Origin of the sequence: Microcoleus harperi Pol14_C6 (genome assembly GCF_036701295.1) — a bacterium.
Lineage (GTDB): Bacteria > Cyanobacteriota > Cyanobacteriia > Cyanobacteriales > Microcoleaceae > Microcoleus.
In genome coordinates this window covers 1-230686 of the sequence record NZ_JAUBQN010000003.1, presented here as the reverse complement: position 1 = coordinate 230686, position 230686 = coordinate 1, and the positions used below count along the sequence as shown (strand labels likewise).

Here is a 230686-nt window from a genome sequence, read left to right as displayed (position 1 = left end):
TAATGTGGGGATTTGCGGGTGTTTTCCGAGTTCGTCTAAACGGAGGCCTTCTTGCCGAAATAATTCAACGGCTTTGTTGAAAATTTCGGGGTCGCGGTCGTAAAAATAAAATTGCTTGACTGCACAAAGGGGTAGAGATGGGATGTCTTCATCAATGGCTAGGAAAGTTTTACCAAATCCGCCTCTACCTAAAAGTTCAATCGGGCGATATCGCTGTCTCAGCAACAGGTTAAAGCCGCAGTTTAAGCAAAATTTTGCGGTGTTGGAGTTTTGAGGATTTTGACATTCAGGGTTGACACAGTAGCTCATATTGATTTTAGATTTTATATTGCCGACAAGACTTTTTTTTAAACGAACCGTGAAGACGCGAAGCTGCGCGAAGGAAGAGGGAAAAGAGAAGAGAGAGAAGAAGGATGGTTGATAACTCATGCGGTGTGGGATAAGCTGTCCCGCTTCTTGCGTTGTATTTTTCGGGCGGGCGGGACACCCCACAAGCATTTCATCTGAGATGTTGCACCATTCTCAATCAGGCTTTTAGGGACGGGCTACAAGAGCCCAACCTATAAGAAATTCATTCTTTGTGGAACAGGCATCTTGCCTGTTCTTGAAAATGGTGCAAGATGTGAGTTTTATCAAACTGGAGTTTAAAATTTAGATGCGCCTGGTCTGATAAGGCTATTTTAATGCGCTGGATCGAATTGGGACGCTGCCAAAGCTGCCGAACCCAGGCCGCATGACTGCTGAGGGCGAGATAATTGCCGATCGCTCACCCCGATCGCACAGAGCGAAAATTGTGCTAAACTCTTACTGTGCCTGGAATTTAAGGCACAATCGATCTGTCCGGTTCAAGGACGCTCAAAAATATTTTGAAATATTTTTGCCTTACCCCTAGACTTGTGCTGAGATCTGATGCTATAGTTAAAACTGATACGGCGAGCGTAGCCAAGTGGTTAAGGCAGTGGTTTGTGGTACCACCATTCGTGGGTTCAAGTCCCATCGTTCGCCCTTTTGATTCTCAACTGTTTAATTCGATCGCCCGTCGCCTGTACGGTAATTTGCGATGGTCGTAGGTGTGCAATGCACACCTTAATTTTTTTTGGGATGTCGCGGTTCTGTCGGCACAAGTTCCGATGTGCTAATCTTAAATCCAATCTAAAATCTAAAATCTAAAATCTAAAATCAAAATATGCCATCTTTAGTAACAGAAGATTGGGGATATAAATTTAGTGGCGATCGCACAATTAATAAGTTTATTCGGGATATAGAAGGAGAAGCGGCTTTAGGGAAATATTGCGATTGGGAATGCAAAGAACGTGCGGAAATTCTGATGTCGGAGATAGCTGGCAAATCCCACAATCTTTTCTACGTGCGTCGCCAAAAGGTAAATGAGAGATTTTCGGAAGAAGAAATCTGGGAATTGTTGCTTGCTACGGATGGAGATGATTTTGAATTACCTCAATTGTTGCAAAAAGCCGATCGCACTTTGCGGTTGTTAGCAACTGTACGCTGTGAAGACGGAATCGGCGGTTTAAAACTGCTGGATGCTGGTTTGGTTGCGGTTCCCAGAGGAAGGAAAGATGGGTATGCTTTGCCGGTGCAGTTGCGACTTTTGGCTAACAGTAGATCGCCAATTCCTGTAAAGTCGATCGCCCGCGTCCAACAAATGCCATTTTGGGACGACAGACACATACCAACTACCGAACAGCTAAAAGTTTGGCACACTTTTTTAAATGTGGAAAAACGCATCGCGGAAGCGCGTCAATTTTGCGTGCCTTTCCGAGGACACAATTACGGTTCCGGCTTCAAAATCGTCACTTTTGAAATTGATCGTAATTCCGCAACTCTTGACGGTTACGAGGAAAATCCCTTAGAATTGGGCGACTTTCGCAACAGGCTAAAAAAAGCCAGAAATGAAGAAATTATCCTATTTGATTCGCCGCCCGGAAGCAGAAGCAGCCGCGATGGAGAGACATTGGGTAGCATCGCTGAAATTGACTTTGAACATGGTAAATTACGCATTAAATTAGATGTTGATTTAGGATATCGCATGGCGGGCGGCAGATATCAACTGCCCAAACAAGGATTCTTGTATTTTGAGGCTGCGGGCGATATCAGTCAGATCGAACGCAAGAAGAAAGCTTTAAAAATGCTGACAGATGGTCGCGCTCAAAATCCTTATTTGAGTGAGTTTTTATTCGACTCTTCTCAGGCTAGAATGCCCGAAAAACTGATAAAATTGGAGCGGGAAAACTTATTAAATCGCAATGCTAATGAGGATCAACTTGCGGCCGTAGAAACGGTGCTTTCGGCGCGGGATTTAATTTTGATTCAAGGCCCCCCGGGAACTGGAAAAACGACTGTGATTGCGGAGATTTGCTATCAAATTGCCCGTCAGGGTGGCAAAACGCTCATTGCTTCGCAAGCAAATTTGGCTGTAGACAATGCTTTGAGTCGGTTAGTGCACAATCCGGCGATTCGGGCTTTGCGGAAGGGAAAAGCTCATAAGGTGCAGGAAGAAGGGCAGCCGTTTTTAGAGGAAAATGCGATCGGCACTTGGCTGCAAAATACGGCGACTGACTGCGAAGAAAAGCTCTCGCAGCGCCTGACTAATGTCAAATCTTTGCGGCAGTTGGTGGCAGAATCAGAGCGATTTACCGCCTACTGTGCCGCAGAGAGAGATTTTTTTAATGAACTCAAACACCTGCACGACAGTAAAGCCAATCTTGAGGAAAAGTGCAGGCAGCAAGCAGCAGATTATGAACGGATTTTAACCGAAAAAAGCGATATTGAATCTCTAGTTAGCGGGCTAGGGAATTTGCTGGATGCGCCAAATGTCAACTGGGAATCTCCAGAAGTTGCCGAGTTGATGCCCAGACTAAAACCTTATTCAGAAGGTAATGTTTTAGTAGAAAACTTTATGGCAAATGTTCGCATGGCCGCCAGCTATGCTACTCAAATCGGCTTCGATCGCCCTGCTTGCGGCGCGTTTGGGATTGCGGTTTGGCTGCAGGAAACTGTAGCAGCGCAAATACCGGAATTTAAGACGGCATTCGATCGCGCTGATGATATTTGTCACGCTATGTCGGCGGTTGCGGAGTCGTTGCGGGTGTCGCGGCAGATGTCTGAGGCTGTGAATCAACTCGAATTGGGCGATCGGCAAAATCAGACACACCGCCACAATCTCGAACAGAAAATCAAGAATTTGGAACTGCGAAAAGCGGAAATTGCAGCCGTTGTCGTCGCCGTTGCACAGTGGATAGAGACAGCGGATACGGGACTCTATGAAGTGGTGAAATCTTGCTGGGAAACGGGTGCAATGCTCACGGATGATATGGTAGGATTGCCCGCAGGATTGCTGAAAATTGCCCGATCGCTCAAATTGCCGATCGTGCCGCCCAAATGCAAAATCAATTTGCCCGATTTGGATCGGTTGCAAAAGGCGATATCCCACGAAGAAAGCGCAGGTTTTAAGGACATACAAGGGCAACAGTTCCGGTTTAGCGAGTTTTTGCACCTAAATTTGAGTCAAACGCCGATCGTGCTCTCTGCGGGCGATCGTACACAGTGGCAACAACTAGCCAAAGACTTCGCCAGCTATTCCCAAGTCAGCCAAAGTCAGCGCAAATTTATCATCGAAAAAGCTCGCACTTTCTTAGGTAGCATTCAACAATTTTACAGTGAATCATTGCACCTAAATCATGTCCAGGCTACCTTCGATCGCCTAGTCAAAGAATTGCTGCACAGTATCCTCGCAAATGCGCGTCAGTGCGTGGTTCCCCTGAAAACCGAAACCGAACAGCAGCTTATCAAACAGCAACAGTTATTAGATAAAATCGGTCAAACTTTGAACCAGCAGCAAATCTCCGCCCCTAAACTTCAGGTAGAAACAGCGCAGCAAGAGGCAAACTTAAAAATTAGCGAAGTTACTAATTTGTTGCAAGCAATTGTCCAACAGCCAAACGCCCCTGAAAAGTTGCGGATTTTAGCCGAACAATATCTCGCCCAAAAATCGAATGTTTGGGAACAACCGCAGCAGTTTGTCAAGCAAGTTGATGCTTGGAAAGCAAGCACGATTCAGCTTGAAAAATCCATTGCTGACCTCGACCCTTTTGGGGTTTTGGAAACCATCAAAAACACTCTTGACGAGCATTTATCTCCGCTGCAAACTGCGGCGGCAACTTTGCAACAACAACTCGCAGAACTTCAAACAGACTTGAGCGAAATTACCGCTCAACTGCAACAGCAGCAACCGACAGCAGCATTACTTGTTGAGAGAAAGTGGTGGGAGTCAGCATGGCAAACTATCCCGACTCAATATCAGCCAGAAGTTCCGAATACAGGATTATTCACCGTAGCTTTTTTAAACAAAATTAAGCGTTTATTCAAAACTTGGGAGCGGAAATTAGAACAAGAAGAAACAGCCCTAAATCGTTCTCAAAAGTTTGTGACAGATTGGATTCAAAAACTTCGCAATCCATCAGAAAAAGACCGCAACGATTTAAAGCAAATTTATATTGACAATGCCAACGTTATCGGCATTACTTGCGTGCAGGCTGCTAGCTTCGATTTTACTAAAAACTTTCCCAGCTTTGATGCAGTCATCATTGACGAAGTTAGCAAATGCACTCCCCCCGAGTTATTAATTCCCGCTTTGAAAGGCAGAAAGTTAGTATTAGTGGGCGATCACAGGCAATTGCCGCCGATGTTTAATCAAAGTACGATCGACGATATTGCCGAAGACATTGGCTGTACCGGAGACGAATTAAGTTTTATCAAAGAATCTTTATTTAAAGTATTGTTTGAAAATGCCAGCGACAGCATCAAAAAAATGCTGACAACTCAATACCGAATGCACCCGCAAATTATGGGTGCAATCAATCAGTTTTACCAGCAAAAACTCAACTGTGGCATTCAGGAAGCTGACACCAAACGCGCCCACAACCTCGCAGGTAGAATCATTCAAGAAAATAATCACATTCTGTGGGTGAAAACGCCCATCGGACAAGGATTTGAAGAGGAAAAACAGGGTACTTCGCGGTTGAATGTCAAGGAGATTGATGCGATCGAGCGTTTGTGCGAACAAATGGAGACAGCTTGGCAGCCCAAATTTGCCGAGGGTGAACCACCGAAAGAAATCGGAATTATCACTTTTTATGCTGCTCAATTAAATGCAATTAAAGACAGAATCGAAGGCGAAAGATTCCCTGCTTTGAGCATCCGCACTGGTACAGTTGACATATTTCAAGGCATGGAAAGACCTGTAATTATTGTCAGCACCGTGTGCAATAATGTTAGGGGCGATATTGGATTTGCTAAGGAACCGGAACGGGTGAATGTGGCATTTTCCCGTGCTCAAGAATTGCTGGTAGTTGTTGGGTGCCACGATTTATTTACTCAACAAACGGGTACAGTGGGAAAAATGTATCAGGAAGTTTCAAAAACGGTGCGTCACTGCGGAGGTTTTGTAGATGTTTCTAGCGTCCTCAACTAAACTAATAGACTCGAATTTAAGTTCGCTAGCCGAACAAATTGAGCAACAAAATCCGGGTTTGTCAGTGTTGGCGGCGCGTCAATTCCGCTTTGCAATCCGGCAAACTCCGCTGGAGGTGGCGATTAGCGAACCGCGCGAGTTTAACGTGTTGGAAGAGTTCATTTTGCGGGCGGGCGTTGAGTTTGAACCTGCGCCTACTTTGAAGGAATTGGCGGATTTGCTGGGGTTGGACGAGATTTTTGTGAAGACTACGGCGGCGACTCTGGTTAGTTTGGAAAGCTTGGAGGTGGCTGAAAATGGAAAAATTGCGATCGCCCCGCAAGGTAGAGATTTTTTCGAGAAAGGTGCAGTTAGTCGATCGCAAATTCAATCAATTTATGCCATTTCCGATCCGCTGAATCAAACTCTTACCTTTAAATTTGATCCTTTAGCCGCAGAATCGGTCAACTTGCCAGATTTAGCAGATTTAGTCTCGCTAGAACATAAAATTACAGACCTTGCGAATTTAAGTCTAGCAGAAATCCAGCCGTTGATTCAAGTTTCCGGCTTAGGAATTCACGTCCCCGAAAACGGCAAAATAGTCTCTGCTTGCGATGTCGTCGGCGACGATTTAGATATTTGGCAAACAGTTTCGATTTTTGTGTTGCTAGATGCGATCCAAAATAAAACTACTATTCAAGTCAGACAGGGAAAGCAAATATTAGAAACAGCCTCAAACTTGCTAAACGAACTTGAATCTCAGCAAAAACTTTTCTTAAATGACTTGTGCAAATTAACCCCCGACATCGCACCGCAAGAATCAGAGACAATCGCGGTTACGAAACATCGGAAACCAGCATCTAAGAAGAAACGCAAGGAAACAGAGTCAGGAAACAACTAATATAAGGACTTGTATTCCCCACTATAAACTGGTTTGTAGTAAGGACTTTAGTCCGTTAGTCCTTATTAAATGAAAAATTAAAATCATTTATAAAATTAGTATTGTACCGATTGACAATCTTCCGCTAATTCGGTATAATTAATAATTGTTTTCAATCACACTGAGAATTTGTCTGTGTCTGCCAAAGATACTTTCCACGAATCCGTAAAGCGAGCCCTTCAAAAAGAACAGTGGGTGATTACTGCAGATCCACTAAGGTTTAAATTTGGCAATGTTAAATTTCGGGTTGATTTGGGAGCAGAAAGGTTAGTGGCAGCGGAGCGAGGGGGGAGAAAATTGCAGTCGAAATCAAAAGCTTCCTCAATCCTTCTGTAATTACAGACTTTTATGCTGCATTGGGACAATTTCTCAGTTATCGGCTAGGGCTGGCATCTGTTGAACCTAATCGGAAATTATACTTGGCAGTACCAATTGACGTGTATAGAACATTTTTTCAGTCTGAGTTTACTCAAGCTGCGGTACAACAGTATCAGGTATTGCTAATCGTATACGATGCAACAAATGAGGTAATTGTACAATGGACAAACTAGCTCAATATCGTCAGTACGTTCAGACATTAATGAGCCGTTATGCCGAAGATGATGTTTCCGATGATGAAGTCGAAGTGCAACTAATTTTAGACACAGAGCGAGATCATTATCAGTGGATGAATGTCGGCTGGGAACATTTAACCCGGATTTATCAAACCATTATTCACATTGACATCAAAGATGGAAAAATCTGGCTTCAACAAAATTTGACCGAGGAAAATCCTGCGGAGGAATTAGTTGCAATGGGAGTACCGAGAGAGGATATTATTTTGGGATTGCAACCGCCATACAAACGGCCGTATACTGACTACGGCGTCGCGTAAAAAGTTAAGTAAAAGAAACAGAATACTCCGATACCAGACTTCGCAAAAGTTGTCGGGTATCTACTTTTTACTACTGAGCCTTAACGCATTTCAGCATTCGCAAAGTAGCCGCCGCCGCGTAATTCCGCTGTGCAGAATCATCCAAAGCAAACCGATCGCCAATTTCGTTAATAGCGGCAGCAACATAACAATAAGAAGACCTTTGAATAAAAATAGAAGCAGCCCAATAATTCTGATTATCTGAAAAAGTTTTAGACGGTTCTTTAGCAAATAAATCCCGGTTCATTCCCCGGGCAGAGAAACCAAATTCCGCCGCTGGACGGAGCACCGCCATCAATTCAGCGCGAGTGACGGACTGCGTAGGTTTAAAAGTTCCACCTTGATAACCGCTAACTATCTTGTTTTACCGCGCAAATAGAACTTTTCAGGCACTCCAGCGGACCATATCAACATCGCTATAGGGACGGATAGAAACATTGCTAGGAAATGTGATATAGCATCTTGTATTCCTTTCCAGGATTCCAATACTAAAGATACCAATTGCTCTCTGGTAACAGCAAGTTGCGGTCGAAAGGTATTATGTTGAGAAAACCTGGCTACAAACCCAAAGCCCACAGCTTCTTTAATTTCGGAAGTGTAGATATCATCGGTAGCTATCTCCGAATTGTAGAAAAGCGAGTATGGCCTACGGTATTGGTATTTCCTGCGGTATGGGCTGCGGTATTGGTATTTCCTGCGGTATGGGCTGCGGTGATGGCTGCGGTACTGGCTGCGGTATTGGTATTGGTATTGGCTGCGGTATTGGCTGCGGTGTTGCTTCGGTATTGCCTCCGGTATTGCCAATTTCTTCCGGCGCGGGTTGATTGGTAGTGAAATAAAAGTGACCTAATGTGCGGCCTTGGTAAGCTCTTTTACTCAAGCGCCAAGCAGGATCGAGACTGATTTTCATGAAGTCGTTTACATCGCCGTTTGTGCGCCCGATAATCACCGATTTACCTTGGTAATCTACCGGAGTTCCAATTAGTAGAACATTGCCATCAACAGTTTCCAAAGTTAGGGTGTATTTTAATGCTAAATCGGTGCCTGCCATGCGAATTGAAAAGCCGTTGCTGTCAGTGGCGCGGCCACAAATACCGGTGAAATCAAAACTAACTAATAATGGATCGACTTTCACGGGATTAGAGCCACTTTCGCTCCAGCATTTTCGCTTGTCAGATACTTGTTCTACAATTAGCAATTGGTAGCCGCCGTAAGGGCGGGGTTGGGCGATCACAATTACTCGGTCTTGGTTAATTTCGGTTTCGTCAAAAGTAAATGCTTTAGCCGAACCGATCGCGCCAAGTGTTAAAATTGCTGAACCTGCCAGTGCGGCCACTGTTCGTACAAGTGAATGTTTCATGATTTTTCCCTATTGGCTCCTTATTGTGATGAGACTTATCTAGAATATAAAAAATTCGCCCTCTTCCAACAACAAGATAGAATTTTAGCATCTCTTGTTCCGGTGGTACCAAGTGGGCTGGATCGCCGATCGTCACCTTGCATCGTAGTGAGAACTAAAGTCGGAGCGAATTTTTATGAGGACTAAAGTCCTCACTACAAAGTTATAACCGCTATTTTACCGAGGAACTTGATAAGTTGGCGGGCATCTAAATTGTATTTTCTGGGCGGGGGGGACGCCCACTCCACAATAATTTGATGGGACTTGACAGTAAAATGTAGATGCGCCTGGGCTTATTACTTGCGGGAAACGATTGCACTGTTCACAAAAAAACGGTGCGTTACACTCTTGTTAACGCACCGTAAAACAAACATTCAAAAAGCGCCTTTCCTGTCTAGCGGAACATACTGCTAACAGAACTATCTTCGTGAATCCGCCAAATAGTTTCTCCGAGCAAATTGGCTACCGAAAGCACCGTCAACTGCTTAAAACGGTTCTCTTCCGGCACAGGAATTGTATTCGTAACAATTACCTCTTCCAAAACCCCGCTAGACAAACGCTCGATCGCCGGAGGCGAAAACACCGCATGAGTAGCACAAGCATAAACCTGCCTCGCACCCTCGCGGCGCAACAATCTCGCGCCCTCAGAAATCGTGCCGGCAGTATCGATCATGTCGTCTACCAACACAGCAGTTTTGCCCCTGACATCACCGATAAGATTCATCACTTCTGCCACGTTGTGAGCTTGGCGGCGCTTGTCAATTATTGCCAGGGGAGCATCGCCAAGCTTTTTGGCAAAAGCTCTCGCCCTAGCGACTCCGCCAACATCCGGCGAAACCACAACAATATCCGTCAATTGCTTGCTCGCCAGATAATCCAATAGCACCGGCGAACCGTAAACGTGATCGAAAGGAATGTCAAAATAACCTTGAATCTGAGCCGAGTGCAAATCCATCGCCAAAATGCGACCGGCCCCAGCTTCCGTAATCAAATTAGCCACTAATTTTGCAGTAATCGACTCTCTTCCGGCCGTTTTGCGGTCAGCCCTAGCATATCCGTAATAGGGGATGACAGCAGTAATTTGTCTGGCCGAAGCGCGGCGACAAGCATCGATCATAATTAACAATTCCATGAGGCGATCGTTTACCGGACAGCAAGTTGGCTGAATCAAGTAAACATCGCAACCCCGAATTGATTCTTGAATTTGAACGTAGAGTTCCCCATCAGCAAACCGCTTGCGAACCATCGGCCCCAAATCGATCCCCAGATAGCGAGCCACCTCTTGGGCGAGGGGAACATTAGCAGAACCGGAGAACAGCCGCAGACGGTCATGAGCGGAAACCGGCGGCTCGGGAAGCGGAAGCGGTAAAGTAGCAGAACGGATCACAGCAGGCCTCTTGCAGGACGTTTATTCCATCGCTATCTTACCATCTGAAACTAGAAATATTCAGTCAATTTTTTAATAGATTTAACTTTCGGGGCGACCACAAGTGTGAAGTTAGACGAATTGAATAGGACTTGCAGAAATATGTCCGAGAAACCCGGTTTCTAGCCCTCTTTCGGCACCCTCAACGGTCACAATCGGTTTTTACTTATTTTTATCCACCAATAAAACTATAAGTTAGACTAGAATACCGTACATTAACGGATAAGTTACTTTTTAAAGGCATAATTTATTACTGTAAAGATAGAGCATTCTGCGTAATTATGCTGTGTGACACCCCCAAGGTGTGGAATGTGGGTTCTAGCGAACTCTGTACTGGCAGAAGTACGATCGCACTTGTGTCCCGGCGTCTAAAAGTTCTGGCGTGAGTCAATTTGGCGCCGAGGCTGGAAGTCTAGCCGCCCAAAATTCAGCCGAAGGCCGAAGGCATCCGGGTTCAATGCGATAAAAATGCCGCCAACAGGCAATAAACTTGAAAAATACTGTAAAAAAAGTTAAGAATCGGAAGCATACTCCAGATTTTTGATATTGGGCAAAGCAAGGTAGAAATCGATGAGCTTAAGAGAACGCATTGACGCAGAAATCAAAGCAGCCATGAAGTCCAAGGACAAAGTTCGCTTGGAAACAGTTCGCGGCATCAAGAAATTTATTCTCGAAAAAGAAGTCAGCCTTCGTCCCTCCGGCCAAGAGACGCTGACAGAAGCTCAAGAAATGGAAATTTTGATGCAAATAGCCAAACAGCGCCGGGATTCGATCGAACAATACCGCAAAGGTGGCCGCGAAGATTTAGTGGCACAAGAGGAGGCGGAGTTGGCAATTGTTGAAGAGTATTTGCCGCCGCAGATGTCAGACGAAGAGGTGAGTCAAGTCGTTGACGAAGTGATTGCTTCGGTTGGCGCTACTTCTGCAAAAGATATGGGCAAGGTGATGGGCAAGGCAATGCAGCAGCTTAAAGGCAAAGCAGACGGTAACAGAATTCAAGACATGGTGAAAGCAAAGCTTAGTCAGTAGTCAGTAGTCAGCAGACATCTCCCATAAATAATCTCCAGCTTTATAGAGATGTATAGCCTAGACCGAGGGGCGACAATTTATTAGGGCTAAAGCCAAAAAACCCGGTTTCTACGAAAAATCGTGCATTTCTCCCTTGAGATATTGACGCAGAAACCGGGTTTTCGATCGGATTTGCGGGTTGCAACCTGTGTATTTTCGTGAAAAAACCCGGTTTCTGAGCATCCTTGCGTCCAAGAATGTCAAAAAAATGTAAAATACTAACTTTGGTCGGGACTGGGGACTACAGATAGTGAAGTATGCTCAAGAGCATTAAAGACCTAGCATTACTAAGTCTGTGAGCGATCGTCTATTTTTTAACAGTTTCTACTTAAACTTATGCAGCCACCTATTGCTATTGGAACTCTCCTACAAAACCGCTACCGCTTGGTGAATATTTTAGGTCAAGGAGGATTTGGCCGGACTTATTTAGTAGAAGATTTGGGACGGTTTCAAGAACGCTGCGCCCTGAAGGAATTGATCCCTGTGCAAAGCGGGCCTTACGTTTTGGAAAAATCGAAGGAATTGTTTCAAAGAGAGGCGGCAATACTTTACCAAATTGGGCACCCGCAAATTCCCCAGTTTCGGGCAATATTTGAAGAGAACCAGCGTTTGTTTTTAGTGCAGGATTACGTGGAAGGGATGACTTACCGCGAACTGTTGCTCGATCGAACTTCAAATGGTCGCGCCTTCACGGAAGCCGAAGTCTTGGTATTTATCCGGCAAATGCTGCCGGTACTCGCTCACATCCACGCCCGCGGCATCATCCACCGCGACATCTCCCCAGAAAATATCATCCTCCGTGAAAACGACAAGTTGCCGGTGCTGATTGACTTTGGAGTGGTGAAGGAACTCGCCACCAAAGTCCAGTCTCCCGAAGGAACAGCCCACGCAACAACTGTCGGTAAAATAGGCTACGCGCCGATGGAACAGTTGCACAGCGGGCGAGCAACAGCCAGCAGCGACCTCTACGCTTTAGCTGTAACGGCGATCGTCCTGCTGACAGGCAAAGAACCGCAGGAATTGCTCGATCAAACAACGCTGCAGTGGAATTGGCAGCAGCGAGTGCAGGTGAGCACGGGTTTGGCTTTGGTGCTGAATCGGATGTTGAGCCGATCTCCAGGCGATAGATATCAATCTGTCAGCGAAGTTGCCCAAGCACTCGACGCCCAAACTAATCCTAAGCCTAGCCAGCCAACTGTACCGCCCGCGCCGCCAGCAGTGGTGCCGACAAACCCTTCGCTAATAGCAACGGTGGCCGTGGGCAGGCCGCCAGAGCCCGCCGCCCAGAGTTCCCCCCCGCCAAACCAGCCAGACCCGTTAAGTGAGCCTGCTGGCGAGACTTTTTGGGACAATCCCATCGCTGCGATCGGTCTGCTGGCGGGCTTAGTAATCTTGACGGGCTTCGGTTCCTGGGCTTTAGTCGGCTCATTTCTCAACAATTCGCGCCCCAAGCCCACTCCGACAGCGCCAGCACTTACAAGTCCGACGCCGACACTAACTCCGATACCAAACCCACTACCTTTGCCAACCCCAAGCCCGCAACCTTTGCCAACCCCAAGCCCGCAACCTTTGCCGGAACCGAGCCCCGAACCTTTACCGGAACCGAGCCCCGAACCTTTGCCGGAACCGAGCCCCGAACCTTTGCCGGAACCGAGCCCCGAACCTTTGCCGGAACCGAGCCCAGAAGCCAGCCCAGAAGCCAGCCCAGAACCAAGCCCAGCGCCAACTCCGACACCAAAACCGACGCCCGCGCCGACTCCAGCGCCCAAACCGACGCCCAAACCGACGCCCGCACCAACTCCCGCACCCAAACCAACGCCCGCGCCGTCGCCAACACCAGCACCAACACCCGCGCCAACACCCGCACCAGCACCAACACCCGCGCCAACACCCGCACCGTCACCGGAACCGGCCCCAACACCCGCACCGTCACCGGAACCGGCCCCAACTCCTGCACCCTCGCCGTCACCGGAACCCACGCCGTCACCGGAACCAGCACCAACACCCGCACCGTCGCCAGAACTCTAAACTTCTGGCAAAATTCCCCTAGACTGAGGTTGAGGCCAATTATTTGTTAGCTTTTTGCCAATGAACTCGCTGCTAATTGCTGGAACTGATACCGACGCGGGCAAAACTGTTTTGACCAGCGCTCTGGCTGCTTATTGGCAAATGTATTTTCCCGATCGCAGTTTGGGAATTATGAAGCTGTTGCAAACGGGAACGGGCGATCGCGAACTATACACTCGTTTATTTACCCTCGACCAATCCCCCGAAGAACTCAATCCGCTGCACTTTGATGCGCCTCTAGCACCGCCGATCGCCGCCGAACGGGAGGGGAGACGTATCGAACTCGAAAAGGTTTGGACGGCGTGGCAAAGCCTCTCGGAGCGCAAGGATTTTGTGTTGGTGGAAGCTTTGGGAGGGCTGGGCTCGCCTGTAACGTGGGAACTGACGGTGGCCGATATTGCCAGGGATTGGCGGCTGAGGGGGGTTTTGGTAGTACCTGTGAGGTTGGGGGCGATCGGGCAAGCTGTAGCGAATGTTGCTCTCGCCAGACACACTGGTTTTAAGCTGAGAGGAATTGTGCTCAATTGCGTTAAAGCTTATTCGGAACAAGAAATTGCCGATCTAGCGCCCGTTGATTTGATCCAGTCGCTGACTCAAATACCTGTGTTGGGTATTTTGCCGCATTTAGATGACCCGACTGACCTTGCTAAATTAGCTAAAATTGCTTCAGATTTAGATTTAGAGCGGTTACTGCCAGGGGTTAATTTAGTTGCTCAAACTTCTAAATAACCCTATTCTAAACACCTCTCTTTCTCATTCTGCTCTTCCTCTGCGTACTCTGCGCCCTCTGCGGTTCATTAAAAAAAAATCTCCTGCACAACTGGGATAGGATTGAAGAAGATTTTATTTTAACCGCAGAGAGCGCAGAGAGCGCAGAGAAAGAGAAGAGAGAGTTTAACAACTTATTCTGGGCTGCTATAATTAGTGATTACCATTTATTAAGTGATTAAATCTAAAACCTAATCAAAAAAAGGAGAATAAAACATGGTTTCTACTTTACCGAATTTAACGTCTGTCGATTTATCTCAATTGCGGCTGGAGATTAGAAATTTGCAGCCTCAGCTAGTCGAATGGCGTCGCCTTTTGCACCAAAAGCCGGAGTTGAGTTTTGATGAAAATTTAACGGCGCAGTTTGTCTCGCAAAAGTTGCAGGAATGGGGAATAGATCATGAAACTAATATTGCTAAAACTGGTATTGTCGCCACTATAGACAGCGGCAAACCGGGGCGGGTTTTGGCAATTCGCGCGGATATGGATGCTTTGCCTATTCAAGAGGAAAATGAGGTGGATTATCGATCGCAGCATGATGGAATTATGCACGCTTGCGGCCACGACGGCCACACTGCGATCGCCCTCGGTACTGTCTGTTATCTCGCAAAACACAAACACAGCTTTTCGGGTAAAGTAAAATTTATCTTTCAGCCCGCCGAAGAAGGGCCAGGGGGCGCAAAACCGATGATTGAAGCGGGAGTTTTGAAGAATCCTGATGTTGATGCGATCGTCGGCTTGCATTTGTGGAACAATCTACCTTTGGGCACTGTAGGCGTCCGCAGCGGCGCTTTGATGGCGGCTGTCGAAGTTTTTGACTGCACGATTTTTGGCAAAGGCGGACACGGCGCAATGCCACATCAGACTGTGGATGCGATCGTAGTTACAGCCCAAATTGTCAGCGCTTTGCAGGCAATCGTCGCGCGGAACATTGACCCGATCGACTCAGCGGTAGTAACTGTAGGCAAATTCCACGCAGGCCACACCCACAACGTCATTGCCGACACCGCTCAAATCGGTGGCACGGTGCGCTATTTCAACCCAGCATATCAAGGTTATTTTGCCAAGCGAATCGAGCAACTAATTGCCGGAATTTGTCACAGTCACGGGGCAAATTACCAATTAGATTATTGTTCGCTTTATCCGCCAGTTATTAATGATTCGAGAATAGCTGAATTGGTGCGCGACGTGGCAGAATCGGTTGTAGAAACTCCTGCGGGAATCGTGCCAGAATGTCAAACAATGGGCGGCGAGGATATGTCGTTCTTTTTGCAAGAAGTTCCCGGTTGTTATTTCTTTTTGGGCTCAGCAAATCCAGAGAAAAACTTGGCTTACCCGCACCATCACCCGCGTTTTGATTTTGATGAAACTGCGCTAGGGATGGGTGTAGAAATGTTTGTGCGGTGTGTGGAAAATTTTTGCGGTTAGCTTTATATGTAGGGTGCGCAGTGCGCACCTTACCGCTATCTAATTATCGAGTTTGAAAGATATTCTGCACCATTTTCTTATCTACACTCGCCGCCGCTTTATCCAATTCGGCAATCTCGCCCGAGTCTAACTCCCACCCCAAAGCACCGATATTTTCCCTCGCCTGTGCCGCAGATTTAGCCCCAGGAATCGGAATAGTTTCTTTGCAGATGCACCAGTTGATGGCTACCTGCGAAACAGTCTTGTTTCTGAATGCGGCTATTTCTCGCAAACACTCCAAAAGCGATCGCATTCCCGGAAGCAACTGCTTGCACGCCAAACCTCGGATACCTTTAGGAAGAGAGCCATTTTCCGAGTATTTACCTGTCAGCAAACCCAAGGCTAGAGGACTGTAAGCAATCAATTTTATCCCCAATTCATCGCAAACATCTTTCAATCCGAGTTCTGTCACCGGATAGGTAGAAAGTAGTGAATATTGCACTTGTAAAGTAACAATAGGAATTTGGCGATCGCTAAATTTCCGATGCACCCATTTCAGCCGTTTCGGGCCGTAATTAGACAAGCCCACTCCCTTAACCAATCCTTGCTCGTAAAGGTCAGCCAAACCGTCTAAAAGAGCCCCCTCTTGCCAAGGAGCGTAATTGGCTGTAGACCAGTGCATTTGTACCAAATCTACATTTTTTCCGAGGCGCCCAGCAGAGGCTTTGGAAGCCGATATCATTGATTGTCGCGTCAGTCTCCAAGGATAAGCAGCCAGTTTTGTCGCAATACAAATACTGTCTTTATTTTTACCTTGATATTGTTGAGAAAACTGCCCCAAAAGCTGTTCGCTGCGTCCGTTTAATTTCCCTGTTCCGTAAGAGTCGCCGGTATCGAATAAAGTGACGCCGTTACTAACACAAAGATTGAAAACGGCTTGCAATTCCTCGTCCATACTTTCATTGTAGCCCCAGAGAAATCTGTTGCCCCAGGCCCAAGTGCCACAGCCCATTTTTGGAAGTAAAAGTTTTTGGTTAGTTTGCATTTTTATTGATGATTAATGATTGATATCGCGGTAAGGTGCGCATTGCGCACCCTACTTTTTAATTATGTTACGTGGTTGGCGAGGGCGAAGGTGCGGTGTTTTTAATAGGTTGCTCTGGCTTAGCTTTCAGGTCTGGTTTGGGTGGCGCAGGCGGAGGGAAAGTCGCCGCGCGTCTGGGTATTTGTAGCGCTGTTCGGAATGCAGAAGACGGGAAGAAAGCACTAAATTGAGAAAGTCGATGGGCGAGGGGTTCTGGTGCATATTCCCACAAGCTTTCGTAGTAGAAGAAAGCGACACCTAAGCCGTATCCTTGGACTGCTTGCACCTGAGATTTAATTTGGTGAATCGGTACTGGGTTATTCCTCAAACCTGTCATAATCCCAACTCCGGTGGGAATTTTTTGCTGTGCTTCTTGCATTTCTGGACGGTTAATCTTGTCCACAAATGATTCTAGATTGGGACGGTAGACTTGCACGATTAGCTCGTCGGCAATATCCAAACGCACCCAAGCCAGCCAATCTTGTAGGTGATGTTTGTAAGCAAAATCGTAATAATTGGGAGAAATCGAGAAAATTGCATGGGGTTTGACTGCTTTGACGGCTTGATTTAGCTGTGACATAAAAGCGGTAATTTTATTTGCTCGCCACTGCACCCATGCTGGATTTTGAAAATCTTTTGGCGGAGCTTTTTTTGTTTCTTTGGTATACAAAGCAACTGTGTAGTCATCGTAGCCAAATTCGGCCGGCAAACTCATGTGATCGTCAAATTGTATGCCGTCTGCGTTATATTGAGTGGTGATTTCTAGTACGAGTTCGGTAATGAATTGCTGGACTTCTGGATGAAAGGGATTGAGCCAAACTACTTCGCCACCGGCGTCGTTTGATGTTTGGCTGCCGTCCTGTTTTTGTGTCAGCCAATCGGGATGATTTAAGGCTAATTCTGATGTGGGGGGAGCCATGAAACCAAACTCAAACCAAGGAATTACTAGCAGGCCTTGGCGGTGAGCTTGATCGATTAAATCGGCGAGCATATCTTGTCCATCTAACCCTCTGTAAACAAAGGGTTGAATGTCTCTTTGCTGCGCTACATAGCTGGGATACATTGCATAGCCAGAATTCCAGGCTACAGGATAAATAGTGTTGAAATTTAACCGCTTTAATTGGCTGACAGCATCTCCTAGTTTGCGACGATCTCTGAGGATGTCTTTGTCGTTTGTCGTCATCCAAACGCCGCGAATTTCCTGGCGGGGTTGCTGGGCGATCGCCGGAATCAAGTTGTTCGCCAGCAATACTATAATGAATGAGAGGGCAAACAGAAGCGGGAAAAGAGTTTTAATCGATCGCTGCCAACTGCGCGGAATGATGCGTAATGTCATAGTTTTGAATGGTGAGTTAGCTATCGAAACACACCCCGGCATAATTTGGTGATAAAATTTGCTCGCTCTACAGTCTACAGCCATTGGCGCTGAATGTGAAATCGGTTAAGTGCAATAGGTGGATTGATGTTATGCGATCGCAACTGAGCGAAGTATAATCTATGAGACAGAGAGTAGATGAGAGCATTATGTCAAAGTGCTGGGAAATTATTCATTACGCACTGCAAGCTCTCTTTACCGGACAGTGTGGCCCAAGGAATGCGAGTGCTGTACAATATCGGTGCTGGAATATTTCGATCGAACATCTGTAATTGTGAAAGATTTAGTGTTAATTGGTGGCGGTCACAGTCATGCTATTGTATTAAAAATGTTCGGCATCAAACCGCTGTCTGGAGTGCGTTTGACTCTGATTAGCGATGTCCTGCACGCGCCTTATTCGGGGATGCTGCCGGGGCACGTTGCCGGGTTTTACGATTACGATCAATGTCACATCGATTTGCGATCGCTCGCTGAATTTGCCGGGTGTCAAATATTGGTCGATCGGGCGATCGCGATCGACCTTAACAAAAATTTAGTTATTTGTCAAACTCGCCCTCCGGTTAATTTTGATTTGCTTTCTGTGGATATCGGCAGCACTCCTGCGACTTTATCTGTACCGGGTGCCGCAGAATATGCAATTCCAGCTAAACCCGTACCGGAGTTTTTAGCTAGCTGGAATCAGTTAATTTCCGAAAGCCACAACCATCCCCCAAAACCGCTGCAGATAGCGATTGTAGGGGGCGGTGCCGGCGGCGTAGAATTAGCATTAAATATGCAATCTCGATTGGGGAAGGAAGAGGGAAGAAGGAAGAAGCAAGAAGGAAGAGGGAAGAAGGAAGAAGCAAGAAGGAAGAGGGAAGAAAATTTAGAAAACTTATCATCACAAATTCATTTGTTTCACAGCGGTGCTGAATTGATGGAGGGACACAATCAGCGGGTGCGCCGACGCCTTCAAGAAATTCTCATCAGTCGCGGCATTCAATTGCATTTAAAGGAAAAAGTCTGTGCTGTAAAAAAGCTTGAGAGGGAAACCACTCTTCAATTCCCTACCGATTACCAAATTTCCTGTAAATCAGGTTTAGAATTAGAGTGCGATCGCATTTTTTGGGTAACACAAGCATCGGCAGCCAATTGGATCGGAGAATCCGGTTTAGCAGTAGACTCAAACGGCTTTATGCAAGTCAACGATTGCCTGCAATCACTCTCTCACCCCAACGTATTTGCGGCTGGAGATATCGCTGCGATGGTTAATTATCCCCGTCCAAAAGCTGGAGTGTTTGCCGTGCGTCAGGGCAAACCGCTGTTTGAAAATTTGCAGCAGTTTTTATTGAAAAAACCGCTGAAACCCTTTGCACCGCAGGAACAATACTTAGGGTTAATTGGTACGGGGAATAAAAGGGCGATCGCATCTCGCGGATCTTTCATGTGGGAATCGGCGCTGCTGTGGTACTGGAAAGATTGGATCGATCGCCAATTTATGCAAAAATTTAGCAATCTACCCAAAACGAGCAATACCAAATAGCAATACATTCATATATTCTCCTCTCTTCCTCTGCGTACTCTGCGTCCTCTGCGGTAAATAAAAAAAATCTTATTCAAAAACCCTTTACTATTGTTATAGTAATATCAGAATTAAGAAAAACTCACTATGTTCAGAAAAATAGGATTTTGGCTGATTTGGATTGCATTTCTCACCTACGCCTTTGTATTTGCACCACCCGACAGCCCAGAAAAAACCATCATACTAATTACCAATCTTTCCACAGGCAAAATAGCAGACATCAACCCTTTAATTGTAGCGTTATTCTACATCATGGGAGTCTGGCCGCTCATCTACAGTTGCGTCTTATTTGCTGACGGCAGAGGTCAGAAAATACCTGCATGGCTATTTGCCACTTTATCCTTTGGTGTCGGCGCCTTTGCCTTGCTGCCTTATTTAGCCCTGCGCGAACCTAATCCAGAATTTTCTGCTCCTAAAAATATCTTTTTAAAGATATTAGACTCCCGTTTTACTGGAATTTTCTTAACATTAGCTGCTGTTGGTTTAGTTGCCTTTGGCTTGACAAAAGGCGATTGGTCGGATTTTATTGGGCAGTGGCAAACCAGCCGTTTTATCCACGTAATGAGTTTAGATTTTTGTCTGCTTTGCCTACTATTTCCGGCTTTGTTGGCAGACGATATGGCGCGCCGAGGAATGCAGAATTATACAGCATTTTGGGCTGTAACATTAGTGCCACTGTTCGGGCCGCTGGCTTATCTGTGTACGCGCAAACCGCTGCCGGAAACTAATACTAAAACTGTTACAAATTAGACAGCCGTGCAGCGAATGCTCAGTTTAATCTAGGAATCAATCACAAGTAATCAGACAAGAAACAGGCAAGATGCCTGTTTCACAATAAGTAAGTTTTATTGTGGGGCGTGGCTCTAAGCAATGCCCATGAAAAACTGATTACAAGTAGTCCCAAATTTGTGTATTAATCTAATTAATTATCTCCAAATCGCTAGCAAATGAAAAAATTTCCTATCGTTGGCATCACAACATACAACCGCTGTCCAGCAGGCGAATATCGTTTAAATGGAACTTATATTGATGCAGTTCAGGCGGCTGGTGGCATTCCGATTTTACTGCCGCCCAATCAATTAGATCCGGCTAGTATTTTGGATGCAGTAGATGGTTTGATTTTTTCCGGGGGCGGAGATATCAACCCAGAACTTTATGGCGGTTATGTCGATCGCACAGTTTACTCGGTTAATGCAGAACGCGACAATTTTGAATTAAGCTTAGCAAAGCTAGCTTTGAAGGCTGACATACCTGTGTTGGGGATTTGCCGGGGAATGCAAATGTTGAACGTAGCCAGCGGCGGCAGTTTGGTGATTCACGTACCGGATGCTTACGGAGATGAGGTTAATCATGGATCGGGAATTCCGCCACGTGCGATCGAGCATACCATTGAAATTGAGCCAAACAGTCGGCTAGCAAAAATTATGGGAAAAACTTCAACAACAGTTGTTTCCTGGCATCATCAAGCAGTGCGGAAGGTAACATCCGATTGGCAAATAGTAGCCAATGCACCTGACACTTTGGTAGAAGCAATGGAACACTGCTATCACCCTTGGATGGTAGCGATTCAATGGCACCCGGAAATGTCGCCCAACTGTTCGTTCAACTCTCGAATTTTTAAGGCTTTCGTAGAAGCAGCCGCTTCAAGATTTATGAATTCTACCAAGTCAGAATCAAAGGCAATTCATACATTTTGATAGTCACTTATTCTTGATAGTCAGTATCTATTTCAATATCCAGGGTATCTTCATCTATTCTGACATACAGAACATTCGGGCGACAGCAAACCTGACAATCTTCGATATAAGATTGTTCCATACCACCGCTGATATCAACAAAAGTTGTACTCGGTTCGCCGCAGAAAGCACAGTAATATTCAGCCGTTGTTTGCATTTTTCTCGCACTCTCTTTTTGTGACTTCGTGGCGGTAGCGAAACATATCTGTTAACCGCATTTCCACCCACCAACCTAACAACAAATCGACAATCGGGCCGCCCGGTATCGAAAATGCGATCGCATCTGTCAATCTAGTATTACCATTTTCTGAGGTAAACTCGTGTCGATGAGTCCAACGTGCCATCGGCCCCTCAGTTTGTTCATCAACAAACAAGCGATATTGTTCGCACTCAGTGTGAGTAGCCACCCATTTTACAGGAATCAGCCCCAATAACAGGCGAAATTCTGATACAGCACCCACATCGAGTCCCCCTTCGCGGCGAATGATTTTCACCGGTTGCCAAGGCGGAGTCAAAAGTTGCAGAATGTCGGGCCTTTCGTGAAAGTTCCAGACTGCTTCAACGGTAGCATTAATCAGCGACGAATATCGAAAGTTAGGCATTTTTTGAATTTTGCTAAACACTTAATTGTGCGGTAATTTCAGCATTGGCAGTATTATCCTCTGTATCAGTACAAACAGCAACTGTTAGTTTCAATCCCAAAGCATTCAGCCAAGTTCCCAGATTGTAAATCGCATCACTTCCTTGCTGCGACAGCAATTCATCCAGTTTTTTTAATTGCACTTCATATTGTTCAGGAGACATCTGCTGTTTGCCAAGAGCTTCTGCTACATTGCTAAGTACCATTTTTAGCAGTTCTGCCTCCGGGTTTTCTTCTTCAAAAAAAGCCTCTACATACATAGCAGAATCTATTGGCTTTTTGAGAGATTCTATTAGAAATGGATGGTAAGGTAAACTTTTAGGCATTATCTTCACTCCTGTAATCAGTCCAGTATTTGATAGCTTGCTGTATGTCTCGGCCTTGAGTGCTTTTATCCCCGCCTATTAAAAGCAGGATAATAGTTGTGCCGACTTGTCCGAAATAGATTCGGTATCCAGGACCGTAATCTATTTTTAATTCATAGACTCCTTCTCCAACAAATCGATAATCTCCCAGATTGCCGAGTTTAACTCTGTCTAATCTCAACCTAATTCTAGCTTTAGCTTTGCCATCTCGGAGAACATTAAACCATTCCTCGAAAGGCACTCTGTTGTCTGGCGTAGTATAACGCTGAATTTCTCTCGGTTGGACTTCGGACATAATTATATTATAGTGCGTCACTCATCCCAGTATCCTGGCAATTAATTATACTCAAAAAATGCCACATCATCACCTCAGATACCGAAGACTCGGATTCAAAAATATCAACCAAATCTTTTTCTTGAATATTGTCCTCAACCATCAATGCTTTCAGTAGTGCGATACCTTTCAAGACTGGCAGTGGCTCATGTTTTTATTCGTAATCATAAACAATAGTACCCAACACGTTTAAGTAATGCCGAGTGTCCTGCGTGAGATTGCTCCGACTCACAATAGAATCAATCCGATTTTTGGTAGCGATTAACTCAGCTTCGCAAGTAATTGGACACGGTGGAAAAGTTGTGATGCTCTCAATATAGTAGCTACTAGGAGTTTTCAAACCAGTCGTTATTTTTCCAGTTCTCCTTTTTACTAAACCGGAATTAGTGAATTTTCACATCCTTTTGTATGAGTCATCGCCTCAGCCAAATGCTTCTTCAAAGTCGCCTCCGGTAGCGGCCCTTTTAAATGACTCCAAGGCAAAACCTGATCCAATTCCCACTCTTGAAAAACATAAAAATCCATCTCAGGCAACTGTCCCCGCAACTCCTTAAATGCCCGCCGATAACTGCCCAAAGTATCGCCGTAATGCCGCACTAATTCCAACAGCCGAGACAACCGCCGATCGCCCTTTGACAACAAACCCTGAATCACCGACCAGTTATAGCTTTCAGGTCTAAATTCTAAACCTAACTTACGCAATTCTTTATCTAAAAACTTCAGCCTCTTCTCCGCATCTTTATTCACTCCAAACCACTGAAAAGGAGTGTGAGATTTCGGGACAAAAGTGCTGCATCCCAGAGTCAACCGCAAACCTGGAGCGGCTTTTCTAATCACCCGCATCATCTCCACCGTCTCCTCTAAATCCTCCATTTCTTCACCGGGAATTCCCGCCATCCCGTAAAGTTTAATTCCCTTTAAGCCGCCAGCCTTAGCATTGATAGCAGCTTGGATAATTTCGTCATTTGTGAGTTTTTTGTTAACGATTTTGCGGAGGCGATCGCTCCCGCTTTCCACCGCAATTGTCACAGATTTGCTGTCTCTGTTTGTTAATATTTCTGCCAATTTAACTGTCACCGTATTCGTCCGTACCGAAGAAAGACTTAGCCGCACGCCGTCGTATTTCGGATGATTCAAATGATCCAGCAACGCTTCAAATTCCGGGTGCTGAGTGACCGAAGCACCCAACAAACCCAAACGATTAGTCACAGCTAAACCGCGATCGATCGCCGGAATTAGCGAACCCTCCAAACTCGCAGTTCTAAACGGCAAAGTCAGATAACTTGCCAAACAAAAACGGCACATTTCTGGACAACTCCGAACCACTTCCACCATGTAAATATTTTCCCAAGCAGCTTTTTCTGTCACCACAGTGGAAGCAGATAAAGTATTGCCGCGATAAGTCTGTTTTTCAACCATACTGGGAATTCCAGAATCGACAGGCTGAATCGCTTTAATCCCCTCAGCCGCATCCAGATAAGTTACTTCGTACAAACTGGGGACGTAAACTCCCGGAACTTGGGCTAAATGCCGCAATTTAGTTTGTCTGTCGGCGGTACGGACTTCTTTACAAGCATCAATAAAATTGTCAATGAGATGTTCGCCATCTCCCAGCAAAATCACATCAAAAAAATCGGCAAAAGGTTCGGGATTAGCCGTAAAAACCGGGCCGCCGCCGAATACTATCGGATGATTATCAGTTCGTTTTGACGCCCAAATCGGAATTTCTAGAGATTCCAATAAATTGAGAATATTTACATAGTCTAGTTCCCAAGAAAGCGAAAATCCCAGTAACTCTGGATGTCGGGGAAGTGGTTCGCGAATATCAGTAAATAAACGACCCACTTCAATATCCGATCGCACAGCCAAAGTTGCCCACACTATCTGATAGCCGAGACTGGTAATACCCACCGTGTACTCGTTGGGAAAAGCAAAAATAGTCGGGATAGCATCAGCATCGGGCGTTGCTGGAGCAAATAGTAAGCGTTCTTGAGCAAATGGATTAGGAGTCATCCGATTTTAGATTTTAGATTTTAGATTTTAGATTTTAGATTTTGGAATTTATCCGACGGATAAATTCGGGATTTTCAACCAAAGTGTTTTGAAGGGGGAGCGAGTTTAGCCTTAGCAATAAAGAATATAATTATAGCTCATAAATCACTCTAACTTTAAGTTGATACCTATACCTTCTGACAACAGACAACGGACAAATGACCGAAAGCAATTGGTGGCGAGGCCCCTGGCTTCATTAGTGGATAAGCAAAAAAAAGCTCGGCACCCGATAAACCTGAGAACGGTACAACCGGTGCGTGGGTTAATCTAAAATCTAAAATCTAAGATCTAAAATTGATTGACTTCTTAAAAGCTACTCTGAAATAGAATCGCGATCGTCCTGAGTTCTCGGAGTAGTCGGAGTAGGCGGTGCACTGTGAAAAGTTGCAATCAACAAACAGATAATCCCAGCATTAATAAACACATCCGCAAGATTAAATACCGGGAACCGAATTATCCGAAAATCGATAAAATCTACCACATGACCCGAAACAAATCTATCGATGCCGTTCCCCAGTGCTCCCCCCAATATCAAACCGTAGCCAGCTTGTTCCCAGCGGTTAATTCGCGGCCCGAACCAAGCCAGCACAATCAATCCGACACTAACGCCCAAAGACAGCCACCGCAACCAATTCACCCCGCCATTGCTGAACAGACTAAAAGCCGCACCGGTATTAACAACATAAGTGAAGTGAAACACTCCGGGTAACAGCGGCTGCGTCTGCGGAGGAATCGTCAAGTCAAAATTTTGTACCACCCAAAATTTAGTCAGGTGGTCTAAAACTAAACTGATAACAGCAGCAATCCAGAACAAGGGATTTCTTTTAAAACGCATGAATTAGGCAATTGAATAGGGGGCATCGGGCAGGGGATAATTTACTCAAATTTCGCTGTTTTTTGTCAGCAGAATGCAGTGCAGCAAAGCAATCCCAGCCGCAGCGAGATGACTCTCCCGTTGGGCAATGATAGTATAACCTTATTTTGCACAATTTCCAGTTACTTCTTCCTTCTTCCTTCTTCCTTCGCAATTAATAAAACATCAAGCGGCGTAAAGTAAATGACAGCACTGCGATCGCACAAACTACTGCCAATTGTCCCGGCAGGGGATAAACCGAATATTTAAGAATCTCCTCAAATAAAGGTGTTTTTTTTGCCGGAGGCAGCCAGTAAGTAAAAATTAGATAAATTAAGCCGATCGCGTGAACAGTGAACAAACCACACAAACAGCTAAAAGCCATAGATTCCAGCCGCGAAGCTACCTTAAAAGCCACCCAGCCGCACACCCAAGCGCCAGGTACAAAACCCAGCAAATATCCAAAACTCGCTTCTTTGAGATAGCCGATGCCGCCGCCTTGAGAAAAAACTGGCCACAAAGTTAATCCTAATGCCAAATAGGCAATTTGCGAGAGAGCCGCAGCATTTTTTCCCCCCATGCAGCCTACTAGCAAAACGGCGCCAATTTGATAGGTAACACCTAAAGAGTAGGCCTGAAGTCCTCGATCGTCCCACAACCCAATAGGAATTGTGACAGATGCAGGCAAAAAAGTGCCTCCTATCGTCAGGAGCAAACCAATAACAGCCCAGATTAATTCAATAGGAGCAGGCATTATCATCAAACGGCATTCGTCAGAAGGTATAAGGCAGAAGGCCTTTGTCAGAGGCAAGCTTCAATGCCCGCAGCTTTTAAATTCTTAATACTAGCACTACTGTCAAAAAAACCACCATTCTATGGTTTTCTGGTTCTCAAGCCTGGATCTTGTGATAATTTAATCGGGAATTTTTCGCCCTCGGACGATCGACTGCTTGTTTCCCTAGCTATTTCTCTGCCCTATATCTTATAATTTCACAATTGTCAAGCTCATAAATAACATTAATAATATTAATTAATATTAAATTGGATTAAGTGTAAAGATTCTTAACCTAACCTTTACTTTTGCGCGCTATGCTGATGCGGGACACCCCTATAACGATCGAAACTTTTGTATACCTATGCTTTTTCGTCTCAACTTGATTAATTCAAACCGTCTGACTACAGCAATTTCGGCTATGGCGATCGCCCTCAGTTTAGCAGCTTGCGGCGGCGGCAGCACAACCACAAGCCGCAGCCCCAGCCCCGGCGACACCGCAGCATCACCCGGCGCTTCCCCCGTTGCAGCCACCGGCACAGCGGAAAACACCAAACTCGCCCTAGCCTCAGACGTAGCCATCACCGCAGCCGGTGCCTCATTCCCCGCCCCCCTGTACCAGCGTTGGTTTCAAGACTTCAACAAAATCAACCCCAAAGTACAAATTAACTATCAATCAGTAGGCAGCGGCGCCGGAGTCGAACAATTTACCAAAGGCACAGTAGACTTTGGGGCCAGCGACACCGGCATGAAAGACGACGAAATCACCAAAGTTCCAGCCGACAAAGGTGTAATCTTGCTGCCCATGACAGCAGGCAGCATCGTCATCGGCTACAACCTGCCAGACTTAACCGAACCATTGAAACTACCACGGGACGTTTACGCAGATATCTTCGCCGGTAAAATTACCAACTGGAACGATCCCAAAATTGCAGCGGCCAACCCAAGCGCGAAATTGCCAGACCAAGCCATCACCATCGTCCACCGTTCCGACGGTAGCGGTACCACCGCCGTCTTCACCAAACACCTGAGTGCCATCAGCCCCGACTGGAAAAGTGCAGTAGGCGACGGCAAAACAGTACAGTGGCCCGTAGGCGTAGGCGCAAAAGGCAACGAAGGCGTCACAGCGCAAATTCTGCAAACCGTAGGCAGCCTCGGCTACATAGAATACGGCTATGCCAAAAACAACAATGTCAAATTTGCATCTTTGGAAAACAAAGCAGGCAGCTTTGTCGCACCTACCGACGAATCAGCTTCTCAAGCTTTAGCAACTGTGCCGATGCCGGAAAACCTGCGAGCATTTATCGAAGACCCCGAAGGCGCTCAATCCTATCCAATTGTCACCTACACTTGGATGCTCGTCCCCAAAACAGTTACTGACCCCAACAAAGCCAAAACCATAGAGGCAATGGTTGAATACGGCTTGAATGAAGGTCAAAAAGTTAGTTCCGAATTGGGCTACGTTCCTCTACCCCAAAACGTTAAAGAAAAAGTAGCCGCGGCCGCTGACGGCATCAGCGCAGACTACAAGATTGAGGTTGCCAAATAGTAACTGTTGACTGTTGACTGTTGTCCGTTGTCAGAGGGAAAAAAGCCCTTCGGCATTGCGCGTGCGGGTAAAAATCAGCAAGAATGAAGAGAGATATTTCTGTGGGGCGGGTTTTACCAGAAATATTTGTTAAAAAGTCAGGGGATTAATAAATCCGCCCCTCTTCTATGTAACAATCGGTGCATCTGTGTAGGGGTGGGTTTGACCAGAAATACTTGTTGAAAAGTCAGGGAATTAATAAACCCGCCCCTCTTTGATTTTATTTATGGTCTTTCTTTCTGCTTCGTTCTAGCTTTTTCCGAAACAGGCTATTTTCGGCTACTATATATTTGGTTTTTTTTTCTATGATTTCAGATAATAACAGCGCTCGATCGCAGACCCGATCGCGCTCTCAAGCCGAAAAGTCCTTAGACCAAGGCTTTATCTGGCTGACGCGGATTTTGGGCATAGGAGTTGGTGTAATTTTGCTGGTAATCGCGCTCACCGTTGCTTATCGGGCTTTACCGGCGATTCAACAGTACGGTTTGGGCTTTCTGTTTGGCAGTAGCTGGAATCCGGTTAAAGAAGAGTACGGTGCGCTGCCGATGATTTACGGGACGATCGTCAGTTCGGCGATCGCGCTCTTAATTGCAGTACCATTAGGAGTAGGGACTGCCATTTTCTTGAGCGAGGACTTTCTGCCGCTGCCAGTGCGTACAGCTTTGGTTTTTTTAGTAGAACTTTTAGCCGCCATTCCCAGCGTAGTCTACGGTTTGTGGGGAATTGCTGTATTGATTCCCATGATTACCACTCTCGGCAAGTTTCTCAACGGCACTTTCGGATGGCTTCCGATTTTTAGTACCCCGCCAGTGGGCCCGGGAATGTTACCAGCCGGAGTAATTTTGGGAATCATGACTTTGCCCATTATTACTGCTATCTCCCGCGACTCCTTGGCAAGTCTCCCCCCCGACTTGCGGCAAGCATCTCTAGGTTTAGGAGCTACTCGCTGGACAACAATTTTTAGAGTGCTCGTACCGGCGGCTTTTTCCGGCATTGTCGGCGGAATTATGCTCGGCCTCGGTCGCGCTATGGGAGAAACAATGGCTGCAACTCTGTTAATTGGCAATTCCAATCAGTTAAGTCTTTCTGTGCTAGCTCCTGCAAATACTATTGCTTCTCTGATGGCAAATCAGTTTGCAGAAGCCTCCGGGTTGCAAGTAGCAGCTCTGATGTACACTGGGCTAATTCTGTTTATTATGACACTGATTGTTAATATTTTGGCAGAGTGGATTGTTTCTCAAGTAAGAGCGAAGTACAACTAGAAGTTTGCCGTTATTTCCTACATAGTTTTAGTTTATGTCAAATAGCGTCTCCGACGAGAATCGTTTAGTATCGAAAACAGGCAGTTTAAAGAAGGTTAAAAACAGCCCGCAAGCGCTGTTTAGTCTGGCGATGACTGTAATCGCTGGAGCTAGTCTGACCCTGACTCTGCTACCTTTGTTTGCAGTGCTTTCCTACGTCACAGTACAAGGTTTCAATCGCCTGAATTTAGACTTGTTTACCAAGTTGCCACCGCCACCCGGACTATCGGGAGGCGGTATTGCTAATGCAATTCTCGGTACATTGATGACGGTGGGAATTGCTTCTTTAATTGCTGTTCCTTTTGGTGTATTGGCAGCAGTTTATTTGTCGGAGTTCAGCAGCGGTCAAGTAGCTCGCTGGGTACGCTTTGCTACTAATGTCCTCAGCGGCGTTCCTTCGATTATTGCCGGGGTATTTGCCTACGGTTTGTTCGTGGTAAATATGGGAGGTTTTTCGGCAATTGCAGGGGGTGCGGCGCTGGCTGTGCTGATGTTGCCCACGATTGTGCGGACTACTGACGAAGCTCTACAAATCGTCCCGCAAGATATTAGATGGGCGTCGGTTGGTGTGGGTGCTTCTAATTATCAGACGGTGTTGCAGGTGGTTTTGCCTGCAGCAATTCCGGCTATTTTAACGGGTGTGACACTGGCAATTGCTCGCGCTGCTGGAGAAACGGCTCCTTTGATTTTTACGGCGCTCAATTCGCCTTTTTGGCCGGCAGGATTTGATAAGCCAACTCCCAGTCTTTCGGTTTTGGTGTACAACTTTGCAACGGTTCCTTTTAAGGCACAGAAAGAATTGGCCTGGGCAGCATCTTTGATTTTGGTGATTATGGTTTTGCTGACGAGTATTCTTTCTCGCTGGGCTACTCGCCAAAAAGTTTATTGAAGGAAGAAGACCCTTAGACTTGGGGAATTGGTAAAAAGAAGGAACAAGGAAGATTTTACCTATCTCCAACTCGATCGCTCTCATCTTCTCCTTATTTTGTAAAATTCGATTGGATAGTTACCTGTATGATGATGGATTTAGACAAGCAAACGGAAACAGTTTTACGGACAGAAAATATCAATATTTTTTACGGCGCTTTTCACGCGGTTAAAAATGTTTCAATGGAGATTCCTAAAAATCGCATTACTGCCTTGATTGGGCCGTCTGGCTGCGGCAAAAGTACAATTCTGCGATGTTTTAACCGACTCAATGATTTAGTTAGCGGTTTTCGTTTAGAGGGTAGAATTGATTACCACGGTCAAAATCTTTACGATCCTGATATTGATGCTGTGGCGGTGCGCCGCAAGATTGGGATGGTGTTTCAAAAGCCAAATCCTTTCCCGAAGTCGATTTATGACAATATTGCTTACGGTGCGAGGGTGAACAATTATAAGGGAGATATGGATGAGCTGGTGGAAAAATCGCTCAGCCAAGCTTATTTGTGGGATGAGGTGAAGGATAAGTTAAAGCAAAGCGGTTTTTCTCTTTCGGGTGGCCAGCAGCAGCGTTTGTGTATTGCTAGGGCGATCGCGATTAATCCTGATGTAGTGTTAATGGATGAACCTTGCGCTTCTCTTGACCCGATTTCTACGATTAAGATTGAGGAGTTGATGCGGGAACTTAAGGAAAAGTATACGATTGTGATCGTTACTCACAATATGCAGCAGGCTTCTCGGGTTTCTGACCTGACTGCTTTTTTCAATGCTAAACTTTCTGACGATGGGAAACGGTTTGGCTATCTTGTGGAGTGTGACAAGACTGAGGTAATTTTCCAAAGTCCAAAGGAAGAGTCTACTTTAGATTATGTGAGCGGCCGTTTTGGTTGATTCCCCGACAAGTTGAAACAATCGGGCTACACAAACTCTCGTCCCTCTCTAAGGGGTGAAAAGAATTTAATTTGCTGAGTATGGTAACGACAAAAAAAACTGCGTAAAACTTTTGTCAATTTAGAATCCCGCTTTCTTGGAGAAAGCGGGATTCTGGATTTTATGATTAAAAGCTCGATCGTACTTTTTGCAGATACAAGCCACTGATTTTTGTGAAGAAATGCTCGAAGAGTTCACATATTCTTCATCCAATGCTTTAACAGGTTTTCTTTTACCATGTTTTGCCGCATAACTTCGAGCAAGTATTCCTGAGCTTGGTCTTGGCTTAACCTTTTTACTTCTTCGCGCAGCACTTGAAGTTTGAACTGCTGTTCCATGCTGAGGCTGGTTGTAGGCATATCCATAAATCGCTCCTCCTGTTTGCTGAGATTGATGCGAAATTGATCGGAATGACGTTTCGCAGGATTTGTTGTATCTCCTACATTGTAAACTATCATAACATTCACTTGACAATATGTCCAAAGTAGACATTTTGAGACTAATTTGTGTAGCAAAAGTACATCTAAGTGGGGGGAGCTCTATCATAAAAAGGCGTCAACACCGGGAAGCATAAGCCAAAGGAGCTAGTTCGTATGGATGCAATGGAGTTTTTTCAAAGCAGTGCTGGGGAGTGGCGTTCTCAGCGCAGCACTCACCACCTCGCTTTCCGCCAAGCGGAGATTGGGGATTCAAATATTCAGGTAACAGCCCTAGCTGCCGATGACGCTAGAGTCGCGGAGATTTGCAAGATGCACGAAGTCGATCCGAGCCGGGCTGCTGGGGGGGCTTTTGTGACATGGCACGGCTCGATGGCGTGGGATAAGGATGATGAGAATCATAAAGGGTCTACGGTGTTCGCGATCGTCCCCGATCCTGAAAATCCCCGGCAGGGTTTGATGTTGCGGGAACGGGGCTATGCGGAAATTGTGCCGGTAGCTGGCCGTTTTGAGATGGATGATGAGGATGGGCTGCTGCTGATTACGGAATACGAGACGATGAGTTCGATCGAGCGTTTCTGGTTTGCTAATCCGAACGTGCGGATGCGGACGAGTACCGTAAAGCGCTTTGGCGGTTTCAGCACATCGACTTTTTGTACCGAAATTCGGGTGCAACCAGACTCGGATGCAACATCAGAAGCAGCAGCAGATCAAGTACCCGCCAGCGAGTTTTATTCGGCTCTGGGCTGGTAATTTAGTCATTAGTAATTAGTCATCGGTCATAACTTTGGCTTCGTTTCCAGACTCAGCCTGGGAATCCTGGGTCTCAGGCTCTGCCTCCGGTTAGATTAGACGAGGCAGAGCCTCTAAAGTGGCGTTCCCAGCCAGAGACTGGGAAGCAGGGTGATTGCTAATTACTGACTACTGACTTCCCCAAAGTCAACAAATGTTACAGATTGTTGCAAAAATTCAGGAAAATCAGATTTAGATTGCGGGAATCCCCTAATCTGTATGTTGGTTAGTTGTATCCGTTATGCTGGCAGCTCACGGTGTCAACTATTTCTGAAATTTGAGATAACGGAGATTTTAACGTGGCGCTACCTTTGATAAACTACGCCCCCAAAAGCCAAAACCAGCGCGTAGCTGGTTTTGAAACAGGGAGCGACGAGCAGCCCAGAATTTTCACAACTGAAAATGTGCTCTCGTCTGGAGACATGGAAAATTTGATTTGGGCTGGATATCGCCAGATTTACAGCGAACACCAAATCCTCAAGAGCAACCGCCAAAAGTCTTTGGAGTCGCAACTCAAGTTCGGCCAAATTACGGTGCGAGACTTTATTCGCGGTTTGGCGACTTCTTCTCCTTTCCTAGAGCGGAATTACCAAACTAACAGCAACTATCGGTTTGTGGAAATGTGCGTGCAGCGCATTTTGGGCCGGGATGTGTACAGCGAGCGCGAAAAGATTGCTTGGTCGATCGTGGTAGCAAATAAGGGGCCTCAAGGCTTTATTGACGAGTTGGTCAATAGCGAAGAGTACCTGGAAAAGTTCGGCTACGATACCGTACCTTTCCAGCAGCGCCGAATTTTGCCTCAGCGAGTTGGAGGGGATACTCCTTTCAACTTGAAAACGCCCCGCTACAGTGAGTACCACCGTTCGCAGCTTGGCTTCCCGCAAATCATCTGGCAGACAAGTGTCCGCCGTTTTGTTCCTCAAGAACAGCAGGCGAAGGCTGGCGATCCGTCGAACTATTTGGGTATGGCGCGCAATATGCCCATGCCTGCTACTCCGCCGCAGCGCGTGCCACTGGCTAATATCAATATCGACACGATGGTTCCCCGTCGCCGGTAATTGATGCTGCCCTGATGCGATTATTTGTGTCGGGCGATCGACTGAATCGATCGGCTTTTAGGCTGAGAGAGTTTTGAGTCTTGAGTTTTGAGGTTTGAGTTTTTTGCTAAACTTGGAATCCAAAACTCGGGACTCATAATTTTTTGTCATTAGGAAGAAGGAAGAAGGAAGAAGGAAGAAGGAAGAAGGAAGAAGGAAGAAGGAAGAGGGAAGAAGGAAGAAAAATAATTCGACCTTTTCTCATTGTCAACTATAAGTGCATAGGTGCATTTATGCAGCCGCAATATAACGAAGATGCTGGAAAACCATTGCGTCGCCATGCTAAACAGCTTCGTGCCAAAGCCTTATACAGGTACGGTGCTGCAACAGGGCTAGTGTTGTTGCCACTGCTGGTATACGCGGTAGCACCTTTTAATCCTTTATTTTTGGTCGCGGCTCTTTTGATAGGGGCATTAATCGCCCTTCCGTTAATTGAGGACGGGAAAACGTTTTGGAAGTCGTCTCAGAGATTTGACCAAGGGGCCTGTGGTGAAGAAAAGACTCAGCACGTTTTGGAGTCCCTAATCCAATCTGGATGGATAGCTGAGTACAATTTAAGATTGCCGGAAGTAGGCGATATCGATGTCTGGCTGCGATCGCCTAAAGGGGTCAATTTTATCCTTGATGTGAAGTCTCACTCAACCGTAGTTCTGTTGGATGGGGATGTGCTCAAGCGTCTATCTTACGGAAAATTGAGAGATTTTGAGAAAGATTTTCTGGCACAGATTGCCAAAGAAGTCACAGCTATCAAAAAAGCTAAGAAGTTAACCAAGGTCACTCCAGTAGTTGTATTTAGCGATGCCAAGGTGAGTTTTAGCAACAAAAAGAAGATTAGGGGTGCTTACGTCATGGAACTGGGCAATCTGGTGTCAGGGTTGCAAGAACTCGATCGCACCTATAAAAGTAGATAAGATTGGGAGAAATGAGAGCAACGGCTACATTGATATGTTTGACATCAACAAATTTGCACACAGCAGTACCATCCCAGACTTGCACTAGCATCTAAGTGACACTTGTGCTATAAAAAATAGTTAAGGTAGAAACCATATCCTGGAGGAAATATTGGACAATACAGCCAAGGTAGATGCAATTCTCAATGCATGGTTCGACTACATTGCTTTAGAGGATTACAGTAACGCCAGGATTGAAGTAGCCAATTGCGATAAGTTAATAAAGGATGGTATCACGTTAGTAGACGATCGTGTATTAATTCGGGAACTTATCTTTTCAGAACTCCGACAAAAAGCTACCAAAAAGCCACAAGGCCAGCAGGAGTCAGTGTGGGTTTTATCCTTTCCGCAAGTTTTTGATGTAGACAATAATGGAAAATCTTATCTCTGTCCTCTGTTTAGTTTAGATGTTACATCGATTCTCAAGGGAGATTATCAAGAAGAAGGATGGAACCTTGACGAACTAAAACTCATAGAAGCAGGAGACAATTTAACTAAATTTCTTGGAATTGATGATGAACAGCGCGAGAAATTGATTACTAAAGATGGGCTGCGGCTGTTTCTAGAAACAACTTTTGCAATTGAGTTTCAAACTTATGAGGAGTGGATGCGACAGGTGGTTATACCTTGCTCTCATCGCCCGGTTCAACGGCAGCCGTACTTGTTTGAGTTTACAGGAAGTGGATTTTCATGGAATCTCAAGAAAGACCTGAAAGAGATTAAGGCAGGCTTAAAAGATTGGTCAGAAGGACATCCAGCTTATGAATATCTGTTCGGTGCGCCTCAACCTCCAGAACACGAGGTTACTTATATGGGTGCTTTCCCAACCCACGCACCAACTAATTCGCAATTAAGAACACTTAAACACGCTCAAAGTGAACCTGTGACGGCTGTACAAGGCCCACCTGGTTCTGGGAAAACCACCCTCATCCTTCATCTGGTCGCTCAACAGGTAGTCAAGCGCGCACTCAGATTAATTGAGTCCCAGGAGGATATCAATAATCTGACAGTTGTTAGTAGTACCAATAATACAGCCGTTGACAATGTGATTAAAAAGCTAGATGAATGGTTAAAAGATGAATCTTTAGAATATAACTTTCTCTATATAAAAGGAGGAAGTAAAAATAATATTCAATCACCTCTAGGTGCGATAGAGCAAATTAAAAAAGCAGTTGAATACATCCAAAAAAACAATTTTAACGAAATACGGTATCATGAAATAAAACAGAGAATAAAAAAGATAAAATCTGACTTTTTAGCGGAGGAGTCTAATTATTTAGAAGCTCGTCGTCAAAGAGCTTTAGATCAAAATCGACAGCCTCATCTTGAGGAAAAGGTACAAAAAATTAAGCAACATTTAGACCAAGCGGTAGCTGCTAGAACCAACTTCCAAGGACGAGCAGCAGAATTGGCGGAGTATGAACAACTTCCTCTTCATGCTTATCAGCGACTTCAAATAATCCTTGAGACTGCCGAAATGCGACTACCCCAAGGAAACATATCTTGGTGGAAGAGAATATTACTTTGGTTTACTGGCAGAACAGAAAGACAGATTCTGGCAAAAACGGCTGAAGAATGTAAAGCAGTAATTTTAGACACAGTAGGAACCCCCTTTCGTCTAGAAGTTATCAAAATTCGCAGTGATTTGGTTGGACAAGCGCGAGTGGTTCGAGAACGGTTAGAGAAGACAGATGAACTGAGAAGAGTACAAAGAAGTTTACAAAAAAATTCTGAAGATATAGCCACTACAGAGCAAGAAAAAAATGATGTTAGCTCCGAGTTAACAGCCATAACAAACAGATTAGCAACTGAACTTCAAGATTTTTATAATTGCTTCCATGAAATTTTTCATGATAAGCATCAGGAACTATTTAAGCTATCGCGGGAATTTCTTACTCAGGAAGCACTCCACAATAAAGATAAGGTAAAACAGACTTTAGAACTGTATTCAATCGTTCTTTCAGACCCTTGGAAATCTAAAGATAAGATGGCAGAAAACTTAGATGAGCATATTAAAGCTCTGAGTTTAATTTTTCCTGTAATTACTGTAACATTGCTTTCAGTCAAAAATATGCTGCCCTGGGTTAAGGAATGTGTCGATCGCACAATCGTAGATGAAGCAGGAATGATACCGCAGCATCAAACATTTCCTTTGTTAGTGCGATCGCGCAAAGCTATTATTGTCGGAGACCCTTTACAAATTGAGCCTGTAATTCCTCTCAGCAAACAGAGACGCATTAACTATCGTCAAACAGCTTTCCTTGATAGAGGATTAACTGAAATTGATTATCATCGTTACAGTCCGGAGGAAGAATATAGCGCCACTTCCTATCATCGGGCTGCTGGAGCAAGTGGAGAAGACAACGATACGGGTCAAGGAATTTGTTTGATTGAGCATTTCCGATGTCAACCTAGCATTATTCAATATTGCAATGCTATTGCTGGCTATGGCTTAGAGATCAAAACGGAACCAGTTGATTCTTTATTGGAATCACACTTAATTGCTTACGATGTTGAGGGAAATATCCGCAATAATGTTAATGAGGAAGAAGTTACTGCTGTCTGTGAGATAATTCAGCATTTGGTGAATCAGGGCTATTCACTAGAAGACATCGGTGTAATTTCAGCCTTTCGCGCTCAAGCTAATGCTCTGACGGAAGCTATCACTAAAAAATTCTCTCAATTTAATAGAAAATCGGTGGGAACAATTCACACTTTTCAGGGTTCTGAGAAAAAAGTAATTATCCTGTCTACAAAAATATGCCGATCGCAGGATAATGTTAGTTGGATTAATAAGCGACCCAATCTTCTTAATGTTGCCGTATCGAGAGCAAAAGAACTATTTATCTTGGTGGCTAATCTTTACAGACTAGAAAAAGGAAGATTGACCCGTCAGCTTGTTGAACATATTCGAGAACAGGGTATTATTTTAGAGTATAAATCGGAGGCAGAAATTCCGCAGCAACAGCCTGGAACGACTCCAATTTATGATTGCGACCATTTAGAAATTTTTAGAGAAGCTATTGAGGAAGCAGAAAGCGAAATTTTAATTCTCTCACCTTGGATTCGGGGTAACGAACCAAAATGGTTTGTGGCTGAGATTGTCTCGGCGTTGCAAAAAGGGGTTAAGGTTACGGTGATTTACGGAAACAAAGGTAACGAAGATAATGATAATAATGATGCTCAAGCTGAAAAAGAGTTGAGAGATTTATTTTCCCACCATCCAGGTTCACGTTTAATTCGCTTAGGCAAAGAAATATATAGAGAGAGCAGAGGAACCAATGAAAGAATTTTGATTTGCGATGATAAATTTGCTGTTATAGGAAGTTGGAATTGGCTTTCTCACCCTTACAGGGAGCAGTGTAGAAGAAGGTTATTAATCAATCCCAAAGTTCAAATCCGCCGCGAGATGAGCATACAACTTTCTGATTCATCGTTTATTGCGGATTTCAAGGCAAGGATTTATAAGTTAATTACATAATAATTAGCAAACTTTACGTAAAAGAAAAGACAACCCGAAAACCAAATTCCTTGTCAGTGATGGTGGGATTTTCGGAAAAACGAGATGCAGAACGGCACAAATGATGAAAAGAATCCCAAGAACCACCGCGTAAAATTCGATATTCTTCATTGCCACTATTGAGCCATACACTACCATCTAATGGTGCGCCTTGATAGTTTTCATGTTCCCAATCAGCACACCATTCCCAAACTAACCCGTGCATATCGCAGAGTCCAAAAGCATTAGCTGGAAAACTACCTACCTCAGTTGTCTGTTGGCGATAAACCCCTAATGCTTCGTTAATATAAGTTCCTCTATATAAACGATCGTTAATTTTCTGGTCTTGTCCGCAATAGTTTGCTAGATGTGTCGTAATTGTTTTGCCAAAATGAAATGGGGTTGTTGTTTGAGCGCGACAGGCGTATTCCCATTCAGCTTCACTGGGTAAGCGATACGTCAGTCCTATGTTTTTATTAGATAGTCGTGCACAAAACTCCTGTGCATCATACCAGTTGACCCGCTCTACTGGTCGGTTATCCCCTTTAAAACGGGATGGATCGGGGTCGAGGTCATGCTTGATTTTTGGCCGGGATGCGATCGCTCTCCACTGTGCCTGAGTAATGGGATATTTACCCATAAAAAAGGGTTTTACAGTAACTAGAGGTCGGGGACGTTCATCCTCAAGGGATTCAAGTTCTTCTTGGGGCGCTCCTATTGTAAATTTACCACCTGGGATGGAAACCATTTCCAGCTCAACTCCATCACCCAAAATTTCTATGAATTGCTGCGCCTGTTTTGGGCAACGTTTAGTTTCTCGCCCTTGAGCATCCACAGTTACTACTTCAAACTCAAAAGTTGTGGTAGTTGGGACAAGCCACAGAGGTTGAATTACTTCTGCTTCATTGCTGGCAGTAAAGCTTGGGGATGGAACTTCAGAAATTTCTGAGGTGTAACGACCATCAGCAATTACTTTGAATACCTCAATATACTGGCGTATCAAATCGATACTCTGTTCCTGCCGATCGGGCGCTCCAACCTGAAAATTCAGTGTGATGTTCTGCTGAGTAATATTCCCAAGAGTCAGATTGCCATCCACTATAAGATGGTTCAGCAGGGCTTGCTGAATTTTTGGGTTGAGCTTATCTCCTAGCTGATTATTTGTCACCTCGATTTTCCTGGGTTATGTCACCAACTTTGGCATCACTTCCAACTTGCCAATCTCTACCTAGCAACTGCTTGGCAGAGGTCTGCCCCTCTTTAATTTGTGTAATGTTTCCTATATCTAGCTTGCCTCTTATGCGTAGTTTATCCAAAATCACTTGCACAGCAGGAGATTGAGACTGAATTTGGTTAACTAATTCTGTTAACCGGGCAGCAAACTCTCGATCTTCTTCCATCTGGCTTACCAATTCCGCTTCAAGTACCTGCACATTAGCCTCAGTTGGATTTGCTTCTGCCCGTGCCAGTAAGCCGGCTGTACCTGTCGCTTGCAATTTAGTTTGGACAAACTCGCGTGTAGCCTGAATTACTTCTCCACTTTTTTCCCAGGCAGCTTCGCCTATATTTGCACCAAATGTATCCAAAACTTTGGGCAGTATTACCGTGGTAGCTATTCCAGCAACAACAGACACTGGATCGACCATGTTTTTGTTCTCCCGTTACGCTTTAAGTAAATTTCTTTGGAAATGGTATATCGAGGCTTATACCACTTTAGGGTTGCTTATCACAAAAGTAAAGCTTTTGATCTAGTTATAGCAGCAAACAGGCAGATGAGGACAAAAATCGGATCAAGGCTCTGCAAGCGTCTGATGGCGACTTGTCATAACAGCTTTGGTGACTGTTATACCAATTATCAAATATTAGCCCGCAACCGCAATATTTTTAACAAAGTGTTGAATTGAGCGGGTAAAGGTGCGATCGCCTCTATTAATTCTCCGGTTACGGGATGCTGCAAAGTCAGCCGCCATGCGTGGAGGGCTTGTCCGGTTAAATTGACGCCGATGGAACGGTTGGAACTGTACATCGGGTCGCCCACAATCGGATGTTTTATTTCCGCTGTATGCACGCGAATTTGATGGGTGCGGCCGGTTTCTAATTGATAGTGCATTAAGCAATAGTTGCCGATTCTTTCTTTGATTGTCCAGTGAGTAACTGCGGGGCGACCGCCTTTTTCTACTGGTACTACTGCCATTTTTTTGCGGTCTGTGGGATGCCGCCCGATGGGTAGGTCTATTGTGCCTGTTTCGGTGTTGGGAGCGCCGTAAACTATGCCTAAATATTCGCGGCGGGCGGTTTTGGCTTTCAGTTGGGCTTGCAGATGTTGGTGGGCTATGTCGGTTTTGGCGATCGCGATCGCACCTGTTGTATCTTTGTCTAATCTGTGCACGATTCCCGGCCGCTGAACTCCGCCTATTTCTGCTAGGGGACAGTGGGCTAACAGGGCGTTGACTAATGTACCGTCTTGGTGTCCGGCGGCTGGGTGGACGACTAATCCGGCTGGTTTGTTGATGATAATTAGGCTGTCGTCTTCGTAGAGAATGTCGAGGGGAATTGCTTCGGGCTGCAAGTTTGTGGCTTGGATTTCGGGTAGGATAATTTGGATGCGATCGCCCGTTTTTACTGATATTTTTTTCGAGGTGCAGGTTTCGTCGTTGACTTTGACGTTGCCTTGTGATATGAGAGTTTGGATTCGCGATCGGGATAAGTCCGGTATCTGGTTTGACAGCCAAATATCTAATCGCTGATTAACATTACTGCGATTGAATTCCTCTGTATTTTCTACTGTGTAAATCTTTGCCGCAGTGTCTGTTTCTATCATTTACTTTTTACTATTTTTTGCCAAGTGTGTAAAGCAAATATCTTAATCATAACATCTGTGAGTTAGTTCGCGATCGCACCGGTACGTCGAAACCCCGGTTTTTTCACAGTAATACTTCCTTTGGGTCTGCAGATTCGGTAAAAAACCCGGTTTCTTGGATGCGAGTGGTTAAGTCGTTTGAGTATAATAGTCAATTCTATCGACAATTATCGCAGTGGCCGCAGCGCATTGATGTAGCTTCCTTTGCAAACCCAAAAGCTTGCAGCAAAAATTGCCACCTGCACTCGCGATGTTTGAGATATTTTGCCATTTCTTCCGCTGCGGTAAAATTTAATTTTTCCACTTTTTGCTGTGGAGATTTATCGATCGCATAATTAAAAGGATTTTGCCATGTTAATTGTCCGCTACTGTGCAAGATTGAAAGGGCGAGATCGCTTTCGGGAAATTCACGGGAAACTGCTTCTATATCGCCTTTAACTGGCAGTTTTTTCGCCAATTGCTGAGCTTCTCGGTATTGCGATCGCAATTTATCTTGAAAAAATTGCCCTCTTTGTTTATCTTCAGGATAAAGCAAACCCGTCGGTTCGCTAATCAATGTCAGGGCGATCGCCGATTTGCCGTCGCGTCCGCCTCTACCAATTTCCTGAATGTATTCCGATAATAGCAAAGGTGCTTGAAAGTGAACAACCCACCGGACATCTGGCTTGTTAATTCCCATCCCGAATGCTGACGTACAAGTCACGAATTTAAGCTCATTGTTCAGCCAAGCTGTTTCTATTTTTCGTCGTGATTCTGGACTCAAACCTGCATGATATGCTGCTGTTTCATAACCTGCTGCCTCCAACAAATCCGCCAAGCTTTCGCTATCTTTTCTGGTGCGCACATAGACTAAACCTGCTTGTTTTGGTCGAGCTTTAATAAAATTTAATAACTGCTGTTTGCGTCCTCTCGGCGTCCAGACTGTTTGCACTTGCAGGTGCAGGTTAGAACGGTAGGGACTTAGCAGAAAGGCTTCGGGTTTTTGCAGTTGCAAGACATTTTTGATTGTTTGCTGTGCTTCCGGGTTGGCGGTAGCGGTGAAAGCTGCGATCGCAATTTTACTATTTGCTGGTTTAGCTTTCAACAAAGCAGGCCGCACTGTTCCCAAACGGCGGTAAGCTGGTCGAAATGTATCACCCCATTGTACTAAACAGTGAGCTTCATCTAATATTAAACCGTTGATTTGGATGTGCGGCTGACTGATAACTTCCCAAACAGGTTTGCTGAGTAACGTTTCGGGAGACAGGTACAGCAATCTTAATTTGTTTTGTTGCAGCGATTGCATAGTTTGTCGGCGCTGCGCTGTTGGCAATTGACTGTGGAGGAGGGAAGCGGAGAGATTGCGATCGCGCAATTCTTGCACTTGATTTTCCATCAGTGCGACTAACGGCGAAACTACCAAAGTTAAGCCTGTTTGTAACAAAGCTGGCAGTTGAAAGCAGATTGATTTGCCACCACCTGTCGGCATAATTATAATTGTATCTTTTCCGGCTAATAAACTAGCGACTATTTCTCCTTGGGGTGGTCGAAAGTCGTCGTATCCCCAGATTTTTTGGAAGACCGCGCGGGCTTGATTTAATGATATTGGTTCGGGTTGGTATTTCATTTGATTTATCCCCAAATCAGACGTAATGTGAGCAGTGCGTGTCCTACATAATTAAATTTTGTGTAAGTCCTGATCTACCAATAAACCGGGTCGCTCGTTTTATAGTATGCAAGTATAGATCAGAATAAGTGTTAATTTAATAACAGTTAATAATTTTACTTTTTGAATTATGAACGCAAGCACGTTAAGCGAAGTTTTCAGCTATCGGCAAAAAACTTGTGATCTTTTCGATGCCGCGGGGGCGGTAGATGCGGTGCATGAAGATGGTTTTGCGCTGATTCCTGGTGTACTCACTCCGTCGGAAGTGGCGCAAACCAAGGAAGCACTCGATCGCCTGCAACCCTTCGGACTCGATGGTAGCAGTTGGAGTGAATTGAACCAGCATTTTAAGTGCGTTTTTAATCGCGATCGCCTGTGGCTTTCCTATGCTGATCGACCTGGAATAATTGAGTTAGCCGAAGCATTAATGGGCAGCGATTGCCATATTATCGGCATGACTGCGTGGAAAAGCGGGCCCGGTTATGACGGTTGGCGGGTCCACGTCGATCAGGTATTTGTACCCGTACCCGAAAGCGTGTTTGCCGATGGCACTTTTCAACTGCCAGTATGGATTTGTACAGCCCATTTCTATCTCAGCGACATCGCAGAAGACCTCTGTCCTACCTACATTATTCCTGGTAGTCACAAATCGGGTCGAAAACCCGATCGCGGGGAAGAAACTTGGAACGGACACTCCCCAGAACCAGTTTTGTGCAAAGCAGGAGATGTGCTGTTTTTCCGCAGTGAAATTTGGCACTCCGGCGGCAAAAATACGACAACAGATGGAACTCGCTACTTACTGCAAGTGCATTATTCCCACCGCAACATCGCCCAGAAATTTTCGCCTTGGCCGTGGCAGTTCAATCCCGAAATTCTCGCTACCGCTACTGAACGGCAACTGCGGCTTTTGGGTAAACATCCTGAGTCAAATTACGGTTAAAATACATTGCTAATTTTGTTTGAGGCGCGATCGACAAATAAACGGGAAATGTCATATTTATGTGAGAGTTGGAGTTTTGGATTTGAGATTACGATCAATTCTAGAGGCTGGTAAATCTCCGAATATCTTGAGGAATCCAAAATCCAAAATCCAAAATCTAAAATCGCCTAAGATTGACCGTCACGACGGCCGAGCTCGTACACGCCGCCACCAATACAGGCGATCGTACCCATAGATACCGCCCAACCAGTGCCCAGAGACAATTCCACGCCCCAATTGCACAATCCGCCCACAATCAAAAAGGGCAAAATGCTCAACAGGGAAGCATAAAAGGCATTTTGGGCTTCTCTGGCTTGGCGGGTTCTTTCAAACTCGGCTTCCGAGGTGTAGAGGGATCTCTCGGCAAAATTCATCCAGCGGTTGAGTTGCAGGATTACCCATTCTGTCACGGGCGACAGGCCCCAGTACAGGGCCAAAGACCACAAGGACGCACCAGCGATGGCAGTTGCGTCTATGGCAAAACTAAAGGGAAAAATTTCAGTAAGCATTGCTTGATGTTGGTGATGAATTTAAGATTTTGGATGTCATCCAAAATCCCCGAACTTAACTATAGTCTCAAGCAAAAGCTCGATCGAATTCAACCGCAGCACGAATTCCTCGGCCAATTTTTTTTTATCGCCCCTGGGCATTTACCCGGAAGCCTTGACACGGGTTTTGGATGGAGTAAGATACACGTTGTTATTAAACTGATTCGCGATCGCGAGTAGAGCTCAAAGCCAATCTTGCAGCGAATTGGCATAACTTACATCTTGCACCCTTCTCAGAAACTCAGAAACGGGGAAGATGCCCGTTCCACAAAGAATGATTTTTTTGGTGGGACGGAAAGCCCGCCCCGGAAAGCTTTATTGACTGACAAGGGTGCAAAATGTGAGCCTAACAGACAACGCAAACTCCCACACACATTTAACTTTGAGCCGTGAAAAAAATCCTGCAAGACTCTAGAGGCCCGCTGACGGCAAAACGCTTTTTTCGTTTCAGACAGATGCTGCTGGTGGCACTTTCGATCGGCATTGTGTTGATCGGCCCTTATTTGCAGCAGCAGGTAGTCAAAGCTCAGTCAGGCTTACCAAGCAGAGTAGCGACGGGTAATTTGTGGCAAGAAGCTTCTTTTCCAGTCGAAAACTTTGAAACATACACTTCCGCCTTCGGCCCCCGTGGCGGGGATTTTCATTACGGTTTGGACATGGCGGCCCCGGAAGGCAGCTATATCCGCAATTGGTGGGGCGGCCAAATTGTGGAAGTTTGGGAAGATGGTCGGTGCGGCACTGGTATGGTGGTGCGATCGGGAAATTGGGAACACATCTACTGTCACCTCAGAGGCCGAGTGCTAACAGCTAACGGCGGGCGTTATTATACCGATAGCGAAGGTACCGTGCAAATTTGGCAAGGTCAAACAGTGCCTGCGGGTGCGAGAATTGCCAGAGTTGGGATGACTGGCCGCACGAGTGGACCTCACTTGCACTGGGGACTGAAGTACGGCGGCCGCTGGGTAGACCCGGCTTTGGTACTCCGGGAAATGTACGCGCAACAATCTTAATTGGTCATTAGTTAGTAGTCATTAGTCATTAGTTAGTAGTCATTTTTTTGGTTTGTAGTAATGACTAAAGTCCTGATTTTTTCGGGAATGAGGAATCAAGTCATCACTACAAACTTGAATAACTAATGACTAATGGCTAATGACTCTTTACGTTGGTGCCAACTCTTTTTTGGTCAACTCGGTGTACCGCTCAACAATTTGGCGGAATTCATCGCCGTCGATCGTTTCTTCATCCAACAGCGCTTCGACAAGTTTGTCTACCAAAGCCCGATTTTCGCGGATAATTCGGCGAGCTTCTTCGTAGCACTCAAAGGCAATTTCCCGGACTTGCCGATCGATCTTAATTGCCATGTCTTCGGAATACTCGGATCGCGAATTCCAGTTTTGGCCCAAAAACACCTCATTGTTCGGACTTTCCAAAGCCACAGGCCCCAAATCCGACATTCCATAAAGCGTTACCATCTCCCTCGCGAGACTGCTAACTTTTTTGAGATCGCTACCGGCACCAGTGTCGATTTCAGCATCGCCATAAATTTCTGCTTCCGCCGCCCGTCCCCCCAAAGCTACTTTAATTCGGTTTAACAGCAAAGCCCGACTCCTCAAACCTTCGCTGTCGAGCATTTCGTCGTCGAGAACAAAGCTAGTGAAGCCTTCTATTCCGCCGGAACGCGGAATAATCGTTACTTTTTCAACTGGATCGGCATTTTTGAGCATGGTCGCGACTAGGGCGTGTCCGACTTCGTGGTATGCTGTCATCCACTTTTTCTTGCTGTCGAGCAGCGGGTTGAGGGTAAGCCCGATCGTGATCCGGTCGATAGCGTCGTGAACTTCTAAGTTACTAATCGTGTCTTTGCGACGCCTCGCGGTAAGAATTGCTGCTTCGTTGAGCAAGTTTGCCAAGTCGGCGCCGGAAAAGCCGGGAGTGCGGCGGGCGATCGTGTCTAGGGCAACTTCTGGGTCGAGTTTTTTGTTGCGCGCGTGAACTTGCAAAATCCCCAAACGCCCTTTGTAACTGGGTAAATCTACCGTTACTTGGCGATCGAACCTGCCGGGTCGCAGCAGGGCGGTATCGAGCACGTCGGGGCGGTTGGTAGCTGCAATCACAATCACGCCGCTGTTACCCTCAAAGCCGTCCATTTCTGTCAGCAACTGGTTGAGAGTTTGTTCGCGTTCGTCGTTCCCGCCGCCGATACCAGCGCCGCGCTGCCTTCCTACGGCGTCTATTTCGTCGATGAAGACGATGCAGGGGGCATTTTCTTTAGCTTTGCGGAACAAGTCACGCACGCGGGAGGCGCCAACTCCGACAAACATTTCTACAAATTCGGAACCGGAGATGCTGAAGAAGGGGACGGCTGCTTCGCCTGCGATGGCTTTTGCCAGCATGGTTTTGCCTGTTCCCGGAGGCCCGATTAACAGAACTCCTCTGGGAATTTTTGCGCCGATGGCGTTGAACCGTTCGGGTTTTTTGAGGAAGGTTACGACTTCTTGCAGTTCTTCTTTAGCTTCTTCGATGCCTGCTACGTCGTCGAACATCACGCCGGTTTTGGCTTCCATTTGGAAACGGGCTCTGGATTTGCCGAAGTTCATGGCATTTCCTTGAGATTGTGTCGATCGGCGCAGGATTGCCATCAGCACTGCCAACACTGCAAAAATCACTAGCAAGTTTACTACTAAACTGACTGCGGCGGCGTTGTCGGCTGTTTGTTTGACTTCAAAGTCAATCTTTTTGGCGCGGATTTGCGAGTACAGTTCTCGGTTGTTGTAGTCGAACAGACTAACTGATTGGGTTTGATCGCTTTTTTGATTTTTTAGCCTAACCTTGGCAATTTTTTGAGTTTCGTCTACTTCGATTTTACTGACTTGCCCTTTTTCTATGTTGTCGATCAGTTGGCTGTAACTCATGGTGTTTGGCGCGCTCTCGGCAAACACCGGGGTCGAGAGCAATATTCCTTGAGAAATCACCAAACTGCCCACGATGCGCCAAAGATTCCGTCCTGGAATTGATTTTTTAGGATTCTGGCTCGATTTGTCTTTGTTTACAGCTAGATGCCCCAGCCATGCGTGTTTCCAAGAATTTTTCATATTGCTTTGCCCAAGGTTGAAGAGTGCCAAGATTGACCGCTTTCGGTTTGCTACGTTCATTTATTTTAACAAGATGGCGGGTGTTGAATGGGTTTATCTCTTGCGGGCATCTTAAGAAACCCCTCAAAATAGTGGCTTGTGAACGATCCGAGTCTGTTTTCCCTGACCGGGCTTATGAGCACTCACCCCTTCTACCCATAACCTTCTGTTCTTCCTTCTATTTTCTACATCGGAAACTTTACTTGACAGTTGTCGATCGAACTTGCTATATTAATCATAGTCGTAATGAGTACGTTTTAGAAAAGCAGTTATTGTTTTTAAGCTTTATGGTAAAAATTGTCGGCATTGGTGGAAGTTTGCGGGCTGGCTCCTACAGCCAGTTAGCGTTGAAGGTGGCAGCAGAACGGGCGCAAGCCCTGGGCGCGGAAGTTGAAATATTCGATTTGCGATCGCTCAATCTGCCATTCTGCAATGGTGAGAATGATTATCTCGATTATCCGGATGTGGAAAAGCTGCAGAATGCGGTTAAGCAAGCCGACGCCTTGATTTTGGCAACGCCGGAGTATCACGGTAGCATCAGCGGTGCTCTCAAGAATGCCTTGGATTTGATGAGTTTTGAGCATTTGGACGGGAAAGTTGCGGGTGGGATTAGCGTTTTGGGAGGGCAAGTTAACAACAACGCACTCAACGATTTGCGCGTGATTTTGCGATGGGTGCACGCTTGGGTAATTCCCGAACAAATTGCGATCGGACAAGCTTGGAAAGCTTTTAGTCCTGATGGTAAATTGTTGGATGAAAAACTGTCTGAAAGATTCGACGAATTTGTTCGGAGTTTGGTAGAAAATACGCGGAAATTGCGAGGAATTTCGTAATTTTATCTCATGACAAATGCAGTCCGAAACGCAACTGGCCTATTCTTCGGATGCGTCAGTTGCAATAATTGCTCGATTTGAAGAGGTTTTGTCTCTAGTAGAGTACCCGACAAGCTGTAATGTTAACTGTCAACAGTCAACTGAGTTAAAATGGCATATCGATCATGTCTCCGAAAGGATGGGGTACGTCGATCGGCATTCTTCCGGGTTTTGACTCATATTTGTCTATCCACTTTTTGGCCAATTCCAAAGCTTCCTCCTCAGTCTTGGCATTTTGGACGGCGACGTGGCGGTTGCCGCGACTATCCCAAACCTCGACGTAGAAGACTTTCTGGGATTGAATAATCCAACCTTTATAAGTGTCTGCTGGTTCCATAGTTAGAATCCTAAAATAATCGGGCGGGGAGTTCCACTGGCGAGCTAATTGTAAATATTGCCCTGCATAAAATGAATTTTACGGGGGTTTCTATAGTATTTTTGGAAAAAAGTCAGTTTTACGGTTAACCTCATGACCAGACTCCTGAAGCAATTATTTAACTGGAGAAAATATCTCCAATCTTTGGCGGCGGCGATCGCGATCGCCCTAATCGCATCCCAGATGGCAGTATTGCCGGCATTGGCGACTGGCGTTTACGAAATGCCCGTGTTGTCGGCGGGCGATCGAACTTGGGTGTTCGACAAAGGCGACGTGCTCAGCCGCAGCAGCGAAAGCAATATCAGCAGCGTGCTCGACAACCTGGAAAACAAAACAGGGAAACAAGTCAGATTTGTCACCATCCACCGCTTAGACTACGGCGAAACGGCTGCCACTTTTACCGACCAACTGTTTGAACAGTGGTTCCCGGCAAAAGAAGACCAGACTAATCAAATTTTACTCGTTCTCGACACTGTTACCAACAGCGCGGCAATTCGGACGGGGGAAGGGGTGAAATCCCTGCTAACCGATGAAATTGCCCAAAGTGTAGCTGGGGAAACCGTGCAAGTCCCGCTGCGGGAAGCGAATAAATACAACGAGGCATTTGCGGCTGCAAGTACGCGCATTGCAACTGTTTTGTCGGGGGAACCCGATCCGGGCCCTCCTGAAGTTGTTGACAACATTCAAGTTGAAGGCACGTTTAAAAAAGCTGAAGAAACAGATCAAGGCAATGCCACAGTTGTTGTGGTTGTGCTGTTGGTGTTGGCGACAGTGATTCCGATGGTGACTTATTTCTGGTATCAAGGTTTTTCGTAATAGGTTGCTGTCAGATGCAAGAGACTTGCATTGCATAAATGTTTGATAGCTCAACCGCAGATGACAGGCTGATACGCACAGATGAACGCGGATTATTTCAAGAATAACGATCGCCTGAATGCAATGCCAGTCTAGTAAGTTGCCGTTTTGTCAAGAAATTATCGCAGGGCTGCACTAATCTTGAACGTATTCTCGATCGCTCAACAATGCAATTTCTGCCCGTACAAATTCCCGTCCCAGATAAGCCGCGTGATCTAACATTGTCACCGGGCTGGGGCGGGTTTCTTCTAGGATTTTGACGCAAAGTTCTTTGGCAGTTCGGCCGGTAAAAAGTGTGGATTGGGTGCGTTCTACTTTGCCGCGGGCGGGGATGGGTTTGCCTGTTTCGGGATCTACGGCGAGGCCTCGATCGTCGATGATGTTGGTGAAATGTTTGGCACAAATTAAGCTGGTTTCGCGATCGAGATAGATGATGAAGTAGCCGCCTGGATCGAGGTCGATGTGGCGTTTAGATAGCTTGTCATCAATTGCGGTGAGGTTTTCCAAGGTTTGACTCATGGTTGGTGAAAGGAAGTAAACAATAGCTATATTTTTTTTGCTATTTCTAGTTTAGTCGGCTGCGGGACAAGTTTGGCAGCTTGGTTGGTTGAATGCGGGGGGAAATTTCGGGCGATCGACAATTCCTGCAATTTGCCGATCGCTCCTATGTTACAGTCGATCGGGCTCGACAGAGAAATTGATGAGTGAACTTAAGACGCGATCGCTGTTAGATCTCCGACTTCTTCAAGAAATCGCGTATCTGATCATTCTGTTTTTTTAGGCGTTGCTCACTTATCTATGAGATGCAAAATTGGTTATTATTGTATAGATGATTTGTTTGTGTTAAAGCTGAGCCATAATGAATTTTATAGATTTGTTTTCAGGAATAGGAGGTTTCAGACAAGGGTTTGAAAAAATTGGCTTTAAATGCGTTTTTTCCTGCGAAATTAACAGCAAATGCCGAGAAGTTTACCAGACAAATTTCGGTGAGGTTCCTTTTGCAGACATCAGTAAAATTAATCCCACCGATTTAGCAGACTTTGATATTTTAGTCGCCGGGTTTCCGTGCCAACCTTTTAGCATCTGTGGGAAAAAGCTGGGTTTTGAAGATACTAGAGGCACGCTATTTTTTGAGATTTGTAAAATCATCAAAATCAAGCAGCCTAAAGTTATCATTCTGGAAAATGTCAAGCACTTAATCCATCACGACAAGGGAAATACATTAAAAGTAATTATTGCTAGTCTTAGAGAGCTGGGATACAGCGTGAATCACAAAATGTTGAATGCTAAAGACTTTGGAATTCCTCAACATCGTGAAAGAATATTTATTATTGCAACTAAAGGTAAAGAATTCAATTTTTCTCGACTTAAAAGCAAGTTTCCTCTGCAACTCAGGGAATTTCTAGACGAGACAGGGGATTTTGAAATATTGGACAAATCCGAGTATACTTTAATTGAGTCTCCGAGAAAGCAAGATTCGGGACTTTTGTTTGTAGGTTACAGAAATAAAGGTACTTGGAAAACTGGCGTGCGGCCAAATACAGAACATTTATCAAGAGTTCACAGACAGCCTAATCGCATATATTCGGTAGATGGAGTGCATCCGACAATTCCTTCGCAAGAAACATCGGGCAGGTTTTTTATCTACATTCCCGAGCAAGATATGGTGAGAAAGTTGACGCTGAAGGAATGTTACCGTCTTATGGGTTTTCCTGAAGATTTTAAAAGTTATCCGACGGCGGGGGAAAGTTACAAGCAAATTGGGAATTCGGTTTGTGTACCGGTGGTGGAGGCGATCGCCAAAGAAATATTAAGTCAAAACTTATTGTATGATGAAAAGAAGGAACTACAAAGATGTCCCGACTCCCGATTTCTGCAATCAGTTGGGAGTATAGTTAACACTATTACTTGAGATTAATTTGGTTATTAAACAATTTTAGCATTAACCAAGCGCTAACTTTGAGCTATAATATAAGTCACCCAAGATAGATATACTCGTTATGGAAGAATTACTCACCTTAAAAAGCTTACTGCTAAAAGGGGATATACCTGGGTCATTAGCTATAGTTGAAGAACTAGAAGAAATGAGCAAAAAAGACATCATTAAAACTATTCGCATCTATGCAGTGATTTTACTATTACATCTGATTAAACAGCAAGCTGAAAATCGCACAACGCGCTCTTAGGATATCTCGATTAGGAACTCGGTTCTAGAAATTCAGGAGGAAAATAAGCGACCGAGAGGCGCGGGATTTTACTTACCTCTAGAAGAGTTACTCATTGTTTTAGAAATGGCGTATCGACAAGCTATTAACAAAGCTTCCCTAGAAGTGGAAGAAGGGCGTTATGAACCAAGAGAATTGTCGCAGTTAGTGAATCAAGAGGCACTTATTAATCAAGCAATGACTTTAATTTCACAAGAAGCTGAAGATAAGGACTAAAGTTACCCAAAGTTAGGAAACGGCATTGCCGTCTCCTCGATTTTTCTAAGGACACGGCAGTGCCATTTCCCTACTTGATTAGGCGGGAACTTGGATTTTTTCGGTGCCGGCAAGTTCAAAGGCTGCGTGAATTGCTTTCAAAGCAGTTACTCCTTGTCCTTCATCCACAACGCAGCTAATTTTAATCTCGGAAGTGGCAATCATTTGAATGTTGATTTGCTGGCGGGAAAGCGCTTCAAACATCTTTGCCGCTACTCCCGGATGCGCTACCATCCCGGAACCGACAACGCTAACTTTGGCAATTTGTGTATCGACTGCTACTTCGCCCCATCCAAATTCGGGGGCGGCTTTTTCGAGGGCGTTTTTAGCAGCTTCTGCGTCAATTTGTGCTACGGTAAATGCAATGTCGCGAGTTAATATGCCGTCGATATTGTGACAGCGCTGCGACTGAATGATTGTATCTACGCTGATATTTTCCTCGGCTAAAAGTCCGAACAGTTTTGCTGCTACTCCGGGTCGATCGGGCAATTGGCGAATTGCTAGACGCGCTTGATTGAGATCCAACGCAACGGCGCGGACTGCAGGCGGTTTGTGGGATGAGGAACGCAGCCCAATAGGGGAGTTGGCAACATCAAATGTTTTGCAGAGTTCGGCAACTGCCCGATCGCAATCTTCGGCATCTATCGCACAACTAACTTTTACCTCGGATGTAGAAATCATTTGAATGTTAATTCCCGCATCCGCTAAAGTCTTAAACATCTGCGCGGCTACCCTCGGACGACCGATCATTCCCGCACCCGCAATGCTAACTTTAGCTATTGGCCGCTCTTCTGCTTTTACTTCCGGTTCTCCCAATTCGGGGCGAGAATTCTTGCCGAGGGCGGGGATAATGGCATCTGCAACCGCGGCGGCTTGTTGCAGAGATTTGCGCGTCACGGTGAAGGCAATATCGTTAGTATTTCCTTCATGAATTGACTGAATAATTAAGTCTACATCGAGGTTTTGCTGCGCGATCGCACCGAATAACCGCGCAGCTACGCCGGGGCGATCTGGCAAACGCAGCAGCGACACCCCCGCCTGATCTAAGTCAAATTCCACCGCATCCACCGCTTTTGCGAGCTCCAAGCCCTCCAAAGGCCGGGGTTGCGGTGGGGGGGATACTACCCGCGTACCGGGGGCGTCACTCCAGCTAGAAAGCACGACCAGCGGCACGCCGTAATTCTTGGCAATTTCTACCGCGCGCGGGTGGAGGACTTTTGCGCCCAAACTCGCCAATTCCAGCATTTCGTCGCAGGTGATTTCGTCCATTAATTGCGCGTCGGCAACCAAGCGCGGATCTGTAGTCAGAATTCCGGGCACGTCGGTATAAATTTCGCACCTGTCGGCCCGCAGCGCTGCAGCCAAGGCTACTGCGGTTGTGTCGGAACCGCCGCGGCCCAAGGTGGTAATTTCCAATTCTCCGGCATCGGCGATACCTTGGAAACCCGCCACCACAACGACTTTACCGCTTTTTAACTGACTCTCCAGCCGATTTGGATCGATTCGCAAAATCCGGGCGCGGGTGTGGGCGGCTTCGGTGACAATGCCGACTTGGGCGCCGGTGAGGGAAATTGCGGGCTGTCCCATTTCCTGCAATGCCATGCTCAAAAGTGCGATCGAGACTTGTTCCCCAGTGGAAAGCAACATATCCATTTCCCGCTTGTTGGGATTTGCGGAAATTTCCTTGGCGAGTTTAACTAAACCGTCGGTGGTTTTGCCCATCGCCGAAAGTACGACAACCAGAGAGTTGCCGAGCTGTGCTGTTTTTACAACTCGTCGGGCTACCTCCAAAATGCGATCGACTGTGCCAACCGAGGTTCCGCCATATTTCTGAACAATTAGTGCCATAGGACTTACACAAAAAGTGATGCAATACTTAAGTTAATATACGCAAATTTTTGATAATAACCGATGAATGTTTATATCGTTTCTGAGGAGGCTGCTAGGCGATCGGGTTTTTACAGCACATGATATTCCTAGAGACACGGCAATGCCGTCTCCCTACCGGAATCTGCGACTTATGCGAATTTAGATTGTTGATTGAAGAATTGAAGAATTGCGAATGACTTATGAAGAACCCAACCCCGATAATCATCAGTCATCCCCAATCTAAAATCTAAAATCTAAAATCTAAAATCGAATTACCGTCCTTCTAACTCTCGCAAACGCGCTTCTAAAGCTTGAATTCGCAACTCAGCTTCTATGCGCGTTTGTCGTTCTTGTTCTGCCACTAATTCGGCTTGTTATGCCCGCTCTTCGGCGGCCGGCAGCAAATTCCCGGAAGCATCCCACCAGCGCAGCCAAGGCAGTTCTACACCCTGATAAACCCCTTGCCAAATGCCTAATTCCACTCCTATTTGTGCGATCTGGTAATGTCCGCGCTCATTTGGTGCAACTAACTCGAACCGATCCTCTACCAAATGATACACTTCAACTTGTGCCTTTTTGACTTCATAAATGCCGTAAAAAGCAGGTCTAATTATCCGTTCGTAAATCCAGAATTTGCCCTGCCGAGGAGTCCTATCTCTTTCTTCACTGCCATCGCCAGAAACAAATTCAAGTACGATCCGAGGCGGCATTAATTCCTGCCACATGACATAGGAGCGGCGAAGATTTCCGTCAAGAGTTGGCGGCACGTCGGGCACGTAAAACCAATCACGTGCTTGGGCTGCTCTTTCTGGCGGTTCCGGGGGTTGGGCCACTCGCCAGTAAATACCGGAATCTTGACCGATGCAGTATTGTCCGTCGGGATGAATTTGGTCTAAAATGGGTCGAATTGATGTTGTTAACAGGATGCTTTGAGGATGTTCTTGGAAGTTTTTCACAAAAGTACCGTCGGAGTCTGGTAATTGAGTGTGGTCGGGGAAATCTGTTACTATAATTTCTGGTTTTTCGGTGACACTCATGTTGACCTCTTGAATGTTGAGAAATTTTACTTATAATTGGTGAAGGAGAGATTAAGGCTATTAGGTCATTGGAAACATCCTATTGCTATATAGAAAATTTTCCGAAATATGAGTAAGTACAAATTAATTATTTTTGACTTCGACGGCACTTTGGCAATTACTCACAAAGCTATTGTATTTTGCTTTACCAAAACTTTTGAAACTTTCAATATTACCCCGCCTGCTGCTGATACTATTATAGGTACGATCGGCATCAATTTACCAAATTCTTTTAAAATCCTCCATCCGGCGATCGAGGAAAGCGCAATTCCTGAATGGGTTGAAACTTACCGCTCTTATTATCGGACGGAAGGTGAAAAGCAGGTAGAGTTATTTACCGGGGCCAAGCAAGTATTGCAGTTGGCGCGCCAGTCGGGATTGAGCCTGGGAGTTTTTAGCAACAAACACGTTAGTTTTGTGAATTTGTTACTGCAAAAATTGAAAGTTCACAGCTTTTTTGATTTAATTTTAGGTGACAATGGAGAAATAATCATGAAACCAAATCCGGCGGTTTTTCACTCGATTATTAAACCGCTGTTCCCGGAGTTGGATAACAGTCAAATTTTAATGGTTGGCGATACAGCGATAGATTTGCTCTTTGCTAAAAATGCTGGGATAGATGTTTGTTGGGCGACTTACGGATATGGCGATCGCGCTCAGTGTCTCGCCCTAGAACCGACTTTCGCGATCGACGATATTTCAGAAATTGCTATGTTCGTTCAACATTAATTCTTACGGGTTTTTTATTAGTATCTTTTGAATCGTTTAAATCATAGGTCTTTTATTTAAAATATTTCAATAGAGACTCCGGCTATCTAATTTTGATTCAATAAAAAAAATAATACGCGAATTTGTAAGCTACCTAAACCCTGCCAAGTAAACCATACTAAAGATAGAGTGATCCCAAGAACAGCTATTATAAATTAACAAGTAGGATTCCTTTGAAGGTAGAAGGCACAAGGCAGAAGCAAAGAGGAAAAAAACGAGGGAAGCCAGATTTTTTTTAGGTAGAATTTACCGCCCAAATTCTGCACAATAGCCTTCTAACTTCTGCCTGTGGAAAACAGGCAATTATGTTAAAGTCTAGGGTGTGCTGCCAGTCGGGATCTACAATAAACTCAATTTATAGAAACTCATGCAGATAGATATAAGCATTCCTTCTGAAACGCTATCGCCGACTCGTACTGGCGGCACACCGAATTTAATAGAAGAAGTATTTCGGCTGTACGATCGCGCCATGGCAGCTACCAGCAACGGCATCACGATCGCAGACGCTACCCGGCCGGACAAGCCTATAGTCTACTGCAACGGGGCTTTCGAGCGGATTACAGGCTACGATCGCAGCGAAATAATCGGGCACAACTGCCGCTTCCTGCAAGGCCCGGATACCGATGGCGCAGCCGTCGATCGAATCCGCGTCGCCCTGAAAGAACAGCATGACTGCAAAGTAGTTCTGAAAAACTACCGCAAAGACGGCACCGCCTTCTGGAACGAACTCACCATCTCGCCGGTGCGCGACAGCAGCGGGCTCGTTACCCACTTCATCGGCGTCCAATCTGATATCACCGATCGCTTCCAAGCAGAAGAAGCCCTCAAACAAGCCGAGGCAAAATACCGCAGCATCTTTGAAAACGCCACCGAAGGCATATTTCAAACCGCCCCAGACGGGCGCTACCTCAGCGCCAACCAGGCACTCGCCCAAATGTACGGCTACGATTCCCCCTCAGAACTGATCGCAAAATGTTCGGCCAAAAACCTTTACACCGATCGCGCCCGCCGCGCTTCCTTCACGGCAGAAATCAGCAAAAATGGCTCCCTGAAAGAGTTTGAGTCCTGCGTCCGCCGCAAAGACGGCAGCACTACCTGGATCTCGGAAAACGTGCGCGAAGTCCGCGACGAAGACGGCGAACTCCTTTACTACGAAGGAACCGTCGCCGAAATCGCCGATCGCAAACAAGCCGAAGCAGCCCTGCGAAATCAAGAATACTGGTTGAAAACCGCGATTAACGCCGTACCCGACGCGATCAACCTCACAGACAGCGAGGGGCGCTGGCTGATTGCCAACGACTGCGCCCTCCAACTTTTGGGCTGGGAAACCTCAGACTACCAGGGTAAAACTACTGCCGAACTAGCTGCCGCCGCCGATCCCAGAGTCAGAGAAATCCTGCTAACTTGGCAGGAAACCGACGAAACCACCTGGCAAGCAGGCACTCTTACCTCCAGCCGCCAGATTGTCCCCTTGCCCACAGGCGGCAGCAATTTGTTTGAAGTGCGGAAAGTGCCGCTGTTCAACCCCGACGGTTCGCGCAAAGGTTTGGCCGTCGCGGGGCGGGACATCACCCAGGAAGTGGCAGCGGACGCAGCTTTGCGAGACAGCGAACAGCGGTTTCGGGCAATTTTTGAACGCGCTGCGATCGGCATGGTAGTCGCTACCCTCGAAGGTGTTGCGATCGCCACTAATCCGGCATTTCAAGCTATGCTGGGTATCTCGGAAGCTCAACTGCGCGGTGTCGGCCTCGACGACTGCACGCACCCGGAAGACGCACAAGTTTCGCGCCAGTTGCGCCAAGAGTTGGCAGCGGGCTCCCGCGAAGCTTACCAAATCGAGAAGCGCTACCTCCGCCAAGACTGCAGCATCAGGTGGGGACGCCTCAGCGCCTCTGTCATCGACAGCAGTCAGGGAACACCGCAGTTTATTTTGCAAATGGTAGAGGATATTACCGATCGCAAACAAGCCGAGTCAGCTTTGTTTCAAAATGAGGCTAAGTGGCGATCGCTAATTCTCAACAGTTCCGACATCATTACTATTCTCGACGCCAGCGGTCGCATTGTTTACGAAAGCCCTTCTGTAGAAAAAGTGTTGGGCTACGAACCAGAGGAACTCGCCCGTCAAATTGCCGTCGATTTCATCCACCCTGACGACCTTCCCTCCCTGATGTCCGACGGCGAAAAACTGATGGCAAATCCAGGCGATCCCATCGCCATAGAAGGTCGGTTCCGCCGCGCTGACGGTTCTTGGTGTTTTCTAGAAGGCGTCGCCATCAACTTGCTAGCAGACCCCGCTGTGAAAGGAATTGTGATCAACTCCCGCGACATGACGGCGCGCAGGCAAGCAGAGTACCGCCTCAGCAAAATCAACGAGTGCTTTTTGGGATTCACCACCAACGCCGCTGAGAACATCCAGCGCCTGACATCCTTAGCCGGTGAGCTTTTAGGCGGAAGCTGCGCCATCTACAGCCGTTTAGGTGGCGGTCTGCTGCAAGCGATCGCGACTTGGCAAGCGCCGTCGGACTACCCCCTGGTCGATCGCGCCGAGGGCCGCATCTGCACTGACGTATGGAGCAAAGGAAGCGATCGGGCTGTGGCGATTCCTGACTTGCAGAGCACGATCTACGCCCAAACCGATCCCGCTGTCATCCGCTACCAACTGCGAAGCTATCTGGGACAAGCAGTGCGGCAGGGCGACAATTACGTGGGTGCGGTGTGCGTTGTCAACACCGAGTCGATGGCGCCCACAGAAGCCGACTGCAAGCTGATCGGAATTATTGCCGGGGCGATCGGAGTTGAGGAAGAACGGGCCGCCGCCGCCGATCGCGATCGACAAAAGTCCCAAGAACTGCAAACAGCTTTGAGTGACTTGCAGCAAACTCAAATGCAGTTAGTACAAACCGAAAAAATGTCTTCCCTCGGACAGGTGCTAGCAGGAATTGCCCACGAAATTAACAACCCAGTTGGCTTTGTCGCCGGCAACCTCTGCCACGTCCGAGGCTACGTTCTAGACTTATTAGAAATCGTACAGGTGTATCGAGAAGAGTACCCAAATCCCCCAGCCAAACTTCAGCAGCAAGCCGATGATATAGACTTAGAATTTCTAGCAGAAGATCTGCCCAAGTTGCTCAATTCGATGCAGACCGGATGCGAACGAATTGTAGAAATCATTCAAACTCTCCGAAATTTCTCGCGGGCGGACGAAGCTAAAATCAAGACTGCCGACATTCACGAAGGTTTAGATAGTACCTTGTTAATGTTAAACAGCCGACTGAAAGCAAAACCCAACTGGCAGGGCATTAAAGTGATTAAAGAATACGGAGAACTGCCGCAAATAAACTGTCATCCCGGACAGTTAAATCAGGTATTTATGAATGTATTGGCAAATGCGATCGACGCCTTGGAAGAAAGCAGCAGCCAAGCCAAAGACACCGGAACTTCTATCTTTCCTACTATTACCATTCAAACTGAAACGATTGATGACAAGAGCATTTTAATTCGGATCAAAGACAACGGTCTGGGCATTCCCGAAGATCAGATCGTGCGTTTGTTTGACCCGTTTTTTACCACAAAACCCGTAGGTAAAGGCACAGGTTTGGGTTTATCAATTTCGCACCAAATTGTCGTTGAAAAACACAACGGCAAATTGCAGTGCTTCTCAGAACCCGGTAAAGGCACTGAATTTATCATCGAAATTCCAATTCGTTGACATCAGGACGGCGCTAATCAGGATATCATATCACTTCCGGTTGCACTCCTCATGATTGTTGACTGTTGATTGTTGGCTGTTGACTGTTGGCGGTTAACTCGGGGTCGCAAAACTGAAGAATGGTTGATTGTTGACTGTTGACTCGATTTTACGCCCGACGATGAAGCGCGGATTTGCTATCAGTGGTTTGACACCCTAGTCTAATATCAATTCCGGTTGCATTGGAATAGTCAAATGCAGTCAACAGTCAACAATCACGGATGGATGGTGTCACCGAAATTGATAGAATTTATCTGCGTTAATCTGTGTTGATCTGCCTGTATCTGCGGTTTAAAAAAGAGAATGTATTAACCGCAGATGACAAGGGATTGACGCTGATTCACGCAGAGGTCGAGAAGAGAGATAGGAAGAATTCCGATGCTAACAGATTTGATCTAACGCAGTAAGGTGTTTCAGGCGTACCTTACATATAGCAGTTTTCCAATGAGTCAGGTAATCTCCAGTCAGCACCCCATTACCCATTATTAATGTTTACCTGACTCAACTGAAAAAAACTATAATTATGTTCCAGTAAGTCCTAATTGAATTAAAAACTAAACTGCGTCCGCAAATTGCCCACAAAAATTGTCGGGTTGTTATCGAAATTATTGGCATTGCTGATCGCATAAAATGCTGGCACGATCGAAATATGGTCGGTGAGAGGCAAATAATAAGTTGCCTCAATTTCGTACTGCGTACCGCCATTTCCTCCGCCAGAAACCAGAAACCTCCGACCGCCAGTAAAGTCAAAAGGTACTAAATATGACACCGTAAGCAAAGCTCCTTCCTTGAACAAATCGGGAAATGCAAGTCCTAACTGATAAGATTGATTTTTGATCGTGCCGTCGGGTCGGTTAGTCTTGGGAAATATATTGGTTTCGGCGTAACCGTAGCGGCCGAAAAGACCAAAGCGGCGAGCGACTAACCAATCGAAATTGAAACTATAAGTATTCGCCGTCGAATTGCCCAGGCGGCCGCCGAAACCGTCATCTGCCACACCGTTTAACGGCTTGCTGTTAGGAGATCCAATTAAGCCACCGATTTGCTGGATGTTGGAACGGCTGTACAGAAAACGCAAATTAGTCCGATCGCTCGGACTGAATGTTAATTCTGCTGTAGTCGTATTTGTCCCACCAAACAAGCCTTGAGACGGATTGGAAGCCGAATTAAAAACGGAAGTGGGCAAAAATTCCGTACTCTCGCCCAAATAGCCAAAACGCAGTTTCAATGCGCGGCTGATATCCCACAAAACCAAAGCACCGGCACCCCGTCTGGTAGCGCTTAACAAAGGGCTGTTGTTAGAATTAAAGCTGCTCGCACCGTCTACGAAAAAGTTAAACCTATTGTTGTCAAAGTAGCGGTAGAAATTAATCCTCGGCCCGACTACTACTTGGAAGCGGTTGCTAAGCGGGAACCGGTAGGAAAGTTCTCGCAGGGTAACTTCATTGGGATTCACCCCAGCAGTCTGGTCGAGAAAAGGAGTGCCAAAGGTATTGAACAGGCCCGTAGAAGTATATTGATTGGCTGGGGAATTGCCGTTACCTACAGCTAGCTGTGTAATCAATTCGTCTTTCCCTGTAAAGGAAGTAGTGAGGGTCAACCAAACTAACTGGCTAAAAGTGATTTCTGGGTCGTCCACTCTCTGCACAATGGGTCTGTTAGTGACAGGATCGCGTCCGGCTACTCGATCGAGCGGAGCAGCATTTCCATTTGTTGCTTCAACTCGGACTCGCTTGCTCGCAAAAGCTCCAGTCAGGTTAAACCAAGCAAATGCGTTTAATTTAGTGGTAGTTGAAAATTGATTGGCTTCCAATTCGGCAGTGCGGGCTTCTAAAGCATCTACCCGACCGCGCAATGTAGCTAATTCTGCTGCAAATTCTTCTTGCAATCTTTGCAAAGCAAGTAGATCTTCTCGCTTGACTAAATTACCAGTAGAACCGCCAAGCTGTTTGGTAATTTGGTCTAAGCAAGCGTTTAATCCGGCGGCGAATTCATACCGAGTCATTGCTCGATTGCCTCGGAATGTGCCGTCTGGATATCCCGCAATGCAGCCGTATCTTTCTACTAAGGATTGCAAGGCTTGAAAAGCCCAATCTGTCGGTCGCACGTCGGACAGTTGGGAAACAGAGGTGACTTGTGCTGCGTCTTCTTGTATGCTGAGGTCATCAGCGCTGCCCGTCTCGCTGCTGATGTCGGCAACTTTGCTGGCTTCAGCAACTTGTTGAGACTGAGGAGAGTTTGCAATTTCTAACTTCTTTGGGGGCAATTCGCGAATTGCCTCTGTTATTTCTGGGGCTGTTGTTGTACGATCGACTGTTGCTATATCTGTTTGGGGTAAAGCGCGATTCACCCATGCTGCATCTGTGTCAGGTAAAGCCGGATCGACTGCTGCATCTGTTTCGGGTAAAGCCGGATCGACTGCTGCATCTGTTTCGGGTAAAGCACGATCGACTGCTGCATCTGTTTGAGGTAAAGCACGATCGACTGTTGCTATATTTGTTTCGGGTAAAGCCCGATTCACCCATGCTGCATCTGTATCGGGTAAAGGGCGATCGACTGCTGAGTTAGCCTCTGCTGCGGTAATCGCTACTAACGGCGGTATCTCAACCTTAACTGCTGCCAGCGCTGCGTCTGGGTTAGCCTCCGGGACGGCACTCGCTTCTAGCGCAACTTCTGGAGTTGAGGTATCCTGAATTTGAGCTGTTGCGGAGATCGGCCCCAAAGGCACTGCCGCACCAGAAATCAAGAAAGACAGCCAAAAAGCTTTAACGGAGGTTGCATTATTCACCATAAAACTCACACCACTTATTGAAAATTAAATCTGGCCAATGTTAACCGATAAGCTTGCTTATAAATGTAGTTGGTTTAACAAATTCTTATAAATAGTTAAAATTATTTTAGGAAGCGAGCAATTCCCAATCACTAATGACTGAAGACTACTGACTCCTGACTAATTCCCCAAATGAAGTTTTTATTAGTTACAGATTTAGACAACACGCTAGTCGGAGATGACGCAGCAACTCAAGTTTTCAACCAGCGCTTGCAATCACAGCGGTCGCAAATTTGTTTGGTTTACGCTACCGGGCGTTCTTATGCTTCAACTTGCGAATTAATTGCCCAAAAGCAACTGCTAGAACCAGACTATTTGATCGCAGGTGTAGGCAGCGAAATTTACCACGACGGAACCCTCGACTTAGATTGGGCGGAATATCTTTCTCAAGACTGGGATAAAATGGCGATCGCCTCTTTAGCTCAGCAGTTTTCCCAGCTTAAACCCCAATCCCTAAAAGAACAAAATCCTTGGAAAATCAGTTATTGTTTGGAACCAGCAGCAGAAAATAGCTCGACTGTCCAGGCTTTGCAGCAAAAATTAACTGAATCGGGACTGCCAGCTCAAATCATTTTTAGCAGCAATCGCGATGTGGATATTTTACCGCAAACTAGCAATAAAGGTAATGCCCTTACTTATTTACAAAAGCGCCTACAAATTCCATCTGAGGCAACATTAGTTTGCGGTGATTCTGGCAATGATATCAATATGTTTGAACAGGATGTCCGGGGAGTAATCGTCGCTAATGCTCTGTCAGAACTCTTAGAATGGCATCGCGAATTTGGCACAACAAATCATTATTTAGCTGGTTCTGCTTGCGCTTGGGGAATCATGGAAGGAATGGCATATTTTTGGGAATTTTGATTGCCAAAAATTCGGTTTGGTTTGTACTGAGGACTTCAGTCCTCATACCAATCACAGGACTGAAGTCCTCAGTACAAACGCACCCGAAGCACCTCAAGTCCTGCAAACCGTTAAAATCTGTTGAGGAATCTCAACCGCGTATCGATCGAACCTGCGAGTTGCGATATCATCAGCGTGTACTGCTTTATAAAACCTAATCGAACTTAACTTTAGTTAGCTCAAGCGAGTTGAAGTTTATTTCCTACCCTGTTGGTTAGTCGGCTATCCGCCGATCGCCAAAGGTTCTATAGTTAAGTTTAGCGCCTCAACCTAAATTAATCTCTCTAGAAAAACTGATCTTTCTAGATGAATAAGAGGTAGGTTTAGCCCACTATTTGCCCCTTTAGTTCAGTTCGCGAACGCACCGCCACATGGAACAAAATACTTTACCCGTAGAGGTGATTCTCTCTCACCCCCGCCAATATTTAGGTAGCATTCGGCTGGATTGGACGCCACAACCGGGGAACTATCTAGATTTAGAGGGACAAACCTACGCTGTTTTGGAACGCCACCACCGCTATCAACTCAAATCCGGCCGCTACCGACTGCAAAAAATTGCCCTGTACGTGCAGTCGGCCACACCGCCGACGGAAAGAACTTTTGTAAGCGGCATCTGGGTTATCGGAGATGCTAGCTGCCGCTTTAATGCTCGATCGGAAATTCTGCGCTGTGCTGTCAATCCCAATGGCCCGTGCAACTGCTGTTGCGATTACCAAAAGTCTTGAACCATCGAGTTAGTAAACAATTCCACCTCGCCCACCCGAGAGAGCCGAGAATCTCGGCGTCTCCCTCATTTACCAGAAACTATCAAAACCAACTAGCAACTCTCGAATCAAATTTAACTTCTTCAGGCAGGCGGTAATCTATCTTCTGATAGCTGTGCAGCACCTCGCGAATTCCAGTATGAATCAAATTTTCTATGTGCAGCAACTGTTCTGAAGAACAGCGAACCTGAACTGTTTGGTTTGACACAGACTCGCCGGAGTCGAGCGCAGTATATCTATTAGGAACTCGGCTGAGCACATAAGCAATTAAATCTTGTCGCAATCCCGAAGGCGAAAAAGCTTGTTGGTAGGGGTGCTTCGGATAAGACTCCAAGATAATTTCTACTTCCTCTGTGACTACAGCTAAGGTAATATTGACAAGATTTTTCTGCATTTTCCCTGTCCCCAAACACTCGTTAACTAATATTTTTGCGGTCGTTCTCGATCTGGTCTGATTTCTCATGAATTTTAACCGGCTAATACCGCCAATCGTTCTTCGGTAATCGCCAGCTCAAACTCGGAACTTACCTCTTCTATAACCCGCAGCACGTAGCAGGGAATCTTGTCGGATAAAATAGCACATGGCACCCTACCAGTGTGAATTTCTAAGACTGCTTCTGCAGCAGCTTCAAACATCAGTCGCTGTCCCGGAAACATCACTCTTTCAAAGTACCAATTAGGAATGTTCCCAATCCGAACCACCTGAACTAGGTTGGTAACATTTGCGTAATAGCACAGAATCTGGTTGTTACCTTTATAAGATAGCCGATCAGACATTTAAAAATCTCCACACTCTTTCAAAAACTAACTGAGACTTGGCTTTGCCTGTTAGTGGCAATTGCGAGTTTGGCTCTCGAGCAAACGACCGACTTATTTTTGGGGTGTTATTCGAGAGCGCCAATCACATCTTCAGTTATTAATTTTTGTAGCATTGAGTTATCATGCCAACACTTAGAGGTCTGGCGCTGAAACTCCGTTTTTCCCGGTTAAACAACCCGGTTTGTTTGGTATGCAGGGCTTAGATCCTGACTTATTTAGGTTGGTTGTGCTGTGGCACCAGTTAATCGAAAGTACCGTCACTTTCCCGAACTCTCCTGACAACAGGTTCGCTCTTTGGCAGCGGAATGGTGCTGAGAGTGCGATCGACCTTCTGATCCAGAGCTTGGGGTAAACTTTATCTAAAAAATATGAGGAAATTATGAAGACCATCATTTTTTTTGATAAATATACTTTGGTCGAAGCAGAGATTACAAGAGTTAGGCAAAAACCTGGTTTTTTAGCCAAAAACTTGGTTCCATCTGTGACAATGGGTTAAAAAACCCGGTTTCTCAGGGAACTCTGCGTAAATCTTGGATTAGCAGGCTGAAGCCTGGTTTTTTTACCCAAAAACTTGGCTGCATCTGTGATTCCTGGTTTAAAAAATCGTTCTTGAGGCAAGTGTGTGTAACTTCTGGAGGAGTTATTCTGCCTGTAAATACGGTGATAGCCGATCGGCTTTGCAGGTAACAAAAAAACCCGACTCCCTGAGATCATCTCTAGAACTTCTAGGGAATCAGAGTTTAAATTAACCAATCACCGATCGATCTCAAAGCTAAATCAAAAAAATGAGGAAATTATGAACATAGCCGGAAAAATTAGGACTTTCCTAGATGCAGAAACCCGGTTTCCTAACAATTGCGTGATGTTCGCAAGAATCAAGAGAACGAGATAGCGGATTTTCGACGGTCATTCAGCTTTAATGCCCTTGATTCTTCCGTCGGAGAGGGCCGACTTTGTTTGTCTAGTAGGGATTTCAAATGCCGAGTTTGATATGCTATCTGCGATGTATTTTACCCCAGTTTAAAACAACGGTTCCCAAGCCAGAATTTCCGCCACTTGCTGTGCCAAACTCAAAGGATCGAAAGGTTTGGCAATCACCCCCCCTACCCCCAAAGCAGCAAATTCGCTCAAATCCATCGCCTGCACCTTAGCCGTCAGGAAAATCACCGGAATCCCCCGAGTAGCAGTATTGTTTTGCAGCAAACCAAACAGAGTAAGTCCGTCCATATCCGGCATCATCACATCTAACAGAATAGCGTCAGGGAGGTGAGTTTCAGCTAAAAGCAATCCTTGGCTGCCGTCGGGGGCGCTTAGTACAGTCCAGCCGCCTAAATGTTCCAGACAGGCCTGAATCACGCTGCAGAGGTTTTTTTCATCATCGATGACCAAAATGCGCTTTGGTGACATAATTAAAACTCAAATTTTAAATGAATCATGGTAAACCGAACAAGGACTTACGCAGCCTGGCTCATCAACCGGGTTTCTTGACCGATATAGCAGAAGGAAGAAGCAATAAAATTAAGAGTTTCAGCACTTAAGAACGTCCTAATCGAGCGAGGTTGCTATATTTTGTCACTCACCTACTGAAACCCTGAACAGAAAAATCGACCTATCAGCCGGGAGCATCTCATATTTGTAAAAACACTTCTGACTCTTTCCTTCTGACTCTTTCCTCCTGGCGCCTGGCTCCTAACTCCAATTTTGGGCTTGGCTACTTTCATTGAGATGCTCCCTATCAGCCTCCCAAAATCATCCTACCCGCGTGCGTTGCCAGGAACTTGAGCTTTCGCGAACTCTGATCGAAGCAATCTCAAACCTCCAAACTTTTTCCCCCTTCGCCTTCCAACGGTGCAGGCACTGTGAAATAGAAACTGCAGCCTTGTGAGACAACACTTTCGACCCAAATTCTGCCGCCGTGCTGCTGTACTATGCTGCGACAGATAGCCAAACCCAAACCCGTACCTCCTTTTTGGCGGGAGTCAGAAGCATCGACTTGTTGAAACCGTCCAAAGATAGTTTCTAGTTTATCTGCAGGAATCCCCCGCCCTCGATCTTTGACTTCAAATAAAACCCGTGAAGCGTAGCTATCCCGTAGGGAATCGCCCAAATCTTCAACCCTGACAGTGACTGTACTCCCTGGAGGGGAGAATTTAATCGCATTGCTCAACAAATTTACCAGCAGTTGAACGATTCTGTCCGGGTCAGCCCAAATTTGGGCTGTTTCGGGCAAAATCGACAAATCAATATTATTTTCCGCAGCCAAAGAAAGTACAGCTTCTGCAGACTTCCGCATCAAAACCTGGGCATCGCACCACTGCTTGACGAGGATAACTTGGCTGGAATCGAGCCGCTCTAAGTCGAGAATATCGTTTACCAAACGCACTAACCGTTCGGTATCGCTCGAAGCGATTTCTAACATCTGTTTGGCAGTTTCCGGTCGATTTTTCAGTACCCCAGCCGCCAGCAAACCTAAAGAACCGCGAATGGAGGCAAGCGGCGTTCTCAGTTCGTGGCTGACAATCGAAATAAACTCATTTTTCATTTTTTCAATTGCCCGACTTTCTGTGACATCTGTGACTGTGCCGACGTGACCAATTAGTTGAGCTCTGTCGGAAAAAATCGGAGCTGTTTTCAGCCGACAAAACCGGATGGTTCCGTCTCGCTGGATGTGTCGGAATTCGCAGGAAAATTCCCCATCTAGCGATTGCGATTGGGACCACTTAGACAGAATTAGTTTGAGGTCTTTGCGGTGAACAAACCGCATCCAGCCGTTTCCTAAAGCTGCTGCCGGGGTGAAGCCACCAATTGCTTGACAGCGAGGATTTGTATAGGTACATTTCCCTTCAGTATCGATTTTGAAAATGCCCACAGGGGAACTCTCGCTCAGAGAGCGAAATAAAGCTTCGCTTTCCCGGAGTTCTGCTTGAGAGCTTTCTAGTTCTCTGGTTCGCTGCAAAACTCGCATTTCTAACCGTTCGTTGAGCTGTTGGAGGGCTGCTTCAGCAAGTTTACGATCGCTAATATCCCGGTGCACTGAGACCCAGTGGGTGAACTCACCATTTTCGTCCGCTATGGGCACTATGCTCATTTCTACCCAAAATTCCGTCCCGTCTTTGCGGTAATTGATCGAGTCAACCCGCACAGGCTGCCAGGTTTTCAAAGCTGTCCGAACTCGATGCAGACTGGCGCGGTCTGTTTTTTCTCCTTGCAAGATGCGCGGCGTTTTGCCCACAACTTCTTCTAGCGTATAGCCGGTCATCCGCGTAAAAGCTGGGTTGACATAAATAATTCGCGGACCCGGTTCCTCAATCGGTTCAGCTTCGGTAATTAACACGGCGTCGTTAGTGGTGGTGACTGCTGATTCCAACAGGCGCAACTGCAATTCTCTAGCTTTGCGATCGGTAATTTCTGTAACTGTCCCCACCATCCGCACTGCATCGCCGGCTTCGTTGTAAAAAAACTTACCTTTTCCCTCGATCCAGTGAATGCTGCCGTCGGGCCAAACCACGCGGTATTCCAAAAAGTAATCTGATCGCTGGGCCAGGGTCTGATTTATAGTATTATCCGTATTTTTTAAATCTTCTGGGTGAATGCAAGCTGCAAAACTTTGATAAGTTCCCGCAAAAGTTCCCGGGGCCAACCCAAACAACTCTTCGTGTTCCCTCGACCAAACAATGCGATTTTTCTGCAAGTCCCAGTCCCAAAATCCGATTTTGGTAGCCGACAAAGCTAAGCTAAGCTGCTGATTCGTTTTCCGCAACTCCATGCTAGTAATAGCAACCCGTAGTTCTCGGGCTATTTCGATTTCGCACCGCTGCCAAGGCAAAGATTTTAACCTCACAGTTTCTTGCCACAAGTCAAAGGAATTGCGAGGAGACAGCGGCCGACTGCCATCCGGTTTAACTTCAATTTCCCCGTCTGGTTTGCCTGCCCAGTTGACAGTTTGAATTGTTTCTGGACGGAACCACAAAATGTAATAATTTTGCATCTCGGACATGGCAAGGACCAGCAAACCGCTAGCAACTTCTTTAAACTTCTGGGAGGGCGGATACAGTTTTGAGAGAGAATCTGTATGAAAAATATCATTATTTATTTGAGTTTTTATCCAAGCAATTAAGTTTTCGATTTCTAGCAATTCCGGGGTTTTGCCGATGGTTGTTAAATTTTCATTGGCACACACAACTCCACCAGTAGCGCCCACTAAGGTCAGCAATTCATCTCCGGATTTAAGTAAACCTTCTACAAACCAGTGTGATTGAGAAATTTTGGTAATAAACTTATGGCAATTTTCTCTTAAATAAATTGCATATTCCCAATTTTCGCTATCTTGTTTATAGCTAAGTTCTAGATTCACAAACTTGCCTAGCAGTTCGCAAGCCTTTCTTGTTTCGTAGTTGACATACTTTCGTGTTTGGTGGTGACAGGCGATCAATCCCCAGAGTTTTCGATCTTTGATTAATGTCAAGGTCATGCTAGCGCCAACGTTCATATTTTTGAGATATTGAACATGGCAAGGGGAAACTGCTCTCAACAAAGAGAAGCCCAGATTCAGGGGGAGACCGGTCAGCGGATTGCAGTGAGGAATTAGTTCTATCGGCTGACAGTTAATATCGGGAATAAACCGAATTAAATTCATGTTGAACAGCTTTCTTGCCTGGGGAGGAATATCGGTAGCCGGATAGTGCAGTCCCAATAAAGGAGCCAAACTTTCTACTTTGTCTTCGGCGACAACTTCCCCCGCACCGGTGGTATCAAATTGATAGACGATCGCTCGATCGAACCCGATCATCCTCCGCACTTCTTCCACTGCTGTCTGACACAGCACTTGCAGGTTGGGTGTTTTGTGGATTTTGTCGATCGGCTCTTGGACTAAATGATAGCAATTAAAACTATCGCTAGCTTTTGGGGAAACAACCGACTCTAATTCAACAATTAATGCTGAACTAGATTGATGCAGCGTTCCATGAAAAAAAGACTGGCGGTTTTGACTTTTGAAGGAGAATTTGATATCGTTAGAGTGATGACTGTTTTCAAATAAAGCTTTTTCTATAGCCTTTATTTCCTCAGCCTCGACAAATTCATGTAAAAATTTGCCCAAAAGTTCTTCGGGGTAAATGCCGAGTTCCTCAAAAGTATTGTTGCTAACTTGCAAAATTTTCCACACAGGAGATTCCAGAACCAAAAGCATACCGTGAGGTTGAATCGAACCCGGGGCGTAAATTAGTTCGCAGTCGCTGTTATTGAAAGTGCCTGTGTCTGAGGGCAATACCATTGCTTTCATCTGATTAATACTTCTCTAAATTAGCCTGTGTTCTTGATCTGCGGCCCAGCATCAATCAATAGCACCGCGTCGGAATCACACAATCTAACAACCCCAAGTCTTGGCTAAGGCTTCCTGATTTGTTTCGGACACGCACTGCCTATTTGCTCCTAGTTATCCCATTTAAAAAAAAGAATACAACTGTAGGTACGTGCTCGAAACCCATATCTCATCAGTCATTCCCAGTTCTTCAATTCTTTAAATTTTTAAATCTAAAATGGGATTAGCGCTTTGCCTGAGCCAGTCTGTTTCTAAGTTGAGTCCGCTCCAAACGATTCAGGAGGCGAGCAATTAATTCCGGTTTGACGATCGGCTTGTTCACGTAGTCGTCAGCACCGGCGACAAACATTTGGCGCACGATTTCCGACTCGGAATGAGCTGTCAAAAATAGCACGGGGAGCTTGCTCCAGCGCAAATCGTTGCGAACTGCCAAACACAGCTCGATACCGCTGTAACCGGGCATCTCCACATCTAAAATTAGCAAATCCGGACAAGTTGTTTCGAGTACCTCCCAGAACTTTTCGGGATCGTCCAATGTTGTTACTTGAAATCCCCAAGGTTGTAGAATCACTTGCAGTGCAGCCAATAGATGCACGTCATCGTCTACCACCATAACTTTAGCTTCAGCAGGGCCAGTCTGGTCGAGTAGTTGGGCGACTGCTTTGAGTATATCTGCTGGGGGGATAGATTTGTGCAAAAAGCCGGAAGCTCCCAAACGAGCAACTTCTATTCGATCGCTCAATTGATTGTGTCCGCTAAAAACCATCACCGGAATTTCGGGCTTTTCACTGCGGAGTTCGGCTAAGAGAGAAAGTCCGTTTTCCTGAGATCGGGAAAATGTCAAATCCAGCAAAATCGCGTCGGGAGGCTGTTGAGAAATCGCATTTCTTGCCGCTTGAGGAGAGTTTGCAACTTCTATCTGGAAGCCGGAACCGGATGCTACTGTTTTGAGTTGATCGCTCCCAAAAGTATCATCATCAACAATCAGCATTCGGCGTGTTTGGGAAACTGCAGGAACCAAATCGCTTTCTGGTTCGAGCGACGGGTGATCGAATATCTGTTTGAGCTGATGCAGAAATCCCTCAATCTGCTGAGCCGTCCCCGGTTTCAAGATGTTTTCAGCCTTGAACAAATGTTCTATCTGGCGCGCAACTTCCGAACCTTTTGGCAGGCCTAACGTTCCCAAAGAACCGACTAATTTGTGAGCTTGGGTCTGGGCTGCCTCGCGCAGTTCGCCTTCCAAGCTTCCGTTGTTCAGTTGAGCGATCGCGCGATCGAATATCGCCACCTTTTCGATAAAATTAGCTTTTAAATTTCCCCGCATTTGGGCAATCGCATTCAAGACTTTGAGACGGCGCTCGTCTTTGTTTAATTCCTGGCTCGACCCACTGGATTCAGTAGATAAAGTCTCTTGAGTTTTAGCAGTTTCTGCCGTTTCCTGCCCAACTTGTTGGCTCTCAATCTCCTCCGGCAGACTTTTGAGCCGATAGCCCAATCCGTACACGGTTTCCACTAAATCTACAGTCATCCCGGCTGCTTTCAGCTTCTGCCGCAGCCCCTTGATGTGAGCGGTAACGGCTTCTTCTTGAGGAAATTCGCCGGCCGACCAAATGCGATCGAGGATGGCGCTGCGACTGAAAATGCGCCGGGGATTTCTCAAGAAAAGTTCTAGCAAATTGTACTCTTTAGGAGTCAAGTGCAGCACTTTTTCGGCATAAGTTACTTCCGTAGTGTCCGGGTTGACTTGCAGTTTTTCCCAGGTCAAATTTGTACTCGACAAAGTTGCCTTACCCCGGCGCAGCAAAGCTCGAATTCGAGCGATTAATTCTTCAAGATTAAAGGGTTTGACCACATAATCGTCTGCACCCGCCTCTAAACCTTGGACTCGATCGTTGCTGCTATCTAGCGCTGTCAGCAGTAAAATCGGCATTTGGCAGCCGGACGATCGCAATTTTCGACACAAACTAATGCCGTCGAGTTTAGGAATCAGCACATCCAAAACAATCAGGTCGTAATCGTATGCCTGCACCAAATGCAATGCTGTTTCACCGTCTGCTGCCGCATTCACATTGTAATTGTGAGAGTTCAGCGCTTGAGTTAGCAAACTGACTGTAACTGTGTCATCTTCTACCAGCAGGATTTTCATAAACGTCACCTGTCCTTCCAACTATTCTTGGAACTTTTTATCGGTTTTTGGGGCTAATTAAATAGCCTTCCTACAAATGAATTTAACAATTCCCCACCTTCAGTATAACAAATAGTATTCTTGAAATAGAATAATTGTAAATTATTATTGTAATTTTATTTATTTTCCTCTGGTAATATTTCATTAGATTCGGGCTGGGATTTTATGGCTTTTTGGACTTCAGCGCCTGCTGAATTTTTTGAATCAGATATTGCGAAGAATCTTGATGTTTAACTACGTCTTCCAACTCGGAAACTGCTACTTCTGCCTGTTCTATCTCTTGAACTAAAGAATCAGCATTAACACTTTTTATGACTCCCAAAGGTTCTTGGATAGCGGTCAATGAATTGAAATTTTTTTCCGCTATTAATTCTTCCAACTCTAGCAGAGCCATTTCTGCGCGATCGATCTTGATAGTCACGGATTTAGCCACATTAGCACCCGCTCTTGCTGCCTCCGTGAGTTCGTGAACTCGAAGTTTAAACCGGCTGGCAATTTGCTCCATTTGAGTCCCCAATTCAAAAGTTTTACTTGCCAGTCTGCCAATTTCTAGACTCACTTTGCTCAGACCGCTGGGCTGACTTCCCATTTGATTGGTAACTACAGCCACCTGTACTGCTAAATACCTGACTTGTTCGATCGCCTCCCGGATGGTTCGGGAAGTACGGTTAACCGTTTCTAAATCATTAGCTATTGCTTTGCCGACGCCTAAAATTTTATCTGTATTGTTGCAAATAGAATTAGCCCCTTGAAAAGTAGCTTGAAACGCTTGGCGACCTTCCGAAGAAATCAGTTTCGCAATCCTCACAAATCGCTGATTCATTTGAGCAATTTCTTCAGCTTGTTTGACCAATGCCACTTGCTGGGAACTGGGATGGGTATGAAACTTTTCTGCTTGACGTTGGTGGATTTTCAAAAGCTCATTACATTCGTGAAACTTAGCCTGCTCTTGTTGAATTAGCGCCAAATACTTGTGTCTTTCTATTCGGTATTTTTGAATAATTTTGTTAGCTTGCGCTAACAGTTTAGACTGGGCAATTACCAGAGTGTGAACGTCCAAAAGGCGGTGGCTTTGGTCTTCCATTACCACAATAATCGGTTCATAAATCAAGTCTTTGTGCCTGTTGAAAGACGCTTGGACGGCATCATCAACTTTCCAGTTTTCCGAAAGCAGCAAAGGCGGAATTCTAATAAAATCTAACAAGGCTCGAATCGGGTGTGACCCGTAAAGTTCTACGCGATCGGGAAAACTCATTTGCTCTCGAAATTTGACGCGAGAAATCATGCCCAATACCTGTGAGTCATGAGTAATAATGACTCCCGGCAGGTCGGGTTCTTGCTCAAATCTTTCAGCCACTACCTGTCCTAGAGTTGCAGCGCTCACTTGGAAGTCGTGACACGGCAGATGTCCGATCGTGAAATCGGGGGTGAGTTGAGTTGGATTGCTCATTTACCCGGATAGTGTTAAGTACAAGTTAACAAATTATATATTAATATTATACTGGAATAAGATTGTTGAAAGTAGTCAACGACCCAGCACGGAAGTGACTGGGCTTGGGGCCTAAAACTTCATTTTCAGTTGACCAGTCTGAGACCTTTGATGTCTAGGTTTTTTGAGTAATGACACCAAGCGGATGCGTAGCTAGTTCCCTGTTCTGTCGTTAAGGGTTAAACATTTTTATTTGGGTTAAGGACGTGCCATTAGGCGAATCAGCTCAGAAAACAAAGGCGCGTGCTAACTTCACCCCAGCAATGGGAGTGGAATTGCTTAGTTTCCATCAACAACCCGGTTCACAAACACAACCAGAAGCGATCGATTATACAGCCGTATCCCTTCCCCCCGTTTCCTCCTACCGCTTTCGCGCTCGTAAAGCGCTGGAGCGCGGCTCACTCGCCCAGAAGAAAGATGAGAACTATAGGGAGAAATTAGCTCTCTGGCTCCGAGGCCTTCTATTAACTACTTTCTGACAACTGTCATCTCAAGTCTGTTGGATCGGCCGCGCTTGCTGTGTCCCAGGTTCCGTCCTCACAACAGGGGCATTCATATTTTGTTCTTTAAAACAACCGGGAAAATATCTAGATTGAAACCAAAAACCTTAAATCGGACTTTGCCGCTAGCAACCTTTGAGGCTGCTTACCAGTTGTTACAGCAAATGGCTGAAATCCCAGGGGCGATTTGGCTCACCGACGATGCGATCGCTGATTCTCAAAATCTGGAAAATTCGTCGGAAAGGTTTGCAGCAGTGGTATCAGAGCATTTTAGCGCGCTGCTGCGGGGTAATCTATTAGATGAGTTCGCAACAAACGGACACAAGCACAGCGAAAAAAATCTCCATTCGCAATTGAATGTGCAGTTGACTTTCGAGCCTAGGGCGATCGCCAATTTCCTGTCTCCCCTCGCAGACAAACTCGCAGAAATAACGGGCGCACCCTCGTGGAAAATTGACATTCGCGCCCTCAAACAAGCAATTAAAAATATACAGACCAACTCGGCAGTTCTTCAAAGCGAATTCACCCTAAATTTGCTGGATATTCTCGCTGCCAATGCCAGCCCAAATAATCGCCTGCCCCTACACAGCAAAATAGAAATAGAGGGAAAATCCGCGCCCAAAGTTATAGCTCCAGAAACGATACAGAGCCAGATTGCCGAAGCCGTCAATCAATTGCAAATTGTCAGTCCCTGCATTTCATTTTGTCAGCCAGTAGAAGATGCTTTGCAGCAGCAGCTTGAACAAGAGCGACTTTTGAATCAGGTGACAACTCAAATCCGCCAGAGTTTGGAATTGCCTGTAATTTTGTCAAAAGCTGTCGAGCGAGTGCGAGAGTTTTTGGAGGTCGATCGCCTGTTAATTTATCAATTTGAAAAAGTACCAGCGCCGCACAATGGCGAGTTAGCTAAAGAAATACCTGTGGCGGTTTCTGGGTATGGCGAAATCCAAGAAAATTCCGGGTCTTACTTGTATGTAGGTCGCGTTACCTACGAAGCCTTAGCCAACGATGCTATCTCGTCTGTATTGAATTTTAGTGAAGACGCGCAGTGTTTTACCAATGGAGTCATTGACCGAGAGAAATATCGCAAAGGTTTGGCTTTGTGCGTTGCGGATGTGGAAAAAACTTACTCTTCGCAGCCTTGTTTTTTAGAGTTGATGCGGCGGGCGAAGGTGCGGGCGAAGTTGCTAGTGCCGATCGTAGTTCAAGACGAGTTGTGGGGGCTGCTAATTGCCCACCAGTGTACTTTTCGGGAGTGGGAAGAAAGCAAAAAAACATTTTTGCGACAAATAGCAGAACATTTGGCGATCGCCATTTACCAAGCCGAACTTTATGCAGAAGTCCAACAGCAAAAGCGCACCTCAGAACAGCGCGTAATAGAGCGAACGCAAGAACTGCGCGATGCACTGGTCGCCGCCCAGTCTGCCAGCCTCGCCAAGAGCGAATTTTTAGCAGCTATGAGCCACGAATTGCGGACTCCTCTCACCTGCGTCATCGGCATTTCCGACACGCTGCTGCGGTGGTCTTACGGCAAAGTTGGCAGCAAAGAAGTGCCGGTCCAAAAGCAGCGGCAGTACCTGCAAACTATCCGAGACAGTGGCGACCACTTATTAGAATTAATTAACGATATTTTAGATTTATCACAAGTAGAAGCGGGAAAAGCCATATTAAAAATTAGTGAATTTTCACTTTCTAAATTAGCTTCTCAGAGCCTGCACGCCCTCAAAGAAAAAGCTGCCGCTAAAGGCGTGGAACTGCTGCAAGAACAGCGGATAAAACAAGAGTGCGATCGCTTCATCGCTGACCCGCGCCGCTTGAGACAAATTCTCTTCAATCTTTTAGGAAATGCGATTAAGTTTACTCCCAAAGGCGGGCGAGTCATCCTGCGAGTTTGGGTGACAGAAGATAAAAATCGAACGCCGGCATTGCGGCCGCCCGGTACTGCACCTGCTGGCAGTACCGCTGTTTTTCAAATCAAAGATACTGGCATTGGAATTCCAGAAAATCAGCGATCGCTTTTGTTTCAAAAATTCCAGCAGTTGGATTCCCCCTACCGCCGGGAATACGGCGGCACCGGTTTGGGATTGGCTTTAACTAAACAGTTAGTAGAGCTTCACGGTGGCGCGATCGAAGTCAACTCTAAAGTAGATGTCGGCTCTACTTTTACAGTTTTTATACCCATCCAAACTCTAACCAAAGATGACTCCACAAAATTCACCTATGAAAAATCTAATTCATCTTTACCGCTGCATTATTCTTCGCGGGGCAGCCTCGTGCTCGTGGAAGAAGATGAAGAAACTGCTATGCTGATTTGCGATATCCTGACAGCAGCAGGACTGCAAGTGGTGTGGATGATTGAAGGTTCGGCGGCGGTGGAACAAATTGAACTTTTGCAACCGAATGCGGTGATTGTAGATATGCGTTTGCCCGGTATGAATGGCTGCGAAATAATTCACCAACTGCGCCAAAAATTTGCTACTGAAAATATCAAGATTCTCGCTTTAAGCGCTAATGAAATTCCGCCAGATCAGATATCTTTCGTGACGGCAGGAGCTAACGATTGTTTGGCTAAACCGATTCACCCGGAGCAATTGCTGGACAAGATTATTTCTTTAATGGCTGGGATTGGTAATGGCTAATACAATTTTAGATTTTAGATTTTAGATTTGGGAATGACTCATTGGATATGGGTTGGAATATGGTCTACAGTTACATTCTTTTTTTTGAACTGGTATAATTTGTAATTCCCAATTACCCATTCCCCATCCCCAATTCGCCATGATTAATTGTCAAATTCCTACAGGATTAATTGTTTCTTGTCAAGCACCTGCTGATTCGCCGCTGCACGATCCCATCGTAATTGTGGCAATGGCTCGAACCGCCATCAATCGAGGTGCATCGGGGGTGCGGATTGACACTCCGGCTCACATTGCAGCGGTGCGAAAACAGATATCTGCTCCCATAATTGGGATTTGGAAACAGCAATTGCCGGGATGCGAGATTTACATTACTCCTCGGTTTGAAGACGCGCGGGCGATCGCCGCTTCTGGAGCCGATATTATCGCCGTTGATGCTACTCTGAGAAACCGTCCTGCTGGCGGGGAAGATTTAAAGACATTAATCGGGCGAATTCACAGTGAACTGGGCAAATTAGTGATGGCGGATGTAGATACAATAGAAGCTGCGATCGCGGCAGCCGAAGCTGGTGCAGATACTGTAGCAACTACTCTTTTTGGCTATACTGCCCAGACGGAAAATTTTTCGCCGCCGGGATTTGATTTGCTTGCGGAAATGGTAGAAAAGCTTAAGGTTCCCGTTATCTGCGAAGGCGGGATATCGGGGCCGGAAATGGCTAAAAAAGCCTTGGATTTAGGAGCGGTGGCTGTTGTTGTGGGGACAGATATTACTGGGATTGATCTTAAGGTGACAGCCTATAAGTCGCTGATGGGGAAGTAAGTTCGGCAACGGATTGTTTAACGGATTGAAGGAAGTTCGGCAACGGATTGTTTAACGGATGTAACAGATGTAACGGATTGAAGGAAGTTCGGCAACGGATTGTTTAACGGATGTAACTGATTGAAGGAAGAAGGGAGAAGAAATATTCGGCGATTTCAATCGCTTGTAGGCACAGGAAATGCACCAGTTAAGGATGGGAAATATCGGGCGATTTCAATCGCCCTTTATCAGGGGAAGTTGCTAAATCAGTGCGCCATTGATAAAGCTGCTAACTACAGCCAAGGCGATCGCCCCCAGTACCGCGCTCCAAAGGCCCATCCGCAAACTAAATCCTTCAACTAACTTCGCAGCCGAGGCAAAAACAATCACGTTCATTACAAAAGCAAACACGCCGGAAAGCAATCCCAGCGTCAGTAGGTTCGGCACGAAAAAAACTGCTTTCAGAATTGGCAAAATTAAAACATTCAACATTCCCAAAACCGCAGCGGAAATTACTGCTTTCGGTGTGCTGTCAATTTCTACGCCGATCGGCAGTTGAGAAATTAGCAGCAAGCTGCTGCCCGTCACCAGCCAAGCAATCAAAAAATCGATCGGTTCCACAGCGCCTCTACCTCCTTAACAGTTGAATTGTCAGAAAAACCTGATATTTAAGGTCTAACTTAATCAACAAATCCCGCTGATTCATCTGCCAATCGATAGAATTGATGTCTGTTACTAAAGAGTTAGAAGTTATAATCCCTGTATCATCTGCCAAATCATCCGGATGGGAACCGTATCAACCTGTTAGTTGAATAAAAAGAGCAGATTAATTAATATGGCTGGCGATTTTTCTTTTAACTCTAAAATCCGATTCGACAAAAATGGCTTGGACAATCCTGCACGGCAACGCAGCCGATCGCTCCAAGTTATGATTTTTATGCTGTTCGTCACTACCTTGGTGACGCTACCGATATTTCGTCTAGCCGAACTGCAACTGGTACAGGGAGCCTACAACCGACAACGGGCGGAAAATAACCGCATTCGCCCTGTTTCAGTCCCAGCCAATCGCGGTCAAATTTTAGACCGCAACGGCCAAATTTTTGCGGCCAACCGCGTATCTCGATCGGTCTATGTGTGGCCAAAAGAGCGCTCGGCCAAGGAGTGGCAAGAGATCGCCGCTACACTGGGCCCGATCGTCAAACTTCCTGCACTCGAAATTATCAAAAAAATCGATGCCGTTGGCTACAGATCAGCCCTGCCAGTGCGAATTAGTAAGGATATCGATGTCGGTACTTTCGTCGCGTTGGGAGAACAAGCTAATACTTTGCGGGGAGTTGAAATTCGCGTAGAATCGAGCCGAGACAACCCCCACCAGCAATTAGCAGCTCACCTTTTGGGATACGTCGGCGAAGCTAGTTTAGAGCAATTAAAAGCTAATCCTGCATATCCGATGGGGATGCTCGTCGGTCAAATGGGAGTTGAAAAATTAGCCAATTCAACTTTAGAGGGCGTTTGGGGCAACCGTTTAATCGAGGTGAATGCTAAGGGTGAGGAAATCCAAGATTTAGGTGTAAAAGAGCCTATTCCCGGCAAACCGGTGCAGCTAACTTTAGATTTAGATATGCAGAAAACTGCGGAAAAAGCTTTGGGCGATCGCCTGGGTGCAGTTGTGGCGATCGACGTGAAAACCGGCGCTCTTTTAACAATGGCTAGTTGGCCGACATTCGACCCCAATATTTTCACCCGCAAGGTGACTCAACAAGAATGGGATCGACTGCAAGGGCCAGACAAACCATTTTTAAATCGGGCAGTTCAAGGCTATCCAGTCGGCAGCACTTTTAAGATTGTAACTTCTGTAGCCGGGATGGAGTCGGGCAAGTTTTCTCCTGACTCGACTTTGGTAAGTTCTGCTTCAATTAACATCGGCGGAATTACTTTTAACGAACACGGAGCCGGTTACGGTGTTATCGGTTTCCGCGATGCTTTAGCCTACAGCAGCAATACGTTTTTCTATCAAGTAGGTATGACTGCAGGGCCGGAAGAGATGGCGAAATGGGCTAAAAAAATGGGCATTGGCGGTACTATTAATTTAGAGCTTTTGGGGATAGACGGCGCCAATCACGGTCAAGTTCCGATCCCAGCAGAGAAACAGAAAATGTATGGGGAAGATTGGTATGTTGGCGATACAGTAACAATGGCTATCGGTCAAGGTTTGGTACTTTGTACTCCCTTAGAACTGGCTGTGATGGTGTCAACTATTGCCAACGGTGGTTGGCGAGTGCAGCCGCATTTGTTGGTTTCTCAAACCAATACTCCTATTACTCAAAAAATTCCAACAGGTATTAAGCCTGCAACTTTAAACGTCATTAAACAAGGATTGATTGACGTGGTGAAAAAAGGTACAGGCCGCGCCATGAATGACGGTACTATTCCTTTAAGTGCTGGTAAGACTGGGACCGTGGAAATGCCCGGTCATCCTGACAATTCTATGTATGTGGGTTTTGCTCCTGCTGACAAACCGGAAGTTGCGATCGCAGTTATAGTTGAAGGCGGCGGATTTGGTGCTGTATCGGCGGCACCAATTGCTCAAGAGGTATTCCGAACCTATTTTCAAAAGCAGGGTTTTAAACCTACGAATAAGCCTTTCTAGTCCTTAGCTAATTGTGGACTGTTGACTGTTGACTGTTCTCATTTTGTCCCATACTTCGATCGCACTATCCTTGATATCTTGGAAAAGTGCGATCGGTCAAAAATTTTCCCCTACCAATCGTCTCACTTCTAAGGTCGATAAATTCATCATTTGCGCTACCTGTTCCAGACTCATTCCAGAATTTAAGAGTTGAGTTACGAGCTGGCGCAATGTTGACTCCGCGGCCAGTCGTCCCAGGTTTTCTTCCTTGTGAATCTTCAAAAACTACCCGTTTCAGGATCTCTAAACCTCAATTTTCCTGAAATTAGATACAATTCCCGTCCCAGAACTTCACTGAACAACCACAGCGTATCGAAAGCGATATTGTGGGCTGCAATCGGCTCGTACTGATTGTTTATCAAACGTAATCCCTGTAAAATCGGATTTAGGTAATCTCCCGACGGATCGTACTGAAAATATTCCCTAACTCCCAAAGCCCGATAAATTTCCGGTTGAGTTTCTTGGTGTTTCGTCTGAGTTGTTTCGGAAGTAATTTCTAACACAAAATCGGGAGTAATTCCCCCTTCTTCCCAAACTTTATAATTATCCCTTTTGCGGTTGGCAACTCCAAATACCACATAAACATCCGGGGCCACAACTGCCTGGTTGTTCCCTTCTTCATAATATATGAAAGAATTGGCTGACAGGTAAACATCAGAACGTTCTTGAAAATAAAGCTTGACAGCTTCTACGCTGTAAGTCATGTAAGCGCGCGTGAGGTCGGTTTCAGCAATCGGCTCTCCGTCGCTGCTGGGATCTTCAATTTCTACTTGTTCGAGTTGAGTTAAAATTGTCATTTTTCAATTTTACTCAAAGTTAATTAATTTAATGGTGCATTCTGTAGGAGTTGGGAAAAACTCGATATTTCTCAAAAAAATAAACAAAGGTGCGCAGTGCGCACCCTAAATAATTAGGTTTGGCGTCCTGGACTTTAAGGCTGGTCTGATGGTTGACAGAGACAGAAAATTTAAATTCTAATTAATCCCTCTGTCTAAAATAATCATTTCCGAACCAACAACTGGACTTCTAGCTATTAAATTTCCTTCCATATTCGCAATTTCTAACTTGCTGAAATCGAGTGAGTTAGCCTCCTTCCACATTTTCGTTGCTAGTTGATTTTGCTCAACTTCGTTGAGTTTGTACCAATCTTCAGCGACTTTTACTGTCAAAATGCTGCTGGAAAAATTAGCTTGAACAGACTCAACTAAACCGCCGCCCAGTCGATTCTTAATGTCAGTAATTTGATTTTGAATCGCAGCAATCAGAGACTGTTCCGGCGTCAGCGGCGGCGGTGGGATAACTTCTACTGGTTGCGGTTTTTCTGGAGCCACTAAATCGGGCAACTTGCTTTTGAATTTAGCAGAGATTGGCTCAGATGGTGCGATCGCCTCTGGCGATTTCGGCGTTCCCGGCTCCACAAAATCGCCAAAGGTTGGCGGCGACTGCTGCGCTGCTGGGAGAGGAACTTTTGCTACTTTGTCCGGCGGTTTTGCCGAGAAACTGTTGAAAGTTAAACCCACTGCAACGATTAGAATTGCGGCTAATGCGGCGTTTAAAATTGGATCGGACAGCTTCTCATTGGCAGATGGTGGCAGTAGCGATCGCATTAGCCGCACAATACTTTGCCAAAGTACAACGACTTTCTCTAAAAAACTCCCTTCCGTGCGTTGGGATACAGGCTTTTTATCAACTTTTACAGCAACTTTTGGAGGCACGCTGTTAACTTCCGCAGCAACAGTGGGAGGAGTTACTGTTGCTGAGTCAGAAGCGGTGGGCGCGATCGGCTTTTGGACCTGCAACGGTGGTTCTGCTGCTAATTTTTGCCCTTTTTTTCCCAAATTCCCTATCGAGGCAATCAAAGCTTTAATTCTCTGATTTTTGGGAACCGCGCTGCTGGCATTTTGAGTTTTGCTGCCAGTGGGGGCAGACTTTGCAGCCGAATCAACCTGCGGTGTCTGAGATTGAGAGGGTTCTGGAGTTGACTGGTTTAGTTGTTCTTCTGACATTTTCTCTGCCTTGGGGCGTTGCAAATATATCTAAACGAGATAAATTTTAGTTGAGCCATCTCAACCTTAATTTATCATTTAACTTAGTTGTAACCGAATCAAAATGAGCATCAAACGCCGTCACTTTCTAATTTTAGGCAGTCTCAGCAGCTTTGGTTTGGCCGGAGTCTGGAAAATGTTTCAGCTTCGGACTGCCTGGGATACAGACACCGATGCTGCTGTGGCTTCTAACGTTGAGGCAGAAAGGACGATCGTTCCTTTGCCGGCCTCACCGCCTATTTTACGCTTTATTTCGGTGGCCGACACCGGTACCGGCGCTGAAGGTCAGTATGCTGTGGCTGAGGCGATGGCGCAATATCACCGCGAAAACCCTTTTAATGTTACTGTTCTCGCCGGCGACAATATCTACAATAACGGCGAATTTGAAAAAATTAATGCTGTTTTCGAGAAGCCTTATCAGCCGTTATTGCAGCAAAACGTAAAATTTTATGCTTGTCTGGGAAATCACGACATCCGCACTGGTAACGGCGACCAGCAAGTTAAATATGCGGGTTTTAATATGCAAGGTCGCTACTATACTTTTCGGCGCGATCCGGTACAGTTTTTTGCTTTAGATACCAATCACAATGCTGACTGGGAAAATCAGCTTGCTTGGCTGGAAAAAGAGTTGAGTCAGAGCACGGCACCTTGGAAAGTTGTGTTCGGCCACCACCCGATTTATTCCTCTGGCGTCTACGGATCGAATCAATCTTTTATTAAGACTTTCACGCCTTTGTTTCAAAAGTACGGCGTGCAGCTTTATATCAACGGACACGAGCACAGTTACGAACGCACTCGATCGATTAACGGTACGACTTATTTAATTTGCGGTGCCGGCGCGGGCACTCGTCCGGTGGGGCGTTCTGAGTGGACGGAGTATTCTGCTAGCCGCCTGAGTTTTGCGACGTTTGATGTCTATGAAGACCGGATGTTTGTCAGTTCTATCGGTACTGACAAACGGGTTTTTGACCGAGGGGTGATTCAAGTGCGATCGGCTTAATTCAGATTATATTCAGGAGCCAACAAAATGAATAGGGGTTGTAGAGCCAATAAAACTGGTTTTGTTTTAGAAACAACTGTAGAAGGTACGTTGAGAGGCCACGGATATCTTGAAATATGCCCCCAGTTGCCGAAAAAGCGCAAGCGAGATTGGCTCTTAATCTCTACTGAAAATCCCAAGCGATATGCTAAACAGGTTTATATCGGGTCTAGCATCTATGAAACTGAAATAAGTGTCGATTTTTACATTGTTAATTCCGGTTCTTTTCCTCGGGGTCTAATTGTTGAGTGCAAGTGGCAAGAAGACAAAGGTTCAGTAGACGAGAAGTATCCTTACCTCAATTTAAATATTAAAAATTGTTATCGGGTGCCAACTATTGTTATAGTGGGCGGTGACGGTATGAGGCAAGGTGCGCTCGACTGGTTTAAAAAACAAATTCCTGATAATCAAAATTTGTTAGCAGTTCACAAGCTAGAAGGTTTCATTACCTGGGCAAACAAATATTTGTAATAGAAGTTATGCAACTTTGTCGCCTGCGGGGAAACCACGAGTTGCTCAGACAAAATATGCTTATGTAGAGAGTTTGCTGAAGTGTAATCTAAAATGAAAGTATTAATAATTCCTTGATTTTTCCGCGCTTGTCACTATTAGAATTAATTCCACGCGAGGCAGATATCTCAATTAATTTGGGCAGAGGATGTCTTTTAAAAACTTCACTATCGCTGTATATTTGAGCGATGAAATCGCAGTTAGAATTAGACAGCATAACTTTCACGCCCCGTTCGGCAACTTCTGCAAAAATATCTCTCAGTTTAAGCTGTTCCGATTCTTTGAAATTATCTCTGCTGTAAGTAGTAAAGTTACTGGTGGCACTGATAGGATAATAAGGCGGATCAAAATAAACAAAGTCTTCGCTGCTAGTAGAAAAGTCCAAAATTTCCTCGAATTTTCTGACTTCAATTTGAACGGGCGCGAGTAAAGATGAGACCGATCGCAGTAAATCTGCTTGACAAATGTTAGGATTTTTGTATCGACCTATCGGAACATTAAATTCACCTTTTGAGTTTTCTCTGTAGAGGCCGTTGTAACAAGTTTTATTTAGGTAAATCAGGCGTGCTGCTTTTTCTGTATCGGTTTTGTAGGAGCGCGAGCGCACCCAGTAATAATAATCTTTATTGTCCTTGGTATGTTCTAACTGATGCTGCTCTAAAAGTAGAATCAGCTCCTCAACTTTATCCCTGACACAGCGATAAGCATTGATCAACTCAGGATTAATATCTGTTAAAACAGCTTGCAAACCAGGGTTCTGCTGTGCTAAGTAAAAAAATACAGCTCCGCCACCCAAAAAAGGCTCGTAGTAAGTTGTGAACTTTTTAGGAAAATAAGGTTGATATTGTCCAATCAACCTAGTTTTACCTCCTGCCCATTTCAGAAAGGGACGTGGCAAGACGAAAGAAGGTGCGGAAGCAGACATTTATCTAGAAATAACGGCCCTATAATATTTATCACAACTAGAAGTCAATAGAAATACTTCTGAAGTTCTTACCGGAGGTGGCGTGGCATTAAACAGACAGTGCCGGAGCCATCGGCGAAAAGTTTTCGTTAGAATTATATATGTCAGCCTCGCCGGCAAAAATGCCCGATCGCCCGATCGGCAGATTTAGCTCCGGCTGTGCCAAAATTGTCTAACTCGCTCACAAGTGTTACCAGTCAAAGATCGTGCTGTGACACTTTACCCCACCAAGCTCATGCAAGATTTTATTAATAACGTCTCTCGCTACCCGCGCTTTTTCATCACGATATGTCTGGGAATTTTCTTTTTCCTGTTCGAGCGACTCAAACCCCTGCTCGATCGACCGGCAACTGCGATCGCCCTGATTAGTTCGATTGTAGCGACTTTTGTCTTTCTAACTTTTACACTGCGCGCCATGTTAGGCCTGAGTTCGGTTTAAAGCCTGCGCTTGAGCGCAAACATTAACTGCAAATTCAGTTAAAACACTAACTCCCAAAGTAACTGCCAACTCTTGCAGGCGATCGCACACTTGACAATAGTCGCTGCGATAGATTGGAAGAGGAAAAAATTGCGCTAGTTACGGCAGTCCTCCTCAACCAAGGGGCAGGCAAACATTACCGAAGTGCAGGACAAGCCTTTGGGGCCATCAACATTCACTGGGGAAATACTGCACCTCTGTTTCCCCAATGTCCCACTTAATCATTAGGAAGCGGCATCCCCCGCCCCGCTTTCCTCTCCCGTTAACCTGACGGTATCACGAGAGTTTCCAGCGGACAAGACAGATGAAGTTTGAACATATCTATCAATTTTTTCAAGACCCCCCTCCTGTTTATCTAAACAAGGAATTAGCTGTGTGCTACATTCTCTCCGTGTTATTGCGCGGAGATTCCTACGGTACAGAACTGATTGGCCAACTAGAGAGGGAATTCCCCATCTACCGACTTTCTGATACCGTTCTCTACAGTGCTCTGAAATTCCTAGAAGATGAAGCCGTAATCACGGGTTACTGGAAAAAAGTAGAAGGACGCGGCCGCCCCCGCCGGATGTATCAAATCCTCCCTGAGTGGCGGCACCAAGCTCAAGACCTCGCTCGTCTCTGGCACGAGTATATAGGTCAGGGAAACGGCGCGTCAGGGCGTCGGCCCCGCGCCTTAGAAACTGGTCACACAGGTTAGCCGAGTTGGAATCGGATGCCTAAACCCTGGAGATGCTGGCGCTACTTGCAAAGCGATTTGCCTGTCCGAAGCCTTCGCTTTGCTAGATCGCCCGCCGCACAGCGATTAAAGCAGCTACACTACGTCAGGACTTACGCATTGTCACTTGAGAATTAGGGACGATGGGGAGATATGGGAATTGGGTGATGGAGAGCAAAACACCTTGCTACAAAGCTTTCTGCGAATTTTGATAACAAAGTGTCTGCGTAAGTCCTCGATCGCTTTCGTATGTCAAGTTCTGTAAAGTAATAGTATAGAATTTCAATTACACAAACTTCTACCGATGGATACTGCTGTTCTTCCTTCAACATTTTTGCTAACGCTACTGCTGGCTGTTGGCTTGTTTTTCTTCATCAAGGCTTCAGTCAAAGAGCGAATCGAACAAGTCAAGCTGGCTTCCGAGAGCGCCCAAGAGTCACTGTTAGCCGACTTACAACAGTATTTTGCCGATAGAGCTTACCGAGTTGCAGCCGTCGATGCCCCCAACTATAAAGTCACGTTTGAGGGTTTTGTGCGGCCGAGTTGGTTTCTAGCTATTTTTCTAACTCTGCTGAGTGCAGGTGGCGCTCTGTGCTTGGGACTGGTTTTGGGAATGCTAGTTCCCCAGCAGGGCCAAATTTTCCTAGCTTTGGTACTGCTGTCGCCGCTGGCGGGGGTATTTTACTGGAAAAAAGCTGGACGCTCTGAGCAAGTCTCGCTCAAACTCGAATCAGTTGCTGAGTCGGGAAGCCAAACCAAGAGCTTTGTTACTGTCCGAGCTCACCGCGATGAACTAGCAGCCATGCAAAAAGCTTTAGATTTGAAACCGCTCGATTAAAAGTTTGACGCGGAACGTTTTTTGATATGCTAGATGCCGTAGTTAGACTTCGAGCTGAGAAACCAATGATTAAATAGCGTCTCTCTCGTTGGCTGTTTTTTTGATTCACTTGTTCGATCGACAAAACAGTCAAAAAAAAACCATTATCGTGAAAGTGCCAATTGTGGCGATCGCCCTTGGGCTGCGATCAAGCCTGTTGCGATGGCTCCTTATACCCTAATTCCTAAGGACTTTTCGCAGAAATTTCAGTTGGCACTCTCCAGACAATGAGAACTCTCGCGCTTTTGTTAAAAGACTTAGAAAAACATTGCTGTCAATGTTTTGAGCTAAACATTTTGAGCTATGCGCGGGCCGCTGACACCACAGGAATTTTTTCTGTGGTAGCTTCCAACATCACCTTTAAGCTGGGAAACAAGAAATGGTTCTCTTCTACGTATTGGGCTCCAAATAAACCTTTTTCGGCCCAGAAGTATCTGTCAGTGGTATGCTCGTTACGCTTGACTAACAGCAAAGCTGGGGGAGCAATGCCTTCTGCATGGATGAACTTGCGAGCCGCTGTTACGGGTTTATCTTCGCCGCTCTCGATGCTATATTGAGGCACACACTCTAAAATTCTGCGTCCTTCTTGTCGGCGGCGACTCTTGCGTTTGCGTCTCCTGGCCAATTTCTTTACCTCCTCTGTGAGCAGACAGTATGAGCAGACAGGTTGTAATGATAGCTACCAAATCCGAGGCCAGTATATCCGTTCTAGCTCAAAAATTCAACTGTTTTTAATATATCGACATAATCTTAACATTCGTGCCGATCGACAAAAGTGTAGCGGTTGTGCTATGGTTGGCCGCAAGTTCCGGCAAAAGCCAAGCTTGGGGATCGGTGGAAGCTGCGCCGACGGCGAGGCGGGGCAATTGGGGTTCATGAAAGCCCGATGCCTTCAACATAGCTGCCTTCTATCAAAGGGAAGAAACCTGAAATCTAGAAGTCTCTCATCAGTAATCGGTGGCCGATAATTTGTAATTTACTTAGAATTCCGTTAGATATCTTAATGTGGCGCTCATGTTAATGCCAGCCAGTTCAGAATTTGTCAAACTTTGCCGCTCGCAGGTGGCCATCGCCGTTAGTTTGGGAGCGAAATTCAGCGCGGTATACCTGACACAAGAGTTGGTAGAAGGCAGCGAAGCAAAGTTGGTGCCGATCGCGGTTTACCCAGAAACCTCAGCCGAATCGGAAGAAAATCAGGGGTTGAGGTTGCAATCTTCCGAAAGCTCGACAGTAAAACCAGTACCGCGCCTGCTGGCGCCGCCTGTTCTGCCAGTGGAAGAATCAACGGTAGGGGCGATCGCACCCGAGCGGCTTCCGGGTAATGAGCGCGGTTCCAATCAGTGCCAAGGCCCGGAGAATTTGTGGCAGCAGCGGATGCAAATAGTGACGCCTCTGATACACGAGGGAGCTGTAATGGGACTTCTAGTCAGCGGTCGGCAAGACAGGCCTTGGAACGAGCGAGAGGAGGCTCAGATACAACAAATTGCTCGCACCTTAGCCCTAGCCTGCATTTTAGACCAGCGATCGCAGTGGATGCAGCAGGAATTGGGTACGAGTCGGCAAATCCAGGCTCAGGTTTACGACACGATGCACAATTTGCTGCACCAGTTCAAAAGTCCGCTGACAGCGTTGCGAACTTTTGGCAAGCTGTTAGCGCGGCGGCTGGTACCGGAAGACAAAAACCGCAATGTGGCTTTTAGTATTGTCCGAGAGAGCGATCGGCTGCAAGAGTTGCTCGGCCAGTTCGATCGAACTGTTGACACCGGCGAAGCACATCTAAAACTGCGATCGGGCAGTTCAGAAAAAGCAATCTCCAATGTGGAATCAATCCGGCATTCTCCTCTGTCGCTGTCACCTGTGGCCAATTTGGAGGAATCCTGTTTTGTTACAGAAGTCTTAAAACCGCTGTTAACTTCCGCCGAGGCGATCGCATCTGAAAGGAATCTGAAATTGGTAGCTGACATTGCGGCTGATTTGCCGCCAGTCTCAGCGAACGATCGAGCTTTGCGCGAGGTTTTGAGCAATTTAATTGACAATGCTTTGAAATATACCCCTGCCGGCCGCCAAATTTATATTAAAGTAAGGTACAAAGCCGCGGATGGCGATCGGGCAGGATACAGCCAATTGCCTGCCATAGCAGTTGCCGTCAGCGACACAGGTTCTGGCATTCCTCCCCAGGATTTAGAGCATTTATTTGAGCGGCACTACCGGGGAGAAAAAGCGCAGACCGAAATTCCTGGCACAGGATTGGGTTTGGCGATCGCCCGCGATTTAGTCCGCCAAATGCAAGGAGAAATAGAAGTATTTTCCCCACTCAATCCTGAATGGCTACCCTTTGCAGAAACTAATTTATTATATCCAACGGATCGTGGCACTACCTTTGTGGTTTGGCTACCAGTGAATAATTAACGAACTCTATTGCTTAGAGACATTTTTTATGAAGCATCTGCCTTTATTCGATAAACTTCCCAAGTTATCAAATTATTTAAAAGTTTTCAAGAAACACTTTTTTGGTGTACCGCTTTTAGCTTTTTTTAACATTCTGACTATTGGGATTTTGGGCGGGCTGAGCGTATATGCCAAATTCAACAACAAGGGACGCGGACTTGAACGCCTATTTAGCGATCCTTTTAATTTCTGGTTGCCTTACGACGGAATTCTAACCGGAGTTTCCGAAGTTACCGGGTGCCTCTCAGTCGCAATTTGTGCATTTACGTTCGGAGTGTTGCGACAAAAAGAGCCGCAGAGTCGAGCGGCGACATTCTTATTTTTTAGTGCTTTACTCCTGGGAGTCCTTTACCTGGATGACAGGTTTCGGATGACTTTGATTATGTCTCGGTTGGGAATATCTAAGAAATTAATTTATTTGTGTTATGGTAGTGCTGTTTTCCTTTACCTAGTTAAGTTTTTGCGATACATCAAAACCACTCCTTACGTTCCATTAGTTGCAGCATTCATATTGTTTGCTATCTCGCGGTTGGAGGATATTTTACACAATCAAAATCAAGGACTACACGCGATGTTAGAAGATGGTACTAAATTATTAGCTCTTGTGAATTTAGCCCTGTATTTTTGGTACGTATGTCATCAAGAAATCTGGCGGCATTTACGGCAAAGCGAAGAGCGTTGATCGGCTGGATTAAATTACTATACAAAAAGCCGTTTCTGAATAAGGGTATCACTAAGCAACGCCGGCGATCGCATAAAACCAAAATAATTTCTTTGATTTTGATATGGAATTGGAATATCGGCAACTTTAGGAACGGTGAATTAATAATCGATCCAACGGAGTATCTGAGCCTTTGTTCAGATTTAGAGTAGCCAATAGTTTTTTATTTTAAGTGAGTAAAATAATGTCTTCATATTGTATTTTTTTCCTCAAGTCTTTTCCTATAGTTTGTGCTCATAATTTTACTTAAATCAGCACTAAAACTTCGGTCAACTTTCCAGCAATCTGTCACAAAAAATAGCACTTCCATTGATTAAGAATAATCCAAAGTGGTTCAAAAGTTTTAGCACTAAATGAACCGTATTGCATCAAGTCCCCCCCCAGAAAAGCGGGAAACTTGATGCGGGAAAAAATTCTCTCAGAATTCCGATTAATGAGGAATTAGCAATTACCCTATTCTCATGCAACTGAAAACCGATATACGATCAATTCAGCCAGATAAGTTTTCTAGGCATTCGCTACGGTGGCGAGCTTAGTGGATGTACAGATTGTCGGCAGATCAATAATAAACTGGGTTCCCTGCTCTGGCGTAGAAATACACTCCAATTGACCGCAGTGTTTTTCTATCAAAATTTTTCTGCTGATGGACAATCCCATGCCTGTACCTTTTCCTATGGGCTTAGTAGTAAAAAAGGGAGTGAAAAGTTTAGCACGAACTGTTTCTGTCATTCCCACACCATTATCAGAAATTGTTACCAGGATGTGGGAAGCCGAGCTAATATTGTCATGCGAATTGCCGGGTACAACTTCAGTCCGAATCAAAATCTGGGGTTTAAAAACTGCACCATCTTCTCTACTTAGGCGCTCCTCTAAAGCATCTATAGCATTCGCTAAAAGGTTCATAAACACCTGATTGAGCTGACCGGCATAACAGTTCACAAGCGGCAATGCACCATAGTCTTTTATCACATTAATAGCAGGCCGATCAGACTTAGCCTTTAGTCTGTGCTGTAAGATCAGCAAAGTGCTATTCATGCCTTCGTGGATATCTACTGATTTAATTTCTGTTTCATCCAACCGCGAAAAATTGCGTAGAGAGTGAACAATATTGCGAATGCGTTCGATCCCTAACTGCATGGAAGAAAGCAATTTTGGTAAATCATCTATGATAAATGGTAACTCTGCATCTTCTATTTCCTCGACAATTTCTGCTTCGGGTTGCGGGTAATACCGTTGGTAAAGATTCAACATATTAATGAGTTCTTTAATATAGTCGTTGGCGTGGGAGAGATTGCCGTAAATAAAGTTAACCGGATTGTTGATTTCATGGGCGACACCTGCCACGAGTTGACCGAGACTAGACATTTTTTCACTTTGAACTAGCTGAAGTTGTGTTTCTTGCAGTTCTTTGACAAAATGTTCTAGAGCAAGAGATTTTTGGTACTCTTTTTCTTGACTGATACGGAGTGCTTTCTCTACTTGTTCGCGGTGCTCTATTTCAGACTGCAATTTATAACTTAGAGAAAAACTTCTCAAAGCTGTTAGCATCGTAGTGTATAGCTTTGATGTCGTTAATTCAGTTTTAGTTTTATAGTCATTAATATCGTAATTGATAATAATGCTTTTTTCAGGTACTTGTCCGGGTTGACCCGTGCGTAAAATAATTCGCACTAATTGATTGCCTAAAGATTCTCGGACATATTTAACAAAGTTTAAGCCAGCATCATCGGTTTCCATAATTACATCAAGTAAGATGATGGCAACATCAGGATTTTCTTGGATTAGCTGTTTAGCTTCACGAGCGGAGTAGGCATTAAGGAAGGTTAAAGATTTGTTTTCAAAGACAAACTTCCTTAGTGAAATTTCGGTAGCTGTGTGAACTTGAGCCTCATCATCTACAACTAAAACTTTCCAACTTTCAGTCAGCTTTTCTTCTGTGGTTTCATCTGCAAAAAAAATTTCATCATTGGAGTCGATTGCTTCGGCAAAGAATACTGTTTCTGCAGATGATTTAGTTAACAAATCGTCAAAATCACTTTTCATTGCTCTACACCTTTATTTTTTACTAATGTTTAGATTTGAAGTTAGAAAACCTGTTAAGAAAAAGGCAGAATAGAGAAGAGTTACACAGCAACCTTTTCAGTCATCATTATTTTATTTTTAAGGAAGTGGATTTACTTAGTTATCTTTGCCAGGAAATCGGAATTGGAACTCTACATTTGTGAATCAATTTGCATGGGTAATTTAATAATAAACTTGGTTCCTCTTCCCAACTCACTTAGACATTCAATTTCACCTTTTAGTTTTTGAGTGACTAAATTGTAAACAATATGTAACCCTAACCCACTGCCACCTTGACCACGCTTAGTGGTAAAGAATGGCTCAAAAATTTTACTTAAGTTTTCTGGGGGAATACCTTTACCTTCATCGGCGTATTCAAACCTTAGCCGATTACCTTCTTGCTCCCAAGCAAAGAGTAGTTCCCCAGAAATCCCTGGTTCGTAGGCATGAATCAGAGAATTGATCAGCAAGTTTGTCACAACTTGGGACAAGGCTCCTGGATAAGAATCTATAGCAATTTTGCTATCTCCTTTAATTTTAAGCGAATGTTGGCTATTTTTCAACTTTGGTTTTAATTGTAATAAAATTTCATCAAGATAAGGTCGGATTGGGAAAGTACGGCGTTCTTCGCTAGAGCGATCGACTGCTACTTGCTTAAAGCTTTGAATCAATGCTGCCGCCCGATCTAGGTTAATTAGAAGTGCCTTACTGCTTTGGGTAGCAATATCGACAAACTCTTCTAAATCCGAGCGCTTCATTTTGCCACTTTTATAAATAGATGCAAATTCGGTGGTGTTTTCTGCCAAGGCTGAAGCAACAGTGACACCCACTCCGATGGGAGTATTAATTTCATGGGCAACACCAGCAACTAATCCTCCCAGAGATGCCATTTTTTCCGATTCGACTAGCTGAGTTTGGGTGGCTTTTAAAGCCTGTAGGGTGTTCGATAATTGTTGAGTACGATCGCTCACTAATTGCTCTAAGTTTTGATTAAACTCCTGTAAATTTTTGTAAAGTTGAGCATTCTCAATAGAAATAGCAATTTGGGCAGATAACAGTTTTAACAATTCTAGGCGATCGGTAGTAAAAGCCCCTTCAGTCAGGTTATTTTCCAAATAAAGAAGGCCAGTCAGCTTACCTTGGTGCAGCAAAGGAGTACAAAGAATAGATTTCGGTTGAGTAGCTGCAATATAAGGATCGCGAGTAAATTGTCCTTCTTGAGCAGCATTATTTAACACCACATTTTCCTGAGTGCGAATCACATAATTGGCGATCGCACTTGCCAGCAAAGGAGTACCCCCAGAAGCTGCTGTGGGATTGAGAGGAAGCGATCGCAGCACGCTAAATTCATCCTCCTTCACCGAACCTTCCGCCTCAATCGCCCAGTTTCCCGCTTTTTCTAAAATCAAAAAACCTTTTTGCGCCCCCGCATTTTCGATCGCAATTTTCATCAATCTTTCCAGCAACCTACTCAAAACAATTTCACCCGAAATCGCTTGGGAAGCTTTCATCACAGTAGTTAAATCTAAAGTCTCCCCTAAATTATTGCTAGTAGTCGCCGTCGTAGTGCGATTAACTTTAGTTTGAGTAGTTGTCTTCCCGGAAGTTCTCGCGATTAATTGAGGATATTTTTCCTCCAGACTCTCAACTTTACGTTGAGCACCCCAGTATTGGTAGCCATAGTGGGCTTTAGTCAAGTAGATTTGTGCAAATTCTTCTTTATCTTTCCCCAACCAGAACTTAGCAGCAAGTTCCGCCGCCAGCGCTTCATTCTGAATAAAATTACCCTCTCTAGCCTGAGAATAAGCGCGATCGTACAAATCCATCGCCTCCAAATCTCGACCTGAAATCCTCGCCATTTCTGCCGCCACCAGCGAGAATTTATGTGCGAAACTTTCCGAGCAATTGTCCGCCCAAATTTTGATTTGTTTCTGATGAGCTTCTAATTGCTGCCAGTAATCTTTTCGCTCCGATTCAGAAACCTCTGAATACAGAGCCGTTAAGATCAGACAACGGTAAAAATGATAGTGTGCGCTAGAAATGTGACCCATCAAATAATCCAGCAGTTCAGCAGCGCGCTCCGATGCTTCTAGCGCCTCACTATACAGTCCGTAAAGATATAAAGTCTGCGCTTTTAAAACATAAAACTCGCACAGTGCCGCCATACTTTTACGGCTGTGGAAATTTTCTAAATGCTGTTTATCGCTAACATCATCCTCTTCGCCCATCAAATTCAAAATTGCTGACTTATTAGCAAGAATTATATCAATTGCCCATAAATTTTTAGTTTGCTCGCAAAAATGGAGCGACTTGGCAATATCTTCCAAGAGGTTATTTAAATTCATACCTTGGAAGAAATAGGTAATAGTTTGAAACATCCGGTTATAACCAGTCCATTGCAAATTGCCCGATTGCAAACCAACTTTATAACCTTCGTTATTAATTTCCGCCGTAGTTTTGAGCGGTCTCACCCAGCAGTTTAAGTAATTGGCAAATATCACACTATCTTGGCAGTTTTGAGACAAGTTATTTGAATTTTCGCTCAGAGTAAGAGCGAGTCTGCCAAACTCATAAGCCGATTGGTAATCCCCTACAATTGAATTCAGGATAATTCCATAACATGAATAGCAATAAGACCCTCCCGCTACAAAACCGTACTTGAGAGAAAGGTTAATCGCTTTGATCACAGTCAACTTCCACAGTTCTTGAGATGAAAAGAACGTTAGCGGCCCCATGTTGCCCAATAATTGCATGGCCATTAGTTGAGCCTGGTCTTTCATCTTTTCTGTATTAATTAATGAAGCAATTTCTTGGTTTGCCAAGTTAGCTTGAGCTGCCGCCATTTCCGCATTAACCGCGTCGCTTAAATTATATTCTGCCAAGTCTATGCCCAGCAAGTGAAGGGCTTTTAATCCCGATTGAACTGCTGCTTCATATTTACTCAGCAGAGTGTACTGGACGATCAAAATGTTGTAAATTTCTGCCTTTTCTAGATCGGATTTCGCCCGGGCAAATGCCAGTTCTATTAAAGTTTCTGATTCTTCAAAATTGCCGTTTAAATATTCGGCTTCTGCCAGCTCTTTATGAAACGTAAAAGCTAGTTCGTAGGAGTCTTGCCAAATATCGCCCGGTAAAATTTCTCGACCAAATTTTAAGTAATCTCTGGCAGCAGCATAAGCCGTTGCATCTTTGGCTTTGCGAGCGGCTGTTAAATTTAAAATAGCTAGTTCAATTTGCTCGTGAGAATCAATGATTAAATGCCGACCAGAATTCAAATGATCGGCAATTTCAAAAATTCTTTCTGCTCGTCGCTCAGGAGAAATATTTGCCAGTAAGAGGCGACCAATTTGTAGGTGAATTGCTGTTTGCAGTTTTGAGTCAATCAAAGCGTAACCTGACTGCTGCACGCGGTCATGCAAAAACTTATAATTAGTAATTACCAAGTCGGAATTAATTATTTCTGATTCGGTAGCACCTAACTCAGAAGTAGTTAAAATCAATCCCTCTTGGATGGCTGGCAATAGTTCTTGAAACGTGGCTCCCCAAGATTTCTCATTAATAATTGAGAGAGTTTTTAAGTCAAAACTATTACCCACGCAAGCAGCCAAACGCAAAACTTGCTGAGTTGATTCGGGCAGTTTTTTCAATTTGCCAATCATCAATTCTACGACGTTATCAGTAATACCTACTGATTCAATTTCGGAAATATTCCAATCCCAATTTCTTTGTTGAAAGTTGAATTTGAGTAGGTTTTCCTGATAGAGAGTTTTGAGAAACTGATTGACAAAAAAAGGATTGCCTTGAGTTTTATTGAGCACTAACTCTGCTAGGGGTAGCGCTGATTCTGTGTCTTTACGAACGGTATCAGCAATTAAGTTACCTATCTGCTGAATGTTTAAGGGAGCTAAAGTAATTCGCTCGATTATTGCACCTTGATTTTGCATCTCATCTAAGGTCATCATTAAAGGATGAGATGGGTTAACTTCGTTGTCTCGATAAGCACCAATTAGAAATAGATATTTGGTTTGCTCATCTGCCATCATTACTTGTAGCAATTTCAATGTGGCGGAATCAGCCCATTGTAAATCGTCGAGAAAGATGACTAAGGGATAGTCAACTGAACAAAACACACGGATAAATTTTTGAAATACTAAATTAAAGCGGTTTTGTGCTTCTGTAGCGCTTAATTCTTGTACTGCCGGCTGTTTGCCAATGATTAATTCTATTTCCGGAATGACATCTACAATGATTTGACTATTCGTGCCAATAGCTGCTAATAGTTTTTCTTTCCAGGTATTGAGTTGATTTTCGCTTTCTGTTAAGAGTTGCTTGACTAATGATTGAAATGCTTTGACAACGGCCGCGTAAGGGATGTTTCGTTGAAATTGGTCGAATTTTCCGGCAATAAAATAACCTCTGGCTTTAGTAATTGGTTTATAAACTTCTTGTACTAAGGCGGATTTTCCAATGCCAGAGTAACCGGATACTAGCATCATTTCGGTGCTGCCCCTGCTGACTCGCTCAAAGGCTGCTAATAAGGTTTCAACTTCTGTTTCTCTGCCGTAGAGTTTTTGAGGGATTTGAAACTTATCTGTAATATCTTTTTGGGCGATCGCAAAATCTGCAATTCCTCCCGTAGTTTTTAATTGTTCTAGGCATTCTTCTAAGTCAGCTATAATGCCCCAAGGGCTTTGATATCTGGCTTCAGCGGTTTTCGATAATAGCTTCATCACAATATCAGAAACAGCTTGAGGAATTTCTAGATTGATTTGATGGGGCGGTACTGCTTGTTTAGCAATGTGACAGTGGATTAATTCCATTGCATCGCTGTAATCCCATGGCAATTGCCGCGTTAGCAGTTCGTAAAAAGTGACTCCTAATGAGTAAAAATCTGTGCGGTAGTCTATTGCTCGGTTCATTCTGCCTGTTTGTTCCGGCGATATATAGCTAAGAGTACCTTCTAAAACATTAGGATTTTTAAGGGTAGGATTTTCGCGCTTTAAAACAGTAGAGATGCCAAAATCTATAATTTGAACTTGCCCTGTGGCTGAGTTAATAATGATATTGCTGGGATTGATATCTTTATGAATAATTTTATGTCGATGAACTTCACCTAACGCCCTGGTTATTTTAATAGCTGTTAATAAAAACTCTTCTAAGGTAAGTTGGTGAGAAGCCAACAAAAGCTTTAATGAGTCTCCACCACAATCCTCGAAAATGATAGCCAAACTGTTATGGTATCTTTCTAAGCTGTAGGTTTTAGGCACACTTTCTAGGTTAAGATTGTGTGTAATTTCGTATTCCTGCTTGTATCTGACTAACGAAGCTGGCATCGGATAATCTTGTTTGAGAAATTTTAGAATTACCGGTTGGTTGTCTTGCTTTCTCAGTCCCCGGTAAACTAAAGAATTATTACTTTCATGGATTTGGTTGGTAATGTCGTAACCCGGTAAGTTAATCATTCTTACAGCCTCTTGTGAGTATTAATACTCAATATTTTTTTGTAGAAATTGTTAATTAATTAAGTAGATGTATCCTCTAATACATAACAATACCCCAAAACTTAAGAAAAGCTTAAATTTTAAAATAAAAGTTATTTTTTGTTAATATTTCTTAAAAATAAGACGGCTAAACATTCGCGTTAGGAGTGAGCTCGCTATCGAGTTTCCTGCAAAATCCGGCAAAACAGAGTGAAGTGCGATCGCCGTTGAGCTTCCTAGGAGATTTGGGCGCTGCATAATTAAAGTATAAATATGGGAATTATCATGTAATGAAAGCGAGTGCAAATCACCCCATATAGCAATATTTGCAGGAGTAGTAAATTTGTTACCCCACCCCAATCCTCCCCCGATCAAGAGGGGAGAAAGTAAAAAAATCACAAATGATTTAGGATTGCTATACATTACCTAAAATTTCAGGATATTCTCGTTCCTGCACTATTGATATCATGTCCGAGCCATTAACCATAATATCCTGGTCGGGGCGGGTTTTTGAGATTGTCAATTATTGGCAGGTATTGTTGCTGAACCAGCCTCTACAAAAATCGCGGTCGCTCGACCGAATATGATATGATACATTGATTCAGCAACGCCTCTTTTTCCTTCTTCATTCAACATCTCCATTACCAAGGATTGCCAATCATTGTAAAGGCGGCCCAATAATAAGGATGCACAAGCACTCGATCGCCCCGCGCCGCAATTTCCGGAGGCAAAATTAGACTCGTAGAAAGCCCATCGACTCGCAGCATCCCGTCTTGAATCCGCACGCGCCCCTGCAGCATCTCCAATTGCGCGCGCCGCAAAGCCTCCGCTTTAATCATCAAATTGCCACCGCGTCTGGTGGTCCGCAACTGGCGGTAAAACTCCGTCATCAGCCCCAAAGTCCCCTCATCGCTGACTTCCCACAAACTCGCCAAAGCCGATTTAGCACCGCTAGCTACCGCCAAACCCGCAAACCCCAACTCCGCCTCTTCGTCGCCCAAAGCGGTACTGCACGCGCTTAAAACTAACAGATTCACCGGCGGTTCATTCCACCGCAACTGTCGCATTTGATCGATACGCAATTTAGTATCCCACAACTGAATGTAAGAATTTTTCGGTTCCCCAGGCTGGAATTCGCTGTGAGTTGCTAAGTGAATGATGCCAAAAGGCCGATTTGCCCGCTGAGCTTGCAAATTTCCGAGAGTAAAATCTTGATTCAAAAATGATTTTCCGCGATCGGGCGGCGCGATCGACTCTAACTCCACCGGTACCGCCGGTAATGGCGCTTTATCTTCAAATACCGACGCCCCCATCGCCAAAATTTCATCATCAGCAATATTGTCGTAGCCGATATCAGTTAAACTCAGACTCGGCATCACGCTAATGCTGTATTGCTCAACTAAAAAGCCTTTGCCGTCATGAAGGGCCGCAAACGGCACGCTCCGCAAACCTGCTGCCGGAATTACAATTAAATTGTCAATCTTTAAAGCTGCCAATTCTGTGGCAACTGGCGCAATTAACCACCGATAAAGTTTTTGCGCCGTATCTAAATAACTAATGCTGCTTCTTTTGCGGGGATTAGTTATTTCGCTGTGAAATGCGTCAGCTAGTTGCAACACCTGCCAGCGTGTTGTCGCTGGAATTAAAACGCGCCTCGGTTCAGCGTTAGCTGTTACTAACACTAATTCTAAATGCTCCCCGTTAGGAACATCGGAAACTTCTTTGCCATCCGGCCGCAACCTCTGGGTTAACTTATTTTCTAAGGGATGAGGGGGCTGGGATGCGAGGTTGGTTCTCACAGGCAATAGATTAGATAAATCCTGAGTTGCCACCACTACAGAATCATTTTCTTTGGCGGCGCCCGCATCCGCTCTGCTGACCCAATTCATATAAATAATTGCCGATTTTATCCCGGTAATTTTTTCGTTTTTGCGAAGAGTTTCGTAAATAACCGACATATTACTAATCGGTCTTCTTGCGGGCAAGTCAAGATATTTTTCGTACTCGCGAGTAAAGGTTTGTTCAAATTCTAAAACTCCCGAACCTGTCGAATCTAGCCTGCGAGAAGGAGCGAAAATATCCGGGCTAATTGGGGGAGTTTTGTATCGACTTTGCGATCGCAATTCTACTTGCACAGATGCAGGAAGTGACAGCACAGGATCGGGATTTACGGGGACTACTGGCACTACAGGCGGTACCGCAATTTGTGGGGCAATTGGTGCGGCAATTGGTTCGGCAATTGGTTCGGGGGTTGGTGGAGGAGTAGAGGGCGCGCCCGGTGTAATTAGGGAAATCTGATTTGGTAAGCTTCCTTGGGTGTAAGTTTGTTCAAAAGAAAAAGTGGGCAAAATGGCGTTTCCCCCGCCAGCATTAATGCTTCCCAGGGTTCCATTCTCGATCGCGCCGCCAACTACAAACGGTCGATCGCTACCGCCTCCGTGGCCAATTGCGACTGCCCCCGCCCCCGCACCTCCGGCAGTAGAAATACTCGAAGAATTGCCCGATATATCGTTGAAAACATTGTTCGAGCGAAACAAACCGAGGGTTGTCACATCAACGCTACCACCAGTACCACCAGTGCCGCCTTGAGCGTTGATAAAGCCCAACTGAATGTTATCAGTCGCGCTCAGGGAAACGCCTCCGCCGTTGCCGTTTGAAGTGCTGCTGGAGTTGATATCGAGAGCCGAAATGCCCGATGAAGAGGTGACAGCAATATTTCCGCCGATCGCCCCCGAAGCGTTCAAAGCTCCCGCAGTTAAAGGGCCGGCATTGCTTTGGAGAGCGATCGCGCCTCCTGTTCCCGCTGATGACGAGTCGATCGTGCCTGCTGCAACAGTATTTCCCTCAACCCGAATCCTCCCACCGTTCGAGGTAATATTACCAGTCCGAACCTCGCCGCTTCCTTGCAGGTTCACGCTGCCGCCATCCGTCCTTAAATTACCCTCTAAGAGGACATTTTCTGCCTTGATATCGCCTCCCAAAGCGGCCCTGCTGTCCCCCCCGAAGGTAACAGAATCTCGCGCGTTAACGCTCAAACTGCGGGCTGTAATTGTGGAAGCAGCCGTCACGCTAGCAGCATCAGCCGAGAGCAGGCCCAACCTCTGAGTTTGACCGACTAGGCCCTCAAAAGTAATGTTGCCGCCAGCCCGCAGCGTCAAATTATTAGCCCGGCCCGGCGTGCTGTCGAGGGTATTGGCAAAAGCGATATTGCCGGTAGTGGCGGCTAGGGTGGCGGTGCGATCGACTGTGACGTTACTATTGAAATTCATGTCGCCAGATGTCGCAATATTGCCCGAAACCTCGGTACTGTCGGCGCGGACGTACAAACTCGCCAGCGGTGCAGCTTGACCGACTGTACCGCCGAACAGCACTCGCCCAGCGTCAAGTCTCAGGGCGCGAGCTCCGTCTAGGCTACCGGAGAACAGAATGTTGCCGGTAACTTCCGCGCTCAAAGCCACGTCAGCATTGAGGGATGCGTTGCCTGTAAAAGTGAGATCGCCGCCGGATGTCGCAATGTTGGCGTTGAGATCGGTTTTGGGCGCGTCGAGAGTCAAGCTAGCGCTGCCGCTTGTGCTCAGGGGATTGTCGATCGCGATCGAGCTGCCTTGAAGTGTCAGCGGGCTGTTGAAGGTAATGGGTGCGACGATCGCGATCGACGAGCTGCTACCGTTTTCGCGCCCGATCGCGATCGAGCCGAAACCCCCCGCCAAAGCGCCGAGATCCCTTGCCGTCAAGTCCAAAATGCCCAAAATATCGCCGGTGCCACCGATCCGAATCGATCGGCTGTCGTTGGGTTGCAAGCGAATTGTTCCTCCCGCACTGCTGACAGAATTGCTGCCGCCCCTAAAGTCAATGCCGTTAGCAGTGATAGCGATATTGCCGCCGTTGGCATTAAGTCCGCCCAGAGAGATGCTGCTGGCGAAAAAGTTGATGTTGCCACCTTTAGTCTCGATTAAATCGTTGGGGTCATTGACAAAAAACACTCCGCCGGATCTAAATGTTACGGTGTCTCCCGCGATCGCTTGCAGGGAAAGTTTGTTATCGGGCAAGTCTTGGAGGGTGATGTAGCCTGGGGTTTCTAGAACCACGTTGCTGCCGGCCGCCATCTGTTCCAACTGCACTTCTGAGATCGATGTTTCATTGGGTTCCGGTGCCGCTTCGAGTCCGCCACCGGTTGATGGCGCGCTGCTGTCGCCGTTACCGCTGACGATCGTAATATTTGCCGGATCTAGCAACAAATTGCCGATCGCACCGTTAGTTGCGCGAGTATCGACCTCTCCTTGGAAAGTTAAAGCATTTTTGCCGGAAACTTCTACTCTGCCGCCGTTACCTGCGGCGATGCCCCCGCGAGCACTAATCTTGCCGAAGAAGCGAGTTGTATTGTCTGACCAAATTACCGCAGTGCCGCCATTGCCGCGGTCGATCGCATCTGCTGCGATCGTAGAATCAGGACTAACATAAGTTACCTGTGCGTTCGGCACTGGTTCCATCCCTCGGAAACCGCCTCCGACGCGCACCGTACCTCCGCCGTTCGTCCCGGAAGCATCTATATTTGCGCCGAACAGTCCGACTTTTTCCCCTAAAATATTAACTGTGCCGCCAGCATTCCCAGAAGGAGCAAATACATTTACAGAACCGGAGACGATCGCACTTCCCCCATTTATCCCCACTGTTTTGCCGCCAGTCAGTACCAATTGACCTTGTTCGTTAGTCGTTAAACCTGTGGCTGACGCTACGCCGGGGCCCGTCAGCAACTGAGGCAAAGAAACCGGGGCGATCGCATCTTTTTCCGAATGCAAAGACGGAGTAATTTCTAAACTCAACAAATTGCCGCTTTGACTGATACGGACTGCATTTTTTCCCGGAACAGCAGCCACAGTAATTTGACCGTTGGGAGCCAATAATTGGCCTGTATTAATAACTGTGCCACCGACCAAAGTTAAACTTTGTCCGGTACCCACTGCTAAGTTTCCCGCATTGACAATTGTACCAACTTGTAAGTTATTAAAATTAAGTTGATTGGGATTTCCCAGTAAAGCTTTGTAATCATTAATTCCGCTAGAATTAAACGAGCGATCGCCGAAACCAATACCTGTAGCAGTTGTCGCCAAAAACGACCCCGGCACGTTTAATCTAGCATTTTGACCGAAGACAATTCCGGCAGGATTCATTAAGAATAAATTCGAGTTTCCACCGGTTACAGAAATCAGGCCGTTAATTATGGAAACATTGTCGCCGGAAATCCTCCCTAAAATATTTTGAATGTTTGGATTAGTTAGAAAATTAGCTATTTGACCTTCGCTGAGATTAAATTGGCTGAAGCTGTGAAACAGATTTCCCCCGTTTCCCGACAGTTGTCCGCCGCTAATGTCTGTACGATTTTGCTCGGACTTAACAACAGTATTCGTGCCGTCAGTAGCGGGAACGACAGGTTGCGATCGCACTGCTAGCGGTAGCAGTCCAAAACCTAATGTCAAAATTAGAGCAGAACGAAAATAGGTCATTGGAGGAAGCTATTAGTCATTAGTCATTAGTTCTTAGTCATTAGTCATTAGCCGGAAGGAAGAGGGAATTCAGAAAAGCCAATTCTCCATTACCAATTTTAATCTCTTCTCGTTTTGATTTTTTTTGAGCTGTAATGTTCCGCCAAAGTGCCAATAAACTTAAAAAGGTCGCTCGAATACCGCCACGGCCGGGGGTCGATCGCACTCCAAAACCACCCGTTGCCAGAATGTCGGAAATTTAAGGCAAATTTTGTATTGATCTGTAACAAGTGTATTGACAAAATCCCCCCAGACTCCTATGATTGGAGCACGGATGGGGTGAGAAAGTAAAAACCCACACAATAACTGGCTCCTCTAATACAGTTAAAAACAAAATACTGATGCTTTTAGAGATCAACCATGCAAACTCCAGCTTTCCCATTTCTAACTGAACAAATAGTTGAGCAGATATTTTCGTCAGGCGAACTGACTCGCAATGACAGACAGCGAATTCAGTCAATGCTCTTAAATGAGTCGATCGGCGAAAATGAATTGAGCTTAATTGAAAGAGTCATGGAAGGCGTAGTCAAGGGAATACTTGACGTGCTCAATTAGTTGATAACTGGCGTTAACTTATCTAAATGTAGGGTGCGCCGGGCCGCGCACCTTACCCTAATTTTAAATAAAAAAATCGAAAAGCGAAAAGCAAAAATTCTGTCACCGTTCTAAAAATCATCATCCGGGCCGTCATCCGAGCCCTCATCCGAGCTCTGATCGCGACGCACAAATTCAGAAGGAGGCCTATCGTTACTCCAGGCCCACCACACGCCATCGCACTGGCAGCGGTAAAATTCTTGCCACTTGCGACGGTTGAACTCGGTATATACTGGCGATCGACGATTAATCCAGACCTCAGTGGCATCCGTGCAGCTAGCGTCGCACTTGGGGCAGCAAAACTCATTAGCGTGAACCGCCGTCGCAGTCCATTCAGGAGGATGTGGAGCAAAAGCTTCCATGTGTTAGAGTTTCTATCTAAACTGCTGGTAATTACGGCAAATCAAGGGTTGCTAAAGATCCGCAGACTTCGGAATGACCTAAGCAATGACATAAGTACGCTGTTGAGTGCGTAATTCATCTGCCCGTTATTTTTTTTAGTATTTGCCGTCAGATGAATAGTATAACTGATGTGGTGCAAACCGTCGATCGGCATTCTTAAGTATTTCAAGGACTAGGCTTATGTCAATCTACAATCTTATCTCGTTTCTGGGAATTTTTGGCTTATGTGCGATCGCCTGGATTTTTTCAGAAAACCGACAGTCCAAGTATATTCCCTGGCGCGTCATCACCTGGGGCATTGGACTGCAATTAGTCTTAGGATTTTTAGTATTCCTGTTCCCCCCAACTCGCATCGCCCTAGAGTGGTTTACTGGCTTACTTGATGGAGTATTCACCGCTGCTGACGCGGGAGCGAGATTTGTATTCGGGAGCAATGTTGTACCGATACCTGGTAAAGATCCGGCAGTTAATTTAGGATATATTTTTGCCTTTCGAGCTTTACCGACCGTCATATTTTTTTCTGGCCTCATGGCCTTGCTATACAACATCGGCGTGATTCAAATTATCACCGAACTTTTTGCAAAAATATTTTATACGACAATGCGGTTGAGCGGCGCAGAAGCCCTCAGCGGCGCTGCTAATATTTTCGTAGGAATTGAAGCGGCAATTGTCGTCAAGCCTTATTTGCCGAAAATGACTCGTTCCGAACTTTGTGCAATCCTCTCTTGCTGTTTTGGGACGGCAGCTTCTTCAACTTTAGCAATTTACGTCAGTTTTCTCAAGCCAGTTTTTCCCAATATTTTAGGACACTTAGTTTCAGCTTCAATTATCGCTATTCCCGCTTGTTTTGTTCTCTCCAAAATCTTAGTACCGGAAACAGGCGTGCCCCTGACAATGGGTGGCATTCCCAAGGAAGAACCGAAGCCTAAAGGCCGCGAGTTTGTGGGCGAAGAAATTTCCGACATGGAGCGCGAAGAATTCACACAAGAGACTGTTGGGGGAGAACCCATCGAACGAGTCAGCCCTTTGGATGCAGCGATAATTGGTGCATTGGACGGTGTAAAAATGGCAGTGGCGATCGCCGCTGTTTTGATTTTAATCTTAGGCTTAGTTTCCTTAATCAATCAATTCTTTGGCTGGCTGGCAATTTTGCCAGGCCCAATTGGTGGCTTGTTCAAAGTTGTCACATTAGCCAACATTATGGGAGTCTTATTTTATCCCCTGACGCTATTAACAGGAGTTCCATTAGAGGACTCTTGGCCAGCCTCAGTAATTATCGGTCGCAGGTTGTTAGAAACAGCAATTCCGCCCTATCAAAGTTTAGCAGAAGCGGGGGCAAAAGGACTGGTGAGCGCTCGTACAGTTTTAATTGTCAGTTACGCGCTTTCCGGCTTTGCCCACTTAGCCTCCGTAGGCATCTTTGTCGGTGGCACGATCGCCCTAATTCCATCCCGCCGCAAAGACATTTCCGAACTGGGTTGGAAAGCATTATTTGTCGGCACTTTAGCGACAATGATGATCGCTTGCATCGCCGGCACCTTCGACACCGGAGACGCCAGCATTTTAGGCGCTAAGACAGCCCCTGCTGCCCCGCTAACATCCCCTGATTCTCCAAAACCGCTGCCATCCCCAACCGCTAATTCAAAGCCATCAGTTGCCCCAGCAATTGCCAGTCCGAAGCCTTCGCCGAAGAGTGAAAAAGCAGCTCCGAAAGCTCAATAATCTCCCAAATCTGACTCTCAGAAAAGTCCTTAAATGAGCTACGGGACAAGGACACGGCAATGCCGTGTCCCTAAAGATTAGACTCAAATTGCAAGCATTCCCAAACTATCTAAAAATTATCTGCGTTTATCTGCCTTGAATCTGCGGTTGACATATTAATCAAAATTTTCTGCAATAGATCTAATTACCAATAAGCAATTCCCAAAAAATATGAATCCAGATCCAGAAATTCGCCGCCTGTTAGATGTGATGCCAGCTTCCGGTCGCATGACTTGTAAAATTATTAATAAGCCCCAACAATCAACGGTAATTGACTGCGATTTTCCTTTGCCTTGGAATCAATCTCGCCCGATTTATATTAATTTTGATTTGTGGCGGCTGCTATCTAAGCCGCAGCGGGATTTACTGCTATTGCGGAATGTAAGTTTTCTGTGCAATTTTAAGTGGTTTAAACCGGATATTTATCAAGGTGCGGCTCTGGCGGGAATTGTCGGGACTGTTGTAGAATTGTTGCAGGGAGATGCGATCGGCACTGCGATCGCGGGCGGTTTGACGGGACTCGCCATGACTAGAATTTGGCGCGACAACCGCAGTTCCCAAGTAGAGTTAGATGCTGACGAAGGAGCGATTAGAGTAGCGGGAAGGCGCGGTTACAACGAAGCGGAAGCAGCAGGACATTTGCTGGGGGCGATCGAGGCTGTGGCGCAAATTGAAGGGCGCAGTTTGGATTTTAATGAGTTGATTCGGTGTCAAAACTTAAAGGCAATATCGGGTATTTCGGCGGTGGGCGTGCCCGATAGTGTCAGGCAAGATTAGAAAATACTATTTCACAAACAATCCTGTGTCCCGCAGCCAAAGGACACAACAGTGGTGTGTCCCTACTATGCAGGCGCTATATCTGCTACTCAACTCTTTCCCTGACAATCCGAATACTCTCCCAGGCTGGTATCCGACCCGCTTGTCGCTCATCTAGTAATACCAAGTAAACATAAAGTGGGTAGATTTTATTGAAATTCTCTAGATAATGACGGCTAATAGCTTCACTTTCTTGACCGCTTAACTTAATTATATTGAGCACCGCTTTATTTTTGGATATTGCCTCATAAGCTGCTGACAAGAAATCATTGATAACAATAACAGGAACCAGAGGGAAGTATAAAAGTATGAAGTCACTAGCTTTGCCCGCTTCAATTGGTTTAAATTGACCTTTGAAGTCGCGGATGAGGTAGCGGTAGAGGTAGCGGTAGAGGTCGCGGTAGAGGTAGCGGTCGAGGTCGCGGATGAGGTCGCGGTAGAGGTCGCGGTAGAGGTCGCGGTAGAGGACGCGATTGAGGTCGCGGTTGAGGACGCGGTTGAGGTCGTGGTTGAGGTCGTGGTTGAGGTCGCGGTTGAGGTCGTGGTTGAGGTCGCGGTTGAGGACGCGGTTGAGGACACGGTTGAGGTCGTGGTTGAGCTCGCGGTTGAGGACGCGGTTGAGGACGCGGTAGAGGTCGTGGTAGAGGTCGCCGTAGAGGTCGTGGTTGAGGACGCGATTGAGGTCGCGGTTGAGGACGCGGTAGAGGTCGTGGTTGAGCTCGCGGTTGAGGACGCGGTTGAGGTCGAGGTTGAGGTCGAGGTTGAGGTCGAGGTTGAGGTCGCGGTTGAGAACCAAAACCTTAGCTAATTTCTGTTGCCAAGTTTGCTGCTGTCCAGTTTCTATTCCTACAATGATTCGCTGTTCTCCATCAAAACACCAGCATCCTACTTGTTTTTCTGTAACTGGATGCTCCTCTACTTCAGCTAGAGTTTGCAGTCTATATTTAAATCCCAATGCAGATTGCTGCTGAGTTAACCATTCACAAAACTCCTCAGCATCACTAGATCGTACTCCAGTAATGGGTTTTTGAGCATCTCCTGGCGGAAATCTGTAACTTTTCCAATGGTCAGGTTGGCGATGTGCACCTGCTTTCAGCTTCTCATCAATAAAAAGCTGATATTCCGCGCAGGTGATGTAACTCATGTCAATTTCGACATTCTCATCAATCCGCAGCAAATTTTGCAGACGCCTGGATAACAAAACATTAGCTGCTAAAATGAATCTTGCTGTCATAGACTTTCCAAATCTTCGTTTAACCTTTGTTCCAGTTGTTGCCCAACATCTGGATTTACACTCAACCCCTCGTCCAAGCAATCATAGGCGAGTGCCATTACCTCAACCGATGGAGATGGCATCGCCAAGACTGTACGAATCAGATTGCTAGCATTACTCTGCGCTGCATAAAGACGGATAGTTTCAGCCCACCAAGATTGGTTAATATTTCCGATTAACTGACTCTCTTGGTTCGATTCCTTAATCTCAACCGCTGCTAAATATTCCTGGAAACTCAAGTGAGCAAATTCATAAACGGCTACTTCTTTTTCCACTAACAACCCACTCACATCCCGAACTTGCTGAATAAATTCCTCTGAATTCGCCCCACTGCCTGCTACATCTGCCAATTTGTCTGTAATCCAATCAATTCCATCGGATAGGTTGAAATCACGAGTTTTCTGCTGCATTAATTCAAATGCCAGCACTTGCAGAACAGATTGCTTTTGCGTCGCTGTTAGCGCCTCCGCAATATTTTTAGCCCTTTGTCGCCTTTCTAGTAAAACCTGGCAAATTTCTTTGTAAAGTTCTACCCGTTTTCCCGGCAAGGCACTACCGCGACGGTGAACTGTGGCAATCATTGTTAGCAGCAAAGGATTCACCGCCATGTCCGCCAGAGGTTTGCTATTCTTAATCCGCTTAATTAAATCATCTGCTTGTTGTTTAGCGTCTGCCCGCACTCCCGCATCATCTTGTCCAGCGTGACTTATCACCTCTGTTTCCCAATACCAGCCCTGAATAAACTGTTGCATCTGTTTCAGGCTAAATGGTTGCACTTCTAAGACAGTCACATCTTGTTGCAACCGCGCAGTTTTATAGCCAAAAGGTCGAGAGGTTAAGATAAAAGCCGTATCCGGGTATGTCTGCATCTGTTCGTCTACCCAACGACTTACTTGCTGGCGCTGAGTTTCATCTGCCACTTCATCCAATCCATCTAACATTACCAAACATTGGTTTTGACGTATTTTTTCGGCAAACCAGTTAGGCGGTGGATTCTCCAGTTGATATTTTTGCTGCTGCTGCTGTACCTGCTGAGTAATTAACTCTGCCAGAGTGAGTTGATTATTATTCACAATTTCCTGACGCACATATCGCAGATACAACAATATCGGAATCAGTTTCGGCGCTTTCCGATGCACTTTCCGCTGTTGCTTTGTGGCATAAGTCTGCGTTAAATATCTCAAAAGGGTAGTTTTCCCGGAACCGGGTGCGCCCAAAACTGCCATGCGCCGAAATGCCGGATGCTTATCTATTGCTGCTAAAAAATTCCAAATTTGTGTTTCATTTGAGTTATTTCTTTCATCCTTTGGCGGCTGAATCATTTTGGGACTTGTATTCGCTGCCTCTGTTGCAGCAATTTTGAGTGGCACAAATACCTTTTGCAACTTCAGGGTTCTGTCTCTATCCAATCCCTGTGTTTGATAGTCTCGACAGATATAAGTCAAACCCTTATAATATTCCCGCTGAAAAGGTGAGGTTGAATCTTCAATTTTATTCCAAATCCCGTCTGCCAAACTATCTGCAATTTGCTGTCTCTTTGCCCTAAACTTCGGTGCAAGTTGGTTAGTAACTGGGATGAGAAACTTGATGGCATGGATAAACAACATCAAAAATACAGTCACAAACAAAGCCAAAAACGCTGCTGTCCATTCGCCTCTCAGTATGAAATACAACATTACCGCCAGTCCCAAACCGGGCGGAACCCATACCAACCTGTTCTGCCATTGTCTCGGTAAAAGCAGTACAGGCGGGAGCACAGTCCCCAAACCAAACAGAATGAGAGATGTATAAAAAACTGCTGAGTTGAATTCGGCGGGTACGTGGTTCCCCTTCAAGAGTGCGAAAAGGATGCCACCTCCCAGCAGGGGTAAAAAACCAACAAGCCAATTTTGATTTGCAGGCGTTGCCGTCGGCTGAGACTGACTGGATATAGCACCGAGGATAAAAAGTGCTAATAGACACACTACTGTCAGTAAGATGATTATAGGGTCTTCAATTTTTAAGTCCTGTTTACCGGGCAGTTGGTTGATCAGCCAACCCAAGAAACCATTACTGAGTATCAATAGCAATGGTACCAGCCAATTTTGTATAAATCGGGACATAAGCGATCGCATTTAAAAGCCTGTTGTTTCCCAGTTTACGCGATCGTAGCGAGCGATCGTTATCAGGAAGGTTCGCTAACGCACTTATTTTAATCGAAAGCGCGATCGACCCAGCCATCCCCTAAGACTTATCTATGACCTAGAACAATGATAAACTTGATATTCATACCCATCCACCGCAGGCAACTCGCGCGATTCAACCTGACAGTTTTGTGCTTCTAGATTGACAGGTGCGCGAAAATTAACCAGCCACAAATCAAGCGGACGTTCTAATTTACGGAGTGTTTTGTCAAGTGTCTGTGCCGCTATTTCCGACCCATCCTTTGTCTGATTAGCTAAAAGAAACAGCGGAGAATCAAAAACTTTAACTTCTTCTTTCTTCCTAACATCCGTTACACCCGCTACAAAATCCGTTGCCGAACTTCTTTCCCATTCCCACCCTATCCCCATCAACTCTCCTATTTCTACATGAGTCTTTTGAGTAGTGGCAATTAGCACGGGAACTTTCGAGAATTCGCGGATAACCGGAATTAAAAGGTCGGGTTTGTAATATTTGCGGTAGCCGAGATTGGAATTTACTGTGACACCGCTAAAAAAACCCATTGCTAAAATTAGCACCACTACTTTTTTGCCCGGAACTTCGATCGCCCGTAAATTAAACCATTGACTTTTTGCTGTAGGTGTGTTAAAAATAACGGCCAAGGTTGCTCCTAAAAGCAATATAACCCCCGGAAAGTAGACGAAATTGTATCGTGCGCCGCGAGTTAGGTCAATCCCTAGAATATATGCAAAACTGAAAAATAGGAAAATTGCTCCCAGCACAAATCCGCCGAAAATAACAGTACCTAAACGAGTAGCGGGCGTTGTTAAGGACTTTTTAAAAGCGCCTCGCAGGATGGGAAGCACCAATATAAAAAATATTGTCATTGCGATCGCCGATGGAACTACTACTGCCAAATTTGGCGATTCAATCGGCAGCAGAGACATCACAGTGACCCATCCAGCTAAAGCTTGAAAAATCGGCGCTATCCAATCTAAGAATATGCGATCGCCGCTGACAATCCAATTAGTTAGTTCGCTGCCGTATTTATTTGACAAAAATACCGGCAGCCAAACTAAACCGCCAGCCAAAGTGCCCATCGCTACTGCGAAAAACCGCCAGAGGATTTGAAAGGGCAAAATATTACGCTGCTGGCTGTTGTCAATTGGCAACTTTCCCTTAAACTGGAGCCAGATTACAGAAATTAATGCTATTGCTTCCGCACACAAAGTCAGTGCAAAAAAGTAGTGAACCGCAATTCCTAAACAATTAACCACTACCCAAAGCATCACAGCCCAAATAGGCAGGGGAGCGCGCTGTTGCAGATTTTTTGCAGCTAAGGCGAGGCAAAAAAGAGAGGCAATAACTAATAAGATTCCTAAAGTGTAATGGCGAGCTTCTTGAGCGAGATAAATGCCGTATGGAGAAACTGCTATCATCGCGGCCGCACATTGACCGACTAAACGAGAACTAAAAGCAAATTTGCCTAAAAAGTAGATAGCGGGAACTGAAATCACGCCCAATAATGCAGGAAGAGCTCGCCCAATCCAAACTAAACTATCCTCGGTCGGCCCAAACAGTCGCATCCACCAGTGGGCGAGCATAAAATACACTGGTGGATGGTTGCTTTCTAGCAGCAAATGGTTTAGAACATCTGCAATGCCAGCATTGGGACGCAATTGTAGCGGTTGTAATAATGTAGAAAGATCGATCGCGCGATCGAGCGGCACCCCTCGAAAACTGTTGCCCAAACTAAAAACTAGAGTCGAAAACTCGTCCGTCCACAGCGGTTTAGAGTCCAAATTGGCAAAGCGCAAAATAAAGGCGAGCGCCGTCCACAGCAATAGCAACAACAGTTGTTTGTTCTTGATCATTAATTCAGTCATTCAAAGGCATAGGGAAGAAGAGCCATTAGTCATTAGTCATTAGCCATCAGTCATTTTATCAATGATTAATTACTAATTACCAATTACCGATTACCAATTACCTATCTACTTCCGTTACCCGCCAGCTCAACTTCATATTAATCCAGAAGTTCCACAGAGTCACAGTCGCGATCGCAATTAAATTAGCCAAATATTCATTCATCCCAAAAACATTAAACAACAAATTAACCAGCAGCACATTCAAAATCAAACCCATCAAGCAAATCGTATTAAATTTTAACAACCTTTTCAATCGCTGGCGCTTTCCTGGCTGCCGCTTAGAAATATCGCCAAAAGTCCACAAATCATTCCACAAAAAGTTACTGATAATTGCCAATTCAGCAGCAACGATCAGACTGCGAGTCAGTTCCCAATTGAGGAGATCCCGCAGCACGTACAAAACCCCCATATTCACAAACACCCCGCTGAAACCCACGATCCCAAACCGCAGAAACTTGCCCATCGGCCAGCGGGAAAACCGCAACCGAAGCAAATGTCGCAAATACTCAATATACTGTTTCCAAGTAACTTTGCTCTCACCTTCTTGCCGTTCCTGAAACACGTAACCAACTTCTCCAATCCAGCGGATGTCCCCCCTGCCGAGCACTTCAATCAATATTTTGTAACCAGCAGGATTCATGGTTTTACCCGCAATGCAAGTGCGACGCACCATAAAATAGCCGCTCATCGGATCGGAAACTCGGCCCACGACTCCCGGCAGGATCACCAACCCCAGAGTTTGAGCGCCCCGCGATAAAAATCGCCTGACAACGCTCCAGTCGCTCACCCCGCCCTCGGCAACGTGACGACTCGCAGCAGCTAAATCTGCTCCCCGCTGAATTTCTGCTAAAAGCTGCAACAGCGTCTCCGGGGGATGCTGCAAGTCGGCATCGATGACGCCCAAAACCTCGCCCCGAGCGGTCTGCCACCCGCGAATTACTGCTGTTGAAAGTCCCCGCTCCTCTTCCCGGCGCATTACCCGCAATTGCGGATATTCCGGTGTCAGGGACAGGGCAACTTCCCAGGTGCGATCGGGGCTGTCGTCATCGACTACAATTAATTCGTAGTTGCCGGGAATACTGCCATCGAGCAAGTGGCTCAATTTTTCCACAATACTCTTGACATTCTTGCACTCGTTGTAGGTGGGAATGACCAGGGAAAAATAAATTGGCGGTCTGCCTGCGTCTGTAAAATTTGAATTGAAAGTCTCTACAGCAGGAATTTCCAAAGGCCCAGACGGCACTGGCAATAGCTGATTTACTTGGTTGACGCCCATCATTTCAGTGTCCAGAAAATAAAGGATGGTTTTGTAAGACTTGAGATTTTAGAAGATCGTTCCTCTATAGTTGATTCGTTAAAATATAAAAACGCCTTAATTCTAGGCAGCAATTCTGTAGCTTAGCTAACAAAAAAACTGTGGATGCAATTCTCGATCGAGCTTTACAAGGTTATAACATCTCTTCTGCAGAGGCATTGGTACTTTTGCAGCAAAGAGAGCCCGATGCGCGAGCTTCTATTCAAACAACTGCTGACTCGCTCCGCCGCCGACAATCAGGGGATACTGTCACCTACGTTATCAATCGAAATATTAATTTTACTAATATTTGTGAGCAGCATTGCAGTTTTTGTGCATTTCGCCGTGACGACGGAGATGAGGGCGCTTTTTGGTTAGATACAGCTCAAATTCAGGAAAAGGCAACTGATGCAGTGCAGCGGGGTGCTACGGAAATTTGTATGCAGGGCGGCTTAAATCTTCAAGCTAAGCTCAACGGCGCATCTTTGCCTTATTATCTGCAATTGGTGAAAACTATTAAGGATAAATTTCCGCAGTTGCACTTGCACGCTTTTTCACCTCAAGAGATAGAATTTATTGCCAGAGAAGATAATCTTAGTTTCAGCTATGTAATTTCGGCTTTGCAGGATGCGGGACTCGGTTCGATGCCGGGAACCGCTGCGGAAGTTCTCGACGATTCTGTGCGACGGGTGATTTGCCCGGAAAAACTAAATTCGGCAACTTGGCTGGAAATTGTGGGAACAGCTCACCGTCTGGGTTTGCCGACAACGAGTACGATGCTTTGCGGGCATATTGAGACGGCCCAACAGCAGGTTTTGCATTTAGAAAAAGTGCGATCGCTCCAACAAACTGCGATCGACCAAAACTATCCGGCTCGCATTACAGAATTTATTTTACTACCCTTTGTCGGGCAAGAAGCACCGGCTCCTTTGCGGAGTCGAGTCGGCCGCGACCAACCAATTTTAGCAGATACATTGTTACTCACCGCAGTATCGAGAATCTTCTTAGGAAATTTGATTTCCAATCACCAGCCGAGTTGGGTAAAATTAGGTTTAGACGGAGCTACAGAAGCGCTGAAATGGGGCTGCAACGACATCGGCGGTACATTGATGGAAGAGCATATTACAACGATGGCCGGTGCGGTTGGTGGCAGTTGTCAATCTGTCGAAGATTTGCAAAATGCGATTAGTTCTTTGGGGCGGAGTTATCAGCAAAGAGATACAATTTATCGACCTTTAGGGGTTGACAATTTGGCAGTAAGTGTGTGATTTTTTGATGCGAAGTGCGAAGTGCGTAACGTCTCCTACGAGTTTAGCCGCTCGCACTTTCAAATTCTTCTAGCGCTTGACAACTTCCTACCTGCAAAGCACGTTCTACCGCAGTGGGGATAAGTTGTGCGATCGCGATTTCTGGAAAATTCGGACTAATATCCGATTCTACATACTCTCCATCTTGCAGCAAATAAATGCGAAGTGTGCCGCTGTCATAAACCCATACTTCTGAAACTCCAATAATTTTATAGGCATCGATCTTAGTTTTAGAAGTAACATCCGTCTCAATTGCCAAATCCGGCGGCGGATCGTCCGGTAAAAGTCGGCGGCGGCCAATCATCCGCTGATAATTTAGAATATAAAAACAAGCATCAGGTTCAACTCCTGCTGCACCTTCTCGTTTGAAAGTAGTAGAACCGAAGGGTTCATATTTTCTGCGCGCCGACTTGAGTAATTTTTTTACAATATCGGAAATTAAATCTTTCGGAATTTCCCTATCTAGTAAGGGAACCATGATTTCTAAGGTACTGTTGCTGTAGGCAATTCTGGTTCTTCGTTTTTCCCCTAATTCCTGCAAAATCGACTCAAATTCCAGCCAACTTATATTGGGAATAGTTACGACACTGCCGGGAGCAAGCTCGATCTGGCTAACGGGTTTGAGCACGGGGGTGATAACAATCATAAGCTGAATTGGGAGCTAGTTGTTAAGTTTGTGCCAAGGGCAGGCAGGATGCCTACCCTACAAAAAAATTCATTCTTTGTGGAACAGGCATCTTGCCTGTTCTTGATAATGGTAGAAGATATCTGTTGAGTTTAGCACGGGCAACGAGAAGAGATTCGAGATCGCACTTTTGACTCAATTCTAGAAAGGTCGATCGCACATTTAGACTTCATTCCAACCGAATTAACTTAACTAACAAACTCATGATTTCTCCCTGTTCGGGTGTAATAATGATGCGATTGTCGGGAATGGCGATCGGATGAGTCCAACGAACAGCTTCCTCGTAGCGCAAGGCGTGCAGTTGGTGGATAGTGCGCCGTACTCCCAGCGGCGAACCGATGATGACGTGACGGACTGCTTCGCGATTATCGCCCTCAAAGCTTTGGTTGGTTAAAACTTGGGGCGATACTTGGTTCGATGCGGAATCTTGCAACATAGTTTTGACTAATAATTTTGGATAGGTTTGATGCTTTGTAACGGTAAAACCGCGTACAATGACAGATTGAAGAAAAGACAGCAATTCCCCTACAGCACAAGTGGCTTAGCTGGTGCTGTCTCGTCTTTATGTGTTTTATTAGCGTAAACCAATTTACGGTTAACCGTCAAGTAATTTACGTAAACCAATTTACGGTCAGGATCGAGCTGCTTGTGGAAATGCCGGAAAAATCAGAGCGATCGCCACTAATGCGGCTCAGACTTAAGCGATCGTTAACCCAAAAGCAGCTAGCAGACGCACTTGGCGTTACGGAAACAACTGTAAGGAACTGGGAATCGGGGCGATCGGTACCGAAGCTAACGCCTGTTCAATACAAGAAGTTGCTAGAGATTCTGCAAATTACCTCTGCTGAATTACCAGACCAATTTGGTTTTCCTAGCGATGCTGATGGATAGAAAATGGAATATTATAATTGAGGCCTTTTATTTAAACGAACTTATTTGGTTTTCGGATAGTTTGTCCCATTGCGTAGACTCCATGGCCTTTGAATTGCTTATTCGTCTGCGTCGGACTCTTCCTCCTCCTCATCCCACGTCGGTGTATAATTTAAGTCTGGAGGCTGAGTTTCACCTAGTTCTATAGCTAGCGTTTTGCGATACTGTTCTGCTTCAGCAACCTTGGTAAATTTAATTTCAGCTTTTTTTACAGTTTTAGTTTGTTCCGCAATTTTTTCAAGTGCCGAGGTGATTTCATCTAATGTCACCTTGAAAAACTCCTTGCGCTGGTTAACTTTGTTGACGCTTTTATCTCGAAAATATTGATGCAATAAATTCTCAGTTTCTGGAACGTTTTCAGAAAAAATCATTGCATGAATGTCAAAGGGAAATGGAACAGACGCTCCACTTAATTCTTTAACGCGATCGTCGGGTTCAAGCCTTCGCGTCATCCCAATTTTATAAACATTTTCTCCAAAAGAACCAATATTTGAAATGACGTAGATATATCCTGCTTTAGTCACCTGAGCACGAGAAATCGCTCTTGTTTGACTGGCAAGAGCCTCTTGAAGTTGTTGATTTATTTCTTGAAGTTTTCGCTCTAATTGTTCTCTCTGTTGACCTGTAGCTTGTTCGATTTCTCGGCGAGCTTTTTCTAAAGCTTGTTCCCGACGTTTGACTTCTTGTTCCGCATCTTTTCTCGCTTTTTCTATCTCCCGGCGTTCTTTTTCTTCTTCGCGCATTTGCTCTCTAATTCTCCGCTGTTCTTCAGCTTCCTCCTGTTTTTTATCCATAAACTCATGAGTCAAATATAGTTCTTCTAGTTTGAGAGCGCGATAACTAGGCATGATTTGACAGCGATTAGTTTCTGAAAGCTTATTCAAGGTTTCAAAAGCTTTGTTAATCCTGGTTTCTAATTTATTGGCATTGTTATATTTAACCTGAAGAATTGCAGCATCGCACTCGCCATTAAATGCTCTCAGTATTAGCGTCAGAAAGGCATCGGTCATTTTCTTACCTTTTTTCTGGCTGCCCTCTACTACCCAGGGTACATGACAGATAGCCGCCGTCTTATCTTTGAGCATTTTACTTTGTTGGGTTCTAATTTGGTCAAGTCGGCGCTTGTATTCTTCAGAACTGCCAAAGTTATACTGTGATTTATAAAAACCAAAAGATTGAACGGATTCGGATTCTTCAACCTCACTGAGTTTTTGCTGGAGGTTTCTAATTTTAGCCTTTAGTTTTTTTTGCTCGCTTGCAAGCTGGTCGAGTTCCCCTTGTTTGAGATTTATGTTAGAATCTAATTGCTTTTCAAAGTCCTCTTTGGAAAAAAGCGAATCATATTTACGTAAAAGCTTTTTATGTTTGGCTAGTTTAAGTTGCGTGTATGTCAATGCAGCAGCCAGAACTACTGCTGATACTGCAAGGAGTGTAGACAACATATGACCAGGCCTGTCTAAGTGAATAATTTCTTAATATAACTGCAAGATGGTCAATTAGGCAAATTGCCCGAAATTGAAATCGATCGCCATTAGCATATATTCATCCGCATCAAGTGAAGTTTGGAACAATCAGCCGATCGCACTTTCCAAAACTCACATCTTTTACTATTTCATAAACAGCTTTTCCGGCCTGTTCCACAAAATATTAAATTAATGCTTTTTCGCGCTTTTCCGGCAGTCCGCCAGCCAGGGGTTGAAACCCCTGTCTCAAAGCTAAAGTCCTCTTCAAAGGACTGAAGAACTCATTAGTCCTCTGAAGAGGACTTTCGCTATTAGCCAGGGAATTCATTCCCTGGCGGCCTTTCGGTTTAAGCGGGAGATGAGATTAAACCTTAAACTTCTCCACAATCCGTCTCATAGCTTCTTCCACATTCTCCCGACTATTAAACGCCGAAATGCGGAAATAACCCTCACCCGCCGCACCAAAACCAGAACCGGGAGTTCCCACCACATTGCAAGTTTCCAGCAACTTCTGAAAGAAATCCCAACTCGACAAACCGTGAGGCGTTTTCACCCACACATAAGGTGCATTTTCGCCACCAAAAACCTCGATTCCCGCCGCTGTCAATTTCTCGCGAATAATCGCAGCATTTTCCATGTAAAAATTGACTAAAGCCTGAATCTGTGCCTTGCCAGCCTCAGAATAAACCGCCTCTGCACCGCGCTGCACGATGTAAGAAACGCCGTTAAATTTAGTAGATTGGCGGCGGTTCCACAACTTCCAAATTTCGACATCGGAACCGTCTGCTGCTTTTCCAGTCAAAGTCTTCGGTACAACTGTTAACGCGCAGCGAGTACCCGTGAAACCAGCATTTTTGGAAAAAGAACGAAATTCGATCGCACAATCCCGCGCCCCTTCAATTTCGTAGATAGAATGCGGTAAACTCGGATCGGTAATATACGCTTCGTAAGCCGCATCGAAGAAAATAATCGAACCGTTAGCTTTAGCATAATTTACCCAAGCTTGCAAGTGTTCCTTCGTTGCAGTTGCCCCCGTCGGGTTATTCGGAAAACACAAGTAAATTAAATCGACTTTTTTGTCAGTGGGAATTTGGGCAGTAAAATTGTTTTCCGCTGTAATTGGCAGGTAAACTAAGCCGCCGTATTCGCCATTTTCGTTCGCATCTCCCGTGTGTCCAGCCATCACGTTAGTGTCTACATACACCGGATAAACTGGATCGGTAACTGCGATCGTGTTATTGTTGCCAAAGATATCGAGAATATTGCCGCAATCGCACTTAGAACCATCAGAAATAAAGATTTCCGAAGCATCAACATCGCATCCCCGCGACTTAAAATCGTGCTCGGCAATTTTCTCCCGCAGCCACTCATAACCTTGTTCCGGGCCGTATCCTTTAAAGGTATCCCGCGAGCCCATATCTTCCACCGCCTTCACCATCGCCTCCCGACAAGCAGCCGGTAGTGGTTCCGTTACGTCGCCAATCCCCAGCCGGATGATGGGCGCTTCGGGATTCGCCTCTGCATAGGCTTTCACCCTGCGCCCAATTTCGGGAAACAGGTAGCCGGCTTTGAGTTTGAGGTAGTTGTCGTTGATAGTTGCCATAGTTCGATCGCTACAAATGTCGTAGAATAGCTTACTCCCAATTGTCTCTCTCAAGCAGCAGCAAGTTCGGCAACGAGCAATGTACGGGATTTAAGGGATGTGACGGATGGATGTTCAGGGAAGAGAAAGATTTTCCCGACTCGGACACTCAAACACTTCGATACTCCGCCATCACAGCCAATCTGCCTAGTTGCTGACCAGCCATTGACCAAAAAATCAAATCACCTTGTATAATCAAAATAGTGTGCAGCGCAGAAACAATTATGGACGAGATCGAGTACGCCAAACTCTATCAAGAACTGGCGGCAATTCTGAATGAGTTTAATTTGGGTTGGGTAGTTCAACAAGTAGCAGATACTGTCGAGATAGGCAAAGTAATTGAAGAGCGATCGCTCAAAAGAAAAACACCTCTGCTCAAGATAGAAGATTATACCGCAAAAGAACAACTTTTGCTGTTAATTAATGCTGTCGAACAAGCGACGGTCAACACTTCCGAAATGGAAGACGAAATTGCTTATTTCTTGAAAGTAGAATCAGAAACCTCTCCCCTCGGCACAAAAATTACCTTTGCCAATTCCGGTGCCGAAACTGCCAAAACAATTGAGTTTACCTCCAGCGTCACAGCCCCGCGCCACAAACAGGCGATCGCCCTCAAGCACTTGCTCGAAAAACTGCCCTCCGGGCCCAGCAACTACGCCATAAATTCCGAAATTAAAAGCAAATTAAAAAGCTCGATCGATCCCGATTTTAACACAGCGGCAGAACAAGCCAGAATTTTTGACACTTACCTCTTCACTATTCTGCTAAAAGCAGTTGCTAATGAAGGCGGTACTATTTATTACAACAATGTTTTAGACGACGAAACACCGAAATATTTAACATTTAGAAAAACGGCGGGAAAAATCCACGGAACTGCACATCCATACACTCATGCTGTTGTGGAATTTCCCGACAAACCAGCCCTGGAAGTTCACTTAGGAGTAAAAGTCCAAGGTAGAGCCGGAGTTCTGCACAACTGCAACGTTTTAATTCTGTACCAAAAAGAAGCAAATATCTGCCGCTTGCTCAACCGCGAACCCCGACATTCGCAAGTAATTTTAGCAGTAAAATCGGAACACAGCACCTCAGAACTTAAACTAGAAATGGCAGGTGCTTTTATCGGCTTAGCGTCAGATATTCGCTACGAAGGCGGCAGCTATTTTATTTCTAACAGTTACTCCCCACCCGTAGCAAAACTGCTAACTACCGCTCGCAAAAAATGGGAACTAAACATTTTTCCGAGAGGCACAAACGATGTCCACCGGCTGATGTACTCGTTTCAAACTATCTTTAAAGACTTTAAGGCCAGAAACTGATTCGATTAATCAGGACTAATGCCAACTGGCACAAAAGTCTTGCTACATTTTTTGTGTTAGGTTTCGTTCCACGAGCCTAACCTACTGTCTGATGCAAGTAAGGACTGTTTTTCTGCTTGTTCCCGGAGGGGTAAATGCGAGTTTCCTAAATTTGCCCGGTTAAATGTATTTGCTAATGTATCTGCTAATGTATCTGCTACATGAGTCAAGAAAATAATCTATCATGTTGCGAGCACCCGAACCTTACGAATAATGTTTAAGAAAGATAAATCTTCCCTGCTGTTTACCATCGGAGCCGCCACACTTCTGATCGGTTTAGGCTTTGTCACCTACTACCTCGTCATTTCCCGTGGGCCCGCCAAAGATTTACCGGCGGGGGCAACTGTTGTCCCGCAAGATACGATGATGGCCCTATCCATCAGCACCGATGAATCGCAGTGGAATAGACTGCGAGAGTTTGGCACGCCGGAGTCAAAAGCTTCGTTTGAGAGGTTTTTAACGGAAATGCGCGATCGCCTTCTCACAAGCAACGGCTACGCCTACCAGCAAGACATTCAACCCTGGGTGGGTAACACAGCAATGGTAGCCTTTCTCCGCAACAAAATAGCTATACCAGCCCCCTCGCCGGCACCCAACACGCCCCCATCTCCGCCCATTCAACAGTCAGTGGCAATTATCCTGCCAATTGCCAACCCCCTCAAAGCCAAAGAATTATTAGCAAAACCCAGACCCCTCAGCCAAGGAAAAATAGTTGAGCGTAATTATAAAGGCGTGCAAGTCACAGAAACTCAAGGCGTACCCGATCGCAATTTCTCTGTCGCGGTATTGGGAACCAACTATCTAGCAGTTACCACAGATCCTAGCGCTACAGACAGAATAATCGACACCTACAAAGGCGAACCTTCCCTAGCAAAAACCCCTGGCTATGCAGACGCCATAGACAAAATAAAAAGTCCGGGCGCCTTCGGTCAAATCTACGTCAATATGCCCGTTGCCGCCGCCTATGCCGCCGCCAACTCAGCCCGTGAAATTTCGCCAGAAAGCCTCGAAAAACTGCAACAAAATCAAGGATTTGCCACCACAGCAACGCTGGATGCAGAAGGAATTGAATTCAAATCAGTCTCTTGGCTAAAACCAGATTCTACCAGAAGGATAGCAGTAGAAAACAATGCTCTAAAAATGGCTAACCGCCTGCCAAGCAATACAATTATGATGGTATCCGGCGGCAACTTGCAGCGTTTGTGGCAAGACTACGTATTGGGATCCGATGCGAACCCGATTGCCCCGATTAATCCCCAAGTTTTACGCACAGGTTTAAAATCCACTACCGGCCTGGATTTAGATAAAGACTTGATGAACTGGATGGCGGGAGAATTTTCTCTATCATTAATACCAGCCCCCGCCCAGAATCCCAGAGACAAATTTGCTGCCGGATTTGTATTTATGGTGGAAACAAACAACCAGGGCGCCGCCAACAAATCCTTGAAACAGCTTGATGAAACCATGAAAATGAAAGGGTTTAGAGTGGAGGAAATTCAAGTCGGCGGCAAACCGGCGATTAAATGGACATCGCCGTTTGGAGGGATTACGGTAACTCGCGGTTGGATGAACGATGTAGCGTTTATGACAGTAGGAGCTCCAGTGGTTGATACAATCGTTCCGGCACCGAAAAGTCCGCTTTTAAGCAGCGAACTGTTCCAGAAAACTGTCCGATCGCAACTTAAACCCCACAACGGCAATTTCTTCATCGACACCGAGAGTGCCTTTAACCCCAAAAACCTAGCTTTACCGGAGTTTCCTCCCAGCCAAAAAATGTGGATTGATGCCACGCGGTCGATCGGCGTTACAGCGGCCGTCATTGGCGATCGTACCACCCGTTATGACGCTTTTGTCGGTCTCAAAAAATCCACCCAATCCACTCCTTCTGCAAATCCTTCACGGAGTCTTGCTTCACCGCGCCCTGCTTCACCGCGCCCTGCTTCTCCCAGTCCCTCGCCCACTGTCCAAACTTCTCCCAACTAACTCTTAAATCATTCAACAAATCCGCCTGGACACCCCATTAAACAGCAACAGGGCGACAGATTAAAACCGAAAGGCAGCCGCCAGAAGGAACAAGGAAGAAGCAAGGACAGGACTTACGGATACAGACTAAAGAAACCGGGTTTTTTTATCGTTTCTGCAGGCTGCAACGAATTATTTTCGTTAACAAACCCGGTTTCTATGCAGCCCTGCGTCCAGGAATACCAAAGCAACCGAGTTTTTTAAGCCTTGGACTGCAACTAAGTGTTTTCGTAAAAAAACAGGGTTTCTGCGTCTAGGAATGAAGAAGCAATCGACCGTTTCTGACGTACCCTACACTTTATGTACCCGTTGCGTCCAGCACTTCTTATTTTTGTCAGAATTTTAAGGGTCGGCAATTGTAGAGCCGGCTTTTTTTGTTCTTTATAAAACGAAAGGAAAAATTTTTTACGTGGATTTTCCCCGGTCAGTTCTGGGTGCAGAAGCCGATTTTTTAAACCAATACGGTTCAGTTAAGGGCTATGCAGTGCTTAAAACAATAAATACAGGAGGATTCATTCACTCTGACGGAAGAAGTGGCAGAGATTTTAGGATGGGTTGATTGACTTTAATCATTATTGTTAAAGTTTGTAACAAAAACTGTTAATTTCAAGAATCTTTACCACTTCTTTACCGTTGCTATCTAGCCTTCAAATATGCAGGTAAGGGCAAAAAAAAATTGTATCTGGTGGCGGCGGGTTTAGCTAAAAATCTATGATACAAGCCAGTTATAAGCCAATACGCTTGGTTTAACACTGTTTGTTACTCGGATATCCGCCTCGCATCTCCCTCCCAGGGCGGGAGAGAACACTCTTGTCCCGCCCTTTTTTTAGGGGCGATCGGGCTTATCTGAACCGTATTGTTTTTTAAACCGCCATACTTCCTTCAAACTCTCACTAATGTAAAAAAAAAGGTTTCTAGGGGTCGGAGTGCGTCTAGGAAAGCCAGCTTTTTTATATGTCATCAGGAAGATACAGCTTCTAGGCATTGCGAGTTATATTTAGATTGTGGAGAAGATACGCTCGGGGAATTGCAAATGCAGAGGCAAATTTTACAGGGAAATTTTCCTCAGTAAGCCGGGAAAGTGAGTCTGGAACGCACTTGCAGTCCGAAACCCGCTAGCTTCATAAATATACAGCCTTTAACTCCAATTTTTCAGAGAAACTAGGTTTATTTACCTAATTTTTGTGTATATATTTTACCCATTAAAAACCTATGGAAACCGCCAAAAATATTCCAATAAAGGCTAAATTTCGGTCGAAAAAAAGAATAAGCAAACTGGCACTTTCTCTGCCAATTATCTTAATTAATCTTTACTTTTTGCAAGCAAAAGCCGAAGGTCAAACCATTATTCCAGCGGCGGAAGGAACGAACACAACAGTAAATCCGGCACCCCAAAATGGAACTCCTGGGCAGCCAACTCGCTTCGACATTGAAGGCGGACAATTATCGAGCGATCGACAAAATCTCTTCCACAGCTTTACAGAATTCGGCTTGTCGGAAAATCAGATTGCCAACTTTATATCAAACCCCAACATTCGCAACATTTTAGCGGGCATAGGCGGCGGTAAACCCTCGATTATTAACGGCTTAATTCAAGTAACCGGCGGCAATTCTAACTTGTTTCTGATGAATCCATCCGGCATCATATTTGGCAACAGTGCCAGCTTAAACGTGCCGGCTTCTTTCACAGCAACCACCGCCACCGCTATTGGATTTGGTTCTAACTCGTTTAACGCTGTCGGTAGTAGCACTTACACATCTCTGACAGGCGCGCCCAATTCCTTTTCTTTTGGGGCCGATCAGGCAGGGGCAATTATCAGCACGGCAGACTTAGCAGTCAAGTCAGGACAGAACTTAACCTTGCTCGGCGGTACCGTTGTCAGCACAGGCAGCCTTTCTGCCCCAGACGGTCAAATTACCGTAGCATCAGTCTCCGGGACAAATTTAGTGCGCGTCAGCCAGCGAGGCAATTTGCTGAGTTTGGAAATCGAGCCGCCCTCAGCGACCAGCAGCACAGAAACATCCAGCACAGCTTCGACATTCTCGATCGCATCCTTGCCCGAACTGCTCACCGGCATCGGTGAAACGAACGCTACAGGCATCAGCGTCAATGCCAGCGGTGAAGTGGTACTCACGGCCTCTAACCGAGCCGTAGCTGCGGGGGACGTTGCACTAAAAGATGCAAACGCTCGGGCGATCGACATTCAAGCAGCCAACAGCATTGCAGTCAGCGGAAACCTGACAAGTTCCCAAGGTGGCCCAATCGCCCTAGAAGCTAGTGGCGACATTAGCACTGCGGATCTCGACTCCCACTCCGACACCACCGCAGGCGGCAACATCACCGTCACCAGCCGTACAGGAAAAGTAGAAACAGGCAATATCAACGCAAGGTCGATCGACAAAACCAGCAACGCCGGAGACGTTAGTATTGCAGCACCCTCAAGCAGCATTCAAACAGGGTTCATAGACGCCAACTCCGAAGAAAAACAAGGAGGCGCAGTCACTCTCAACGCCCGCAACGATATCGAAGTAACCCATATCAACACCGAAGGCAGAACAGGCGGAGGAGAGATTGACATTACAGCCGGCGGTAATTTCCGAGCTACAGGCACTTTCACAAACGATAACAACTGCTTGTCGCAAGCTTGCAGCATTTCCGCATCCACGACTGGTAGCGCCAATGGTGGAGATATCACCATTCGCCACGGTGGCGAAGCCTCGAACACTCCTTTCGCCGTCGGGCCAGACTATAACAGACTCAACGGTACTGCTGGCAGCATTGCCACTGGGGGTCCAAAGAAGGAAAATGTGATTACACAGGGAAGTTATTTCAGCCCCACCCCTCAGATAGTACAGCCGACCCAAATTAACATTACGGCTTCTTCAGTATCGCCAGCACCAACACCAGCACCGACACCAGCACCGACACCAGCACCAACACCAGCACCAACACCAGCACCGACACCAGCACCAACACCAGCACCAACACCAGCACCAACACCAGCACCAACACCAGCACCAACACCAGCACCAACACCAGCACCGACACCAGCACCGACACCCGCACCGACACCCGCGCCCGCGCCAGCACCAGCGCCAGCACCAGCGCCAGCGCCCGCACCAGCGCCAGCGCCCGCACCTACACCAGCACCGACACCCGCGCCAGCACCAGCGCCAGCACCAGCACCAGCACCGACACCAGCGCCAGCACCAGCGCCAGCACCCGCACCAGCACCAGCGCCCGCGCCAGCACCCGCGCCTACTCCCCCACAAGCATCCCTACCAACTCCAGCACCAGCGCCAGCACCTGAACCAGCGCCAGCACCGACACCAGCACCAGCACCAACACCTGAACCAGCGCCAGCACCAGCACCAGCACCAACACCTGAACCAGCGCCAGCACCAGCACCCGCGCCCGCGCCCGCGCCCGCGCCAGCACCTGGGCCAGCACCAGCACCTGGGCCAGCACCAGCACCCGCGCCAGCACCAGCACCCGCGCCAGCACCCGCGCCTGGGCCAGCACCAGCACCCGCACCAGCACCAGCACCCGCGCCTGCGCCAGCACCAGCACCTGCGCCTGCGCCCGCGCCAGCACCAGCACCAGCACCCGCGCCAGCGCCAGCACCAGCACCTGGGCCAGCACCGATCTCAAATTTGCCACCAGCACCAGCGCCCGCGCCCGCGCCAGTCTCAAATTTGCCACCAGCACCGACAATTACTCAAAACCCAGCACCAGTCTCAAATTTGCCACCAGCACCGACGATTACTCAAAATCCAGCGCCAGTCTCAAATTTGCCACCAGCACCAACTGTTACTCAAAACCCAGCACCAGTCTCAAATTTGCCACCAGCACCGACGATTACTCAAAATCCAGCGCCAGTCTCAAATTTGCCACCAGCACCAACTGTTACTCAAAACCCAGCGCCAGTCTCAAATTTGCCACCAGCACCGACCATTACTCAAAATCCAGTGGTTGCGCCTGCTGCTGCGCCGATAAATCTCGCACCGATACCGACACCGGAGCTCGCAGCCAACCAGCCACCCAGCACAAATCGTTTATTTTCGCCTAGCTTGCAAGAGCAAAACCAGATATCTAATTCCTTGCAACAGCGCAATTTACCTCCCGCGTCTCCGAATCTTGACGCTTCCAAGTTGCCAACTAACGTCGATGCCGTTATTTTTCCCGTGGAGGAGAGATTTACCAGGGAGTTTGCCGATTACCTAAATTTGCCCTCAACAAATGCGATCGCCACCCTAGAAGATGCCCAAAATACCCTTCGCAGTGTCCAACAAGCCACAGGCATCAAACCAGCTCTCATTTATATCAGCTTTGTGCCCAGGGGTTCTACAGTCGATCGGCCTTACAGCAGTTCGTCCATCTTGCGCGTAGAACAGCAAATCCAAGCCTCTGACGAACTGGAAATGATGGTGATCGCGCCGGAAGGCGTGCCGGTTCGCCAGCGCATCCCTGGAACCTCTCGCGCCCAGGTAATGGAAGCTGTTCGGAAATTTCGCGATGAACTGACTAATCCGGTAAAGCGCAACACTAAAAGTTATTTGCCCTTGGCTAAGCAACTCTACCAGTGGATGGTAGCGCCGCTCGAAGCAGAACTGCAAGCCAAAGGCATTGAGAATTTATCTTTTATCTCAGATATGGGGTTGCGATCGATACCGATGGGTGCCCTGCACGACGGCAAAGGCTTTCTGGTAGAGCGTTACAGTGTTGGATCGATGCCGAGTCTGAGTTTGACCGATACCAGCCCCGCCAATTTCAAAAATACCCAAGTTCTGGCAATGGGGGCGTCGCAATTTCCAGATATGAGTCCTTTACCTGCTGTGGAAATAGAAGTATCGACCATCACGCCGCAGCAGTGGCCGGGTAAGTCTTTCTTGAATGAAGCTTTCACCCTGGCTAATTTGAAATCGCAGCGCCAGCAGCAGCCTTTTGGGATGATTCACTTGGCTACTCACGCCGAATTTCGATCGGGAGATCCCAGCGAATCCTTTATTCAGTTGTGGGATACTAAATTGCGTTTGGATCAGTTGCGGCAAATGGGATGGCACAGCCCGCAAGTTGAAATGTTAGTTTTGAGCGCTTGCAGGACTGCTGTGGGCGATCGAGAGGCCGAGTTAGGCTTTGGCGGGTTAGCCGTGCAAGCCGGGGTTAAATCGGCTATGGCGACTCTCTGGTATGTCAGCGACGAGGGCAGTTTGGGATTGATGTCGGAGTTTTACGCGCAGTTAAAAACTGCTCCGATTAAAGCAGAAGCACTGCGGCAAGCGCAATTAGCGATGTTGCGGGGAGAAGTGCGAATTGAAGGGGGGGTGTTGCATACTTCTGAGGGCAATCTGCCGCTACCGCCGGAGTTGGCAAACATGGCGAGTCCGAATTTCTCTCATCCTTATTATTGGTCTGCTTTTAGAATGATTGGCAATCCTTGGTAAGTCGATCGCCCACTCGCACCTCAACAACCGCCAACCACTCATAATTGCCACAAAAATTCAAAATCCCAAACCCAAAACTGCCCAACCCCAGTACGATCGATCTAGTTAGCAAAAATAAGTAAAAACACTACCGGAGTAATTTTTATGGATCTGGTCGTACTCCAGAACTGGCTGGACAACATCTCCTTTGCCGTTTTGTTCTCCACAATGCTCATTTACTGGGTTGGCGCAGCGTTCCCCGGCATTCCCTACCTGGGGGCCCTAGGCACCGCAGGAATGGCCGTCGCCAACCTATCCATCGCCGCTTTACTCGGTTCTCGATGGATAGAAGCCGGCTACTTCCCCTTAAGCAATCTCTACGAATCTTTATTTTTCCTAGTTTGGGGAATCACCGCCATCCACCTAGTCGCGGAAAACATGAGTCGTTCCCGCTTAGTAGGAGTAGCCACATCCCCCGTAGCAATGGCAATATCCGCCTTTGCAGCCCTGACTCTGCCCGCAACCATGCAATCTGCAGAGCCCCTAGTACCCGCCCTCAAATCCAACTGGCTGATGATGCACGTTAGCGTCATGATGCTCAGTTACTCAACTTTAATGGTAGGAGCGCTACTGGCGATCGCCTTTTTGATCGTCACCCGCGGCCAAAAAATCGAACTCACGGGTAGTTCCTTCGGCACCAACAGCAACCGCAACGGCAACTACCGCCTCCAACGCCCTCAAAACCCCGAACCTCAAATTGCAGAAACCAGCGCCGACAGCGCCTTAGCCTTCAGCGAACCCTCTTTCAACTCCAACAATAACGGTTTGGGCACTACGGCAGTGCTCGAATTAGCAACCGTTCAAACCCCATCAACCGCCCCAACTCAAACTGCAGAACTTCTCTCGCCCCAGCGCTTGAATCTAGCAGAAACTCTTGATAACATTAGCTATCGCATCATCGGTTTAGGATTCCCCTTGCTGACAGTTGGCATTATTGCCGGTGCGGTTTGGGCTAACGAAGCTTGGGGATCATACTGGAGTTGGGACCCGAAAGAAACTTGGGCGCTAATTACTTGGTTGGTATTTGCTGCCTACCTGCACGCCCGCATTACTCGTGGCTGGCAGGGAAGACGCCCAGCAATTTTAGCAGCCACAGGTTTTGTGGTAGTTTGGATTTGCTATCTAGGCGTTAATCTTTTAGGCAAAGGTTTACATTCCTACGGTTGGTTTTTCTAATTCCCGATCCACCAATGGGCCACAGGAGAACAGGATAAGTCAAAGCATCGGGATTAATATCATCTCCGGTTGTAGGGTGGGCAATTCCCACCTTACTCAACCAGCGAGATTCTAATAATTAACTCCCTCTTCCTTCTTCCCTTTTTTTACCCGATCGCGAAGTCGAAGCGCCTTCTTCTCTCTTCTAAATTCTGCCTTCCCTCTTCTAACTTCGGTCTTCCTGACCTCCGTCCTTACATCCGTTGCATCCCGTACATTGCTCGTTGCCGCACTTCCTTCATTCATTAAAATAAGGACAATTAATATGGACGAATCGCCAATATTTCCCCAAGAAGACGATGTTGTGTCTGCCCCTACAAGCGCTTTGATGTATCAATGTACATTCAAAGTCAGCGAATTTATGGCAATTATGCAGGCGAAATTGGTAGACGAAAAATTATTTTCAGATGGCCTGGATTGCGAGCTATTAAGTGCTGGCAAAGACTGGACTAAAGGAAAACTTAGAATGCGTCTGGAGTTCATTCCGCTTGAACCTGAAATCAAAGAACAAAAAGCCCTTCCTGCCGCTGCAGAAAGATCGGACACCGTGCAAAACTACGCCGTAGATAGCTCAAATCAAACCGATATAGATGAGCCATTAAAGCAATGTGACTCAACAGAAATAAGTAATCATTTTCATATTTCTAGGTATCCAGACCGCGACCCCCAAAGTATAGGAATGTGGAGCTAGGAAGGCCAAGACTGAGAGATTGGGAGAGGGGGATACTCCCCCTTATTTACTCAAAATCCATCGCTTAAATCCCGGACAATGCTCGTTGTCTAACTTCCTTATTTTTGCTTAATGAAAAACTGCTATCATGGCTGAATCTTTCAATTGGACGCACCTGCACGCTCAAGTTCACAGGACGCTGCTTTACAGAAAAATATTGCCATCTAATCAGCGCTTGCTAGTAGCAGTATCCGGCGGACAAGATTCTCTGTGTTTAATTAAATTACTGCTAGATTTGCAGCCAAAATGGGGGTGGAACCTAGCAATTGTTCACTGCGATCATCGTTGGCGTTCTGACTCGCAAGCCTCTGCCAATCATGTAGAACAATTAGCTAAAAACTGGGGAATATCCTACTATTTGGAAACAGCCTTCGAGATTTCCAAAACAGAAGCAGCCGCCAGAAAGTGGCGATATCAAGCTTTAACCGAAATTGCGATCGCCCACAACTACCCCTACATTGTTACAGGCCACACAGCCAGCGATCGCGCCGAAACACTCCTCTACAACCTGATTCGCGGCAGTGGCGCCGACGGACTTTCCGCCCTCACCTGGACACGCCCTCTCGCCGATTTTCGATTGCCGATTGCCGATTTTAGATTGGGGAATTCCGGCGAAAATCCCAACTCCCAAATACCTGCCGATTTTAAATTGGAAAATCAGGATGAAAATTCCCAATCGAAAATCCAAAATCGAAAATATAAAATCTATTTAGTTCGTCCCTTGCTCGAAATAACTCGATCGCAAACAGGTCAATTTTGTCAAGAGAAAAAACTACCCATTTGGGAAGATTCCACAAATCAAGATTTGCAATATAGTCGCAACCGGATTCGATCGGAATTATTGCCTTATTTGGAAACTCATTTCAATCCAAAAGCCCAACAAGCCCTAGCTCAAACAGCCGAACTCCTCCGCGCCGACGTAGAATATCTGGAACTTGCAGCCAGCGACTTGCTACAGCGAGCAATGTCTCCAATTGGAGACAGCCCGCAGGTGAATTTTCAACTTCCCGTCAAGTTAAACCGCCCGATTTTGCGGGAAGCACCCCTGGCATTGCAGCGACGGGCAATGCGGCAACTACTGCAACAAATATTGCCCTCGGCGCCCAGTTTTGAAAGCGTAGAAAAACTAACCAGCTTAATCGTAGCGCCCAACCGATCGCAAACCGATCCATTTCCTGGAGGAGCGATCGGTCGAGTCGAACACCCTTCGATAATTTTAGATATTAAATTTTAAGCTGTGATCAAACCCGAAAGGACTTGCCGTAGATCAGAAACTACCCGATCTTGCTCCTCTCCCGTCTGCTGCACCCGATCGAGTTCCCCCGTCGCCGCTTCGAGCTTTTGGCGTAGCGCATTCAAATTGTCCTGCATCGGCTGCAACATTTCTTGATAAACATTCACTCTGCCCCAGAGTTGCGCCACTGCACCTTTCTGGTTGAACAAATTCTGCTCTAACTGCTTGAGTTCGTAGCGTTTCGCCTCACTTTCCCCATTTTGGCGGTTGACATTTGCCTCAATTTGGGATACTGCTTCCCGCACCTGCTGAATTTCGTTTTCCAGTCTTTGCAATTCTTGGCTTTGCTGCTGCCGCTGAGTATTGAGCTGTGCGACAATCGGTCCCAAATCAATATCTCCTCGCTCTTGTTTGGGAGCATTACCAGTACCCAGCCGCCGCCACAGCACCGCCTGATGCTGCTTTAAGACATCTTCCCGTTCCTGCAACCGGAGGCGCTGTCCCACCAGAGTTTCGTTTAACATCTGATAACTTTCGAGTTCATCTGCCATTTCATTTTCCAAAGCCATGCGATCGTACTCGCTAGCAGCTTGAATTTTCCCTTGCAGCTCCTCGATTGTCTCCCGCTGCAGAGTCAACTCCTCCTCTTGATCGTTAACAAACCGGAACACCTTTTCCAAATCGTGTTGCAGGTGTTGCACCAGCCCCTGTAACTCATCAACAGGCATCTTCTCCAAAGCTGACACATCTACTTTTTGCTCCGTACCCGCAGTACCCGAAGCAGATGCGAGCCTGGAAACTTGCTGGTAAAGATCCTCAACAGCCCGCACCTGCAAAGACACGGACTGAGCCTGGTCCTGCTTCCCGCTGAGGGTACTTTGCTGCCCTTTAAGCTCCGCCCGAGCCCCGGCCAAAGCATCTTGAGATTGGTACCACTCTTGCCAGCGGTTTTGGAGGCTCTGATTTTGTCGATCGACCTCTTCTTGTTGCTGTTGAGCTATGCTTTGTTTTTGCTCCAACTGCTGCCAGTGCTGATCCAGAATTGCCTGTTGAGCGGCCACGGCACTAAAAGACTGATTGAGTTGTTCCCGCACCCCTTGGGCAGAAGCAATTGCTCCTCCCAGCTTCTGCATCAACTCCTGAATCCTCTGGGTCTGCTGCTCATCAACTACTGCCCCCTGCGGAACCTCAGACTGCTGCTGGGCTACCCGTTGCTGCTCGCCCCGCAACTGTTCCCAAGCGGTCTCAATTTCCACACGACTTCGATCGACTTCTTCTCGCAGTCGGTTAGCTTCATCTCGAGTATTTTCAATTTCTGAGCGCTGAGCCTCCAGTCGCTCCAACTCCTCTTCCATTTGAGCCAACTGCTCTTCGCGGGCTTGCATTTCCATTTCCCGGCGATTGAGTTCCTGACTCGAAAACGTCAGAGAAGCCTTCCACTGTTCAATTTCCTCTTCCTTATCTTTAAACTTGTCCTGCAATCGCGAGAAATTTTGCAGAATGCTCACCAACTGGCGGGCCGCCTCCTGAATCCGCTGCACTTGCTTGCTAGCGCTCAACTCAACCAGCACGAGCGTGCCGTCGTTAAACTTATTAGCTTCCTCAACTGGGATCGCGTCATCGCCTGGTACGGCGCTCCAGTTATGTTCGCCCCGCTGACAAGCTAGCAGTTTCAGTTCAGCCTTACCGCCACCGAGACCAAAGCCGCTTCTCTGTTTTTGTACTTCCGCTAGATACAGCACACTAATAGTCCTCTGCTTCGTAAAACCTATCCCAACTTACTTTAAGTTACTTAAAGGCCTAAAAGATAAGTGGTGTTTACTTCCTACGCTGTTGGGTAGACGGCTAATCCCAAGATAAGTAGGCTATCCCCCTTAAGCCAAAGGTTCTTGACTAAACATAGCACTGCGTGCGATCTTTAGTCAACTTACCTAAAGTAAACAAGTATAGGCAAGTAAGGATAACTTTTTGCCAATTAAGTCTTACTTTTTGGTATCGTTTGCCCAATCGGGGGATAGCATTTTTTTCTAACTTTAGCAGCACTCACGCATAGCACGTTCTCACGGGAGAACTTCTAGAAAGTACCGCCGCCGCCAGTTGTCTGGAGGAATGAGAGAGCAGTACCAATGCCGCTTGATTAAAGACTAGCTCTCACTGCGGAGACTGCCATAGCGCCAACCTGAAAAAGGTCAGTCCTTGAACCTCCCCACGTCTAAAGCCGGGGGATTGCTGCCCACCTTCTAGACGACAATGGGACATTCAAATATGGCTCTACTCACTCAAAGAACTTTACTTCTCCCGGAGCGCAGATTTGCTGAGTCCTTCATATTTTTAAGGTTGAACGTGACCTATGCTGCAATTATTTGCCCTTTCACTATTCCGAATTAATCGGATTAGTGCGTTGCCGGGGTTGCTCGCCGTCTAGGATATTTCAATGGGTTGAAAGTAATTCTTACTCTGGCGAATCGCTCTGTGCCAATTATACCACTCTGGTTTTAGCAACACAATCGTTTCACGGGACTTAAAAGTCCCAACCGACCGATCCCCAGGTCTAACTCCCATGTCGTTAGCCCAGGGCTTGCCTCTGGCGCTTCGATCCAAAAGTTTGTATTGATTTTACAACACTTTAGTTATGGGTCGATCGCGAGAAAAGCCGTTGCAGCCCCCAAGCGTGCGCCTTGCTCCGGCGGACTAGGGATTTGAACCGCGCTGCCTTAGAATAAGGTAATGACGCGAGCCTATGACGCTCGCCGCGGGCGAGCAAAAAGGTCGATCGGCACTGAGGGTTTTCCTGACAATTGCCAACAAAGGTTCATTTTGACAGCACCTAATTTTAGGGCTGTGGCAAACCCAAAAAAACCTCGATCGCAACTCATCCAACCCAACAGACTAGCCTCAAGTTCCCGTCGGGGCTTGATTGGCACTTGCTGCTGGTAGCAGCGGTAAAACCAGAGAATCCTCGGTATTTTGAAGTTGCCCTACGCCAAGATGTGTTGGATAAACTGACGGCATACTCAGCCAAAAACTTCAAAACTTTGGCTATCGAAGACTTGAACCAGTCGGGAATGCCAGGGTTGCACACTCGAAGAACCCGTGCCATCGTGCGATATGGATTCTACGAGTTTAGGCAACAGTGGGAATACTAAGGTGAAACTCTACACTTAGAGAATGCCGCGAGTTTCGCGGTTTCAGCTTGTGGACTGGTAGCGCGGCCGAGGAGCAGCAGCAAGTATCGCCCTTTCGTCAATTCCCAATTGTGAAATCGGCATCAGCGCGTAAATTATTGACGGAAACTAAAGTCAATCTTTTCGCCAGCACACAGTCTTTCCGAGCTCAGACGCCAACGGTTTTAAGGAGGACACTTTAGCTGCATGCAGGGAAATTTGAGTGAAATAGACATCCGCAGCATCCTGCAATTGATTGAGTTAGGTCAGCGAACCGGAGAACTGTTCGTAGAGGCCTACACCTCCACCGGCAGCAGCACGGGTACTCAACCTACCTCGCGCTCCCTTGCAGGACAATCCTGGTATGTCTTCTGCTTCAACGGTCAGATTATTTACGCTACCCAGAGTGCGGGCAGTTTGTTTCGCTTGCGCGACTACCTGCGCCGCTACAAAGCAGATACCGCCCTCGACAAAATCCAAGTTCCCTATATGGCATCTACCAATGCCCCAGAATACGGTTACCTATGGGCCCTGCTAGAAAACCACATCCTCACCCCAGCTCAAGGCCGCAACATCATCCAGAGCATGATCCACGAAACCCTATTTGACTTGCTCAGTCTCCACCAGGGTTCCTTCACTTTTGAAATGGGCCCAGCTTTGGCTCCTCAACTGACCAGCTTAGAAATTAGCTCGCTGCTGGCCAAGATTGTCAAACAGGTGCAGCAGTGGAAGCAGTTTCACCCTCACATTCAGTCGCCCAACCAATGCCCGGTGATTTCAGACCCCTCCGAGCTGCGAGTCGCGCTGCCTGTCAATACCTTTAATACTCTCAGACGCTGGGCCGACGGGCACACTTCGATCCGCCAAATGGCGCGCTACCTCAACCGAGACGTACTCACTGTCGCTAAGGCGATTTACCCCTTTGTGCAGCAGGGATTAGTGCAAGTATTTTACGAACCCTCTGTTGCCCCGGCCAACAATAAAAAAGAATGGTCGTCCCCAGAAACCAAAGTTCCGAGAGTTGTCTGTATTGACGACGACAATACTATTCGCAAAACAGTTGAGTCAATTTTAAATGAACACGGTTACGAAGCTACTACGATCGGCAATCCCCTCCAAGCATTGAGTTTGGTTTTTCAACTCAAACCAGATTTAATTCTGTGTGACATCGCCATGCCGGAACTCGACGGGTACGAAATTTGCGCTATGCTGCGTAGTTCTAGCGCTTTCCGGCAGACGCCGATCGTTATGCTGACGGGCATCGACGGATTTATCGATCGCGTTAAAGCCCGCATGGCCGGAGCTACAGACTTTTACACCAAACCTTTTGGTGAAAGCGAGTTATTGATGCTGGTAGAAAAATATGTGGGCCCGGGCTACCCTCGGCTCAATCTCTCGGAAAAATTATTAGACCGCTCGCTAGAAGACCAATTAGAAGAAAAATAAATTTCGCACCTATGCCCAGATGGGAGCTTTTTTGTACCTGCGGTTAGATAGAGTCTCGGCCGCCACAAAGAGAAAGCTGGGGGTACTATTGGCGATCGCACCATAAACTAGAATGTATAAATCCGGGCGCTGGGATAAGGGCGTCGGTAAAACTCTGTTCAATTTCTAGGCCCAAGTGGGTCTAACACGCTCAAAGTGCAAATATAATATACTTGTTCTCCACTTGCAGCCGCTCCGAAAAACTGATGCACAGAGCTACTTATTGCTAGGTATTTCTGTACAAAGTCAGAGAGTGCAATTGTCAGTCTTAAGTGACTCCGTTCATGATTGTCGCGACACCAGCCAGGTCAACAACTCCTCGCTAAACCGATACTCGGATTAGCATTTATCGCAGAAATTACCCAAAGTTTTACCAATTGAGACGGCGGTGGGAGTACAAAGTGAAGCTTTAGGGGTTTCAAATTAATTGTTCGTAGTCGATTGGAGCTAATGTGCCAGCAAAGGTCGCGCGAATTTATTGATGGCAGTCAATTATTGACGGAGCAAATTTATTGCCAAGGATCTCAGGCAGTCGCGCCATTCACCCCTTGGCTGTGTCAAGCTTGGCTGTGTCAAGTTTTGACCATCGAAGTTCGATCGGGTTCTTCTTGGCGGGAAACCTCAACAATTTGCTAGAAATGCAGGTGTCAGAATTATGATTAGCGGTAGCCCAGACTTTATATTACCAGGACTAGGCGTAGATCCGGCTCCGGAATTCCAAGAACTAGAAACTCCCGAAGGCGAGCTGCACCTGCGGTTCTACGTTCCTTCGGGGAACGAGTTCGCACTGCCAGCGACAGGGATTAGAGAGGTACTATCCCCTTCCCCAGACCGCATGACACCGATCCCCAACGTTTCCTCTTTGCTTTTAGGTACGCTAAATATGAGAGGACGAGTGATTTGGGTGGCAGACCTCGGCCAATTTCTGGGAGACCAAACACCTCTGAACACAGATAGACCCGAAATCCCGATCGTGGCTGTGGAAGACCAAGACACGATTTTGGGGCTGGCAGTCGATCGAATTGTGGGGATGGACTGGCTCGACGTAGAGCAACTGCACTCTCAGAACAATGCACCAGACGGCATGATTCCATTTCTGAGGGGAGAATGGATGTTAGGTGCACAAGCTCAGAAAGTGCTCCGACTGCTAGATCAAGTGAAAATTCTGCGCTCGGCGCGGTGGGCAGCGTGAAATCGATTTTAGATTTGCGATTTGCGATTTTCGATTGGGGTCTAACCATCAACAGTCACACAACTTGAGGCGCGCATCTAAACATTCAATTCAAGATAAAAATCTAAAATCTCAAATCTAAAATCTAAAATCCAAAGAGGGCGGCAAATGGCAACAAGTACCAACTTTCAGCAGGACTACCAACGGGCAGAAGCGGCCTACATGGATGGCAATTATTCAGAAGCCGCAGCCCTAGTTTATCAATTAGTAGAAGATTTTCCCGAAGACCCCAGCGCTCGCCTGCTGTGCGGACACATTTACTGCTACGGACTGCAACAGTATGAGGTGGCGCGGGAACAGTACACGGTTGTGCTAGGCCTGAGTGACGACCCGAGTTTGGTAGAACACGCTCACAACGGAATTACCTACACAGACCAATTTTTATCTGGAGAGCTGCAAACGGAAAATTTCGAGGCTTTGTCTGCTGAAACTGAATTAGAATTCTACCCAGACTTATCTCTTGATGAAGGGTTAGAAGACCCGGATTTGGGACTTTTCCAAGGAAATTCACCATCCCTTTCCTATAGAAGTCAATCCCCAGACGACATGGAAAACGAGGACTTGGCCGACTTGGGCATGAGTGGCTTGGGGTGGGAAGCAGAAGATGACGATCGCGCAGGCTCAGTCCCAGATTTAGCCTCACATTCTAACCCGTTTGGTGGCGACAGTGGCGGAATGGCAGCTTATGCTGACACCTCCGACTCGCTAGACGACATAGACGAGTTTGCCGACTCGGGCTTTGGAGACCCTTTTGCCTTAGATGATGGAGGGTTTGATGCTGCTGACGTGTCTAGCAGCAAAGCGTCTGGGAAAAGCCCACCTTACTCAGGAGATTCGTTTTCCGAAGCTCCGACTCAGATGCTCAACGGTCAAAGTTTTGCCTCTTCAGAAACCGGGAATTCCTTCGATTCGAACCAACTAGACTCCCCCATCGAGCCCTCGGACAATTTTGGCGAACCTTTTGCTGGGCTCGATTTGCCAGACGAATTCGACGATAACTCCGACTACGACTACCAATACCCGCCCCAGAGCGACCAAAATTACGGTCATAACGCACCTCTGGCAGAAGAGGAAGACCCTTTTGCCGAGGCGATGCCCTCGTCGGGTTTTGGGTCTTCTCGACCTCAAAACAAGCAGCCCAATAACGGGTCGGACTACTCATCAAACTATTCGCTGGCGGAAGACGAAACGCTGTTGATGGGAGGTGCTGTCCCCAACTCTCAAAGTCAAAGGTCGAGCCGGGGACAATTTAATTCAGTCGAGCAAGCTTCCGCCAACAGCAACGGTTACAGTGACTCGGAACCCCCGGCATTTAGCTCAAGAGACAACTTCGAGTTAGATGCTTTTGAAGACGACGCTTTTAGCGATTCTTTCTCATTCGACGAAAACGAACAAGCGACAGCTTTCGGGGCGTCCGACAAGAACAACAGCGGCTGGTCGTCAAAAGCAGGGAACGGTCAAGAACACAGCGACTTTTTAGACGAATTTGACGAGTTTGACGATTTGGGCAATTTGCCGGACTTTGATATCTCAGAAGATGCCAGCAGTTCGATCCTGACTAGAGGTAACACCAATTTCGGCAACTCGACCAGCGGCATGATGGGGACGACCGGCAGCAGCCTGGACTTTGACAACAGCGATGGCTCAGCAATTCGGGATGACGAAATATTTAGCATAAGCGGCCCGGCTGATGCGTCTGTACCGAGTTTTTCTCCCACCGAAACAGAAGCGCTCGATACTTCGGTAACAGTAGAACAGGGGGGACTGGCTTTCTTGGAAAATGCCCCTTTGTTTACAAAACAGTTGTACACGGCAATCGGGGCGGGACTGGTTTCTCTGGTAGCTGTGGCTTTCGTCACCAACATTGCCTCCTATCAAGCTCTGCGGCAAGACAAACCCGAGGCGATCGTTTACCTGCGCCAAACAGGCTGGGTAATGACCGCAGCCGCAGGCTTTACCAGCTTTTTAACTTCTTGGGGCATCGGCCAGTTGATCGCCAAGCAGGTACGCAAGTCGTCGGACAATTTGCAAGCTCAGTTCGATGCGGTATCTCAAGGAACTTTGGACGCTCGCGCTACGGTTTACTCGGAAGATGAATTTGGCAAAATGGCTGCTAAATTCAACCACATGGCCAAGGTCATCCAAACCACCATTAGCGATACCAGGCGCAAGTCTGATGAACAGGAACAGGCAAAAGAAGACTTGCAGCGCCAAGTGATTCGCTTGCTAGACGACGTGGAAGGAGCTGCCCGGGGCGACTTGACGGTGACTGCGGAAGTGACAGCAGACGTTTTGGGTGCTGTGGCTGACTCGTTTAACTTGACAATTCAAAATCTCCGCGAAATTGTCCATCAGGTGAAGCAGGCGGCTCGGGAGGTCAGCAAAGGCGCTACAGATAGTGCTAAGTTTGCGGGCGATTTGTCTTCCGACGCGCTGCGGCAAGCTGAGGAACTGGCGGCAACGCTGAATTCGGTGCAAGTCCTCACCGATGCGATTCAGCGGGTCGCAGAAAGCGCTAGAGAGGCGGAAGAAGTGGCCCGGGGCGCGGCGGCAACGGCTCTGAAAGGGGGCGAGGCTGTGGAGCGGACGGTGGCCGGGATTTTGGAAATTCGAGAAACGGTAGCAGAAACCACGAGAAAAGTCAAGAGGTTGGCCGAAGCTTCTCAAGAAATTTCTAAGATTGTGGCTTTAATTGCGACGATCGCCTCTCGGACGAACTTGTTGGCCCTCAACGCCAGTATTGAGGCGGCGAGAGCTGGGGAAGCGGGCAGGGGTTTCGCGATCGTGGCAGACGAGGTGCGACAATTGGCAGACCGATCGGCTAAGTCTTTGAAAGAGATCGAACAGATAGTGATGCAAATTCAAAGCGAAACCGGCGCGGTAATGACGGCGATGGAAGAAGGGACCCAGCAGGTTATTGAGGGGACAAAATTGGCAGAACAGGCGAAGCGATCGCTTGAAGATATCATTCAAGTAACTAACCGAATTGACGTGTTAGTGCGCTCGATTACTGCCGACACTGTAGAGCAAAACGAAACAGCTCGCGCGGTAGCTTCTGTGATGCAAGCAGTAGAGCTGACCGCTCAAGAAACATCCCAAGAAGCGCAGCGAGTTTCCGGTGCTTTGCAAAACTTGGTAGGCGTTGCTCGCGACCTTTTGACATCTGTGGAAAGATTCCGAGTAGAAACAGCAGAAAGACAATAATCAATTGTCTAATGCTTGTTTTGCTGGCTGATTTACAAGCACGTTGGTCTGGCAAGGATGGCAGAAAAAAAGCAACCTCGCAGTCTTGAAACCACTGCGGGGATGCTAATTCAACACCTAAACAAAGTAGGAGTTGCACAGATGGGCGATAAAATAGTAGAGGTAATACCGGGCATATTTGGTGAAGTTCAGCCTACCGGCTGTATTATCTCTACCCTAACCAAATCTAGCATGGGCTATGGCAATAAAAGACTTAGTATTAACGGTGAATGGAAAAAGTTTACTCTTCACCGTTTAGTATTAAAACATTCATTAGGTCTGCGGCTCAGACCCGAATACTTTGCTGACCCTACTTGCAATGTCCCCAAATGCCTTAATCCTAACCATTTGTGGGAAGGTTCTGGGCGGGAAAAATCTCAATATAGGTTTAAAAAAGGACGTATTAAAAATGTCGGAAGTACATCGGCGCCGCAACCTCAAAAACAACTGCGAGGCAGAGAAATAATTTCCGCTATTCAGCCTAAAATACAGCAGAACGGCTACATGATTTGTACCTTGGCTAAAAGAAGTGATGGTTACGCCATTAAAGGTACTAAAATTAATGGCAAAACAAAAAGTTTCAACGCTCACAGACTTGTACAGGAACACAAACTGAGAATGCCTGTCAAACCCGGTTATTTTGCGTATCACAGTTGCTACGATCGCGGTTGTGTCAATCCCGACCATTTGTGGGAAGGCTCCCCCGCCGATAACTCCCGCGATGCTATAGAAAAAAACCGCTTTCCTTTCGTTCCCGGCTAGATATGTTCTAACCCCAAACTCCAACCCGAACAGGTGCGCGAGATTCGCTATCTTTTAAGTGAGGGCATATCGAAAGCAAAAATAGCCAGGACATTTGCCATATCTCGCAGTCAGATTATTCTCTTGGCAAGGGGCGAGATATACAGAGAGCTTCTCTAGAACTACTAACATAGAGCCAATACAATAACGCTTAAAATCAGGAATAAAACTATGCTGCCGGAGCAACAACAGAGGATAATGGGCTACTTTATTGAGGAGGCAAAAGACCACCTCAATACGATCGAACAAGGCTTGCTGAATCTGCAAACCACGATCGAAGACCCAGAACTGGTCAACGAAGTATTTAGGGCCGCTCACTCTGTCAAAGGAGGAGCAGCAATGCTGGGGCTGACGAGCATTCAGCAAACAGCTCACCGACTAGAAGATAGTTTTAAAGTTTTAAAAGAGTGCAGCGTTAAAGTAGACCAACAGCTAGAGTCCCTTTTTCTGCGAATTTTTGACACATTGCAAGGGCTGTTAGAGCAACTGTCGGGGCCTTTTGGACTGACAGAGGAATTGGGAGAACAGATGGTTCGAGAATTAGAACCAGTATTTGAAGAACTCAACGGGCACTTGGGGGGACTCGTCGGACACGGAGAACAGCATGGAGACGAGAGCTACGCGATGTCAGTACCCGAACCAGTTATGGCGGGGATGGGTGTCGGCGCGTTTGCCTCATCAAGGAGTATTCCGGATTCGCGGTCAGTTTACGCACCTGATGCCAGAGCAACAGAAGACAGCGCGCTGCAGCTAGTATTTGACTCGGACGTGCCGGCGAGGATGCGAGAACTCCTGCAAGAGTTCAAACAGCCCGAGGGGCCAGAAAGCAGGCGGCAACTCAAGAACATTTGTCGGAACTTGCTCAGGGCAGGGGAAGAATTTGAACTGCCCTGCTGGATAGAATTGATCCAAGCTGTATCCAAGGCGATCGCCAACCCAGAAAATACCTACCGCACCTTAGCCCCAACGGTGATTAAAGACATCAAACAAGCGCAAGAACTTGTAATTTCTGGTCTAGAATCGTCGATCGCACCAAGCGCAAAACTTCTGGCGCTGCAGCCGGCTGTTTTGGTTCCAGAAACGGATTTTGAAGATTTGCTGGCCTTCGCTCAACCGAGTAAATCCGGGACAAATGTGGTTTCGGTTGAGGATGAGGCGTGGGATCTGGTGGGATCGGGCGATGCCGCGGATGGATTGAACAAGTTGCTGCCGACTATTTCTGGGCTGAGTATAGACGAGCTGTTCGACCAACTCGACAGTGGCGACAGCAACGATGACAGTGGCATTCGATCGTCCCAGTTCGACGAGGATTCCGCCTTCGCAGACTCGGATATGGAGACGGGTGCTTTTAGAGGCTCGACCCGCACCGGCCCGGAAGTGGGCGCGGCAGAACTCAACACTTTAGCTGACTTGTTTGACGGCGAGTCCCCGGAGCTCGACGGCGCTTGGGAAGAAGAAGAAGACCTCGACTACGCACAGTCTTCTGGGATATCGGCCGCGGGAATGCTGGGGTCAGACGATGACAATTCCGGCGATTTTACTGATTTGTTGTTTGACGAATATGATGCGGAAACTTCCGAAACGAACACGAAGCCTCCCATTGATGACCTGACGAGTTTGTTTGGGGAGGATTTGCTGTTTGGAGAAGAGGCAGAGGGCTCGGCAGTAGCTGCCGGTCAGAAAAATGGGGGATCGAGCCAGCGGTTAACTCGCAAACAACTTAAAACGGGTAAGGGTAAGGGGGGTTTGGAGCGGCGAGAGGACACGGTGGCCCCAGCCAGGGGACAAGCGGACGAAGATGCTCTCGGTACGCTTTTGGACGAAGTGGCTGCCCAAACTTCTGCTGGTGTTACGGACAATGCTGATTTCGATAACTTGTTCGGCGATTTAGGCTTATCTGAGGCAACGGGTGTGCCAACAGTCTCTTCGGAGTATTCCGTGAAATCGGAGGGTTTCGACGCAGGATCGAAGGAGCCTGCAGCAGGGGGGGGCAATAATGATTCAGCAGATGCCGAAGCGTCTGCTCTCCCTGAAATGGATGATTTCGACTTGTTCTCTGAGGTTGGCGAGGACTCGGATTTGAGCGAGCTGTTGGGGATTACTTCTAATTTCCTTTCTTCAGAAGACGAAGGTGGGGAGAACGGGGGCGATCGAGATCGAGCTGCGGGCATCCCACAAAATGAGGAAATGGGCAACGTTCTTAACATGACATCAAATTCTGATTTAGATATCTCTGCGGATGAAAACTGGCTAGAAGATGCTTTCGGCCTGGAAGACGAGTCTGTGCAATCGCTCAACCTGGAGCTGGACGATACGGATTTAGATGCGCTGTTTGGGGATATGACCTCGGGTTCGATTTCTGAGGATGAACAGACTGTGAGGGATCGGCAAGGAGCGGCTACTTCCCGAGAAGCGGCGGATTTGGCTGAGCTGTTCGGTTCTGTACCTACTGGTACTGAGTATGACGGAGAAGCTTCGGGGCAAGCCCGCGGGGGTTGGCTGAATGATGGGGATTCAGAATTGCTGAGTGCGGATGTGGGAGTTGATGAGGGCGACTTGGGGAGTTTGTTCGAGAACAATGGTGCGACTGTTTCCGACCCAGGCTTGACAAATTCGGCAGAGGTTGAACTTGGGGCTTTGTCCGACGATCGTCCTGAGTCGGAAATTTCAAGTCTCGAGTCTGATGAGGGCGCAGTTTTCGACTTTTTGGAGGATATGTTTGCCGAAGGCATGGTGCAGCAGGGCGATGCTGTAGCGGCGCCAGATGAGGGCGCGGCTCATGATGAGGAAGAATTGTCGGTCCAGCCTCCTGAAGGTTTGTTCGATGAGGTGGGTGCGGATTTGTTCGATCGAGCCGAAACAGATGGCGCCGGGGAGTCGGAGGGCGAAGATGATTTGTTTGATGCCCTGGAAACGGATTTTTTAAGTGCGGATTTAGAGCCGCTGCCTGCAGAATCTCTCGATGGTATGTTTGAGAGCGATGCTGACTTGCTCTCGGCGATGGAAACCGGGGCTACTCTCAACAACGAAGAATTGGAGGGTTTTGACGATTTGTTGGATTCGATCGATGCTGAGGTTCTGGTGACTTCGGAACTGACGACGGGCTTTTGGGACGCTGAGGACGAGTCGGCCCAGGCCGATTCCTCGGAGTTGGAAGAGGGGTCGCTGGCCGACTTTTTTGCCCAGGGCGAATCAGGGGATGAGGATGCCGAAGGCAATTTTGACGATTTAGAAGCACTGTTAATTGCCGGGGGTGCTGGAGCTGTCATAGCAGCTTCTGGCAGCACAAATCAGAGTCCGGTAAATACAGAAGTTTTCTCGGATCTCGAAGAGCTCCTCAGCGAGAGCGCAACTATGCCGGAAATTCCTGCACCGGCGACAACTGCCAGTAAAGCTCCCCGCGCTGCAGCCGATGAGAGCGACGACGATTTTGGCGATTTGGAAAAACTGCTGGAAGATCCCAAGGAGAGCGGGCGTCAAGGGGAAGGCAATATCGGGCCGTCGGCGATCAACAGACCCAGGCGCAATATGCGCGCGGGCGGGTTCGGCGACCAAACGATGCGGGTGCCGATCAAGCAACTGGATAACCTCAGCAATTTGATGGGGGAACTGGTGGTAAACCGCAACAGTTTGGAGCAAGACCAAGAACGGATGCGGCAGTTTTTGGACAATTTGCTGCACCAGGTAACGCTACTGAGCGATGTGAGCCAGCGGACTCAGGATTTCTACGAGCGGAGTCTTTTGGAGATTGCTTTGCTGGCAAACCGTCAGGGACACCGATCGGCCTGGCGCTCTGAGGATTCGGCCCACACGCGGGAAAGTGCCTGGAGACCAGAGGAAATGGACAGGTTTACTCCTTTCCACAGTTTGGCTCAGGAGATTATCGAGCTGATCGTGCGGGTGCGGGAGTCGGCGGCGGACATTGAGTTTTTGGTGGATGAGGCGGATCAGGTGACTCGCCAACTGCGGCAAGTCACGACTCAACTGCAAGAAGGTTTGACTCGCGCCCGGATGAAGCCGTTTGCGGAGACGACGGACAGGCTGTTCCGGGCGGTGCGGGAAATTGCGATTAAATGCGGGAAGCAGGCTCAGTTGCAGGTTGAGGGTAAGGAGATTTTGATCGACAAGATGATTGTGGATCAGCTATATGACCCGATGACTCACTTGGTGAACAATGCCATTACTCACGGGATCGAACCGCCGGAGGTGCGTCTGGCGGCTGGGAAGCCTGCTGTCGGCAGGATTACCATTCGCGCTTTCCACCAAGGGAACCAAACGGTGGTTTCGGTTTCTGACGACGGGGCGGGAATTGACCCGCAAAGGGTGAAGGCGAAGGCGATTAAGCAGGGTATGCTGACGGCGGCTCAGGCTCAGAGGATGTCTCGCTCGGAAGTTTACGATTTGCTGTTTATGCCCGGTTTCAGCACTCAGGAACAGGCGACGGAGTATGCCGGCCGGGGGGTTGGTATGAATGTGGTGCAGACTTCCTTGCAGGAGATTCGGGGAACTGTGTCGATCGATTCAACCATCGGCAAGGGGACTGTGTTTACCATCCGTTTACCTCTGGTGTTGAGCATTTCTAAGGCTCTGACTTGCATTAGCGATCGAGCTCGCATTGCTTTCCCGATGGATGGGGTCGAGGATATGATCGATGTGCCTCGCGATCAGGTGACGACGGGGGCGGACGGTTTGCCTTGCATTGAGTGGCGGGGTCAAAGCTTGCCGTTCCGGCCGCTGCGGGATTTGCTGGCTTACAGCCGCCATTTGGGCCGGGGCAGTGTTTACGGGTTTAATACTGACGATGACATGATTTCGGTGATCGTGCTGCGGTCTGCTGGCAATTTCTTGGCGGTGCAGGTGGATCAGGTTTCGACGGAACAGGAAATTGTGATCAAGCCGTTGGAAGGGCCGGTGCCGAAGCCGATCGGGATTGCGGGTGCTACGGTGCTCGGAGACGGTCGGATCGTGGCGATTGCGGACGTTCTGGAACTGATCGATTTGGCTACCGGAAGGCTGCGGAAGGACACTGGCGGTACGCTTTGGGATGAGAGCGAGAAGGCTACTAAGGAGGCGGAAATTGAGAAGACTGAGCCGACTGTCCTGATTGTGGATGACTCGATTACGGTGCGATCGCTCTTGTCGATTACTTTCGAGAAGTCTGGCTATCGTGTGGAAGAAGCTCGCGACGGTAAGGAAGCTTGGGAAAAGATGAAATCTGGTCTGCCTTGCGATATCGTTTTCTGCGATATTGAAATGCCGAGAATGGACGGTTTGGAACTACTTTCTCGGATGCAGAAGGATGCGGTTTTGTGTGAATTGCCGATCGCGATGCTGACTTCTCGCGGTGCTGACAGACACCGCCAAATGGCTTACAGTTTGGGCGCGAAAGGCTATTTCACTAAGCCTTATTTGGAGGAGCAATTGCTTGATGCTGCTTCTCGGATGTTGAAAGGTGAGGTTGTTGGTGCTCCGGTTGGTGTGTAAGTACGTGATGTTTGAAAGGATATGAGTCCTGTGGGGGCTAAAGCCCTCGCAGGACTTGTGTGCGATCGCCCTCATTGAGTCAAAATGCGGCGGGGTTATTGGAGTCGGTAAATTTACTAACGTCGATGCAGGGGGGTTAGAAGGTTTGGCGGAGGTTGGTTTTGATTATTTGAGTTTACAGGAGTTCGCTGAGGTTGATGGGTTGACGGGGTGACAACGCCGTCAAAGAGTATCCCTTACCCAAAATAAGTCCCTGGTTTGTAACTAGCGTAGAGGTTAGCTATTCCTATATTGACCATAATATCAGGCCTTATAGACCTTCAATTAGTTTATAAAGTCCCCGTCATTACCATAGGCCCAGTAGGATTTTTCAGTAAGGGCGATGCTTCAACCGTGACAACTAATGGTGTTACTTCCGCATTAGCAGGCAGAGAAAGTTTGACAAAAACAGTTCCTCTTTCATTAGTATTAAACTGCTCCCAAGCGATTTTTTCATTATTATTAACTGACCATAACTGGTAAAACTGACCCTTTGGTAAAACCGGAAGGTTCCTTAAGATTAAAACAGCTTTGGGTTCACCCGGTGTGATCACAATACTTCCCGAGGCAGCAGATGCGTCAGCCATGCCTTTGAGGGAAACTAGACGAGTATTAGGCTGTTGCAGCATTGCAATCACATCTTTTTGTCGTACTACCTGAGCTTCAAGCGTTGTTATTTCTTGCCTGATTCGGTAGTTATCCAAACCAAAGGCTAACGCCAATAGTGCCGCTATGCTACCAAGAACGCGACTCCATAGTAGAGGTGAATGCTTCCGTTTTTCCTGGGCTAATGAGTTAGGAACTTCAGAAACATGAGGATTTGGTACTGCAACGCTAGCCGCCGAGGCAGCTTCCAAAATGGCGGAATAAAGGTGTGGTGGCGGTGCTATATCAGGTAGGGCGTAGGGTATAACTTCCAGGACTTCTTGCAGGCTAACAACCTCTGTAGCTAGTTCGGGATTTTCTTTCAACACTCGCCTTAATTCCTCAGCTTCTTCAGAGCTGAGGTTGCCAAGTACATAGCCTGCCATCAATTCTTCTGAGCGTTCAGGGAATAAAGGCTCTGTCATAGGTGCAACTAGCCAATTAATTTTTGTAAATTTTTTCTTAAGTTCAATAAACCTTGCCGAGACCAAGTTTTAATTGTTCCCAGCGGTATACTAAGTTTAGTCGCGATTTCTGATTGACTCAAACCCTCATAGTAAGCCATCTCTAAAACCTGTCGCTGTTTTTCGGGAAGTTGAGTTAAGGCATCACGAACACAGTGGGATCGATCACTTAAAGAAACTGACTCGAAAGGCGTGAGAGGGGGAATTTCTGTAGCCATCATCTGACTCCATCGCTGGAGAAATTTTAATTTAGTGCTGCGGGAACGAAGTTTATCAATTGCCCGCGATCGAGTCATAGTTGTCAAAAAGCTGCTCATAGAGCCGCGATTCGGATTGTATGTGCCTCTATTCCAGAGATTGAGAAAAATCTCTTGGGTTAAGTCTTCTGCCTCTTGAGGATTGCTGAGAATTCTCAGTGCCAATCTGTAGACTAAGCTGCCATAGCGGTTATAGAGAATGCCCAAGGCAGACGGTTGACCAATACTCATCAACTGAAATAACTCAGCGTCAGTCTGTTTATCAGGCTTTTCCAGGCTTGTTTCGGCAGAGTTCAAATCCATAGGTGTTTTTTAGAACAGACCTAAACCGATAATTTTAAGTTGATTCTGGTTATTGCAGCAAGCACGTCTCCAAAAATAATCGGGCATCATCTTCTTAAATACGACCAGCAGAGCTGATTGGATGTATACAAGCTGAGTATCTTGACCTCGCTGACAACAAATTTAGGATATTCGCAATCCAATCAAAGAAGTAATCCGTACTATAAGAGGAAACACCGCTAGCTATTACCTGCTGACTGCTTAAATCAAAATTCCTCAGATTTGGAAGAAAAATATGAACCGGAAAGTGCTTTATTTGATTGTTGGTCTGACTCTAACGGCTAGTCTGTATGCCTGCTCTTCTAGTCCTAGCGCTTCCCCCGATGCGATGAAGAGTCCTGATGCGATGAAGAGTCCTGATGCGATGAAGAGTCCTGATGCGATGAAGAGTCCTGATGCGATGAAAAAATAACCTCCACCAAAGACATCACCGACTTTTACCTTCAACCGCCATTCATCTCCCGCCATAACTGTACCCAATTTGGCGGCGAGATGAATTGCTGACTGTATCTCCACAATAATTAATAGTTTATTCCGATCGCACTTCCCAGCGGACTTCGCAGTGGCGTTCACAGCGGCAGAGTTGGAAAAAATGGAGCTAACCAAAGCTGTATTTTGACATCCCAACCCAAAAGAATCGCGATCGCACTTCCCACAACAATTAGGCCGCCGATTCTTTGTAAAGCTGCACTGTGGGGGCGCAAATGTAATAAGTGCTGGCTGAAATAACGTCCTCCATAGGCGATCGCCAGTAACGGCAACCCAGCGCCCAAACCGTACAAAATTAGTAAAAAAAACGCAGTTACAGGCTGAGGATTGACAACAGCTAAAACCAAAATACTCGCGAGAACAGGCCCCGCACAAGGTGTCCAAAGCAAGCCGAGTTGGGTTCCCAGCCAAAATTCGCCAACCAGCCCTACTCGTGCAGGTGCTTTCAGCCAATTTTCAAAGTGTAAATATTTAAACAGCAGTTGATAACTCTGCGGAAAAATGGCACTTATCCCAGCAATTAGAAGAAAGGCAAGTGCTCCTGTTCGGAGGATACTAGCAAAGCTGACAAACCAGCCTGATGTGACTCCCAACAAGCTCCCAATTGCCGCAAAACCAGCGATTAATCCTGATACCAAAGCAATTGGGCCATAGCGATGATATTGAAGGCTTCGTCCTAATAATATGGGTAGGATTGGTAAGACGCAGGGCGAGAGAATTGTTAAAAATCCTGCTAGTAAAGCCACACCAGTCGAAGTGAGTGAAATTGCCATCTGACTAACCTAATAATTTGCGAATCATTTGTTCGGTTTCGTCATAGGCTCCTTCGCCAATATGGTCATAGCGCCAGATGCCTTGGCGATCGGCTAAAAATAAATGAGGCCAATATTCATTCTGGTAAGCCGCCCAAGTTTTAAATTCGTTATCCAGAGGCACTGGATAGGTAATTTGGTGTTCCTTCAAAGCTTTTTTGACGTTGTTTGCATCCCGCTCAAAGGGAAATTCTGGGGTGTGTATGCCCACAATCTTCAATCCGCGATCGGCATATTGCTGATGCCAGCGGACGATGTAGGGGAGAGTGCGCTGACAGTTAATGCAGGCAAATGTCCAAAATTGCACCAACACCACTTTGCCTTTAAGATCGGCTATTTTGAAGGGCGGAGAATTTAGCCACTGGCTGATGCCTTGAAACTCTGGTAAAGACTTTCCTGTTGGTGAGATAGCAACGTTCTCGACTGTCGGTAAATTAGGACTTTTAGCAGGAGCAGGTATGGGAATATTGTCAGAGCTAGAAGTTGGGATAATATCTTTCTTAAGGCCACAACCCAGAGCAGTTCCACTAGCTCCCAGCCCTAAATACCAAAGCAATTGGCGTCGCCCCAGCCTGCGATCGTTCATAAACTAATTTCCTTGCTTATTTAGTTTATATACGGAGATGACTGGAAATTGGATGTTTTAGGCAAAGAGGAAAAATTTTAAATCCAAAAGGGAGTCAGCTTCGTATTAAGTTAGAGACTACTAAGAACCCAGTCTTTTATTCTGAACTTATACCCATTCTCAAAAGTCATGCAATAGTAGCCGTAGGGTGCGTCGAAGAAAGAAAATCCCTTGCATAAAAATCGACAATCTCACAGCGATGCACCAGGGTTCTTCAAGAGCCACTACTGGTTACCAGGCTGAAGCCTGGGAACCAGTTATTGAGTTATAGAGGTTTTGCATAAGTCCTGTTGTTGTCACCCTTAAGCACTATGGATTCATCGGCTCCTTCTAAAAAATCTCGGTCTAAACCTTTACCGAGTCAGGCTACTTTGGCGAAGTTATTTCACTGGTTAAATATCATTAGTCTAGTTATGATGATTGGCAGTGGATTGCAAATTTACAACTCGAATCCGGTTTTTGGTGGGCGGGGAGGATGGCAATTCCCACCGATATTTTTGCTAGGCGGTTGGCTGGCTGGCGGCAGACATTGGCATTTCGCCGCCATGTGGTTGTTCGCACTCAATCTATTTTGGTACGGTGTCTATATTTTCATCACCCGCCGCTGGCAGCATCGTTTTCTCGGCTATAATGACCTGAAAGCTTTGCAGAATTCTCAGAACCAGAAGCGCAAAAATTATTCATGGCACCGCCTAGCTTACACAGCAATTATTCCGGTTTTGCTGCTAGCTTTATTTAGCGGAATGGGAATGTATAAACCTGCTCAATTCCACTGGATTGTAGATTTATTCGGCAGTTGGCAGGCGCTGAGAGTCGTTCACTTTATATCGGTTCCTACCGTCATCATCTTTGCACTAATTCACTCTTTGCTGGGCCTCAATGTAGGGGGTTCGCGCCTGATTAAGTCAATTTTTTGGTAGAGGTTCTCTCATGTTTCCAGACTCTCCTCGGTTATGGCAGCGCCGTCAATTTATCCAATTATCAGGACTTTCTAGCATTGGTTTACTTTTAGGTGGTTGCGGGTTAATTAAATCCGATCTAATCGGGAATACTTTTGAACCTCTAAACCAAAGCGTTGAAACTTTGTTGTTGAATCCTCAAAAACTTGTACCGGAATTTCCTGTAAGTGCGATCGAGCCGAATGCCTTAATTATCAATACCTTTGATTCTACTCCAAACATTGATGAAAAAGCTTTTCGTCTGATAATTGATGGCGAGGTAAATCGTCCTCTCAACCTCAGTCTAGAACAACTTCAAATTATGCCTTTGAGTGTAATGACAATTCGCCATGTTTGTGTGGAGGGTTGGGCTGCGATTGTGCAGTGGGGAGGGGTGCGACTGCGGGATTTGGTAGCCCTTGCTCAACCAAAGGCAAATGCTCGGTACATTTACTTTAAGTCTGCTGATGGCTATTACGAGAGTTGGGATATGCCTTCGGCGTTGCACCCGCAGACTTTGATGGTTTATCAGAAGAATGGTAATCCTCTGAGTGTTGAGAATGGTGCGCCTTTACGCCTCGCATCTCCAATTAAGCTGGGTTACAAACAGAGTAAGTGGGTGACTAAAATTACATTGGTTGGTGACTTGCTGCCTAAAAAGGGTTATTGGGAGGATCAAGGTTATGAGTGGTTTGGAGGACTGTAATACTATTTTCGATTTCAGATTTTAGCTTTTCGATTGGGGATGACTTTTAGTTACAGGATTTACGCAACTGTCACATTAAATAAAGGTAAGTTGTTGCACTTGGGCGATCTTTTATATAAAAAATAGCGCCCGAGCGCAACCACTTATATAAAAATTAATTTTTATCAGAGTGCCAGTTGAGTCTAGGACTGAGTTAGTTAATTAGCAAGTGGATGATGTATCATGAAAAAACGATTTTTTTTACAAGCTGGTGCCGCAACAGTAAGCATTGCATGGTTATCGCGCTATTTACCTGGGAAGTCAAATGTTATGGCAGCTTCTCAGGGTGTTTTTGAAATCACTAAAACTGAGGAAGAATGGCGCAAAATTTTGACACCGGCACAGTTTGAGGTGTTGCGAAAACACGGCACTGAACGTGCTCACACTAGCCCTCTCGATAAGCAATACGGAAAGGGAATTTATGCGTGTGCTGCGTGCAATTTGCCACTTTTTTCATCGCAAACCAAATTTAATAGCGGTACGGGCTGGCCAAGTTTTTATGACCCCATAAAAGGGGCGATCGCCACATCTGTGGATAATTCGCTGTTTGCAAGTAGAATTGAAGTGCATTGCCATCGCTGCGGGGGGCATTTGGGTCACGTATTTGATGACGGCCCTGCACCTACTGGCAAACGCTATTGCATGAACGGTGTTGCATTGAAATTTATTGCTGGCTGACATTCTTTCACGGGTAAGCCTGTAGTATGGAATCCCATAATCATCCACGCGCCAAACCGCTGGTGCACGCGGATTCGCGCGGATGGTATAGTGATTTGTGGGACGTGAGGGCGATCGAGGTTATTTATGGATGCTGAAGAACTTTTAGAAAAATATGCAGCAGGACAACGCGACTTTAAGAACGCACAGTTAAGTGGGATAGACCTCAAAGGTGCAGACTTGAGTGAAATAAACCTATCCCATGCAAATTTGTCTGGATCTGAGTTGAGTGAGGCAATCTTTACTAAGGCAAACCTGGCTGGAGCAAACTTAAGTAGGGCTTACCTCAGCGGTGCTGATTTGAGTAGGGCAAGCCTCACCAATGCCAACTTGAGTAATACTAAGCTGGACAATGCAAATCTGAGTGATGCCCAACTAAACGCTGTATCGTTAACTAAAGCCTCCTTGAAGGAAGCAGACTTAAGTAGAGCAAATCTGAGCGATTCAAATTTGATCAAGGCAAACTTGACAGGATCACAATTGAGTCAAGTAAAGTTAGAACGTTCTAGCCTCCAAGATGCCAACTTTCATAGAGCACAACTCCGAGGCGTTAATCTGTCTGCATTTAACTTATCCGGCGTTAATCTGGCTGAGGCTGATCTTACGGCAGCCGACTTCACAGGGACAAACTTAAAAAAAGCCTGTCTGGCAGGGACAAATCTCGAAAGAGCTGTTTTTGAAAAAGCAAATTTGATGATGGCCAATTTGGAGGGAGCCAACCTTAAAAAAGCAGACTTGACTGATTCTAAAACCTATGGCTGGAATATCGAAAATGCAGACTTCACTGATGCGATAATGCCAGATGGAGAACTCTACCAGCCAGAAACCTCTGACGGAGAAATCTACCAGCCAGAAACTTCGGAAAAATTATCCCAAAAAGTGATATCTATGACGCGCAAAATTATTCGTACTGACAAAGCACCTGCACCCGTGGGCCCTTACAATCAAGCCATTGCCGCAACTGGCACTATGCTGTTTGTAGCCGGTCAAATTGCCATCGACACTAGACTAAACGATATCGTCTATACCGACGACGTGGCCAAGCAAACCGAACAAGTCATGGCAAATCTCCAAGCCATTCTCACAGAAGCCGGCGCTACTTGGTTGGATGTGGTAAAAACTACGGTTTTCCTCAAAGATATGAATGATTTTGCCGCAGTTAATGCGGTTTATGCCAAGTATTTTGATGAGGCAACTGCACCGGCGCGCGCTTGTGTGGAGGTTTCGCGTTTGCCGAAAGATGTGTTAGTTGAAATTGACTGCATTGCTGTGATTTGATTTGAGCTTCTTTGAGAAACCAGGCTTTTTCAATAAGTCTGGTTTCTGGATAGTTCGTTTTTTTTAATATTTATGAGCGATTTAACCCCAGAGGGCGCAGAGGAAGAGGGGAGAGAGATGAATAATTCCAAGGTTTACTTATAGCAACCGCCGAGGGTAAAGTGCGCGACTTTATTAACTTCTACAGCCGATCGCACAAAGTCGATCTGTCGCTGTCGCGCACCCTACTCCCAAATCAATCTGAAACAATCAGATTTAATCTCAATTAGCAATTAGAAATTACTAATTACCAGTTACCAATTAGCAATTAGCAATTACTCTACAAGCAATTACCAATTACCAACTATCAACTATTTATTCAGCGCTTCGCGGGCGGCTACCGCTTCGTCGGGATGAATATTCAAGCGAGTCAAATTAATTCGACCTTTATTGTCAATTTCTCGCACTTTGACAATCACTTCATCGTTCACAGCTAACTCGTCTTCCACTTTGCCAACGCGGTAATCCGCTAACTGCGAAATGTGAATCATGCCTTCTTTTCCTGGCAAAATTTCCACAAAAGCGCCGATCGGAATAATTCGAGTTACGCGGCCGACATACACGTCTCCTGCATTCAACTTGCGCGTCATGCCTTGGACAATGTTGTAAGCCCGCTGAGCTTTTTCGCTGTCGTTGCCAGCAATTGTCACGGTTCCGTCGTCTTCGATGTCAATTTTGACACCGGTTTCTTCGGTGATGGCTTTGATCGTTTTGCCACCTGGCCCAATTACCAAACCGATAAATTCCGGATCGATTTTCAGGGTTAGCAAACGCGGTGCAAACGGCGACATTTCCTTGCGGGGAGTGTCGATGGTTGACAGCATTCTTTCTAAAATGTGCAGTCTGGCTGGTTTGGCTTGGCGGATGGCGGTGGCAATCACATCTAAGGGCAAACCTTTGATTTTCATATCCATCTGCAAAGCAGTAATCCCGGTGTCGGTACCGGCTACTTTGAAGTCCATGTCGCCTAAAAAGTCTTCAATTGCCTGAATGTCAGTCAAAATTCGGACTTCATCGCCTTCTTTAATTAAGCCCATTGCCGCGCCGCTGACGGGTTGGGAAAGGGGAACGCCTGCATCCATTAATGCTAGCGTTGAGGCGCAAACTGAACCCATTGAGGTCGAACCGTCGGAAGAAAGGATTTCTGAAACTACGCGAATCACGTAGGGGAAATCTTCTTTGGATGGCAAAACCGGCAGTAAAGCGCGTTCTGCGAGGGCTCCGTGACCGATTTCTCGGCGTCCGGGCGATCGCATCGGCTTGGTTTCTCCTACCGAAAACGGCGGGAAATTGTAGTGATGCAGGTAGCGTTTGTCTTGCTGCGGGTGCAAGTCGTCTCCTAAGTCTTGGGCGTCGCCCGGGGTTCCCAGGGTAGCTGCGGACAAGACTTGGGTTAACCCCCGATTAAACAACGCACAGCCGTGTACTCGCGACGGCAGCACGCCTACGCGACAAGAAACGGGTCGCACCTCGTCTAGCTTGCGACCGTCTACGCGGATGCCATCTTCGAGGATCTGCTTCCGCATCATTTTTTTGGTAACGTCTTTGAAAACGTTGCCGATCGCCTTGCTGTTGGCAGCGGCGGCTACTTTTACCGGGTCCTCTTCCGGGAGTTCGGCGATCGCAGCTTCGACTGCATTTGCCTTAACTTCGTCCAATGCTGCATTCCGTATTGTTTTGTCTTTTTCAAATCTTGACAAAATGATGCGGATGGGTTCTTGGGCGCGATCGCGAATGAAGGTTTCCAGGGCCGAATCTTGCGATGGCCGTTCCTCTACCACCAAATCGATCCCCAATTCCGCCATAATTTCGCGCTGGGCTTGAATCAAGTCACAGGCTGCTTCATAGCCGAAGTCGATCGCCTCGATGATATCCTGTTCCGGCAACTGGTTGGCGCCGGCTTCTACCATGATTACTCCGTCAGGAGAACCAGCTACCACGAGATCCAACTCGCCTTCTTTGATTTCGCTGTAGGTGGGGTTGATGATGAAATCATCTCCTACCAAACCGACTCGTACCGCCGCCATCGGCCCGTAAAACGGCATTTTCGCCAGCAGTATCGCCACCGAAGCCCCCGTCACCGCCAAAACGTCCGGTGGCACTTGTTCGTCCATCGAAACCGTTGTGGCTACAACTTGGATGTCATCTCGCAGCCAGCTTGGAAATAGCGGGCGCAGCGGTCGATCGATCAAACGGCCAGTCAAAGTTACTTTTTCTGGGGGACGCCCTTCCCTTCGCAAAAATCCACCGGGAATTTTACCGCCAGCGTAGAGTCTCTCTTCGTAATCCACCAACAGGGGCAGGAAATCAATTCCTTCTCTCCCCTGCGATCGAGTCGCTGTCACCAAAACCGCCGTGTCACCCGACTGAATCAAAACTGCACCGCCTGCTTGAGGCGCTAGTAAACCAATCTTCAGTCTAATATCCCGTCCATCGAAGGATATTGACTTGTCTATCTCTACCATGTAGCACTGCTTCCTTATCTACCACATTCTTTCTCTGTCGGGATCGTAACATTACCACAGGATGTTTGAGAGTCCGACGCCAAAAGACAGGGATAATCGCCTCGCGATCGACTGTCTGTGTCTCGATTGTAAGCATTTATACTCTCGAATTATTTTTTGCACTCCGGGGTCGATTCTCCGGTCGATCGCCCGCCAAACGCCTTCCATAGATGGTACGATGAATTTTCGTTTGGGAATTGGGACGTTGAAGGAAGAAGGAAGAGGGAAGAGGGAAGAGGGATTTAGTTATCTAGGACAGGGAATAAGCCGTAAGGTGCGCCATAAGTACCTAAATATACAGGTTCTACCTAATTCCTATCAGGCTTAAAATTTCCTCGGTTTGTTTTAAATAAAAATTTCATAAATTTCATATAAATTCTGTTAAATTCTGTAGTCAATCTCGCACTTAAATACAAATTTCAGGGTAAAAAATATGGCAATTTTACACGGCAGTTGGCTCCTAGATAATGAAAAGAGTGGCTTATTTATTTGGGGAGAAACTTGGCGAAAATTTGGGGCAATTGACACCATAGAATCTGGGAGCAATCTACCGCATCCCTTAGCAATGACCGAAGCTGAATTTAAGAGTTTCCTAAATTCCTTGCAGCAGTCGGGAAAACTCAACTGGCAATTACCGGAAACCGCAGAAACTCCACCGGAAAAAACAAAAAAAACTAGGCGATCGCCCAAAACTCAAAGCGCTGCAGAAATTCCCGCACCCAACTCCTCAATTCAAAGGGAAATTCGGGCGATCGCAGTTCCCACCCAAATCTCAGAAGCGAACGCAAATCTGATGGCGCAGCACTCAGCAGCAGCACTTGAGGAACCCGCTAAAACCGAGGAAATTTACCTTTATCCCTGGCAAGTCGAGGGTTTGTGTCTCAACCCTCAAGCAGCTTTTGTTTTCTTGCAATCACTACCGCTTAACAGCACGGAACCCGACTCTTTTGTCGGCTCAGATTTGCGTTTTTGGTCTCATATTGCTAGGTGGAGTTTGGATTTGTTGGCAAGATGCAAATTTTTGCCTGGATTGGAGAAACAGTCCGACGGTTCTGCTATTGCCAAATGGCAACCGTTGTTAGATAGTTCTACAGATAAACTCCGCCTCGCCACTTTTGTCAAGCAAATGCCGACGGCTTGCAGAACATATCAATCGAAGGAAGAAGGAAGAGGGAAGAAGGAAGAAGGAAGAGGGGAAAAAGAAGAAGGAAGAGGGGAAAAAGAAGAAGGAAGAGGGGAAAAGGAAGAAGAATCCAGTCAATTGCCTTTAGCGGTGGATTTGCCGATGGGGGCGGAGGAATTGGTGTTAGGCTTTTTGAGCAGTATTGTAGATAGTCAAGTGCGATCCTCTTCGAGGGCTGCGCTAACGGCTGGTAGCTCTACTTTAGATATCAAAGCAGTTTCTCCTGTGCGCGAATGGCTGCAAGCTTTGCAGCAGGAATCGGGGATTGTGCAAGTAGAAACAGCAGCATTGGAAAACTTGGCAACCAAGCTGAGTGCTTGGACTGCACCGCTGCAAAACCAATTATCTCAACAAAGTCAATTTCGCACTTGCTTTCAACTCATACCACCAGCGCCCGGTAAAGCCAACTGGAGTTTAAATTATTGCTTGCAAGCAGCAGATGAAACGGATTTTTTGGTAGACGCGACAACTATTTGGAACAACTCAGTCGAGCGTTTGGCTTATGCGGGGCGAACAATAGAATTACCTCAAGAAACTTTGCTTAGCGGCTTGGGTTTAGCCTCGAAACTTTATCCGTTAATTGAACCGAGTTTGCAAGCACAGCGGCCTCAATCTTGCCAATTAAATCCGCTGCAAGCTTACGAGTTTATTAAGTCTGTAGCTTGGCGGTTTGCTGATAGCGGGTTGGGCGTAGTTTTGCCGCCGAGTTTGACAAAGACGGATGGTTGGGCGAGTCGTTTGGGTTTGAGCATTCAAGCGGAAACTCCGAAAGTGACTCCGGCGAAAGGTGGGGTGGGATTGCAAAGTCTGCTAAATTTTAAGTGGGAATTGACGATCGGCGGACAGCGCATTTCTAAGGCAGAATTTGACAGATTGACCGCGTTGAATTCGCCTTTGGTGGAAATTAACGGCGAGTGGGTTGAGTTGCGCGCGCCGGATGTGAAAGCTGCTCAAACTTTTTTTGCCAGCCGCAAAGAGCAAATGACTCTTTCTTTGGAGGATGCTTTGCGTTTGGCGTCGGGCGATACTCAAATGATCGAGAAATTGCCGGTGGTGAATTTTGAGGCTACGGGTCAGCTTCAGGAATTGTTGAATACTTTGAGCGATAATCAAGCGGTAAGTGCGATCGCAACTCCGGTTAGTTTCCGAGGACAATTGCGACCTTATCAAGCGCTAGGAGCAGGCTGGTTAGCATTCTTAGAACGCTGGGGTTTGGGCGCTTGTCTCGCGGACGATATGGGATTAGGCAAGACCGTCGAGCTAATTGCTTTCCTCGTGCACTTACAAGAACAAAATTCTCTAGAAGCGCCAACATTACTGGTTTGTCCGACATCGGTATTGGGCAATTGGGAGCGGGAAGTCAAGAAATTTGGTCCGACGCTGAAAGTGTTAGTTCACCACGGAGACAAACGCGCTAAAGGCAAAGCATTTGCGACGGCAATTAAGGGAAAGGATTTAATTATTACCAGTTACGCGCTGGTGTTTCGCGATGCGAAGGAATTTCAAGGCATTAAATGGCAAGGATTGGTTTTGGATGAAGCGCAAAATATTAAAAATTCCGAGGCGAAGCAGTCGCAAGCGGTGCGACAAATCGAGGCATCTTTTAGAATTGCGCTGACAGGAACTCCGGTGGAAAATAGACTGCAAGAATTGTGGTCTATTTTGGAGTTTCTCAATCCTGGCTATTTGGGACCGCGCAATTTCTTTCAGCGCCGATTTGCAATTCCGATCGAGAAATACGGAGATAGGGAATCATTGCAGACTTTGCGATCGCTCGTTCGGCCTTTCATCCTCCGCCGTCTGAAAACTGACAAAGAAATCATCCAAGATTTGCCCGAAAAACAGGAGATGACTGTATTTTGCGGGCTGGCGGCTCAACAGGCAGTATTGTATCAGAAAATAGTCGAAGAGTCAATAGCGGAATTAGAGTCAGCCGAAGGCATTCAGCGCCGGGGAATGATTCTGGCTTTGCTGGTAAAACTCAAGCAACTTTGCAACCATCCGGCTCTTGTGAAAGCCGAAGCTAAGCCGAAAGAATTGGAGATTAAGAGTCAGGAATCGGGGAAATTGCAGCGGTTGGTGGAAATGTTAGAAGAGGTGATCGCTGAGGGCGATCGGGCTTTAATTTTTACTCAATTTGCCGAATGGGGGAAACTCCTGAAACCGCATCTAGAAGAGCATTTAGGGCGAGAAGTTTTGTTCTTGTACGGAGGAATTCGGCAACAGCAGCGGGAAGAAATGATCGATCGCTTCCAGCACGACCCCCAAGGCCCGCCGATTATGATTTTATCTTTAAAAGCTGGCGGTACAGGTTTGAACTTAACCAGAGCAACCCACGTTTTTCACTATGACAGATGGTGGAATCCCGCAGTAGAAAATCAGGCAACTGACCGCGTATTTCGCATCGGTCAAACCCGCAACGTGCAAGTCCACAAATTTGTCTGCACGGGTACGTTAGAGGAGAAAATACACGATATGATCGAAAGCAAAAAAGCTCTAGCCGAACAAGTTGTCAGCGCCGGCGAGAACTGGCTCACCGAGCTAGATACAGACCAACTTCGGAATTTACTAATTCTCGATCGCAATGCTATTATAGAAAACGAAGAAGAATAATGTACTTAATTTTCTTCGGTTTCTAGTGAGGACTTTAGTTGTCAAAAATCAGAGTAATTACACACTCTGACCAAAGAAACCGGGTTTTTTACCAGGATTAAAAGTTATAGTCCAGTTTTTTACTAAAAGACTCGGTTTCTGACTCTCCTAGATAACTAAAGCTTTCTTCCTTCTTCCTTCTTCCTTCTTCCTTCTTCCTTCGGCTTATGATTGACAGAGAATGGTGGACACAACAGTGGTTAGATTTAATCAATACCTACCGCTTCAAAAAGCGCTTAGAACGTGGCTGGCAGTATGCGCGGGAAGGTAAAGTTCTCAGCATTAAATTTCCCAATCAAGAAGTAATTGCCATAGTTCAAGGCACCGATCCAAAACCCTATCAAGTTTCATTAGGACTCGATACGTTGACAGATGAAGATTGGGATTATGTGATTGAAAATATGTCCCAAAGAGCAGTTTTTTCAGCTAAACTCTTAGCAGGAGAAATGCCGCACAATATTGAAGATGTATTTGCAGCAGCAGGCAAAACACTATTTCCGTTAAGCTTATCTGATATTCGATCGCGCTGTAGCTGTCCTGACCCCAAAAACCCTTGCAAACACATCAGTGCAGTATACTACTTATTGGGCGATCGCTTCAGTGAAGACCCCTTCGTACTCTTCCAACTGCGGGGAAGAACCAAAGAGCAAATCTTGACAGCACTCCGTCAAAGACGAGGTACGCAAGGAGAGGAAAATTCCCAACTCAACTCCGGCGAAAATGCCCCCACTACCAATCCTAAATTGCCGAAGGTCGATCGCTTTTGGGAATACAGCCAGCAGCTAGAATCATCTTTAGTAGTCATTGTACCGCCGCCCAGCAGCGAAACAGTATTAGATATCTTAGGCCCAATTCCCCTCGCAACCGACGGAAAAGGAACCGCTAGCAAATCCTCGGCGGCATCTGACGCACTCAAGCAGCATTTTAGCAAAATCTACCAAGCAGTTAGCCAGCAAGCAGTTTTAGCAGCACTGAAACGGGGCGAAGGAGATTAACATAATTTACTCGCAGAGATGATACGAGGGACTCTGGCTGTTAACAAATCAGGCTTTCATACCCCTTTTATTCTTTAGTCCCTCTCTGCTGGAACGAGAGTTTGTGTAGAATAGATTTCAACCGACGAGTCTTACTTTTTGCAATTTCAGTTTACACTTCCCCCCAATTACTCATAATCTCTATTAATTCTTGGGGGCGTTTAATCAAAAAATCGGGATTGTGTGCAGCCAAAGCTTCCTGAGAATTAAAACCCCAAGCTACAGCCATTACCTTAATTCCTGTTTTTCGAGCAGCTTCTATATCTCTAATCTCATCTCCCACATAAACGACTTGTTTAGGATTTATATGTTCTCTTTTTAACCAGCTATTAATAACTTTATGTTTGCCAAAAGTTGGCCCAGAGTAAATAAATGTGAAAGTGTCTTGCAAACCATTTTTTTCCAGAGATGCCAAGACATTTTCTCGGGAATTAGATGTGATAATACCCAGTTGAAATCCCAGTTTTTTTAACTCCAGTAAAACTTCTTTAATTCCCGGAAATAATTGAATGTTGGGAATTTCGCTGCGTAACTCTGCTTTCAACATTCTAATCAACAGCGGGAATTTGAAGATAGAAATGCCAGAATACTGAAGGAGTTGCCAAGAAGTTAAATTGCTCAGTTGAGCGATTTGCTCTTTGGTCGCAGACTTAAACCCTAATTCTACTGACAAACGGTTGGTGATGCTCAGAAGAATATCGATTGTATCTGCTAAAGTACCGTCAAAATCAAAAATAATTACTTTGGTCATGGGACAATAGCAAATAAGGAACGGGAGAGCATAAAATTTGAGATTTGAGATTTGAGATTTGAGATGAGAATGACTTACTGTATAATGTATTGACTATTGGCGCTCCGTTTTAGATTTAAGGTTTGAGATTTGTGATGGAAATGACTTACTGCATAATGTATTGACTATTGGCGCTCCGTTTTAGATTTGAGATTTTAGAGGGGGGAATGACTTACTGCATAATATATTGACTATTGGCGCTCCGTACAGACTCTAGGGGTATTATCTATAGGGTAAGGTACCCCTAAGCACCCTGACGAACATCTCAACTTTTAAGGGTTAATTTGATTTGCTTTCGCATTTCGCCGCAGCATTTCTGGTTTTATGCGCCGCAGCGGCGAAGCTGTAAATCTGCGGTTCCATTCTTCGTCGGAAATGTCGGCTAATTCTGCAAGTGTCGGTGCTATGTTTTCAGGATAAGGCTCAAACTCTGCCACATCAGTTGGTTTCGCAAATCGCTGATTCCAAGGACAAACATCCTGACAAATGTCGCAGCCTGCTACCCAACCTTGTAAATTAGATGCAATTTCGTCTGGCAATTTTTCGGCTCGATTCTCGATCGTGTGATAGGCTATACATCGATCGGCATTCACCACAAAAGGCTCAGTAATTGCCCCGGTCGGACAGGCTTCAATGCAGCGAGTACAAGTACCGCAATGTTCCGTATGGGGTTCATCGGGCGCTAACTCCAAATTAGTCAAGATTTCTCCCAAAAACACCCAAGAACCGTATTCGCGCGAAATTACATTACCATTTTTGGCAATCCACCCAATCCCGGCACGTTGCGCCCACATTTTATCCTGAACCGGTCCGGTATCAGCATAATACCGCGCTTCAATTCCCTCGCCTTGCGATCGCACCCAATTTGCCAAAACCTTCAGTTTTTTGTGCAAAATTCTGTGGTAATCCCGCCCCCAACCGTAGCGAGAGATTTTAGCATATTCGATTCCTGCCTCGACCCCCCCCTCACCAGGGGGATTTGAGGGACGTTGGTGAGGCGTGTAGTAGTTGATGGCGACACATATTAATGAGTGCACCTCTGGCATTATTAATCGAATATCCTGCCGTTTCGGGTTTGCCATCCACGCCATATCCGCCTGATAACCCTTGTCCAGCCAAGCCTGCAATCTTTGTTTTTCTATATCGAAATCCGTGTCTTTTGATGCGATACCGACTTTGTGAAAGCCCAACTCAATGGCTTTTTGCTTAATGCGATCGCTATTAATTGATTTTTTCATCACGTAAGAAACCACCGCACAATTTGTGCCATAAGTCTAGTAACTTTAAGAGTATTTTTGGGACAGTATTGATAATACTTTGACAATCTTTATATTTATAAATTTGAACTCCAAAATGTCAAAAATGTTACATAATTTAATTTAGGGAGAATTCGATTCGCTAATTCAAGTACGCAAGTAAAACCGACAGCGAATCCCACAGCATACACATGGCAGTTAGTATTCAATCAGCTCAATCTATTTTTTCCAACACCGAGATTGCTAGCATTGTTCCGGCTACCACGGAAGCGTTCTACAAACTCAGCGTTGAAGACCAACTCGCACTGCTCTGGTATGCCTACACCGAAATGGGCGTTTCCATTACCGCAGCAGCACCGGGAGTAGCCAGCATGGCGCTTGTCGAAGGCATTCTGAGCGAAATCAAGCAAATGTCGCCTGCTGCTCAAAGCAAAACCATGTTTGACCTAGCCAGTAACGCCGACACAACGATTGGTCGGATTTACACCTCCTTGCGCGTCAACACCAAACTCGGTTTCTGGTACGAGTTGGGGCAGTTGATGAAACAGGGCCTTGTCGCTCCGATCCCCGCTGGCTATCAAATGTCTCCCGAAGCCACCGCAGTTCTCGAAACCATCAAGAAACTCGATCCAGGCCAGCAAATTACCGTACTTCGGAATACCGTAGTTAACATGGGCTATGACCCTGCTTTTAACCAAGAGTACGGCAAACGCTCTGCCCCGCGCAGCACTCCCACCGCTCCAGAAGAGCGGGTAAAAACCACAATTGAGGGTATTAGCGAGCAGACTGTACTCAGCTACATCGACTACATGAACGCTTTCGACTTTACCCCAGCCGTCGGTTTATTTGCTGAAGAAGGTGCCCTGCAACCGCCTTTCCAAAAGCCGATCGTTGGTCGCGAAGCTATCCTCAACTATATGCGGGAAGAGTGCGTCGGACTAAAAATGATGCCCGAGCGAGGCGTATCGGAACCCGCAGAAGATGGCTACCGCCAAGTGAAAGTCACCGGCAAAGTCGAAACTCCCTGGTTCGGATCGAATGTGGGAATGAACATTGCATGGCGGTTTTTGCTCGATCCCCAAGGTCAAATTTTCTTTGTGGCGATCGACTTGTTGGCATCTCCTAAAGAATTGCTCAATTTGATCCGCAAATAGAATATTCTTGTTGGCTCTGTTAAACAGGCTTGCCCAGAAACCCAGATGCCATTAGGTGTCTGGGTTTATATCATTTTAGATTTGAGATTTTAAATTTTAGATTCAAGAATTGAAGGATGGAAAATGACTTATGGTATCAGGGTTTACAGCTTGGCTACACTTGTATTTTTTGAAAGTAGGATTGATTTTGGTCGATCGCTCTGAAAGCTGCGATTGACGCTCTGCGGTTCCCGATTCCTCCTTTTTTCGGAGAATTATTTTCCTACCCCTACTTATCTCTTTTGAGGGATTTGCTGCGACAAAGAGAATGATTACAGTATACTCATTCATTTGAAATCACTTGTTTTATGACCGCCACAACTCGACCTATTTTAACTAACTCTATAAAGATTGCAGGCATCACAATGCCAGGGATACTGCAATATTTTGAAACTTTAAACGCGGGGGATTTTGAAGCGACGGCTAATTTATTGGCCGATGATGGGGTTCTGCACGCGCCGTTTGAAGATCCAATTATCGGCAGGATTGCGATCGCCACTTATCTAAAAAAAGAAGCGCGAGGAATGCAGCTAGAACCCCAGAAAGGTGTCAGCCAAATTTTAGAAGATGGCAAGGTAGAAGTTCAGGTCAGCGGCCGGGTGCAAACTTCCGCATTTGGTGTTAATGTCGGATGGCTGTTCTTGCTCAATTCTGACCAAAAAATCCTTTCTGTGACGGTCAAACTGTTAGCTTCTCCCCAAGAATTGCTAAACATGCGGTCACATAAGAAATTTGATGTTTAATAAGCTGTTTCAGATTTAACTTGCCTATTGGGGTTTGACCTGTCGATCGCACGTAATAGTTAAAGTCGTGCGATCGACAGGTTAATCGGCTTTTTCTGGCAAGAATGAGGCAGACACCGGGTTTTTATCCAAATCTTTGGTAAAGTGTCCCTCACGGTATAAAAATCCCGTTTGTTTGGTATTTGTGCGATCTGGACTTTACCCCTACAATCTTACAGTTTCTTAGAGAGGGACGCTACTCCACGAAAAACTGGCTGTCACCGCAGCGTGCGACAGACAGCCAAAGCGAGTCAAAAAGTGCATTGCCAATCATTAATGACTAATGACTAATGACTAATTAAGATTTTTCCGGCAAACTCGCTTCCAACTTTAGACAGTTGCGACCGTCTATTTGCAAAGTGTAGTCCACCCGATCCATAAGTCTACTCATAATCAGCCAGCCGTAGCCGCTTTCCTGTTTAGCTTCCGGCCTCGGAGGATTGTAAGTATCCATTTCGTAACCTTTACCGTAATCCCAAATTTCTAAACCAATATCCCTATTTTTTAAATTCAAGCGAATTAAAACGGGTAAATTGGGTTGATCTTTGTGAGCATGGCGGATCACGTTAGAATAGGCTTCTGCTAACACCAAGCGCAAACGATTCGACTGACGCGGCCAATCGACGTGCTCTCCTAGCTCTACTTCCAAACTGCTCAGCAACCAATTTTCAACAATTGTTAAAAACCGCAAGTCGCTTGGCACATGAAGCTCAGTATTCATAAAAAAATCCCGTAAGTTTGAAAACCCTGTGTCTTCACACCAGGTATGAAACACGACGCGCCGAATGGATTCGGCCTCAATACTTGTCGCTACTCGGGGGACACTAGCCTTTTCTGTTTAAAAATCAGGCATTGGTCATTCGGTAGAAGGCAGAAGTTAAGAGTATAGTTGAAAACTTTAGTTATGGGTCTAAAGCCCATTAACAATTGATAATTATACCGATACTGCAAGCAGCGAGGTATAAAAAATCTTTGTTTCAATCTCTGGCTTTTAAGCTTGGGTTGTTTCTGACCAATGCCTTCTACCTTAACCTTTTACAGGTGTTGAATCCCCCAGAAAAGCGATTCACGAAACTAGCTGCGCCATCGCCGGCTAGGTTTTTTACTGTTGACGATAATGCCGTCCTTTGCAGGACTACTCTGTGAGCCGTCAACCAGCAGCGCTTAAGTTTTTTCGGCTCTCACCCCCGACTATGGGTCGGGAGTCGCTGACAGATTCAAAGAACCTCCAAAGAGAGTATGGTTTGGTCGTCTTCCTGAACGGGATTGTCGGCTCGGATGTGAGCCAACAAATTGTCCAAGTTGAAGGAACCAGGCTCCTGAATCAACAGTTGCCAAAGCCCTTCTTGTTGTAGCATAGAACGGGTTGGTACACCCCCGGAGACCCCTTCAGTGGTGACGCTAGCTTCAGTAATCCCGTCACTCGTCAGCAGAAATACATCTCCTGACTTTAATTCGATCGCACCTGCTTTGCCTCTCCAAACTGGTAGTATCCCCAAGGGAATGCCACGAGCTTTCAGGAAATTAGGCTCGGCTGGCGTTTTACCGCTAGCGGCTTGAGCTTTCACCTCCGAGTGAGACCAAACAATCGGGTAAATGTGACCGGCATTAGCAAAGGCGAGGTGTCCGGTTGACGGAGTGTAACGAGCTACAACCATTGTAATAAAATGGTTGTTGCCGATCAGGTCGTCAGACATACTGCTATTCATGTTCTGCATAACTTGATCTGGCTCTGGAGAAACTTCTTGGGAAAGTTCCCGCCGCATCACCGAAATCGCGCTGGCCATAAATAGAGCAGCCGGAACTCCCTTACCCGAAACATCTCCCACCGCTATCCAGATATCCCCTTGGGAGTGGACGTAGACTTCAAAAAAGTCGCCACCAACTTCCCGCGCGGGATAACAGCAAGCTTGCACCCTAACAGTTTCAAAATCCGGCCAACTTTGGCGCAACAAGTTTGTTTGGATTTGGCGAGCCACTTCCAACTCGTTTTGCATCTGCTTGGCTAAATCCAGAGTGCGCTGGTAGAGCTTAGCTTGAGACAGGGCGAGAGCAGCTTGAGCTGCTACACCTTCTATTAACTCTATATCTTCTGCCGACCAAGGGTTAGTGCCGCCAATCTGGCACAAAGCCAGTACCGCCAATAACTCTTGCTGGTAAGTCAGGGGTACGGCAATCTCAACCGATTTACCGTCCCCCCCGCTGTTTGGGTTCACTTGAGTTTGGCGGCTGGCTACTGCTTGAACCAACAAATTTTCATCAAAAGAAAAGCTACTGGCATCGTCGGTTTGGGCTTGGTAGGGGAAGGTACTCGGCAATAGTCGATCGCTCTCTACCGGCCGCAGCATACAATAGTTGGCCTCAAAAGTTTGACCTACGGTTTGAACAATAGTTTGTACCATACTAGAGTAATCTAGCGACCCGCGAATCACGCTCATTACCTCATTGAACAGAGATTCCTTGCGTAAAGCGCGGCGCAATGCAACGCTGCGCTGCTTGTAGTATTTGTAAGTTTCTGAGGCTTGATTGATCACCAATTTGAGTTCTTCAGGATTCCACGGTTTGGTGATGTATTTGAAAACTTGACCTGAGTTGATGGCCTCAACCAAATCTTCAACATCGGTGTATCCCGTTAGCAGAATCCGAATCGTATCGGGAAATCGCTCGACTGTTTTCCCCAAAAACTCGGTGCCATTCATTTCTGGCATCCGCTGGTCAGATATAATCACCGCCATCTCGCCCTGTTCGTCTAGAACTTCCAAGGCGCTGAGGGCGCTATCTGCTTTGTAAACCTGAAAGTCGCGTCGAAACGTCCGGTACAATAAATCCAAGTTATCGGGTTCGTCATCGACTACCATCAGTTTCAGCTTGCTTCCATCTCCCCTACTCATCTTTCTTCCCCCTTGAAAACCCCCACCATAGCTGTATTCAGCAAGGTGGCGGGAGGAAAAGGGGGGCTGGATATATGCAACATATCAGTTACGTCAAGTTGAGTTAAAGAAACCCGTTTTACCTTAAGGTGAGCATTCCTTTCACACCATCTGTTCGCACAACAGATGAGAGGCTTTCGATACTGTAACCCGCCTCGGTAGGCCGCTTCAATAGGGAAAATTTCCGAGTGAGCTTTCACGCTGTGATACGAGCAATGACCTTGTTAGCAGTCGGTACTTTTTTAAACACACCAGCATTCAAAACGGCTAATTAATGCTCTGATTGCAGAGTTCTTAACTAGCTGGGCACTGTCCTCGGTGTGAATTTTAACACTTACTACTAAGGCAGGTATTGCTACCTAAGTCTGGTCAACACTGGCTGTATTTCAAGCCCCACTGTACCCGGAGGGTTAGTGGTGGGTTGTTGGCGCTATTCCCTACCTACACCTGTGCCCAATCGCACTTGATTGCTGCATGCAATTCTCCCTAATCTCTGAACTTTTTGCAGCAATCATATTACTACTGCTGAATCAAGTTATTCTTTCTGCCAGTCTGAGCTTAGCAGAACGAGAGCGGGGATTTCTAGCGACTTCTTCGGATTGCGGCCCGATCGGCTTTTTTGTCAGTACCTGCAAACTGGGTGTTCCTCTGAGTTGGTGCTTGACTGGTCGGTCTTCCAGACTGTGAAATGTAATGATTCCGATTCTCCCACCTGGTTTTAACCACCTTGGCGCTTGGTTGAGGAAAGTTTCTAAAGAAGCGAGTTCGGAGTTGACAGCTATCCTTAAAGCTTGGAAAGTACGGGTGGCCGGATGGATTCTGCCGTTGCGCTGCTTGGGGGGGAAGCTGGAGGCGATCGCCCCTGCAAGTTCTGTTGTTGTTTGAAAAGGACGCCCTTGGACAATCCGCCTTGCGATGCGCCGCGACAGTCGCTCCTCGCCGTACTTGTAAATAATATCTGCTAGTTTAACTTCTTCCCAGTGGTTGATAATCTCTTCTGCCGTCAAAGATTGCTGCTGGTTCATACGCATATCTAGTTGAGCTGGGTGGCGAAAACTAAATCCTCGTTCCGGTGTATCGAACTGAGCAGAGCTGACGCCCAAGTCTGCTATGATACCATCAAATTCGGCCTCTGGGGACTGATATTCAGCAAAGTTGCCGTGCCAAAACTCAACGGGCGAGTTGGCAAATCTGGCTTGGCAAAAACGGATGGCTTGTTCATCGCGGTCGATCGCCACCACTGTAACATCTGGCGCCGCCGCTAAAATCAAACTCGTGTGTCCGCCGCCCCCAAGCGTCGCGTCCAAATAGTGTCCCCCTGGACGCACAGCCAAACCCGCAATTAATTCTTGACCCAAAACTGGAACGTGATAGGTGTCAATACTGACATCTGATCCAGCGGTATGCTTCTCACAGAGCTCGATATCCTTCATAATCTATAACAGCGAAACAAAAATCAACAATAGTCAGTAATCATTAATTCATTTAATTATGTCAAGAATTGAGACTAGAACCGAACCGATGGTGCTCAACATGGGGCCGCACCACCCTTCCATGCACGGCGTACTCCGGCTAATTGTCACCCTGGACGGGGAAGATGTGGTGGACTGCGAGCCAGTTTTGGGCTATCTGCACCGGGGGATGGAAAAAATCGCCGAAAATCGCACCAACGTGATGTACGTGCCCTACGTGAGCCGCTGGGACTATGCCGAGGGGATGTTTAACGAAGCGGTGACAGTAAATGCGCCGGAAAAGTTGGCGAATATTGCTGTCCCCAAACGGGCTAGTTACATTCGGGTAATCATGCTGGAGTTGAACCGGATTGCTAACCATTTGTTGTGGTTGGGGCCGTTTTTGGCGGACGTGGGGGCACAAACTCCTTTTTTCTATACTATGCGCGATCGCGAACCAATTCTCGACTTGTGGGAAGCCGCTACAGGTTATCGCATGGTGAATAATAACTATTTCCGCATTGGCGGAGTCGCCGCAGATTTGCCCTACGGTTGGGTAGATAAGTGCGAAGATTTCTGCGATTATTTCGTTCCCAAAATTGACGAGTACGAACGTTTAATTACCAACAACCCAATCTTCCGCCGCCGGATTGAAGGCCTGGGTACTATTTCTCGCGAAGAAGCGATTAACTGGGGACTGTCCGGTCCCATGTTGCGCGCTTCCGGCGTTAAGTGGGATTTGCGAAAAGTTGACCATTACGAATGTTACGACGACTTCGACTGGGAAGTTTGTACCGAAGCTGCTGGCGATTGTTTGGCCCGGTATTTGGTGCGGGTTCGGGAGATGCGCGAGTCGGTTAAGATTCTCTATCAAGCCTTGAAAGGAATCCCCGGTGGGTCTTACGAGAATTTAGAAGCGAAGCGACTCGAAAGCGGACCAAAATCTGAATGGAATGGTTTTGACTATCAGTTTATTGGCAAAAAAGTAGCGCCGACTTTTAAGATTCCCAAGGGCGAACATTATGTCCGCGTTGAAAGCGGCAAGGGTGAGTTGGGGATTTATATTATCGGGGATGATAATGTGTTTCCTTGGCGCTGGAAGATTCGGACTGGGGATTTTAATAATTTGCAGATTTTGCCTCACATTGTGCGCGGCGTAAAAATTGCGGATTTGGTGGCAATTTTGGGGAGTATCGACATTATTATGGGCTCGGTTGACAGGTAGGTTTTGTCGGTTTTTATCTGAGAATTTAACCCGGTTTTTTTATGGAACCGGGTTGATTTTTTTTGAACCGCCGATAAACGCGGATCGACGCGGATAGATATCGATTAATTTTGCTGTTAACGTAGCTAAAATCTACCTGATTTCTCTCTTCTCTCTTCCTCTGTGCCCTCTGCGCCCTCTGCGGTTAATAAAAAAGATCTCTCCTTCACAAATGAAATAACATCAACTTTGATGCGATAAATTATGAAAGTCCAGCAACCAGATATCAATGACAGCAACCCGGAACTCTGCGCTTTAATCTGCGAAAGAATTGCCACCAGTCCGCAAGGGCGTATTACTTTTGCTGAATATATGAATTTGGCATTGTATCATCCGCAGCACGGTTATTACAATAGCGATCGCCCGCCGATCGGCAAACAAGGCGATTTTATCACGTCGCCTCATTGGGGTGCTGATTTTGCGGAGGTTTTGGCAGAGCAGTTTGTGGAAATGTGGGAATTGCTCGATCGCCCTTTCAATTTCGCGATCGTAGAAATGGGCGCTGGGCGGGGAATTTTTGCCGAAAATGTGCTGCAATATCTGCAACGGCAACATCCCGACTTATTTAAAAGTTTAACATACATAATTGTTGAAATTTCGCCAAGACTTCAAGCGGAACAACGCCAAAAATTAAGTGATATCAAGTGCGTTAAGTGGTGCAATTGGGATGAGATAGTTAATAATTCAATTGTCGGTTGTTTATTTTCTAACGAGTTAGTGGATGCTTTGCCCGTGCATCAATTCATTCTGGAAAAAGGGCAAGTTAGGGAGATTTACGTTGCCGCTGAAACTCCAAAAAATGAACAAGAAGAGATAAAATTTATTGAAGTAATTGGCGAAGTTTCCACGCCTAAAATTGCCGAATATTTGGATTTTGTAAGCATCGATTGGTCGGCGAGTGTGTACGGGGATGGTTATCGCAGTGAGGTGAATTTGGCGGCTTTGGACTGGATGAGTACAGTTGCTCAAAAGTTGCAGCGGGGATATTTGTTAACTATTGATTACGGTTATCCGGCACACCGCTATTACAATCCGAGGCGCAGGGAGGGGACGCTACAGTGTTATTATCTGCACCGATATCACAATAATCCTTATATTAATGTGGGGCGGCAGGATTTAACGGCTCATGTTAATTTTACGGCGCTGGAAAGGCAGGGTGAATTGTGCGGTTTGGATGTGGTAGGGTTTACTCAGCAGGCTTTGTTTTTGATGGCGTTGGGTTTGGGCGATCGTATTGCTTCTCTGTCTACAAATGATGCGGAAGTATTGGATTTGGCAACGTTTTTGCGGCGCCGGGAGGCTTTGCATCAGTTGATCGATCCGAGGGGTTTGGGGGGTTTTGGGGTTTTGGTGCAGTCGAAGGGGTTGAGGGAGGAGGAAAAAGTGCATGAAGCGAAGCTATCCCGTAGGGAATCGCTCAAAGGTTTCACGGTGCCTTAAGTTAACTAGAATCAGCAACACGCACTCTTTTCCAATTACTTTTGTCATCACTTAAGCGCACTGACTCAGTGGCGGAAATTCCCATTTTCCAGAATATAAAGTAGATGGCAGCTTTAAACAATAGGCAGCAGGAACCACCTCGATCAACCACCAATTAAACATATCTCGTCGGGCTTCAGTAAAACCAGAAATGGCGTCCCCGGTAATGGCATCATACAAAATATCCAAGATGGCATTATAGGCTGTTTTGGTGTTGAGTGTTTGCAGCAAGCCGTAGAAGATATTATAAGCTTCGTTACTAGCTTGATATTTTCCTATTTGGTTGATATTAGGAAACAACGTATCAGCCCAAGTTTCTGGGATTTCACAACCATCCTTCAGCCAACAAGATACAATTCCTTCAACGATCTCAGCTTTGTGTTCTTCAGGAAAGTAATGTTTAATGGTCTGTTTAGCTGCTAATGCTATTCCATAAGCCATATAGACGTATCGCTGATGGGATATTGGATCGTTAGGCATTCCAAAGGCTGTCATTACTTCTACAAAAGCTTCTTCTACATTGCACTTTCCACCTCGTTCGTATAAATCGTCATATTTTCTGTCCCAAACCGTCTGAAGTGTTTGCTGTAATTGCTCTGGAATATCTGAGTTGCTGGGCAATTTAAAATCGGTGTAGTAGCCTATGTCGAACTCGAACATTGACTTTTCTTCGTTATGTATTTTGATTTTTTAGAGCGAGAGCTATCGCTCCCTCTTAAAATTCTAAGTAGTAGTCAGAATCGGACAATTTATAGAGACGGATATAGTCTCTGCCGTAATTTTGCAATGTCTGGCTCGTGACAGGCTCAAATTGCTGCAATGCACCACTTTGTTCTAACTTACCTTTGATCCAGCGACCTAGAATTTTTAAGTCTTCCTTAGATCTAAAGTTTTTGTGATTATCGCCTTGAGTGCGACAGGGAAAATTTGAACCATCATCCGTATAGGCGGTAAAATCCCCCTGGGGATAAACAGGATTATTTGTTGTTGCTGTATCTACTATAATCTCAACTTCATACCAATCTCTAGGGATAACCTTCCCGGTCGATTTACTTTCTCTTCCTTTTCCGAAAAAAGCATTTAGATTGGATTTTTGCTGAGCATCAACCCTGGATAAAGATATATCCACATAGGGCGTTGCGGGAGTTATGGCAGGTATGGACATTAAGTTACCTCACTTCACTAAAAAGTAAATTTAATTGTAATTGCTGTTGTGAAGCCTCTAATTCTGCGTGTTGTAATCGTTCCTTAATTGACATCATTTGCAACTTTTGATTTAACGTGTATAAATCTACTTTCGGATAATCCCCTTTAAATAGCGGAATCAGAGATTCAACCACGTCAACTATTCCATCTGGCGGAACTGCATTGCCAATTTGTCTTCTTACTTCAGTAATAGAACCTTCAAAAACAAAATCATCGGGAAATGTTTGCAACCTAGCTCTTTCACGATTTGTCAATGAACGGGGTTCGGGATAATGATATCCCCAAGTACCACCACCACCACCAGCAATAATTGTAGCACAGGGTTTATCTGGATGAATTCGCCGATAAACGTGACTGATCATGCCTTTTACATAGTATGGACTATCCTTAGGAATATCAGTAAAATTCCCTCCGGGGTTAATTAGACTCAAAATTTCAATGGTTCGAGGCTGAATTTTCTGATGTTCCTGATTATATTTCACTTTTTCCACATTTTTGAGTGCTTCACCTGCTGTGCGATAGGGATATTTACGATTTTGTCCGTATTTGGGCTGAGGATGCACAAAGTTAAATTCTGTATCCATCCGAATGCCAACTAATAAAACTCTTTGGCGAAATTGGGGAACTCCGTAATCAGCAAAGTTGTAGAGTTTAGGTTTAACTAAGTAGCCCGGTGCAATACTTTCAAAGTCGGAGATTATTTGTTTTATTGCTTGATAATTATTGGCACTTAATAAACCTTTGACATTTTCTGCTACAAAAGCTTTCGGCTTTTTTTTGTTGACAAAATCTAGAAAGTATGTATATAAATTGCCTCTGGTTCCTTCCAGGCCGGGACGTTTCCAAATCATGGAAAAGTCTTGACAAGGAAACCCTCCTATACATATTTCTGCTTCGGGAACTTGTGCAATATCTATATTTTCTATACTGTCGTTGACGATGACATCAGCAATGTTTCTGCTGAAAGTTTTGCAGGCGTATTTATTGGAGTCGATCGCCCAAACTACTTCAAATCCGGCTTTGTGGAATGGCAAGTCCATACCGCCGCAACCGGAAAATAATGAAATCAGTGGCGGTTTGGTTTTCCAGGCGATCGGCTTGAGACGTTCGATTAACATATTAGTTCGCATTAGGACAAGGGCGGGCTGGATGCCTGCACCACAAGATATTAATTATACCAAAACATCATGGTATTCGACTCATCAATTGATATTTCACTCTTCGTCATCTAATTCGATCCCCGCTTGACGCAATTTTTCGGCCAATTTTTCAGCGCGCAGTCGTTCGCGATCGGCTCTTTCTTCCGACCACAGCACCAACTCGCCTTCTGCATTCCACCACCTCAACCAACAGTCTGTTCTCCCTTCGTGGGTTCCTTCCCAAACTCCTAAAAATAAGTCTAATCCCGGTATCCAATAACGTGCGTTTTCATCGGGTTTTTGCAAGTTGTAGTGATCTGATTCTAAAGCGTAAACTTCTAAATGAGCTGTTTTGGCTCGGAATATGACGTATCGGGGGACTTTGATTACTTGCTCGTAAAAATACCACTTTCCCACCCACGAGGTAAATTCAACGGAGTATTCTTCTCCATAGGTTTCTGAAAGAAACTCCATCACGATTTGAGGGATGGTTCCTTCTGTGTGTGGCGTGTAACTGCGGCGAACTTGAGAGACATTTTTTGGATTGACGGGTTTCACGTACATCAAATCTGGTGCTTTGCAGATAATACGCTGTTCGTCGCTGCTTGAACCTGGGAAACTAATTCCGGCACACAAGGCAAAGTTGGAAACAATTAAGGCATCCTGCATTAATTCAGGAAATCCTGTTAGCGGCTGGCGCAAAGCGGCGGCTAATAATGGTTGGCTTTCGTCTTCTACGGGGTCGTCTGGTAGTTGGAAATCTTCTGGTAGTAGCGGCCAGGTGATTGGGAGTTTTGTTTCATAATTTTTAGTTGCTACAGACATAGTTTATCAGAGGTTAAATGTTTTAATGTTTAAATTATATCTTTTGGTTTTTGGGATTCATGTTAATGGCTTAATGACGAGGCGGAGCCTCTGGATATGCGTTACCAGGCAGAGCCTGGTAACGAGGAATTCCCCCTCCCGCGGGGGGTTTAGGGGAATCTAGACTGTGCTAAAACCGAGAGTTCTAAGGGTTGTTAATCTTCTGCTGTAACTCGTTTGTCATTGCTAGTAGTTCTGATTGCGCGATCGCACTTTGTTCACCACTCGCCAACCACTTCAATTGTACCGTCTCGTTTTCAGCTTCCGCATCTCCCAAAACTAAACAGGCAACTGCACCGCTTCTGTCGGCTCTTTTAAACTGTTTCCCGAAGGCACTGCCGCTCAAATCTATCTCAACGCTAAACCCGGAACTTCGCAATTTTTGAGCTAACAATACCGATTGCTGTTCTGCTTTTTCGCTCCTGGAGACTAAATAAAAATCCAACTTCGGCACGGGCAAAGGTTGCAACTTTTGCAGCAGGATAATCAACCTTTCGATACCCATTGCCCAACCGACTGCAGCCGTATCAGGGCCGCCCAATTCCTTGACTAAACCGTCGTAGCGGCCGCCTCCGCAAACTGTTGCTTGCGCTCCCAAATCGTCGGAGATAATTTCAAAGGCGGTGTAGGTATAGTAATCTAAACCGCGCACTAATCGGGGATTTAACTGATAGCTAATCCCTAAATTTGTGAGCATAAGCTGCACTTGCTCGAAGTGCGATCGCGATTCCTCTCCCAAATATTCTAAAATGCTAGGCGCACCAGCTACAATTTCTTGAGTGCGCTGATTTTTGCTGTCCAAAATCCGCAGCGGATTGCGAGTCAAGCGGTCTTGAGAATCGGCGTCTAATTCGTCTTTGTACGGTGTAAAATAATCTATTAATGCTTGCCGATAATTTTGTCGGTCTTCCTTATTTCCGACGGAATTAATATCGAGGCGCAAATTTTTTAAACCGAGAGTTTGCAGGATATCACAGGCGATCGCAATTACCTCGACATCCGCACGAGGATTCGCACTCCCCAAGACTTCCACGCCAATTTGATTAAACTGCCGCTGTCTTCCTTCTTGCGCGCGTTCGTAGCGAAACATGGGCCCCGCATACCACAGACGCTGCACGTCTCCCGCCGCGTACAAACTGTTTTGAATAAAAGCTCGGACTACTCCGGCGGTGCCTTCTGGACGCAAAGTTGTCGATCGATCGCCCTTATCCTTAAAAGTGTACATTTCTTTGCCCACAACATCGGTAGCTTCGCCGATGCCGCGTTCAAATAAAGATGTCTGTTCAAAAATTGGCGTCCGAATTTCTCGATAAGCCGCTTTTTTTAAAATGGTTCTAGCGACTTCTTCTATATTTTGCCAATATTGAATTTCAGCGGGCAAAATATCCCGCGTTCCCGGTAAAGTTTTAATTGCACTCATTTTGTTAGTCAGTAGTCAGTAGTCAGTAGTCAGTAGTCAGTAGTCATTAGTTAGCGGTTATTTTTTGGTTTTTGGTTTTTGGTTTTTATTTGCAGGTTTTTTGTTCGTTGTAGGGGCTCGTAATTAATGCCCAATGCCCAATTCCCAATGCCCAATTCCCAATTCCCAATAACTAATGACTTAATAATTCCCAAGCTCCGTAACGATCGCCATAATAAGCCAAAATGCGATCGACTCGCTCGCGACCTGCCAAATCGAACCCTTCAGGATACTGTATCCACAAACCCCCAATTTGGCTGTCGCTGTAATCAAACCGCTGCGACTGCTGCGGAATTAAACCGGTTTCCACCCCATCAACTTGACGCAAATGGATCGCCACTTCGCGATACACCGTCAGCGGCAATCTAGGGCATTGAATTTGATAGCGGAGTTGTTTTTCTTGTGCCGTTTGCATCATTTCTTTGCCTGTCCCCAACCAAAATCCCTACTTAAGATACTTCTTTATCGATCGGCCGCGGTAAAGGGCAGCAGTTAATATTGTCCAAACATACCTTTCCCCACTGCAACGCCCAGCGTACAAGCGTAACTCGATTGTCAGCGCGCGTCTTGTTCAAGATATTGCTAATGTGGTTGTCAACTGTACGCTTGCTAATCTCTAACTTTTCGGCAATTTTCTCATTAGTCAATCCCGCCGCTACTAACTCTACCACTTGCAATTCTCTGTCCGACAGGGTGACAGGGGTCCCAGAGACAATCCCACTCATAAATTTTTCCTATGTCTGCATATTTACCTATCTACAATTCTAAAGGATGAGGGATCGAGTATGAAGAGAAAATTAAATTTGTTGTGCTACTCTTTCGGACCCGAAGCACCAACTCGCTGGCAGAATCGCCGGGAGTGCAAACCCTGCCCCGACACAGCAAGACGCCCAGCCACTTGCACTGCTTGTGCCTCGGGTGGCGGATGCTGCCTTTACCTGCGCCTATCTGACATCCGTGCACAACCTGCAAATGTTTGCGTGCCCAACAACTAACTGATACGCCGGCACTATACTTCAGTCTTAAGGGAGTAACTGCCAGTATCAGTAGGTCTGATATTATAGGAGCAGCCATTAAAAAATAGCTGGCAATTTTTCTGGGATGGGTTAAAAATCATTATTGACCTGTCTACTGCTGGTCTAAAATCTCAAATCTCAAATCTCAAATTCCTATGACTTATCCTCGCGTTCTGTGTCTGGGTGAACTTTTATTTGATTGTTTAGCAGACAAACCAGGAGTATCTCTCGAAGAGGTAGAATCTTGGACGGCATATCCCGGCGGTGCTCCAGCTAATGTTGCCTGTGCTTTGGTTAAATTGGGGACGGCGGCGGGATTTATCGGCGCTGTAGGTGGGGATGAATTGGGAAATTCCCTAGTGCAGGTATTGCAAGAAGTAGGGGTTGATATCGCTGGAGTGCAGCGGCATCCGAGTGCGCCGACGCGGCAAGTTTATGTCTTGCGGAATCAAGCGGGCGATCGAAATTTTGCCGGTTTTGGGGAATTAAATACTGCGGATTTTGCCGACACCCGTCTCCTCGCTGCAAAACTACCCGAGGTGCTGTTTGAAAATGCCGAATTTTTAGTGCTAGGCACTTTAGAATTAGCTTATCCTGAAAGTCGAGAGGCGATCGCCAGAGCGATCGAACTAGCAGAACAGTACGACGTTAAAATTATTCTTGACATCAATTGGCGTCCAGTGTTTTGGCCAAATCCAGACGAAGCAAAAGCGCAGATTAGAAAAATTTTAAAAAAAGTTGATTTTGTCAAGTTATCTGAGGAAGAAGCTGAATGGTTGTTTGCAACTACCGACGCAGGAGCTATTACCTACCGCCTCGATTCTGTAGAAGGCGTTTTGGTGACTGCGGGCGAGAAAGGTTGCGCCTATTGTATCTCGGAGAATGAAGGAAAAATCCCCGCCTTTACAGTAGATGTTGAGGATACAACAGGTGCCGGCGACGCATTTCTGGCTGGTTTTGTACGCCAATTGTGCAAGCATGGAATCAAGAACTTAGCCGACCCAAAAATAGCCCAGAAAATTGTAACTTATGCCAGCGCGGTAGGTGCGATGACAGCGATGAAACCCGGGGCAATTAGATCTCAACCAACCGCCGCTGAAGTAGAAGCTTTCTTGTATTTGTACAAAAATTAGAGCATCCAGAACTTATCCGCCGGGGAACGGAGAGGGCGCTAAATGTGCTTCTGAAACCCGGTTAATCCGAAAAAAATAACTCTTATACTAAATCCGCCTTAAAAAACCTCGATCGGACTAGGCAATTGAAATCGGTACTATACAAACTCTCGTCCTAGCTGAGAGAAACTAAGAAATAAAGAGGTATTTAAGTTAAGCCAGATTTGGTATTATAGGTTTTATTGTGGGGCATTAACCGCACATGAGATGATTTCTAATTTGGCGCAAGATTACCTCTAGCGGTTGCGAAGCATCTATGATAATTGAATCTTCTGGTTCTTCGAGAGTGTCTAACTGACTTAACAACAAGTCTATTTTCATGTAGTGATTTTCGCGACTTGTTAACCGGGCTGCCAATACATCAAAAGAACATTTCAGATAAACTATTTTCATCCGCTGTTGGTCGCGGCAGAGCATTTCGCGGTAAGATGCTTTTAAAGCAGAACAAGCCAAAACCACATTTCTATCTTCCCAAAGCCACCAGTCTATTGCAGCTTGCAATTCTAATAGCCAAGGAAGGCGATCTGCATCTTCTAAAGGAATGCCGCAACTCATTTTCTCGATATTAGCTGATGGGTGAAAATCGTCGGCATCGCTGAAATCACAATTGAGAGATTGCGCCAGCAACTTGCCAACTGTAGTTTTGCCTGAACCGGAGACTCCCATCACGATCGTAATCATGGCACCTATTTACCGAAATACTTGCAATTTGATCGAGTTGTGCGGTCTAGAAACCGGGTTTCTTAAGTTGCCGGATGAATTCTACCACCCTAAAAAATTCAATAAACCCGGTTTATTTTTGATTCTAGATCAAATTTCTTCCATAGTGGGTTTAATTAAATTATAAGCCAAAACGCCGATAATTCCACCAAGCACTGGGAATACAATAAACGCCCACAACTGTTGGATTGCCCATCCGCCTTGAAACAGTGCGACACCGATACTTCTAGCTGGGTTAACTGAAGTATTGGTTACGGGAATTCCGATTAAGTGAATCAACACCAGCATCAAGCCGATAGGAATTCCGCCCAAACCGACGGGATAATTGGGATGGGTAGTACCCATGATTGTAAATAACAGAAAAGCAGTCAGTACAATTTCCGTCAAAGCTGCTGCCAAAAGTCCGTAACCAGTGGGAGAATGTTCTGCAAAACCGTTAGACGCAAATCCCGAAGCCGCCGCATCAAAACCCGGTTTTCCTGATGCTATCATGTACAAAACAAGACCGCCTAAAATTCCCCCTACAATCTGACCTCCTATATAATAAGGAAGCAAAACAGCATCGATCAGTTTGGCCACTACTAAACCGATGCTTACCGCTGGATTAATGTGGCATCCAGAGATAGGGCCGATCGTATAAACCATGATTAAGAGAGACAGACCAAAGGCGATCGAAACTCCCAAAAAGCCTATTTTGTCTCCTGCTAAAACCGCACTGCCACATCCACCTAATACCAAGACAAAAGTACCAAAAGCTTCAGCAACCCCAATCTTTATTTTTTTGTTCATACTCACAATTATCGGAAGTTTATGTTCGGTCAATTTAGCACCCCGACCAATTGTAATTATAAAAACTATAACTATAATCGGTTTTCCGCAGAACAACGATACTAATGGATAGCATTAGCAATGTGCAGCTCTAACTTTCATAAATTTTATGGGCTTAAACTGAGACTGCGGAATAGGGAATCGATAAATTAGCTCAAACATACTTTATTATGGAAAAAATGTCAACGTTGAGCTAATTATTTGTATAAATTCTGCAATCTTCTGTATTCAATTCACAATAATTAACTTGACTTCTTTCCTAATTATGCGATCGTAATTTTACTTATTGTTGCTGATTATCCGATCGCACTTGCAGCTAAAACATCACTGCTAACCGGCTGGTACATCGGACTGGAGAAGGGGCGAAAGTCTCGCCAATCGGCGGTCATTTTGCACAGCAAGCGGAACTGTAGCGGCGTTGGGGGTTGGTTGAGGCGATCGACTTCTACGCGAACCAATTCTGGATGCTGCGAGATAATTTGAAAAATATCCTCCAAAAGATAGCGCGGACAATAGCCTACAATCCAGCGATCTTTAGTACACAGAAGCAAAGCAGAAGAATCGTGCGGATTTTGAAATTCGTGGGCTAAATACAAAAGTTCGCCCACTTGAAGCTCATTAATCCGTTCAATTGCCGACTTGGGAAGGTGTCGCAGTCCATGTGCAAAAAAATGGATGCGGTAACGTCCATTTTCATCCGGTTCGGGACAGGGGAATACCTCAAATTTATCAGTTACCCGTTTACCTCCGCTGCGCGCCAATAAAGCAATTGGGTCATCTTCGTGTTGAGGGATATTCAACCACTGTACAAATTCAGGGTAGTCAGGGCGCGATCGCGGCATCACTCGATTGGAAAACAAGGGAAACAGTTTCTGTGAAGTGTAAACCTTACTGAAATCAGGGAAAGATAGCAAGGGTTCAAACCAGCACTTAACTTTAGCTTCTAGAGCACCCCTTGTATAATTGAACTGGTATTCTTTACCGTTAAATGTCAATCTACCAATGGGAAACCAAGAACGGCTGCCCGGGTCTTGCCAAGCCAAAAATAGTGTTTTCAAGGTAAGTTTCCTCCCTATTCAAGTAGGGTGCGCAGTGCGCACCTTCCAGGGGAATCGGGTGCGCACTGCGACCTTACCGCTATTTATAGCGCGTCAAACCACTTTTTACGTAAGTCCTGTGGATTTATTCTCCTAGTCTATAGGAAATGGCATCAAAATTTGGTATTTTTGGATTTCTGCCATTACAACTACAGCACCAATCAACTTCATAAACATCTTTTTTAACCCATAAGCTAAAGCTACAGTAAGACCACAAATGCGGACAATAACTTAAATTGTGCTTAACAGGATTGTAGTGAATATAGTTTAAAGGCTGTTCAAAATCCTCTTCATTGCAAATAGTCTGTTCCCAAAAGCGCCGATGCCAAACATCACTTTCTCGACGCTTGCGACGCGAAAAGGAGACATTTTGAGGCAAAGTTCCTTGACCGCGCAAAGATTGTGTAAATAAAACTTTTATCCGTCAGACGCTTGGGATAGGCAGTATCATTAGGAGGTAATTTCCACAAAAAATGGATGTGGTCGGGCAATACAACTGCCCCAAGAATTTCAAAAGGTTGTTCTGATTTAATCGCCGCTACAGCGTTGCGGAGTCGCGAGACATTTTCTGAGTCGGAAAATAGCGGTGTGCGATTGTAGGTAACAAGCGTTAGAAAGAAAGTTCCACCAGGAAGGTAAAATCGGCGATAGTTTGGCATTAATATCGTCTTCCTACTTTTTTATAGGGCATCTTACACTCATCTGTGCGGGTGCGCATTGCGCACCTTACATTCATCTCATAGGGTCCGCAATGCGCACCTTCCAGGGGCCTCCGGGTGCGCATTGCGCACCTTACATTCATCTTGTAGGGTACGCAATGCGCACCTTCCAGGGGCCTCTGGGTGCGCAATGCGCACCTTACATCAGCTACTTTCTAACACAGGAATTCGCGCGGATCGGTGACATACCCCGTTAGCGCAGAAGCCGCCGCCGTATAAGGTGAAGCTAGATAAACTTGCGCTTCTTTATTCCCCATCCGACCGGGGAAATTGCGGTTAGTTGTAGACACGCAAATTTCCGGTTCGTTCATCCGCCCGAAAGTGTCTTTCGGACCACCCAAACAAGCGGCGCAAGAAGGCGCGGCGGGTTCGATGCAGCCTGCAGCTAAGAAGATTTCCGAAAGCGTTTGACCCTCGTATTTGGTGACAAACAAATCTTCGTAAACTTTCTGAGTTGCTGGTACTAAATAAGTCGGAACTTTGACTTGATTTCCTTTCAGAATGCGGGCGGCATTCAGAAAGTCGGAGGTTTTGCCGCCGGTGCAGGAACCGATGTAAACTCGATCGATCTTGACATCGCGGCAGTTACGGGCTAAGTCGCGGTTGTCGGGAGAGTGCGGTTTGGCGACGACTGGTTCTAATTTGCTGACATCGTAGGTGCGATCGCTATAAAATTTAGCATCCCCATCGCTGTAAAATGAATCGAAGGGTTTGTCAGTCCGCGAAGTAACGTAATCAAACGTAGTTTTGTCGGGCGCAACCGTGCCGTTCTTACCGCCAGCTTCAATCACCATATTGCACAGCGTCATCCGTTCTTCCATCGTCAAACGCTCAACTGTATCGCCCGCAAATTCCATTGTCCGGTAGTTAGCACCGGCAACGCTAATATCACCAATAATCTGCAAAATTAGGTCTTTTGCTAACAAATAATCCGGCAGTTCACCGTTGAACACAAAGCGCATGGTTGCGGGAACTTTGATTAAAAGTTTGCCGGTTCCCATGATAAAAGCCGCGTCTGTATTGCCGATACCGGTGGCAAATTGTCCGAAAGCGCCGGCATTGCAGGTGTGGGAATCGGTGCCGAAGAGCACTTCGCCCGGTCGGGTGTGGCCTTCTTGTGCTAGGGCGATGTGGCAAACTCCTTTGTAGTCGGGATTTGCTTTGAAGTCCGATCGATCCGTGATGTCGTAAAAGTATTTTATCCCTTGTTCTTGGGCAAAATCGCGGAGAATATCGACGTTGCGGTTAGCGCGTTCGTCGTTGGTGAAAATGTAGTGGTCGGGAATGAGGACGATTTTGTCTGGGTTCCAGACTTTAGCATTCTCACCGAATTCGCGTTTGAAAACGCCGATGGTGCCGGGTCCGCAGACATCGTGGGTCATCAACACATCTGTTTCTACCCAGATATTTTCTCCGGGCTCGACTTTAGTGCGGCCTGATGCTTTGGCTAATATTTTTTCGGTCAGAGTCATTCCCATAGTGCGATCGCTCTTTTTTGTTAGATGCTACATAGTGTAATTGTAAGCGAAACATTCCCTGTTACCGAGGATACTGAGGCAACAAAATGTCTCTGATGTACTTCCAACTTTAGGGAACTGTCCAGTTTGATAGCAGTTTTCAATTGCATCGAATACCAATTGTAGAGCGGAAAATCCCCACCTTACGAAAGTATGCGTAATGTTATGTCTTGTTAAATAATCAGAGTTCATTATCAGGATATAAACTATATTGGACGGAACCTAATTTAAACATTCAGTTTTGGCATGACCAAATTTTTGTAATATTTTGTGGAAAAGTTGAAGGGAGGAATTATTATGATTTGTGACAATTTTCAACACTTCAAAGTGCAGCTATTACAAAGCGATCGCACTTCGGAATTCGTAGCGATCGAAAAAAAAACGCGATCGCTAAAAATATCCGCTGCGGGAACTGCGATCGGCACTCTGCTAATTCTGTTAGCACCGCCAGTTGAAGCTGCTAATCTGACATTCGTGAGCGATCGCGCGGCCTTGGGAGGTACAGATCGCGTTGATTGGTCGATTTTAGGGCCAGTCCAGCCGCCGTTTAAAGTATTGCCCAACTCCTTCTCAGTCACCTCGGAACAAGGACTGGGAGTTAATGTCAATATTCCCGCGGCTACAACTCCAGGAGTGACCCCTCCTTTACTTTTTCAAACCTTGCCTTCACCAGGCATTCCCACCAACTTTGCCAGCGGTGATTTCATTTTGTTTACAGGCTTAATACCAGGCCCGCCACCATCAGTAGGGAACCCAGGCCCGCTGACAATTACTTTCGATCGCCCCGTGGCGGCCGCCGGGACGCAAATAGCGGTAGATGATACATTTTTATTCACTGCATTGATCTCGGCATTTGACAGTAATAATAATTTGTTAGGCAGTTTCTCAACATCAGGAACATCCTCATTAGCACTAGATAATTCGGCTCAATTTCTCGGAGTTCGCAGCGATGCTGCCAACATCTCGCGGCTCGTTTATAGCAGTTCTGAGGGCGATCGGGCTTTGGGGATCAATTCGCTCAGTATTGCCGAAGCAGTGCCAGAACCTAGCAGCATTGCTGCTATGATTGTTGCAGGATTGGGATTGTTGGTCGTCAAAATTAAGAGGCGATCGCTGTTGGTTAAATGATAGTTTTACCAGACCAAATTGCCGATCGCAATCGGGTGTTATAACGAAGACAAGCTCTCGTTACATGAGCAAATAAGCGATGCTCAATTGGATTGTACTTGGATGTATAGGGAAGATAATGTGCTATTATGATTTCTAGATATAGCTCATTAACTAATTTTTGTAAGTCCGATTTAAAGCTATGATAATTGGAATTATTACTACCACATCTATCACCTTTAATCAAAATGAAATGGCTTTAGGGGAGAAATTCAGGAATTTTTCCACCACTATTTAATCGCTTTGCAAGCAAAATTTACTCATATATTTACTAATACATAGGGTTAAATATCCTCTGTTATTTTGCACCTCATAAATTCCATGAGGCACTATTTTGCTATCAGCCAAACTGAAAAAGTCATGGTCAAGTGTGGTAACGGTTTCGGTAGTATACAGAGTTCTTGAGCGATATAAATTTCCAATAAATTCCTTTTTTTTGGCATCCATACTAATGATAAAATTCCCCTGTCACTCATACTCTTCAGTTATTATGGCAATATTTTTAAATTGTTCGTTACGATTTCTTGTTATTCCTGTTGTTGTTTTTTTTTTAGCTTGACGTTTTACATACCCGTGCGTTTTTAATAATTTTTGAACAACCGTTACGATGACTGTTATGCCATGAATTTTCAGGCATTCAACTATTTCTTATTCAGTGATATTAGTCCATTTAATATTCTCATTCATTGGGCTGCCTGCTGTATAAAAATTTAAAACTTCTAAAAAAGTTTCATTCAAACCAGGTATGAGAATCGCTAGTTTTTCTTCCTCCTCCTTTTCCACGAATTTCTGTGTTGATTAAAAGTAGTGTCTGATTCAGTTGTTAATTCCTTAATGCTTTTGGCTATTGTATTTCTGTCTGCTGCCCAAATTCGGGATATGTAACTAATTCCACCATCCCCAAGTTTTTGGGCTTAAGAAAGCTGCATATTTTCGTCCCTCTTTTTAGGACAAAGATTGATAAAGTTTCCGCATCTGAGCAGTAATTTCATAGGAGTAATACATAAATCTACCTGAATAAAATGACTGAACCCAACCACCAATTATTAGCAAAATAAACAAGGTGAACATCCCATAAGGATAACTTTTGACCCTAACAATCAAATGTCAAGTACATTGATATTCACTCATTTGTTTATTATACCTTGCTTGTGTTATTAAATTTTCATTCCTTAACTAATGACTCCTGACTCTTCTTTTGAATTTCTCCGCACCGCAAAACCGGATGAATTCTTGCCACCCGTCAGCCGCTGGATAACGGCGGGCGGATTATTTTTGTTGGGAACTTTTGGCAGTGCGATCGCCCTTGCTGCTGTCACTAAATATAATGTTACCGTCAGAGATCCCGCTACCGTCCGTCCGGCTGGAGAAATTCGCATTGTAGAAGCGGCGACAGCAGGCACGGTTAAAAGCCTTCATGTGAAAGAAAATCAGGCTGTCAAATAAGGAGATGCGATCGCCCCGAGCGACTCTTCCCAACTTTTAACCAAACAAAGCCAACTGCAAGGAAATATCCAGCAAAACCAACTGCAACTGCGTCAGATTGCTGCCCAAATTAGCGCTTTAGACGATCGCCTAGCAGCGGAAACCCAGGCAATGGAAGGCGCAGTTGCGTCTGCCCAAGCTGATTTAAGCCGCAACCAGCGGGACTATGGAGAACGGCAAATTACCTCGCTGGCTGAAGTTGAAGCGGCCAAAGCTAATTTACAATTAGCCCAGTCGGAATGGGAAAAATCCCTGCCGGAATTGGAAAAAGAACAGGCTTCCTTGCAAACAGCAGCAGCAAATTTAAAGGCTGCCGAGGTAAATTTAAAAGCAGCCGTTTCTAAACGCGATCGCTATCAGTCAATCCAAGAAACAGGCGCTATTTCGCTGGATTTAGTGGAGGAGACGAAACTTGCCACACAGCAGCAAGAACAAGCCGTGGCAGGGCAAAAAGCCGCCGTAGAAGCGCAAAAAAAAGCAGTTGAAAGCCAAAGAAAAACCGTTGATCGGCAGCAACAAGCTGTTGAAGTGTCCGCAGCTAAATTAAAAGTTGTTGAAGCTGCCTTGAATCCCAGTGCCGCACCCGTGGCGATCGCCCGCCCAACAGCGAATTGCTCAAGAAAAAGCCAAGGGTGAAGCAGCTTTGGCAGCGTTGAAAAAAGAACGATTAACTTCGATTCAGAGTCGCGCTGACATCGAAAATCAAATCAATCGCGATCGCCAAGAGCTCAAACAAATTGATACCGAACTTGCAAAAAGTGTCGTTCGTTCTCCCGTAGACGGCACCATTCTCAAACTGAATCTGCGAAATCCCGGACAAACTGCACAACTCGGCGCGGCAATTGCTCAAATTGCTCCCGCTAATGCTGCGATTGTCGTCAAAGCTCGCGTCGCCGCTCCCGATATTGGTAAAATTGCGATCTGTCAAACATCTATCCTGCGGATTTCTGCCTATCCCTATCCCGACTACGGCGTACTAGAAGCGAAAGTTAGTGCGATCGCACCCGATGCCATTGCTGGTGAAAATAACAGTCCGCCTTACTATGAAGTGACTGTTATGCCCCAAAAAACTTATTTAGTCAAGCGCGATCGGGCTATTACCCAATCTGCCGATCCACAGTGCTGTCAGTATCATATTCAAGCAGGAATGGAAGTTACAGCCGACATTATTTCTCGACAATAAACCGTCCTTACATTTCTTCTCAGGAAAGCCAGGATGATGGCCGATGTTTAACCAACTTTACCATCACTAATTAGTATATTTGATGATGTAATTCACCGCGACGTTCTTAGGGCGAGTTATTGATGGATTGCCACTTTTTTTTGCGTTTATTTTTTGTCTTTACAATAAAACAAACAGACATTAACACAAAAAATAAAATTATGCAAGTCACTCGATTATGTGACTTGTAACTAATAGCTAGTGACTGTTATTAGTTAGTAATTACTTAAGAAAAGCAACTTAAATCAGGGACTGTCAAAAAATCTCAGAGTGCATTTCTACAGTTGTAGACATTAACAAGAATGAAATGAGCTAGATACCCGCACCGCAAGGGTATCTGGTTTCGCCATTCTCACCCTGTATGCCAATGGAGATACTTCCCATGAATTCACAGACACCAAAGCGTCAGCGCGCAGTTATGTTGACATCTGAAGGTATGGATAAATTCCCAGCAGCAAAAGCTGAGGCCAAAAGTTACGAAAATTGCTACCAACATTATACTCTCGAAGTTTTAGGCGATCGCACAGACAAGGAGCCAGATACTTTCATTAAGGGATTAGTCAAGCAAATCTTGGATCGGGTAGGGGCGATAGTTGTGGAGATTGCAGGGCAGGTGCAATTCATTACTCAACGGGCAGAAGAACTTTTGAGCCAGTATTTTTTACACCGGATTCCCTACTCATTGCCAGAATCCTTACAACATTGGTTCCAGGAGCAGATTGCGCGAATCGCATTCAACCGAAATGTTCCCTCTCGCTGTTTGCCCTTGCACATTCAGCAAGCAGGAAGACAGTTGATCGTCCGTCTGCTTCCAGATCCCATCAACCAGCAATATCTCTTGCTGTTGGAGGAAGAAGAACTGCAATCATTCTCTATTTCGACCCTGGAATCGCTAGGACTCACCAAACGCGAGGCAGAGGTTTTATTCTGGATTGCCAAAGATAAAAGCAATGCAGGAATAGCTAAAGTGATCGGTTGCAGTGAAGGAACAGTGCGAAAACATCTGGAGCATCTTTACGGGAAACTAAGCGTACAAACCCGGACGGCTGCTGTGATGGTTGCTCTGGAAAAATTGGGGTTGTTCAACGGGGAATTTGTTGCAATCTATTCATAATCCTATACGCGGATCGTCGTATTGTTCCCCAAGTTTATTTGGAAGACTATTAGATCAAACGCTGTTATCCAGCGTTCGATCGCAGCTCAAAAAAAGAGCAAAAAATACGGCAACTCACAAACGGTTTTAATTTGATTCAAACGTACTTTACGTTTTAAGGAGATGACATGGATTCCATTAAATTGCAAGCAGCAATCGAGCTAGCCGGTGCCTCCTGGCAAGCTGGCGAAACGAGCATGACTCAGCTTTCAGATGCCGAAAAGCAACTGCGGCTCGGTTATACGCCTGGGCCTAACGAACCGTCCTTTGAAGAACAAGAGCAAATCGCCAAGATCAATCAGGAAGTCTTTAAGTCGGCACAGATTAAAGGCGAGACAGCAGGCTATCCCGCCAGCTTCGATATGCGGACAGGTGGATTTGTGACAGCAGTCAAAGACCAAGGTTCTTGCGGTTCTTGTGTTGCGTTTGGCACTGTGGCAACGATCGAAACCACCATTCGCCGCATTCGCAACAATCCGGCGCTGGCGATCGATTTATCCGAAGCTCACTTGTTCTACTGCTATGCCCGCGCTCTAGGACGTAACTGCGGGAACGGTTGGTGGGTGCCACCCTCAATGGATTCTGCCAAAACAGGACTCGCCATCGAAGCTTCTTACCCTTACACCGCAGCCGATCAAAATTGCAGCAACCTCGCAAGTAACTGGCAAAGTAGCGCCGTTAAAATTAGCGGCTGGCATGAGATTAAATCGATCGCAGATATGAAGGAATGGCTTTCCACTCGCGGCGCGTTGGTAGCTTGCTTCACTGTCTACACAGATTTCTTCGCTTACAAAAGCGGCATTTATCGCATGGTTAGCGGCAAGGTTGAGGGTGGTCACTGTGTCTCGATCGTGGGTTACAACGACACGGAAGGCTATTGGATTGCCAAAAATAGCTGGGGAGAGAACTTTGGTGAGAATGGCTTTTTCCGCATCGCTTACGGGCAGTGCGGGATTGACTCCAGTATGTTCGCGGTGGATGGCATCGTTGAAACAGGCTGGTTGTCAAATGTGAAAATTCTCGGACTCTGGACAAATAATGCCGATCGCAATGCTTATGTCTATGTCAGCGAAGGCATCGGCTGGAGAAAACTCTCTGATGCTAGCGATGAAACAAACCTGGATATGTTGATTCAGCTTGCTGCGTCTAAAGCGGCCGATCGTCCAGTCAGCCTCTATCAAGAAAACGGGATCATCAAAGAAATTTACGCCTGGTAAAAAACAGCGGACTTGAGAGGATCGTCCAAAATCCCCAGTCCAACAATTAACGATTCGCTTCTAGACATTAAGGAACGACCATGACTTATTCCAGCAATCCAGCCGGTTCACCTGATGAGGTTTGTCTGCCTTGTCAGGCGATCGCACAACCCTTCAACCCCAATACTAAGGAGATAAAAATGGAAGCCTACCCCACCCAAGAACCTCCCGTTCAAGCTGCGAAGCAAACCGCAAGTCAAGAAGAGCGTCCCACCTTCGATCCCCCCGCTCAAAATGCTGTTAGTCAAGGCAACACAGCTTGGCAAACTGATAAAAAGGTACTGGGACTGTGGACAAACAGCTCAACTCGTAACGCTTATATGTATGTGGATCAGATTGGTTGGCGCAAATTTGCCGATAATTCTGACTCTGCGATCGTTGCCTTCAACGTCATCGCAGCCCATGCTAAAGTGTTAGCTAAACCCGTCCAATACTATGAAGAAGCCGACAACAAAGTATCCACCCTTTACGTTTGGTAAAGCTTGATTGTTGCCGACTCTCCCAGTTTATGCCGCGCTGGACTCAAAGATTTTCCATCGAGTCTGTTGGCGGTTGATGGTTCAATTTTAAGGTTTACCATCCAACCGTCAACCGCCACCCAGCCAATTCCGATTCTAGTGCGACTAAACTTGGCGAGCGCTGTTTCTTTTGTACATAAATATGTTTTTAGCCTTAATCCTTTCGACCTATTTAGTATCCTTTACCGCCCTGTCTCCTAACATTGTTTCACATACTTGCGTAACATCTCCTCCAGTGCCGACCGCACAGCCAAAACAGCAATCTATACAGCTACCTCCATCACCCCATACATTACAATCTATGTCTGAAGTAACTTTATCTCAAGCCGATAGTGGTACAGTTTTAACCCTCAAGCGCGGACAGACACTCATACTTCGTTTAGACGAAAATTCAACAACAGGCTACCGCTGGTATCTGCCCGCCTTAGATACAGAAGTTTTACAATTCAAAAGTGACGACATTAATCTGCCTAGTAATACAGGGATAGGTGGTGGCGGGCAGCGCGTGTTCACCTTTCAAGCAAACAATCCCGGTCGAGTAAAATTACAACTAAAAAACTTGCGTGAGTGGGTTGGTGAGGAATCAACCATTGAGGAATTTCAAATCACTGTTCAAGTCTCCGAATAGCAACACTTCTGACAGTTTCATGGCTTACGCATCTGGGGCTAAGCAGCAGCTTGTTGGGGAGTGAGTAGCATTTAGTCGGCTTGACCAGTTTGACTGAGTTTGCCCCCATGAAGCGCACCAAATCTCAAATATCGAGTTTTGATAACCCCAAATAGCGAATGCCTTCTGGTGTCACCTCAAAGCGACAGGGGACAATCTCTACACCTGCATTAATCGCCTGTCTGAACAATTCTCCGTAAAGGCGATCGGCACTATCCCCCGGAGCAAAATCAGTACAATCTCCGCGATTAATAAAATCTTGTACCGCTTGATGAGAATTCCGGGTAAAAGAGGAGGATATTTGTCAATTAAGTCAGTCATGGAGCATTGCTAAATAGACATAATTTTTGTAGGGCGGGTTCACAAACAATACCTGCAAATAATTGACAATATAAAAAAACAGCCCCCACCCAACCGTAAATCACTTGTTGAGCAAAATTTAGGGGTTTGAAACCAGCTTTCAGGGCGGAAGATTTTTAGGGTGGGGTGTAAAAAGCTATCCTGAAAACTTCACTATCAACTGTAAAGTTGATTTTTTTATCTAATAATTTAAAAACTAATTTTGTTTCGCAAACATATCAAGCATCTTTACATAAAACTAAGCCTACAAAGCCGAACGGCTGCTGTGATGATTGCTCCGTAAAAGTTGGAATTTTTCAAAGCATAATTTGTTGCAATATCTTCATAATACTATACGCCGATCGTCGTATTGCTCTTCAAGTTTATTTTGAGGACTATTAGATCAAAAGCTGTTATGCAGTTTTGAAACTCAGCTTAAATAACTCTCATGACCAAGGTTGTCTTATCTAGCTATTGAACAACTTTCACGTGGAGCTTGTTTGCTGAAAACTACTCAAAAAAGAGGTTAAGTATGTTACGAATTACTGCCGATATATTTTCCGGAAGACCCGCTCCCGAGTGGATTATTACAGACGAGGAAGAAGCTAGAACTACGCTCAAAGAGATTGCTAACAATCGTAGCATTGTAGCCGAGGCAGCTTCTGCTGATGCTGGGTTAGGGTTTCGCGGTTTCACCATTGAACCCCTCTCTGACGAGCTTGCCCAAGACTTTGAACTACCCGGTAGTATGTATATGGCAGCAGGTGCGAGTGCTGCTAGCGATAAAGCAAACGAGATTGCTGAGCGTTTGATCGGCTTAATGAGCAGTGCAGAATCACCTCCAGAAGCATCGGCTTTCGGTGAAGAACTACCTTTAGATGAAATGTTGCAGAATTTTCTGCGACAACAACTGGAAACCAGCAGCAGACTTTCAGTATCTGATGTTGAAGACTTACCAAACATGGCGGTAGATACCTCAAGTGAAGTGGCTGCTACCTGCTTTTATGATACTTCGCCCTATAACCCCGGCTTCTGGAACAACAACCCCGTAATCCGGCAGAACAACAACTGCTATAACTATGCAAGCAATAAGCGCACAGATACTTTTGCCCAACCAGGAAAAGGATGCGGACATCAGTACACTGCAATTAATTGCGTAGAAGTTACCAAAGCTTCTCTGTGCGATGGATTGCACAAACGCTACGATTGTTTCCCCGCCTCACAAGCCCCTCGCTATTTAGTAGCACTGGTTATTGCCCCTGGTCCGGGCTTTGTTGATTTCCACTGGTATCGCAAAATGCGAGAAGGATTTTGGGGTCACAAACCGGGTTCGACAGCGGCTCGGAATACAGATAACAGTGGCGTAGTCATCACTAACCCAGCTACCTGTAACCGTGGGCCTTACACCATATTCTGTGGCTACTTTTACACTTGTAAGAGCCAAAAGATTAAATAGAATTTATAGCACTGCGGAATGTGGGTTCCCCACACTCGACAAGGAGATCGTGGAACGGCAGCATTCACTCACAACATATCTAGAAAGGATAATTGGCTGGGGTTTTTTAATGTTTTTGGTGACTTTGCTTGAATGTTCAGTCACAGCTTTAGGAGACAAAAAGATGCAAGTAGAAGTAGATATGTTTAGTGGCCGACTCAACCCACAGTGGGAATTGACAGTGCAAGAATCTCAGCAGTTTACACAACGGCTTCAATCATTGTCTACACATCAAGGAGAAGGATCTGTTAATGAAGGATTGGGGTATCGTGGTTTGATTGTTCGAGAAAGTGGTGAAGAGGTTGAGGGCGAGCGGGAAATTGTGATTTCTAATGGATTGATCGTGGCTATAAGCAAGGGTAAATCCCAACAACTTACCGATAAAAACCGTACTTTAGAAAAATGGCTAATCCAGACAGGAGAAGGACGGTTAGATGGCGAACTTTACCATCAAATTAGCAAACTAGCCGAGTAAACAGCACAGGACTTATGCACAAAGTGTATCTGTAGGGCGCAGCAAACCGCACCTTACCCGACGACAAACAATGTAAAAAATTCTCTTTTGCGTAAGTCATAAATAAGTCGAGTCAGTAGCAAAAAAAGTAGAAGCTCATGTCAGAAAAACTGTCATGGATTTCTAATAACACTCAATAAGAGGTATTTATGTCTGAACAACCTAGTTTTCCCATCCCAGAAACTGCCCAAGCTGATGAAACAACAGGGCGTTACATTATTACTTTCCGCGATGATGCGGTGATAGAAGGGTTAGATCTTCTGAACGACCAAACTGGCATCAGAGGACTGGCAAATGCAGCAGATTTCCCCGACTCTGCTCTAGACTTGAGCCAAATTGAAGCAGCAGGGGGAGCGGTGTTTCCCACTCTCGGCGTGGCCGTCGTCTCATTAGACGAAGGGGGTTTCAGCAGCATCATGACCTCAGCGGGAGAGGATTCGGCTATTGTGGCGATCGAACCGGAGCGCACTTTCTACGCCATTGGTGATGGGTTGTCGGCAGACTATTTGCGGGGTTATCGCGATGCGGTGAATAACCTGTACGACAAAGCCACTACTACAGAAGCAGCAGAAATCGAGAAACAAGAATGTTTTTCCGATGATAGCGAGTCTACTTGGGGTTTGAAGGCAACGAAGGTGATCAACTCTCTGTTGACTGGTAGTGGAATGAAAGTTGCTGTGCTGGATACGGGGATGGATCTCCAACATCCCGACTTCGCAGGTCGATCGATCGTATCGCAATCTTTCGTGCCTGGGGAGGACGTACAAGATGGGATGGGTCACGGTACCCACTGCATCGGGACAGCTTGCGGGTTCAAGGATCAGAACGGTCGCAGGTATGGGATCGCTTACGAATCGACCATTTATGTCGGTAAAGTGTTGAGTAATGCCGGTAGTGGCGCTAGCGGCTGGATTCTGGCTGGAATGGAATGGGCGATCGCCAATGGGTGTCAAGTGATCTCGATGTCATTAGGAAACACCAATCCAAAGCCCTCTACGGCCTACGAAACTGTCGGTCGTCGGGCACTGCAAAAGGGGTGTCTGATCGTGGCAGCCGCAGGCAACCATCGACTAACTTCTCCCCCCGGTACCGTCGGACAACCAGCGAATAGCCCGTCAATTATGGCTGTTGCAGCCGTCGATACCTGCCTCAAAGTGGCTGACTTCTCGGCTAAATCTGGCGGAGCGAGCGGGGCTAAAGTTGATATCGCGGCTCCGGGAGTGAAAGTATACTCATCACTGCCTGTGGATAAAGGGCGTTATGCTGCCTGGAACGGCACTAGCATGGCTACACCGCACGTGGCTGGGCTCGCTGCCTTGTATGCCGAATCGACTGGTAAACGAGGTTCTCAACTTTGGCAAGTGCTAACTTGCCATGCTATGTCGCTACCGTTGCCAAGTGCTGGTGTCGGAAGCGGTTTAGTACAAGCTCCGTAATGCAGAATACCCAAATCCCCGCAGGCTTAAAGTGCTGCGGGGATCTAACAGAAGACAATTTACAATAGCGCAATGGATTTACTCCAAAGGATGCTAAATATGTCTGACGAACAAGTACAGCGCATCATAGTGACTGTTGACGACCAAAACATATCGGTAATTCCATCGGTTGTAACTGCCTTAGAATCGGCGGGAATGAAAGTGGAGCAGGTGCTAGCTGTTACTGGCATCATTACTGGAGAAGTTTCTCAGTCGAACCTAGAAGGACTAAAGAGCGTACCGGGCGTGGCTAGTGTCGAGATCGATCGAGAAATGCAGGCAATTTAAACTAATCATTTAGGGTTAGTAGATCTAGTTTTGCTAACCCCAAATAGCGAATGCCTTCCGGTGTCACATCAAAGCGACAGGGCAAAATCTCTACACCTTCACCGATCGCCTGTCTGAACAATTCTCCGTAAATGCGATCGGCACTATCCCCCGGAGCAAAATCAGTACAATCCCCGCGATTAATAAAATACAGCATTACAGCCCTCGAACCCTGTCGCACCACTTCTATCAATTCTCTCAAATGCTTCTGTCCCCTCTCCGTCACTGTATCGGGAAATAGAGCAAACTCCTCTTTTACCCAAGTTGTATTTTTCACTTCCAGAAAAATCGGTTTTTCCTCACCAGTTAGCCAAAAATCCACTCTACTTTTTTTATCAGTCCCGTAAACAACCTCCGGTTGAATTAAACTGTAATTGCCCAACTCTGGAAACAATTTCAATTCCAAAGCTAATTTAACTACTCGATTTGGCAGCCCAGTATTAACTCCCACCCAAGTTGGCACAGTGTCGCAAACTTTAATTAATTCCCAAGTATAAGCTAACTTGCGTTTAGGATTGTCGCTGGGAGATACTAGCACTGGATTGCCGGGAATGTAAACACCAGTCATCGGGCCAGTATTCGGACAGTGCGCGGTGATTATTTCTCCCGAATATAATTCTATTTCGGCAAAAAATCGCTTGTAACGTTTGATGATAATTCCGGGTAAAAGAGGAGGATATTTGTAAATTAAGCCAGTCATTCGATTTTAGATTTTAGATTTTAGATTTTAGATTTTAGATTTTAGATTCTCGATTGTAGATTTTACCTATAACCGAATACATGGCTCCGCACTTTTTATATAAGTCTGGGAGCTAACACAATGGCTCATAAGTTATCAACTATATGTTATTTCTCTGCTTTTATCAACTCATTTATTTCATCATTTTTAGATTTTAGATTTTAGATTGTAGATTTTAGATTGACGCATCATAGCACGAAACGGCGGTTTGTAGTTAGGACGAAGAGTCCCGATCGATTATTGAATTTCCGCAAGTCAGTAATATCAATAAAATTGGTATCAGCGCAATTTTCCCTAGAAGTTTTATGAGTTCGTGATATGATTCTCCCGGTTCGCGATTAAAATAAGTGAATCCTTTTAGCATTAGCGTTTGTAACCATTTGTGTCCCAATTACAGAAGCCCTCTCGTTCCCTCGCAGGGATTGCCGGCATTGTCGCAGTCGCCACTCTAATTAGCAAAGTCTTTGGATTGGTGCGCCAAATTGCGATCGCCGCAGCCTTTGGAGTCGGTGTCGCCGTCGATGCCTACAACTACGCCTACGTCATCCCTGGTTTCTTATTTATTTTGCTCGGAGGGATAAACGGGCCATTTCACAGCGCCATCGTCAGTGTTTTAGCCCGCCGGGATAAAAAAGAAGCAGCACCCTTAGTCGAGACTATCACCACCTTAGTCGGGGGCATATTGCTGTTGGTAACAGTCGCTTTAATTATTTTTGCAGATCCGGCGATCGATTTGGTGGCACCGGGATTAAATAGAACAGCAGAAGGTTTACAAATCAAAGCAATTGCCGTCCAGCAATTTCGGATTATGGCGCCGATGGCATTACTTTCAGGCTTAATCGGCATTGGTTTCGGCACTCTCAACGCCGCCGATATGTACTGGTTGCCTTCGATTAGTCCTTTATTTTCCAGCGTTGCACTTGTCGGCGGTTTGGGGCTTCTGGCACTGCAACTCGGAGACAAAATTATTCAGCCAGAATACGCACTAATGGGCGGCTTAGTGTTAGCTTGGGGAACTTTAGCGGGTGCAGTTTTGCAGTGGTTGGTGCAACTGGTGGCGCAGTGGCGCGCCGGCTTGGGAACATTGCGTTTGCGGTTTAATTTTAAACGGCCGGGAGTGCAAGAAGTAGTTAAGGTGATGGTTCCTGCTACCTTATCATCAGGAATGCTGCAAATTAATGTTTATACTGACCTATTTTTCGCATCCTACATCCCTCAAGCTGCCTCTGCGTTGGGTTACAGTGGCTTGTTAGTCATGACGCCTTTAGGCATCATTTCTAATGTAATTTTAGTGCCATTTCTACCCATATTTTCTCGCCTCACCGATCCGAGAGATTGGCCGGAATTAAAAGATCGCATTCGTCAATCTTTAGTTTTGACCGGCCTTACGATGCTGCCGCTGAGCGCTTTAATGATAACGCTGGCTGGGCCGATCGTCCGCGTTGTTTACGAACGCTATGCTTTTGATCGGTCAGCCTCGCAGTTTGTTACGCCGATATTGATGGCTTACAGTATTGGAATGTTTGTGTACTTGGGACGCGACGTTGTGGTACGGGTATTTTACGCTTTGGGAGACGGGGAAACCCCTTTTCGCATCAGTATTATCAATATCTTTTTCAACGCTCTTTTGGATTATTTGTTAGTAGGAGCTTTTGGCGCGCCCGGATTAGTTTTGGCGACGGTGGGAGTGAATCTTCTGTCGATGATTATGCTTTTGTACTTATTAGATAAAAAGCTGGGTGGTCTGCCTTGGGGGGAGTGGAGTTTACCTTTTCTCGGGTTAACTTCTGGCAGTTGTCTAACTGCTTTCGTTACCTTGGCTACTCTGCAAGCCTGTCAAAGAGTTTTGGGTACTGAAGGTTTGGTAATTCAATTAGTGCAGTTGAGTGTGGCAAGTTTTGTAGGGTTAGGAGTTTTTGCCCTGTTTGTCAGTCAGATGAAGTTGCCGGAAGTTGATATGTTTGTCGATCGCATTCGGGGGCGTTTTCGCAAATAAAATTGTCGGGGCGGGTTAAAGGCGAAATACTAGACACAACGCCCACAATCTGCGTACAAAACCCGCCCTTTACTTTACATTTTTCGCTGAAATTCCTCAAGAACATCCATCAATTGAACTTGACACTGCATCGGAATTAAATCGGCCAGTGGCACTTCCCGCTTGCCGCCGCCCAACTTGACAGGAATTCCTTGCAAAACTCGTTCCACTTTGTCAGCATCTAAATTGCCATCTTCCAGCATTGAATAAAGTTGTTGGGCAACAACGGTATGCAGGTGAGCATCTCTCAGATACAAATGCCATTTGGCAATGTCAATGTAGACATTTTCGCCGATTTCGGCTGCTAAGGATTCGATCGCCTGTGTAGTATTAGCCATATCAAAAAAGCCGAAAGTTATTTGTTATCAATCAAAAGACTTAACAAATCGCCGCCAACTGCCTTCAGCCAGAATCTTTGGTGAGTGGCGAATAATCGGCGATCGCAAAATGGTAAATCGCGTGGGCCAAAACTACTAGAGCCCATCCACCCGTTACTGAAATTGCCCAAGGCCAATCAGCCTTTTGCAAATTGTGAACAAACCACAAACCTGAATTGGTAGCAGAAAAAAGACCGACGTGGATAGCAAAATTCATCCGGTCATCTAAGCGGCGGTACTCTGGATCGTTGCGGTCGGGTTTGCGGGGCCAACGAGGAGGCATAGTTTTTCACTTGATATTAGTAGTTCAGTGCCTATTTTAATCATAAGTGCAGCTTTTTGAATGCTGCATCCCTCTTTCGGTAGGAAACTTATGCCTCTACATTTTCATAGTCTCCAGACTTGCCACCACTTTTACTCACCAGTCGAATTGACTCAATGGCGATCGACTTTTCCAATCCTTTAGCCATATCGTACAAAGTCAGCGCCGCCACCGAAACCGCCGTCAGCGCCTCCATTTCCACCCCTGTTTCCGCCTTAATTTTCACCGTCGCCCGAATTTGATACCCCGGCAACCCAGCATCCGGCATCACCTGCACCTCCACGCTACTCAGCGGCAGAGGGTGACACAGAGGAATCAAATGTGCAGTCTGTTTGGCCGCCATAATTCCAGCCAGCCTTGCAGTGCCCAACACATCACCTTTCGGCGCATTCCCCGCTTCAATCGCCGCAAAAGTCTCCGGCAACATCCGCACCCGGCCAGCAGCCACAGCTTGCCGCACAGTCGGCACCTTCGCTGAAACGTCCACCATTTGGGCTTCCCCGCTGTTGTCGAGGTGAGTTAGCTGTGCGCGATCGGGCAATTTAGAAAAACTTTGCGAAAGGTCTTGCATTATTTTGGTAATGGTGTTACTGTTAGATTCTGTGAGAAAAGAACTTAATCAATTTTAGATTAAATCTGAACTCAACAGGGGCTTGTAGCTTAGTTGGATAGAGTGCATGGCTACGAACCATGAGGTCGGGGGTTCGAATCCCTCCAAGCCCACTACTAAAAGTTATGAATTTTGAGTTTAGAGTTTTGAATTAAGAAATTAATTCAACTCACGACTTAAAACTCATAACTTTTTTAATTTTGTACGTTTACTGATTCAAAGCATAAATATCTTTGCCTCGACCGATCGCAAATTTCATCGAATTAGATAAGCCCTTGCTAGACTGAGTAATAAAAATCAGCAAAGCCAAGCCAGCGAGGCCAGCCGCAAAAGCAAACATATTTCTGTAGCCAACTTGTTCAGCAACAAAGCCTAAAGTCGGTCCCGCAACCGCAATTCCCAAATCAAATCCGCCAATACAAAGCGAAAACAAGCGGCCCCTTTCATAAGGTTGGCACCTGTCCGACATCAGCGTTACCATCATCGGCAAAACCGTACCGCCCCCGCAACCTTCAACCAAAGCTGCTATTAAAAAAGCATTGCTGTTGTTAGCAAAATACAACAATAACATCGACACGGCATAACAGATTAAGCCTGCTGAAATAAACAAGCCGCGACCGTATTTGTCCGAAGCCCGTCCCGTGAGCAACCGTATACCGAAACTGGCGATAGCCGCCGTCGAATAAAATAATCCTGGATTCAAATTAGTCTTAGTTTCTTGGATAAACAAAGGCATAAAAGTGCTCAAAGTTCCAAAGACTAAACCAACCACTAATAACACTAAAGCCGGAATCCGCACTCTAGGATTCCAGAGCATTTCCCAGTATTTTTGGCTATTTTTGTCCTCAGATAGCGAGCCCGATTTGGTTAAATCTGCAAAATTAGGTTCCGCAACTTTGCAGGTAAAAAATACAGCCATTGCAGCGAAAGCCGCCGACATCGCAAACAAAGGAGTATAACCAACCCAAGCTTGCACAAATCCGCCAATAGCCGGCCCAACTGCTAGACCAATAGGATTCACCAAGCTCATGTAACCGATTAGTTCGCCCCGCTTTCCTGGCGGCGATAAATCTGTTACCAAAGCGCTGTAAGCTGTAGTAAAAGCGGCGATACTAATGCCGTGAAAAACGCGAATAAGTAACAGTAAGGGGATAGATTGAGCTAACAGGTAGCCCAAAGGGGCGATCGCAGCGACTGTCGCGCCTAGCAGCAAAACTTTTTTTCGCCCACTGCTGTCGGCTATTTTACCCAACGGTGGCCTCGATAGCAAAAGTCCGATCGCAAATGCACCCATCACAAAGCCAATTTGCTGTTTTGTGCCGCCCACAAATTGAACGTACAGGGGCAAAGTGGGCAGTAGCGAAGCCAAACTCGACCAGAATAGCAGGCCTGCCGTGAATAAAATTAGTAAGCTGCGTCTGGGTTGGGGATCGATGTCCCTAAAAATATTCAAGATGCAATTCCCTTTAAATCTTCTGAGTGCGCTCAAGCTGAGGTAGAGTTAGGCAGTTTTATTTCCTGCCTTTTGATTGCCGAATGTAGCTGTGAAAAGACAAACTGGAAATTGTCGCAGGTAGCATAGTTCGATCGCACTTTTAAGTGTATCTCTTTATTGTGTTACAAATTGTTAACATCTGCAACTAAAAAGCTGTAGATTCCCCTGAGTCTCCCCTTGCGCCGCAGCAATAAAGCCTAGCATAATGGTTTATACCTGTCCCTTTCACCAATCAACCTCAGCCCTTTCCTCCACCACCCGTTCATAAACCCACTGAGTTTCCATCGCCAACTTCGGCCAACTAAACCGGCGTTCCAAATCCTCATAAGCATTGTCAACCAACCACCGCGCGTAACCCGGATTTTTCAGCACCTCCAAAATTCCCCAGGCCAAAGAATCCCGATTGTTTGCCTCAGTAACAACGCCAGTTTTAGTGTGCAGCACCACCTCTGGAAGTCCGCCCGCATTCGACACCACCACAGGCACTCTTGCAGCAAAGCTTTCTAACGCTACAATCCCAAAAGGTTCGTAAAGACTGGGGAAAACCGCACAGTCAGCCACCGTCTGAAATTTGTCAAGATGTTCCTCAAACATGAACCCAGTAAAATAACACTTATTCCAAATTCCTAAATGCCAAGCTAAATGTTTGAGCTGGTCGGTATTGCCGCCACCAACAATTACAATTTTTGCTTTACCCCCCATTTCCCAAATTACTTTAGGTGCCGCATTGAGAAATACAGAAATACCTTTTTCATAGCTAATTCTTCCTACATAATAGACAATTTTCTCATCGTCAGCAGCAAACCTGCGGCGGAAATCCATAGCGTCAAATTCGTGCCACCTCGGCTTTTTATCTGGTCGAATTCCGTTGTAAATTACCTCTATTTTGTTCCACGGAGTCGATAGTACCCGTTCGGCTTCCCGCCGCATATAATCGCTGCAAACAATTACCCGCCAAGCGTTGTAAGCGAGGTCGTTCTCCTTGGTGTTAATGTAGCGCTGCCCCTCATTGTGGATGCCATTGAAGCGCCCGTATTCGGTGGCGTGGATGGTGGCAATTAGCGGTACTTTAAAGGTATGCTTGAGGGCGATCGCCGCATCTCCCACCAACCAATCATGAGCGTGGATGATATCAAAGGATCCTTCCTCCAGCATCAGTTTCCCGCCTTGGTGGCCCATGCTTTGGTTGAGATTCGCCACCCAGTGAAAAAAGTCCCTGGCGTGTCCCACCACCACCCGATGCACACGTATTCCTTCCACCACTTCGTACATCGGCGCGTGGCCGAACTCTACTGTAATTAAATGTATTTCGTGGCCCAGCTTTACCAATTCAGGATACAGTTCCGATACGTGGCGCGCGATACCGCCTACGATTCTGGGAGGAAACTCCCATGCCAATACCAAAATTTTCATCTTTCTTCCTCCAAATAATTTATATAACTTAATGTTTAGGATTAACAGATTTATTGTAAAATAATAAGCCTCAAATTTTAGTGGCTCGTAAGTTGAAGCCCAATGCCTGACTTTTGGCAGCAACAAAGACAGAAAATCATGCCTAAATCTGGTTTTTGCATGAAGTTGCTCGATCGCCATTACCTGAAAAAAACAGGTTTCCTCAAGATTTGAGCCACTGAAGGAAGCAATGGCGATCGCGCCTACCCGCTTACCGTTTCTTCAAAATCGGCTCCAATTCGCCGCGAAAACGGTTCCAAGCAGCAGCAGATGCAGAATTAGATACAGCACCCTGACGCATCAAAATCGCGCCGTCTTCAAAGCCAACAATGCCGTAATCTCCCGATTTGGACATTCGCTCGATCGCCGGTACGATCTCCCGCAACTGTCCCCGTTCCCCGCGAAACGCAGCCTGATACTGCTGCAACTGCCAGATATCGGCAATTACATATTGCATCTTCACTGCCTTCCCCGCATCATTGCGGAGTTCAAACATCGGAAACCTGAGAATTTCCCGCCTGCTTGACAAAATCGGCACAATAGTATTCGTCGCTGCCACGCTAGCATCAGCAGGAATTTGAGCCAACAGCGGCCGCACTTGCAAAACGTGCTGCCATTGTCTGACAAGAGGAACCTGCACCCAAGGATCGATCGCATCGGGCAAAATCCAAGAAAAAGTCCGATTTGGGTTAGAAGTGAAGGTAAAAAATAGCGACAAACAGATGCAAAACGCCCAAAAGCGGCGAAACTTTGAAGACGAAGGCAGAGGAAATAAAGCAGAAGGAAAACGCAAAAACATTCTTTCCTCTCTCACCATTCTATCTTCTTCCTTTTGACGCTGGGCCCACCACAGAATTGCCCCATAAAAAAGCCCTGGAACCACAGTCATCGCATAGCGAATATTAATTGCCAGCACCGACTCTCCTTTCGCTAAAAATAGCTTCAGCAGCGGAAATCCAGCTATCATCCAAGACGCAGGCGCGAAAGCTGGAACCAAAGCTAATGGCAACCACTGGCCAAGCAGGTATCTAATCTTACCAAAAAACGGCGTAAATAACTGAGCCACCAACCGCCAGGGATTGCTCACCATTCCCCAAATAATTTCTAGAGTAGAAGCTTCATCTCCATCGGCATATTGACCGAAGCGCTCCATCATAAACCGCTGGGATATGTCAGCAGAAAACAAAGGCATAATCAGATTAGTTAGGAGGATCATATAACCAAAACTGAGTATGCAGACGGCTAAACCAGTCCGAGGGTAGCGCCGACTCAAAATCAGGTAAACTCCGACGCCAAATAAAACAACTCCCCCATCTTCTCGCACGGCCAAAATTAAACTTGCCAGAATCCCAAACAAGGGCCACCAGCGCTTCTCCATAGCCAGCAGCAAGCTAAAGACATACAGTGGCATTTGACAAATATCGTGAAAATTACCCAAAGTCGGGCCGATGACCGCGTTAGCGCAGTAATAGCTCAGAACAATTGTCGCCGACAGCCTTGGTTCCAGATAGTGTCTGGCGAGAGCATAGAGCACTCCTCCAGCCACCGTAATTAAAGCCACCTGCAACACAGTCAAAGTGACGGGGGAGGGAAACAGCGAGTAAATTGGCAGCCACAGCATCAGCGCCGGCGTGAAATGCTGCCCCAACCGATAGTAAGATACGGACGGGAGCTGATTTTGGTGAACCACGTTAGTGGACAAAGCCGAAGAGAGGGAACTCTCAAACAAGTGACCCCGAGTGCCGTTCCAAAAAAGTTGATTGAAAATGCCTTGGTCGTAAGTAGCGTAAAAACTGTAGTAGCGGTGCAGCGTCAGCAACAGGCACAGCACAAAAAAGGCGGCCGCCACTTGAACCACCACCCGCAGCGACTCATTTTTCTTCCATCTCAAAAATATCATCTGCCCGCCTGTAATGAAATTATCGGACAATAGCATAAATCTAAAGTAAGTATTAAATTAAAGTAGAAGTGAAATAACTCGGCTCGGCAATGCTCAATTATTTTCACCCGATCGAAAAGCTCAACAGCGTCCATCCAACACTTGGCACCAGCGGCACTGACTGTTCTCCCGAACAGCCGGTAAATTCCGCACCGCTTTTACAGCTTTTGCTGTTTGTAGACAAGCGTTCCTCTTCCCGGGAACAGACCAGACACATCCGCAAGTCCCTAAAGGATTTGAAAGCAGACTGCGACTTTGAGCTTCAAATCATTGACGTAGGAGAACAGCCCGATTTAGCCGAACACTTTAAACTTGTAGCCACTCCCTCGCTGCTCAAAATTCATCCCGATCCGCGACAAACTCTCGCCGGCAGCAATTTAATCGCCCAACTCGAACACTGGTGGCCTCGCTGGAAGCGTTCTGTAGAAGAATACGCAGCTCAGCAGCAGTCAGCCCCAGCACTTGCTGAAAGCCTGACTAACCCAAAACCACTCTATTCCGTTGCTTGCGCCGCCGAAATTGTGCAGCTTTCTGATGAAGTTTTTCGCCTCAAACAGGAAAAAGAACACCTGCAAGAGCAGTTGCAGTTGAAAGACCGGATTATTGCGATGCTAGCTCACGACTTGCGTAATCCCTTGACGGCTGCATCTTTGGCTTTGGAGACTTTGGAGTCAAGTCAGAAGGTGAAAGAGGGGGAAAAGTCGCGTTTGACACCGAGTCTGGCGGCTCATTTGATGAAACAAGCCCGCCGCCAAATCCAAATTGTCGATCGTATGATTACAGATATCCTGCAAGCAGCCCGGGGTACAAACGCTCAACTCCACATTGAACCAAAAAGAATCGAACTGCGGGCGATTTGTCAAGATGTAATCTTGCAATTTCAAGACAAATTTCAGGCGAAAAGTCTGAACTTAGAAACAGACATTCCCGCAGATTTGCCCTTGGTTTATGCCGATCCCGATCGCATTAAACAAGTCATGGTCAACCTGCTTGACAACGCCAGCAAGTACACCCCAGACCGAGGAACTGTTAATCTTTCAATTCTCCACCGCACCGCTTACAAAGTTCAAGTCAGCATTTGCAACAGCGGCCCGGGAATTCCTGAAGAAGATTGCGCGAGCATTTTTGAAGACAGCTTTCGCTTGCAGCGAGATAAATCAACAGACGGTTACGGCATTGGACTGTCTCTGTGTCAAGGCATCATCCGCGCCCACTACGGTCAAATTTGGGTAGACTCTGTACCCGATAGAGGCAGTTGTTTTCACTTTACTCTGCCCGTCCAAAAATAAAACTTAGCTGTAGATTTGTCAGTTGTCAGTAGCAACCGAGTTTGATATTACAGCTCAACTTTTCCGCAGTGCAGCAATAATCTGTGCGTTTGCCTTGGGAAAAGTAAATTGGTCAATTTCGTCGAGTGTCACCCAGCGAATTTCATCGCATTCGATCGTTTGCGGTTCCCCGCTGACGTGGCGGCAGTGGTGCACGTATAGTCTAACTGTAAATTTAGTGTAGTCGTGGTCAATTGTAATCAAGCGATCGCCAACTTCTACGACAATCCCCAACTCCTCCATAATTTCCCGTTCTATGCAAGCTTCGATTGTTTCCCCAGGCTCTATTTTTCCGCCAGGAAACTCCCAGAAACCCCCGTGCAGTCCATGTTGTCGGCGCTTGTCAATCAAAATTTGTTGGCGATCGTTCCAGATTGCAGCAACGCCGATAACTTTGTGGGCAAAAGGAGGAACAGACATATTAATTGGGAATTGGGTATTGGGAATTGGATATTGGGAATTTAAGAATAATATCAATAATTATTCCATTATTTAATCTAAACTCTAAACTCTAAACTCTAAAATCTAAACTCTAAACTCTAAAATATTAAGCCCCCATCTTGCGAGGGGGGGCTTGACACTTGGATCACTTAAATGTTAAGAATCTACTAATCGTCCGAGCCGTGTCTCTCACTGGCTTGTATGGACTTTTCAAAAGTCATTCGCTGTTCGGCATTTTTGAGAAAATAACCGCTAATCATAGCTGAGGCGAGCAATCTACCCAAATGTTCGCGACTGGTAGTCACTGTCACCCCGAAGTGTTCCGAAGGCAAATTCCCCAATAGTCCAACAATATTTCGCTCCATTACTTGAAACACTTCGTGAGAAGTCGGCTTAGACAACTGAGAAACTGTGTCGGGAGCCATTGACTGCACGTATTGCCATAATAAGTTGGCATTTTCTCCGTCTTCTTCAAAGAATTCTGGGGATTTATTAGATGAGTTGCTCACGAGTACCTCCGTTTCAGACACAGCTTGTTATGTTAGACGCGGGCGGTTAAATTAAATAACCCTTATCCGATCGCTGCTGATCTTTATTACTAAGTAATTACTAATGTAGCAGGACAGTCATAGGAACCAAGTGGGCACAACCGAATTAAAAGCGGCGGTTTTTACGATTTTAGATTGGGGATTGCCAGGAGGGAGACCCGATCGCCAATCCCCAATCTAGCTAGCTGGCTAGATAATCGTTGATATCTTGCTTGCGCTTGCGGAGTTTGGTCAAAGCTTCCCGTTCTATTTGCCGCACTCGTTCCCGACTGATGTTGAGACGATCGCCTATTTTTGCCAAAGTTAGGGTTTGTCCGTCTTCTAAACCGAACCGCAAGGCGAGCACTTCTCGCTGTTGCTGAGTCAGTTCCGCCATTAGGTGGTCTAAGTCAGTCCGCAGGGAAGATTGCAGGGCAAAATCTTCTGGCGTAGTACCCGTATCTTCCAACAAATCGCCCAACTCTGTATCTTGATTGTCTCCCACGCGCAAGTCCAGGGAAAGTGGCAGGCGCGCCCGATCGAGATATTCGCGAATCTGTTTGGGAGTCAATTCTAGCTCTGATGCCAATTCAGCAGCCGTGGCCGCGCGACCGAGCTGTTGAGCAAGTTGGCGCTGAGCCTTTTTAATTTTGTTGAGCTTTTCGGTGATGTGGATCGGCAAGCGGATGGTGCGGCCTTTTTCGGCGATCGCCCGAGTAATTGCCTGACGAATCCACCAATAAGCATAAGTAGAAAATCTGTAGCCCTTAGTCGGGTCAAATTTTTCTACTCCCCGCTGCATCCCGATCGTGCCTTCCTGAATTAGATCCAGTAAATCTACGTTGCGCTTGATATATTTCTTGGCAACAGACACTACCAGGCGGAGATTCGCTTCCACCATTTGGCGCTTTGCCCTTTCCCCGTGTTCGATCGTCCGCTGCAATTGTGCCTCAGACAGCCCAACTGCCTGTGCCCATTCAGCCGCCGTCGGGTCGCGGCCTAACTCTTCGGCTAAAATATTTTTCTCCTGATGCAGTGCGGTTGAGCGCTGTACCTGTTTCCCGTAGAGTATTTCTTGCTCATGGGTCAACAAGGGAACGCGGCCGATTTCCCGCAAGTAAGCGCGAACAGAATCTGTATCTGAGGACTTAAGAGTTTTCATGAGCTTTTCCCGCTGAGGATCTGTGCCTCTAAAGGTTTGCGGTAGTCGCAAACCCCTAGCTTTAGCTGGGAAGGAAAGCGGGCGGGGACTTGCGCTTTCCTTCCATTTAAAGAGGCTTAATTTTATGGTAGCTAGCTACTACTCCCAGTCAGCACCGTCTCAGGTTAGGTTTTGGTTGGGGCGTGCAAAATACTACGTTATGTTAAGAATCTTAACATTTGTGAGAGCACTTGGCTACACTTCTTCATATTTATTTCATACCAGCCTGGACTGTTGATACGAGAGTACCCGCTTTCCTGGCTTTACAGTTTGCATCAATATAAACAACATCCGCCACATCTCAGAGGGGTAGATTGGTAGAGGGGGAGATGGGGGGAATGGGGAGAGGGGGAGATGGGAGGGAATTTGATCCTTTTGGCACAGTGCAAGAAAAAAATACAAAAAATACAATTTAAATGCCCAACAGCTTTTCAATACCCTGAATATGAAGTTACAGATATTGATGAACCCGCCCCAACAGATAATGACTAATGACTAATGACTAATAACTAATGACTTCTTTGCCGTTGAGCTTCGTACAAGATGAGGGCTCCGGCGATCGACACATTTAAAGATTCTACGCCACGACTCAGGGGGATTTGGATTTGTCGATCGGCCAAACTCCTCAATTCTTCCGACAAACCAGAGCCTTCGTTGCCCAAAACTATCAGAGTCGGCACTCGCAAATCTACTTCCCAATAACTTAAACTGGCCCCGGCGACGGTTGCTAAAATTTGCATTCCTTGATTTTTATACCCGGAGACTTCGGCGGTTAAATCTGGACTGACTGCCATTGGCAGTTTAAACCAAGCTCCTGCGGAGGCTCGCAGCACCTTTGGATGGTCTAAATCGGCGCTGTCTGCGCTCAACAGCAAACCGTCAGCATTAGCAGCCGCAGCCGTGCGGACGATCGCCCCCAAGTTGCCGGGATCTTGGATTGTTTCTAGGGCTATTCCTAAAGTTGACAATTTTGCGGGTTCTGTTGCGGTGCGGGGTGCGGTGGCGACAATGCCGTCGGGTTGGACTGTAGTGGCGATCGACTCTAATACTTTTGCACTTACTAATTCTGTGCGATCGGCTAAATTACCAACTTGCTCCCAAAGTTCCCCGTGATCTTCGAGCCATTCGGGAGTGCAGCAAACCGTTGCTAGCGGGTATTTGGCAGCGCAAGCTTCTTCGAGCAAGTGCGTCCCTTCGAGTAAAAATAATTGTTGTTCCCTGCGTCCCTTCGAGCTGTGCAGCTTGCGGATTTCTTTAACTAGGGGATTTTGAATACTTGTCAACATTGTTTAATTTAGCAGAGCGAATGGGGTTATTGCCTGTATCGGGTTAACCCCAAACTTTTTTCTGCCTTTGGAATGCGGAACCCGGGACTTGAACCCGGAAGGCTTGCACCACATGAACCTGAATCATGCGCGTCTACCAATTCCGCCAGTTCCGCATCGGTCACGAATTAATACTCTGCCATACCTCCGCGAATCTGTCAAGTGTTTTGGGGAATTTATTTTTTTTCGGGCTACAAATAATATTGGGCACAAATTACTGTTCGGGTTGAGAAATGCTTTAGTTTGGAGGATTTACTGTTAGCCAAACCTCCCCAAACCTTGTGTAGTTGAGTAGGGTGCGTCAGGCATCTTGTTATTAATAATCCACAAGCTTTGATCTGACGCACCCTACGGATTTTTTTGAAAAAATGAGAATCTAATCGGCCAAATCTGCGAAAACCTCGCGCACGGCCGGATGCACCAATCGGTGATTCTGCACGTTCAATCCCTTCGCTAAACTCGGATTCATTTCCAAAGCTTTAATCCCGCTATTTGCCAACTGCAAAACATAAGGCAAAGTGCTATTATTCAAAGCTTGAGTTGCAGTCCAAGGCACGGCACCGGGCATATTTGGCACGCCATAATGCACAATTCCTTCCTCAACATAAGTAGGATTTGTGTGTGAAGTTACCCGCAAAGTTTCCACGCAGCCGCCTTGGTCAACGGCTACATCAACAATCACAGAACCGGGGTGCATCTTCGCAACAAATTCGCGAGAAACCAGAATTGGAGCTTTTTTGCCCGGAACCAAAACCGCACCGATTAACAAATCGGCATCGGGAACAACTGCTTCTATTTGTAGAGGACTGCTGTAGAGGTATTCTACTCTGGAACCGAACAGAGTTTCCAAGTAGGCTAGGCGATCGACATTTACGTCTAAAATCTGCACTCTCGCGCCCATTCCTAAAGCAATTCTGGCTGCTTCTGTGCCGACGATGCCGCCGCCCAAAATCACAACTTTACCCGGTCTTACCCCTGGTACGCCGCCCAAAAGTACGCCCCGACCACCTTGCTGTCGTTCCAGAAATCGAGATCCAAACTGCACGGCCAAACGCCCTGCAATAATACTCATCGGCGTCAGCAGTGGCAATTTTCTGTCCGGGAGTTCGACGGTTTCGTAGGCTATGGCTTGGACTCCGCTATTGATTAAATGCTCAGTTAATGTGCGATCGGCTGCCAAGTGCAAATATGTAAACAGCAACTGCTCTTTTTGAATCAGCGGGTACTCAGCAGATAAGGGTTCTTTAACTTTAACAATTAGTTCGCGATTCCAGACATCTGAAGCCTTTAAGACAATCTTAGCCCCTGCTTGAACGTAGTCCTCGTCCGCGAAACCGGCCCCAGCACCAGCATTCGTTTCTACAAAAACTGTGTGGCCTCTGTCGGAACAAGCCCGGACACTTGTGGGGCTAAGCCCGACTCGAAACTCTAAATCCTTGATTTCCTTGGGGACGCCTATTTCCATCTATAACCTCTAATCTCAGGCATACGTAAATCGAATCTAACCTAAAAACCATCCCCAGCGGGACAATACTCTTGTAGATTTTAGATTTGGCAATCCGGCTGGGCTAGGAGAATATTTGTTTAATTTTTATCCACTGCGATCGCAATTTCCTAAATTTAGACTTGAATTACATAATTTTTTGATCGATCGATCGACCGCAGATGTATGGCAGATTAATGCAGAGTAACGCAGATAATTTCAAGAAGAGTCAATATATTTGATCTGTCACTTATAATTTAACAGGCATAACTCGCCCCCCTATCTAAACAAATGCCACGGATACCTACCTTAACATTCGATCGCGGAACGCTGCTGCTGCACCCGCCGCCCAAAGGCAGAGACTGGGTGGACTTTGCGACGTGGGACGATCGCGTGGAAAAATACCGCATTCGAGCCATTCACTACCGGCCGCTGGTAGAATCCCTCCAAGCCGAGTGCATTCACTTCACCGACGAAGCTAGGGGATACGAACTACTCGAACTCGTACCCAGCGTGGAAATGCAGCCTTACCCACATCAAGAAGAAGCCCTCGCAGCTTGGCAGGAAGCAGGAAGCCAAGGAGTAGTTGTCCTCCCCACTGCTTCGGGCAAAACTTATCTGGCACAATTAGCCATGCAAGTCACTGGTCGCAGTACCTTAATTGTAGTACCAACTCTCGATTTAATGCACCAGTGGTATGCTAATTTAAAAGCAGCTTTTCCCGACATCGAAATCGGATTGTTGGGCGGAGGTTCGCGGGACAAAACGCCAATTTTAGTCGCAACTTACGACAGTGCAAGTATTCATGCAGAAACCTTGGGCAATAAATACGGCTTGCTGGTTTTTGACGAATGCCACCATTTGCCAACGGACTTTTATCGAGTAATTTCCGAATATGCGATCGCGCCTTTTAAACTCGGACTGACAGCCACACCCGATCGCACAGATGGCCGCCACAGCGATTTACATTTCCTGATAGGTCCGACAGTATTTAGTAAAAGACCCGAAGATTTGGCAGGCGATGCTTTAGCCGACCATAAAATAGTTCAAATCATGGTAAAACTGTCACAAGAAGAAGCATCTCGCTACGCCGAATTAATCAACATTCGCAACGACTTCTTAAAACAGTCTAACATCAGAATATCCAGCCTGGATGGTTGGAAACAGTTTATCATGGCAAGCGCGCGATCGCCCCTGGGACGGCGCGCCATGCTAGCCCACCGCCAAGCCAAAGAAATCGCCCTTTGTACCGAAGGCAAACTGCGAATTTTAGCCCAAATTCTAGCCGAACACTCTCCCCAGCGCACGCTAATTTTCACCGGAGACAACGCCACAGTTTACCGAATTTCCCAAGAATTTCTGATCCCCACAATTACCCACCAAACCCCAGTCAAAGAACGCCACGAAATCCTCGATCGCTTTCGCACAGGCGAATACAAAACCCTCGTCGCCTCCCACGTCCTCAACGAAGGAGTGGATGTACCCGACGCCAGAATTGCTATCATATTGTCAGGAACCGGCAGCGAACGCGAATACATTCAGCGATTGGGTCGAGTTCTCCGCAAAAGCAGCGATGCAAACAAGTTAGCAATTCTCTACGAAGTCGTCACCGAAGACACCAGCGAAGAAAGAACTTCTCAACGCCGCCGAGGAGGAATGCAGCCTCACAAACCGCAAGCAAAAACACCAATTGAACAGCCGCAGCCAGAATATCAGAAATTAGAAACTGTCAAACCGATACCCATTTACGGAGTCAACCGAGAGACAACCAAAAAAGCAGCAGAATCACCCGCCAAATGGGGAGAAGACAATGATGAAATTCCCTGGTAGCAAGCCTAAACAAGTTAGTTGTGGGATGGGTAGTCTTAGCGAAAAGATGGCTATATAATTAAATCACTCCTAGGTCTATTTAAAAACTACCATCTACAATCGATTTACGGAGTCAACCGAGAGGCGACTAAAAAAGCAGCCGAATCGCCAGCCCAATGGTGAGAAAAAAATGATGATTCTAAGGAAGATTGAAGATTACCAAAGTAGAGTATAATCTCAATATCAACTAATTTACATTACCTAAAAATGAGCGAAACTGCACAACTAAGTAACTTTAAAATTTTCCCCAAACATACAGGAGTTTGGGAGGGAGACTGGACAATACTCGATGCCGACTGCAAAGAAACCAGGCATTTTACAGCAGTGGTAACTCAGAAAATAGTTGACAACCAATGGAGGCAAACTAACGTTCAAACTTATGCCAATGGCGAGAGTGAAACCCAAAATTTTGTGGGTTATGTTGTCGGCGAAGGGCAAGTAAAAATAGAAGGTCTTGACTCAGTTTTTTCCAACTACAATACACTAGCGACAGAAGTTGGAGATGAGTTGATAATTTTTCAAGTATGGGATAAAGCAACTGGCTTTATGAGGGCGGTTGAAACAATCAATCTTGTCAGTTCCGATCGGCGAATTCGGACTACCCAAAGCTTGACAGAAGAGGGAAAACTCAGGGGAGTTATGGTGATTGTCGAACAAAAGATTGAGTAAAAGTTTTCACTGCTTATGCTACCCACTGATTTATTAAGTCACCGCCAAAATGGGGAATCAATCGTCCCGCTACGCCTCAAGATAGATGCTAAAAACTTGGAAGCAGCTACAGAAATGATCGACTGCTTTCAAGAGTCGATCGGCAAAACCCAAGGCGAACTCGACGGACGGTTGCTAGAATTAGAAGGCGACAGCCCGGATTATCGGCTGAAACGGGGATTAGCGCACCTGCTGAAAGGCGGTTTCTGCACCTTGGAAGTCATCAGTCCCTTAGAACCCTCAGAGTTGAGACAGCGGGTTTTTGCCTTGTCTGCGCGATCGACTCCCAGCCCTCAATCCACCCAATTAACCCTGGAAAAAATAGCATCTGAACTCAGCCAAGAGTTAAACAGAGAAGTATTGCCTCACGAAATCACTACAGGTTTATACGCCGATTTAAACGAAAACAAAATCCTCACAGAGTTTAATCCACCAACACCCGAAAACTTGCTTCACAAATACAATCTTTCTCAAGTTCAAGGCATATTTTACCGAGCAAGTCAAGTCCAATTAACCGCCCACCGCAACGATCCAGGAGAATACAAACTCTTATTTCGCTATCTGAAACTATTTCAATTAATGACTTACATTGAAGGCGATGCAGACCACGGTTTTACGCTGACAATAGACGGCCCTACAAGCTTATTCAAACCCAGCACCCGCTACGGCTTAGCCCTCGCGAAAATGCTGCCCGCACTGCTGCACGTCACCAAATGGAGTATGCACTCGACACTGCACACAAAAGACCCTTTTAGCGGCGTTTTAAAAACAGGTAAATTCACCCTCAATTCTGACTGCGGTTTAGTCAGCCACTATCCCCCTGGCAAGCCTTATGATAGTATGTTAGAAGCCGCATTTGCTGAAAGATGGAATTCCACAAAAACCGAGTGGCAACTAGAGCGAGAAGTTGATTTAATTCCGATTCCAGGTAGTGTGATGATTCCCGACTTTCGGTTGGTGCATCCCGACGGGCGAGTGTTTTTATTAGAAATAGTTGGCTATTGGCGGCCGGAGTATTTGCAAAAGAAATTTGCACAAGTACAGAAGTCTGAATGCGATCACTTGATTTTAGCTATTTCCGAACGGCTGAATTTAGAAAAAGCCGGGGTGAATGTAAATGACGTGCCAGCAAAAGTAGTCTGGTTTAAAGATAAATTGTTGCCCAAATCAGTCCTGGAAGTCCTCGAAGAGTAACCAATCCGCGCCCCAGTTGCAAACTTCTTTATTTCTCTCTCTCTGCGCCCTCTGCGGTTCAAAAAAATCCTCCTCAAAAAATATCGCACATTCCCAGCTATACTAAAATGAGAAAATAGCCGAATGCTTGCCACCGCTTACTCTCACCCTACAACCGATTGAAAAATGGCAGACACAAGTATTGTCGAAAGAATCAAAAAGCTTTTAGCCCTCGCCACCTCATCCAATGAAAACGAATCGACTGCTGCGGCCGAAAAAGCTTCCCTTTTACTGGCACAGTACAATCTCAGCCTCGCGGATTTAGGGCCAAATCACCAAGAAGAGATTGACGAAAACTCAGTTGAAACAACCTCGAAATTTGTCACTTGGAAAATGATGCTGCTTTCGGGAATTGCGGACGCTAACGGTTGCAATGCCATGCGAAATACTTATAATGGCAGTATGTTTTTGGTGGGAACTTCTACAAACCTGATTGTTTGCAAACATCTTTACGAGTATTTGAGTTCGGCGATTGAAAAAAGGGCTAAATACCGCAAAGGAAACGGGAAGGGATTGGCGTATCTGAATGCTTTTCGGGTTGGATGCGCGACAAGGTTGAGACAAAGATTGTTGGAACAAAAACAGGAGATGGAAGAGTCGGGGATTCCGGGTTCGGGAGATGCGGCGGCGACTCCAGGGATTGTTGTGCGATCGATGTTTGAGAAAAATCAACAGGCGATCGCCGATTATCTAGAGGGCCGAGGGGTTAAAATTAGAACGAGAACAGATTCTCAAGTCAGCAGCGAGGCGGGTTTTTATTCCGGGTATGAAGTGGGCGACAAAATTAGTTTGCACAAGCAAGTGCAGCCGGAAGGGGATATGAAACAGCTTAATGAGTGTCTTTGAGTTCTCGATAGTAATTGTACAATTGAGAACAGAACTGATACATCACAGGTTATATTTGTTCGCTCAGTAATTGTTCCTTCAATTCCTGACAATGTTTGGCTAGCGGGATGTCTAATTCTGTAGCGATGGATAAAGCGCGATCGCACTTCGTTATCACTTCCTAAGAAATTACCAGTTGTTGCTTTGCTTGCACTATAGCTAAATGCTGTCGATTATAAGCGAGCGCTTGGGTATATTCTCCCAAAGCATAGTAAGCTTTGCCCATCTTGACTAAGACCAATTCCTGACCGCGACTGTCTTGGAATTGTATGAAATTTTCGAGGGCTAAATGTAAATATTTTAAAGCCTCAGAATACTGCTCAATTTTTAATAAAGTAATTCCTATATTTGCTAGAGACTGCCCCTCACCTTTTCGGTTTCGTATCTTTTGTGCGAGCATCCAAGATTGATAATAGTAATCCATCGCTTTCCTATAGTCGCTGAGGAGAACGTAAGCATTTCCCATATTGTTTAGAGTCATATACTCTCCTGCACAATTTCCAATTTCCTGCATGATTTTCAAAGCCTGCTCATAATATTCAATTGCTTTGAGATTTTTGGCTAGTAAGTTATAAGCATTTCCTAAATTACACAAAGCATTACTTTCAGCGTAGCGACTTCCGATATCTCGTGCTATCACTAAACCCTTCTGCTCGTAATTAATCGCCTCACAATAATCCCCTAGCTCAAAGAAAGCTATTCCCAGATTAACTAAAGCGTATGCCTCCCCTTGACGATCTTGAAATTGTCGCGCAGTGGCTAACCCCTGTTGCTCGTACTCGATTGCTTTATTATAATCTCCAAAAGCACGGTATATTTTCCCAAGACCGCTTAGTACATTTGCCTGTTCTTGGTAATTTTGGAGTTCCCGCGCAATTATTAAACTTCTTTGGTGGTAATCAAGTGCTTTATCATAGTTCCCAAGGTCATAGTAAGAAATTCCCAGATTATTCAGAGCTAATTGCTCACATTCTCTATTTCTGATTTTGAGAGCAATTGTCAGACTTTGCCAGTGACAATTAATTGCTTTTTCATAATTACCAAACGAATTGTAAGCATTCCCTAGATTGTTAAAAGCCTGACACTCTCCTCGAAGGTTATTAAGTGAGCGCTCAATAGCCAACTGCTGTTGGTGACACTCAATAGCTTGGGCATAGTTACCTATAGCCAAGTAAGTATTGCCGAGCCCATTTAAACAAGTAGCGTTCATTCTATAACTTAACTTTCCTAAAAGTTTGTTGTACAGTTCTAGCCTCTCCTGATAATAACCCCAAATGCCTAGCTGATTGTGCAATTCATCTTTAGTAGGAGTATTAAGGCTAATACACAATATTTCCCAAGCTCTTTGCCAGTCTTCGACTTCGCAGAGATGGTGAAATGCTTCCAAGTATCCGCTAACTTTCTCAAGATTGGAAGCATCCGGCTTCAGTTTGTACCTAGTCAGCCAATTTTTAACCGCTCTGTACTGAGCGCGTTTACAAGGGGGCAGTTCCCTAAACTCCGGGGCTGCTAAATCAATTCCCAGATTACCCAGCATCCACTCTCCCGGTGGCGTGATGTTAACTTCCAAACCCATTTGACTTTTAAAATCAAATTCAGCATAATAACTCTTCATATTGTCCACTACCTCACTGTCAAATTTTTCAGATGCTCTAATGCTACACTGCGAATTAAATTGTGCTGCCGCAAGTGTACCTCATCGTCAATTAATTCTTCTTCTACCAAAAAGCGATCGCGCAACGCATCCAAAGCTAACTCTTGCTTCTCCTCATCGCAATCCCAATCTTCCAAATGACTCAGCCAAAACTCCTCCCGTACTCTACAGCGATACACAGAAGCTTCGCAAAGCAATCGATAGGCATTCAAAACATCTTTTTTCAATCTCTCAAACGTCTTTTCCAGCCGAACTCGCACATTTTTTCGCAGTTCGCGAGTATATCGATCCAGTCGCCAGTCGTCATCTGCTGATGCGGTTATTCCTTTGGTCTTAGCTTCCTCAATTGCCTTCTCCACTTCTTCAATTTCATGCCCGTATTTATTCCAATAACCCGCCACGTTGCCATAAAAAGGCTTACTGCCAATTTCCCCAGCAATCACCCGCAAAGCCAATGGATGCCCTTCATAAGCAGCCCCGATTCGTTCTAAATAAGGTTTGTTGGGTGAATCTATTTCAACCTCTAGTCCCGTTTTATCGAACAAGGCTAACTGTTCTGATGCTGTCAGTCCCCTCAATTCTTGACAATACCAGAAATTTTTATAACGGGTCGGAATTTGCTCTGGCAAATCCTGCGATGTTACGATGATACGACTTTGGCAAGATTCTAGTGCCAAAAAACTCTCAAAAAAGTTTGCCCACCACTCATCCTGAAAACCATTCCAGCCTGCTTCTTCATTTCCTTTTAAAATCAGTTCCAGAGAATCTATCACCACCAAATACCGATTTTCTCGCAATCGCTTGACCAATCGATTCAGCAACCGCTGCGTATCTTTGCGGTCTTCGGGCGTAATGCGTTCTCCCCACTTTTCCAACCATCGAATTGCCACACTAGCAAAATCAGAAGCTTGCTGGTCGTTTTCAAAATTTTCCTGATGAAATTTACTCCACTCGCCAAGAAACCTGTCGTCTTGCAACTCCACCACCAATCTTTCAGCTAAAGCTGTTTTACCAATTCCCGCGATGCCAAGAAAAATTAACAGGCGACACGAACCCTGAACCTTGGGTGTGAGTTGAGTAATTAGGTCTTTTCGACCAACCCAAGCATCGTCACAAGCAAAAAACTCTGCTCTCGAATCTGTCTGAGACAAGGGACTATCATCAACAATATCTTCCCAGTTATCCACTTCTACAGCCTTGCAAATATTGACAAAAGCTTGTTGCTCAATAGGAATCCGCCGCCAAAACCGCTTTAAAACTGATTCTGAAGTTTTGGCCTCACCCCACCAGCGAGAAGCTTTTTTGTTCAAGCCTTTCTTTCGCCTTGCCCGATCGACAATTTCCAACCCAGATTCCGATGCTCTTAGACTAGCTGCCATGCTGATTTTTTAACCTTCAGTAACCATATTTAACTTATAACATCTGCCAATTTGTGGCGCGGCTCAATTTTGGCTCACTTTTGGATACAGCGCCAGAAGTGCGTTGAAATTGAGCCGTCAAGCCTTTGCTGTTCAAGGAATATAGAGATCGGGAGCAAGTTAGCAGATCGCTCATTTCCCAGTTAAAACAATCATTTCTTCATCATGAGTAAGACTATGCAAGCACAAAATTTCTTTCAACTGGAACTACCAGGCGTTTTACCTCAAAAAAACGACACCCTCAAACAAATAGAAGAAGCAATGCAAGGACTACTAGACCTAACATGGAAAACTGTGCTACTTCAGATATCACCACGCAGCGCTAAAGAACTGATGCGACAGCACGGAAAACTGATGGCTTTCAATGATAGAGAAGCAAGAATTAAAGTCTCGTCAACACCACTTTTGCTCATGGCAATTCAAAAACTTCCCGATGTTGAATTAGCCTTCAGAAAAGCTTTTGGCACAACAGTCAAAATCCGTCTCGAAGTGTAAGTGAGCTCGTTTCCGGTGATAGCGTATTATTCAATGCTTTGCCCGCGTGCGGTGCGTGACAGTCAATAGTCCCACCGCCGCGAGTTAAAGTTTTCCCGTTGTCACCTACCCTACGACTGATATCTTGCACAGAGTACGATCGCCCTCACTCAATCAATCAATTCCGCTTCTTCAAAAATCTGTCTAGTTGTCAACTCCAAACCAGGCAGCAACTCATCCACAATCGGTGTATTATCCGTATAAACTTGACTAGAACCATCGGTCAAAAAACTTCTAATTAAAATAGCCTCTGGATCAATCACCCAAACTCGCGGAACACCCGCCGCCAAATAATCTTTTGCCTTCTCTTCAAATTCCTTCATACTTTGATCCGGTGATATAATCTCAATCACCAGTTCAGGAATTGCGGGACAAGCTTGATTCCGCCGATAACTCCGCGGTAAACGTTCATAAGAAATATACAGTAAATCTTGTAGAGGAACCCAGTTTCGATCCAGACGCTTTAATAGAACCGCTAATTCTGGAAAGACTCTACCTTTTCCCCGACTCCATAGACGCAATAGCAAATTTAAAGCTCCCTGTAAACTGGAATGAAAAAATTTTGGAGAGACTTTGGGAACTGCTTCACCATCTACAAACTCACAATATATATCTCCGTCGGGCAAAGCTAGAAATTCTGCTAAAGTGAGTTTGGTTCCCATCCCTACAATGACTCCCAGCCCTCTCGCTAATTAATTCAAATATCAATTATACAAACTTTCCCAACATTCCTAGAAGTACGATCGCCCCTGGGACTCGCTTCCAAAAACCGAATAACAAAATCCCCGACTTCTTTAAGAAGTCGGGGATTTAACCCAATACGCTTGGGTTAAAAATATTTATTCCACGGAGATCCCCCTAAATCCCCCTTAAGAAGGGGGACTTTGAGTAACTTCTTGTCCCCCCCTTTTTAAGGGGGGTTAGGGGGGATCGAGCTTAACTGAACCGTATTGGGATTTTACCGCGATCGCATTTTAGGTTAGGCGTTTCGCCTGTTTCTATGCCAAAACTGGCACCGGTTGCGGCCAACGGTTCATGACTTTACCAATCACCGCCAATTCTTCCATCAACTTGTCGAACTGATCCGGTGTTAAAGATTGCGGCCCGTCAGACAAAGCTTTTTTCGGATTCGGGTGCACTTCAATCATCAGCGAATCAGTACCGGAGGCGATCGAAGCAAACGCCATCGAGGGTACAAACTGCGCCCAACCGGTGCCGTGACTGGGGTCAACCATAATCGGTAAGTGAGTCAGAGTCCGCAATACTGGAACCGCCGATAAATCTAGAGTATTGCGTGTATATTGCCTGTCATACCCGCGAATTCCGCGCTCGCACAAAATCACGTTCGGATTGCCAGAAGCCATGATATACTCAGCAGCCATCAACCATTCTTCAATGGTGGCGGAAATGCCGCGCTTCAGCAAAACAGGTTTGTCTTGAGCTCCGACTTTCTTCAACAGTGAGAAATTCTGCATATTTCTCGCCCCGACTTGGATCACGTCCGCTACTTCTACGATCGCACTTAAGTCGGCCGCATCCATAACTTCTGTGATAATTCCCAAACCGCTAGCTTCCCGCGCCGCAGCTAGCAATCCCAAAGCACTCTCGCCGTGGCCTTGGAAAGCGTAGGGGGAAGTTCTCGGTTTGTACGCGCCACCACGGAGAAAATGAGCTCCAGCAGCTTTGACGCGCATTGCCGTTTCGACAATCATTTCTTCGTTTTCGACCGAGCAAGGGCCTGCTACGATCGCGATCGGGTGATGCAAGCCGATCGTTACAGTTCCTAAAGGAGTAGCAACCGCTACCTCGCTTGGTTCTCCTTGGCGGTATTCGAGAGAAGCGCGTTTGTAGGGTTTTTCCACGCGCAGGACTTCTTCAATCCAGGTGCTCATTTCGCGCAGTTGCATCGGTTCGAGCTCAACGGTGTCGCCCACCAAACCCATGACGGTTTTGTAACGGCCGACGATTTTTTCTGGTATCAAACCCCAGCTAGTGCGGAGCTCTTCGTCTAGTCGATCGATCTCGGCTTCTGGAGTGCCGGCTTTCATTACAATAATCATATTTTTTTGCCTTTTTAGTTGGGCTAGAAACGGATGATGACTCTGATGCACTGAGAAAAATAGATGCAATGGCGATCGAGAATCTATTTATATCAGTATTTTTAGCATTGTTGTGGGGTGGGTTCTTATTCCCTCCCCAAGGACAAACTCGCTAATGGTTAACAGCTTAGTTTTTTAGCTAATGACTAATGACTAATAACTCATGACTAATGATTAACTTTTTGGCTTCGCGGCGCGCCACGCTTCTCGCATCCGTCCAAAATTGGTATTAAATTCTTCCCACCCCAGAGTGCTTCCTGAAACTTCTTCATCCCAGGAAGCTGAGAGGACTCCGTAGCTTAATCCCAGAACGCCTAGACCAAAACAGCCCATGCTTACCAGCAATACTGCTGTGTTCGGCAGATCGAACAAGCCGTTGCTGACTACCAAATAGCTGACAAAAAATGTGGAAATTCCCAATAGAGTAGGTATGCCGCAGAATACCCCTATCCGAGATATCATGCGTTGGCTGACTACTTCTGGGATGGATTGCGCCTGTTTTCCGGTTTTGTTAGCTTTGGGCTGCTTGTCGGCAGAATCCGACTCTAAGGCTACGCTTGCTTGGGGTTCTGGGGGCTTTTTAGGCGTTTTTTTACGATTCGTTGCCGGTTCAAAGGGCAAGCGCTTGCGGGGTGGTTCGGAGGACATATTTTATCTCTAACCTGAAATCTCGAACATTTTTCAATAAGTCTTGGTGTTTGCCCAAGATTAAAGAATATTGTCGCAAATTTTGGCTTTGGTGTTTAGCCGCGAATGCCTAGACGGGCAATCAATGCTTTGTAGCGATCGGCATTTTGCTTTTGGATGTATGCCAGCAGGCGCTTGCGGCGACTGATCATCATCATCAAACCGCGCCGGGAGGCGAAGTCTTTTTGGTTGATTTTCAGGTGGGCGCTGAGTTTTGTGATGCGATCGGTCAGCATGGCGACTTGGACATCTGCTGAACCGGTATCTGTTTCATGGGTTTGGAAGTCGCCCATGATTTCTTGTTTGCGCTGTTGTGTAAGAGCCATGAATTGATTTTAGTTTTTTTTGTACGATTGTCACAATCTCCAATGTTATCACAGGGGAAGCATAATAACGATAAAATTTTTGCCAGGGATGGGTTTGTTGGTCCGACCGAATTTTGGTTTTTATTCCCGGTTTTTGGATGTTGTAGGGGATTATCGGCTCAAATAGGCGATCGCCTCACGTATCCAATCATCGGCATTCGCTTTGGCGGATAAAGTGCTGTCTTGACTGAGGGTTTGCAGCGCTTGCAAGACTTCAGCCGCAGTGTATCCCATCGCCAGCAGGATCATCTCGACTTCTTCTTGAATAGCTGGGGGGACTCCGGCGGCGACGGAAGTTGTCAAACCTGCTTGCTGTCGCCATTCCGAGAGTTTGCTTTTGAGTTCCAGGGCGAGACGTTCTGCGGTTTTTGTACCCACGCCCGGTGTTTTGGCGAGGATGCGGGTGTTACCGCCGACGATCGCCTGGACTAAATCTTGCAATCCTAAAGTATCGAGAAGTGCGATCGCCAGTTGAGCACCGACACCGCTGACACTCGTCAACTGCCGAAACAAATCGCGTTCTGCCGCGCTGCCAAAACCGTACAATACGATTTGGTCTTCCTTAACTTGCTGGTGGGTAAAAATTTGGGCGACTTCGCCGGATGCTGGCAATTGACCGGTCACGCGGGGCAAAATTTGGATTTCATAGCCAATTTGATTGACTTCCAGAGTCAATATGACGCGGTTGCTGCCTTTGGCGATATCGGCGACTGTGCCTTTGAGATAGCTAATCATAGAGTTAATAATACACCGCTATTGGCTTTCATCAAACTCGGCGATGATGTTGCGGATTTCGTTGAGGCTGATATTTGCGCGATTCCCTTCGGGATAGCTTCGCTTCACAGATCAAGTATCCTCGGGGTCTTCTTCAGCTTCACCTGTAGGTTCCTGAAAAAGGACGAGGATTCGCACGGGACCCGGAGTTTTTGCGGTTAAAGGTCGATCGAGAATTAATTGACATTTTTCGTCGATCGTTGCTGTGACTTCCAAGGCTTTTATTTGTTTTCTCGTGAGGTTTTTTAATTGCTCCTAAGCTATCACGCTGATCTAGCGCTTTTGTAATTTTTTAATTCAAAATAAGATGCTGTTTAACTAAAGACAAATCCGTCTTACCAAAATTCACAACCAAAGCCACATTGAAATTTTCCAACGATTTGACAAACCACATAATTTCATTAGAAGCTTTACCTTCATAGTGATTAAACAAAATAGAAAATCGCTTTTCCAACTCTGGTTTGACTTTGCCCGAAAGCAGTACAATTTTCAGCAGTAAACCCATTGTCCTGCTGGCGCCGAGGTTGTACACCAAGTCGTAAAAAACGTAGTGGCTGGGATGTTGAGAATTTTCCACTACTAAGAAGTTGAACAACTGGTGGCAAGTCCGAACTAACAATGAATTATTGAATTTCACCGAATCATTTTCTCGCAAGGTATTTTTGATTTGTTTGTACAAACGGTCATTAAATTGACGCCCGCCGTATTCGGGCTCGATCGACGATATTAAATATTCATATAAATCCACTTTGAATGAGCCGTAAGATGGAGTTTGTCTGGAATCTCTCAGGAAAAATTGAGCCGCTTCTTTGTAGCTGCGATCGCCTGCTACTTTTCCCGCAAATTCCCTGACCGCTAAGTGCAGTTCTGCATCGTTCAAAAGTGTGGGATTAGCTGCCCGCTCCACAATTCCTATTTCTGTATTTCTCGGCTCAACCAAATAATTTAAATATTGAGACAAATGTGTTTCAAATTGTCGCTGTCTTTGAAATGCCAGTTTTTGAATGGTTTGTTGGTCTTCCTCAATGCTGCCCTTGCTCAGTAGAGAATAGCCGTACAAATAAGGATACCGACATATCAATTCGCCCAAAGGAGAATCTGTATCTTGTGTCTGCGGTTCCGCCTCTCTATCTAAGGCTTTTACTAAGCGCTCTATGGTCTGAAATTCTTCACTTTTAGTAAAGAAAGCTATTTGTTCTTGCAAGCGCTTGACTATGTAAAATTCCGTCCCAAATCGGGGAGAAGCCTGCTTAAATAAAGCTACCAACTTGGCGATCGCGAACTGGTTGTGCGATTGCAATTGCCAGCGGTTGATCGGGATGTAGCAGCAGCGGTGGAGGATATATTTAAAGTGCTGATCCAATCGCTTGACGGAGACTATACTGTACAAACTTGCTTCAATCTCTCGATCGGGATAGCCCATGCCGTCGATAAATAGCTTTCGGAACCGCTCGATCACCTGTGCGGGGGATTCTGTTTCCACGCAGGAGACGATGTGATCGTACAATCTCTGTTCGTTGCTGCCCGTTGGAAGACTATCTGAGGGCGGGGTGAGGATGCTGCTGTCTGCATCTGTGTCTGCGCTGCTTTCTGCAACGGGTGCGACAACCACTGTCGGTTTTTCCTCAAAAGTTCGATCGGGATTCAAGAACCAATAGTGTTCTTGGCTTAATTGTTTGTTCGCAGCCCAATCCAAAGCTGACTGCAAACTTTCCCCAGTCAATAACAGCGATTCATCTTCGCGGTCTGAAGCCAGCCATGCTGCTAGCGCGGAGTGGTATGGAGCCAATTTCCCCAACTCTTTTTCCACCCAGAATCTATTAAAAACTGACTGATAAATTAGGTTGGAAACTATTAATTTACCGTGAGACTTAACCACCAGTCCTGACAGTTGCAATTCGATTTTTTCGGGAGAGTAATCTGCTGGTACTCCCTGCGATTCCCCCGGTTTCGTTGCCTTGAGCGGTTGCAAAGCTTGCTGGTACAGCGTTAACAGCCGCGTGAGGTCGCAGTGGCTATGGAAAATGCGATCGCGAATTGGTATTAAATGTTGGGGTTCGTCTTCTTCTTCCCAATTTTTAATAATTCTGTGTTTGACCAGTTTTTCAACCTGATTAGCTTCGGCATTTCTGCCAATAAAAGGCCCGTATTCAAGTACCAAGTGGCAAACTTTTTGAGTTAAAAACGGTTGGCCGCCCGTCCAAGCTAATATTTCTTGGAGCACTTTTTGGGGGCGAAAAGCTTTGAGAGCCAATCCTTTTGCTAGCGGCAAACTTTCGTGCAGTTGGAATCGACTTAAATGAATCTGCCGTCCAATATTAAAAGGGTTGCATCTTGGATCTCGGATCAATTCTGAGGGGGCTGCTACTCCCATAACAGCAAAAGTCAGGCGATCGTATTCCGGTTGCTCTGCCCGCTTGGAGTAACAAGCCCGGATCAAGGCAAAAAAATCGCTGGTATTGAAATTTAGGCTGCTGATGCTGTCAATGTCATCTATGAAAATTACCAGATTTTGCTGAAGTGACTTGAGCAAAACTTTTTCGAGAAATATCTCTAATCGCTGCACCGGGGATAGGAGTTCGCGATCGTTCCACCACTTGATAGCATCAAACCTGTTTGTGATGTGTAAACTGCTTGCCATGCGGTACATGATTGCGCCATACCACTTTTGGGGGGAGATATCAGGGCTGCTGATGCTTCTCAAGTTGACGGCGGCAAAAACTGTACCTTCGGCTTGCAACCTTTTAGCCGTTTGCACTAGCAGGCTGGACTTTCCCATTTGCGGCGCACTCAACACGTAGCAGAAGTCTCCGGCTTTGAGTCCTTCGTAGAGTTCGCTGTCGGCCGATCGCCTGACATAGGTGGGCGCACCGGCAGGCAAATATCCTCCGACTTGATAGTGGTACGTTGAGTTGAGTTCTGCTGTCATCTGGGAATTCATCAAGATTTTACACCCCTATGCTGTGCGATCGAAAGGTTACAAATTGGAAGTATTGCCCGCTTATAGCATTTTAGATTTTAGATTGGGGAATGACTTATTCAATAAGAGTTTGGAGTTTGCCTGTTGCATTTGCATTGTTTTTTTTGAATCGGCCTTACTATGGTGGAAAATTTTTGTTCCTCTTTCTCTATTGTCTACTAGCTCAGCTTTTTCCTTGTCAATCTTTACCGTATCTTTGCAAGCGTTCGTCCCAAATCCTACGATCGGCTGAATCGTACCTTGACCCTTGATTTTTTACACTCGTTCACATAATTAGATGAATTTTCACTCTCCTAGGATTGAAAACGCTCAAACGCCCTTTTTTTCACATTTTTTTACAATAATACTTTAAATTTCACCCGGTGGTATGATATGGGCAGGGAAACTCCTAACCAGAGCTCCGTCAACCTTCTGCCTTCAAATCCGCTTGCCGGATGCCGGAGAAAAACGCGCTCGCAATGGCTGCCAATAAAAAACCCCAGCGTTTTGCTGAGGACTGCTTGAGTGGGAGATATCGTTAATCTGCGTTTTTTTAGTTGACTTAGATTGCATGGAATTCCATGCTGCTGACTTTCCCCGGGCTTTCGCGTTCGGGGATTCCTAAGAACAAACTTTTCAGGATGCATCCACAAAAAGTTTAATTCTTAAAGGCTTTGTCAGTACCAGGCTAACCACTTACTCAACTATAAAAGTTAAGTCGGTGGCTAATTGTAGAAGATGCGCCCTGATGGCTTAACTACCCGATGGATTAGCACCCTGATGGCATAACTCCCTGATGGATCGACGCCCTGATGGCTTTCGCTCCACTACCCAAAAAATTCGGGTTGATGGATGATCGTGGACATTAGTAACACGTCACTTCCGGCGTTTCCGATCGCAAGCGGGTGTGCCTGTCTGAATTGATTATGGCAGGCAGATTTATCAGAAGACAAGTGGGCTATTGCATCAACCCATTTCTGACAGATCGGGTTAGCCAAAAAGTGTCAATCTACGCAAATCAGGGTCATCGAACATGAAAAACAGCATCTTAGTATTAGGGGTAATTGCCTCGGCTGGCTTCGGCTTTTTCCAGGCAGGCAGCACCAGCGCTTTAGCGATCGCCCCACAACATTCATCAGCCAGCAGTTTGACGGCTTGGGAGAGTCGTCCCGACTTTAACTACACTGGAACGAATGAGGATGGGGAGCAAGAAGAGGTAAAAACGCGTAAAGGCAGGAAATAATGGGCGCTATTGTGTGGTTCGCTCTGATGCGGTTGTGGTTGTAGTTGTGGTGCTTGTTGTCCCAACCGCCTCTGATCGAGGTAGTTAAAACTCGATCCCAAGATCAGTCTACCTAATCCCAGGGGTGGGGATCAGTTTCAGAGAACGGTGGATGGGAAAATAAATAGGTAAGGCGAGTCTGTCGGTGGAGTTTCCCCGCCTATCAACTTCCTTACCTTCTGATGTTCGGGATTTGGATCTGGCACAATCGTATTTCATCTCGTAAAAACCCAATGGAAAATACTCTCGAAACTACCCGCAGACAGCGCGTATTGACAAGAACCCAGGAACGGCGTCAGGCAACACCCAAAGAAAAACAGTTAATTCATCTGCTAGCCAATATGGCTTGCAGTTTGATTAAATACGACTACAAACACGCAGCGGGCAAGGGTACTCTCCCGCCTTCGGAAAGCAAGCGTTTAGCGGAATGGCACTACCTGCGAGTTCAGCAAATTCGCCGGATCGAACGCTCATTGGAACCCGTAGCGACCCTCAAGCGCGTGTACTACAAGAGCATCCTCAGTCCGAGAGATCTGAAGTCTTTGAAACTTCTGTGGCTGGAGGAGGACAAAAACCGTGTCAAACGGGTCGATCCTGAGTTGGACGACATCCTTAGCGAAGCTTTGGATCGGGGAGATACTTTAAAACAGCTATTTCACTCGATCGAAGTCAAAGAACGCACCTTTTCTGCAACTCCTCGCCCCGGCGCCGTGCCGCTGTGGGTCAAAGAGTGGGAAGACTCTGAATATGACATAAACTTTTTTCCGCCTTCGTTCTCTGCATGGGTTTCGATCGTGGACGACTAGGTTCAAGAAAAACTCTTGGACATGGCATCAATCGTAAAATTCAGATGTTAGACGGATTTGCTATTGCTGCCATTGGTGAAGAGGGTGAGGGCGATCGGCTAAACTAGGCAGCGTGGCGCGCAGGCATCCGAGTACAGAGAAGTGAATCGGAGTCAGTACCATTGTACAATGGGGGAAAACCAGGGCTTCAGCTAATCGCTGATAGCTGATAGCTGATAGCTGATAGTTTCTCATGACTGACTCGATTTCTACTTCTCCTCTAGACTCGGCGGCCGATACAGCCGAACTCCGCTCTCAGTTGAGGTCTGGTTCGGAAAAAACTCAACTGCAACTGCTGCAACAACAAATAGCAGATTCCGGTTGGGATGTATTGATGGAATTTTTATTAGAGCGCAAGTCAGATGCACCGACTGCGGTAATGGGTAAGGCTTACCAAATTCTTTACAGTGCTAATTCTCCGAGAGCGAGGGAGTTTTTGCAAGCAAATTTTCCAACTGGGGTTGTGCCGCTGCGATCGGACTCTAACGTTGATTACACTCCGCTGCAACAATTATTAGCGTTACAGGAATTTCAAGAAGCCGATCGCTTGACTTTAGACAAGCTTTGTGAATTGGCGGGTGATACAGCTTCCGTGAGAAAGTGGCTGTATTTTACGCAAGTTGAGAGTTTGCCGGTGGCGGATTTGCAAACAATTAATACCCTGTGGAAAGTTCATTCCGAAGGCAAATTTGGATTTTCAGTGCAGCGGGAAATTTGGCTAAGTTCTGGCAAGAATTGGGATAAATTGTGGCCGCTAATAGGCTGGAAGAAGGGGAATAATTGGACGCGGTATCCGCAAGAGTTTATTTGGGATTTGAGCGCGCCGAGAGGGCATTTGCCGCTGTCGAATCAGTTGCGGGGAGTACAGCCTTTTGCAGCTTTGATGGCTCACCCTGCCTGGTTGAAGTGAATGGTTTTGGGGCTTTTGGAGAATGTGGGGCGGGCTGGATGTTCTGCCCGAAATTTGTTGGTGTGGGTTCTGACGGTAACACCCGTGAGAACATAGATAACGTCAGTACGGGTTAAAAAAAGCTGAAGCCCTTTGCCAGCAAGACTTAAAGCCAATTTACATCACCGACTAACAGGAAAAGGAAGGGGATAATGCTGAAAATCTCAAAAAAACATTCATTCAGCCCCCCTTCCTATGATTAGTCTAGAAGATCTCTTTTGCCAGATCGATGATGTTTGTCAAAGCTTTGAACCGAGATGGCAGGCAACGCTTTTAGGCAATGGCTTGAAGCACCGTCAGCGTCGCCGGTCCTTGAGTTTGAGTGAAATCATGACGATTCTCGTCAGCTTTCACCAACAGTCCTATCGCAATTTTAAGCATTTTTACGAGAAACACGTGAGTGTCTATTGGCGACAGGCTTTTCCCGGACTCCCCAGTTATCAACGGTTTATCGATTGGATGCCCTCCAGCTTGATGCCTTTATGTGTCTATCTCAAACAGTGCTTTGGGACTTGTAGTGGCATCAGCTTCATCGATTCAACTAGCACAGAAGGTGTGCCACAATCGACGCATTTCGAGCCATCGCGTGTTTGAGAACCTGGCGGCACGGGGCAAAACCTCGGTCGATTGGTTCTTTGGTTTCAAGCTTCATATCGTGGCCAACGAACACGGAGAACTGCTCAACTTTACCTTGACACCAGGCAATACCGATGACCGCAAGCCCGTCAGAGAGCTACTCTCTGAGTGCTTTGGTAAAGTATTCGCCGACCGGGGCTACGTCTCCAAAAAGTTGGCTGGGCAGTTGCTTGAGGACTTTGGTATCACATTTTTTGCCAAACCCAAGCGCAACATGAAGAATCAATTGATGCGACTAACTGACAAGCTGATGTCCCGAAAACGTTCGATTATTGAAACGATTATTGACCAATTTAAGAACATCTCTCAAATTGAGCATTCAAGGGCGTCGCAGCCCCATCAATTTTCTGGTCAATGTCGTCTGTGGGTTGATTGCTTATTGTCACCAGCCCTCCAAGCCCTCTCTCAATATACACTGGGCTTTACCCCCTGCTGCTTAACCCGTACTGACGTTAGATAGGGCTTGCTGAGGCGTTGCACAATTCAAGGATGATATTGAGGTTATACCAATTTACTATGAAGTTGCACTTAATATAGCTTCAAGGATATAATCCCAACCACAGAGAGATAAAACTTCTTCATTCGTGAGAGATTTGATAATTGTATTTACCTGTTCTTTGAGTTTATCTAAACTTGAATAATTGTGCCACTTGAGGTCTTTTTTTGTATGCTCCCACAATCTTTCAATGGGATTTAATTCAGGACTATAAGCAGGTAAATATATTGGCATTACATGGTCAGCCCAGTCTAACAATAGAGCTTTATGGAAGCTACCATTATCCATGATAATTAGATTGAAA

188 protein-coding genes, 3 tRNA genes and 6 pseudogenes (1 of these 197 cut by a window edge) are annotated in these 230686 nt (G+C 46.1%); 96 read left to right on the top strand and 101 right to left on the bottom strand.

Annotated features, from left to right (window positions below; all coding sequences use genetic code 11):
- Positions 1-309, bottom strand: the start of a protein-coding gene (locus QUA27_RS04265) for a protein kinase domain-containing protein (RefSeq protein WP_333066557.1). Its footprint begins 1218 nt before the window's first position; the window shows 309 of its 1527 coding nt (coding positions 1-309); it begins with the start codon at positions 307-309; its stop codon lies beyond the left edge, outside the window.
- Positions 310-932: 623 nt separating this feature from the next.
- On the opposite strand from QUA27_RS04265, the gene QUA27_RS04260 reads away from it, so the two are divergent.
- The 5 genes and pseudogenes from QUA27_RS04260 (at position 933) to QUA27_RS04240 (ending at position 7284) form a co-directional block, all read left to right on the top strand.
- A tRNA-His gene (locus tag QUA27_RS04260) sits at positions 933-1005 on the top strand.
- Positions 1006-1186: 181 nt separating this feature from the next.
- Positions 1187-5491: an AAA domain-containing protein gene (locus tag QUA27_RS04255; protein ID WP_333066555.1), complete on the top strand. Its 4305-nt coding sequence runs from the start codon at positions 1187-1189 to the stop codon at positions 5489-5491.
- On the top strand, positions 5469-6371 hold the full coding sequence (locus QUA27_RS04250) for a hypothetical protein (protein ID WP_333066554.1): 903 nt from the start codon (positions 5469-5471) through the stop codon (positions 6369-6371). Before QUA27_RS04255 ends, QUA27_RS04250 begins: the two co-directional genes overlap by 23 nt.
- A 174-nt stretch (positions 6372-6545) precedes the next feature.
- Positions 6546-6961 (top strand): annotated as a pseudogene (locus tag QUA27_RS04245) (XisH family protein).
- Positions 6949-7284, top strand: coding sequence for a XisI protein (locus QUA27_RS04240; protein ID WP_333066553.1), 336 nt, complete (start codon positions 6949-6951; stop codon positions 7282-7284). The pseudogene QUA27_RS04245 and the gene QUA27_RS04240 overlap by 13 nt, the downstream one beginning before the upstream one ends.
- Positions 7285-7354: 70 nt before the next feature.
- Here QUA27_RS04240 and QUA27_RS04235 read toward each other — a convergent pair whose 3' ends face one another.
- The 3 genes from QUA27_RS04235 to QUA27_RS04225 form a co-directional block, all read right to left on the bottom strand.
- Positions 7355-7618 (bottom strand): hypothetical protein, encoded by a 264-nt coding sequence (locus QUA27_RS04235; RefSeq protein WP_333066551.1) that lies wholly within the window; start codon positions 7616-7618, stop codon positions 7355-7357.
- A 351-nt stretch (positions 7619-7969) separates the two neighbouring features.
- Complete coding sequence (locus QUA27_RS04230; protein WP_333066549.1) at positions 7970-8683, bottom strand: DUF3747 domain-containing protein; 714 nt, start codon at positions 8681-8683, stop codon at positions 7970-7972.
- Positions 8684-9116: 433 nt separating this feature from the next.
- Positions 9117-10109: a ribose-phosphate pyrophosphokinase gene (locus QUA27_RS04225; protein WP_006635514.1), complete on the bottom strand. Its 993-nt coding sequence runs from the start codon at positions 10107-10109 to the stop codon at positions 9117-9119.
- A 609-nt stretch (positions 10110-10718) separates the two neighbouring features.
- Between QUA27_RS04225 and QUA27_RS04220 the strand changes: the two genes are divergently transcribed.
- The 4 genes from QUA27_RS04220 to QUA27_RS04205 all read left to right on the top strand — a co-directional run bounded on the left by QUA27_RS04220 (position 10719) and on the right by QUA27_RS04205 (position 15479).
- Positions 10719-11177: a GatB/YqeY domain-containing protein gene (locus tag QUA27_RS04220; RefSeq protein WP_333036877.1), complete on the top strand. Its 459-nt coding sequence runs from the start codon at positions 10719-10721 to the stop codon at positions 11175-11177.
- 375 nt (positions 11178-11552) lie between these two features.
- Positions 11553-13244, top strand: coding sequence for a protein kinase domain-containing protein (locus QUA27_RS04215; protein WP_333066546.1), 1692 nt, complete (start codon positions 11553-11555; stop codon positions 13242-13244).
- Positions 13245-13304: 60 nt separating this feature from the next.
- Positions 13305-14012, top strand: a complete 708-nt coding sequence (gene bioD, locus QUA27_RS04210) for a dethiobiotin synthase (RefSeq protein WP_333066544.1) — start codon at positions 13305-13307, stop codon at positions 14010-14012.
- 255 nt (positions 14013-14267) lie between these two features.
- Positions 14268-15479 (top strand): M20 family metallopeptidase, encoded by a 1212-nt coding sequence (locus tag QUA27_RS04205; RefSeq protein ID WP_333066543.1) that lies wholly within the window; start codon positions 14268-14270, stop codon positions 15477-15479.
- Positions 15480-15522: 43 nt separating this feature from the next.
- On the opposite strand, the gene QUA27_RS04200 is transcribed toward QUA27_RS04205, so the two are convergent.
- Entirely contained in the window at positions 15523-16503 is a 981-nt protein-coding gene (locus QUA27_RS04200; protein ID WP_333066542.1) for an aldo/keto reductase, read from the bottom strand.
- A gap of 67 nt (positions 16504-16570) precedes the next feature.
- On the bottom strand, positions 16571-17962 hold the full coding sequence (locus QUA27_RS04195; protein ID WP_333066540.1) for a glycoside hydrolase family 10-like protein: 1392 nt from the start codon (positions 17960-17962) through the stop codon (positions 16571-16573).
- 283 nt (positions 17963-18245) lie between these two features.
- Here QUA27_RS04195 and QUA27_RS04190 point away from each other — a divergent pair, with 283 nt between their 5' ends.
- From QUA27_RS04190 to QUA27_RS04180, 3 genes are all read left to right on the top strand, one after another.
- A complete protein-coding gene (locus QUA27_RS04190; RefSeq protein ID WP_445251471.1) occupies positions 18246-19439 on the top strand; it encodes a slr1591 family oxidoreductase in 1194 nt (397 codons plus the stop codon).
- A 126-nt stretch (positions 19440-19565) separates the two neighbouring features.
- Positions 19566-20228, top strand: coding sequence for a DUF2834 domain-containing protein (locus tag QUA27_RS04185; RefSeq protein WP_333066539.1), 663 nt, complete (start codon positions 19566-19568; stop codon positions 20226-20228).
- Positions 20229-20425: 197 nt separating this feature from the next.
- Positions 20426-21175, top strand: a complete 750-nt coding sequence (locus tag QUA27_RS04180) for a gamma-glutamyl-gamma-aminobutyrate hydrolase family protein (protein ID WP_333066538.1) — start codon at positions 20426-20428, stop codon at positions 21173-21175.
- Between the two features lie 7 nt (positions 21176-21182).
- On the opposite strand, the gene QUA27_RS04175 is transcribed toward QUA27_RS04180, so the two are convergent.
- From QUA27_RS04175 to QUA27_RS04145, 7 genes are all read right to left on the bottom strand, one after another.
- Complete coding sequence (locus QUA27_RS04175; RefSeq protein ID WP_006635525.1) at positions 21183-21371, bottom strand: CPXCG motif-containing cysteine-rich protein; 189 nt, start codon at positions 21369-21371, stop codon at positions 21183-21185.
- Positions 21355-21816 carry an SRPBCC family protein gene (locus tag QUA27_RS04170; RefSeq protein ID WP_333066537.1) on the bottom strand — a complete coding sequence of 154 codons (462 nt, stop codon included), beginning with the start codon at positions 21814-21816 and terminating at the stop codon, positions 21355-21357. Before QUA27_RS04170 ends, QUA27_RS04175 begins: the two co-directional genes overlap by 17 nt.
- 13 nt (positions 21817-21829) lie before the next feature.
- Positions 21830-22180 carry a helix-turn-helix domain-containing transcriptional regulator gene (locus QUA27_RS04165; RefSeq protein ID WP_333066535.1) on the bottom strand — a complete coding sequence of 117 codons (351 nt, stop codon included), beginning with the start codon at positions 22178-22180 and terminating at the stop codon, positions 21830-21832.
- Positions 22173-22514 carry a type II toxin-antitoxin system RelE/ParE family toxin gene (locus QUA27_RS04160; protein WP_333066534.1) on the bottom strand — a complete coding sequence of 114 codons (342 nt, stop codon included), beginning with the start codon at positions 22512-22514 and terminating at the stop codon, positions 22173-22175. Before QUA27_RS04160 ends, QUA27_RS04165 begins: the two co-directional genes overlap by 8 nt.
- A gap of 411 nt (positions 22515-22925) precedes the next feature.
- Entirely contained in the window at positions 22926-24566 is a 1641-nt protein-coding gene (locus QUA27_RS04155; RefSeq protein ID WP_333066533.1) for a B12-binding domain-containing radical SAM protein, read from the bottom strand.
- Positions 24567-24918: 352 nt separating this feature from the next.
- Positions 24919-25440: a signal peptidase II gene (lspA, locus tag QUA27_RS04150; protein WP_333066531.1), complete on the bottom strand. Its 522-nt coding sequence runs from the start codon at positions 25438-25440 to the stop codon at positions 24919-24921.
- Positions 25441-25633: 193 nt separating this feature from the next.
- Positions 25634-26212, bottom strand: coding sequence for a biotin transporter BioY (locus QUA27_RS04145; RefSeq protein WP_333066530.1), 579 nt, complete (start codon positions 26210-26212; stop codon positions 25634-25636).
- Between the two features lie 382 nt (positions 26213-26594).
- On the opposite strand from QUA27_RS04145, the gene pstS reads away from it, so the two are divergent.
- From pstS to pstB, 4 genes are all read left to right on the top strand, one after another.
- Positions 26595-27779, top strand: coding sequence for a phosphate ABC transporter substrate-binding protein PstS (gene pstS / locus QUA27_RS04140; protein ID WP_333066527.1), 1185 nt, complete (start codon positions 26595-26597; stop codon positions 27777-27779).
- Positions 27780-28123: 344 nt separating this feature from the next.
- Positions 28124-29080: a phosphate ABC transporter permease subunit PstC gene (gene pstC / locus QUA27_RS04135; RefSeq protein WP_333066525.1), complete on the top strand. Its 957-nt coding sequence runs from the start codon at positions 28124-28126 to the stop codon at positions 29078-29080.
- 34 nt (positions 29081-29114) lie between these two features.
- Complete coding sequence (pstA, locus tag QUA27_RS04130; protein ID WP_333066522.1) at positions 29115-30008, top strand: phosphate ABC transporter permease PstA; 894 nt, start codon at positions 29115-29117, stop codon at positions 30006-30008.
- A gap of 125 nt (positions 30009-30133) precedes the next feature.
- Positions 30134-30934, top strand: a complete 801-nt coding sequence (gene pstB, locus QUA27_RS04125; RefSeq protein ID WP_333036858.1) for a phosphate ABC transporter ATP-binding protein PstB — start codon at positions 30134-30136, stop codon at positions 30932-30934.
- Between the two features lie 233 nt (positions 30935-31167).
- Here pstB and QUA27_RS27290 read toward each other — a convergent pair whose 3' ends face one another.
- Positions 31168-31431 carry an NblA/ycf18 family protein gene (locus QUA27_RS27290; RefSeq protein WP_445251468.1) on the bottom strand — a complete coding sequence of 88 codons (264 nt, stop codon included), beginning with the start codon at positions 31429-31431 and terminating at the stop codon, positions 31168-31170.
- Between the two features lie 135 nt (positions 31432-31566).
- Here QUA27_RS27290 and QUA27_RS04115 point away from each other — a divergent pair, with 135 nt between their 5' ends.
- The 4 genes from QUA27_RS04115 (at position 31567) to QUA27_RS04100 (ending at position 37730) form a co-directional block, all read left to right on the top strand.
- Positions 31567-32163 (top strand): phycobiliprotein lyase, encoded by a 597-nt coding sequence (locus tag QUA27_RS04115; protein ID WP_333066521.1) that lies wholly within the window; start codon positions 31567-31569, stop codon positions 32161-32163.
- A gap of 338 nt (positions 32164-32501) precedes the next feature.
- Positions 32502-33260 carry a phycobilisome rod-core linker polypeptide gene (locus QUA27_RS04110; protein WP_333066519.1) on the top strand — a complete coding sequence of 253 codons (759 nt, stop codon included), beginning with the start codon at positions 32502-32504 and terminating at the stop codon, positions 33258-33260.
- 143 nt (positions 33261-33403) lie between these two features.
- Positions 33404-34210 carry an NERD domain-containing protein gene (locus QUA27_RS04105; protein ID WP_333066518.1) on the top strand — a complete coding sequence of 269 codons (807 nt, stop codon included), beginning with the start codon at positions 33404-33406 and terminating at the stop codon, positions 34208-34210.
- A gap of 151 nt (positions 34211-34361) precedes the next feature.
- Positions 34362-37730, top strand: a complete 3369-nt coding sequence (locus QUA27_RS04100) for an AAA domain-containing protein (protein WP_333066516.1) — start codon at positions 34362-34364, stop codon at positions 37728-37730.
- Between the two features lie 13 nt (positions 37731-37743).
- Here the strand turns inward: QUA27_RS04100 and QUA27_RS04095 are convergent, their stop codons facing one another.
- The 4 genes from QUA27_RS04095 to QUA27_RS04080 all read right to left on the bottom strand — a co-directional run bounded on the left by QUA27_RS04095 (position 37744) and on the right by QUA27_RS04080 (position 42214).
- Positions 37744-38916, bottom strand: a complete 1173-nt coding sequence (locus QUA27_RS04095) for a formylglycine-generating enzyme family protein (RefSeq protein WP_333066513.1) — start codon at positions 38914-38916, stop codon at positions 37744-37746.
- Positions 38906-39394, bottom strand: coding sequence for a hypothetical protein (locus QUA27_RS04090; RefSeq protein ID WP_333066510.1), 489 nt, complete (start codon positions 39392-39394; stop codon positions 38906-38908). The genes QUA27_RS04095 and QUA27_RS04090 overlap by 11 nt, the downstream gene beginning before the upstream one ends.
- A gap of 209 nt (positions 39395-39603) precedes the next feature.
- Entirely contained in the window at positions 39604-40569 is a 966-nt protein-coding gene (locus QUA27_RS04085; protein WP_333066508.1) for an RluA family pseudouridine synthase, read from the bottom strand.
- A gap of 196 nt (positions 40570-40765) precedes the next feature.
- Positions 40766-42214 carry a RecQ family ATP-dependent DNA helicase gene (locus QUA27_RS04080; protein WP_333066507.1) on the bottom strand — a complete coding sequence of 483 codons (1449 nt, stop codon included), beginning with the start codon at positions 42212-42214 and terminating at the stop codon, positions 40766-40768.
- Positions 42215-42383: 169 nt separating this feature from the next.
- Here QUA27_RS04080 and QUA27_RS04075 point away from each other — a divergent pair, with 169 nt between their 5' ends.
- The gene (locus QUA27_RS04075; RefSeq protein WP_333066505.1) at positions 42384-43193 is read left to right on the top strand and encodes a phytanoyl-CoA dioxygenase family protein; all 810 of its coding nucleotides are present in this window, start codon (positions 42384-42386) and stop codon (positions 43191-43193) included.
- A 167-nt stretch (positions 43194-43360) separates the two neighbouring features.
- On the opposite strand, the gene QUA27_RS04070 is transcribed toward QUA27_RS04075, so the two are convergent.
- The gene (locus tag QUA27_RS04070) at positions 43361-43741 is read right to left on the bottom strand and encodes a hypothetical protein (protein ID WP_333036846.1); all 381 of its coding nucleotides are present in this window, start codon (positions 43739-43741) and stop codon (positions 43361-43363) included.
- 33 nt (positions 43742-43774) lie between these two features.
- On the opposite strand from QUA27_RS04070, the gene QUA27_RS04065 reads away from it, so the two are divergent.
- Positions 43775-43960: a hypothetical protein gene (locus tag QUA27_RS04065; protein ID WP_333066503.1), complete on the top strand. Its 186-nt coding sequence runs from the start codon at positions 43775-43777 to the stop codon at positions 43958-43960.
- 209 nt (positions 43961-44169) lie between these two features.
- A complete protein-coding gene (locus tag QUA27_RS04060) occupies positions 44170-44790 on the top strand; it encodes a M23 family metallopeptidase (protein ID WP_333066500.1) in 621 nt (206 codons plus the stop codon).
- A 147-nt stretch (positions 44791-44937) separates the two neighbouring features.
- Here QUA27_RS04060 and ftsH read toward each other — a convergent pair whose 3' ends face one another.
- Entirely contained in the window at positions 44938-46872 is a 1935-nt protein-coding gene (ftsH, locus tag QUA27_RS04055) for an ATP-dependent zinc metalloprotease FtsH (RefSeq protein WP_333066497.1), read from the bottom strand.
- 326 nt (positions 46873-47198) lie between these two features.
- On the opposite strand from ftsH, the gene QUA27_RS04050 reads away from it, so the two are divergent.
- Positions 47199-47744 carry an NADPH-dependent FMN reductase gene (locus QUA27_RS04050; protein WP_333066496.1) on the top strand — a complete coding sequence of 182 codons (546 nt, stop codon included), beginning with the start codon at positions 47199-47201 and terminating at the stop codon, positions 47742-47744.
- A gap of 145 nt (positions 47745-47889) precedes the next feature.
- Here the strand turns inward: QUA27_RS04050 and QUA27_RS04045 are convergent, their stop codons facing one another.
- Positions 47890-48120, bottom strand: a complete 231-nt coding sequence (locus QUA27_RS04045; protein WP_006635545.1) for a hypothetical protein — start codon at positions 48118-48120, stop codon at positions 47890-47892.
- 132 nt (positions 48121-48252) lie between these two features.
- On the opposite strand from QUA27_RS04045, the gene psb32 reads away from it, so the two are divergent.
- Complete coding sequence (gene psb32, locus QUA27_RS04040) at positions 48253-48975, top strand: photosystem II repair protein Psb32 (protein WP_333066494.1); 723 nt, start codon at positions 48253-48255, stop codon at positions 48973-48975.
- Positions 48976-49149: 174 nt separating this feature from the next.
- On the opposite strand, the gene QUA27_RS04035 is transcribed toward psb32, so the two are convergent.
- The gene (locus QUA27_RS04035; RefSeq protein ID WP_333066492.1) at positions 49150-49533 is read right to left on the bottom strand and encodes a DUF4346 domain-containing protein; all 384 of its coding nucleotides are present in this window, start codon (positions 49531-49533) and stop codon (positions 49150-49152) included.
- A 340-nt stretch (positions 49534-49873) separates the two neighbouring features.
- Between QUA27_RS04035 and dcm the strand changes: the two genes are divergently transcribed.
- Positions 49874-50926 (top strand): DNA (cytosine-5-)-methyltransferase, encoded by a 1053-nt coding sequence (gene dcm / locus QUA27_RS04030; protein WP_333066491.1) that lies wholly within the window; start codon positions 49874-49876, stop codon positions 50924-50926.
- An 88-nt stretch (positions 50927-51014) separates the two neighbouring features.
- Positions 51015-51455: pseudogene (locus tag QUA27_RS04025) on the top strand (hypothetical protein).
- A 78-nt stretch (positions 51456-51533) separates the two neighbouring features.
- Here QUA27_RS04025 and QUA27_RS04020 read toward each other — a convergent pair.
- Positions 51534-53342 carry an aspartate kinase gene (locus tag QUA27_RS04020; RefSeq protein WP_333066490.1) on the bottom strand — a complete coding sequence of 603 codons (1809 nt, stop codon included), beginning with the start codon at positions 53340-53342 and terminating at the stop codon, positions 51534-51536.
- Positions 53343-53635: 293 nt separating this feature from the next.
- Positions 53636-54400 (bottom strand): annotated as a pseudogene (locus tag QUA27_RS04015) (Uma2 family endonuclease).
- Between the two features lie 108 nt (positions 54401-54508).
- Here QUA27_RS04015 and QUA27_RS04010 point away from each other — a divergent pair.
- On the top strand, positions 54509-55168 hold the full coding sequence (locus QUA27_RS04010) for an HAD family hydrolase (RefSeq protein WP_333066489.1): 660 nt from the start codon (positions 54509-54511) through the stop codon (positions 55166-55168).
- A 406-nt stretch (positions 55169-55574) separates the two neighbouring features.
- Positions 55575-58916, top strand: a complete 3342-nt coding sequence (locus QUA27_RS04005; RefSeq protein ID WP_333066488.1) for a PAS domain S-box protein — start codon at positions 55575-55577, stop codon at positions 58914-58916.
- Positions 58917-59502: 586 nt separating this feature from the next.
- Here the strand turns inward: QUA27_RS04005 and QUA27_RS04000 are convergent.
- The gene (locus tag QUA27_RS04000; protein WP_333066487.1) at positions 59503-61746 is read right to left on the bottom strand and encodes an iron uptake porin; all 2244 of its coding nucleotides are present in this window, start codon (positions 61744-61746) and stop codon (positions 59503-59505) included.
- A gap of 171 nt (positions 61747-61917) precedes the next feature.
- Here QUA27_RS04000 and QUA27_RS03995 point away from each other — a divergent pair, with 171 nt between their 5' ends.
- Positions 61918-62649, top strand: a complete 732-nt coding sequence (locus tag QUA27_RS03995) for a sucrose-phosphate phosphatase (RefSeq protein ID WP_333066485.1) — start codon at positions 61918-61920, stop codon at positions 62647-62649.
- Positions 62650-63059: 410 nt separating this feature from the next.
- Positions 63060-63413 carry a DUF6464 family protein gene (locus QUA27_RS03990; RefSeq protein ID WP_333066483.1) on the top strand — a complete coding sequence of 118 codons (354 nt, stop codon included), beginning with the start codon at positions 63060-63062 and terminating at the stop codon, positions 63411-63413.
- An 82-nt stretch (positions 63414-63495) separates the two neighbouring features.
- Here QUA27_RS03990 and QUA27_RS03985 read toward each other — a convergent pair whose 3' ends face one another.
- Both QUA27_RS03985 and QUA27_RS03980 read right to left on the bottom strand, forming a co-directional pair.
- Positions 63496-63846, bottom strand: coding sequence for a late competence development ComFB family protein (locus QUA27_RS03985; RefSeq protein WP_333066481.1), 351 nt, complete (start codon positions 63844-63846; stop codon positions 63496-63498).
- A 74-nt stretch (positions 63847-63920) separates the two neighbouring features.
- Positions 63921-64229 carry a DUF1830 domain-containing protein gene (locus tag QUA27_RS03980; RefSeq protein ID WP_333066480.1) on the bottom strand — a complete coding sequence of 103 codons (309 nt, stop codon included), beginning with the start codon at positions 64227-64229 and terminating at the stop codon, positions 63921-63923.
- A 232-nt stretch (positions 64230-64461) separates the two neighbouring features.
- Between QUA27_RS03980 and QUA27_RS03975 the strand changes: the two genes are divergently transcribed.
- A complete protein-coding gene (locus tag QUA27_RS03975) occupies positions 64462-64623 on the top strand; it encodes a hypothetical protein (protein ID WP_333066477.1) in 162 nt (53 codons plus the stop codon).
- A gap of 668 nt (positions 64624-65291) precedes the next feature.
- Here the strand turns inward: QUA27_RS03975 and QUA27_RS03970 are convergent.
- The 4 genes from QUA27_RS03970 to QUA27_RS03955 form a co-directional block, all read right to left on the bottom strand.
- Positions 65292-65678 carry a response regulator gene (locus tag QUA27_RS03970; protein WP_333066475.1) on the bottom strand — a complete coding sequence of 129 codons (387 nt, stop codon included), beginning with the start codon at positions 65676-65678 and terminating at the stop codon, positions 65292-65294.
- Positions 65679-66081: 403 nt separating this feature from the next.
- Entirely contained in the window at positions 66082-69552 is a 3471-nt protein-coding gene (locus QUA27_RS03965) for a PAS domain S-box protein (RefSeq protein WP_333066473.1), read from the bottom strand.
- A 262-nt stretch (positions 69553-69814) separates the two neighbouring features.
- Positions 69815-71737, bottom strand: a complete 1923-nt coding sequence (locus QUA27_RS03960; protein WP_333066471.1) for a response regulator — start codon at positions 71735-71737, stop codon at positions 69815-69817.
- 202 nt (positions 71738-71939) lie between these two features.
- Positions 71940-73226 carry a CBS domain-containing protein gene (locus QUA27_RS03955; protein ID WP_333066470.1) on the bottom strand — a complete coding sequence of 429 codons (1287 nt, stop codon included), beginning with the start codon at positions 73224-73226 and terminating at the stop codon, positions 71940-71942.
- Positions 73227-73857: 631 nt separating this feature from the next.
- On the opposite strand from QUA27_RS03955, the gene QUA27_RS03950 reads away from it, so the two are divergent.
- Entirely contained in the window at positions 73858-76404 is a 2547-nt protein-coding gene (locus QUA27_RS03950) for a hybrid sensor histidine kinase/response regulator (RefSeq protein ID WP_333066468.1), read from the top strand.
- Positions 76405-76543: 139 nt separating this feature from the next.
- Entirely contained in the window at positions 76544-77221 is a 678-nt protein-coding gene (locus QUA27_RS03945; RefSeq protein ID WP_333066466.1) for an N-acetylmannosamine-6-phosphate 2-epimerase, read from the top strand.
- A gap of 240 nt (positions 77222-77461) precedes the next feature.
- On the opposite strand, the gene QUA27_RS03940 is transcribed toward QUA27_RS03945, so the two are convergent.
- A complete protein-coding gene (locus tag QUA27_RS03940; protein WP_006635567.1) occupies positions 77462-77821 on the bottom strand; it encodes a phage holin family protein in 360 nt (119 codons plus the stop codon).
- 214 nt (positions 77822-78035) lie between these two features.
- Here QUA27_RS03940 and mrdA point away from each other — a divergent pair, with 214 nt between their 5' ends.
- The gene (gene mrdA, locus QUA27_RS03935) at positions 78036-79850 is read left to right on the top strand and encodes a penicillin-binding protein 2 (RefSeq protein WP_333066464.1); all 1815 of its coding nucleotides are present in this window, start codon (positions 78036-78038) and stop codon (positions 79848-79850) included.
- A gap of 257 nt (positions 79851-80107) precedes the next feature.
- Here the strand turns inward: mrdA and QUA27_RS03930 are convergent, their stop codons facing one another.
- Complete coding sequence (locus QUA27_RS03930) at positions 80108-80686, bottom strand: Uma2 family endonuclease (protein WP_333066463.1); 579 nt, start codon at positions 80684-80686, stop codon at positions 80108-80110.
- A gap of 177 nt (positions 80687-80863) precedes the next feature.
- Positions 80864-81895, bottom strand: coding sequence for a hypothetical protein (locus tag QUA27_RS03925; RefSeq protein WP_333066461.1), 1032 nt, complete (start codon positions 81893-81895; stop codon positions 80864-80866).
- Positions 81896-81998: 103 nt separating this feature from the next.
- Here QUA27_RS03925 and QUA27_RS03920 point away from each other — a divergent pair, with 103 nt between their 5' ends.
- Complete coding sequence (locus tag QUA27_RS03920; protein ID WP_333066460.1) at positions 81999-82934, top strand: metallophosphoesterase family protein; 936 nt, start codon at positions 81999-82001, stop codon at positions 82932-82934.
- 27 nt (positions 82935-82961) lie between these two features.
- Positions 82962-83444, top strand: coding sequence for a PD-(D/E)XK nuclease superfamily protein (locus QUA27_RS03915; RefSeq protein WP_333066459.1), 483 nt, complete (start codon positions 82962-82964; stop codon positions 83442-83444).
- Positions 83445-83532: 88 nt separating this feature from the next.
- On the opposite strand, the gene QUA27_RS03910 is transcribed toward QUA27_RS03915, so the two are convergent.
- A complete protein-coding gene (locus QUA27_RS03910) occupies positions 83533-84408 on the bottom strand; it encodes a DNA adenine methylase (protein ID WP_333066458.1) in 876 nt (291 codons plus the stop codon).
- A gap of 274 nt (positions 84409-84682) precedes the next feature.
- Here QUA27_RS03910 and QUA27_RS03905 point away from each other — a divergent pair, with 274 nt between their 5' ends.
- From QUA27_RS03905 to QUA27_RS03895, 3 genes are all read left to right on the top strand, one after another.
- Positions 84683-84886: a DUF751 family protein gene (locus QUA27_RS03905; protein WP_190657763.1), complete on the top strand. Its 204-nt coding sequence runs from the start codon at positions 84683-84685 to the stop codon at positions 84884-84886.
- Between the two features lie 343 nt (positions 84887-85229).
- Positions 85230-85622, top strand: coding sequence for a PadR family transcriptional regulator (locus QUA27_RS03900; RefSeq protein WP_293144339.1), 393 nt, complete (start codon positions 85230-85232; stop codon positions 85620-85622).
- 322 nt (positions 85623-85944) lie between these two features.
- Entirely contained in the window at positions 85945-86478 is a 534-nt protein-coding gene (locus QUA27_RS03895) for a cofactor assembly of complex C subunit B (protein WP_333066454.1), read from the top strand.
- A 340-nt stretch (positions 86479-86818) separates the two neighbouring features.
- Here QUA27_RS03895 and QUA27_RS03890 read toward each other — a convergent pair whose 3' ends face one another.
- Positions 86819-87142 carry a DUF3155 domain-containing protein gene (locus QUA27_RS03890; protein ID WP_333066452.1) on the bottom strand — a complete coding sequence of 108 codons (324 nt, stop codon included), beginning with the start codon at positions 87140-87142 and terminating at the stop codon, positions 86819-86821.
- 106 nt (positions 87143-87248) lie between these two features.
- Positions 87249-87416: a hypothetical protein gene (locus tag QUA27_RS03885; RefSeq protein WP_333066451.1), complete on the bottom strand. Its 168-nt coding sequence runs from the start codon at positions 87414-87416 to the stop codon at positions 87249-87251.
- 121 nt (positions 87417-87537) lie between these two features.
- Here QUA27_RS03885 and QUA27_RS03880 point away from each other — a divergent pair, with 121 nt between their 5' ends.
- Positions 87538-88926, top strand: a complete 1389-nt coding sequence (locus QUA27_RS03880; protein ID WP_333066449.1) for a GAF domain-containing sensor histidine kinase — start codon at positions 87538-87540, stop codon at positions 88924-88926.
- Between the two features lie 28 nt (positions 88927-88954).
- Positions 88955-89647 carry a DUF8692 domain-containing protein gene (locus QUA27_RS03875; protein ID WP_333066447.1) on the top strand — a complete coding sequence of 231 codons (693 nt, stop codon included), beginning with the start codon at positions 88955-88957 and terminating at the stop codon, positions 89645-89647.
- 546 nt (positions 89648-90193) lie between these two features.
- Here QUA27_RS03875 and QUA27_RS03870 read toward each other — a convergent pair.
- The 3 genes from QUA27_RS03870 to QUA27_RS03860 form a co-directional block, all read right to left on the bottom strand.
- Positions 90194-91729, bottom strand: coding sequence for an ATP-binding protein (locus QUA27_RS03870; protein ID WP_333066445.1), 1536 nt, complete (start codon positions 91727-91729; stop codon positions 90194-90196).
- Between the two features lie 170 nt (positions 91730-91899).
- Positions 91900-97209, bottom strand: coding sequence for a trifunctional serine/threonine-protein kinase/ATP-binding protein/sensor histidine kinase (locus tag QUA27_RS03865; RefSeq protein ID WP_333066443.1), 5310 nt, complete (start codon positions 97207-97209; stop codon positions 91900-91902).
- 659 nt (positions 97210-97868) lie between these two features.
- On the bottom strand, positions 97869-102731 hold the full coding sequence (locus QUA27_RS03860; protein ID WP_333066440.1) for a CHAT domain-containing protein: 4863 nt from the start codon (positions 102729-102731) through the stop codon (positions 97869-97871).
- Between the two features lie 399 nt (positions 102732-103130).
- On the opposite strand from QUA27_RS03860, the gene QUA27_RS03855 reads away from it, so the two are divergent.
- Positions 103131-103325, top strand: a complete 195-nt coding sequence (locus QUA27_RS03855; RefSeq protein WP_333066438.1) for a hypothetical protein — start codon at positions 103131-103133, stop codon at positions 103323-103325.
- A 110-nt stretch (positions 103326-103435) separates the two neighbouring features.
- On the opposite strand, the gene QUA27_RS03850 is transcribed toward QUA27_RS03855, so the two are convergent.
- Positions 103436-103726, bottom strand: coding sequence for a hypothetical protein (locus tag QUA27_RS03850; protein ID WP_333066436.1), 291 nt, complete (start codon positions 103724-103726; stop codon positions 103436-103438).
- Positions 103727-103946: 220 nt separating this feature from the next.
- Between QUA27_RS03850 and QUA27_RS03845 the strand changes: the two genes are divergently transcribed.
- Both QUA27_RS03845 and QUA27_RS03840 read left to right on the top strand, forming a co-directional pair.
- Positions 103947-105488 carry a NupC/NupG family nucleoside CNT transporter gene (locus tag QUA27_RS03845; protein WP_333066434.1) on the top strand — a complete coding sequence of 514 codons (1542 nt, stop codon included), beginning with the start codon at positions 103947-103949 and terminating at the stop codon, positions 105486-105488.
- 210 nt (positions 105489-105698) lie between these two features.
- A complete protein-coding gene (locus QUA27_RS03840; protein ID WP_333066433.1) occupies positions 105699-106304 on the top strand; it encodes a DUF3318 domain-containing protein in 606 nt (201 codons plus the stop codon).
- 85 nt (positions 106305-106389) lie between these two features.
- Here the strand turns inward: QUA27_RS03840 and QUA27_RS03835 are convergent, their stop codons facing one another.
- The 4 genes from QUA27_RS03835 to QUA27_RS03820 all read right to left on the bottom strand — a co-directional run bounded on the left by QUA27_RS03835 (position 106390) and on the right by QUA27_RS03820 (position 112959).
- Positions 106390-107577: an SUMF1/EgtB/PvdO family nonheme iron enzyme gene (locus QUA27_RS03835; protein WP_333066431.1), complete on the bottom strand. Its 1188-nt coding sequence runs from the start codon at positions 107575-107577 to the stop codon at positions 106390-106392.
- The gene (locus tag QUA27_RS03830; protein WP_333066429.1) at positions 107574-109718 is read right to left on the bottom strand and encodes an NACHT domain-containing protein; all 2145 of its coding nucleotides are present in this window, start codon (positions 109716-109718) and stop codon (positions 107574-107576) included. The genes QUA27_RS03835 and QUA27_RS03830 overlap by 4 nt, the downstream gene beginning before the upstream one ends.
- Before the next feature lie 132 nt (positions 109719-109850).
- Entirely contained in the window at positions 109851-111632 is a 1782-nt protein-coding gene (locus QUA27_RS03825) for a glycosyltransferase family 39 protein (protein ID WP_333066428.1), read from the bottom strand.
- Positions 111633-111741: 109 nt separating this feature from the next.
- A complete protein-coding gene (locus QUA27_RS03820; RefSeq protein ID WP_333066643.1) occupies positions 111742-112959 on the bottom strand; it encodes a glycosyltransferase in 1218 nt (405 codons plus the stop codon).
- Positions 112960-113099: 140 nt separating this feature from the next.
- Here QUA27_RS03820 and cofH point away from each other — a divergent pair, with 140 nt between their 5' ends.
- Positions 113100-114245, top strand: a complete 1146-nt coding sequence (cofH, locus tag QUA27_RS03815) for a 7,8-didemethyl-8-hydroxy-5-deazariboflavin synthase subunit CofH (protein WP_333066426.1) — start codon at positions 113100-113102, stop codon at positions 114243-114245.
- A gap of 43 nt (positions 114246-114288) precedes the next feature.
- Here the strand turns inward: cofH and QUA27_RS03810 are convergent, their stop codons facing one another.
- Together QUA27_RS03810 and QUA27_RS03805 are read right to left on the bottom strand one after the other, a co-directional pair.
- On the bottom strand, positions 114289-114930 hold the full coding sequence (locus tag QUA27_RS03810) for a Uma2 family endonuclease (RefSeq protein ID WP_333066425.1): 642 nt from the start codon (positions 114928-114930) through the stop codon (positions 114289-114291).
- Positions 114931-115138: 208 nt separating this feature from the next.
- A complete protein-coding gene (locus tag QUA27_RS03805; RefSeq protein ID WP_333066424.1) occupies positions 115139-115405 on the bottom strand; it encodes a hypothetical protein in 267 nt (88 codons plus the stop codon).
- A gap of 128 nt (positions 115406-115533) precedes the next feature.
- Between QUA27_RS03805 and QUA27_RS03800 the strand changes: the two genes are divergently transcribed.
- Positions 115534-115860 (top strand): helix-turn-helix domain-containing protein, encoded by a 327-nt coding sequence (locus QUA27_RS03800; RefSeq protein ID WP_333066423.1) that lies wholly within the window; start codon positions 115534-115536, stop codon positions 115858-115860.
- Between the two features lie 98 nt (positions 115861-115958).
- On the opposite strand, the gene QUA27_RS03795 is transcribed toward QUA27_RS03800, so the two are convergent.
- The gene (locus QUA27_RS03795) at positions 115959-117341 is read right to left on the bottom strand and encodes an SNIPE associated domain-containing protein (protein ID WP_333066421.1); all 1383 of its coding nucleotides are present in this window, start codon (positions 117339-117341) and stop codon (positions 115959-115961) included.
- Positions 117342-117726: 385 nt separating this feature from the next.
- Positions 117727-118965: an LL-diaminopimelate aminotransferase gene (locus QUA27_RS03790; RefSeq protein WP_015176997.1), complete on the bottom strand. Its 1239-nt coding sequence runs from the start codon at positions 118963-118965 to the stop codon at positions 117727-117729.
- A 263-nt stretch (positions 118966-119228) separates the two neighbouring features.
- On the opposite strand from QUA27_RS03790, the gene QUA27_RS03785 reads away from it, so the two are divergent.
- From QUA27_RS03785 to tilS, 6 genes are all read left to right on the top strand, one after another.
- Positions 119229-120320 carry a hypothetical protein gene (locus QUA27_RS03785; RefSeq protein WP_333066419.1) on the top strand — a complete coding sequence of 364 codons (1092 nt, stop codon included), beginning with the start codon at positions 119229-119231 and terminating at the stop codon, positions 120318-120320.
- Positions 120321-120572: 252 nt separating this feature from the next.
- Entirely contained in the window at positions 120573-122342 is a 1770-nt protein-coding gene (locus QUA27_RS03780) for a DUF3352 domain-containing protein (protein WP_333066417.1), read from the top strand.
- 1251 nt (positions 122343-123593) lie between these two features.
- A complete protein-coding gene (locus QUA27_RS03775; RefSeq protein WP_333066416.1) occupies positions 123594-127826 on the top strand; it encodes a CHAT domain-containing protein in 4233 nt (1410 codons plus the stop codon).
- A 144-nt stretch (positions 127827-127970) separates the two neighbouring features.
- Positions 127971-129041 (top strand): c-type cytochrome biogenesis protein CcsB, encoded by a 1071-nt coding sequence (gene ccsB, locus QUA27_RS03770; protein WP_333066415.1) that lies wholly within the window; start codon positions 127971-127973, stop codon positions 129039-129041.
- A gap of 304 nt (positions 129042-129345) precedes the next feature.
- Positions 129346-129771: a KGK domain-containing protein gene (locus tag QUA27_RS03765; protein WP_333066414.1), complete on the top strand. Its 426-nt coding sequence runs from the start codon at positions 129346-129348 to the stop codon at positions 129769-129771.
- Between the two features lie 127 nt (positions 129772-129898).
- A complete protein-coding gene (tilS, locus tag QUA27_RS03760; RefSeq protein ID WP_333066412.1) occupies positions 129899-131044 on the top strand; it encodes a tRNA lysidine(34) synthetase TilS in 1146 nt (381 codons plus the stop codon).
- On the opposite strand, the gene hmpF is transcribed toward tilS, so the two are convergent.
- Positions 131041-132786 (bottom strand): pilus motility taxis protein HmpF, encoded by a 1746-nt coding sequence (gene hmpF, locus QUA27_RS03755; protein WP_333066410.1) that lies wholly within the window; start codon positions 132784-132786, stop codon positions 131041-131043. The genes tilS and hmpF overlap by 4 nt on opposite strands.
- A gap of 1182 nt (positions 132787-133968) precedes the next feature.
- On the opposite strand from hmpF, the gene QUA27_RS03750 reads away from it, so the two are divergent.
- The 8 genes from QUA27_RS03750 to QUA27_RS03720 all read left to right on the top strand — a co-directional run bounded on the left by QUA27_RS03750 (position 133969) and on the right by QUA27_RS03720 (position 146452).
- A complete protein-coding gene (locus QUA27_RS03750) occupies positions 133969-134190 on the top strand; it encodes a hypothetical protein (protein ID WP_333066408.1) in 222 nt (73 codons plus the stop codon).
- A gap of 225 nt (positions 134191-134415) precedes the next feature.
- A complete protein-coding gene (locus QUA27_RS03745) occupies positions 134416-135654 on the top strand; it encodes a response regulator (RefSeq protein ID WP_333066407.1) in 1239 nt (412 codons plus the stop codon).
- Between the two features lie 489 nt (positions 135655-136143).
- Complete coding sequence (locus tag QUA27_RS03740) at positions 136144-136329, top strand: hypothetical protein (protein WP_333066406.1); 186 nt, start codon at positions 136144-136146, stop codon at positions 136327-136329.
- Positions 136330-136351: 22 nt separating this feature from the next.
- A complete protein-coding gene (locus tag QUA27_RS03735; protein ID WP_190661936.1) occupies positions 136352-136885 on the top strand; it encodes a chemotaxis protein CheW in 534 nt (177 codons plus the stop codon).
- 147 nt (positions 136886-137032) lie between these two features.
- Positions 137033-140128: a methyl-accepting chemotaxis protein gene (locus QUA27_RS03730; RefSeq protein ID WP_333066405.1), complete on the top strand. Its 3096-nt coding sequence runs from the start codon at positions 137033-137035 to the stop codon at positions 140126-140128.
- 57 nt (positions 140129-140185) lie between these two features.
- The gene (locus QUA27_RS03725; RefSeq protein WP_333066403.1) at positions 140186-140929 is read left to right on the top strand and encodes an HNH endonuclease; all 744 of its coding nucleotides are present in this window, start codon (positions 140186-140188) and stop codon (positions 140927-140929) included.
- Positions 140930-141088: a helix-turn-helix domain-containing protein gene (locus QUA27_RS27285; RefSeq protein WP_445251470.1), complete on the top strand. Its 159-nt coding sequence runs from the start codon at positions 140930-140932 to the stop codon at positions 141086-141088.
- A gap of 51 nt (positions 141089-141139) precedes the next feature.
- Entirely contained in the window at positions 141140-146452 is a 5313-nt protein-coding gene (locus tag QUA27_RS03720; RefSeq protein ID WP_333066402.1) for a hybrid sensor histidine kinase/response regulator, read from the top strand.
- 329 nt (positions 146453-146781) lie between these two features.
- On the opposite strand, the gene QUA27_RS03715 is transcribed toward QUA27_RS03720, so the two are convergent.
- The 5 genes from QUA27_RS03715 to QUA27_RS03695 all read right to left on the bottom strand — a co-directional run bounded on the left by QUA27_RS03715 (position 146782) and on the right by QUA27_RS03695 (position 150086).
- The gene (locus QUA27_RS03715) at positions 146782-147561 is read right to left on the bottom strand and encodes an anti-sigma factor (RefSeq protein WP_333066401.1); all 780 of its coding nucleotides are present in this window, start codon (positions 147559-147561) and stop codon (positions 146782-146784) included.
- An 8-nt stretch (positions 147562-147569) separates the two neighbouring features.
- Positions 147570-148160, bottom strand: coding sequence for a sigma-70 family RNA polymerase sigma factor (locus QUA27_RS03710; RefSeq protein ID WP_333066399.1), 591 nt, complete (start codon positions 148158-148160; stop codon positions 147570-147572).
- A gap of 291 nt (positions 148161-148451) precedes the next feature.
- The gene (locus QUA27_RS03705; RefSeq protein WP_333066397.1) at positions 148452-148772 is read right to left on the bottom strand and encodes a hypothetical protein; all 321 of its coding nucleotides are present in this window, start codon (positions 148770-148772) and stop codon (positions 148452-148454) included.
- Entirely contained in the window at positions 148769-149461 is a 693-nt protein-coding gene (locus tag QUA27_RS03700) for a cytochrome c biogenesis CcdA family protein (RefSeq protein ID WP_333066396.1), read from the bottom strand. Before QUA27_RS03700 ends, QUA27_RS03705 begins: the two co-directional genes overlap by 4 nt.
- Positions 149462-149465: 4 nt before the next feature.
- Entirely contained in the window at positions 149466-150086 is a 621-nt protein-coding gene (locus QUA27_RS03695) for a thioredoxin family protein (RefSeq protein WP_333066394.1), read from the bottom strand.
- Between the two features lie 350 nt (positions 150087-150436).
- On the opposite strand from QUA27_RS03695, the gene QUA27_RS03690 reads away from it, so the two are divergent.
- The 4 genes from QUA27_RS03690 (at position 150437) to QUA27_RS03675 (ending at position 153803) form a co-directional block, all read left to right on the top strand.
- On the top strand, positions 150437-151045 hold the full coding sequence (locus QUA27_RS03690; protein WP_333066392.1) for a cytochrome b/b6 domain-containing protein: 609 nt from the start codon (positions 150437-150439) through the stop codon (positions 151043-151045).
- Between the two features lie 10 nt (positions 151046-151055).
- Positions 151056-151769: a molybdopterin-dependent oxidoreductase gene (locus QUA27_RS03685; RefSeq protein WP_333066391.1), complete on the top strand. Its 714-nt coding sequence runs from the start codon at positions 151056-151058 to the stop codon at positions 151767-151769.
- Positions 151770-152078: 309 nt separating this feature from the next.
- A complete protein-coding gene (gene msrB, locus QUA27_RS03680) occupies positions 152079-152486 on the top strand; it encodes a peptide-methionine (R)-S-oxide reductase MsrB (RefSeq protein WP_333066390.1) in 408 nt (135 codons plus the stop codon).
- A 126-nt stretch (positions 152487-152612) separates the two neighbouring features.
- A complete protein-coding gene (locus QUA27_RS03675; RefSeq protein WP_333066389.1) occupies positions 152613-153803 on the top strand; it encodes a Rid family detoxifying hydrolase in 1191 nt (396 codons plus the stop codon).
- A gap of 350 nt (positions 153804-154153) precedes the next feature.
- Here QUA27_RS03675 and QUA27_RS03670 read toward each other — a convergent pair whose 3' ends face one another.
- Both QUA27_RS03670 and QUA27_RS03665 read right to left on the bottom strand, forming a co-directional pair.
- The gene (locus QUA27_RS03670; protein ID WP_333066388.1) at positions 154154-156307 is read right to left on the bottom strand and encodes a polyribonucleotide nucleotidyltransferase; all 2154 of its coding nucleotides are present in this window, start codon (positions 156305-156307) and stop codon (positions 154154-154156) included.
- 51 nt (positions 156308-156358) lie between these two features.
- Positions 156359-156514, bottom strand: a complete 156-nt coding sequence (locus QUA27_RS03665; protein WP_333066387.1) for a hypothetical protein — start codon at positions 156512-156514, stop codon at positions 156359-156361.
- Between the two features lie 265 nt (positions 156515-156779).
- Here QUA27_RS03665 and QUA27_RS03660 point away from each other — a divergent pair, with 265 nt between their 5' ends.
- Positions 156780-160142 (top strand): sll1366 family intein-prone helicase, encoded by a 3363-nt coding sequence (locus QUA27_RS03660; RefSeq protein ID WP_333066385.1) that lies wholly within the window; start codon positions 156780-156782, stop codon positions 160140-160142.
- A 206-nt stretch (positions 160143-160348) separates the two neighbouring features.
- Positions 160349-161176 carry an SWIM zinc finger family protein gene (locus QUA27_RS03655; protein ID WP_333066383.1) on the top strand — a complete coding sequence of 276 codons (828 nt, stop codon included), beginning with the start codon at positions 160349-160351 and terminating at the stop codon, positions 161174-161176.
- 151 nt (positions 161177-161327) lie between these two features.
- Here QUA27_RS03655 and QUA27_RS03650 read toward each other — a convergent pair whose 3' ends face one another.
- Positions 161328-161966: an HAD-IA family hydrolase gene (locus tag QUA27_RS03650; protein ID WP_333066382.1), complete on the bottom strand. Its 639-nt coding sequence runs from the start codon at positions 161964-161966 to the stop codon at positions 161328-161330.
- A gap of 311 nt (positions 161967-162277) precedes the next feature.
- Entirely contained in the window at positions 162278-163243 is a 966-nt protein-coding gene (gene queG, locus QUA27_RS03645) for a tRNA epoxyqueuosine(34) reductase QueG (protein ID WP_333066380.1), read from the bottom strand.
- Between the two features lie 209 nt (positions 163244-163452).
- Here queG and QUA27_RS03640 point away from each other — a divergent pair, with 209 nt between their 5' ends.
- Both QUA27_RS03640 and QUA27_RS03635 read left to right on the top strand, forming a co-directional pair.
- The gene (locus tag QUA27_RS03640; RefSeq protein ID WP_333066379.1) at positions 163453-164415 is read left to right on the top strand and encodes an orange carotenoid protein N-terminal domain-containing protein; all 963 of its coding nucleotides are present in this window, start codon (positions 163453-163455) and stop codon (positions 164413-164415) included.
- A gap of 347 nt (positions 164416-164762) precedes the next feature.
- The gene (locus tag QUA27_RS03635) at positions 164763-165197 is read left to right on the top strand and encodes a nuclear transport factor 2 family protein (RefSeq protein ID WP_333066377.1); all 435 of its coding nucleotides are present in this window, start codon (positions 164763-164765) and stop codon (positions 165195-165197) included.
- A gap of 337 nt (positions 165198-165534) precedes the next feature.
- Here QUA27_RS03635 and QUA27_RS03630 read toward each other — a convergent pair whose 3' ends face one another.
- The 3 genes from QUA27_RS03630 to rsmH form a co-directional block, all read right to left on the bottom strand.
- Positions 165535-165957: an ATP-binding protein gene (locus QUA27_RS03630; protein WP_006633914.1), complete on the bottom strand. Its 423-nt coding sequence runs from the start codon at positions 165955-165957 to the stop codon at positions 165535-165537.
- 496 nt (positions 165958-166453) lie between these two features.
- Positions 166454-168127, bottom strand: a complete 1674-nt coding sequence (locus QUA27_RS03625; RefSeq protein ID WP_333066376.1) for a SpoIIE family protein phosphatase — start codon at positions 168125-168127, stop codon at positions 166454-166456.
- A 569-nt stretch (positions 168128-168696) separates the two neighbouring features.
- Positions 168697-169599, bottom strand: coding sequence for a 16S rRNA (cytosine(1402)-N(4))-methyltransferase RsmH (rsmH, locus tag QUA27_RS03620; RefSeq protein ID WP_333066375.1), 903 nt, complete (start codon positions 169597-169599; stop codon positions 168697-168699).
- A gap of 58 nt (positions 169600-169657) precedes the next feature.
- Here rsmH and QUA27_RS03615 point away from each other — a divergent pair, with 58 nt between their 5' ends.
- Positions 169658-170842, top strand: coding sequence for an NAD(P)H-quinone oxidoreductase subunit H (locus QUA27_RS03615; RefSeq protein WP_333066374.1), 1185 nt, complete (start codon positions 169658-169660; stop codon positions 170840-170842).
- 243 nt (positions 170843-171085) lie between these two features.
- Positions 171086-172321, top strand: coding sequence for a class I SAM-dependent methyltransferase (locus tag QUA27_RS03610; RefSeq protein ID WP_333066373.1), 1236 nt, complete (start codon positions 171086-171088; stop codon positions 172319-172321).
- Between the two features lie 51 nt (positions 172322-172372).
- On the opposite strand, the gene QUA27_RS03605 is transcribed toward QUA27_RS03610, so the two are convergent.
- The 7 genes from QUA27_RS03605 to pedR all read right to left on the bottom strand — a co-directional run bounded on the left by QUA27_RS03605 (position 172373) and on the right by pedR (position 177753).
- Positions 172373-173020: a hypothetical protein gene (locus tag QUA27_RS03605; RefSeq protein WP_333066371.1), complete on the bottom strand. Its 648-nt coding sequence runs from the start codon at positions 173018-173020 to the stop codon at positions 172373-172375.
- A gap of 55 nt (positions 173021-173075) precedes the next feature.
- Positions 173076-173489 (bottom strand): phospholipase D-like domain-containing protein, encoded by a 414-nt coding sequence (locus tag QUA27_RS03600; protein ID WP_333066370.1) that lies wholly within the window; start codon positions 173487-173489, stop codon positions 173076-173078.
- Positions 173490-173529: 40 nt separating this feature from the next.
- Positions 173530-174684 carry a DNA cytosine methyltransferase gene (locus tag QUA27_RS03595; protein ID WP_333066369.1) on the bottom strand — a complete coding sequence of 385 codons (1155 nt, stop codon included), beginning with the start codon at positions 174682-174684 and terminating at the stop codon, positions 173530-173532.
- A gap of 96 nt (positions 174685-174780) precedes the next feature.
- A complete protein-coding gene (locus tag QUA27_RS03590) occupies positions 174781-175530 on the bottom strand; it encodes a Uma2 family endonuclease (RefSeq protein ID WP_333066368.1) in 750 nt (249 codons plus the stop codon).
- 184 nt (positions 175531-175714) lie between these two features.
- A complete protein-coding gene (gene hisS / locus QUA27_RS03585) occupies positions 175715-176989 on the bottom strand; it encodes a histidine--tRNA ligase (RefSeq protein ID WP_333066367.1) in 1275 nt (424 codons plus the stop codon).
- A 172-nt stretch (positions 176990-177161) separates the two neighbouring features.
- Positions 177162-177443, bottom strand: a complete 282-nt coding sequence (locus QUA27_RS03580) for a hypothetical protein (protein ID WP_333066642.1) — start codon at positions 177441-177443, stop codon at positions 177162-177164.
- A 34-nt stretch (positions 177444-177477) separates the two neighbouring features.
- Positions 177478-177753 (bottom strand): photosynthetic electron transport-dependent transcriptional regulator PedR, encoded by a 276-nt coding sequence (gene pedR, locus QUA27_RS03575; protein ID WP_006633901.1) that lies wholly within the window; start codon positions 177751-177753, stop codon positions 177478-177480.
- 446 nt (positions 177754-178199) lie between these two features.
- Between pedR and QUA27_RS03570 the strand changes: the two genes are divergently transcribed.
- The gene (locus tag QUA27_RS03570) at positions 178200-179177 is read left to right on the top strand and encodes a carbohydrate kinase family protein (RefSeq protein ID WP_333066366.1); all 978 of its coding nucleotides are present in this window, start codon (positions 178200-178202) and stop codon (positions 179175-179177) included.
- A gap of 231 nt (positions 179178-179408) precedes the next feature.
- Here the strand turns inward: QUA27_RS03570 and QUA27_RS03565 are convergent, their stop codons facing one another.
- From QUA27_RS03565 to QUA27_RS03550, 5 genes are all read right to left on the bottom strand, one after another.
- The gene (locus tag QUA27_RS03565; RefSeq protein ID WP_333066365.1) at positions 179409-179897 is read right to left on the bottom strand and encodes a gluconokinase; all 489 of its coding nucleotides are present in this window, start codon (positions 179895-179897) and stop codon (positions 179409-179411) included.
- A gap of 129 nt (positions 179898-180026) precedes the next feature.
- Positions 180027-180725, bottom strand: coding sequence for an aquaporin Z (aqpZ, locus tag QUA27_RS03560; RefSeq protein ID WP_333066364.1), 699 nt, complete (start codon positions 180723-180725; stop codon positions 180027-180029).
- Between the two features lie 335 nt (positions 180726-181060).
- Positions 181061-181822, bottom strand: coding sequence for an HIRAN domain-containing protein (locus QUA27_RS03555; RefSeq protein WP_333066362.1), 762 nt, complete (start codon positions 181820-181822; stop codon positions 181061-181063).
- 371 nt (positions 181823-182193) lie between these two features.
- Positions 182194-182520 (bottom strand): REP-associated tyrosine transposase, encoded by a 327-nt coding sequence (locus QUA27_RS27280; RefSeq protein WP_445251467.1) that lies wholly within the window; start codon positions 182518-182520, stop codon positions 182194-182196.
- A 215-nt stretch (positions 182521-182735) separates the two neighbouring features.
- Positions 182736-184058: a 3-isopropylmalate dehydratase large subunit gene (locus QUA27_RS03550; RefSeq protein WP_190661862.1), complete on the bottom strand. Its 1323-nt coding sequence runs from the start codon at positions 184056-184058 to the stop codon at positions 182736-182738.
- Between the two features lie 336 nt (positions 184059-184394).
- On the opposite strand from QUA27_RS03550, the gene QUA27_RS03545 reads away from it, so the two are divergent.
- Entirely contained in the window at positions 184395-185225 is an 831-nt protein-coding gene (locus QUA27_RS03545) for a PEP-CTERM sorting domain-containing protein (RefSeq protein WP_333066361.1), read from the top strand.
- On the opposite strand, the gene QUA27_RS27275 is transcribed toward QUA27_RS03545, so the two are convergent.
- Together QUA27_RS27275 and QUA27_RS27270 are read right to left on the bottom strand one after the other, a co-directional pair.
- Complete coding sequence (locus QUA27_RS27275) at positions 185218-185451, bottom strand: ISAzo13-like element transposase-related protein (RefSeq protein WP_445251466.1); 234 nt, start codon at positions 185449-185451, stop codon at positions 185218-185220. The genes QUA27_RS03545 and QUA27_RS27275 overlap by 8 nt on opposite strands.
- A 47-nt stretch (positions 185452-185498) precedes the next feature.
- Positions 185499-185873, bottom strand: a pseudogene (locus QUA27_RS27270) (ISAzo13-like element transposase-related protein).
- Between the two features lie 570 nt (positions 185874-186443).
- Here QUA27_RS27270 and QUA27_RS03540 point away from each other — a divergent pair.
- The 7 genes from QUA27_RS03540 to QUA27_RS03510 all read left to right on the top strand — a co-directional run bounded on the left by QUA27_RS03540 (position 186444) and on the right by QUA27_RS03510 (position 191526).
- Complete coding sequence (locus tag QUA27_RS03540; RefSeq protein ID WP_333066360.1) at positions 186444-186710, top strand: hypothetical protein; 267 nt, start codon at positions 186444-186446, stop codon at positions 186708-186710.
- 150 nt (positions 186711-186860) lie between these two features.
- Positions 186861-187385, top strand: a complete 525-nt coding sequence (locus QUA27_RS03535) for an HlyD family secretion protein (RefSeq protein ID WP_333066359.1) — start codon at positions 186861-186863, stop codon at positions 187383-187385.
- On the top strand, positions 187324-187932 hold the full coding sequence (locus QUA27_RS03530; RefSeq protein WP_333066358.1) for a beta-barrel domain-containing protein: 609 nt from the start codon (positions 187324-187326) through the stop codon (positions 187930-187932). The genes QUA27_RS03535 and QUA27_RS03530 overlap by 62 nt, the downstream gene beginning before the upstream one ends.
- Positions 187933-188353: 421 nt before the next feature.
- On the top strand, positions 188354-189085 hold the full coding sequence (locus tag QUA27_RS03525; protein ID WP_333066356.1) for a helix-turn-helix transcriptional regulator: 732 nt from the start codon (positions 188354-188356) through the stop codon (positions 189083-189085).
- A 167-nt stretch (positions 189086-189252) separates the two neighbouring features.
- The gene (locus QUA27_RS03520; RefSeq protein WP_333066354.1) at positions 189253-190341 is read left to right on the top strand and encodes a C1 family peptidase; all 1089 of its coding nucleotides are present in this window, start codon (positions 189253-189255) and stop codon (positions 190339-190341) included.
- A gap of 80 nt (positions 190342-190421) precedes the next feature.
- Complete coding sequence (locus QUA27_RS03515) at positions 190422-190859, top strand: hypothetical protein (RefSeq protein WP_333066353.1); 438 nt, start codon at positions 190422-190424, stop codon at positions 190857-190859.
- Positions 190860-191199: 340 nt separating this feature from the next.
- The gene (locus QUA27_RS03510; RefSeq protein ID WP_333066352.1) at positions 191200-191526 is read left to right on the top strand and encodes a protease inhibitor I42 family protein; all 327 of its coding nucleotides are present in this window, start codon (positions 191200-191202) and stop codon (positions 191524-191526) included.
- A 124-nt stretch (positions 191527-191650) separates the two neighbouring features.
- Here QUA27_RS03510 and QUA27_RS03505 read toward each other — a convergent pair.
- A pseudogene (locus QUA27_RS03505) lies at positions 191651-191821 on the bottom strand (DNA/RNA nuclease SfsA); the annotation flags it as partial.
- A 615-nt stretch (positions 191822-192436) separates the two neighbouring features.
- Between QUA27_RS03505 and QUA27_RS03500 the strand changes: the two are divergent.
- The 4 genes from QUA27_RS03500 (at position 192437) to QUA27_RS03485 (ending at position 195676) form a co-directional block, all read left to right on the top strand.
- Positions 192437-193360 (top strand): hypothetical protein, encoded by a 924-nt coding sequence (locus QUA27_RS03500; protein WP_333066350.1) that lies wholly within the window; start codon positions 192437-192439, stop codon positions 193358-193360.
- Positions 193361-193523: 163 nt separating this feature from the next.
- Positions 193524-193874, top strand: a complete 351-nt coding sequence (locus QUA27_RS03495; RefSeq protein WP_333066349.1) for a hypothetical protein — start codon at positions 193524-193526, stop codon at positions 193872-193874.
- Positions 193875-194062: 188 nt separating this feature from the next.
- The gene (locus QUA27_RS03490) at positions 194063-195349 is read left to right on the top strand and encodes a S8 family peptidase (RefSeq protein WP_333066348.1); all 1287 of its coding nucleotides are present in this window, start codon (positions 194063-194065) and stop codon (positions 195347-195349) included.
- A gap of 99 nt (positions 195350-195448) precedes the next feature.
- Positions 195449-195676 (top strand): hypothetical protein, encoded by a 228-nt coding sequence (locus QUA27_RS03485; protein ID WP_333066347.1) that lies wholly within the window; start codon positions 195449-195451, stop codon positions 195674-195676.
- 1 nt (position 195677) lies between these two features.
- Here QUA27_RS03485 and sfsA read toward each other — a convergent pair whose 3' ends face one another.
- A complete protein-coding gene (gene sfsA, locus QUA27_RS03480; protein WP_333066346.1) occupies positions 195678-196415 on the bottom strand; it encodes a DNA/RNA nuclease SfsA in 738 nt (245 codons plus the stop codon).
- Between the two features lie 421 nt (positions 196416-196836).
- On the opposite strand from sfsA, the gene murJ reads away from it, so the two are divergent.
- Entirely contained in the window at positions 196837-198450 is a 1614-nt protein-coding gene (murJ, locus tag QUA27_RS03475; protein WP_333066345.1) for a murein biosynthesis integral membrane protein MurJ, read from the top strand.
- Positions 198451-198524: 74 nt separating this feature from the next.
- Here murJ and QUA27_RS03470 read toward each other — a convergent pair whose 3' ends face one another.
- The 3 genes from QUA27_RS03470 to moaC form a co-directional block, all read right to left on the bottom strand.
- Positions 198525-198827 carry a DUF3181 family protein gene (locus QUA27_RS03470; protein ID WP_333066344.1) on the bottom strand — a complete coding sequence of 101 codons (303 nt, stop codon included), beginning with the start codon at positions 198825-198827 and terminating at the stop codon, positions 198525-198527.
- Between the two features lie 64 nt (positions 198828-198891).
- Positions 198892-199149, bottom strand: a complete 258-nt coding sequence (locus tag QUA27_RS03465; protein ID WP_006633890.1) for a 2TM domain-containing protein — start codon at positions 199147-199149, stop codon at positions 198892-198894.
- Positions 199150-199237: 88 nt separating this feature from the next.
- Positions 199238-199759, bottom strand: a complete 522-nt coding sequence (gene moaC, locus QUA27_RS03460) for a cyclic pyranopterin monophosphate synthase MoaC (RefSeq protein WP_333066343.1) — start codon at positions 199757-199759, stop codon at positions 199238-199240.
- A 78-nt stretch (positions 199760-199837) separates the two neighbouring features.
- Here moaC and QUA27_RS03455 point away from each other — a divergent pair.
- A tRNA-Arg gene (locus tag QUA27_RS03455) sits at positions 199838-199911 on the top strand.
- Positions 199912-200006: 95 nt separating this feature from the next.
- On the opposite strand, the gene QUA27_RS03450 is transcribed toward QUA27_RS03455, so the two are convergent.
- The 3 genes from QUA27_RS03450 to QUA27_RS03440 all read right to left on the bottom strand — a co-directional run bounded on the left by QUA27_RS03450 (position 200007) and on the right by QUA27_RS03440 (position 204681).
- Entirely contained in the window at positions 200007-201251 is a 1245-nt protein-coding gene (locus tag QUA27_RS03450) for an MFS transporter (RefSeq protein ID WP_333066341.1), read from the bottom strand.
- 267 nt (positions 201252-201518) lie between these two features.
- Positions 201519-202706, bottom strand: coding sequence for a glycosyltransferase family 4 protein (locus QUA27_RS03445; protein ID WP_333066340.1), 1188 nt, complete (start codon positions 202704-202706; stop codon positions 201519-201521).
- Between the two features lie 250 nt (positions 202707-202956).
- Positions 202957-204681: a DUF2079 domain-containing protein gene (locus QUA27_RS03440; protein WP_333066339.1), complete on the bottom strand. Its 1725-nt coding sequence runs from the start codon at positions 204679-204681 to the stop codon at positions 202957-202959.
- Between the two features lie 53 nt (positions 204682-204734).
- Here QUA27_RS03440 and QUA27_RS03435 point away from each other — a divergent pair, with 53 nt between their 5' ends.
- A complete protein-coding gene (locus QUA27_RS03435) occupies positions 204735-205973 on the top strand; it encodes a histidine kinase (RefSeq protein ID WP_333066338.1) in 1239 nt (412 codons plus the stop codon).
- A gap of 54 nt (positions 205974-206027) precedes the next feature.
- Here QUA27_RS03435 and mutT read toward each other — a convergent pair whose 3' ends face one another.
- From mutT to ald, 6 genes are all read right to left on the bottom strand, one after another.
- Positions 206028-206432, bottom strand: coding sequence for an 8-oxo-dGTP diphosphatase MutT (gene mutT, locus QUA27_RS03430; protein ID WP_333066337.1), 405 nt, complete (start codon positions 206430-206432; stop codon positions 206028-206030).
- 188 nt (positions 206433-206620) lie between these two features.
- Positions 206621-206962, bottom strand: a complete 342-nt coding sequence (locus QUA27_RS03425; RefSeq protein WP_172187001.1) for a DUF760 domain-containing protein — start codon at positions 206960-206962, stop codon at positions 206621-206623.
- 220 nt (positions 206963-207182) lie between these two features.
- Positions 207183-208142, bottom strand: a complete 960-nt coding sequence (locus QUA27_RS03420; protein WP_190661889.1) for an RNA polymerase sigma factor, RpoD/SigA family — start codon at positions 208140-208142, stop codon at positions 207183-207185.
- A 548-nt stretch (positions 208143-208690) separates the two neighbouring features.
- Positions 208691-209467: a TrmH family RNA methyltransferase gene (locus QUA27_RS03415; RefSeq protein ID WP_333066336.1), complete on the bottom strand. Its 777-nt coding sequence runs from the start codon at positions 209465-209467 to the stop codon at positions 208691-208693.
- Positions 209468-209540: 73 nt separating this feature from the next.
- Positions 209541-209622: transfer RNA gene (locus QUA27_RS03410), tRNA-Leu, on the bottom strand.
- A gap of 260 nt (positions 209623-209882) precedes the next feature.
- Positions 209883-210971 (bottom strand): alanine dehydrogenase, encoded by a 1089-nt coding sequence (ald, locus tag QUA27_RS03405; RefSeq protein WP_333066335.1) that lies wholly within the window; start codon positions 210969-210971, stop codon positions 209883-209885.
- A 309-nt stretch (positions 210972-211280) separates the two neighbouring features.
- Between ald and QUA27_RS03400 the strand changes: the two genes are divergently transcribed.
- From QUA27_RS03400 to QUA27_RS03385, 4 genes are all read left to right on the top strand, one after another.
- Positions 211281-212819: a DEAD/DEAH box helicase family protein gene (locus QUA27_RS03400; protein ID WP_333066333.1), complete on the top strand. Its 1539-nt coding sequence runs from the start codon at positions 211281-211283 to the stop codon at positions 212817-212819.
- A gap of 246 nt (positions 212820-213065) precedes the next feature.
- Positions 213066-213527, top strand: a complete 462-nt coding sequence (locus tag QUA27_RS03395) for a DUF3598 family protein (protein WP_333066332.1) — start codon at positions 213066-213068, stop codon at positions 213525-213527.
- Positions 213528-213542: 15 nt separating this feature from the next.
- Entirely contained in the window at positions 213543-214760 is a 1218-nt protein-coding gene (locus QUA27_RS03390) for a DUF790 family protein (RefSeq protein ID WP_333066330.1), read from the top strand.
- A 165-nt stretch (positions 214761-214925) separates the two neighbouring features.
- Positions 214926-215645: a DUF2786 domain-containing protein gene (locus QUA27_RS03385; RefSeq protein ID WP_333066328.1), complete on the top strand. Its 720-nt coding sequence runs from the start codon at positions 214926-214928 to the stop codon at positions 215643-215645.
- A gap of 160 nt (positions 215646-215805) precedes the next feature.
- Here the strand turns inward: QUA27_RS03385 and QUA27_RS03380 are convergent, their stop codons facing one another.
- Together QUA27_RS03380 and QUA27_RS03375 are read right to left on the bottom strand one after the other, a co-directional pair.
- Entirely contained in the window at positions 215806-217299 is a 1494-nt protein-coding gene (locus QUA27_RS03380; protein WP_333066327.1) for a tetratricopeptide repeat protein, read from the bottom strand.
- 8 nt (positions 217300-217307) lie between these two features.
- The gene (locus tag QUA27_RS03375) at positions 217308-218717 is read right to left on the bottom strand and encodes an ATP-binding protein (protein WP_333066326.1); all 1410 of its coding nucleotides are present in this window, start codon (positions 218715-218717) and stop codon (positions 217308-217310) included.
- Between the two features lie 204 nt (positions 218718-218921).
- On the opposite strand from QUA27_RS03375, the gene QUA27_RS03370 reads away from it, so the two are divergent.
- The gene (locus QUA27_RS03370; protein WP_333066325.1) at positions 218922-219251 is read left to right on the top strand and encodes a hypothetical protein; all 330 of its coding nucleotides are present in this window, start codon (positions 218922-218924) and stop codon (positions 219249-219251) included.
- Between the two features lie 149 nt (positions 219252-219400).
- Here the strand turns inward: QUA27_RS03370 and QUA27_RS03365 are convergent, their stop codons facing one another.
- From QUA27_RS03365 to QUA27_RS03335, 7 genes are all read right to left on the bottom strand, one after another.
- Entirely contained in the window at positions 219401-219952 is a 552-nt protein-coding gene (locus tag QUA27_RS03365) for a Uma2 family endonuclease (protein ID WP_333066324.1), read from the bottom strand.
- A gap of 336 nt (positions 219953-220288) precedes the next feature.
- Entirely contained in the window at positions 220289-221350 is a 1062-nt protein-coding gene (aroF, locus tag QUA27_RS03360; protein ID WP_333066323.1) for a 3-deoxy-7-phosphoheptulonate synthase, read from the bottom strand.
- Positions 221351-221563: 213 nt separating this feature from the next.
- A complete protein-coding gene (locus QUA27_RS03355; RefSeq protein ID WP_333066321.1) occupies positions 221564-222037 on the bottom strand; it encodes a PAM68 family protein in 474 nt (157 codons plus the stop codon).
- A 95-nt stretch (positions 222038-222132) separates the two neighbouring features.
- The gene (gene rpsO, locus QUA27_RS03350) at positions 222133-222402 is read right to left on the bottom strand and encodes a 30S ribosomal protein S15 (protein ID WP_015174482.1); all 270 of its coding nucleotides are present in this window, start codon (positions 222400-222402) and stop codon (positions 222133-222135) included.
- Between the two features lie 150 nt (positions 222403-222552).
- Positions 222553-223176 carry a Holliday junction branch migration protein RuvA gene (gene ruvA, locus QUA27_RS03345; RefSeq protein ID WP_190661926.1) on the bottom strand — a complete coding sequence of 208 codons (624 nt, stop codon included), beginning with the start codon at positions 223174-223176 and terminating at the stop codon, positions 222553-222555.
- A gap of 111 nt (positions 223177-223287) precedes the next feature.
- On the bottom strand, positions 223288-223431 hold the full coding sequence (locus QUA27_RS03340; protein WP_333066319.1) for a hypothetical protein: 144 nt from the start codon (positions 223429-223431) through the stop codon (positions 223288-223290).
- A 76-nt stretch (positions 223432-223507) separates the two neighbouring features.
- Positions 223508-226156, bottom strand: coding sequence for a Sll1247 family protein (locus QUA27_RS03335; RefSeq protein ID WP_333066641.1), 2649 nt, complete (start codon positions 226154-226156; stop codon positions 223508-223510).
- Between the two features lie 1051 nt (positions 226157-227207).
- Between QUA27_RS03335 and QUA27_RS03330 the strand changes: the two genes are divergently transcribed.
- Positions 227208-227417, top strand: coding sequence for a hypothetical protein (locus QUA27_RS03330; protein ID WP_333066317.1), 210 nt, complete (start codon positions 227208-227210; stop codon positions 227415-227417).
- Between the two features lie 272 nt (positions 227418-227689).
- Positions 227690-228262 carry a hypothetical protein gene (locus QUA27_RS03325; protein ID WP_333066315.1) on the top strand — a complete coding sequence of 191 codons (573 nt, stop codon included), beginning with the start codon at positions 227690-227692 and terminating at the stop codon, positions 228260-228262.
- Between the two features lie 60 nt (positions 228263-228322).
- Here the strand turns inward: QUA27_RS03325 and QUA27_RS03320 are convergent, their stop codons facing one another.
- Positions 228323-228496: a hypothetical protein gene (locus QUA27_RS03320; protein ID WP_333066314.1), complete on the bottom strand. Its 174-nt coding sequence runs from the start codon at positions 228494-228496 to the stop codon at positions 228323-228325.
- On the opposite strand from QUA27_RS03320, the gene QUA27_RS03315 reads away from it, so the two are divergent.
- A complete protein-coding gene (locus tag QUA27_RS03315; protein WP_333066312.1) occupies positions 228495-229211 on the top strand; it encodes a GUN4 N-terminal ARM-like repeat domain-containing protein in 717 nt (238 codons plus the stop codon). The two genes, QUA27_RS03320 and QUA27_RS03315, sit on opposite strands and share 2 nt — an antisense overlap.
- 234 nt (positions 229212-229445) lie before the next feature.
- Positions 229446-230326: pseudogene (locus QUA27_RS03310) on the top strand (IS982 family transposase).
- 74 nt (positions 230327-230400) lie between these two features.
- Here QUA27_RS03310 and QUA27_RS03305 read toward each other — a convergent pair.
- On the bottom strand, positions 230401-230686 hold a 286-nt coding region (locus QUA27_RS03305), incomplete at its 5' end, for a transposase (RefSeq protein ID WP_333066310.1).

Excerpts from the sequence above, each read along its gene's own strand:
- QUA27_RS04155 (WP_333066533.1), bottom strand. The coding sequence starts at position 24,566 with ATGACTCCTAATCCATTTGCTCAAGAACGCTTACTATTTGCTCCAGCA.
- QUA27_RS03915 (WP_333066459.1), top strand. The coding sequence starts at position 82,962 with ATGAATAGGGGTTGTAGAGCCAATAAAACTGGTTTTGTTTTAGAAACA.
- QUA27_RS03970 (WP_333066475.1), bottom strand. The coding sequence starts at position 65,678 with ATGTCACCAAAGCGCATTTTGGTCATCGATGATGAAAAAAACCTCTGC.
- QUA27_RS04115 (WP_333066521.1), top strand. The coding sequence starts at position 31,567 with ATGGATGCAATGGAGTTTTTTCAAAGCAGTGCTGGGGAGTGGCGTTCT.
- QUA27_RS03650 (WP_333066382.1), bottom strand. The coding sequence starts at position 161,966 with ATGACCAAAGTAATTATTTTTGATTTTGACGGTACTTTAGCAGATACA.
- dcm (WP_333066491.1), top strand. The coding sequence starts at position 49,874 with ATGAATTTTATAGATTTGTTTTCAGGAATAGGAGGTTTCAGACAAGGG.
- rsmH (WP_333066375.1), bottom strand. The coding sequence starts at position 169,599 with ATGAAGGATATCGAGCTCTGTGAGAAGCATACCGCTGGATCAGATGTC.
- QUA27_RS03765 (WP_333066414.1), top strand. The coding sequence starts at position 129,346 with ATGGACGAATCGCCAATATTTCCCCAAGAAGACGATGTTGTGTCTGCC.
- QUA27_RS04065 (WP_333066503.1), top strand. The coding sequence starts at position 43,775 with ATGTCATCCAAAATCCCCGAACTTAACTATAGTCTCAAGCAAAAGCTC.
- QUA27_RS03945 (WP_333066466.1), top strand. The coding sequence starts at position 76,544 with ATGATTAATTGTCAAATTCCTACAGGATTAATTGTTTCTTGTCAAGCA.
- QUA27_RS03440 (WP_333066339.1), bottom strand. The coding sequence starts at position 204,681 with ATGCTATTGTCCGATAATTTCATTACAGGCGGGCAGATGATATTTTTG.
- QUA27_RS03565 (WP_333066365.1), bottom strand. The coding sequence starts at position 179,897 with ATGATTACGATCGTGATGGGAGTCTCCGGTTCAGGCAAAACTACAGTT.
- QUA27_RS04145 (WP_333066530.1), bottom strand. The coding sequence starts at position 26,212 with ATGCCTGCTCCTATTGAATTAATCTGGGCTGTTATTGGTTTGCTCCTG.
- QUA27_RS03435 (WP_333066338.1), top strand. The coding sequence starts at position 204,735 with ATGCTCAATTATTTTCACCCGATCGAAAAGCTCAACAGCGTCCATCCA.
- pedR (WP_006633901.1), bottom strand. The coding sequence starts at position 177,753 with ATGAGTGGGATTGTCTCTGGGACCCCTGTCACCCTGTCGGACAGAGAA.
- QUA27_RS03905 (WP_190657763.1), top strand. The coding sequence starts at position 84,683 with ATGCAAGATTTTATTAATAACGTCTCTCGCTACCCGCGCTTTTTCATC.
- QUA27_RS03960 (WP_333066471.1), bottom strand. The coding sequence starts at position 71,737 with ATGAAAATCCTGCTGGTAGAAGATGACACAGTTACAGTCAGTTTGCTA.
- QUA27_RS03615 (WP_333066374.1), top strand. The coding sequence starts at position 169,658 with ATGTCAAGAATTGAGACTAGAACCGAACCGATGGTGCTCAACATGGGG.
- QUA27_RS04075 (WP_333066505.1), top strand. The coding sequence starts at position 42,384 with ATGAACGCAAGCACGTTAAGCGAAGTTTTCAGCTATCGGCAAAAAACT.
- QUA27_RS03580 (WP_333066642.1), bottom strand. The coding sequence starts at position 177,443 with ATGCAAACGGCACAAGAAAAACAACTCCGCTATCAAATTCAATGCCCT.
- QUA27_RS04190 (WP_445251471.1), top strand. The coding sequence starts at position 18,246 with ATGTTCGGCATCAAACCGCTGTCTGGAGTGCGTTTGACTCTGATTAGC.
- QUA27_RS03655 (WP_333066383.1), top strand. The coding sequence starts at position 160,349 with ATGATTGACAGAGAATGGTGGACACAACAGTGGTTAGATTTAATCAAT.
- QUA27_RS03485 (WP_333066347.1), top strand. The coding sequence starts at position 195,449 with ATGTCTGACGAACAAGTACAGCGCATCATAGTGACTGTTGACGACCAA.
- QUA27_RS03730 (WP_333066405.1), top strand. The coding sequence starts at position 137,033 with ATGGCAACAAGTACCAACTTTCAGCAGGACTACCAACGGGCAGAAGCG.
- aroF (WP_333066323.1), bottom strand. The coding sequence starts at position 221,350 with ATGATTATTGTAATGAAAGCCGGCACTCCAGAAGCCGAGATCGATCGA.
- QUA27_RS04035 (WP_333066492.1), bottom strand. The coding sequence starts at position 49,533 with ATGAGTCAAACCTTGGAAAACCTCACCGCAATTGATGACAAGCTATCT.
- tilS (WP_333066412.1), top strand. The coding sequence starts at position 129,899 with ATGGCTGAATCTTTCAATTGGACGCACCTGCACGCTCAAGTTCACAGG.
- QUA27_RS04175 (WP_006635525.1), bottom strand. The coding sequence starts at position 21,371 with ATGCAAACAACGGCTGAATATTACTGTGCTTTCTGCGGCGAACCGAGT.
- QUA27_RS03980 (WP_333066480.1), bottom strand. The coding sequence starts at position 64,229 with ATGTCTGATCGGCTATCTTATAAAGGTAACAACCAGATTCTGTGCTAT.
- QUA27_RS03720 (WP_333066402.1), top strand. The coding sequence starts at position 141,140 with ATGCTGCCGGAGCAACAACAGAGGATAATGGGCTACTTTATTGAGGAG.
- queG (WP_333066380.1), bottom strand. The coding sequence starts at position 163,243 with ATGAAAAAATCAATTAATAGCGATCGCATTAAGCAAAAAGCCATTGAG.
- QUA27_RS03805 (WP_333066424.1), bottom strand. The coding sequence starts at position 115,405 with ATGTTGCAAGATTCCGCATCGAACCAAGTATCGCCCCAAGTTTTAACC.
- QUA27_RS03395 (WP_333066332.1), top strand. The coding sequence starts at position 213,066 with ATGAGCGAAACTGCACAACTAAGTAACTTTAAAATTTTCCCCAAACAT.
- QUA27_RS03420 (WP_190661889.1), bottom strand. The coding sequence starts at position 208,142 with ATGAAAACTCTTAAGTCCTCAGATACAGATTCTGTTCGCGCTTACTTG.
- QUA27_RS04185 (WP_333066539.1), top strand. The coding sequence starts at position 19,566 with ATGTTCAGAAAAATAGGATTTTGGCTGATTTGGATTGCATTTCTCACC.
- QUA27_RS03520 (WP_333066354.1), top strand. The coding sequence starts at position 189,253 with ATGGATTCCATTAAATTGCAAGCAGCAATCGAGCTAGCCGGTGCCTCC.
- QUA27_RS04215 (WP_333066546.1), top strand. The coding sequence starts at position 11,553 with ATGCAGCCACCTATTGCTATTGGAACTCTCCTACAAAACCGCTACCGC.
- QUA27_RS03925 (WP_333066461.1), bottom strand. The coding sequence starts at position 81,895 with ATGTCAGAAGAACAACTAAACCAGTCAACTCCAGAACCCTCTCAATCT.
- QUA27_RS03630 (WP_006633914.1), bottom strand. The coding sequence starts at position 165,957 with ATGAATACTGAGCTTCATGTGCCAAGCGACTTGCGGTTTTTAACAATT.
- QUA27_RS04070 (WP_333036846.1), bottom strand. The coding sequence starts at position 43,741 with ATGCTTACTGAAATTTTTCCCTTTAGTTTTGCCATAGACGCAACTGCC.
- pstA (WP_333066522.1), top strand. The coding sequence starts at position 29,115 with ATGTCAAATAGCGTCTCCGACGAGAATCGTTTAGTATCGAAAACAGGC.
- QUA27_RS03975 (WP_333066477.1), top strand. The coding sequence starts at position 64,462 with ATGCAGGGCTTAGATCCTGACTTATTTAGGTTGGTTGTGCTGTGGCAC.
- QUA27_RS04180 (WP_333066538.1), top strand. The coding sequence starts at position 20,426 with ATGAAAAAATTTCCTATCGTTGGCATCACAACATACAACCGCTGTCCA.
- QUA27_RS03820 (WP_333066643.1), bottom strand. The coding sequence starts at position 112,959 with ATGGGCGTCAACCAAGTAAATCAGCTATTGCCAGTGCCGTCTGGGCCT.
- QUA27_RS03595 (WP_333066369.1), bottom strand. The coding sequence starts at position 174,684 with ATGTTAATCGAACGTCTCAAGCCGATCGCCTGGAAAACCAAACCGCCA.
- hisS (WP_333066367.1), bottom strand. The coding sequence starts at position 176,989 with ATGAGTGCAATTAAAACTTTACCGGGAACGCGGGATATTTTGCCCGCT.
- QUA27_RS03810 (WP_333066425.1), bottom strand. The coding sequence starts at position 114,930 with ATGATTGTTATCACCCCCGTGCTCAAACCCGTTAGCCAGATCGAGCTT.
- QUA27_RS03385 (WP_333066328.1), top strand. The coding sequence starts at position 214,926 with ATGGCAGACACAAGTATTGTCGAAAGAATCAAAAAGCTTTTAGCCCTC.
- QUA27_RS03315 (WP_333066312.1), top strand. The coding sequence starts at position 228,495 with ATGACTGACTCGATTTCTACTTCTCCTCTAGACTCGGCGGCCGATACA.
- QUA27_RS03590 (WP_333066368.1), bottom strand. The coding sequence starts at position 175,530 with ATGTCTGTAGCAACTAAAAATTATGAAACAAAACTCCCAATCACCTGG.
- QUA27_RS03690 (WP_333066392.1), top strand. The coding sequence starts at position 150,437 with ATGGATTCATCGGCTCCTTCTAAAAAATCTCGGTCTAAACCTTTACCG.
- QUA27_RS03375 (WP_333066326.1), bottom strand. The coding sequence starts at position 218,717 with ATGGCAGCTAGTCTAAGAGCATCGGAATCTGGGTTGGAAATTGTCGAT.
- msrB (WP_333066390.1), top strand. The coding sequence starts at position 152,079 with ATGGCAGCTTCTCAGGGTGTTTTTGAAATCACTAAAACTGAGGAAGAA.
- QUA27_RS04200 (WP_333066542.1), bottom strand. The coding sequence starts at position 16,503 with ATGCAAACTAACCAAAAACTTTTACTTCCAAAAATGGGCTGTGGCACT.
- QUA27_RS03355 (WP_333066321.1), bottom strand. The coding sequence starts at position 222,037 with ATGTCCTCCGAACCACCCCGCAAGCGCTTGCCCTTTGAACCGGCAACG.
- QUA27_RS04010 (WP_333066489.1), top strand. The coding sequence starts at position 54,509 with ATGAGTAAGTACAAATTAATTATTTTTGACTTCGACGGCACTTTGGCA.
- QUA27_RS03335 (WP_333066641.1), bottom strand. The coding sequence starts at position 226,156 with ATGAATTCCCAGATGACAGCAGAACTCAACTCAACGTACCACTATCAA.
- QUA27_RS03500 (WP_333066350.1), top strand. The coding sequence starts at position 192,437 with ATGTTACGAATTACTGCCGATATATTTTCCGGAAGACCCGCTCCCGAG.
- moaC (WP_333066343.1), bottom strand. The coding sequence starts at position 199,759 with ATGCAAGACCTTTCGCAAAGTTTTTCTAAATTGCCCGATCGCGCACAG.
- QUA27_RS03885 (WP_333066451.1), bottom strand. The coding sequence starts at position 87,416 with ATGTTGAAGGCATCGGGCTTTCATGAACCCCAATTGCCCCGCCTCGCC.
- QUA27_RS03795 (WP_333066421.1), bottom strand. The coding sequence starts at position 117,341 with ATGTTGTCTACACTCCTTGCAGTATCAGCAGTAGTTCTGGCTGCTGCA.
- QUA27_RS03390 (WP_333066330.1), top strand. The coding sequence starts at position 213,543 with ATGCTACCCACTGATTTATTAAGTCACCGCCAAAATGGGGAATCAATC.
- QUA27_RS03510 (WP_333066352.1), top strand. The coding sequence starts at position 191,200 with ATGTCTGAAGTAACTTTATCTCAAGCCGATAGTGGTACAGTTTTAACC.
- QUA27_RS04240 (WP_333066553.1), top strand. The coding sequence starts at position 6,949 with ATGGACAAACTAGCTCAATATCGTCAGTACGTTCAGACATTAATGAGC.
- QUA27_RS03470 (WP_333066344.1), bottom strand. The coding sequence starts at position 198,827 with ATGGCTAATACTACACAGGCGATCGAATCCTTAGCAGCCGAAATCGGC.
- QUA27_RS03875 (WP_333066447.1), top strand. The coding sequence starts at position 88,955 with ATGAAGCATCTGCCTTTATTCGATAAACTTCCCAAGTTATCAAATTAT.
- mutT (WP_333066337.1), bottom strand. The coding sequence starts at position 206,432 with ATGTCTGTTCCTCCTTTTGCCCACAAAGTTATCGGCGTTGCTGCAATC.
- ald (WP_333066335.1), bottom strand. The coding sequence starts at position 210,971 with ATGGAAATAGGCGTCCCCAAGGAAATCAAGGATTTAGAGTTTCGAGTC.
- QUA27_RS27290 (WP_445251468.1), bottom strand. The coding sequence starts at position 31,431 with ATGATAGTTTACAATGTAGGAGATACAACAAATCCTGCGAAACGTCAT.
- QUA27_RS03535 (WP_333066359.1), top strand. The coding sequence starts at position 186,861 with ATGGAAGGCGCAGTTGCGTCTGCCCAAGCTGATTTAAGCCGCAACCAG.
- QUA27_RS03320 (WP_333066314.1), bottom strand. The coding sequence starts at position 228,496 with ATGAGAAACTATCAGCTATCAGCTATCAGCTATCAGCGATTAGCTGAA.
- QUA27_RS03900 (WP_293144339.1), top strand. The coding sequence starts at position 85,230 with ATGAAGTTTGAACATATCTATCAATTTTTTCAAGACCCCCCTCCTGTT.
- psb32 (WP_333066494.1), top strand. The coding sequence starts at position 48,253 with ATGACCAGACTCCTGAAGCAATTATTTAACTGGAGAAAATATCTCCAA.
- QUA27_RS03775 (WP_333066416.1), top strand. The coding sequence starts at position 123,594 with ATGGAAACCGCCAAAAATATTCCAATAAAGGCTAAATTTCGGTCGAAA.
- QUA27_RS03830 (WP_333066429.1), bottom strand. The coding sequence starts at position 109,718 with ATGTCCCGATTTATACAAAATTGGCTGGTACCATTGCTATTGATACTC.
- QUA27_RS03930 (WP_333066463.1), bottom strand. The coding sequence starts at position 80,686 with ATGACAATTTTAACTCAACTCGAACAAGTAGAAATTGAAGATCCCAGC.
- QUA27_RS03870 (WP_333066445.1), bottom strand. The coding sequence starts at position 91,729 with ATGAAAAGTGATTTTGACGATTTGTTAACTAAATCATCTGCAGAAACA.
- QUA27_RS03490 (WP_333066348.1), top strand. The coding sequence starts at position 194,063 with ATGTCTGAACAACCTAGTTTTCCCATCCCAGAAACTGCCCAAGCTGAT.
- QUA27_RS04230 (WP_333066549.1), bottom strand. The coding sequence starts at position 8,683 with ATGAAACATTCACTTGTACGAACAGTGGCCGCACTGGCAGGTTCAGCA.
- QUA27_RS03605 (WP_333066371.1), bottom strand. The coding sequence starts at position 173,020 with ATGTTCGAGTTCGACATAGGCTACTACACCGATTTTAAATTGCCCAGC.
- QUA27_RS03840 (WP_333066433.1), top strand. The coding sequence starts at position 105,699 with ATGAATCCAGATCCAGAAATTCGCCGCCTGTTAGATGTGATGCCAGCT.
- QUA27_RS03400 (WP_333066333.1), top strand. The coding sequence starts at position 211,281 with ATGCCACGGATACCTACCTTAACATTCGATCGCGGAACGCTGCTGCTG.
- pstC (WP_333066525.1), top strand. The coding sequence starts at position 28,124 with ATGATTTCAGATAATAACAGCGCTCGATCGCAGACCCGATCGCGCTCT.
- QUA27_RS04195 (WP_333066540.1), bottom strand. The coding sequence starts at position 17,962 with ATGGCTGTAGACTGTAGAGCGAGCAAATTTTATCACCAAATTATGCCG.
- sfsA (WP_333066346.1), bottom strand. The coding sequence starts at position 196,415 with ATGACTGGCTTAATTTACAAATATCCTCCTCTTTTACCCGGAATTATC.
- QUA27_RS03825 (WP_333066428.1), bottom strand. The coding sequence starts at position 111,632 with ATGATCAAGAACAAACAACTGTTGTTGCTATTGCTGTGGACGGCGCTC.
- QUA27_RS03865 (WP_333066443.1), bottom strand. The coding sequence starts at position 97,209 with ATGATTAACTTACCGGGTTACGACATTACCAACCAAATCCATGAAAGT.
- QUA27_RS03910 (WP_333066458.1), bottom strand. The coding sequence starts at position 84,408 with ATGTCTGCTTCCGCACCTTCTTTCGTCTTGCCACGTCCCTTTCTGAAA.
- QUA27_RS27280 (WP_445251467.1), bottom strand. The coding sequence starts at position 182,520 with ATGCCAAACTATCGCCGATTTTACCTTCCTGGTGGAACTTTCTTTCTA.
- QUA27_RS03325 (WP_333066315.1), top strand. The coding sequence starts at position 227,690 with ATGGAAAATACTCTCGAAACTACCCGCAGACAGCGCGTATTGACAAGA.
- QUA27_RS03985 (WP_333066481.1), bottom strand. The coding sequence starts at position 63,846 with ATGCAGAAAAATCTTGTCAATATTACCTTAGCTGTAGTCACAGAGGAA.
- QUA27_RS04045 (WP_006635545.1), bottom strand. The coding sequence starts at position 48,120 with ATGGAACCAGCAGACACTTATAAAGGTTGGATTATTCAATCCCAGAAA.
- QUA27_RS03495 (WP_333066349.1), top strand. The coding sequence starts at position 193,524 with ATGCAAGTAGAAGTAGATATGTTTAGTGGCCGACTCAACCCACAGTGG.
- QUA27_RS03780 (WP_333066417.1), top strand. The coding sequence starts at position 120,573 with ATGTTTAAGAAAGATAAATCTTCCCTGCTGTTTACCATCGGAGCCGCC.
- QUA27_RS03740 (WP_333066406.1), top strand. The coding sequence starts at position 136,144 with ATGTGCCAGCAAAGGTCGCGCGAATTTATTGATGGCAGTCAATTATTG.
- QUA27_RS03920 (WP_333066460.1), top strand. The coding sequence starts at position 81,999 with ATGAGCATCAAACGCCGTCACTTTCTAATTTTAGGCAGTCTCAGCAGC.
- QUA27_RS03785 (WP_333066419.1), top strand. The coding sequence starts at position 119,229 with ATGGACGAGATCGAGTACGCCAAACTCTATCAAGAACTGGCGGCAATT.
- QUA27_RS03855 (WP_333066438.1), top strand. The coding sequence starts at position 103,131 with ATGCAAACTCCAGCTTTCCCATTTCTAACTGAACAAATAGTTGAGCAG.
- QUA27_RS03610 (WP_333066373.1), top strand. The coding sequence starts at position 171,086 with ATGAAAGTCCAGCAACCAGATATCAATGACAGCAACCCGGAACTCTGC.
- QUA27_RS04085 (WP_333066508.1), bottom strand. The coding sequence starts at position 40,569 with ATGATAGAAACAGACACTGCGGCAAAGATTTACACAGTAGAAAATACA.
- QUA27_RS03800 (WP_333066423.1), top strand. The coding sequence starts at position 115,534 with ATGTGTTTTATTAGCGTAAACCAATTTACGGTTAACCGTCAAGTAATT.
- QUA27_RS03895 (WP_333066454.1), top strand. The coding sequence starts at position 85,945 with ATGGATACTGCTGTTCTTCCTTCAACATTTTTGCTAACGCTACTGCTG.
- rpsO (WP_015174482.1), bottom strand. The coding sequence starts at position 222,402 with ATGGCTCTTACACAACAGCGCAAACAAGAAATCATGGGCGACTTCCAA.
- QUA27_RS03415 (WP_333066336.1), bottom strand. The coding sequence starts at position 209,467 with ATGTTGACAAGTATTCAAAATCCCCTAGTTAAAGAAATCCGCAAGCTG.
- QUA27_RS03990 (WP_333066483.1), top strand. The coding sequence starts at position 63,060 with ATGGAACAAAATACTTTACCCGTAGAGGTGATTCTCTCTCACCCCCGC.
- QUA27_RS03625 (WP_333066376.1), bottom strand. The coding sequence starts at position 168,127 with ATGAGTAGGGGAGATGGAAGCAAGCTGAAACTGATGGTAGTCGATGAC.
- QUA27_RS04235 (WP_333066551.1), bottom strand. The coding sequence starts at position 7,618 with ATGGCGGTGCTCCGTCCAGCGGCGGAATTTGGTTTCTCTGCCCGGGGA.
- QUA27_RS04080 (WP_333066507.1), bottom strand. The coding sequence starts at position 42,214 with ATGAAATACCAACCCGAACCAATATCATTAAATCAAGCCCGCGCGGTC.
- QUA27_RS03675 (WP_333066389.1), top strand. The coding sequence starts at position 152,613 with ATGGATGCTGAAGAACTTTTAGAAAAATATGCAGCAGGACAACGCGAC.
- QUA27_RS04205 (WP_333066543.1), top strand. The coding sequence starts at position 14,268 with ATGGTTTCTACTTTACCGAATTTAACGTCTGTCGATTTATCTCAATTG.
- pstB (WP_333036858.1), top strand. The coding sequence starts at position 30,134 with ATGATGATGGATTTAGACAAGCAAACGGAAACAGTTTTACGGACAGAA.
- QUA27_RS03965 (WP_333066473.1), bottom strand. The coding sequence starts at position 69,552 with ATGAAAGCAATGGTATTGCCCTCAGACACAGGCACTTTCAATAACAGC.
- QUA27_RS04255 (WP_333066555.1), top strand. The coding sequence starts at position 1,187 with ATGCCATCTTTAGTAACAGAAGATTGGGGATATAAATTTAGTGGCGAT.
- QUA27_RS04160 (WP_333066534.1), bottom strand. The coding sequence starts at position 22,514 with ATGTCCGAAGTCCAACCGAGAGAAATTCAGCGTTATACTACGCCAGAC.
- QUA27_RS03850 (WP_333066436.1), bottom strand. The coding sequence starts at position 103,726 with ATGGAAGCTTTTGCTCCACATCCTCCTGAATGGACTGCGACGGCGGTT.
- ftsH (WP_333066497.1), bottom strand. The coding sequence starts at position 46,872 with ATGAAAAATTCTTGGAAACACGCATGGCTGGGGCATCTAGCTGTAAAC.
- lspA (WP_333066531.1), bottom strand. The coding sequence starts at position 25,440 with ATGCGTTTTAAAAGAAATCCCTTGTTCTGGATTGCTGCTGTTATCAGT.
- QUA27_RS03660 (WP_333066385.1), top strand. The coding sequence starts at position 156,780 with ATGGCAATTTTACACGGCAGTTGGCTCCTAGATAATGAAAAGAGTGGC.
- QUA27_RS03710 (WP_333066399.1), bottom strand. The coding sequence starts at position 148,160 with ATGGATTTGAACTCTGCCGAAACAAGCCTGGAAAAGCCTGATAAACAG.
- QUA27_RS03670 (WP_333066388.1), bottom strand. The coding sequence starts at position 156,307 with ATGGTAGAGATAGACAAGTCAATATCCTTCGATGGACGGGATATTAGA.
- QUA27_RS04250 (WP_333066554.1), top strand. The coding sequence starts at position 5,469 with ATGTTTCTAGCGTCCTCAACTAAACTAATAGACTCGAATTTAAGTTCG.
- QUA27_RS03685 (WP_333066391.1), top strand. The coding sequence starts at position 151,056 with ATGTTTCCAGACTCTCCTCGGTTATGGCAGCGCCGTCAATTTATCCAA.
- QUA27_RS04005 (WP_333066488.1), top strand. The coding sequence starts at position 55,575 with ATGCAGATAGATATAAGCATTCCTTCTGAAACGCTATCGCCGACTCGT.
- QUA27_RS04050 (WP_333066496.1), top strand. The coding sequence starts at position 47,199 with ATGGTAAAAATTGTCGGCATTGGTGGAAGTTTGCGGGCTGGCTCCTAC.
- QUA27_RS03540 (WP_333066360.1), top strand. The coding sequence starts at position 186,444 with ATGACTCCTGACTCTTCTTTTGAATTTCTCCGCACCGCAAAACCGGAT.
- QUA27_RS03570 (WP_333066366.1), top strand. The coding sequence starts at position 178,200 with ATGACTTATCCTCGCGTTCTGTGTCTGGGTGAACTTTTATTTGATTGT.
- QUA27_RS03695 (WP_333066394.1), bottom strand. The coding sequence starts at position 150,086 with ATGAACGATCGCAGGCTGGGGCGACGCCAATTGCTTTGGTATTTAGGG.
- QUA27_RS04165 (WP_333066535.1), bottom strand. The coding sequence starts at position 22,180 with ATGCCTAAAAGTTTACCTTACCATCCATTTCTAATAGAATCTCTCAAA.
- QUA27_RS03635 (WP_333066377.1), top strand. The coding sequence starts at position 164,763 with ATGACCGCCACAACTCGACCTATTTTAACTAACTCTATAAAGATTGCA.
- QUA27_RS04090 (WP_333066510.1), bottom strand. The coding sequence starts at position 39,394 with ATGGTCGATCCAGTGTCTGTTGTTGCTGGAATAGCTACCACGGTAATA.
- QUA27_RS03545 (WP_333066361.1), top strand. The coding sequence starts at position 184,395 with ATGATTTGTGACAATTTTCAACACTTCAAAGTGCAGCTATTACAAAGC.
- QUA27_RS03845 (WP_333066434.1), top strand. The coding sequence starts at position 103,947 with ATGTCAATCTACAATCTTATCTCGTTTCTGGGAATTTTTGGCTTATGT.
- QUA27_RS03725 (WP_333066403.1), top strand. The coding sequence starts at position 140,186 with ATGGCAGAAAAAAAGCAACCTCGCAGTCTTGAAACCACTGCGGGGATG.
- QUA27_RS04000 (WP_333066487.1), bottom strand. The coding sequence starts at position 61,746 with ATGGTGAATAATGCAACCTCCGTTAAAGCTTTTTGGCTGTCTTTCTTG.
- aqpZ (WP_333066364.1), bottom strand. The coding sequence starts at position 180,725 with ATGAACAAAAAAATAAAGATTGGGGTTGCTGAAGCTTTTGGTACTTTT.
- ccsB (WP_333066415.1), top strand. The coding sequence starts at position 127,971 with ATGGATCTGGTCGTACTCCAGAACTGGCTGGACAACATCTCCTTTGCC.
- QUA27_RS03445 (WP_333066340.1), bottom strand. The coding sequence starts at position 202,706 with ATGAAAATTTTGGTATTGGCATGGGAGTTTCCTCCCAGAATCGTAGGC.
- QUA27_RS03665 (WP_333066387.1), bottom strand. The coding sequence starts at position 156,514 with ATGGAAGGCGTTTGGCGGGCGATCGACCGGAGAATCGACCCCGGAGTG.
- QUA27_RS03465 (WP_006633890.1), bottom strand. The coding sequence starts at position 199,149 with ATGCCTCCTCGTTGGCCCCGCAAACCCGACCGCAACGATCCAGAGTAC.
- QUA27_RS03380 (WP_333066327.1), bottom strand. The coding sequence starts at position 217,299 with ATGAAGAGTTATTATGCTGAATTTGATTTTAAAAGTCAAATGGGTTTG.
- bioD (WP_333066544.1), top strand. The coding sequence starts at position 13,305 with ATGAACTCGCTGCTAATTGCTGGAACTGATACCGACGCGGGCAAAACT.
- QUA27_RS03525 (WP_333066356.1), top strand. The coding sequence starts at position 188,354 with ATGAATTCACAGACACCAAAGCGTCAGCGCGCAGTTATGTTGACATCT.
- QUA27_RS03995 (WP_333066485.1), top strand. The coding sequence starts at position 61,918 with ATGAAGTTTTTATTAGTTACAGATTTAGACAACACGCTAGTCGGAGAT.
- QUA27_RS03880 (WP_333066449.1), top strand. The coding sequence starts at position 87,538 with ATGCCAGCCAGTTCAGAATTTGTCAAACTTTGCCGCTCGCAGGTGGCC.
- QUA27_RS03640 (WP_333066379.1), top strand. The coding sequence starts at position 163,453 with ATGGCAGTTAGTATTCAATCAGCTCAATCTATTTTTTCCAACACCGAG.
- pstS (WP_333066527.1), top strand. The coding sequence starts at position 26,595 with ATGCTTTTTCGTCTCAACTTGATTAATTCAAACCGTCTGACTACAGCA.
- QUA27_RS04020 (WP_333066490.1), bottom strand. The coding sequence starts at position 53,342 with ATGGCACTAATTGTTCAGAAATATGGCGGAACCTCGGTTGGCACAGTC.
- QUA27_RS03745 (WP_333066407.1), top strand. The coding sequence starts at position 134,416 with ATGCAGGGAAATTTGAGTGAAATAGACATCCGCAGCATCCTGCAATTG.
- QUA27_RS03835 (WP_333066431.1), bottom strand. The coding sequence starts at position 107,577 with ATGACAGCAAGATTCATTTTAGCAGCTAATGTTTTGTTATCCAGGCGT.
- QUA27_RS03715 (WP_333066401.1), bottom strand. The coding sequence starts at position 147,561 with ATGACAGAGCCTTTATTCCCTGAACGCTCAGAAGAATTGATGGCAGGC.
- QUA27_RS04170 (WP_333066537.1), bottom strand. The coding sequence starts at position 21,816 with ATGCCTAACTTTCGATATTCGTCGCTGATTAATGCTACCGTTGAAGCA.
- QUA27_RS04220 (WP_333036877.1), top strand. The coding sequence starts at position 10,719 with ATGAGCTTAAGAGAACGCATTGACGCAGAAATCAAAGCAGCCATGAAG.
- QUA27_RS03790 (WP_015176997.1), bottom strand. The coding sequence starts at position 118,965 with ATGGCAACTATCAACGACAACTACCTCAAACTCAAAGCCGGCTACCTG.
- QUA27_RS03955 (WP_333066470.1), bottom strand. The coding sequence starts at position 73,226 with ATGAGCAATCCAACTCAACTCACCCCCGATTTCACGATCGGACATCTG.
- ruvA (WP_190661926.1), bottom strand. The coding sequence starts at position 223,176 with ATGATTAGCTATCTCAAAGGCACAGTCGCCGATATCGCCAAAGGCAGC.
- QUA27_RS03515 (WP_333066353.1), top strand. The coding sequence starts at position 190,422 with ATGACTTATTCCAGCAATCCAGCCGGTTCACCTGATGAGGTTTGTCTG.
- QUA27_RS03370 (WP_333066325.1), top strand. The coding sequence starts at position 218,922 with ATGAGTAAGACTATGCAAGCACAAAATTTCTTTCAACTGGAACTACCA.
- QUA27_RS03330 (WP_333066317.1), top strand. The coding sequence starts at position 227,208 with ATGAAAAACAGCATCTTAGTATTAGGGGTAATTGCCTCGGCTGGCTTC.
- mrdA (WP_333066464.1), top strand. The coding sequence starts at position 78,036 with ATGGCTGGCGATTTTTCTTTTAACTCTAAAATCCGATTCGACAAAAAT.
- QUA27_RS03860 (WP_333066440.1), bottom strand. The coding sequence starts at position 102,731 with ATGACCTATTTTCGTTCTGCTCTAATTTTGACATTAGGTTTTGGACTG.
- QUA27_RS03550 (WP_190661862.1), bottom strand. The coding sequence starts at position 184,058 with ATGGGAATGACTCTGACCGAAAAAATATTAGCCAAAGCATCAGGCCGC.
- QUA27_RS03365 (WP_333066324.1), bottom strand. The coding sequence starts at position 219,952 with ATGGGAACCAAACTCACTTTAGCAGAATTTCTAGCTTTGCCCGACGGA.
- QUA27_RS03700 (WP_333066396.1), bottom strand. The coding sequence starts at position 149,461 with ATGGCAATTTCACTCACTTCGACTGGTGTGGCTTTACTAGCAGGATTT.